Genomic DNA, 230,686 nt, shown 5'->3' with positions numbered 1-230,686 from the left:
CCCCATCTCGATGGCGCGAAGGAAAACGCCTGTGGCTGCGCGGGGTGTTTCACCGCAACGAACACCATGTCCATCCTTGCCGAGGTTTTTGAAAAAGAGGGCGCTCTGGACAAGCTCGAAGCGTTCACCTCGCTCAACGGGCCGCGTTTCTACGGGCTGCCGTTCAACGAGGCGACGATCACCCTGAGAAAGGGCAATCCCGTGCAATACCCCGACAAAATCGACACGGAGAACGGCCCTGTGACCGTTTTCGATCCGCAAATGCCGCTCCACTGGAGCGTCGAGGCCTAAGAGAGACTGCCCATGATCCCTTCTTCCTTCCCCGATGATAGCGAAATCGCCCGCCTCACGGCGCGGATGCTTCTGGAAATCGGCGCGGTGAATTTCCGCCCCGAAGACCCTTACATTCTCGCCTCCGGCCTGCCTTCGCCGACCTATATCGACTGCCGCAAGCTGATTTCCTTCCCGCGGGTGCGCTCGACGCTGATGGATTTCATGGCGGTGCAGATCATGCGCGAAGCCGGTTTCGAAGCCTTTGACAATGTCGCAGGCGGCGAGACGGCGGGCATTCCCTTTGCCGCGATGGTGGCGGAGCGTCTGGGCCTGCCGATGTCCTATGTGCGCAAAAAGCCCAAAGGCTATGGTCGCAACGCCCGGATCGAAGGCGCGATGTCCGAAGGGGATCGGGTGCTTCTGGTCGAGGATCTGACCACAGATGGCGGCTCGAAACTCTCCTTTGTAGATGCGATCCGCGAAACCGGCGCGACCTGCGGCTGGACCGCGGTGATTTTCTACTACGGCATCTTCCCCGAAACGGAAAAGACGCTGGGCGATCACGGGGTGAATCTCATCAGCCTGTGCACATGGTGGGATGTTCTGGCCGAAGCGAAGAAACAGAAAATCTTCAACGAAGAGACACTGGCCGAGGTCGAGCATTTCCTTGGCGCGCCGCGCGCGTGGCAGGAAAAGCACAAGAAATCCTGACCTCGGCAAATTGCGAAAAATTTTTGCGCCGCCCGCTCGGGCGGCGTTTTTCTTTGCAGCAGCGCGGTTTAGCGCGGCCTGTAAACTTATCCACAAAATATACCCTTTGCGAGACCTCGCGCGACTGGTCTAAGACAGTCAAATCCGAGAGCATCACGCGACTCGCGGACAGATAATCAAGGGGCCGGACAGCATGACTGACATTACCGATCTCGAGCGCAATCTCGAAGACCGTCGTGACCAAGAAAGTGCACAGGACACCTCTGGTGCAGACACCGAACGCAATGAGAGCAAGCCTGCGGAGAAAGGCTCTGTCATCTCCTCCTACGCGGGCGCTGTGCCGCATAACATCGAGGCCGAACAGCAGCTTCTGGGCGCCTTGCTGACCAATAACGATGTGTTCGACAAGATCGCCTCCATCATCGCGCCCGAACATTTCTATGATCCGGTCCACAAGGATATTTTCGAGAAAGCCGCCGAGCGCATCTCCAAGAACATGCTGGCCTCGCCCGTAACCTTGAAGGCCTATATGGAAGATCACGAGGGCCTGAGGGAACTGGGGGGGCCGAGCTATCTGGCAAAGCTCGCGGCCTCGGCCATCTCGACCTATGCGGTGCGCGACTATGCCCAGCTGATCTACGACCTCTTCTTGCGGCGCCAGCTTATCGAACTGGGCAACGAGATCGCGGGCTCTGCCGCCTCCGGTTCCGACATCCGCGACCCGAGCGAACAGATCGTCGCCGCAGAGCAACGGCTCTACAACCTTGCCGAACAGGGCAAAGGCGAATCGGGTTTCACCTCTTTCCTCTCCGCCGTGACCAAAGCGGTGCTGAACGCCAACGCCGCCTACGAGCGCGGCGGCGGCATGGCGGGGATCGAGACGAAACTCATTGATCTCGACAAGAAAATGGGTGGCTTGCATCCTTCGGATTTGATCATTCTGGCGGGGCGTCCCTCGATGGGGAAAACCTCGCTGGCGACCAACATCGCCTTCAACATCGCCAAAGCCTACAAAAAGGGCCAACTGCCCGACGGGCGGCAAGGCGCGGTGGAAGGCGGCGTGGTGGGCTTTTATTCTCTGGAGATGAGCGCCGAACAGCTGGCCGCGCGGATTCTCGCGGAAGCCTCGGAGATTTCATCGCACAAGATCCGCCAAGGGGACATGACGGAAGAGGAATTCCGCCGCTTTGTCGATGCCGCCAAGACGCTGGAAAGCTGCCCGCTTTACATTGACGACACACCCTCGATCCCGATTTCGCAACTTGCGGCCCGTGCGCGGCGCTTGCAACGGACCCACGGGCTGGACCTTTTGATCGTCGACTATCTGCAACTGGTCCGCGGCACCTCGCGCACCGAGGGCAACAGGGTGCAGGAGATTGGCGAGATTTCCATGGGTCTCAAAGCCATCGCCAAGGAATTGAATATCCCGGTGATCGCCCTGTCCCAGCTCAGCCGGACGGTGGAAAGCCGCGACGACAAACGGCCGCAGCTATCAGATTTGCGGGAATCCGGTTCTATCGAGCAGGATGCCGACGTGGTGATGTTCGTCTATCGCGGCGAATATTACAAAGAGCGCGAAAAACCCGATGATGACAATCTGGAAGCGATGGAGAAATGGATGGCGGATATGGAACGCCTCCATGCCAAAGCCGAAGTCATCCTCGGCAAACAGCGTCACGGGCCGATCGGCACGATCGAGCTTTCTTTCGAGGCGGAGTTCACCCGTTTCGGGAACCTCGCCCGCGAGCAACAAGGTTATTCGGATTATTAACAGGACACCGTGCCCTGCGCGGATTCGCCTTGCGACTCTGCGTGCTGCGCGTCAATAAACCACTATGGCTACTTCAGTTTTACAAATCGATCTCGGGGCGCTGGCCGACAATTGGCGCGCGCTTGATGCCCTTTCATCTCCGGCTGTGGAAACCGCTGCCGTTGTTAAAGCCAATGCTTACGGGCTCGGGGTCGGCAAAGCCGCCCGCGCGCTGATGAAAGCCGGCGTGAAAAGTTTCTTTGTCGCGACCGCCGAAGAAGGTGTGGTGCTGCGCAACGAAGTGGGGCCGACCCCGTGGATCGGTTTGCTTGGCGGGCATATGGCAGGCGACACCGACATGATCGCGGATATGTCCCTGACGCCAATCCTCAACTCGCTCGATCAGATCACCCGCCATTTCGAGGCCCTTCCGGGTGCCTCTTTCGGCGTGCAGCTTGACACGGGCATGAACCGTCTGGGTCTTGAACCTGCGGAATGGGATGCCGTGCGCGCCTTGGTGCTCAAGGCGAAACCCGATCTCGTCATGAGCCATCTGGCATGTTCCGACGAGCCGGAGCACCCGATGAACGCGCAACAGCTTGCCGCCTTCCGCGAGATGACAGACGGGCTGAAAGTCCGCCGTGCGCTCGCGGCCACGGGGGGGCTTTTGCTGGGGCCGGACTATCACTTCGACATGGTGCGTGCCGGTATCGGCCTTTACGGCGGCCTGCCTTTTGAGGGTGGCAAACCCGTGGTCAAACTCGAATGTCCCGTCATCCAGACGCGCGAGATCCCCGCCGGAGAAACCGTCGGCTATTCGAACAGCTGGACGGCCAAGGTGCCCTCAAGGATCGCGACCGTCTCCGCAGGCTATGCCGACGGGATCACACGGCTGATTTCCAACAAGGCGCTTTTGTTCGACGGATCGGTGCCCTGCCGGCTTGTGGGGCGTGTCTCTATGGACCTGATCACCGTGGACATCACCCATCTGGATCATGTCCCGCAGTCTCTTGATCTGTTGTGCGACTATCAGACGGTGGATGATCTGGCCAAGATCGGCCAGACCATCGGCTATGAAATCCTCACCTCTCTGGGCGCGCGGTATTATCGCCGCTATATCGGATGACTGCGTTTGTGACCCGCCCTCTGGCAGCGCTCGGCGCTGCGGTTCTGGCCGCTTTGGCGACTATGGGGCGGGTGACTCTTTTTGCGCTCACCGCCTTTCGCCATATTGTGACACCTCCGTTTTACGGGCGTGAATTCCTGCACGCGCTCATGACCGTGGGCTACCTGTCCCTGCCGGTTGTCGGGCTGACGGCGGTGTTCACGGGCGGCGCGCTGGCACTGCAGATTTTCGCGGGCGGATCACGGTTTTCCGCAGAACAGGTCGTGCCGCAGATCGTCGCCCTCGGCGTTGTGCGCGAACTTGGTCCTGTGATGGTCGGGCTGATGATCGCGGCGCGGGTGACCTCCTCGATCGCCGCAGAAATCGCCACGATGAAAGTGACCGAACAGATCGACGCGCTCGTGACCCTCTCGACCGATCCGATGAAATATCTCACCGCCCCGCGCGTCTTTGCCGGTCTTGTAACCCTGCCCCTCTTGGTGGCGGTCGGGGATACGATTGGCATTTTTGGCGGCTGGTTCGTCTCCACCCAGTCTCTGGGTTTCAATCCCGCCACCTATCTCAAGAACACCATCGACTTCCTTGAGCCTGCCGATATCATTTCCTCGCTCGTCAAAGGCGCGGCCTTCGGTGTGATTGCCACGCTCATGGGCTGTTATTTCGGCATGCACTCCGGTCGCGGCGCGCAAGGCGTAGGACGGGCGACGAAGTCCTCCGTGGTGGCCGCCGCCGTCCTGATCCTTGCCGCCAACTTCCTCCTGACACAGGCGTTTTTCACCACATGATCTCGCTCAAGAATGTCCATAAAGCCTTTGGCTCCAAAGAGATTTTGCGTGGCGTCGATCTGGATGTCGCCAAGGGCGAAAGCTGTGTCATCATCGGCGGCTCCGGCACCGGAAAATCGGTGATGCTCAAATGTATCCTCGGCCTTATCAAGCCGGATCAAGGCATGATTTCCGTGGCGGGAGAAGACATCACCACCACGGGCGACCGCGATGCCTTTCTCGCGCGCTTCGGGATGCTGTTTCAGGGCGCGGCCCTGTTCGACAGCCTTCCGGTCTGGCAAAACGTCGCCTTCCGCCTGCTGCGCGGCTCGCTCAAACGTCCGAAAGCCGAAGCCCGCGACATCGCCATCGAGAAGCTGCGCCGCGTGGGACTTGGGCCCGATGTGGCTGATCTCTTCCCTGCCGAACTGTCCGGCGGGATGCAGAAACGTGTGGGGCTTGCCCGTGCGATTGCCGCCGATCCGGAGATCATCTTTTTTGACGAACCCACAACCGGTCTCGACCCGATCATGGCGGGCGTCATCAACGAGTTGATCCGCGAGATCGTCGTCGAGATGGGCGCCACCGCGCTCACCATCACCCATGACATGACCTCCGTGCGCGCCATTGCCGACAAGGTGGCCATGCTGCATGGAGGCAAAATCCGCTGGCACGGGCCGGTGTCCGAGATGGACGGGGCGGATGATCCCTATCTGACGCAGTTCATCACAGGCTCCCCCGACGGACCGATTGAAACACTGCGGTGAGGGTGTCATGACCCTGCCGCGTCTTGCCAACCTCTCTCTTCTGCTCCTCTTCCCTCTCGCCTGGATCGCGCCACTGCTCAAAGCGGGCGTGTTACCACTCTTTGCCCTGTCGGAAATCTCGGTCCTGTCCGGCATCGGCGCATTGTGGGAAAAGGACAAGTTTTTAGCCCTTGTCGTGATCTTTTTCGCCATGATTGCACCAATCGGAAAAGTTCTCGCGCTCGAAGGGGTGCTGTCAGGCCGCTTGTCCGCACGGATCAAGCCGTGGCTTTATCACCTCGGGCGGCTGGCTATGGCCGACGTCTTCCTGATCGCCATCTATATCACCGCCGCCAAAGGGATCGGCATTGGCCGGATCGAGATCGGCTGGGGGCTCTATCTTTTCACCTTGTGCGTTCTGCTCAGTCTGGGATTGAGTATTTTTGCCATCAGAAAGCCCAAAGAGAGCTTGCCGCACCCGCCTCCGACAGATTAGAACGAAGCAAGAACAATCGAGAGGCGGCAGGATGGCCAAGGCACAAAAGAATTTCGTGTGCTCCAATTGCGGAGCGGTGACGACCAAATGGTCGGGGCGCTGTGACGGGTGCGGCGAATGGAACACGATTGCCGAAGAAAAGCCGCTCTCAAGCGCCGGTCCGACGAAAAAGACGCTGGGCGGGATGCGCGGCAAGGAAATCCCGCTCTCGAAACTCTCGACCAAGGAAAGCCCGCCGCCGCGCACCTCCTCCGGATTGGGCGAGTTTGATCGGGTGCTGGGCGGTGGTCTGGTGCCTGCCTCGGCCATTCTTGTGGGGGGCGATCCGGGGATCGGGAAATCCACGCTTCTGTTGCAGGCAGCCGCACGGTTCGCAGATGCGGGGCTAAAGGTGATCTATATTTCCGGCGAGGAAGCCAGTGCGCAGGTCCGGATGCGGGCGCAGCGTCTTGGCCTGTCGGAAGCGGCGGTGCAGTTGGGGGCAGAGACCAACCTGCGCGACATTCTGACGACGCTGGAAAAGCAGGAGCCGGATCTTGTGATCATCGACTCGATCCAGACCATGTGGGCGGACAATGTCGAAAGCGCGCCGGGGTCTGTGTCACAGGTGCGTGCGGCGGCGCATGAACTGGTGACATTTGCCAAGACGCGTGGAGTTTCGGTGGTGTTGGTGGGCCATGTGACCAAAGAGGGCCAGCTTGCCGGTCCGCGTGTGGTCGAGCATATGGTGGACACGGTTCTGTATTTCGAAGGTGAACGCGGGCACCAGTTCCGGCTGTTGCGTGCGGTGAAGAACCGCTTTGGCCCTGCTCATGAAATCGGCGTGTTCGAGATGACCGGAGACGGGCTGAGCGAGGTGACCAACCCCTCGGCCCTCTTCCTGTCCGAACGCGACCAGCCCGCACCGGGCTCCGTGGTCTTTGCTGGAATTGAGGGCACGCGGCCCGTTCTGGTGGAGTTTCAGGCCCTCGTCGCCCCCTCGCCGCACGCGCAGGCAAGGCGCACGGTGGTGGGCTGGGACGGATCGCGTCTGGCGATGATCCTTGCGGTTCTGGAAGCGCGCTGCGGGATTCCCTTTGCGGGGCTTGATGTCTATCTCAATGTCGCGGGGGGGATGAAAGTCTCCGAACCCGCGGCCGATCTGGCGGTGGCCGCAGCACTTTTGTCGGCGCGCGAAGATGCGGCCTTGCCAAAAGATTGTGTGGTGTTTGGCGAATTGTCCCTGTCGGGAAGCTTGCGTCCGGTGGGGCAGACCGAAAACCGGCTGAAAGAGGCCAAGAAGCTCGGTTTCTCCTCCGCCATCGCGCCTGCGCAATCGAAAGCGGGTGAGAAAAGCGGCATGGATATGCGGCTGATGAGTGACCTTGTGGGATTTGTCGGCGAGGTCTTCGGGGCCGGATAATGCGTCTCGGAACAGGCCCTGCCCCCTGCAAACAGGGCCGAAAGCCCGCGCAAACACGGGCATAGCGTCCTCACATGCCAGCTTTTTTACCGTCACACACGGGAAAAAGGTTGAACAAAACGGCAAAACTTGGTTCTTCACCGGCGACCCTTCCCGTTCGGGAAGGAGAGTGTGGACAGACGAAGGACTTGCCATGGAAGGCTTTACTATCATCGACGGCATCGTGGCGCTTGTCATCATCGTCTCGGCCATTCTTGCCTATAGCCGGGGCTTCGTGCGCGAAGGCATGGCGATTGCGGGATGGATCGTGGCGGCCGTTCTTGGCTATATGTTTGCGCCCCAAGCCGTGCCTCTGGTCAAGGAAGTGCCTTACCTTGGCGACTATATCGCGGGATCATGCGAATTGTCCGTCATCACCGGTTTCTTTGCGGTCTTCGCACTGGCGCTTATCGTGGTGTCGGTGTTTACGCCGCTGTTTTCCTCGGCCGTGCAACGCTCGGCACTGGGCGGGATTGATCAGGGGCTTGGCTTCCTGTTCGGCGTGGTGCGCGGGATCGTCCTTGTCGCCATTGCTCTGGTCGTTGTGGACCGCATTTCCACAGGAGACCCGATCGAGGTGCTGGAAAACTCCCGCACGGCCAAGGTCTTTGCCCGTTCGCAAGACAAGATTGACGAGAGCCTGCCGGATGATGCCCCCGACTGGATCACGCAACGCTACGAGGCGTTGGTTTCGACCTGCACCGAATAAGCCTGCGACACCAACAGACAAAAGCGGCCTCTGGACTCGGTTCAGGGGCCGTTTTTCATGCCGCCACACAAAAACCGGCCGACGGATCGCCACCTTTCAAAAAAGAAGTGACAAAAGCTATGTGATCCTTTCGTGACAGTCGGGCCGCGAGGGCTTAAAGGAGGTGCAAGACACCCGTGACAGGATTCGGAGCCCGGCTGGATGCGCCTTTCGCCCCAGACCTTTATCGACGACATTGGCGTATTCGGTTACGTCGGCACAGGTGCACCTTCTCAACAGACAATGACCGGGGCCCTGCCCCTAACGCACCTCCTGTTTAATCGACAGGGTGCGCAAGCGACGACGAATTGGAGCTATTGATATGTGCGGGATTTTTGGGATCGCGAGCCGGACTCACGACGTCTTCGCAGAGTTGTATGACGGGCTATTGATGCTCCAGCACCGCGGACAGGATGCGGCGGGCATTGTCACCTATGACGGCGAATTCTTTCGCGAGCGCAAAGGTGCGGGACTGGTGAAAGACGTATTCGGGCCGCAGGACGCCACGACGCTTCTGGGTCGTCTGGGCCTTGGCCACGTCCGCTACCCCACCGCCGGATCGCTGTCGGCGGCCGAAGCCCAGCCGTTTTTCGTCAATGCGCCCTACGGCATTTACCTTGTGCACAATGGCAACATCACCAACACGGCAGAACAGCGTGCCAAGGTGGTCGGCAAATATTCCCGCCACCTGCGCACCAATTCCGATTCCGAGATCCTGCTCAACGTGCTGGCCGACAAGGTCTCCGACGCAATCAAGGTGAACGGCACGGAAGACGCGGTGCGCAACATTCTCGCCGGTGTCAAAATGACTATGGAGCGGGTGCAAGGCGCCTATTCCGTGATCTGCCTGATCGCAGGTGTCGGCCTTCTGGCCTTCCGCGACCCGCATGGCATCCGCCCGCTTTCCGTTGCCAAACGCAGCACGCCGGAGGGGGACGAATATTCCTTTGCCTCCGAAGACGTGGCCTTCGGCATCAACGGCTTCGAGAAAATCCGCGATATGGCCCCGGGCGAGGCGATCCTTGTCGATCTCGACGGCAACATGCACACGCGGCAATGTGTCGAGGGCAAGCTGACGCCCTGTATTTTCGAATATGTCTATCTCGCCCGTCCCGACAGTATGCTGGACGGCATTTCGGTCTACAAAACCCAGCTGCGCATGGGGCAGACGCTGGCCAAACAGATCATGGACAGCGATTTCGAGATCGACGCGATCATCCCCGTGCCCGACAGTGCCCGCCCTGCTGCGCTTGAAGTCGCCAATATCACTGGCATCCGCTACCGTGAGGGGCTGGTCAAAAACCGGTATGTCGGCCGGACCTTTATCATGCCCGGTCAAAGCGAACGCCAGAAATCGGTGCGACGCAAGCTCAATGCCATGTCGCTGGAGATGAAGGGGCGCAATATCCTCTTGATCGACGACAGCATCGTGCGCGGCAACACGATCAAGAAAATCGTGCAGATGTGCCGCGAAGCCGGTGCGAAGAAAGTCTATATCGCCTCGGCCTCCCCGCCTGTGAAATACGCCAATGTCTACGGCATCGACATGCCGACAAAGCGCGAGCTGGTGGCCAACGGACGCACGACGGACGAGATTTGCGAAGAGCTGGGCGCCGATGGTCTGATCTATCAAAAGCTCGACGACCTGATCTGGGCCGCGAAAGAGGGCAATCCGGAGATCGAGAATTTCGACTGCTCCTGTTTCAACGGTGACTATGTGACAGGCGTCACACCGGAATACCTCGCCTCTCTGGAGACCTCAGAACGGGTCAGCGAGAAGATGAAAGACGAGGGCGTCGCCCCGAAAAAGGCGCGCAAAGCCGCTCCTGCGGCGGGCTGACCGTTTGGCCTCGCTGCTTGATCTCGACCCGCGCTGGCGTGCGCTGATGCACCCCGAAGGCCCCTATGGCGGGCTGATCGACATCGGATTCGATCACCCCTCCGACTGGCCGCATGAGCCGCGCGGGGATCAGCCCTTTGTTAAAGCGGGCGACGATCAACTGGCCTCCGAACTCTGCCGTCTAGACGATGCGCGCTATCTCTGTGCCACGCTCGCCCTGCCCGTGCGCGGTGCCGAAGAGGTGCTGATGATCGCGCTCTGGGTCGAGGTGCCGCATCCGGTCTTCTACGCCTATCTCGACCTGCTCAATGGCGGGGCTGTGCCGGAAAGCACGCTTGCGACACTGGCCAATGACCTCTCCCCCGTTGCCGCGCAAGATAGCCCTGTGACACTTGAGTTCGGGGACGGGACGCAACGCCCCCTCGCCACGCTCGACGGTCTGCCCGACCTCTCTCTCGACCAGTTGCTTGATCTTTACGAGGCCAGTGGGACACTCGCGCGCAGCGCACTCAAACCCTCTTGACGCAAGCTCATGCACAGGCCACACCGCGTGTCATGACAGAGAACACCAAAATCGCCCTCATCACCGGAGCCTCGCGCGGCCTTGGATTTTTCCTCGCCGAAGCCCTTGCGCCCGCCTATCACATCGTGGCCGTTGCCAAGACCACCGGCGCGCTTGAAGAGCTGGATGACAGGATTCAAGCCAAGGGCGGTCAGGCCACGCTTGCGCCGATGGATGTGACCAATCCGGACGCGATGGCCCATCTGTGTCGCGGGATTTACGACCGCTGGAGGCATGTTGATCTCTGGGCCCATACAGCCGTCTATGCCCAACTTCTGTCCCCTGCCGATCATATGGACCCGAAGGACTTTGATCGCACGATCCTCACCAATGTGACCGCGACGGGCAAGCTGATCCCCATGATCGCCCCCTTGCTCAACATGGCCCCTGCTCCGGCTGACGTACTGTTCTTTGACGATCCCCACGCCGGAGAGAAATTCTTTGGCGCTTACGGTGCCTCAAAAGCCGCGCAGATCGCTATGGCGAAAAGTTGGCAGGCGGAGACGCAACCGGTCGAAAAGGCCCCGCGTGTTCACATCCTGTCGCCGCGCCCCATGCCCACGGCCACCCGCGCGCGGTTCTTTCCGGGAGAGGACAAATCCACCCTCGCCCATCCGCGCGACGAGGCCCCGCGCCTGTTGAAAGAAGCCGGCATTCTTTGACATCCATCTCACGCGCTGCGGGTTAAAGCGGGGCGAAAAGGTCCACACGGTAGCCGTCAGGATCGACCACGGTCGCATAGCGATGTCCCCAGAACGCATCCCAAGGCCGCGTCGCCACCGTAAACCCCGCCTCCGCAATTTTCGCGGCCAAGGCATCCACCTCTGCCGGTCGGTCACACAGTAACGCAAAGGCCGAGTGATTGGGCGGGCGCGGTCCCTCCCCTGTAAGACGTTCCATCGACTCGGCACTGTCAATCATCAAGCGCGGCTCTCCCGGACCCCGGACCGGTTCGACATGATCCTCGCTCAGAAAGCCGCCCGCAAAGTCGAAACCGAGTATTTCGTAGAACTCTATCGCACGCGCCATATCCGTTGCAGTCACCGCCACGGCATCTAAAACAGGTTTCGGCATGGTTTTTCCTCCTGAATCGCTGTTTTTGCACATTGTTCCAGCACGCGACTTGCCGCGATTCCTAGCCTGCTTTAAGGACTAGGGCAACACAAGAGAAAGTCCCTTTCATGCGCATCCTGATCACCAATGACGACGGCATCAACGCTCCCGGCCTGAAAACACTGGAGGCGATCGCAGCAGAGGTCGCGGGCCCCGATGGCGAGGTCTGGACCGTCGCCCCCGCCTTCGAACAATCCGGCGTAGCCCATTGCATCTCCTATTCGCATCCGACGATGATTACCGAACTCGCCCCCCGCCGCTGGGCGGCCGAAGGCTCACCCGCCGATTGCGTTCTCGCGGGTCTCTACGACATCCTGCCAGAGCGCCCCGATCTGGTGCTCTCCGGCGTCAACCGCGGCAACAACGCCGGCGAGAACGTGATGTATTCGGGCACCATCGGCGGTGCGATGGAAGGCGCCTTGCAAGGCATGAAATCCATTGCCCTGTCGCAATTCCTTGGCCCGCGCAACGCCAAGATCGACGATCCGTTTGAAAGCGCCGCCCATCACGGGGCCGAGGTCGTCCGGCGTCTTCTGGCCAATGCCCCTTGGGGGGAAGGTGAGGATTACGGCCTGTTTTACAATGTGAATTTCCCACCGATCCCCGCCAGCGAGACCAAAGGCCTTACCATCTGCCGCCAAGGGCGTCGCCAGACCTCCGGCTTCGGACTTGAAGGGCAAAACTCGCCCACAGGACGCCGCTTTCTGTGGGTGCGTGGCTCCGAACAATCCGTGGACACAGGTCCCGGCACCGATGTGACCGCCAATCTGGCCGACCATATCTCCATCACACCCATGCGCGCCGATCTGACGGCCCATGACCAACTGGCCGCTCTGGAGCGCACTCTCTGATGGCCATGTCTCCTGAAGCCAAAATGCAATTCCTGTTCACGCTCCGCTCCAAGGGCGTGACGGAGGCGCGCACGCTTCAGGCCATGGAAAAGGTTGACCGTGGCGATTTCGTGAAGGGCATCTTTGCCGAACGCGCCTATGAAGACATGCCGCTGCCCATTGCCTGCGGCCAGACGATTTCCCAGCCCTCTGTGGTCGGGTTGATGACACAGGCACTGAATGTGCAGCCGCGTGACAAGGTGCTCGAAGTCGGTACAGGCTCCGGCTATCAGGCCGCGATCCTGAGCCAGCTTGCCCGCCGCGTCTACACCGTGGACCGCTACCCCCGTCTAGTGCGCGAGGCGCAGACCATATTTGACCGTTCGGGCATCGTGAATATCACCGCCATGTCCACAGACGGCTCCTTTGGCCTGCCCGATCAGGCCCCGTTTGATCGCATCCTTGTGACAGCCGCCGCAGAGGACCCTCCGGGCCCCCTCTTGGCGCAATTGAAAACAGGCGGTATCATGGTCCTGCCGGTCGGTCAGTCCGATGCCGTGCAAAGCCTGATCAAGGTGACGCGACTTGAGCAGGGTTTCGATTACGAAGAACTTCGTGCCGTGCGTTTCGTGCCCCTTGTCGAGGGGATGGGGCAAGAGTGAAAACCGTTCAACGCCTCCACACGAGAGGGGCCAAAGGGGGAAGAAACCCCGCCATTGAGGACAGAGTAAACATGACGATTTTCCCGATGTTTGAAACCCGCCGCGCAGGCCTTGTGATGGCCGGATGCGCCGTTCTGGCGCTAAGCGCCTGTGACAAGCCGATTGATTTCGATCTGCGTGGCATGACCGATGCGTTCTCCACCGCAGATGCGGCGTCTGAGGCTCGCACGATTTCCAAACCGCAGCCGAACGCACAGGGCATCATCTCCTACCCGAACTATCAGGTGGCCATTGCCAGACGCGGCGACACGATTGCCGATGTTGCCAACCGCACGGGGCTATCTGTGACTGAGCTTGCCCGCTACAACGGCATCACCGAAGACGTCACCCTGCGCGAAGGCGAAGTCATCGCCCTGCCGCGCCGTGTCGATGGCTCCTCGGCCTCCACCCGCGCGGGCACGATTGCCTCCGGTGAGCGGATCGACATCACCGCACTGACCGACGAGGCGCTGAGCGATGCCCAAAGCGGACAGACCTCCTCCAGCACTTCGACGACGATGACACAGGCCAAAGCCTCCGACCCGATCGAAGGCATGGAGCCCGTCCGCCACCAGGTGCAACGTGGCGAGACGGCCTATTCCATCGCCCGCAAATACGGCATCTCCGTGCGTGCGCTAGCGGATTGGAACGGGCTGGATTCCAACCTGTCGGTCGAGGAAGGCCGCTATCTCCTGATCCCTGTGAAGGCCTCCGACGTCAGCCCGCTGACAGTGGAAACCGAACCCGGCGAAGGCTCTCCGACGCCGACACCGCCCTCTGCCGCCGAGCCCCTGCCCGATCCGGCCCAAGCGGTGCCAGCGCCCAAAGAAGTCGCTCCCGCCGCCGATCTGGGCGCAACCCAGAGCAGTTCCAGCTCCGAGATGACCAAGCCCGTTTCCGGCGCCATCATCCGCGACTACGACAAGACCAAATCGAAATTCATCCTCTTCGCAGCAAGCTCCGGCACGCCTGTGAAAGCGGCAAAAGACGGCACGGTGAAGCTCATCTCCACCAATGCCGACGGGGTGAAGATCATGGTCGTGGATCACGGTGGCGGTCTGCAAACGGCCTATAGTTTCATTGATGATATCTCGGTGAAAAAGGGCGATAGCGTGAAGCGGGGCCAGACCATTGCAAAGGTCACGGCCAACGAATTCAACGCGCTTCAGTTCATGGTGTTCAAAGGCACCCAGACGGTTGACCCCACACCTTATCTGAACTGATTGAAAAATCGAGTATTTAGACCATCAGAAAGCCCCGGCGCTACAGCGTTCGGGGTTTTCCTTTGCAGGGTTTTCTGATGGCTTAAGTACTCATCCCAACTTGACACCTTTGCGACCGGCCAGATCGGTAAAATACTGCCACGCCACACGCCCTGAACGGGAGCCGCGCGTAGCCTGCCATTCAATCGCCTCGGCTTGAAGCGTCTCGTCGTCAATCTCGACCCCATATTCACGACAATAGCCGCGAATCATCGTCAGATATTCCTCCTGCGAACAGGGATGGAATCCGAGCCAGAGCCCGAAACGGTCCGAGAGGGACACTTTTTCTTCCGTGGCCTCGGACGGGTTGATCGCAGAGCTGCGCTCGTTCTCGATCATGTCGCGCGGCATAAGGTGACGACGGTTCGAGGTGGCGTAGAACAGCACATTGTCAGGGCGTCCCTCGATGCCGCCGTCCAGCACCGCTTTGAGCGATTTGTAATGCTGATCGTCATGGCTAAAGGACAGGTCGTCACAGAACAGCAGGAAACGATGCTCCGAGCCGCGCAAAATGTTCAACAGACGTGCAACGGTGGGCAAATCCTCGCGCTGCATTTCCACGATCTTGAGCGGGAGCCCTTGCGCATTGACGGCGGCGTGCACCGACTTCACCAGAGACGACTTGCCCATCCCGCGTGCGCCCCACAACAGGGCATTGTTCGCCGGAAGGCCGCGCGCGAATTGCAAGGTGTTTTCCAGAAGAGTGTCACGCGACCGGTCCACCCCAACCAGAAGCGACAGATCAATCCGCGCAACGGATTTGACCGGCTGAAGCGCATCCGGCTCCGTCTGCCAGACATAGGCATCTGCCTTGTCGAAATCCGGCGCGTCCATCGGCGCGGGGGCCATCCGTTCGAGGGCCTCCGCGATACGTTTCAATGTCTTATTTGTCATCGTCATCAAATCCGGAATAGAGGTCTTCATCTTCGTCCAGAACACCCGCAGCACGCAGTTCTTCCGTGCGCTTTTTCTCGACATGGGCCACGAGGAAGATCGAAATCTCGTAGAGGCCATACACCACGATGAAGAGGATCAACTGGGTCGTCACATCCGGCGGCGTAACCAGAGCGGCCACGGTCAGGATGCCTACGACCGCATATTTACGCGTGCCCCGAAGCCCCGCAGCCGTGGCGAGTCCTGCCTTCCCCATCAGGGTCAGGAGCACGGGAAGCTGGAAACATATCCCGAAGGCCACGATCATTTTCAGAGTGATATCAAGGCTTTCGTTCACCTTGCCGTTGAAGACAATATCGATCCCCGTGTCCGAGGTTGCCGCCACGACATCGCCGCCATTGGCCACCAATGCGCCGACGAAAGATGGCAGGTCAGCAAAGCCCAGAAAGAAGGTCATCGCCAAAGGCACGACCACATATTGCGCGAATGCCGCACCGGCCAGAAACAAAAGCGGCGAGGCAATCAGGAACGGAAGAAAGGCATTTTTCTCGTTGCGATAGAGCCCCGGCGCCACGAAGCGCCAAAGCTGATAGGCGATGACCGGAAAGGAAATCGCCAGACCACCGACCATAGAAATGCGGATCAGGGTAAAGAAATATTCCTGCGGCGCGGTGTATTGCATCACCGGATTGGGGTTCCCCAGCGCGCGCATGGATTTTTCGATCGGAACCAGCAGGAAATCAAGGATCGGGCTGGCCACGGCAAAACAGATCACCATCCCCACGATAAACGCCAGTGCCGCACGGATGATACGGGTGCGCAATTCGGCCAGATGCTCGATCAGTGGCGCGCTGCTGTCTTCAATATCGCTGTCGCTCATGCCTCATCCCCGGTCTTTTGGGCCGCATCCTCTGTGGACGCAGCCGCCTCCGCCGCTTTGCGCTCCGTGGCTTTTTTCGCTGCCGCCTCGGAGATTTTCTTTGCCGCGTCCGCGCGCTCCGGACTCAGATCGTCTTTCTGGGCCGTGTCCGTCTTGGGCGCAGCCTTGCCATCGGGCGCCTTCATCGGATCCCATTTTTCAAAGGTTTCGGCCGCGTCATTGAGCTTGTCGAGGCCGAATTTCTTCGGATTGGCCGCGCCTTTGAGCGCCTCGGAGGCCTCTTTCATCCCGCTTTCATCCGCAGCCGCCTCCATCGCCCGCGAAAACTCGCGCGCCATGGATTTTGCCCGCGCGGTAAACCGCCCGAGCGTACGAAACATACCGGGCAAATCCTTCGGACCGACGACGATCAACGCCACGATCCCGATGATCAAAAGTTCTGACATGCCGATGTCAAACATCACGCACCGCCTTGTCCAAATACCACATCAACGGGACCTTTCGCCCCGCACACCAAAGAGCGCAACCGCGCAGAACAGGTCTCAGACCTTGTCCTTTTCCTCTTCGGGAGTGACATCTTTGGCCACTTCTGCGGCTTCCTCTTCGATTTCCTTGGTGCCCTCAGACACACCTTTTTTGAACGACGAAATACCTTTGCCGACCTCACCCATGAGGCCGGAAATTTTGCCGCGGCCAAAGAGGACCAGAACCACGACGGCGATGAGCAGAAGACCCGGAAGGCCGATATTGTTGAGCATGTGTCTCTCCATCTTTCGCGGACCGTACCCCGGTCCGTTACAATTCTCGGAGACAAGGATTAGGCCGCCCGTTCGCCAAGGAAAAGCGCAAAAACACGTTTCAGTCCCCATTGCACAACATTGGCGCGGCTGTGGCATGTGGATTTCTTCAACCGACAGGTTTATGTCTGTTGTGACTGATGCCCTCAAGTCAAAGCAATCGAATCAGGAAAAAGTGATGACGGACACTCAAGTAATTGAAACTGTTGGGGTCTCCCAAAAGGCAACACCGTGACAACGCGCGGGCACAAAAGCACAGGTTCACAGCGTAGCGAACGCCTGTTCAGCCTCATCCAGATTATGCGCGACGGCGAGCTCCACACCGCGCGGGAGCTCGCCGCACAGGTCAACGTTTCCGAGCGCACCATCTGGCGCGATATGGCAACCCTCAAAGCCTCTGGCGTCCCTGTCGAAGGCGAGCGCGGCGTCGGCTATACGATCACCGCACCCATCACCCTGCCACCATTGAACCTGACCATGGGCGAGTTGGAAGCTCTACATCTTGCAGTGGCCATTCTGGGCGAAGCCTCCGACCCGGATCTGGCAGACAGCGCGCAAAGCCTCGCCGCCAAAATCGACGCAGTTCTGCCCGAGAACACCGGCCCCGCCGCTGCCGAATGGGGCCATGCGCTCCATCCCTTTGCCTTTGCGGATGTGCAGACCGGCTTCAGACATATTCCTCTTTTGCGTCAGGCGGTGCGGGAAAAGAAAATCCTGCGCATCACCTATGCCGCGCTGTCGGGCGAGACTTCAGGCGAAACCAGTCCCCGCCTCGTACGCCCCCTACAGCTTGAATACTGGGGCCGCGTCTGGACCATGGGCGCGTGGTGCGAAGAGTGCGATGCTTTTCAGACCTTCCGTGTGGACCGGATTGAAAACGTCATTGATACAGGCGCACAGTTCAAGGATGAGCCGGGGAAAACCTTGGAAGACTTCATAGCATTTCAAAACACCTCTCACGTCCCGATATGAGTATTTTTTACCATCAGAAAACCGGATGCGTCCCGACTGCCGGTACATAGCGTAGTGACGTCACCGAAAGGGTTTCAGGCCACACGAGTCGGGACGGCTTTCCGATGGGCGGTCATCGGCGCTCCCGCCTGTACCGCATGACATATGTTAGGATACGAGGTTTAACAAAGCGTAATCATCGGCGCTTTCTGATGGGAAAAATACTCAGACGCGGTCCGAGGCAGAACCGTCTTTGACCGGAAAGACGAAACACCGATCCCGGCGCAGCATCAGCCACATCGGTGTGCCGGGCTTTGGCAAAAAGACCGAAGGCACCGTGGCTTTGAGCACAGAGCCGTCAAATTCCATTTTGAATTCCACAAGGCTCTCGCGCCCCATGAACCGTGCGCGTTGGACAACTGCGCGCGCGGGGGTGCCATCTTGCGGCGTCGGATTGGGGCCGCGCCCGTGCCGGTCGAAATCAATGCGCAGATGCTGCGGACGGATCACGATGTCCACTTCCGCCCCGTCCGGTTGACCGGGACAGAGGAACTTGCCGAACGGGGTGGTCACCGAGAGGTCTTGCACCTTGCCACGTATTACATTGATATCGCTGAAAAATGCAGCGGCTTTCCGGTCGACCGGAGCGTTGTAGATATTATAGGGCGCGCCTTGCTGAACGATCTTACCATCTCGCATCAACGCAATCTCGTCGGCCATGCGCATGGCTTCGTGCGGCTCATGGGTCACCAGAAGCACGGCGGTATTTTCCGACTTCAGCACATCCAGCGTGCTGTCGCGAATATCGTCCTTGAGCCGTTCGTCAAGACCCGAGAATGGCTCGTCCATCAACATGATCGACGGGCGCGGCGCCAAGGCGCGGGCGAGTGCGATCCTCTGTTGTTCGCCGCCGGACAATTCATGGGGAAACTTGTCGACAGCCGACAGAAGTCCGACCTTGTCCAACAGTTCCTCGACACGCGCACGTTTGTCGGATTTGTGACCGTTCAAGCCGAAAGCCACGTTCTCGGCGACGCTCAAATGTGGAAAAAGTGCAAAATCCTGAAACATCATTCCAATGGAACGCTGCTCCGGCGGGACACGGAAAACAGTATCGCAGACCAGCTCCCCGTCGACATAGATCTCGCCCTCGTCCTGCATGTCGACGCCCGCGATGATGCGCAGGGTTGTGGACTTGCCACAACCGGACGGTCCCAGAAGGCAGGTCACCTGCCCCGGCATCACTTTGAGCGAGACGTCCGAGACGACTTCGCGTCCCTGAAAGCGACGGCGGATGTTGCGGATTTCTAGGCGGGGATCGGTCACAGGCGGGGCTTTATCTGATGGAAACTCTCAAGTTGCCTATCAGGCCCGCGCAGCTATCGCAACTCTCGACGGTCTGCGCGGGATGGCTGGACCTGAACACCGCGCCATGCGAGCCGAAGCCGGAGCATGGCGCAGGTCAAATCTTCACATCGTGGTATTCGTCGCGCCACCATCCAGAAGGATGTTCTGCCCGACCATGAAACCCGCAAATTGCGAACACATGAAAGCACAGGTGGCCCCGAATTCCTCAATCGTCCCATAGCGGCCAGCCGGAATAGCGGCGGATTTCTCGGCGCGAACCTCATCGAAGCTTTTGCCAGAGGTCTCTGCCGCAGCACTGTCGAGGGAAACCGTGCGATTTGTCGCGTGAAGCCCGGGCAGAAGGTTGTTCATGACCACACCTTTCGGCGCAACCTGACGCGCAGTACCAGCGACATAGCCGGTCAGTCCGGCGCGGGCGGAATTCGACAGGCCCAGCACAGCGATGGGAGCCTTCACCGAGACAGAGGTGATGTTGACCACCCGCCCCCAGCCGCGCTCCATCATTCCCGGCACCAGCGCCTTGATCAGCGCGATGGGTGTCAGCATATTTGCGTCAAGCGCCTTGATGAAATCCTCGCGTTCCCAGTCTGTCCACTGTCCCGGCGGCGGACCACCTGCGTTGTTCACCAGAATATCCACCTCGCCCGCAGCCTTCAGCAGAGCCGCGCGCCCGTCCTCGGAGGTCACATCAGCGGCGACCGTCTCCACCGAAACCCCGAACTCCTCGCGGATCTTCTGTGCTTCGGCCTCAAGCGCGTCCTTGCCGCGGGCGTTCATCACCAGATCGACACCCGCCTCGGCCAAAGCCCGTGCGCAGCCCAGTCCCAAACCTTTTGACGAGGCACAGACGAGCGCCTTTTTCCCTTTGATCCCCAGATCCATTCAAATCTCCTTTGCAGTCACCAGTGCGTTCCACGCAAACTATGTGCGTTTTGCATTAAATAACACCAGTTCCGCCCAAATCACGCCATTGTTTCGCGGCAGAATAGAAATGTTAAAGATCAAAGCCCTGTGGATCGAGGTTGCGAGGCGTCTCTATGTACAATATTCGCAAGACACGGCATATTCACCGTTAAGATGATCCCACTTGATCCGGCCGCCGCAGCGTACCATTTTCAACAGAGTATCGAGCCTCTCAGGCATCCGGAGCACGTCATGAACAGGAAGGACAGCAGCTTGGTCACGCCACAGCAACCAGAAGGTCAATCCAGCCTACCGGTGCAAAGTCTTGTTGTGTATCGCGGTCAGGATTTGCGGGTGACCAACGGGGTGAACCTTGGCGACGGGCTGTCTTATGCTGCCGAGATGGAACTGGCCGACAATTATCAGCTGCACAAATCCGCCCGTCGTGGCCGGCTGTCAGTGCTGATCGACACCGACTCGCTGAGCGTTGCGGACAACACCGAACTCGGGGGTGCAGGGCACAGGCTGCACCTCGATTGCGTTGCGACATTTATGGCCGGTTCCGGTGTGACCGTCGAGCTTCTGGTGCTTGTGGAAACCGATGAGGACGGGCTGGTGGAAGCCACCTACTTTTTGCCCTTCGCCCCGCTCAAGCCCGATCTCGAATATGCGCTGGTCAAGATCGACAAGGACACCGCGCATACCCGTCTGGCCGATGTGGCCAGTGTCGCCTTCACACGCGGCACACGGATCACCCTGTCCAACGGGATGCAAAAACCGATTGAGGAGCTTTCCGTCGGTGACCGCGTCCTGACCCGCGACCATGGCCCCAAGGAAATTCGCTGGATCGGGGCGCAAACCGTGCGCGCCACCGGTGCCTTTGCTCCGATCGTGATCAAGAAAGGCGCTTTGAACAACGCCAATGATCTGGTCCTCTCGCCGCATCACCGGATTTTCATCTACCAACGCCGCGATGCCGTGCGCGCCGGACGTGCCGAAGTTCTGGTCAAGGCACGACTTTTGGTGAACGGGCAAAATGTCATTCAGACCGAAGGAGGATTCGTGGATTATTTCCAGATCCTCTTCGACAGCCACGAGATCATCTATGCCGAGGGCATCGCCGCCGAGAGCATGTTCGTGGACGGGCGAGTGAAGCCCTTCCTGCCGTCCGACATCCGTGCGCGGCTCTCCCCCGAGCATAGCGCCGATGAGACTCCGCGCGCCTTCGAACTGCGCGACGGGATGCTGGAACCTTCTGTGGCTGCCGATGTGCTGCGCGCCGCGTCGGGAAGCTGAGTATTTCCGGCACAAAGGATACATCCGTCAGGACAGGGCCGCGCCCGAATCGCGGGCCTTTGTGTTTCCTGCATATTCGCCCATTGCCCGCTCCCGCGCCCGCGCGTATATGAACGGCCATGTTGGATCGCTCACATAACGCCCCCGAATTGCCGCCGGAGATTGCCCGTCGCCGGACTTTTGCCATCATCTCGCACCCGGACGCCGGTAAGACGACGTTGACGGAGAAATTCCTGCTGTATGGTGGCGCGATCCAGATGGCCGGTCAGGTGCGCGCCAAGGGCGAGGCGCGGCGCACGCGGTCGGACTTTATGCAGATGGAGAAAGACCGCGGGATTTCCGTGTCGGCCTCGGCCATGTCTTTTGACTTTCACAACTACCGCTTCAATCTGGTGGACACCCCCGGTCACTCGGATTTCTCCGAGGACACCTATCGCACACTCACGGCGGTGGATGCGGCGATCATGGTTATTGATGGCGCAAAAGGTGTGGAAAGCCAGACGCAGAAGCTTTTCGAAGTCTGCCGTATGCGCGACCTGCCGATCCTGACATTTTGTAACAAGATGGACCGCGAGAGCCGCGACACACTTGATATTATTGACGAAATTCAAGAAAATCTTGCCATTGACGTGACGCCTGCCTCTTGGCCCATTGGTGTCGGGCGGGATTTCCTCGGCTGCTATGATGTTTTGAACGACCGCCTCGAATTGATGGATCGCGCCGACCGCAACAAGGTGGCCGAGAGCATCAAGATCGAAGGGCTGGACGATCCGAAACTCGCGGAACATGTGCCGGAACACCTGCTGGAACAGCTCAAGGAAGGGCTGGAAATGGCGCGGGAACTGCTACCGCCGTTTGACCGGCAAGCCTTTCTCGACGGCACGCTGACGCCGATCTGGTTCGGCTCCGCGATCAACTCCTTCGGCGTGCAGGAACTCATGGACGGGATGGCAAAATACGGCCCCGAGCCACAGCCCCAAAAGGCCACCCCCCGCCCGATCAGCCCCGAAGAAAAGAAGGTCATGGGCTATGTGTTCAAGGTGCAGGCCAACATGGACCCGAAACACCGCGACCGTGTGGCCTTTGTGCGTCTGGCCGCCGGACATTTCAAACGCGGGATGAAACTGACCCATGTGCGGTCGAAAAAGCCGATGTCGATTTCGAATCCGGTGCTGTTTCTGGCCTCCGACCGCGAATTGGCAGAAGAGGCATGGGCCGGTGACATCATCGGCATTCCGAACCACGGGCAATTGCGGATCGGGGACACGCTGACCGAAGGTGAGGATATTCGCGTGACCGGTATCCCCTCCTTTGCGCCGGAGCTTTTACAAGGTGTGCGCGCGGGCGATCCGATGAAGGCCAAGCACCTCGAAAAAGCCCTTATGCAATTCGCCGAAGAAGGGGCCGCGAAGGTTTTCAAACCCGCGATTGGCTCCGGCTTTATCGTCGGCGTTGTGGGCGCACTTCAGTTCGAGGTTCTCGCCAGCCGGATCGAGCTGGAATACGGGCTGCCTGTTCGATTTGATGCATCTCAATTCACATCTGCACGCTGGGTGACCGGCCCAAGGTTGGAATTGGACAAGTTTATCAACGCCAACAAACAGCATATTTCCTATGATCATGACGGCGATCCGGTGTTTTTGACCCGTCTGCAATGGGACATTGACCGAATCGAGCGCGATTATCCGGAACTGACGCTCTCCGCGACAAAAGAGATGATGGTGTAACGCCACACATCCTTGCGTGCGACTTTTTGCCGATCTGATAAATGGGGGTTTCCCATATGCTGTCAGGTCGGCTACCGTCCCCGCGGAATGCAACTACCAACAGGTTTTGTCTCATGAGCCCCGTCAGCCGTCTCGCCCTTACCGCTGGACTTTCCGCCACCGCAACGTCCGCCTTTGCGGATGCACCGGGTTGGGACCTTCTGAAAGGGATCACGATTGACGAAGTGGTCACGGAAACCTCCTATGAGGTGAAAAAGGGCTTTCCCGAACGTCTCAAAAACGGTGTTCAGGGCATGGAATTGACGGGCTATGCTGTTCCGCTCACGCCGGGCTCGGAGATTCGCGAGTTGATACTTGTCTCTGATATGGGCCTGTGCCCCTTCTGCGGTGGTGCGGATCACGGCGCCTCGGTTCAGGTCAATCTCGACACACCTCTGGTCGGGCTTGAAGAAGGCGCCCGCGTCACGCTTCGCGGCGATATGATGCCGGTTCATGATCCGGAAACATGGCAAGCCGCCATTCTGGAAAATGCGGTGCTTGTCAGCGGCTGAGCCGCCTTTAGAGCCAAAGATCACGCCTCCCCCTGCCTTTCCTTGACCTTTTGCGCCAACAAGCGTAAAAGACGCGCCAAAGACGTCTCGGCAATATGGCCGGACGGGCCGCGTGGAATTTGCGGCCGTTTTTACAGCCGCACATCGCGAAAGGCACAGTTTGACCAAGTTCTCCGATCTAAATCTCGCTCCCAAAGTTCTCAAAGCCATTGAGGATGCGGGCTACGAAAGCCCGACCCCTATTCAGGCCGGCGCCATCCCGCCCGCTCTTGAAGGCAAAGACGTGCTCGGCATCGCGCAAACGGGGACCGGCAAGACTGCCTCTTTCGTTCTGCCGATGATCACCATGCTGGGCCGGGGCCGCGCACGCGCACGTATGCCGCGCTCTCTGGTGCTCTGCCCGACACGCGAACTCGCCGCGCAGGTTGCCGAGAATTTCGACCAATACACCAAATACATGAAGCTGACCAAAGCGCTGCTCATCGGCGGCGTAAGCTTTAAAGAGCAGGATTCGCTGATCGACAAAGGCGTCGATGTCCTGATCGCGACACCGGGCCGTCTTCTTGACCATTTCGAACGCGGCAAGCTGATCCTCTCTGACGTTAAGGTCATGGTGGTGGACGAAGCCGACCGGATGCTCGACATGGGGTTCATCCCCGATATCGAACGTATTTTCGGCCTCACGCCTTTCACCCGCCAGACCCTATTTTTCTCGGCCACGATGGCACCGGAGATCGAACGGATCACCAACACCTTCCTCTCAGCCCCTGCGCGGATCGAGGTGGCCCGTCAGGCGACATCCGGCGAGAATATCGAACAGCATGTGGTGATGTTCAAAGGCTCCCGCCGCGACCGTGCCGCCAGCGAAAAACGCAAACTTCTGCGCGCTTTGATCGACGCGGAAGGCGAAAAGCTGCAAAACGGAATCATATTCTGCAACCGCAAGACGGATGTGGATATCGTCGCGAAATCCCTCAACAAATACGGCTATCAAGCCTCTCCGATCCACGGTGATCTGGAGCAGAGCCAACGTAACGCCACCCTTGAGAAATTCCGCAATGGCGAGCTTAAAATCCTCGTGGCTTCCGATGTGGCCGCACGCGGGCTGGACGTGCCCTCTGTGACCCATGTATTCAACTTCGACGTGCCCGGCCATGCCGAAGACTATGTGCACCGGATTGGCCGGACAGGTCGCGCAGGCCGCGACGGCAAGGCGATCATGATTTGCGAACCGCGTGACGAAAAGAATTTCGCCGATGTCGAATCGCTCATCGCCAAGGAAATTTCACGGCTTGAAAACCCGCTCGGGACACCGACCGAGGATGCGCCGGAGCAGGAAGAAGTGAAGGCCGAAAAGCCGAAGCGCAGCCGGTCGCGCAAGCGCAAGTCTGACAAGATAGACGAAGTGAATCCCGTCGAGGCCAAGGAAGAGCCGCGTCAGGTCGCCGCCGAGCCGGAGACTCCGAAAGAAGCCGCTCCGGAACGCCAGAGCGCCCCTGCCCCGTCCGAGCCGAAGCCGCGCCGTGGTGGCCGTGGTCGCAGGGAGGATGACAACAAGGTCGTCGGCCTTGGCGATCACCTGCCCTCTTTCATCGCACTGAGTTTTGAGGAGCGTCAGGCGGGCTGATCCCCCTGACGACCCTCTTCCAGACATTGAAAAATCCGCGCCAAAAGCGCGGGTTTTATTTTGAGTATTTTTTGCAGCAAAGGAAACGGGATGGTTGTCTCGAACCTTAGCTAAATAACCAATGCGGGAGAGAGAACCCCTCCCCCACATTGAGTCTAAAATGCATTATTAGTAGTGCTGATCAGCTCGACAGTCGCGAGATGATGATTTGCACTTCCGGTTTCTTGCCGACTTCCTCTTGTGTCGTGCGACGGATGATCCGGCGCATTTCCTCTTCGAGTTTATCGTCATCCCCGAGCGTCTTGGGCTTGGCGCGCATAAGGAACTGATTCACGTCTTCTTCAAGCACCTCGTTCAGAGGTGCGCGCGACAGGCCGGTTTCCGGCAGACCACGCAGCTCGCACCAGCAATCGCCCAAGGGTTCGTCGTCCTCGACGATCACCGTCGCCACCACAAGACCGTTCAGGGCCATGCGAATACGGTCGCGCACGATACCGTCCATCGCGCCAATCTGGATCTTGCCATCAAGATAGGTGCGGCCTGTCTCGACATATTCCACCACGCGCGGCGTTGCTGCGGAGAGGTCCACACCGACACCATTGGGCGCGATGATAGCTGTGAACCCGTTGGATTCGGCCAGTTTCGCATGTTCGCGCAGGTGACGGTGCTCCCCGTGCATGGGCACAACGACTTGCGGCTTTACAATCTCATGCATCATCGCCAGATCGGGGCGATTTGCGTGGCCGGAGACGTGAATATCGTCACGACCGGAGATCGTCTCGACCCCCATCTCCGAGAAAGCGTTCAGGATGCGACCGACAGAGACCTCGTTGCCCGGAATGGTTTTGGAGGAAAAGATCAGCGTATCGCCCTCGGTCATTTTCAGGCCAAGATATTTGCCCCGCGACAGCTGTGCCGTGGCCGCGCGATGTTCGCCTTGCGAGCCTGTCGTCAGAAGCATCAGGTTCTCGCGCGGAATATCACCGGCGTTTTCGGGCGACACGGTTTTCGGGAAATCGGAGATGATCCCCGTCTCGATCGCGGCGGTAATCATGCGGCGCATGGCGCGGCCAAGAAGCACGACCGAACGGCCCGCTTTGGAACCGGCATCTGCCAGCGTTTTGACCCGTGCAATGTTGGAGGCGAAAGTGGTCGCAGCCACCATCCCGTCAAGAGACGCGATGAGATTGCTCAGGGGTTCAATGACATCCGCTTCCGAGCGCCCCGGATTGGGGGAGAAAACATTGGTCGAATCGCAGACCAGAGCTTTCACACCGTCTTTCGCGATATCCTCGAACAAGGCGCGATCAAAGGGTTCGCCCACCACGGGGTTTTCATCTGTCTTGAAGTCGCCGCTATGGATCACACGCCCTGCGGGGCTGTCGATCACAAGTGCCGAGGACTCCGGAATGGAGTGGGAGATCGGAACGAAACCCACCGTGAAGGGGCCGACTTTGATCTGTTCTGGCCATGCGGAGACCGTCTTGATCTGCAATTCGTCATGGCCGTGTTCTTCGAATTTCAAACGCGCCAGATGCGCGGTGAAGGCGCGGGCATAGATCGGAGCCTGAAGGCGCGGCCAGAGATGGCCAACAGCGCCGACATGGTCCTCATGCGCGTGGGTGATAAAGATGCCGTCGATCCGGTCCTTGCGCTCTTCGAGCCAAGCCACATCGGCGAAAATCAGATCGACGCCGGGCGTGCCGTCCATCGAGGGGAAAGTTACGCCCAGATCGACCACGATATAGCGTTCGTTGCCAGCGGGACCGTAGCCGTAAACATAGCAGTTCATGCCGATTTCGCCGGCGCCGCCAAGGGGTAGATAGAGAAGTCTGTCGCTCATAGGGTGCCCTGATCCTTATTATATTGGTGAATGACCACGAGGCCGTGAATGGTCAGGAATTCGTCAAATGCGTCAAAGAGTTTGTGACCCTGATTGAACAAAGGCGCAAGCCCTCCGGTCGCGATCACGCGCATCGGGCGGCCATATTCTTCTTTGATCCGGTTGCAGGTCTCGCGCACAAGACCAGTATAGCCCCAAAACACACCGGATTGCATACAGGCCACTGTATTTGTGCCGATCACCTTCTGCGGCATAGTCACATCCACATGCGGAAGGGCGGCTGCAGCGTGGTGCAGGCTTTCGAGAGAGGTGTTGACCCCGGGAGAGATCACACCGCCCACATAGGCCCCGTCTTCGGCCACCACGTCGAATGTGGTCGCCGTGCCGAAATCCACTACGATGAGATCTCCGCCATAGAGATCGAATGCGCCTGCGGAATTCACCAGACGGTCAGGCCCCACAGTGGTGCCCTCATCGACACGCGCCATATGCGGCAAAAGGCATTCCGGTTTGCCGACCACCAAGGGGCGACAATCGAAATAACGGTTGGCGAGCACGCGCAGGTTGAAGACCACGCGCGGCACGGTCGAGGAGATTACCACCTCGGTGATATCTGCCTCGATCTTCTGGAAATTCATCAGCGTCGACAACCAGACATAATACTGGTCGGCCGTGCGTTGATGCTCCGTCGAGGTGCGCCATGTGGCGATGAAATCCGACCCGTTCCAGATGGAAAAGACGGTGTTGGTATTGCCTGCATCGATACAGAGAAGCATCAGAAATAGACCTCTGCGGCTGGAATGGAGAGTTTGCCTTTCGGCGTCGCAAGAACAAGATTGCCGAAGGCATCCACGGTTTCGAATATGCCGTGATGGGTCTCGCGTATGGTGCGGGCGCGGATTTCTGTGCCTAGACGCGCGGCGCGGGAGAGCCATGCCTCACGGATCGGACCAAAGCCGAAGTTCGTGAACTGCGCTTCCCAATGGGCATAGGCGGGGGCAAGCTGGTCCAGAAATTCCTCCGGCTCGACCAATGCGCCGGTCTCATGGGCCAGCGAGACAGGCGGCAGCGCGCCCTCTTCGACCATAGAGACGGGAGGCGCTTCGGCGAGATTGACGCCGATCCCGATAGACAGATGCGCAGGGCCACGTTCCAGAAGGATGCCCGCGACCTTGCCACCGTTGAGAAGCACATCATTGGGCCACTTGAGCGCGAACGGGTCCGAGCGGCCCGTCACCGCGACGAAAGCATCATAAAGCGCCAACGCGGAGACAAAACTGCGCAGCGCGATGATCTCCGGACGTTCCTGTGGAAACATCAGCAGCGTGGCGGCAAAGTTGCCTTTGGGCATGGTCCATGCCCGACCGCGTCGCCCGTGGCCTGCGGTTTGCACCTGTGCGAGAATCCATTGCGGAAATGCGCAAGAGGCCGCTACGCGTGCGGCCTCCGACATAGTGCTATCCACGGTGGGGAGAACGGTCCGCCCTACCCCCTCGGGCCATATATGGCGACTATCGGGCATATTTATCGGTCACTTGACCAGAGCATCCGCCGCCAAGGCCGCCATGCCCTCAACCCCGAACATGTTGACGATCCCGACCAGCATGATCAGCGCGGACACCGTCAACAAGGCAAAAGCCACCGGACTTGTCACCTTGTCGAGCGGATCGGTCTCTGTGCCGAAATACATGTAATAGACGATGCGCAGGTAGTAGAACGCCCCGATCACGGAGGCGATCACACCGAAGACAGCGAGGTAAACCAGCCCCGCGCCCCAAGCGGCTTGAAGCACAGCCAGTTTTCCGAAGAAGCCGAGCATCGGCGGCACACCTGCGAGCGAGAACATCAGGACCAGAACGGCCAGAGCCTTCGTCGGGGAATTGCGCCAGTAGAGGTTCAGCGAGGCAATGTCGGTGACCGGTTTGCCATCGCGTTCCATAGTCATGATAAAGGCGAATGTGCCGATGTTCATCGTGACATAGATCGCCATGTAGATCAGCGCGGATTGCACGCCTTGCGCATTCCCTGCGGCCAGCCCCATGAGCGCGAAGCCCATGTGGGAGATCGAGGAATAGGCCATGAGGCGTTTGATGTTTTTCTGACCGATACCAGCAATCGCCCCCAAGAACATGGACGCCACAGCGATCACAGCGAGCACCTGTTGCCAGTCGCCGACGATACCGCCGAATGCATCATGCAGCACGCGGGCAAAGAGGCCCATAGCGGCGAGTTTCGGCGCTGTGGCAAAGAACGCGGTCGTGGGCGTGGGCGAGCCTTCATAAACATCCGGCGTCCACATGTGGAACGGCACGGCGGAGACTTTGAACGCCAGCCCTGTCATCACGAAGACGAGGCCGAAGAGCACACCCACCGGCGCGCCATCATGCACAACGGAGATGATACCCGCAAAAGCTGTCGTGCCCGCAAACCCGTAGACCAGCGATGCACCGTAGAGCAGAAGCCCCGAGGACAGGGAGCCCAGCACGAAATATTTGAGTCCCGCTTCGGTGGATTTCACACTGTCGCGGCGGAAGGAGGCAATGACGTAGAGCGCCAGAGACATAAGCTCCAGCCCCATATAAAGCGCCATAAGGTCGCCTGCGGAAACCATAACCATCATGCCGATCGTGGAGAAGAGCACGAGGATTGGATATTCGAACTTGGCAAAGCCGCGCTTCTCAAGGAAGTCGTAGGACATCACGAGCACAGCCGCGCCCGCGAGCAGAACGCCCACCTTGCCGAACCGCGAGAACGCGTCGTCGATGAACATGCCACCAAATGCGGTGTGCGCCCCTTCGCCACCCAACCCGATCATCAAGGCGATGACAACAAACACCGCAGCGGTGACCCATGTGATGAGCCCTGCGAGCTTGTCCTTGCCGGTGTAGACAGCAAACAAGAGCGCCGCCATGCCATAGATGGCGAGGAGAACTTCCGGCAGGACGATGGAAAAGTCAGTAGAGGTCATATCCCCAGTGTCCTTTAATGTGTGGCGACGTCTGCAACCATCGGCAGAGCGGCGTGATAGGTTTCAAGAAGGGTGGAGACCGACGGCCCGATGAGATCAAGCACCAGCGAGGGATAGATCCCCAGCAGAAGCGTCATGGCCACCAGAGGCGCAAAGATCCATTTCTCGCGCGCGGTCATATCCTTGATCGTCTTCAGGCTTTCCTTGATCAGGTCGCCCAGCACAACGCGGCGATAGAGCCAGAGCGCGTAACAGGCCGAGAAGATCACACCCGTAGCAGCCACCAGAGCGATCCATGTGTTGGCCTGGAACATACCGATGATCGTCAGGAATTCGCCGACAAAGCCGGAGGTGCCCGGAAGGCCGATGTTGGCCATGGTGAAGAACATGAAAATCAGCGCGTAAGCCGGCATCTTGTTCACCAGCCCGCCAAACGCCGCAATGTCACGGGTGTGCATCCGGTCGTAGATCACCCCGACGCAGAGGAACAACGCGCCCGCGACAAAACCGTGGGAGATCATCTGAAAGATCGCGCCATCGAGACCTTGCTGGTTCATGGTGAAAATCCCTGCGGTCACATAGCCCATGTGCGCAACAGAGGAATAGGCGATCAGCTTTTTCATATCCTCCTGCACCAGCGCCACGACAGAGGCGTAGACGATGGCGATGACCGACAGCACCATGATGAAATCGGCAAGGTTGGCCGACGCCACAGGGAACATCGGCAGCGAGAAGCGCAAGAAGCCGTAGCCGCCCATCTTCAACAGGATCGAGGCCAGAACCACGGAGCCCGCAGTCGGCGCCTGAACGTGCGCGTCCGGCAACCATGTGTGCACCGGCCACATCGGCATCTTCACCGCGAAAGAGGCGAAGAAAGCGAGGAAGGCCAGCGTCTGGAACCCGCCAACAATGTTGAAGCCCAGCACCTGAATGGTCTCGGAGGAGAACTCATGCGCCATAAGCTGCACAATGTCGGTGGTGCCAGCGTCGATATACATGGCCACCATCGCCACCAGCATCAGCACGGAGCCGAGGAAGGTGTAGAGGAAGAATTTGAACGCGGCATAGATGCGGTTCTGACCGCCCCAGATGCCGATGATCAGGAACATCGGGATCAGCCCCGCTTCAAAGAAGAGGTAGAAGAGCATCAGGTCCAGCGCACAGAAGACGCCGAGCATGAGCGTTTCCAGAAGCAGGAAGGCGATCATGTATTCCTTGACGCGGGTTTTCACATCCCACGCGGACCAGATCACCAGCGGCATCAGCGCCGTGGTGAGCATCACGAACAGGACCGAAATCCCGTCCACGCCCATCTTGTATTTCAGCCCCATGATCCAGTCGGCCTCTTCGACCATCTGGAACCCTGTGTCCTGCGGGTTGAACCCGAAAAGAATGAACAGCGAGACCACAAAGGTGATCACCGTCGCAAACAGCGCGAGGCGTTTTGCATTCAGTTGAGCGACTTCGTCCTCGCCGCGCAGAAACAGCGCGAGCACGAGAGCGGCCACCGTCGGAAGGAAGGTGACGAAGGAAAGCACGTTATCCATTAGTGAGCCCCCCCGCCGATCGACATCCAGGTTACCAAGATCACAATCCCCAGAACCATGCTAAAAGCGTAAGTGAAGATGAAGCCCGACTGCGCACGCCCGGCAAGGCGGGTGAAGAAGGGCACGATACCAAGTGCGATGCCATTGATGGCCCCGTCGATGGTGCCCACGTCACCGCGTTTCCACAGGAAGCGGCCAAGAGCCAACAGGGGACGCACAATGATCGCGTCGTAAATCTCGTCGAAATACCATTTGTTCAGCAGGAACTGGTAGGCGACGGGCTGGCTTTTCGCCAGTTTCGCGGGAGTTTCCGGCTTCCAGATGTAGAACCAGACCGCAATCAGGAAGCCCAGCACCATCGCGATAAAGGGCGAGACTTTCACCCATGTCGGCGCGTGGTGGGCATCGTCGAGAATGGTGTTATCCGAAGCAAGGAAGATCGCACCCTGCGGCGCCATGCCCTCGGCATGTTCGGCACCATGCGTATCCGCCACCACATGCGCGTCATCTGCATGGGCGTCTGTATGCGTGTCTGCGCCACCTTCGACCATCTCCACCTCCGCATGATGCGGCAGGCCAAAGAAATCAGTGAACTTGTCATGATCGCCAAAGAAGCTGTTGTACCAGATCATCCCGCCGAAGATCGCCCCCAGAGACAGGGTGCCAATCGGAATCAGCATCACAAGCGGGCTTTCATGGGCGTGGTCATGCGCATGATGGTCGCCGCGCGGCTTGCCGAAGAAGGTCAGGAAGATGAGGCGCCACGAGTAGAACGAGGTGAACAACGCCGCGATAACCAGCATCCAGAAGGCATAGCCCACACCGGACGCATAGGCGCTCTCGATGATCGCGTCTTTCGACAGGAAGCCCGCAAAGCCGATAGTGGTAAGCGGAATCCCGACACCGGTGATGGCCAGCGTGCCGATGATCATCATCCAGAAGGTGAACGGGATCTTCTTGCGCAGCGCACCGTAGTTGCGCATGTCCTGTTCGTGGTGCATCGCGGTGATCACCGAACCGGCCCCGAGGAACAGCATCGCTTTAAAGAACGCGTGTGTCAGAAGATGGAACATCGCCGGACCATAGGCGCCCACACCTGCGGCCACGAACATGTAGCCAAGCTGCGAACAGGTCGAATAGGCGATCACCCGTTTGATGTCATTCTGCACAAGCCCCACCGTGGCGGCGAAAAACGCCGTGGTGGCCCCGATGTAGACGATGAAGGTCTGCGCCTGCGGTGCATATTCAAAGACCGGCGACATGCGGCAGACGAGGAAGACCCCCGCCGTCACCATGGTCGCGGCGTGGATCAGCGCCGACACGGGCGTCGGGCCTTCCATCGCGTCCGGCAACCATGTGTGCAAAAAGAGCTGCGCCGATTTCCCCATCGCACCGACGAAGAGCAGGAAGGCCAGAAGATTGGCCGCGTTCCATTCCGTCCAGAGGAAGTGCAGCGAGGTATCCGCCAGAAGCGGTCCCGAGGCGAACACATCGTCAAAGCGCACACTGTCCGTCACAAGGAACAGACCCGCCATGCCAAGAATGAACGCGAAGTCGCCCACACGGTTGACGATAAAGGCTTTCATAGATGCCGCACCTGCGGAGGGTTTCTTGAAATAGAACCCGATCAACAGGTAGGAGGCCAGCCCCACGCCTTCCCAGCCGAAGAACATCTGGAGCAGGTTGTCCGATGTCACCAGCATCAGCATGGTGAAGGTGAAGAAAGAGAGATAGGCAAAGAACCGTGCACGGTAGGGCTCGTCATCGCCGAAGTTCTCGTCATGAGCCATGTAGCCCAGCGAGTAGAGATGCACGAGCGCCGACACTGTGTTGACCACGATCAGCATGATCGTCGTCAGCCGGTCGATCCGGATACCCCAATCAACAGAGAGCGACCCGCTTTCGATCCAGCGCAGGACCGTGACATGCTCGGTCGTGCCGTCAAAGGTGAGAAACATAACCCAAGACAGGATCGCGGCGAGGAACAAAAGACTTGTGGTCAGATATTGCGCGCTCTTCTCGCCGATCACGCGCCAGCCAAAGCCGGCGATGAGGGCCCCCACAAGCGGCGCAAAGAGGATGATCGTTTCCATAGCCAGTTACCCTTTCATCACGTTGACGTCTTCGACGTCGATCGTGCCGCGGTTGCGGAAGAAGCTCACGAGAATGGCCAGCCCGATGGCGGCCTCTGCTGCGGCCACGGTGAGCACCAGCATCGTGAAAATCTGTCCCGTCAAATCCCCCATAAAGGAGGAGAAGGCGACAAGGTTGATATTGACCGACAGCAGGATCATCTCGATCGACATCAGGATGATGATGATGTTCTTCCGGTTCAAAAAGAGCCCGAAGATGCCGATGACAAACAGCGCCGCGGCCACTGTCAGGTAATGTTCAAGTCCGACCATGTCGTCCCTCAGTTCTTTCTCTCTCGCCGCCTTGTCGCGGCCTTAGGTAACGGGGCAAACTCTGCGCGCCCCGCTCATTCGTAGGCTTAAAGCCCCGGCTTAAAGCCCCTGCCCCGGTTTCACGTCCTTCATTTCGAAGGAGTCTTCGGGCTTGCGATACATCTGCTGGAGCACGTTCTGGCGTTTGACATCCGAACGGTGGCGCAGCGTCAGGACAATCGCCCCGATCATCGCGACCAGAAGCACCAGCCCCGCCAGTTGGAACAGCATCAGGTAGTCGTCATACATCAACTGCCCCAGAGCCGCAGTGTTATGCACCTCGGCGGCATCCGGCGTGATCGAGCGACGCAGCGCCTCGGCACCCTCGGCAGAACTCCAGTCGCCAAAGGCAAAGCCCATCTGCAACAGCAGAACCACACCGATCAGAAGGCCGAATGGCAAGTATTGCGCCATCCCCGCTTTCAACTCGGCAAAATCCACGTCGAGCATCATGACCACGAAGAGGAACAGAACCATGACAGCCCCGACATAAACAATGACCAGAAGCATCGCGACGAATTCCGCGCCCAGAAGCACGAAAAGCCCCGATGCGGTCAGGAACGTGACGATCAGCCAGAGGACGGAATGCACGGGGTTCCGGGATACGACCGTGAACACCCCGGCCACCAGCATCACGATGGCGAAAAGGTAAAATGCGTAATCTGCGACAGTCATTCACTGCCCTCCTGCGTCTCGGAGAAGACGTCTTGCGCCAGCTCCAGTGCCTTCGACATTGCCGGAACCCCGCCCAGCATTGACATTTGATAGATCACTTCCGCGATCTCTTGTTGTGTGGCCCCCGCCTCCATGGCGTGGCGGACCGTCATTTTGAATGGCGCTGCGGCCTGTGCCCCCAAAACCGTTTGTCCGGCCAGAACAACCAACAACCGCGTTTTCGCGTCCAGCCCGTCCTTGTTGAACGTATTGCCCCAGAACATTTCCATCTGTTCGCGCGACATGGTCGGGAACAACTTGTCGAGAGCCGGCATCTGGAAATTCTCCAGCGCCGGATTTATCGACGCCGCCATTTTCTGGCTCTGCTCGATCATCTCAGCGAAAAGTTTGGTGAAATCGTTCATAAAGGGGTCCAACTCTTAGCGATAAGGCGCATCCAGTTCGAGGTTGCGGGCAATCTCCGCCTCCCAGATCGCACCGTTCTCAAGGAGTTTCTCCTTGTCATAGAACAGTTCTTCACGGGTTTCGGTAGAGAATTCGAAATTCGGGCCTTCGACAATGGCATCCACAGGGCAGGCTTCCTGACAGAAACCGCAGTAGATGCATTTGGTCATGTCGATGTCGTAACGCGTGGTGCGCCGCGATCCATCTTCGCGCGGTTCGGCGTCGATGGTGATGGCCTGCGCAGGGCAGATCGCCTCGCACAGTTTACACGCGATACAACGCTCTTCGCCGTTGGGATAACGGCGCAGCGCATGTTCGCCACGGAACCGCGGGCTGAGCGGGCCTTTTTCATGCGGGTAGTTGATCGTCGCTTTGGGGGCGAAGAAATACCGCAGTCCGATTTTGAAGCCGGCCCAGATGTCCATCATCAGGAAATACTTGGCGGCGCGGGTATAATCGAGAGCCATGGGTTAGCCTCCTACCGTCCAGCGCGCATAGGTTCCCCAGAACGCACCGTATTGAGCAAAAAATGCGACCAGAACGACCCAGCCCAGCGACAGCGGCAGGAAGACTTTCCAGCCAATGCGCATCAACTGGTCGTAGCGGTAACGCGGGACAATGGCTTTCACCATCGAGAAGATAAAGAAGGCGATCAGCATCTTGAGGATCAGCCACAGGATACCGTCGGGCAGGAATTCGACCGGCGAGTTCCAGCCGCCGAAGAACAGGATCGACACGAGGGCACACATCAGCACCACCGCCATCAACTCGCCCATCATGAACAAGAGAAACGGCGTGGAGGAATATTCAACCTGATAGCCTGCGACGAGTTCCGATTCCGCTTCGGGCAAATCGAACGGCGGGCGGTTGGTTTCCGCCAGAGCCGAGACGAAAAACAAGAAGACCATCGGGAAGTGCGGCAGCCAATACCAGCTGAAGATCCCCGCCCCGTCTTGCGCCGCGACGATGTCACCGAAGTTCATCGAACCGGAGGACAGCACCACGCCGATGATGATGAGGCCGATAGAGACCTCGTAGGAAATCATCTGTGCGGCAGAGCGCAGCGAGCCCAGAAACGGATATTTCGAGTTGGACGCCCAGCCCCCCATGATCACCCCGTAGACCTCAAGCGAAGAGACCGCGAAGATGTAGAGGATTGCCACATTGATATCCGCGATCACCCAGCCGTCATTCCACGGGATCACCGCCCAAGCGATGGCCGCCGTGATAAAGGTAATCATCGGCGCGAGGTAGAAGACGAACTTGTCCGCCCCTGCCGGTACGACCACCTCTTTCACGAGGTATTTGATGAAGTCCGCAAAAGACTGCAACAGGCCGAAGACGCCCACGATGTTGGGGCCTTTACGCATCTGGACCGCGGCCCAGATCTTACGGTCGCCATACATCAGGAAGGCGAGCGCCACGAAGAGCGGCACGAGGACCAGCAAGATCTGCCCGAGCGTGAGCAGAAAGATCCCCAAGTTAGTTGTCGTGAAAAATTCGACCATTTTTCAGCCTTTCACACCGTCGGTATTCCGTTATCCCGACAGTTTGCGACGACGACTTCTGCGTCGAGCTTGCGCAAACCTTCGGGAAGCGCTGGCGAGATGGTGTAAACAGCATCCGCGCGCCAAATTCCAGCCTCATGTGCAACATTTGTCCGCACATGTCGCGCAAATCCGAAACCCCGGATCAGCGCATATTGCGCGGCGGCACAATCTGCATAGGCCACCACGTCCTTTTTTGCCTCGTCGCCTTTGGCGGCAACGAAGAAATTCACCAGATCACCGTCCAGAAGACGGGTCTCCACACCGAGATATTCGGTTTGCCCCGCCATACGCCCCACCTCGGCCTCGGGCGCAGCAACAGCACAGCCCGAAAGCTGAACAGCCGCCATAAGCCCAAGCACCGGACCGGCAGGATATGTGGCGCGCCCCGTCATCACTCGGCAGCCACCGGTGTCTCTTTGCGCGCCTTGGCCATAGCGGAGAGTTCCGCCATCAGCACGGAGGAGCGCGCAATCGGGTTTGTCAGATAGAAATCCTTCACCGCGTTGCGGAATGTCGCCTTGCCCAGCGGTTTCTGAGGAAGTGCGACCACCTCGTTCTCCGGCACCGAGTCGATCTGTGCCAGATGCGGCACGTCTTCGATCAGGGCATTGCGCAGTTGCGCCAGCGAGTCGTAAGGCAGCGTTGCGCCCACTTCGCTCGAAAGCGCACGCAGGATCGCCCAGTTCTCTTTCGCCTCACCCGGCGGGAAAGCCGCACGGAGCGCCAGTTGCGGACGCCCTTCGAGATTGACGAACAGGCCGGTTTCTTCGGTATAGGCTGCCCCGGGCAGAACCACATCGGCACGATGTGCGCCCAGATCGCCGTGCGAGCCTTGGTAGATCACGAAAGGACCGTCGGCAATTTCGACCTCGTCCGCGCCGAGGTTGTAGATCACCTCCGCACCACTTGTCGCCGCATCAAGGCCACCTTCGGTCACAGCATTCACATCCATCGCCCCGACACGGCTTGCTGCCGTGTGCAGCACCATGAGTTTGGAGCCGGTCAGATCGCAGAGTTTCTGTGCCGCAGCCAGAACCGCTTCGCCATCGGCCTCGTTGATCGCGCCTGCGCCGACGATGACGATGGAGGGTTGATCAACAACCGCGCCATAGTCCTTGTTCAACAGGCTTTCGAGTGCTGCCCGATCCGTGCCCACATGGGTGTAATCATAGGTCAGATCGACCGCTTCGCCGACCAGCCCGACCTCGGCACCTTTCACCCAGGCCTTGCGAATCCGCGCGTTCAACACCGGCGCTTCGTCGCGCGGGTTGGTGCCGATCATCTGGATGAATTTCGCGTCATCAATATCTTCGATCTTCGCCGTGCCAGCATAAACGCCACGGTTGCCGATGGGCAGTTTCGCACCGTCCACACGACATTCCACATGACCGCCCAGCCCTTCGACGAGACCTTTCAAAGCGTAAACCGCCTCGACCGGGGCCAGATCGCCCACAATGCCCGCGACTTTCTTGCCCTTCATGGCATTGGCTGCGGCGGCGAGGGCTTCGGCCCATGTCGCTTTGGTCAGCTTGCCATTCTTGCGGATATAGGGCGTGTCGATCCGCTGGCGTTTGAGACCGTCCCAGATGAAACGGGTCTTGTCGGAAATCCATTCCTCGTTCACGCCATCATGGTTGCGCGGCAGAATACGCATCACTTCACGGCCCTTGGTGTCCACACGGATGTTGGAGCCAAGCGCATCCATCACGTCGATGGTCTCGGTCTTGGTCAATTCCCAAGGACGTGCGGTGAAAGCATAGGGTTTCGAAGTCAGCGCGCCCACCGGACACAGGTCAATGATGTTGCCCTGAAGGTTGGAGGCCAGCGTTTCGTTCAAATAGCTGGTGATCTCGCTGTCTTCGCCACGGCCCGTCTGGCCCATCTGGGTGATGCCCGCGACCTCGGTCGTGAAGCGCACGCAGCGGGTGCAGGAAATACAGCGGGTCATCGCGGTGCTGACGAGCGGGCCGAGGTTCAGCTCCTCGGTCGCGCGTTTGGGTTCGCGGTAGCGCGAGAAATCCACGCCGTATGCCATCGCCTGATCTTGCAGATCACATTCGCCGCCCTGATCACAGATCGGGCAGTCGAGCGGGTGGTTGATGAGCAGAAACTCCATCACCCCTTCGCGGGCTTTCTTCACCATCGGCGAATTGGTTTTCACCACAGGCGGCGCACCTTCCGGCCCCGGACGCATGTCCTTGACCTGCATCGCGCAGCTTGCCGCAGGTTTCGGCGGACCGCCCACGACCTCGACCAGACACATGCGGCAGTTGCCCGCAATGGACAGCCGTTCGTGATAGCAGAACCGCGGCACTTCGATCCCGGCCTCTTCACAGGCCTGAAGGATCGTCATAGCCGGATCGACTTCGATCTCGGTCCCGTCAATGATGATTTTGCGCTTGTCTGCCATTCTGCATCACCTGTTCTTCATGAGCTTGCCCAGCGGGGTCCGCTTCGCAACCTGCGCTTTGCCGAAGGCGCACATCGCCTCCGTATCCCGTTTTTCAATGCCGTTCGCGGCAAAGAAGCTTTCCGATTTCGCTGCAAGCGTGGCAAGGAATGCCGGATCTTGCAGCGTTTGTATCTCTTCGGCCCCGTAACCTTTGGCAGTGATGGTTTCCATCATCGCCTTGGCCTGTTTGTTCACCCGCGCCGTGCGGGCCGACAAAGAGGGGCAGATCGTCGTCAGTTCCGTTACGATCATATTGTCCACGAGAACGGAGGTGATCTCCGCATCTTCCGTGATGCTTTGCGCCATCACGGGGCTCGCCATCAAGGCCATCAGGCCCGCATATGTCATCTGACGGATCATTTTGTGCTCCTCAGAAAAGACCCGATCACAGAGCCGCGCTTGATTTCCGCCTCGCCAAAGGCACAAAGCCCCTCCGCCGTGGTCGGATCAAATCCGGCCTGACGCACATAGTCCTCGCCCAGTCGACGGATGCGCGCCTCTTCCCTGTCGCTTTCGACATAGGCGCGGATTTCGTCGTCGCTGTAGCCCATCTCCGAAGCCTTGTTCTTGAGGCCCCAGAGGAAGGACAGGCCTTTCAGCTTCTTGACGTCAATCGTCGGACATTCATCCGCCACTTCGACCGCGAGACCGGCCCAAAGCATATTCCGGTCGATCTCCTTGACCTCGCGAAGCGGCGGCAAATCTGCCGCAGCGGCCAGAGCGGATGTGCCGAGGCACAGGCTCAGAAGTGTTGTCTTAACCAGTTTCATTGACAGGTTCCCTTTTGCAAAAAGGTTGCTGTCCCCATGTCGTCTCGTGACCTTCCGTTCATGCGGTCGGTCGTTTTTATCCGTCATGCGACCGGACACAGGCCCGCGCCCCACCAGAGCGCCCGAACGCCCGATGTCCCGCTGCATGTGATATGTGCTGATTACGCTCATCAGCTCACCGGTCCTTGTATCAATGTCGCGCCCAAGGGCGTCATCTGTCTCATCTCGACTTTCGCCGCCGCGCAAAATGCCTTGTCATCTTCGACATAGACCTCATGACGGGCCTCGAAATCGGAGACCGCACGCTCAAGGCGGCTGCGGTTCTCCACAGGGTCAGAAAACGGCAGACGCTCGACTCGCGCGGAGAGGAAGTTATGCACCTGAGAACTGATCTCGATCCGGTCGCAACTGTCCGCAATGTCCTTCGACAAAAGCAGCATCCCCGCCAGATCGTCGGTCTCCATATCCCGAAACGCGGCCCGAGCGACCGTCATACGGTCCTCGGACATGCCACGCATGGCTTCGTTCGCCTGATCCATCTGGCAGGCGGCGAGCAGCGTCATCGGCAATATGGCGGCCATAGGCTTCATCAGGTCTCTTTACTCCGCCGCGAACGCAGCCGTCACGCGGCCGGTTTTCTTGGCTTTGATACGTTCTTCGATGTCATCGCGGAAGTGACGGATCAGACCCTGGATCGGCCATGCCGCCGCATCACCAAGCGCACAGATCGTATGACCTTCGACCTGTTTGGTCACGTCCAGAAGCATGTCGATCTCTTCGATCTCCGCATCCCCCGTCACCAGACGGTCCATCACACGCATCATCCAGCCGGTGCCTTCGCGACATGGCGTGCACTGCCCGCAGCTTTCATGTTTGAAGAAGGAGGCCAGACGCCACACGGCTTTGACCACGTCCACGGAATTGTCCATGACGATCATACAGCCCGTGCCGAAGGAGGATTGGTTCTCCCGCATCCAGTCAAAGTCGAAGATCGCATCTTCGAGCTTTTCTTTCGGCAGCACCGGACAGGAGGCCCCACCCGGAATGATGGCTTTCAGATTGTCCCAGCCACCGCGGATACCGCCACCGTGTTTTTCGATGATCTCGCGCACGGACAGCGACATTTCTTCCTCGAAAACACAGGGCGTATTCACGTGACCGGTAAGCGCCATAAGCTTGGTGCCCGCGTTGTTCGGACGCCCGAAGGAGGCGAACCACTCCGGCCCGCGCCGCAGGATCGTCGCCACAACAGCGATGGATTCCACGTTGTTCACCGTGGTCGGGCAACCATACAGACCTGCGCCCGCCGGAAACGGCGGCTTCATCCGCGGCATGCCCTTTTTGCCTTCAAGGCTTTCCAGCAGCGCCGTTTCCTCGCCACAGATATAGGCCCCTGCCCCGTGGTGCAGATAGACGTCGAAATCATAGCCGGATTTGCAAGCATTGCGCCCGATGAGACCCGCGTCATAGGCCTCGTCAATCGCGGCCTGAAGGGCTTCTCTCTCGCGGATATATTCGCCGCGAATGTAGATATAGGCGGCACAGGCCCCCATAGCGAAACCGGCGATCAGCGCACCTTCGACCAAAGTATGCGGATCGTGACGCATGATTTCGCGGTCTTTACAGGTCGCAGGTTCGGACTCATCGGCGTTGATCACCAGATAGGCCGGACGCCCGTCGGATTCTTTCGGCATGAAGGACCATTTGAGGCCGGTCGGGAACCCCGCCCCGCCACGGCCACGCAGGCCGGAGGCTTTCATCTGGTCAATGATCCAGTCCCGCCCGTTGGCGAGAATACCTGCCGTGCCGTCCCAATGCCCGCGCTTCATGGCGCCCGCAAGGCTACGGTCATTCATACCGTAGAGGTTGGTAAAGATCCGATCCTGATCCTTGAGCATCGCTCTTGTCCCTTCAGTCCTGCTGACGCCCTGCGCGCCAAATCTGATAAATCACCACAAACGCCCACACGAAGGCGGCGAGCGCCGCAAGGTCGAACAGGAACGCGTATCGCGTTGGCAATCCGAGTTGCCCGCCCAACCATTGGACCCCGAGCCAGACCAGCATTGTCACGGCAATAACAATCGCGACCATCCGCGCCTGCCTCGCCACATGCCGGTCCTTATCGGAACCCATGTTCTTTCCCCTCAATACACGTCACCGTCTTTGACGCGTTTCGAGAATTCCGTTTCCCCGCCAGCGGCAAGGATTTTGGCCTGTTCGACCCATTGGATCAGCCGCGCTGTCGAGGCACCTTTGATGGCCTCGCCCAGCATTTCGATATCATCGCCGCCCAAAGCCGCCACCTGCGCATAGGTCGTGATCCCACGCTCATGAAGCTGGACCTCGATCTTCGGCCCGACGCCTTTGATCGCCTTGAGATCATCCGGCGCACCAGCCGCTTTCGGAGCGGAAACCGCCGGAGTTTCTTCCGGTGCAACAGCTTCGTCTGCCACAGCTTCTGTCACGGTGTCTTCTTCTGTCACCGTTTCTTCGACCTCTTCGGTCACAACCGGTTCAGCCGCAACCTCGTCAACGGGTGCCACATCAACAGCCGTATCTTCGACCGGTTCTGCCTCGGGTGCCGCTGCCGCAGCCGCCGAACGCACCTCTTTCGTGTCGGCAGCATGAGGCTCCGGCGCGATCTCGTCAGCGGCAGAAACCGGCTCGTCGCCAATGCCCGTCGTTTCCATAAGCCCCGCAGAACTCACATCCGCTTCCGGTTTGCCAACAACGGCCTCCGTCACATCTTCTTCATACCAGCCGATCCACAAAAGGATTGCGACAAGGCACGCCACCAGAACGCCGACGATAAAAGACGCGCCGGTTGAATAGCCCGCGATCCACATCAGCGCCAGAAAGGCGAGAATTCCGCAAATCGCGGCGATCAATCCGATTTTCGGCATCTTTGCCTTCATAGCTTCCGTCATCTGTTACTCCTAAAATTCCCTGTTGGTCACTCTGGCGGGCCGTTTGTTTTATGGCCTCTAGAGCTTGAGTATCAGTATTTCGCGCGTTTCGAGAATTCTGTCTCGCCACCTTCGGCAAGAATCTTTGCTTGTTCGATCCAGCCATCCCGTTCGATCCGGCCTTTGAACTTCAAGCGGGCATCGACCCAGGCCACTTCTTCCGGCGTCCATTTGGCCACCTGATCGAAATGCCAGAACCCCAGCTCATTGAGCGTCTGTTCCAGTTTCGGCCCGACGCCTTTGAGCATTTTGAGGTCATCCGCCCCCGCCTTGCGCGGCGCTTTCATGGTGCGCGGCTTTTTCTCCGCGACCTCGCCCGCCGCAGGTGCGGCTTTGGAGACCGGTTTGCCCTTCGACTTGGCATCGGCTTCCTGCTTGGTCACGCCAGACTTGGACGCGGGTTTGTTCGCAGCAGGTTTCGGTTCGGCTTTCTTGGCCGCAGCCTGTTGCACTGCGGATTTCGGCGTCGGCGCGGGTTTCGGCGTGTTGCCATGCCCTGCCCCTTTGGAAATCCACGGCGTCAGAAGCGGCACTTCGGTGCCGTCGATCCGCTTGAGCGTATCGCCAATATCGACCGCGCGCTGAACGGAACCGTTATATTGCGCGCCCGTGCCCTTGTGCTCGGCCAGAACAACCGGACCACCTGCGGGTTCGGAAGAATACCGCCCGATCTGCGATCCCGGCACAGGCACATTGCCCGCAGCCATGTCGTCCAGCAATTTGGAGAAGTTCTCGGCGGTCAGGTCTTCGTAGTAGTCCTTGCCGATCTGGGCCATCGGTGCGTTGGCACAGGCGCCCAGACATTCGACCTCTTCCCACGAAAACTTGCCATCCGCAGAAAGCGTATGCGGCGTCGGGGCAATCTTTTCCTTACAGACGGAAATGATGTCGCCGGAGCCGCAGATCATGCAGGTCGTCGTGCCGCAGACCTGAATATGGGCCACGGAGCCGACCGGCTGCAGCTGGAACATAAAGTAGAATGTCGCCACTTCCAGCACGCGGATATAGGGCATGCCGAGCATGTCACCCACATATTCGATCGCCGGTTTGGTGAGCCAGCCCTCCTGCTCCTGCGCCCGCCACAACAGCGGGATCACGGCAGATTGCTGACGCCCTTCGGGATATTTCGCGATTTGCCCTTCGGCCCAGGCGAGGTTCGCCGGAGTAAATTCGAAAGACGCGGGTTGTTCGTGATAAAGACGGCGGAGCATTAGCGGTCGACCTCCCCGAAAACGATGTCCATGGTGGCGATGAGGGCGGAAACGTCGGCCAGTTGGTGACCTTTCGCCATGTGATCCATCGCCTGCAAGTGAAGGTAGCCCGGCGCACGCAGCTTGGCGCGGTAAGGCTTGTTGGTGCCGTCCGAATAGAGATAGACGCCGAACTCGCCCTTGGGCGCTTCGACACAGGCATAAACCTCGCCCTCGGGCAGTTTGAACCCTTCGGTGTAGAGTTTGAAGTGGTGAATGAGGGCCTCCATCGAGGTCTTCATGTCCTTACGCTTCGGCGGTGTCAGCTTGCCACGCGCCAGCACGTCGCCCTGATTTTCCGGTTCGCGCAGCTTGGCGATACATTGCTTGATGATCTTGGTCGCCTCGGCCATCTCCTGCATCCGCACCATGTAGCGGTCATAGCAGTCGCCATTGGTGCCCACCGGAATCTGGAAGTCGAACTCGTCATAGCATTCGTAAGGCTGGCTGCGACGCAAATCCCACGCCATGCCGGAACCGCGCACCATCACGCCGGAGAAGCCCCAGTCGAGCGCTTCCTGTTCCGTGATCACACCGATATCCACGGTCCGCTGTTTGAAAATGCGGTTGTCCGACAGCAGGTAGTGAATGTCGTCGAGCACTTTCGGGAAATGATCGGCCCAGGCCTCAATGTCGTCGATCAAATCCGGCGGCAGGTCCTGATGGACACCGCCGGGGCGGAAATAGGCGGAGTGCAAACGGGCACCACAGGCGCGCTCGTAGAAGATCATGAGCTTTTCGCGCTCTTCAAAGCCCCACAGCGGCGGGGTCAGCGCCCCCACGTCCATCGCGCCGGTGGTGACGTTCAGGAGGTGGTTCAGCACACGGCCAATCTCGGAATAGAGCACACGGATCAAAGAGGCGCGGCGCGGAATTTCAACGCCTGCGAGACGTTCGATGGCCAGACACCATGCATGTTCCTGATTCATCGGCGCCACATAGTCGAGGCGGTCCAGATAAGGCAGGTTTTGCAGGTAGGTGCGGTTCTCCATCAGCTTTTCGGTGCCGCGGTGCAACAGGCCGATATGCGGATCGGCACGTTCCACAATCTCGCCGTCCAGCTCGAGAACCATCCGCAACACACCGTGGGCCGCAGGGTGCTGGGGCCCGAAGTTGATGTTGAAGTTGCGGATCTTCTGTTCCCCGCTGCCCGCATCGTGCGAACCGTCATCATAGGTGTTTTGCCGGATGTCGCCGTCCATCATTCAGATCCTCGCCATATTCGCTTGCCACCCGGCGGGCAGCTTGCCAAAGGTCTTTTCCACATAGGCATATTGCGGGGCCAGAAAGCGCGCCGCCTCATGCCGTTGCTTGTCACTCAGTTCCAGTTTCACGCCCTCATGGGCATGGGGGTCTTTCTCGACGGGTCTCTCCGCGATACCCAAAAACCGGCACAACGTCCCAAGCCCCTCGCCCGTCAGCAAATCTTCGGTGAACCCGACGAGCAGCTTGTCTTCGGGCACCGCCCGTTTCAGTTTCTCAATAATCCCCGCGTAATCTCCACGCGGCGCGATATGTTTTTCCAGATCGCGGTTCACCACACGGTTCATGATCCGCTTGGCCTTCACCGCCACTTCCTCTCCGGGGCGACGCTGGCGCTTGGCCTGCATCCGCACATGGGACCAAAGCCGCTCCACAGGGTCGCGCATCAGGAAAACAAACCGCACGTCAGGGGCCATATGCGCCATGTCGCGCAGCCGGTCCTCCGACAAAAGCCCGTATCCCGGCGTGATGTCGCCTGCGAGTTTCTTGTCCCCGATCCCGTCCAGAAGATAGAACAGATAGTCCGACACCCCGTCTTCGCCCAGTTCCAGAATGCGCACGATCTCGTCGACATCCTTGATCTGGCGTTCAAGATTGGCCACTTTCCACCGGTTTCCGTTCTGGCGCGCCACGTCCTGACGCCGGACCAGATCCGCACGCAGACGTGCGAACACATCGAACTGGAACGCGTAATCCTCGTTCTCCACCGTATCGAAATAGTGGATCTCCTTGACGGAGCGCATGTGGCAATCCGGATGGTCATGCAGATAGCGGTAAAGCGAGCTTGTGCCCGCTTTAGTCGCGCCAACGCAGATCATGATGGCCGGATCGCCGCTCACATCAGGCCCCCTTCTCGTCGCCGGGGAGGATGTATTTCGCCCCTTCCCACGGGGAAAGGTTGTCGAACTGGCGGTATTCCTGCACGAGGCTCACCGGTTCATAGACGACGCGTTTGAGCTCTTCGTCATAACGCACTTCGGTATAGCCGGTGGCCGGAAAATCCTTGCGCAGAGGATGGCCGCGGAAACCGTAATCCGTCAGCAAGCGCCGCAGGTCCGGATGGCCGGAGAAAATGATCCCGAACATGTCGAAGACCTCCCGCTCGAACCAGCCCGCAGAGGGGTGCACGGAGACAATGGACGGGATGGTTTCCTCTTCGCGCAGCGCAGCAACCACGCGGATGCGCTGGTTCTGATACATCGAGAGGAAGTGGTAAACCACGTCGAAACGCTGTTCGCGGCTCGGATGGTCCACAGCGGTGATATCCACCAGCGTGGAGAAATTGCAGGTTCCGTCGGTTTTCAGAAACTCGACAAAATCGGTAATCCCCGCAGATGTCACCCGCAGGGTCAGTTCGCCATAGGCCAGTTCGGAAGAAAGCACATCATTCGGGCGCTTCATCTCGATATGGGCGGCAAGTTCTTGGAGGGCTTCGCTCATCACATCCTCTCCTTAACGGACAATCGTGCCGGTGCGGCGGATTTTACGTTGCAGTTGCAGGATGCCATACATCAGCGCCTCGGCTGTCGGCGGACACCCCGGAACGTAGACATCCACCGGCACAATACGGTCACAGCCGCGCACGACAGAATAGCTGTAGTGATAATAACCGCCGCCGTTGGCGCAGGACCCCATAGAGATCACATAACGCGGCTCCGGCATCTGGTCATAAACCTTGCGCAGAGCGGGGGCCATTTTGTTGGTGAGCGTTCCGGCCACGATCATCAGATCGGACTGGCGCGGGGAAGCCCGCGGCGCGGTCCCGTAGCGTTCGATGTCATAGCGCGGCATGGAGGTGTGCATCATCTCGACAGCGCAACAGGCCAGACCAAAGGTCATCCAGTGCAAAGACCCCGTGCGGGCCCAGTTGATGATGTCCTCGGTGGAGGTGAGCAAAAAGCCCTTATCCTGCAGTTCCTTGTTGAGAACCTGCGTGGAATGCTCCTTGTCCACACCTGCGGTGTTGGCTCCGGTTGTCACGCCCATTCCAGCGCTCCCTTCTTCCATTCATAGCAAAAGCCCACGGTCAGCACGCCGAGGAACACCATCATCGACCAGAACCCCACCACTCCGATATCCTTGAACGCAACGGCCCAAGGGAACAGGAAGGCGATTTCGAGATCGAAAATGATGAACAGGATCGACACGAGGTAGAACCGCACGTCGAACTTCATCCGCGCGTCGTCGAATGCGTTGAACCCGCATTCATAGGCCGACACTTTTTCAGGGTCGGGATTGCGCACGGCGAGGATGAGGGCTGCGAAGATGAACACGAGGCCCAGCGCAATGGCGAGGCCGAGGAAAATGACGATGGGGAGATATTCCCGAAGCAAGTCTTCCACGAGCGGCTCCTTGATGGGCGCGCCTCTTCGCGGGACGGGATGTCAGGCGATCGCAGGCACGCTGCTTTGCTAGCTTGTCGTGGTTTATCCCTCTGCGGCACTGTGGTCAACCAACGCAAAGGTGAGAAAGACCCTTGTTACAAGGGGCTTTAGAAGATTTTTTTCTCCGACCGTCCGGTTTTTCTGTCCGGCACGCCGCAAATCACGTCCTGTTTTGATTCGCGGTCTAATTCTTAGTTTTTTTATCAGAATTAGACCGGATCACAACCACAGACTTGCGGAGGGGCACAAAACAAAGCGGGCCGCCCGAAACGGAACGGCCCGCAACAATGAAGTGCCAAAAGGGACACAGGCCCAATGTTATAAAGCCAAACTCACGCGAGGTGGTGACGCTCGACCTCCGAATGGATGATCCGCGCCAATGTTGCGCAATCCTCAAGGCTGAAGGTCAGCGGCAGGCGTATATCCATGATCGAGCGCAGCACGCGGTCGCTTTCGGGCAGGCTTTGCGGCTCCGCATAGCGCCAGCTTTCATAACGCGAGGTAAAGGCAACCGGTTCAGGCGCCCCAAACCATTTCAACTCCACACCACGTTTCATACAGGCCGCAACCACAGCCTCGATCTTGGCGTCCGGCCATTCCAACAGCAGGAATTGAAAAGAGGAACCGACATAATGCTCTTGTTGGGGCCGTTCGATCAGGGTCAGACCCGCCGTGCCGCGCAGCCCCTCTTCGACCACACGATACCGCGCGTTCCACTTTTCCACCTGACTGTCGAGCGATCGCAACTGCACCCGCAGGATTGCCGCACGCAGATGATCCATCCGCCCCGACACATTGGGCGTGGTGTATTTGATCTTTTCGAACACCTCAGGGGCCGGACCGGCGAGGTGCTTGGGATATAACATGTATGATCCCGACAACATGATGGCCCGCGCGGCGATGTCTTCGTCATCGGTGACGAGAAATCCCCCCTCCCCCGAATTGATATGCTTGTAGGTCTGGGTCGAATAGCAGCCGATCAGCCCGTGCCGCCCTGACGGCACACCTTCCCACGAAGCGCCCATCGTATGGGCACAATCCTCGATCACCGCGACGCCTGCGCCGTTACAGATATACATGAGCGCATCCATATCGACGATATGCCCCCGCATGTGGGAGAGCATCAGAACCTTCGCGCCCGTCTCCGCGATTTTCACCTGTAGGTCATCAAGATCAATCACCAGCCCCTCGGTCACGCCGACGAACACCGGCTTGGCCCCGACAGAGGCAATTGCACCGGGCACAGGCGCAAGCGTAAAGGCATTGGTCAGCACCGGTTCTCCCAGCTGAACCTCCAAGGCGCGCAAAGCACACCCCAAGGCATAGCCCCCCGACGCCACGGCCAGCGCGTATTTCGCCCCCGTGTAGGCGGCAAACTCTTTTTCCAGCAAGGCGACCTCCCCCGCTTCGCCAGCTGCGGTGTTATACCGATGCAACCGGCCGGACCGCATCACCGCAACAGCCGCCTCGATGGCCTCTTCGGGGATGGGCTCCTGCTGGGTGAAATTTCCGGTGAAAACCTCGGCACTCTCGTTCGCGTTCATCCGATCAACTCCTTGGTGATCCGTGACAGGTCATTGTAATGTGACAGCAAGGCCTCCGGCTCCAGCCGCTTCACCCCGTCTCCGTCCGGCCCGAAGGTGACAAGCACACAAGGCACGCCCGCCGCTTTCGCCGTATTGCGATCCGTCTCCGTGTCCCCGACCAGAAAGGACTGTGCTAGAACGCCTCCGGCCTCTTCCACAGCGGCCACATAGGGTTTCGGGTCGGGCTTCGACACGCCCACGGTCTTGGCCCCGATCATGGACCCGAACAGATCACGCACGCCCAGCCGCAACAACAAACGATCCGCCAGATCCTCCGGCTTGTTGGTGCAAATCCCCACGGCATAACCGCTTGTGCGCAGCCCTTCGACCGCCTCCACAGCCCCGTCATACAACCGCGTATGCGTGTCGATCTCCTCGGCATAGGCCTCAAGCAGGATCGGGTATTGCTCCATCACCTCTGCCTCTGTGAAGCCCGGCCTGACCTTCGAGAACCCGAGACCAAGCATCGCCCGCGCCCCGCGAAAGGCCGTATGCGCATCGCCCACAGGATCAAGCACATCGCCATAGCCCAAATTGCGGAAACAACTGTTCGCCGCAGCGATCAAATCCGCCGACGTATCCGCCAGCGTTCCATCAAGGTCGAAAATCACGGTTTTCATCGTATCGGGTCTCCTGCAACATCATCAAAGCGGTATTCTTTGGCAAAGACCCGCGCAAACCTGTAATCAGGCGTCAGAAACTGTGATGCGACTACTCTTGCGGCTTTGCGCATCATGGGTAAAACGGCACAGAGATAAAGAAAAGAGCAGATCGGGACGAAAACCATGGCAACAGCCCTCATTCTTCTGGCCGCAGGACAGGGAACACGGATGAATTCCGACCTGCCGAAGGTTTTACACCCGATCGGCAACGCCCCGATGTTTGCCCATGCGCTGGCATCCGGCGCAGCACTGAACCCCGAGCGCACGGTGCTCATCGTAGGTCATGGTGCAGATCAGGTTGCCGCCGAGGCCGCCAAGATCGACGACAACATCCTTATCGCCCGTCAGAACGAACAACTTGGCACAGCGCATGCGGTGTTACAGGCGAAAGAGGCCCTGTCCGGTTTTGAAGGCGATGCCATCGTGCTATATGGCGACACGCCCTTTATCTCCGAAGCCACGATCCTGCGCATGGTCGAAGCGCGTAAAACAGCGGATGTGGTCGTGCTGGGCTTTGAAGCCGCGGATCCGGCCCGCTACGGACGACTGGTGACGGAGGGCGACACGCTCCGCCGGATCGTCGAATACAAAGACGCTTCCGAGGCGGAGCGTGCCATCACATTTTGCAATTCCGGCCTGATCGCGGCAGAGGCCTCTGTGCTGTTCGATCTGTTGGAACAGGTCGGAAACGACAATGCGGCGGGAGAATATTACCTGCCCGACATCATTGAAATCGCGTGGAAAACCGGACGCACAGCAACGGCGGTGGCCTGTGATGAAGCCGAAACACTCGGCGTCAACACCCGCGCCGAACTGGCCCGCGCCGAAGCGATTTTTCAGGCGTCCAAACGTGCGGAGGCGCTGGAGAACGGCGTGACGCTCATAGCCCCCGACACGGTGTTCTTCTCGCTTGACACCTATATCGGGCGGGACACGGTTGTGGAACCGAATGTCATCTTCGGCCCCGGCGTCACCGTGGAATCCGGCACCCGTATCCGCGCCTTTTCCCATTTCGAGGGCTGTCATGTCTCGATGGGCGCCACCGTCGGCCCCTTTGCCCGACTGCGCCCCGGCGCGGAACTGGCGAACAATGCCCATATCGGCAATTTCGTCGAAGTCAAAAACGCCCAGATCGGCGAAGGCACCAAGGTGAACCATCTCACCTATATTGGCGATGCCGAGATCGGCGACGGCACCAACGTGGGGGCAGGCACGATCACCTGCAATTATGACGGCGTGTTCAAGCATCGCACGACCATCGGGCGAAACGCCTTCATCGGTTCGAACACCATGCTGGTCGCCCCCGTGACAGTGGGCGACGAGGCGATGACCGCCTCCGGTTCCGTCATCACCTCCGACATCGAGGCAGGCGCTCTGGCGATTGCCCGCGCCAAACAGGTGAACAAACCCATGCTCGCCGTGCGGATGTTCGAAAAGTTAAAGTCTTTGAAGGCTAAAAAGCAAAAAGGTCAGTAAAATGTGCGGTATTGTAGGGGTTTTGGGCAATCACGAAGCGGCTCCCATTCTGGTTGAGGCGCTCAAACGGCTGGAATATCGCGGCTATGACAGCGCGGGGATTGCCACGGTGTCCAATGGCAAACTCGACCGCCGTCGCGCCGTTGGCAAGCTGGTGAACCTTTCGGACCTTTTGGTGCATGAGCCGCTCGCGGGAAAGTCCGGCATCGGTCACACCCGCTGGGCCACCCACGGGGCGCCCTCGGTCACCAACGCCCACCCGCACAAGGCCGGTCCGGTCGCCGTGGTGCATAACGGGATCATCGAAAACTTCCGCGAATTGCGCACCGATCTGGCCGCGAAGGGCTACCCTGCGGCGACGGAAACAGACACGGAGACCGTGGCCCTGCTCTGCCAGAGCTACATGGATGCGGGCAAAGCCCCTGTGGACGCGGCGATGGCCACGATTGACGGGCTCGAAGGGGCGTTTGCGCTGTGTTTCCTCTTTGACGGCGAAGACGACCTTATGGTTGCCGCACGCAAGGGCTCGCCTCTGGCCATCGGTCACGGCAAGGGCGAGATGTTCGTGGGTTCCGACGCCATCGCTCTGGCGCAGATGACCGACCAGATCACCTATCTCGACGAGGGCGACCGCGCCATTCTGACCCGTGACGGGGTCGATATTTTCGACGCCTCCGGCGCACAGGTCCAACGCCCCCGCCGCACCATCGCAATGGACGCAGCACGGATCGAGAAGGCCGGTCACAAACACTTCATGGCCAAGGAAATCGCAGAACAACCGACCGTGATCTCCGAAGCGCTGGCCTATTATCTCAACGCAGATGAAACCGGCATCACCCTGCCCGATCCCGGACTTGATTTCTCCGCCTTCGACCGCATCGTGATGGTGGCTTGCGGCACGGCCTATTACGCCTGTTTCACGGCGAAATACTGGTTCGAACAGGTGGCCCGCCTCCCTGTAGAGATCGACGTAGCCTCCGAATTCCGCTACCGCGAACCACCCGTAAGTGCCCGAACTCTCGCGATTTTTGTCAGTCAGTCGGGGGAAACGGCGGACACTTTGGCCGCACTCAGATATATGTCGGGCAAGGCGGACAAGATCGTCTCCGTGGTCAATGTCGCCGAAAGCTCCATCGCACGCGAAAGCGACATTGCGCTGCCCATTCTGGCGGGTGTCGAGGTCGGCGTGGCCTCCACCAAGGCCTTCTCCTGCCAACTCACCGTTCTGGCACTGCTCGCTCTGAAAGCCGCCCACCAGCGCGGAGAAATCGACGGGGATACGCTGTCGAAACGGCTGACGGAACTGCGCAGCCTGCCCGGTCTTCTGACCCGCGCACTGGATCTGGACGAGACGCTGAACATCATTTCCAACACGCTCTCCGAGGCCAAGGACATTCTATTCCTCGGGCGCGGCATGATGTATCCGCTCGCGCTCGAAGGCGCGTTGAAACTTAAGGAAATCAGCTACATACATGCCGAAGGCTATGCATCCGGCGAATTGAAACACGGGCCGATTGCCCTGATCGACAGCCACACACCCGTCATCGTTTTCGCTCCACATGACGCGCTTTTCGACAAGACCGTGTCGAACATGCAAGAGGTCATGGCGCGTGGCGGCAAGGTGCTTCTGGTCTCCGACCGCAAAGGGCTGGAGGTGGCGTCCGAGGGCGTCTGGCAAACGGTGCAAATGCCCGAAGTGCCCGACCTTTTCGCCCCCCTGCTCTACGCCATCCCCGCCCAGCTCATCGCCTATCACACGGCGGTCGCCAAGGGCACGGATGTGGACCAGCCGCGCAATCTGGCGAAATCCGTCACGGTGGAATGAGCGACCGGCGCAGACCCGTTTTGCCCCGCACAGACGGGTCGGCACCGCGTCGGACTTATGTCGGACACCTGTCGGGCACGCCCGCTGTGGCCCAATGGCACGTTGCGCGGCGCGGCACTCTCATCTATCACCGCCTGTAAATGGTCTGCTGCAAAGACCCGGCTGGAAGGAAAGCTGTCCCATGATGTTTGACGACGCGCTCGGAGCGCTCATGACCCACGCCGATACGGCCCGCGCGACCGAATTGGAAAACCGCTTCGGCGCTGGCAGCTATCTCGGCGTGGCCCCGCAGGCGATGGAAGAACTCGCGCGCAGCTGGCGTCAGGAGATCGGTGCACCCGAACGCCTCGCACTGGCGCGTGCGCTTTGGGCCGATGGCCCGTTCGAAGCCCGCATCATGGCGGCGAAACTTCTGACCCAAGCGCGGATCAAGGACGATGCCGAAATCTGGGACCAGATTTGCGCATGGATTTCCGAGGCCGCCAACTGGGCCGAACTGGACGCGCTGGCCGCCGCCGGTGCACGCAGGATCGTCACCGACCTGTCGCGGATGGAGACCGTCCATACGCTTGCCAAATCCGAACGCGTTCTGGACCGCCGCGCCGCCCTCGGCCTTTCGCTACCGCTGGCGAAACTCGCCCACCCGTCCGAGGAGGAAGTCAACGCCATCGACGATGTGCTCTACTGGCTCACCCATGCGCTCGAAGACAGTGACAAGGACGTGTCGCGCATGGCCGATACATGGCTCAAGAGCCTCGGCAAACATGACCGCAAACGCGCCAGCATGGTGCGCCGCGTGGTGCAGTCTCGCGCAAGTGATGCCTGAAAGGCTTGGCGTCACCGCCAAAGCGCCCTAGATTGCCCCGCATGACCTCCGCAACGCCCCGCCTCATCGACCCGTTTGCCCGACCGATCACCTATCTTCGGGTGTCGGTGACGGACCGCTGCGATTTCCGCTGTGTTTATTGCATGGCGGAAAACATGACCTTTCTGCCGAAAAAAGAACTGCTGACCCTCGAAGAGCTGGACCGCATGTGTTCCACCTTCATCGGGCTGGGCGTCGAAAAACTGCGCATCACCGGCGGAGAACCTCTGGTGCGGCGCGGGATCATGACCTTTTTCGACGCCATGTCACGGCATCTGGACAGCGGCGCGTTAAAGGAACTGACCGTCACCACCAACGGCTCGCAACTGTCGCGCTTTGCCAAAGACCTCTATGCGGCGGGCGTGCGTCGGATCAACGTCTCTCTGGACACGTTGGACGCGGCGAAATTCCAGCGGGTGACACGCTGGGGACGGCTTGAGCAGGTTCTCGGCGGGATCGAGGCCGCCCGCAACGCAGGGCTGCGGGTCAAGATCAACACGGTCGCACTCAAGGGCTTTAACGAAGACGAACTCTTCACCCTCACCGACTGGTGCGCCCGCGAGGATATGGACCTGACCTTTATCGAAGTCATGCCGATGGGCGACTTGGGCAACGAGGATCGCGTCGGGCAATACTGGTCGCTCGACGACCTGCGCGCGGATCTCTCCGCGCGGTTCACCCTCACGGACCTGCCAGAAAGCACAGGCGGTCCGGCGCGCTATGTGCGGCTGGAAGAAACCGGACAGAAGATCGGCTTTATCACGCCGCTCACCCATAATTTCTGCGAAAGCTGCAATCGCGTGCGGATGACCTGCACGGGCGAGTTGTTCATGTGTCTGGGACAAGAGGACAACGCCTCGCTCCGCGACATCCTGCGCGCCTCGCCCGACGACGACACCCCGCTGATCCAAGCCATCGAGGCCGCAATCCTGCGCAAGCCCAAAGGCCATGATTTCGACTATTCGCGCCAACGTGCCGACGGTCAGGTCTCCCGCCACATGAGCCACACCGGCGGCTGATCCGCACGTTCCATAGCACCGCAAATGAAAAGCGCCCCCTGTCAAATGGGAGCGCCTTTGGTGTTTCCTTTGTGCCTCAAATACTCAAATCCCGAATAGGCGGGCACAGACCTCCGTCACGCGGCGGTCTATTACGCGGCGGGCAAACGGCTTTCCACCATTTCCGCATACCACGAACAGCCCGCAGGCAGGGCTTCGTCGTTGAACATATATTTCGGGTGGTGCACAGGCGCGCCCGGACCGTTGCCGAGGATGATATAGGCGCCGGGGCGTTCTTCGAGCATATAGGCAAAGTCCTCACCGCCCATCACCAGCGGGTATTCTCCGCAATCGCCCACGACTTTGGTGGCCGCCTCGATCGCATATTCGGTTTCCCGCTCATGGTTCACCATCACCGGATAGCCGAGGTGGTAGTCCACTTCGATCTCCGCGCCGTAAGTTGCACCAACACCGGCACAGATGGCTTCCAACCGCTCGCGAGCCTGTTTGCGCACATCGGCATCCAGCGTGCGCACGGTGCCTTTGAGCAGCACAGTGGCGGGCAGGACGTTATGGGCTTTGGAAGAGCTTTCCACGGTGCAGATGGAGACCACGACCTGTTCGGTCGGATCGACATTGCGCGAGGCGATGGTTTGCAGGGCGATGACCAGATGCGCGGCGGTCACGGTGCTGTCGACGACCTCATGGGGTTTTGCCGCATGGCCGCCCTTGCCGCGCACCACGATCTCGAATTCGTCCGCAGCGGCAAAGAACGGGCCGGGACGGATGGCGAATTTGCCGGTTTCGAGGTTGGGCCAGTTGTGCATGCCGTAGACTTCGTCGATGCCGAACCGGTCCATCAGGCCTTCTTCACACATCACACGCCCGCCACCGCCGCCTTCTTCGGCGGGTTGGAAGATCACCACGGCGGTGCCGTCGAAATTGCGGGTTTCGCAGAGGTATTTCGCAGCGCCCAGAAGCATTGCGGTGTGACCGTCATGGCCGCAGGCATGCATAACGCCCGGATTTTTCGAGGCAAATTCGGCGCCGGTTTCTTCGAGAATCGGCAAGGCATCCATATCGGCACGCAGCCCGATGGTGCGGCCTTTGGTGTCGGTCTTGCCCTTGATCACGCCCACGACGCCGGTTTTCGCCATGCCTTCGACAACCTCGTCACAGCCGAATTCGCGCAGCAGATCCGCGACTTTTTTCGAGGTGCGCGGCAGGTCGAACATCAATTCGGGGTTTTCGTGAATATCGCGTCGCCATGCGGTGATTTCCGGCAATAGCTCGGCAAGGCGGTTCTTAATCGGCATTTTCTTCTCTTTTCATCGTCTGGACAGGTCCGCCAAAGCGGCGGTTAAATAAGCGTTTTTCAAAACGCATCAGCCAAAGCCTTCGATCGGCTCCAGCACGAAATGCCCTTTGGACACTTCGCGGTAAGTGGATTTTGCAGGCACATAGTCTGCGGAGAAAATCGGGGACGGGATCGGTTTGAAGGACAGGTCCGCCCTGATTTTCTTGTTATGCGGGTCGGCGATGGGCACGGCCAGCATAAGCGATTTCGTGTATTCGTGCTGCGGGTTCTCGAACACCGCCTGACGCGGGCCGATCTCGACAATCCGGCCAAGATACATCACCGCCGTGTGATGGCTGACCCGTTCGACCACGGCCATGTCGTGGCTGATAAAGAGCATGGCGATGCCAAGTTCGGCCTGAAGCTCCATCAAGAGGTTCACCACCTGCGCCTGCACACTCACATCAAGGGCGGAAACCGCCTCGTCCGCAATCACCAGCTTCGGATTGATCGAGAGGGCGCGGGCAATGGCGACGCGCTGGCGCTGGCCGCCCGACAGTTCGTGCGGGTAACGTTTCAGAAAGGCGCGCGGCAGCTCGACACGGTCGAACAAAGCCGCGACGCGGTCAGTAACATCGGAGCCATGCGCCAGCCCGTAGTTGCGCAACGGTTCGGCCACCTGATCAATGAGCCGCACCTGCGGGTTGAGCGAGGCAAACGGATCCTGAAAGATCATCTGCATATCCTGACGCAACCGGCGCAAATCGCGCGGGTTCTGGTCCAGAACCTCCTTGCCGTCCAGGCGCACAGAGCCGCTGAGCGGATCGACAAGGCGCAGGATCGAACGCCCGCAGGTCGATTTCCCGCAGCCGCTTTCGCCCACAAGAGACAGCGTCTCCCCCGGCTTGATCGCAAAGGAGACATCTTCGACCGCATGGACATTGGCCACGGTCTTGCGCAGCAAACCGGCCTTCACCGGAAAGCGCGTGACCAGATTGTTCACTTCGAGAACCGGCTTTGTCCCCTCCGGCGCATAGGGCACCGGCGACACGGAGACTTGCGGCACCCCGATCAGACGCATCGGTTCGGGCGCCGGTTTGCCGGTCATCTCGCCCAGCTTCGGCACAGCGGCCAAAAGCGCCTTGGTGTAATCTTCTTTCGGAGAATCAAAGATTTCCGCGACCGTGCCCTCTTCGACCACGTCGCCACGGAACATCACCAAGACTCGATCCGCCATCTGCGCGACCACGGCCATGTCATGGGTGATGAACAGCACCGCCGTGTTGTGTTCGCGTTTCAGCCGGTCGATCAGCGCCAGAATCTCCGCCTGAATCGTCACGTCCAGCGCCGTGGTCGGCTCGTCGCAGATCAGCAACTTCGGCTCGCAGGCCATCGCCATCGCAATCATCACACGCTGGCGCATACCGCCGGACAACTCGTGGGGATACTGGCTCAGACGCCGCTCCGGTTCGGGGATGCGCACGTCTTTCATCAGTTCGAGCGCACGGGCGCGGGCCTGTTCCTTGCTCATACCCTTGTGCAGACGCAGCCCCTCGCAAAGCTGGCGCTCGATGGTGAACACCGGATTGAGCGAGGTCATCGGCTCCTGAAAGATCATGCCGATATCGTCGCCGCGCAACGCCCGCATTTTCTCGGGGTCCATCGCGGTCAGGTCAATGATCTCGTGTTCCTTGCGCAGCTTGATCTCGCCACCGGCAATCTTCCCGCCGCCGAACTCGATCAGGCGCATAATTGCCAGAGAAGACACGGATTTTCCCGAACCCGACTCACCCACGACACAGAGCGTCTCACCCGCGTCGATGGAGAAGGACACATCCTTGACCCCGACCACAAGACCGCCGCGTGTCGGAAACTCGACCCGCAGGTGGGAAACGTCGATCAACGCTCGGTCGTCGGACGTATCGGGAGCCGAATCGGGAGTTTTATCAAGCATGAATCGCCTTTCAGATCAGGTTCCGGATCACCGCGCAAAACACCGTGAATCGCATAAGTGACAAGACCGTCCCGCGAGCCGGACGCACCGCATGAGGACCGATCATGACGCTAAGCCTGCCGCGCGGGGGCTGTCAAATCGGTTTGTCTGAAAAGCGGGCAAACGCTGAACCGGCAGGCAAAGAGAACGTCACGACATGGGTCGAACGCCATTTTTATCAAAGAAACCGACTTGCTTTGCCTAAGTTTTTATCATTCGATAAATTTATGTCACCGAAATCCGGCGAGTCACCTTGCTTTGCGCAAACAGGACCACGCAGGTTTCGACACAGTAACGCCGGTGCGGGGTCACAATAATTTGCGGTTTACGCAATCTCCCGTCACCGGTCCAACAAGGAGAGGTCATTCAATGACGTTTAAAACAGCCCTGATGGGTGCTGTCGCATCGCTCGCGCTGGTTCCTGCCGCTTTCGCCGAGCGCGGTGCGGACGGTCATGTCAATATCATCTATTACCAAGCGCCCTCGACGATGAACCCCTATCTTTCGGGCGGCACCAAGGAGCTTGAGTCTGCCTCATTGGTTCTGGAGCCTCTGGCGCGCTACAACGAAGCGGGCACCATTGTGCCCTATCTGGCCGAGTCTGTGCCGACCGTGGAAAACGGCGGCGTGTCCGAAGATCTGAAAACGATCACATGGAAGCTCAAGGAAGGTCTCAAATGGTCGGACGGCACGCCGCTGACCTCCGAAGACGTGAAATTCACATGGGAATATTGCACCGCTGAAGGCGGCGGCTGTTCCCAGTCCGAAAAATACAATGATGTGGTCGAGGTCGAGACTCCTGACGAGCTGACCGTTGTGGTGCATTTCGGCGTGCCGAAGCCCTTCCCCTATGGTCCTTTCGTCGGCGCTCAGGCTCCCATCGTGCAAAAGGCCCAGTTCGCCGATTGTGTGGGCGAAGCGATGGCGTCCTGCACGGATGAGAACTTCAGCCCGATTGGCACAGGGCCTTTCGTCGTGGACGAGTTCAAAACCAATGACGTGGTCTCGCTCTCCGCGAACCCGCATTATCGTGACCCGAACAAACCGGCCTTTGCGACCGCAACGCTGAAAGGCGGCGGCGATGCGCAATCTGCGGCGCGCTCCGTGCTGGAGACCGGCGAATTTGACTATGCGTGGAACACACAGGTCTCCCCCGACCTGCTCGAAGCCATGCTCGCCAAGGGCAAGGGCCAGCTTGTCAGCGCCTTCGGCACCCTTGTCGAGCGGATCATGGTCAACCTGACCGACCCCGATCCGGCCTTGGGTGATGAACGCGCCACCGCAGCCCATCCGCACCCGATCCTTTCCGATCTGGCCGTGCGCAAGGCGCTGTCTATGGCCATCGACCGTGCGCTTCTGACCGAGATCGGTTATGGCGATGCAGGGCGTCCGACCTGTAACGTGCTGCCCGCACCGGCGATCTACAACTCCACCGCCAATGATGCCTGCCTCACGCAAGACATCGAAGGCGCGAAAGCCGTGCTCGAAGAAGCCGGTTGGGTGGACAGCGACGGCGACGGCATCCGCGAGAAAGACGGCAAGAAACTGTCGCTTCTGTTCCAATCCTCGACCAATGCCATCCGTCAGGATTTTCAGGCGATCATCAAACAGTGGTGGGGCGAGATCGGTGTGGAAACCGAATTGCGCAACATCGACGCCTCCGTGTTCTTTGGCGGGGATGCCGGTTCGCCGGATACCTTCCAGAAGTTCTATGCAGACGTAGAAATGTATGCCAACAACTTCGACGGGACCGATCCGGAAGCCTATATGGCCAACTGGGAATGCAAACAGGCACCGCGTCCCGAAACCCAGTGGCAGGGCAACAACATGCCGCGCTTCTGCTCTGACGAGTATGACGCGCTGGTCGCGGAAATGGCGAAAACCGGTGACATCAACAAACGTGCCGAGCTGGCGAAAGCCATGAACGACATGCTGATGCAGGAATATGTCATCATCCCGCTGGTGGACCGTGGTCGTCTGTCCGCACATTCCAACACGCTGGGCGGTGTGATCCTCAACACCTGGGATTCCGAGCTTTGGAACGCGGCCGACTGGTATCGCATCAAAGAGTGATCTCTCTACGGGCGTCCCGACCCCTCGGGGCGCCCGCTCCCCAATGACAAAAGACCTGAACCAAGGCACCCTTCATGCTCCATTTCACGATCCGCCGTCTGATCCTCTCCGTTCCGACGCTTCTCTTCATTTCATTGGTGATCTTCCTGCTTCTGGATCTGGCTCCGGGCGATCCGATGGCCTCCATCCCGCTGACCGTGCCGCCTGAGGTGAAGGAAAAGATGCGCGAGGCTCTGGGCCTTGGCGAACCCGTCCATATCCGGTTTCTGAACTGGCTCTACCAGTTCTTCATCGTCGAGCCGCAAGTGGCCTTCGACCATATCTTCGGCACCGATTTCTCCGAAGGCAAACAGCGGATCATTTCCTTCCAGTCACGCTCCCCCGTCATGTCCGTCGTGGCCGAACGCATGCCGCAGACGCTGTGGGTTGTGGGCCTGTCCTATGTCTTCGCCACGCTGATCGCCGTGCCCATCGGCATCTTCTCCGCCTATCGCCAGTATAGCTGGTTCGACCAACTGGGCACGTTTATCTCCATGGTCGGGTTTTCCATCCCGACCTTCTTCTCCGGCGTTCTGCTGATCGTGGTGTTCTCCGTCATTCTCGGCTGGTTCCCGTCGATCTATGACACCACACACACCATCACCGATTGGGGATCGTTCTGGTTTCAGGTCAAACAGATGGCCATGCCGGTCTTTGTCCTGACGCTCTACAACGCCGCACAGGTCAGCCGGTTCATGCGCGCCTCGATGCTCGACAATCTCAATCAGGACTATGTGCGCACCGCCCGCGCCAAGGGCCTCTCCGAGCGCGTCGTCGTCCTTGTCCATGTGCTGCGCAACTCCATGATCCCTGTTGTCACCGTGATTGCTCTGGGCGTGCCCAATATCTTCGGCGGCGCGATCATCACCGAACAGGTGTTTCAGGTGAACGGTCTGGGACAGATGTTGATCTCCGCGATCTACGCCTCGGACGCGCCGATGGTGCAGACGCTGACCTTCATCTTTGCCGTGCTCATCGTTCTGTTCAACCTCATCGCGGATATTCTCTACGGTATCCTCGATCCACGCATCCGCTACGATTAAGGGAGGTTGACCATGACCGATACAACAACCGCAGCCGCTATCCCCTCCGAAAAACCCCGCAACCAGTGGTGGGATGTCTGGGACCAGTTCAAAACCCACAAGGGCGCGATGGCCGGACTGGTCTTTTTCGTCTTTATCATTCTGGCGGTCTATCTCGGCCCGCTCCTCTGGACCATCGATCCGACGCACATTGACATCCGCGCGCGCAACACAGGCCCCTCTCTGGCCCACCCGCTCGGCGCAGACCAACTGGGCCGCGACATGCTGGCGCGTATGCTGCAAGGGGGACAGGTCTCGATCTCCGTGGGTCTGACCGCTATGGCGCTCTCACTGGTGCTGGGCACGTTCATCGGCGTGCTCGCAGGCTACTGGAAAGGTCTCGACGGGCTCCTGATGCGCTTCACCGACCTGTTCCTCGCCCTGCCGCTCCTGCCGCTGCTGCTCGTCATCATCATGCTGTTCCGCGACCCGCTGCGTTCCGTCTTCGGGCTGGAAACCGGCATCTTCATCCTGATCGTCTTTGTCATCGGCATCACAAGCTGGATGCAGGCAGCAAGGATCGTGCGCGGCGATGTTCTGGCGCTAAAGGAACGCGAATATGTGCTGGCCGCACGCTCCATCGGCACCTCTTCGGGCAAGATCGTTGTGCGCCATATCCTGCCCAATATCATGTCGCCCATCATGGTCTCGGCCACCTTGGGCATCGCCAATGCGATCATCACCGAAAGCGCGCTGTCCTTCCTCGGCCTCGGCTTTCCGCCGGACTATCCGACATGGGGCCGCCTGCTCTTTGATGCCAAGGATTTCATCCAGCAATATCCCGAACGCGTCATCTGGCCGGGTCTGGCGATCTCGCTCACGGTGCTGGCGGTGAATTACATCGGTGACGGGCTGCGCGATGCGCTCGACCCGCGGATCAGGGGCCGGTAGGGCACAGCCCCAAAACACCAAACGGAAAACACAAAACGCGCCGAGACCTCTGTCCGGCGCGTTTTTTCCTACGTGTTTTGAAAGAATTTTATTCCAGATGCTGCTTTTTGATCCGGCGCAGGCCAAGCCAGACGGCCAGCACAACCAGAGGTGTGAGCATCGACTGGGCCAGACCTTTGGACAGCCCCAAAGGCTCCAGCGCCGGATAGACCAGATAGCCCGCGAGGCTCACCGCATAATAGCTGATCGCCACGACCGAAAGCCCCTCGACCGTCTCTTGCAACCGCAGTTGCAGATCGGCGCGTTTGTCCATGCTTTCCAGCAGTTTCTGGTTCTGGGCCTGACGCCCGACATCGACCTTTGTGCGCAGGAGGTTCGCCGCCCGCGCGGTCCGTTCGGCAAGGCTCTCAAGCTGTGATTTCGCCGCCTGCACCGTGCGCATGGCCGGATCGAATCGCCGCATCATGAACTCGCTGAAAAGCTGGCGCCCCTGAAACCGGCTTTCGCGCAGCACCTCGATCCGCTGGTTGACGATGGCCTCATAGGCCCCCGTCGCGCCAAAGCGGAAATTGGTCCGCGTCACGATGCTCTCAATGCGTGTGGAGAGGCCGAGGATGTCGTCCAGCGTGTCCTCCGTGGACACTTCCGACTTGGTGGTAAGCCGGACCATCAGATCGGAGAGTTCCTTTTCGATATGTGCCAGTTCACCGACCACTTTGCGCGCCTGCACCAGCCCCAGCATCGACATGGCCTTATAGGTCTCGATCTCGCACAGACGTTGCAAAATCCGCCCGATCCGGCGCTGGCCGCAATCCGCATCGGGGAAAATGGCAAATCGCATGTGACCCGCCGCATCGATCCGGAAATCTCCGGCAACCACCATCGCCCCGTCCAGCACACGCGCCACGGCGAGGCTTTCGCGTTCGAACCAGTCGTCCATCAGGGCGGTGATCCGTGCGTCGTCCTCCACCGTCTCGACCCGAATAAGCGCCGAGGTGATCCGCTGTCCCGGTGCCTCTTTCAGCCAGTCTTCGGGAAAGAGTTCAAAGGTGGTGCGGTCAAAGGCATGCTCCGAAAGCCCGTCAGCGAAGATCGTATAGGTCACGAATTCCGTGTGGCTTTCCCACTTGAGACGGTATTTGCCCAAAGCTCCGGTGTAATGCGTGGCCTTTGGGGCCGGATGAGCTGCGCCGAACCGGTCGAGAAGCGCCAGAAGATGCGCCCGATCCAGTTCGCGGTCGCGCCGTGCCGCATCGCCTGCGGCGCGGATGGCCAGATAGGCCGCGCGGGCATTGCTGCCCACTTCGGGAAAGGGGCGGGCATGCAATTCATTGGCCAGCTCGTAGCGGCGCGGGTGGTCAGTCAAAGGGGCCATTGGCGGTCTCGTCTCATGCGTCATAATTCGCCTATAGACCGCCACCCCGCGTCAAAGCAAACAATATTTTCAATGCATATCAGCCACTTAACGGAATGCGACGGTATACAAAGCTCACGCCCCGCCCAATTCCTCGGCCACGACATTCATCCAGTAGGCCACGCCGATAGGGATCAGCTTGTCGTTGAAATCGAATTTCGGCGTGTGGACAAAGACTGCGTCAGGCCCGTCGCCATTGCCGATGGAGACATAGGCACCGGGGATTTTCTCCAGAAAATAGGCGAAGTCCTCGCTGGCACCGATGGCGGGGGCTTTGGTGTCGGCCATTTCTGCGCCCATAGAGGCGGCATGGGCCCTGCCCGTCACGGCGACCTCGTCTGCCGTGTTCACCAGCGGCGGATAGCCCCGCTCATAATCCACATGCGCCTCGACGCCGCCCGCCATAGCGCAGCCCTCAGCCAGACGGGTGATCTCGCGTTGCAATGTGTCGCGCACCTCGGGCCGGTAGCTGCGCGCCGTGCCCGCGACCATGACTTTGGCCGGAATGATATTCGCACTCTCGCGCTCGCCCCCTGCCACATGGCCGATGGAGACCACGGCCCAATCGGTCAGCGCCACATGGCGCGACACCACATTGCCAAGGCTCGCCATGAACTGCCCCGCCGCCACGGTCGGATCGGTTGCTTTCTCCGGCGACGCGCCGTGGCCGCCGGTGCCTTCGAACACGATCTCCCAATCGTCAGAGGCGGAGGTATAGGGGCCGACACGGGTGGTCATCTGTCCCAGCGGGTCCATCGGCCCGTTGTGCACGCCGTAAATCGCATCGGTCGGGAACAGGTCGAACAACCCGTCCTTGATCATCTCATTGGCACCGCCACCGCCCTCTTCGGCGGGTTGGAAGATGAACCGCACCGTGCCCGCGAAATCCGGATCGGCGGAGAGTTTCTCCGCCGCGCCCAAAAGCATGGTCGTGTGCCCGTCATGGCCGCAGGCATGCATCTTGCCCGCCACTTGCGAGGTGTACGCAACGCCCGTGTCCTCGGTGATATGCAGCGCATCCATATCGGCGCGCAGGGCGATGACCTTTTGTCCCGGACGTTTGCCCTTGAGCGTGCCCACAACGCCGGTCTTGCCCAAACCGCGATGCACCTCCATCCCCAACCCTTCGAGAAACTCCGCCACAAGCGCAGAGGTCCGCACCTCTTCAAAAGCGGTTTCGGGATGGGCGTGGATGTCGTGACGGATCGCGATCATTTTCTCCATGAACGCGTGGTCTGCGGTGATCTCTTCGGGGGTGGTGTGCTGCATGGGCGCCTCCTGTTGCCGGAAAGCCTGCCCGATGTTCAATGGATTGAAAAGCCTGCCTTTTGCAAATCGGCTGTGCGCGGGGCAGACGCCCCCCCTGCCCGACAGAGCGCATAAAAACGCCGCGTCGATACAAGATCAACGCGGCGGCTTGTTTCATATCTGGCGACGGCTATCAGTCCGCAGGGCGACCTTCCGGCGGCGGACCGTCAGGACGCGGACCACCACCCGGAGGGCCCTGACGCACAGAGGCGTCACAGCTTGCGTCACCGTCTTCAAGAGCACAGCCATATTGCGCGGTCATACAGGCCAGAATGGCATTCGAGCCTTCGGCCCCTGCATGGTAGTGATAGCCCAGCGCCTCGGTGGCATGGCCGTTACATTCGTCCAGCCCGTCAACCACCTCGCCTTCTGAATTGGCGCGGTTATAGATCAGATAGCCGTCCATCGCGATCCCGATGGATGTGGCATCATCCAGCACCGCATCTTCCGATGCAGCGACCTCTTCAGCCTCTTGTTCATCCATCACAGGCGCTCCCGGAAGGCAGTCCGTCACCGCATGATAGTGGTAGCCGACATGCAGGTTCACATGCCCGCCGCAATCATCCAGAGGGGCAATCGTATGCGCCGCAACAATCGCATCCTGAGGCGCGGAGGCGTCCAGACGCACACCGTTATAGGCCACGCCCGACCCCTGATCGAGACGACCGGCGGCAGAGGCCGCTTGCGGTTCAAGCGGGATCACATAGGTCATGCTGGCCCCGTCATCGAGATATTCCGGCAGGCACTGCACACAGTAGTTCTGATACTCTTCCGCCACATCGGGACGCGCCGCCCCGTCACAGGATTCGAGCGTATCCGTCACGCGAATCTCGCCGGTTTCCGGATTGTAGAGCGCCCATTCGTCATCCCCGAAAAACTCGTCGAGATGTTCCACAAAGCTGCCATCCACATCGAGCAACTCGTTCTCGCCAAACCACTTGCCGCCCTTGCTCGCATCATCCGAGATATTGGTCGGGCACCACGGGCCGGGCGTATAGGCGATGGGTTCCGGCTTGACCGTGATGGAGAAACACCGCGTCTGCGTGCCCTCGGAGAGCGTGCAATCCACGACCTCCGGCCCTGAGACGACAACCGCCTCGGAGAAAAACGCCGCGATCTCTTCGAGGCGTTGCGCTTCGGCTTCGGTGGTGTCGGCGGCGGCAGGCAGGGCCAGCGCCAAGGCGGCCGGCACGGCGATTGCGGCCGAGAAAAAATGAGGAACGGTCCGTCTCATGGGGGTCATAGGGATCATGGGGGATAGTCTCCGGTCGGGGGGCATGATCTGTGCCCAGTTTGCGCGTTACCCGCACAGCTGTTCTTGGTTGAGTAGGTTATACGCAGCGGCGCGCATATTCCGTCACTCCTTTTTGACTTTATATGATTTTTTGTGTCTTGGGCATTTTTCCGCGTCTGCCCCCTTTTCCCGCTCAGCCTCCGTTCATGCCCGAAACGCAAAAAGGGCGACCCACTCGGGCCGCCCCTTCCGCAATCTATCGCGTCAAACTCAGTCGAGTTTCGACAAAAGCGCGTTCATCGAGTCCTTGGCGTCGCCATAGAACATGCGCGTGTTCTCTTTGTAGAACAGCGGGTTTTCGATACCCGAATAACCCGTGCCCTGTCCGCGTTTGCAGACGAAAACCTGTTTCGCTTTCCAGACTTCGAGAACCGGCATACCCGCGATGGGGGAGTTCGGATCTTCCTGTGCGGCGGGGTTCACGATGTCATTGGAGCCGATCACGATGACCACGTCTGTGTCAGGGAAGTCGTCGTTGATCTCGTCCATTTCCATCACGATGTCATAAGGCACCTTGGCCTCGGCCAGCAGCACGTTCATGTGACCGGGCAAACGGCCCGCAACAGGGTGAATGGCGAAACGCACATTCTTGCCCTTGGCACGCAGCTTGTTGGTCAGTTCCGACACGGCGGCCTGCGCCTGCGCCACGGCCATGCCGTAGCCCGGCACGATGATGACACTCTCGGCCTCGTTGAGCGCATTGGCCACGCCATCGGCGTCGATGGCCACCTGTTCGCCCTCGACCTCCATCGCCGGACCGGATGCGCCGCCGAAGCCGCCCAGAATGACCGAGATGAAAGAGCGGTTCATGGCCTTACACATGATGTAGGACAGGATCGCGCCCGAGGAACCGACCAGCGCACCGACCACGATGAGCAGGTCGTTGGAAAGCGAGAAGCCGATCGCGGCAGCCGCCCAGCCCGAGTAGGAGTTGAGCATGGAAACCACGACAGGCATATCCGCGCCGCCGATACCCATGATCAGGTGATAGCCGATGAAGAGCGCGGCCAGTGTCATGATGAACAGCGGGAAGAATGCGCCCGTGCCCATATACCAGAACAGGCAGATCAGCGAGAGTGCAGCCGCACCCGCATTGAGTGCATGACCACCGGGCAGTTTCTTGGCCGTGGAGGAGACTTTGCCCGCCAGTTTACCATAGGCGATCACGGAACCGGTGAAGGTCACCGCCCCGATAAAGATGCCCAGAAACAGTTCGACCTTGAGAATGTTCAACTCGACCGGAGACTTGTGCGCCACGAGTGCGGCGAATGTGCCAAGCTCTTCGCCAGCATGAAGACCGGCCACATGGCCCATAACGAAATGCGCGTTATAGCCCACGAAGACCGCTGCCAGACCGACGAGCGAGTGCATCGCCGCGACCAGTTGCGGCATCTCGGTCATTTCGACCTTGTTGGCGACATACCAGCCGATGGTCCCGCCGCCCGCGATCAGCAGAAGCGACAGGAGCCACAGCCCCGCGCCCGGTCCGATCAGTGTCGCAAAGACCGCAAGGCCCATGCCGACGATGCCATACCACACCGCACGTTTCGCGCTTTCCTGTCCCGACAAACCGCCAAGGGAGAGGATGAAGAGAACAGCCGCGACCACATAGGCCGCCGTCGTAAATCCGAAATCCATTGCCTCTACTCCTTACGATTTCTGGAACATGGCGAGCATACGCCGTGTCACGAGGAAGCCGCCGAAAATGTTGATGCCCGCCATGAAGATCGACATGGAGGCCAGCAGGATCACCAGCCAATTGCCCGATCCGATCTGCAACAGCGCACCCAGAATGATGATCGAGGAGATCGCGTTGGTCACGGCCATGAGCGGTGTGTGCAAGCTGTGCGACACGCCCCAGATCACCTGAAAACCGACGAAGACCGACAGGACAAAAACGATGAAGTGCTGCATGAAGCTGGCAGGGGCCACGAGACCCACGCCCAGAAGCAGCGCCGCACCGATAGCGATCAGCGTCACCTGTTGCTTGGTCTGTGCCTTGAAGGCGGCGACCTCTTCGGCGCGTTTCTCTTCGGGGGTCTTCTCTTTGACCACCTCTTTCGGCTTGGCCGCAATCGCAGCCACTTTCGGCGGCGGCGGCGGGAAGGTGATCTCGCCCTCATAGGCCACGGTCGCACCGCGGATCACGTCATCTTCCATGTCATGCACGATCTGACCGTCCTTGTTCGGGGTCAGGTCAGACATCATGTGGCGGATGTTGGTGGCGTAAAGCGTCGAGGCCTGCGTGGCCATGCGTGACGGGAAATCGGTGTAGCCGATGATGGTCACGCCATTCTCGGTCACGATTTTTTCGTCTTTCACGGTCTGTTTGCAGTTGCCGCCCTTTTCAGCGGCCAGATCGACGATCACCGACCCCGGCTTCATCGCGGCAACCATATCCTCGGTCCACAATTCCGGCGCTTCGCGGTTCGGAATGAGCGCCGTGGTAATCACGATGTCCATTTCGGGAGCCAGCTCACGGAATTTGGCAAGCTGCGCCTCGCGGAACTCGGGGCTGGAGACAGAGGCATAGCCGCCCGTCGCCGCACCGTCCTGTTGCTCTTCCTCGAAATCGAGATAGACGAATTGCGCGCCCATGCTCTCGACCTGCTCGGCCACTTCGGGACGCACGTCGAAGGCATAGGTCACAGCGCCCAGAGAAGTCGAGGTGCCAATCGCGGCAAGACCCGCAACACCCGCACCGACAACCAGAACCTTCGCCGGCGGAACCTTGCCCGCAGCGGTGATCTGACCGGTGAAGAACCGCCCGAAGTTGTTGCCCGCCTCGATCACGGCACGATAGCCCGCGATATTGGCCATGGACGACAGCGCGTCCATCTTCTGCGCCCGCGAAATCCGCGGCACCATTTCCATGGCGATCACATTGGCGCCTCTGGCTTTCGCCGCTTTCATACCGGCTTCGTTGCCCGCCGGATTGAAGAAAGAGATCAGCGTCTGGCCCTTCTTGAGACGTTTCATTTCCGTCGCATTGGGCTGGCGTACCTTGGCGACGATGTCGCAGGCCTTCCAGAGCGCGGCAGGCGTCTTGATGATCTCGACACCGGCCTCTTCGTAATCCTTGTCCGAGAACCCGGCGAGCGCACCCGCTCCGGTCTCGATTGCACATTCATATCCAAGCTTCTGAATCTGCTTGGCGCTTTCAGGCGTCAGCGCGACACGCGCTTCTCCCTCAAAGACTTCCTTAGGAACACCGAATTTCACGTGTTGATCCTCTTTCCCCAGTCCTAGTTCTCTGTTGACCACTTCCCTACCCAATTGCCCCCACTTAGCGCAACATTATTGCGCAAACATGAGCACATATGTGACGGCAGGTCACAGCCAACGCCGCGTTTTTTCTGCCCAGGTTTGAAACTCCTCGTGAAATTTCGTCCTGAGCCAGTTTTCCTCCTCGGCAATAAACCGTCTCCGGATCACCACCATAAAGACAGGAACCAGAGCCACCCCAGCCGGGTTGCCGCAGAGTAAAGAAAAGCCCGCAAGTGTAAAGGCATCACCCAGATAAATAGGGTTGCGTGTGAATTTGTAAACGCCGTTTGTGACAATGGCGGCAGGCACCCGATGCGGGACCAACGTGGTGCGGTGCCGCCACATGGCAAATGCCGCCAACACCATGAGCAAAAGCCCGAACAGGATCAAAAGCCTGCCGGAGAGTCCGACCCATGCGGGCAGGTCCATCTCCAGCCCGAGTCTGGCCGATCCCCAAGCGAGTGCCATGAACGCCAAAAGCCAGACAGGCGGGTAATCAAAATACTTCATACCGCAGACCCTAGCCCCACTCGGCCCGAACCGCTAGGCTTTCCCGATGAAACTGCGCCCTTTGACCCATAAAGATGCCCGCGCCTGTTACGCGCTGTTCCACCGCACCGTCCACGGCGGCACGGGGGCGTTTTATGACGCCGCCCAGCGCGCCGCTTGGGCCCCCGCCCTGCCCCATGCCTCCGATGCAGCACTTGAAACATGGGCGGAGCGGCTGACCGCAGGGTTTTCGGTCTGCGCCACGCGCTGGGGCCGGATCAGGGGGTTTTTCACCATGGGACATGACGGGCATATCGACTTTGCCTATGTCGCCTTGGAAGAGATGGGAAAGGGCACGGCGGGACGGCTCTATGAGGCCTGCGAGGCCGAGGCCCGTCGTCTCGGTCTCAGCCATATGGAGACAGAGGCCAGCCACCTTGCACGCCGGTTCTTCGAGCGGCGCGGCTGGACCGTGGTGGCGCGCCAGACCGTGATCCGCGACTCGGTCGGGATCGAGAATTTCCGTATGGAAAAACACCTGAAACGACCATAACTGCGCTAATTTTAGCCGATACCTTGTTGAAAAACACACCAACGGCTGTGCCAAATCGGCCCGCCAAAACTGCTTTAAATAATTGAAGTTACGCTTATTTCTTTCTCATAAGCATAAGAATATCTCAGGGGTTTACAGCCCTTTAGGGAGAAACGCACTGTTTGCGATCCGTCCGGACGCCTCCATAAGGAAAGAGGAGAAAATCATGGCCTATGCAACAGTAAACCCATTCACCGCAGAAACAGTTGCAACCTTCCCAAATGCCACGGATGAGGAGGTTCGTGCGACGCTTGATACGGCGCAGGCGGCTTTCTTGAAATGGAAGGAGACATCCTTTGCCGAGCGCGCCCGCGTGTTACAGAACGCAGCCGATATTCTGCGCCGCGACAGCGATCGTCTGGCAGAAATCCTAACCCTTGAAATGGGCAAATTGCTGTCCGAGGCGAAGCTTGAAGTCGAGCTTTCGGCGAAAATCTTTGAATATTATGTGCAAAATGCCGAAAAACTTTTGCAGCCTGAAAAACTCCCGGTTCTGGACCCCGACGAAGGCGACAACACACTGGTTTATGAACCTTTGGGCATTCTTTTGGCAATTGAGCCGTGGAACTTCCCTTATTATCAAGTCGCCCGCATCCTTGCGCCGCAACTTTCTGCAGGGAACGTATTGATCCTGAAACACGCCTCCAATGTGCCGCAAAGTGCCGCCGCTTTCCAGAAACTGATGGATGAGGCCGGCCTGATGAAAGGCGCTTTCACCAATCTCTATGCCACCCGCGATCAGATCGAGATGATCATCAACGATCCGCGCGTGCATGGCGTGGCGCTCACCGGGTCCGAGGCCGCTGGCTCCGTTGTGGCCGCGCAGGCCGGGAAAGCGTTGAAAAAATCCACCATGGAGCTGGGCGGGGCGGACGCGTTCGTCGTGCTCGAAGACGCCGATATGGCGAAAACCATCGACTGGGCCGTCATGGGGCGGCATTGGAACGGCGGTCAGGTCTGCGTGTCTTCGAAACGGATGATCGTCGTCGACAAGGTCTATGATCAGTTCATGGAAGGCTACCGCAAAGGCGTGGCAGGCCTTGTCGCGGGCGACCCGATGGACCCGAACACGACGCTTGCGCCATTGTCGTCGCAAAAGGCTGCGGATGACTTGAAAGAACAAATCCGCAAAGCTGTCGCGCACGGTGCAAAAGCCGAAGAGGTCGGAGCCCCGGTGCCCAATCAGGGCGCTTTTGTACAACCGACCATTCTCACAGAAATGGGCGAAGACAACCCCGCACGATACTGGGAATTCTTCGGGCCTGTGTCGATGATCTTCCGCGCCAAAGACGAAGAAGACGCGATCCGCATTGCCAATGACAGCCCCTTCGGGCTTGGCGGATCGGTGTTCACCAAAGACGTCAAACACGGGCTTGAAGTGGCTGCGAAAATCTCCACCGGTATGGTGTTTGTGAACCACCCCACCAAAGTTGAGGCCGACCTGCCCTTCGGCGGCGTACGCCGGTCCGGCTATGGGCGCGAACTTTTGGGGCTTGGCCTCAAAGAGTTCGTGAACCACAAACTCATCGGTGCCGTCGACATCGACGCGCATTTCTAAGCTGTCAGAACAAGAAACAGCAAAGGCGCCCTCTAGGGCGCCTTTTTACGTGTTTCAAAACGCTGGAATATCACGCGACTGCGCTGACTTTGCCCTGCTGGGCCTCCGCAAAAGCGTAGACGGCCTTGCCGAAGGCCTCGAACAGGGGCCGCGACACAGGATCTTCGCCCGCGCGATATTCCGGATGCCATTGCACGGCCAAGGTGAACCCCGGCGCATCTTTCACATAGATCGCTTCCGGCGTGCCGTCGGGCGCGTAGCCTTCGACCACGATCCGCGCGCCTGGTTTTTTGATCCCCTGCCCGTGCAGCGTGTTGGTCATCACTTCGGACGCGCCCAGTAATTTGTGGAACACGCCGCCCTCAGTAAGGCGCACGGGATGGCGCAGGGCGAATTTCTCTTCCAGCGTCCCGTCCGGCGGCATCCGGTGGTTCATCCGCCCCGGCAGGTCACGGATTTCGGGGTAAAGCGTGCCGCCCATCGCGACATTCACCTCCTGAAAACCACGGCAAATGCCAAAGAACGGCTGGCCCTTTTCGACACAGGCCCGAATGAGCGGCAGGGTCACCGCATCGCGGCAGCGGTCAAAGGCCCCGTGCGCCTCGGTTTCCTTTTCGCCATATTCCTCTGGGTGCACATTGGGCCGCCCGCCGGTAAAGAGAAACCCGTCGCAGACTTCCATCAACTCGTCCACGCAGACAAAGTTCGGATGCGCCGGAATCAGAAGCGGCATGCAATTCGAGACCTCGGCCACGGCTTCGGCATTCATGCGCCCACCCGTGTAGGCGGGATAGCTGTCGTTGAGAATGTCGTAATTGCCTATGATACCGACAACCGGTCGTGTCATGGTGTGCCTCTCCTTTTTGCCAAGGATAGCCGCTTTCGCATCAGAGAAAAGGCCAAGCCGCGCGCAATGCCTCTGCATCAGCGCGCGGTGTCATGGCTTAGCTGTGAATTTCTGCGCAATTCGCAGGTGGTGCTTAGTTTCGCGCCTTTAGTTCAAGCCGGCGGGCATGCAAAACCGGTTCGGTATAGCCCGAAGGCTGCACACGGCCCTTGAACACCAGATCGCAGGCGGCCTTGAACGCGATGCCGTCATAGGACGGGGCCATCGGCGTATAGAGCGGATCACCGGCGTTCTGGCGGTCCACCACTTCGGCCATTTTCTTCATGGCTTCCATGACTTGCGCCTCGGTGACAACGCCGTGGTGCAGCCAGTTGGCCAGCCCTTGCGACGAAATACGGCAGGTGGCGCGGTCTTCCATCAGGCCCACATCGTGAATGTCCGGCACTTTGGAACAACCCACCCCCTGATCGATCCAGCGCACGACATAGCCCAGAATCCCCTGGGCATTGTTTTCCACCTCGTCACGGATTTCCGCCTCCGACCAGTTCACGCCCTTGGCGACCGGAATGGTGAGCAAATCTTCAAGCGTGCCGCGCGGCCCGCCCTTGGCAATCGCGTCCTGAACCGCAAAGACATCCACCGTATGATAATGCGTTGCGTGCAATGTTGCCGCCGTGGGGCTGGGCACCCAAGCACAGGTCGCGCCCGCTTTCGGATGGCCGATCTTGGTTTCCAGCATCGCATTCATCAAGTCCGGCATGGCCCACATGCCCTTGCCGATCTGCGCGCGCCCCTTGAGACCACAGGCCAGCCCGATATCGACATTGCGATCCTCATAGGACTTGATCCACGGCTGGTCCTTCATCTCGCCCTTGCGGATCATCGGCCCCGCTTCCATCGAGGTGTGGATTTCGTCGCCGGTGCGGTCAAGGAAACCGGTGTTGATAAAGGCCACACGATGTTTCGCGGCGCGGATGCACTCCTTGAGGTTCACCGAGGTGCGGCGCTCCTCGTCCATGATCCCCAGCTTCACCGTATTCGGCGCAAGGCCCAGAATCTCCTCGACACGGCTGAACATCTCGTCGGCAAAGGCGACCTCCTCCGGCCCGTGCATCTTCGGCTTGACGATATAGACCGACCCTTCGCGGGAATTGCGCGGCCCTGTCGTCTTTTTCAGGTCATGCAGCGCGATCATCACCGTGACCAGCGCATCCATGATCCCCTCGCCGATCTCGCGCCCCTCATCATCAAGCACCGTCGGGTTGGTCATCAAATGCCCGACATTGCGCACCAGCATCATCGCACGGCCCTGAAGCGTGATCTCCGCCCCATCGGCATCGGTGAACACACGGTCGGGATGCAACGCACGGGTAAAAGTCTTGCCCCCCTTGCTGACCTCTTCGGTCAGATCGCCCCGCATCAGCCCCAGCCAGTTGCGATAGGCGCCGACCTTTTCCTCGGCATCCACAGCCGCCACCGAATCCTCGCAATCCATGATCGCGGACACGGCCGCCTCGACCAGAATATCGGAAATTCCCGCCTTGTCCTGCTGACCCACCGGCGTCGAGGGATCAATGACGATGTCGATATAGAGCCCGTTCTTCTGCAACAGGACATGCCCCTCGCTCGACCCTGCAAACTGCGCCGGATCGGCCAGACCGGTCTGCCCCATCGCCCCCTCGACCAAGAGCATCCCGTTCACAACGTCCAGCTTGCTCACATCGGCCCAAGAGCCGCCTGCCAGTGGAGCCACACGGTCCAGATGCGCCTTGGCCCATGCGATCACTCGCCCGCCGCGCTCGGCGTCATAGCCCTTGCCGGAGGGCAGATCGCCCAGCGCATCCGTGCCGTAAAGCGCGTCATACAAAGAGCCCCACCGCGCATTCGCCGCATTGAGCGCATAGCGTGCATTGGTGATCGGCACCACAAGCTGCGGCCCCGGCTTGGTGGCAAATTCCTCGTCCACCTTGGTGGTCTCGATCCGGAAATCGGGGCCTTCGGGCACGAGATAGCCGATCTCTTCAAGAAAGGCCCGATAGGCCGCCGCGTCATGATCCTGTCCCTTGCGCTCAAGATGCCACAGGTCGATTTGGGACTGCAAAGCCTCGCGCTTTTCCAGCAACGCACGGTTCTTCGGCCCGAAATCGCGCACCATCCCCGCAAGCCCGTCCCAGAACGCCGCCGCCGACACACCCGTCCCCGGCAGGGCTTCCGCCTCGATGAAATTGGCAAAAAGCTCAGCCACCTTCAGGCCGGATCGGTCCACGCGCGTCATTTGGGAATCACCTTTCAGAAATGTTTTGGAAACCAAAACGTCCATAATAGAGTTTCCTATCGGAAACAAGTTTTCATCCGTCCCCCGTTGCAGCCCCCGCGCACGAAGCATACCCTCCCCGCCAAAACGAGTCTCATATATATAGAGAGTTTTCCCATGAAAGACGCGGCACCAGAGACCATCTATCTGAAAGATTACACCCCTTTCGGATACCAGATCGAAAGCGTTCACCTCACCTTCCGGCTTCACCCCACCGCCACGCGCGTGATCTCGAAAATCGCCTTTGCGCCCAATCCGGAGGCAACGGACAAACGCTTCTTTCTGCATGGCGAAGAGCTGTCGCTGATCTCCGCCAAGATCAACGGTGAGGCCATCACCCCGCGTCCGGTCGAGGGCGGTCTGGAAGCGGATGTGCCCGAGGGGCCGTTTGTGTGGGAGGCCGAGGTGGAAATCTCGCCGGAAACCAACACCGCGCTTGAGGGGCTCTATATGTCGTCGGGCATGTATTGCACCCAATGCGAGGCCGAAGGCTTCCGCAAGATCACCTATTACCCCGACCGCCCCGATGTCATGGCCACCTTCACCGTGCGCATCGAAGGCGACCAGCCCGTCATGCTCTCCAACGGCAACCCGCTGACCTCCGGCGAGGGCTTTGTCGAATGGCATGACCCGTGGCCGAAACCCTCCTATCTCTTTGCCCTCGTTGCGGGCAATCTGGTCAACCACCCTGACCGCTTCACCACGCAATCGGGCCGCGATGTCGAGTTGAACATCTGGGTCCGTCCCGGCGACGAGGGCAAATGCGCCTTCGGGATGCAGGCGCTCAAAGATGCGATGGCATGGGATGAAAAGACCTACGGGCGCGAATATGACTTGGACATATTCAACATTGTGGCCGTGGATGACTTCAACATGGGCGCGATGGAGAACAAGGGGCTGAACGTCTTCAACTCGTCTTGTGTTCTGGCTTCGAAAGAGACCTCGACAGATGCCAATTTCGAGCGGATCGAAGGCATCATCGCGCATGAGTATTTCCACAACTGGACCGGCAACCGCATCACCTGCCGCGACTGGTTCCAGCTTTGCCTGAAAGAGGGACTGACCGTCTACCGTGATCAGATGTTCTCCGGCGACATGCGCAGCCATGCTGTGAAACGGATTGAAGAAGTTCTGCAACTGCGCGCCCGTCAGTTCCGCGAGGACAACGGTCCGCTCGCCCATCCGGTGCGCCCTGAAAGCTTTGTCGAGATCAACAATTTCTACACCGCCACCGTCTACGAGAAAGGCGCGGAAATCATCGGGATGCTGCGCCGCCTCGTCGGCGATGAGGCCTATCGCAAGGGCTGTGATCTCTACTTCGAGCGCCATGACGGACAGGCCGTCACCATCGAAGACTGGCTCAAGGCGTTCGAGGATGTCACCGGCCGCGATCTTGCACAATTCAAACAATGGTATTCTCAGGCAGGCACACCGCGCCTGAAGATGTCCGAAGCGTGGAACGACGGCACGCTCACCCTGACATTCGCGCAATCGACCCCACCGACGCCCGGCCAGAGCGAAAAGAAACCGCAGGTGATTCCGATTGCCGTGGGGTTGATCGGCCCGAACGGGGACGAGGTCGTGCCGACCACAGTTTTGGAGATGACCGAAGCCGAACAGAGTTTCACCTTTGAAGGGCTGGGCGCGCGTCCTGTGGCCTCTGTGCTGCGCGACTTCTCCGCGCCGGTGATTCTGGAGCGTGAGATGGATGACGACACCCGCGCCTTCCTTCTGGCCCATGACACCGACCCGTTCCAGAAATGGGAGATGGGGCGGATGCTGACCAAGGACATGCTGGTGGCGATGATTACCGCCGATGTCCCCCCCGCCGAAACCGCGCTTGACGCGATCAAGACGGTGCTGACCGACGAGAGCCTTGATCCGGCCTTCCGCGCCTTGGTGTTGGGCCTGCCCTCCGAGGACGATCTGGCCCAGACGATTTTCGACGCCGGCCAGACCCCCGATCCGGCCAAGATCCATGCGGCACGCAAATCCCTGCGCCACGCACTTGCCCTACACGTGTCCGACGTATTGCCGACGCTTGGCCGACAGCTTGAAACGCCGGTTTTCGTGCCTGACGCCGATGGCTCCGGCAAGCGGGCGCTGCGGCACGCCTTGCTGGCGCTGGAGACGCTTCTGGACGACGGGAAAGCCGCCCGTGCGCTCTTTGCCCGCGCCGACAACATGAGCGACCAGAGCGCCAGCCTACAGGCGCTTCTGGCCGCAGGACTCGGTCAGGACGAGATCAAAGCCTTTGAAAAACAATGGAAAAACGACCGCCTTGTGATGGACAAATGGTTCATGATGCAGGTGTCCTTCGCCGCGCCGGACAAGGCCGCAAGCACGGCACTGGCCCTGACGCAGCATCCGGATTTCACCATCAAGAACCCGAATCGCTTCCGCGCGGTCTTCGGCGCGCTGGCCGGCAACCACGCAGGCTTCCACGCGGCGGATGGGAAGGCCTATCAACTTCTGGCCAACTATTTGATTGAGCTTGATAAAATCAACCCGCAGACCACCGCGCGGATGAGCGGCGCTTTCGAGACATGGAAGCGGTATGACGCTGATCGTCAGGGCATGATTCGCAGTGAACTGGAGCGGATTCTGGCCACGCCGGAGCTTTCGCGCGACACAACCGAGATGGTCACACGGATTCTCTCCGCCTGATCCGCTCCAACCGCCGCCCCTGTTTGCGCAAACAGGGGCGGCGTCACAAAAAGTTGAAGAGATTCCGTAACTTGGCAAATGCCGCTATGTAAGAATGTCACATTCAATTTACGAAATCTTATGCCATATTGCAGGTATCGCGCGACGTAACTTTTTTCGTGAACAGACAGGGAAACCCTATCCAATGCGTAAACTTCTCCTCTCCACCGTCATCGCGGCCACCGCCGCCACCACGGCTGCCACTGGCGCTTTTGCCCAATCCGCTTCCGACGTCGCCAAAGCGCGCCGCGCTTTCTACACGCTCGTGAACTTCGAAATGGCCACGCTGGGCGGCATGGCACAGGGCAAGGTCGACTACGACGCAGACCTCGCCAGCCAGTCCGCAGGCGATCTCATGTCGCTGGCCAGCCTGCACACCGCCGACTACTTCGCACCGGGGTCTTCCAACGAAGACATTCCGGGCGAAACTCGTGCAAAATCAGACATTTGGGACGACATGGAAGGTCTGCAAGAAAAAGGCATGGCCTTTTATCAGGCCATCGCAGACCTGAACGAAGTGGCGGGCAACGGTCTTGAGGCGCTGCAACCGGCCATGGGCAAGGTTGGCGGCACCTGCAAAGCCTGCCACGACGACTTCCGCGCCAAAGATTTCTGATCTGAAAGCGAGGCGAACCGATGTCGGAACAGCTTGAGAAAACCTATGTCTGGGATCCGGTTGTGCGGGTTCTGCACTGGACCTTGGTGATCGCGTTTTTCACGGCCTTCGGGCTCGGGAAATTCGGCCCTGATATCATGACCTTGCATTTCTACGCAGGCTATACAGTGGCCGCGATCGTGGTGCTTCGGGTGCTCTGGGGGTTCTTCGGCTTTTACACAGCACGGTTCTCCAATTTCGTCAAAGGTCCGGGCAAGGTGGTCGCCTATGCCCGGACGCTGCCCTCGAAACAGCCGTCGCGGTCTTACGGGCATAACCCTGTGGGCGCGCTGTTTGTTGTGGGGGTGCTGGTCGTTCTGGCGATGCAGGTCGCAAGTGGCCTGTTGTCCGATCCCGAGGATTACGTCAACGTCGGCCCTCTGGCCCAATATGTGTCCAGCGACATTTCCCGCAAGGCGCTGTCGCTCCATGAGCCGCTGTCGTTCTTGTTGCTGGCTATGGTGATCGGCCATATCGCCGCAATCCTTTGGTATAAACGGCGCAAGGGCGAGAACCTTGTGACGCCGATGATCACGGGATATGCGGAACTGCCGCCGGAAAAAGTCCCGCACCACTCATAGGATCAAGGCACCAACAGGTGCCTTTTTCTTTGCCTGCACCCCGCCGTCATAGGGGACCGGGGAGGGTTTCTTCGGACAGAACCACATTGGCCTCGACATTGCCCACACCGGGCAGGGTCATGATCCGGCGTCTCAACACCCGTTCAAAATCCGGCAAATCCTGAGCCACCACCCGCAGGCGGTAGTCGAACAGACCTAGCACATGCTGCACTGTCTGCACCTCGGGAATAGCGCGCACCGCACGTTCGAAATCGTCGAGACTCACCCGCCCTTTGGTTGCCAGCTTGACCCCCAGAAAGACGGTCACGCCAAAGCCCAGAGCCTCAAGGTCAAGATCGACACGTCGCGCGCCGAACACGCCCGCCTCACGCAACCTCTTGATCCGCCGCCATGTCGCGGGCTGGCTCAAACCGAAGGCCCGCCCAAGCGCCCCCGCCGATTGCGTCGCATCCTCGCAAAGTGCGCGGATCAGCTGGCGGTCGATGTCATCAAGGTCAATCATAGCGGCACCGACTGGCTGTCTTTGATCGTCGCCACCTGCATCAGGGCCTCGATATCGGTCATATGCGGCAGGGTCAGGATTTTCTCACGGTAAATCCGCTGATACTCCGGCATATCCCGCGCGATCACCAAAAGCCGCGCATCGACACGGCCCAGAAACGTGCCGATGGAAATCACTTCCGGCACCTCCCGCGCCGCCTGAATGAATTCGTCAAAAGCGCGCGGTTCGGTCTTGTCCAGCGTGATACGCAAGCTGACCTCCACCGCATAGCCCAAGGCCCGCCAGTCCACCTGTTCCCGAATGGCTTTGACAATGCCCGCATCGCGCATCCGCTCCAGACGGCGGGCAAATGTCGCAGGGGTCACACCGGCACGCTCCGCCAGTTCGGAGGCCTGTGCGTCCGGCTCGGCCTGTATCTGGCGCAGGATTCTGCGGTCGGTATCGTCAACTTGCATGATTTTTTACTAAATCCGTCATTTCAAGAATGAATTAATCTCATAAATTGCAATACAGGTCAAATTTTGACGCCACAAACCCTTTTTGATGCGCGATAAAGACCGCAGACACAGCGCCGCGAACACCGGCGCCCTGTGACTGACGAAAGCAAAAAAGGGAGCGCCCATCATGCGCGTTTATTACGATCGCGATTGCGATGTGAACATCATCAAAGACAAAAAAGTCGCCATCCTCGGCTACGGCTCGCAAGGTCACGCCCACGCGCTCAACCTGCGCGACTCCGGTGCGAAAAATCTTGTCGTCGCCCTGCGCGAAGGCTCCCCCTCCGCCAAGAAAGCCGAAGCCGAAGGCCTTCAGGTCATGGGCATTGCAGAAGCCGCCGCATGGTGTGACCTGATCATGTTCACCATGCCCGACGAGCTTCAGGCCGAAACCTACAAGAAATACGTGCACGACAACCTCAAAGAAGGCTCCGCAATTGCCTTTGCCCACGGTTTGAACGTGCATTTCGGCCTCATCGAGCCGAAAGAAGGCGTTGACGTGATCATGATGGCCCCGAAAGGTCCGGGTCACACGGTGCGCGGCGAATACACCAAAGGCGGCGGCGTGCCCTGCCTCGTGGCTGTGGACACCGACGCAACCGGCAAAGCGCTTGAAATCGGCCTGTCCTACTGTTCCGCCATCGGCGGCGGTCGCTCCGGCATCATCGAGACCAGCTTCCGCGAAGAATGTGAAACCGACCTCTTCGGCGAACAGGCTGTGCTCTGCGGTGGCCTCGTCGAGCTGATCCGTTGCGGTTTCGAAACGCTGGTCGAAGCCGGTTACGCGCCGGAAATGGCCTATTTCGAATGCCTGCACGAAGTGAAGCTCATCGTGGATCTGATCTACGAAGGCGGCATTGCGAACATGGATTACTCCATCTCCAACACCGCAGAATACGGCCAATACGTCACCGGCCCGCGCATCCTGCCCTACGAGCAGACCAAGAAAGCGATGAAAGAGGTTCTCTCCGACATCCAGGCGGGTAAATTCGTGCGTGACTTCATGCTCGAAAATCAGGTTGGCCAGCCCTTCCTCAAAGCGTCCCGTCGCGCCAATGACGAACATCTCATCGAGGAAACCGGCAACAAGCTGCGCGGCATGATGCCGTGGATCACCGCCGGTAAAATGGTGGACAAAGAGCGCAACTAAGCGCGTCTTTCAATCTCGGGAAAGGGGGCTTTCGAGCCCCCTTTTTCGTGGCCGGACACCAAGTCGCATCAGGGCGAGGAGCGGCTTTATGTCCCTGTGATTTGCGTGCAAAGCCCTTGCGGGGCTGGGAAAATGCTGCGCTATATGCGGGCAAAGGAGCCTCCCATGACCGATCCGCAGGACGACTACATCCCCGAAGACCTCACCCCCTCCGATATGGACGACATCCGCGCCGAACGCGCCCGCATGTTCACTCTCGGTTTCTGGAAAAGCCTTCTGGCCGGTCATGAGGGCATGGGGGACACGTTCTGGGCGGGGAATTATCTGGCCGCTCTGTTTTTCATTCCGGTCTATGTACTGCTTCTGGCCATTGAGCCGCTCTACGGGCTGTTCCCGTATGTTTTCGCGGCCTTCGGCGTCTACCTGCTGTTCGTGGCCCGTGCGGTTGCCAAGGCCCAGCCCAAAGGCAAGCTGAGAACCGCCTCACGCTGGAAACAGATGTTCTGGAAGATCTTTGGCGTGGCATGGACTCTGATGAACGCGACCATGTGCCTGACCATGTCACCGTTTACCGGCGGGGTATGATCTCCGAATTGCCTTGGCGTGGCCATAATCCTGCACGATTTTCCCCGCAGATGTGAGGGAGAATTCAACCACGGAAGCGCCATGCAGATCAAACCCGCACTCACCGCCCTTCTCCTGACCGCCTCTCCCGCCCTTGCCGACGGGTTTGTGCCGGATTACGCCATGATCCCGCTGGCCTCGCACCATTACGGGGACTGGGGCGAGGACGACGATGACGATTTCAACGAAACCAATCCGGGGCTGCTGCTCACATGGGCCGAACGCGCCTATGATCTGAACTACACCGTCGGGGCCTATCGCGACAGTCAATCCGACACATCGGTGCACCTCTCCGCTGCGAAGATGTGGAAGATCGGCGAGTATGCGCAGGTCGGGATTGTCGGCGCCTACCTCCATTCTTTCGGAGATGGCTACACCGGCGTGGCCCCATCCATTCAGTTGAGCTACAAATATCTCTTCCTCAATGCCGCCACAGGCTATGATGACGGGGTTTACGGCGTGGTCTCAACCGGCTTCATCATTCCGATCGGGCGCTGAAACCTTTCTCCCGCAGATCGTGAAAAAGGCGGCCCCGAAAGCCGCCTTTGCCTGTCTTGTCCAACCACCAGAAGGCGCGACGCCGGATTACTGTGTCGCGGCTTTGACCGCCGCCACAACATCCGCGACAGCCGCATTCAGGATAGCTTCATCGACACTCTCGGCCATCACGCGGATCAAAGGCTCCGTGCCGGATTTGCGGATCAACAACCGCCCGTTGCCCGCCAGCCGCGCCTCCGCATCCGTGATCGCCGCTTTGACATGCGCCGCGTCCAGCGGCTTTTGCCCCGTGCCGTAGCGCACGTTCTGCAAAAGCTGCGGCACAGGCTCAAAAACCTGCGTCAGTTCAGAGGCTTTCCTGCCCGTCTCGACCATCGCCGCGAGGAATTGCAGCCCCGCCAACAGCCCGTCGCCCGTCGTGGCGTAATCGCTCATCACGATATGGCCGGATTGTTCGCCGCCAAGGTTGAAGCCCCCTGCCCGCATCCGCTCCACAACATAGCGGTCCCCCACGGCGGTGCGTTCCAGTGTCAGCCCTTCGGCCTCAAGAAACCGTTCCAGCCCGAGGTTCGACATCACCGTGGCAACCAGCGCCCCGCCTGCGAGCTTGCCCTGATCCGCCCAGGATTTCGCCATCAACCCCATGAGCTGATCCCCGTCGGCAACCTGTCCGCTCTCGTCGAGGATCATCACACGGTCGGCATCACCGTCGAGACAAATGCCCACATCCGCCCCATGCGCGACCACAGCCTCGGCTGCCGTCTGCACATAGGTGGAGCCGCACTGGTCATTGATGTTGTAGCCGTTGGGCGCGGTGCCCACTGGGATCACCTCGGCTCCCAACTCCCACAAGACTTCGGGCGCTGTGCGATAGGCCGCGCCATTGGCGCAGTCGATCACCACTTTCAGCCCCGCAAGCGTCATGCCTCGCGGCAAGGTCGATTTCACCCGCTCGTTATAACGGAAACGCCCGTCGTCAATGCGTTTCGCGCGACCGATGTTCTTGGCCTGCGCAGGCTCGACGCCTTCTTCCATCAAACGCTCGATCTCGCTTTCCGCTTCATCGGAAAGTTTGAACCCGTCAGGGCCGAAGAACTTGATGCCGTTGTCCTCTGCCGGATTGTGCGAGGCAGAGATCATCACCCCCACATCGGCCCGCATTGAGGTCGTCAACATCCCCACAGCGGGCGTCGGCACCGGCCCGAGCAGAAACACGTTCATCCCCGTGGAGGTGAACCCCGCCGTCATTGCGGTTTCAAACATATAGCCCGACAGGCGCGTGTCCTTGCCGATCACCACGCGATGCGCCGAAGACCCGTCACGCCGGAAATAGCGTCCCGCCGCCGCGCCGAGTTTGAGCGCCATCTCTGCGGTCATCGGATGACTGTTGGCGCGTCCGCGCACCCCGTCCGTGCCAAAGAATTTACGTGCCATTATTGCCTCCTGTAACCGCCTGCCAGAGCGCCAGTGCCTGTCGCGTCTCTGCCACATCATGAACGCGGTGAATTTGCACGCCCTGCGCCACGCCCGCAAGCGTCACCGCCATCGAGCCGGGCGCGCGGGCCTGTGCTTCTGCGGCCTTGCCGATCCGTCCGATAAAGCCTTTGCGCGAAGCGCCCAAAAGCACGCCGCAGCCAAGGCTGTGAAACAACGACAGACGGTTGAGCAGCGCGAGGTTATGCGCCTGTGTCTTGCCGAACCCGATCCCCGGATCAACAAGAATATGCCCGCGCGGGATGCCCGCAGATTCCGCCGCCGCGACACGTTCTGCCAGAAAATCGAAGACATCCAGCAGCACATTGTCATACTGCGGGTTCTCCTGCATCACCTCCGGATCGCCCTGCGCATGCATGAGACACACCGGCGCGCCCTGCGTGACCACGACCTGCGCCAGATCGGGGTCATGGGTAAAGGCGTAAACATCATTCACCAGTGACGCGCCGGCCTCCAGAGCCGCTTCGGCCACGGGGGCCTTGCGCGTATCAATCGAGATCGGCACGGCGCTTTCGGCGCGGATGGAGCGGATCACGGGAGCGGTGCGGGCAATCTCGTCTGACACAGGTACATAGTGCGCACCGGGGCGCGTGCTTTCTCCGCCGATGTCGATGATGTCCACCCCATGCGCCAGCATATGCCGCACTTGCTCAAGCGCCGCTTCGGGGCGGGCAAACTTGCCGCCGTCCGAAAAACTGTCCGGCGTGACATTGAGAATGCCCATCAGATTGGGGCGCTGCAAATCCAGCCCCGCCAGAGACGGTCGCGGCGCGGTCAGCCGCTGAAGCACCTGTTCGGGCACCTCTTGCGCGGGAATGATCTCCGGGGACGCATGGCGGCAAAGACGCTCGACATGGGTGAACCAGCACCAGCCCCCCGCCAGCCTGTACGCCCCTGTCGGGCGGGCCGCATCCACCTGCGGGATCGGACGGTAGTAATAAACAGCATCAGTCATCAGAGCAGCGGTCATGAGAGCAGCGTGATCTCCCCGTTCGGGTTGCGAATCTCGGCCCCTTCAATCTCGCAATCCCCAAGGCACAGGATCGCAGCGGCAGACACCTCACGCCCGAGCCAGGCGACCATCTCCGCGATCCCTTCTTTCGGGCCATGCACCGCATCCAGAACCAGCTTCGACGGGGCCCAGACCGAAATCTGTCCCTGTTTCATCGCCCAGTCCAGCTCCGTGCGCGTCGCTCGCACGACACAGCGTGGATCACGTGCGGCAAGGGTCCATGCGTTTTGTTCGATAGCCAGCAGGTCAATCCGCCGTTGCGCGGCCTTATGACCGGCTTTCGGCCAGTCGCCTTCAGGCAGGCCAACGGTCAGGATCGCGGGGCGCGGATCTGCCGCAATAGCATCAATCCACGCGGAAAGATTGGCGCTTTGCAGCGCCTCCGGCGTCAAATGCACGATCAAAGGATGGGGCACGGGGGCCTCCATGACCTCCGCATGACCGGCCTGATCGGCACTGCGCACGATCTCGACCCCCAAGGCACCGGGGCCACGGTCGAGCTTTTCGATCCGCACAAAGACCCGAAAGGCGCGCGGCTCGGCCAGAATGCGCTCGGCAATCCGTTCCGCAAGGGTCTCCAGCAGGTTGAGCCGTTCAGCTGCGAGTTCCGTATGGATGGCCTCGGTCAATCGATCATAAGACAGGATACGATCCACATCATCGTCAATCGGACCGGACACCGGCGTTAATTCGACTACAATGTTGAAAGAAATGCGCTGACGCACGCCGCGTTCGGCCTGAAACGCTCCGATCTCCACCTCGACCACATGGTCCCTGAGAGAAATCCGGTCCAAGGGAGCCGCCCCCGAAGTGGCGGCGGCGCGGGTTTCGGGATGTTCAAATGCCTGTCGGATTTCGGACACAGTGGGCCTCATTCTTGAGATTTGGCCTTTGCTACAGCTTTGCCCGCGCGGGGCCAAGACCAATCTGGCCCTCCGGCACCCCGCCTCGGCAAATGGCAAAACCCCGCCGTTTTCACGACGGGGCCTGAAACAATTCCGTGACTGGCTCTCTGATCAGGCCTGCGGCATCCGGTAGAACAGATGCACACCGATCTGTGCGGTTTTCGCAAAAGCCCGTGCCCAACGCGGGTTCACGGCCCGCGTGTGGTAATGGGTCGCCCCTTGGGTCAGGGTGCGCGGCGCGCCGTCCAGCATCAGCTTGGCGACTTTGGACACCTGATCCCATGCCGCTTGTTCACGCACGACATCGGCGTGACCATCGCAGGTATAGGTAAACTGGCATTGATATTTCTTGCCCGTCCCCTGATGCACCACGCCGCAGACCGTATTCGGAAAGGCGGGCGAGGACACACGGTTGAGGATCACCTCGGCCACGGCAAACTGGCCTTTGACGCTCTCGCCGCGGGCCTCGAAATACAACGCTTCGGACAGGCATTGCCATTGCTCGCCGCCTGAGGCTGCGGGCTGACTGGCCAGAAAGTCTTGCGTATAGGAGATCGTCTGCGCCTTGGATTTCGGCTTGAAGCTCGACAGAAGACGCTCAATCGCATCTGCATCGACGCTCTCAAGTCCGCTGCGCTCCTGCTTTAACAGGGCGTTCAGTTCAAGGCCAAGCACCGGGCTCGGGTCGTTCGAATGGCTCACGGTCACTTCGGCAGACATCTGGGCCGGAAGCGTCGTTACGCCGAGCGTCACTACAAGCGCGAACGCTTTGAGCTTTGCTGGGATCTGCATAGGGTTGCCCCTCCATTGCGTCCCAACAGTCGGGACCTCACGGGTGGAATTCAAAGGCGGGGCATAGGTCATATGCCCTCAAAGGTCCACCCTAGAGGCCGAATAGCTGTTATGCGCTGGTCAAGAGAGAAGCGCAATTCCGCCGGACCACCACAGAAATCAGGCCATCATCCGCCTTTATTTTCAGCGCTTTGTCATATTTTTGTGACTATTTTGCATCTGCAACCACAAGCTGCGCCGCGGCCAGCCTCGCCACAGGCACGCGGAAGGGGGAACAGGACACATAATCGAATCCCGCCTCCCGGCAAAAGGCAATCGATTCGGGGTTGCCGCCATGTTCACCACAAACCGCGACCGTCACATCGGGCCGCGCCAGACGCCCCCGCTCGGCCCCGATTTTCAGCAATTCCCCCACGCCTTCGAAATCGAGCATGTGGAACGGGTCTTCAGGGAACACGCCCTGTTGCACATAGGCGTTCATGAACCGCCCCGCGTCATCGCGTGACAGGCCATAGGCCATCTGGGTCAGGTCATTGGTGCCAAAGGACAGAAAGGCTGCATTCTGGGCAATGTCTCCGGCGCGCAAAGCCGCACGTGGGGTTTCGACCATCACACCGAGACGATAGGTGAACTCCGCCCCATTTTCCGTACGCACAGCGGCAGCCACCCCGTCGATCTGGGTTTTGACCAGCTCCACCTCGCGTTTGGCTGAAACCAGCGGGATCATGATCTCCGGCACCACGGGCGCGCCGTGTTTGTTGGCCTCGATCGTCGCCTCGAAAATCGCACGGGCCTGCATTTCGTAAATCTCCGGGAAAGTAATCCCCAGCCGCACACCGCGCATCCCCAGCATCGGATTGAACTCGGAGAGCCATTCGATCCGGCGCGTCACATCGGAGAGCGGCAGATCGAGCGCCTCGGCCAATTCCTTGGCCCCTTCGCGATCCGAGGGCAGGAATTCATGCAGGGGCGGATCAAACAGCCGGATACAGACCGGCAGCCCTTCCATAATGCGGAACAACTCGATGAAGTCGGACCGCTGCATGGGCAAGAGACGCGCGATGGCCTCGGCGCGGTCTTCGTGGCGGGACGCAAAAATCATCTCCCGCATCACGGTCAAACGGTCGCCCTCAAAGAACATATGCTCCGTGCGACAAAGTCCGATGCCTTCCGCCTTGAAATCGCGGGCCAGCGCGGCGTCCATCGGCGTGTCGGCATTGGCCCGCACACCGATATCGCGGATCGCATCAGCCCATTCCATCAGCTTCAGATACCAGTGGTCTTTCACCGGCGGCAACATATCCACCGCCCCCAAAAGCGCCACACCCGCAGACCCGTCAAGGGTCAGAAGGTCACCTTCCTGAAGCTTTCGACCATCCGCAAGTTCCAGCGTCCGTTCCCGCGAATTGATCCGCATGGAGGCTCCGACCACACAGGGCACCCCCATACCGCGCGCAATCACAGCCGCATGAGAGGTCACACCACCGCGTTCGGTCAGGATGCCGACAGAGGAATGCATCCCGCGAATATCTTCGGGCGTGGTCTCCCGCCGCACTAGGATGCAAGGTTCCCCACGCGACTGATAACTCTGGGCAACGCTGGAATTGAACACGATCCGGCCCACGGCACCGCCCGGAGAGGCCGCAATGCCTTGCGCGATCACGTCACGCTTGGCGCTAGGGTCAACCTGTTGGTGCAGCAATTCGGTCAGGGAGCGCGCAGGCACACGGGTGATCGCCTCTGTGCGCGGGATGATGCCATCCTCGGCCAGTTGCACCGCAATTCTGAGCGCCGCACGCGAACTGCGCGGCACGCGCACAGCATCAAGAATAGAGAGCTTGCCGTTCTCGATGGTAAATTCCACCTGCATCTCTTCGCGCAAGCGGGTCCGGCATTTTTTGGAAATCTCGACCAGTTTCGCGAAAATCTCCGGCTGGGCCTCTTCGAGAGAGGGACCGCGTGTGTCGCGGGTGAGATAGAGCGCGTCCACTTCGCCGCCGCTCACCGCCTCGCGCCCCTGCGACTGGCGCTTGTAACGTCCTTTGATCAAAGGCGCGCCCGTGTCCGAGTCGACAAGCTGGATCACCCCCGCGCCGCTTTCTCCCGGCCCGACGCCCAAGGCCATCGCCTGAACGATCAGCCCCAGCCCCGCATCCGCAGGCGCCCCTTTCGCCTGCCGCAACAGACGCGCCGTTGTGCCCTCCCACGCCCGCGCCATAGAGCGCAGAACTTGGCCGAGTTGCTCGGCGGCATCTTGCGGGAAGGGCTCTCCGGTCTCGTCCTCATGGGCCTCAAGCGCCGACTTGAGCGCCTCGGAGACAGGCGTGGACGTATCAAATTCGAACAATTCTGGATCAAGACGCTCTACATGCACCGCAAAAGATTGCACAAACCTGAGATAGAGCGCATCTGCCGCCTCAGCCCCGTGCGAGGCGGTCAATTCCGCGTGGCGCGCGTCGTTCATGCCGATGTTGAGAATGGCCCCCGGCCCGCCCCAATCCGGATCTTCGGAAGACGGGCGCACGGACAGCAAGGGCGCGTCACCGAACACACGCAAAAGCGCCTGTTTATCGAACCTCTGCCCTTCGGCGAGGTGATGAACTGCATCAAAAGACAGAGCCACAGTTTCCGGCACCGGCAGATCGAGACGGATAAGCCGTTGCAGGCATTTCGCACGCCCGCCATGCGTGTTCACCGCAATGGGAGCCACGCGGCGGATACGGGTGAACCCTAGAATATCGCTTTCTTGCTGCACTGCGGCACCTCCCTGATAGAGGTAAAGCTACGCCCCCGTCCCCTGTGTGCGCAACCGTTATCCGCTATGGCCACACGAATTGACGCATGACCGTTGCCGCCGCGCGTCTCCGAAGAGTGTCAGCTTTCGATATGCGTGAGGTCGGCCACCGACAGACAGATGTCGCGGATACGCCCCAAGAGGTTCAAACGGTTGCGGCGCACCACATCATTGTCGGCATTGACCTGCACCGCCTCGAAAAACGCATCCACTGCAGGACGCATATCGGCCATAGCGGACATGGCGGCGGTGAAGTCTTCCGCCTCCATCGCCGGCTTGATCGCCGCCTCTGCCGTGTCCAGCGCGGCAAAGAGCGCTTTTTCTTCCGCGACTTCGGCAAATTTCAGGTCGGGACCATAGCTGTATTCGACACCATCTTTCTCCTCGGCCTGAGTGAGGATGTTGTTGGCGCGTTTGAAACCTTGGATCAGGTTGGTGCCATCTTCCGTGTCGAGCATCTGTTGCAACGCGCGGGCACGTTTGACCAGAAGCGTGATGTCGTCATTGCCATCCATGACAAGACAGGCGTCAATCACGTCGTGTCGGATGCCCTCGTCGCGCAGGAAGACTTTGAGACGGTCATGGAAGAAGGCCAGCAGGTCTTCGGACGTGTCCGGCACACCGCCCGCAGCGGAGTTCACAGCGGCTTTTTCGTCATCCGAAAGCTTGTCGGAGATCGCATCAAGAGCCGCGCCGAAAACGCCGTGTTCGGCAATCTCGCCAAGGATTTCCTTGAGCGTGTCGATGATACCGTCATTTTCATCGGCAACCGCGATCTGATGCGCCAGAAGCTGCGCATCGACGAAGCGGTCGAGATGCAAGCGGACGTCATTGGTGAGCAGCAGACGGATCACGCCAAGCGCCGCACGACGCAGGGCGAAAGGGTCTTTCGAGCCTGTGGGCTTTTCGTCAATCGCCCAGAAACCGGTGAGCGTGTCCAGCTTGTCGGCCAGAGCAACGGCAACCGTAACCGGCTCGGTCGGCACATCATCCGACGGACCAAGCGGGCTGTAGTGATCGCGGCAGGCATCGGCCACGGCATCGGACAGCCCCGCCGATTTGGCGTAATAGCGACCCATGATACCTTGCAGCTCGGGGAATTCGTAGACCATCTCGGAGCTGAGATCCGCCTTGGCAACAGTCGCGGCCAGCGCCGCCTCCTCTGCATCGGCCCCGACAATGGGGGCAATCTCGCGGGCGAGGCTCGCGATACGGGTGATGCGGGCGGCCTGACTGCCGAGCTTGTTGTGGAAGGTGACATTGGCAAGGGCGGCAGACATGGCCTCCATACCATCGCGTGCCACCGTGCGATTGTCGTTTTCCCAGAAGAATTTCGCATCCGACAGTCGTGCGGCCAGCACCTTCTGGTTCCCCGCCAGAATGGTCGCGCCATTGTCCTTGGTTTCGCGGTTGGCGACGGTGACGAACTTCTCGATCCGGCCCGTGGCAGGGTTGCGCACGGAGAAGAATTTCTGATGCTCTTTCATCGAGGTCTGAAGCACCTCTGGCGGCAGACCGAGAAAGTCCTCTTCAATATCACCCATAAGCACAACCGGCCATTCCACCAGCCCGGCTACTTCGGCCAGAAGCCCCTTGTCCTCGACGACTTCAAGCCCCTGCGCGAAAGCCTGATTGGTAGCGTCATGCCAGATGTGATCGGCGCGTTCCTGCGGGTCGAGCATGACAAAATTCTGTTTGAGCTTTGTCACATAGTCATCAAAGCCCGAAACCGTGAATGTCTTGGGCGCCATAAAGCGGTGCCCGAAGGCAGTGTTGCCGGCCTTGATGCCGTCGATCTCCAGATCAACCACCTCGGCCCCGTCCTCTTTCGAGAGGATGCAGAGGATGGAATGCAGCGGGCGCACCCATTTCAGGCTGCCTGAGCCCCAACGCATGGATTTCGGCCACGGGAAGTTGCGGATTGCATGTTCCAGAACCTCGGCCACGATCTCTGCCGCCGGACGGCCCGGCTTGGTGATCTTGGCGAAATAGACCTGACCCTTTTTCTCGTCGCGGATTTCGAGGTCATCCTTGCTCACCCCTGCCCCGCGCAAGAAGCCTTCGAGTGCTTTTTCCGGCGCACCGACGCGCGGACCTTTGCGTTCTTCCACCGTGGTGGGCGACGCGTCCAGAAGCCCTTCGACCGACAGAGCCAAACGGCGCGGCGTGGCAAATGCCCCTGCGCTAGCATAGGTCAGACCGGCCTCGACCAGACCGTTCGTCACCAGAGATTTCAAATCCTCCGAAGCGCGTTTTTGCATCCGCGCGGGGATTTCTTCGGAGAAAAGCTCGATCAGCAAGTCAGCCATAGGTCAGTTTCCTTCAGGTGCGGGGGGACAGCCCGCGGGGGCGGGATCGCCATCATAGACGGCTTCTCCGCAGCGGTTGATCTGGTTCCAGGCAAAGCCGCGGCCATCGGGGTAGATGGCGACCACACGGTCAATGCCATAGGGGGTGTTTTCTGCGCCCAGAAAGGCGATGGCGCGTCCGGCCTCAAGATCGGCGCCGATGGTTGCCGCGCCGAAACACTTGAACCATTTCTGCGCCACCAAGGGGGCCGCAGCTTCGTAGGGCTGGAAGGTTTCTGTCATCATCGACAGGGACAAAGGCGTGGTGAAACAGGCGCGGAACTTGATGGGAGAGGTCTCCGCATCAATGCCTGTGAAATTTTCCGCAAGGATATCTTCTTGCACGCCTTCAAACGTGGTCACACGGATCGTGGCCGCCGGAGCATCCGTCGGAATCGCGTCATAATAGGCATAGACCTGCGAATAGTAGAGGCCTGCGCCGAAAACGAGTGCGGAGATCACGATACCACCTGCGACCAGTTTGCCGTTCATGCCTCTTCGACCTCGGGCGTCCAGCCGCCCGCCGTGGTCTGGACAAACGCATCGGCACAGGCTTTGGCCAATGTCCGCACACGTCCGATATAGGCCTGACGTTCGGTCACCGAGATCACGCCGCGCGCATCCAGCAGGTTGAAGAGGTGCGAGGCCTTGATACATTGATCATAGGCCGGATGGACCATGATGATGCGCTTGCCGGTTTTCGGGTCTTCGGCAGGTTGCGCCAGAAGTGCGTGACACTCGGCCTCGGCCTCTTCGAAATGCTTCAAAAGCATCTCGGTATTGGCCGCGTCAAAGTTGTGGCGGGAATATTCTTCCTCGGTTTGCTTGAACACATCGCCATAGGACAGCGCGATCGGAGCGTCCGGATCGTTGTAGGGCATGTCCATAACATGATCGATGCCCAGCACATACATGGCCAGACGTTCCAGCCCGTAGGTCAACTCGCCGGAAACGGGTCTGCAATCATGACCACCGACCTGTTGGAAATAGGTGAACTGCGACACTTCCATACCATCGCACCAGACTTCCCAACCAAGGCCCCAAGCGCCCAGGGTCGGGCTTTCCCAGTCGTCCTCGACGAAGCGGATGTCATGCAATTCGGCGTCGATCCCGATGGCCTTCAATGACCCGAGATAGAGATCCTGCAAATCCGGCGGGCTGGGTTTGATAAGCACTTGGTATTGATAGTAGTGCTGCAAGCGATTCGGGTTTTCGCCATAGCGCCCGTCCGTCGGACGGCGCGAGGGCTGCACATAGGCAGCGGCCCAAGGCGTCGAGCCCAGAGAGCGCAGCGTCGTCGCCGGATGGAAGGTCCCTGCCCCCACTTCCATGTCATAGGGCTGGAGCACGGCACAGCCTTTCGCGGCCCAATAGGCCTGAAGCCTCAGGATGATTTCCTGAAAGGAACGCGGTTTGTCTACAGTCTCGGACATGGGAGGTCTTTCGCCAGAGTTTCGTCACCAGAGTTTCAACGCCGGACTTTCGTCGCCGGTTTGAGCGCGTCAAACGCGGCTCTTCAATAGGCAAGCCCGAGGGGGGCGTCAATGTCAGCCATGCATAAGACCCGCCTTCACCGCCGGAATTGCCTGCAAACCGACCGATTTGGATCACACCTCCTTCATTTCTGCACATCTGGACCCGTGTGCATGTTGACCTCGGCCTGAAACCTGCTTTCTTAACGCGCGATGACATAATACCGGACAAGGGCAATAGCCCGTTCGCCAAGAAGTAAGGGTTTTCATGACTAGGTTTTTTGCAGTTGCGCCTCTCGGCGTTGCCGCCTCTCTGTTTCTCACCACGGCGCTTTCCGCTGAACAATGGATTCAGATCGAGGCGCAACCCTCTCTCACACAAGCCACGGAGGCCGCACGCGGCTACGCTGGCGAATTGCCCAATGTCGTGGGGTTCAACCTGCCGGGCCGCTGGCACGCCATCGCGCTTGGCCCCTACGAGACCGAAGCAGAAGCAGAAGCGGCCCGTCGTGCGCTGCGTGCTCAGGGGCGTATTCCCGGTGACAGCTATCTCACCGACGGCTCCGGTTTCCGCGATGCCTTCTGGCCGGTGGGAGTGAATGTCTCGACACTTGCCCCTGTGGAGGCGCCGCAGGCCATAGAGGCCCCCACCGAACAAGTCATTGACGCTGCGATCACTCCGGTCGAGCTTGATGAGACCCCCGCGCAGGCCCGCGCCTCCGAGCGGCAGCTGGACCGTCCGGCACGCGAGGCCTTGCAAAGGGCACTTCATTTTGCCGGCGTCTACAATTCCGGCATCGACGGCGCTTTCGGCCCCGGCACACGCCGCGCCATGTCCGAGTGGCAGGCCATGCAAGGCTATGAGGCCACGGGCGTCCTCACCTCGCGCCAGCGCGCCGAGGTTCTGAAAGCCTACCAGGATGTCATCGACAGCCTTGATCTCACCCCCGTGGTGGACGAGGTGGCCGGTGTCTCGATCACCCTGCCCGCAGGGATGGTGGAATTTGCCGAATACACACCGCCTTTTGCCAAATACACCGCCAAAGACGGGTCCGAAGCACAGGTGCTTTTGATCTCGCAAACCGGCGACGAGGCCACTTTGGGCGGGCTTTACGAAATCATGCAGACGCTTGAGATCGTGCCGATGGACGGTCCGCGTTCGCGCGACAAGAACAGCTTCAGCCTCACCGGCACCAACACCCGCATCACCTCCCACACCGAGGCGCGTCTGGTGAATGGCACGGTCAAAGGCTGGACCCTGATCTGGCCGACGGGTGACGAGAAACGGCATCAAATGGCGCTCGAGGCCATGCAAGCCTCTTTCGCCCCCACCGAAGGCGTCCTGCCCGATGCTTACGGCGACGGTGCCGCGCAGGACATTGATCTCATGGCCGGTCTCGACATCCGCCGCCCCGAAAAAGCCGGCAGCGGCTTTTACGTCGATGACAAGGGCACGGTGCTGACCGACGCTGAACTGGTCGCAAGCTGTGCCAAGATCACGCTGGACGAAACCTATGACGCAACGGTTGCGGCCTCTTCAGATGGCATGGCGCTACTGACCCCGACCGAGCCGCTGGCCCCGCTCGCCGTGGCCCGTTTCGACAGCCACCTGCCGCGCCTTCAATCCGAAGTCTCGGTCTCCGGCTTTGCCTATGAGGGCCGCCTTGGCGCACCGACGCTCAACTACGGGCTGATGGCAGAGCACAAGGGCCTGTCCGGCGAAGAAGACCTGTTGCGCCTCGCCATGACCGCGCTGCCGGGTGAAGCGGGCGGTCCGGTGCTCAACAGCGCCGGCGCCGTAATCGGTATGCTCGCCCCCGGTTCCGCAGTGGTGCCGGAGGGACGCAGCCTGCCCGAAGATGTCGCCTTTGCCTATGACATGGAAAAACTTGCAGGCTTCCTGTCACAAAACGGCGTGGCTATGGCCGCATCTGACGGCAGCATCTCGGAGGCTGATCTGGTCTCCATCGGGCGCGACATGACGGTTCTGGTGAGCTGCTGGAACTGATCTCCGGCTCCATGAGCCAAAGCTTCAAAACCACAAAACCCCGCCTTTCCGGCGGGGTTTTTCTTTGCCTGCGACCTACGACAAGACGCCTTCAACCGCGCCAGAAACGAATGGTAAACAGCGCAAAAACCGACATGACTTCCAGCCGCCCGATCAGCATCGCGATGCACAAAATCCACTTGGCAGGCTCGTTCAACGTCGCGAAATTCCCCGCAGGTCCGATGATATCTCCCAGCCCCGGCCCCACACAGGCCAGTGCTGTGGCCGCGCCGGAAATCGCCGTGATAAAATCCAACCCCGTCGCCGCCAGAAGCACCGCTGTGACGCCAAGTGTGACAATAAAGAACGAAAAGAAGGCCATGACAGAGGACAGCACATCTTCGGTCACAGGGTGGCCTTGATAGCGCGGAGTGAAGACGCCATTGGGGCTGTGAATCTTGCGGATTTGCGCCCGCATCGAGGCCCACAAAAGCTGATAGCGGAAAATCTTGACCGAACAGGCGGTTGACCCCGCGCATCCGCCGATCAACCCGATGAAGAAAAACGCCACCGCAGGGAAGGCCCCCCAAAGCTGGTAATCCACCGAGGCATAGCCTGTGCCGGAAATGATGGAGGTGACATTGAACAGACCTTCGCGAAAGGAATGTTCGAAATGGTCGGCATTGACCACCAGACGGTAGACAGAAAACCCGACCGTCAGGCCAAAAATGATTATCAGATAGGCGTGGATTTGCGTGTCCCGCCAGAAAGGCTTGGCCGTGCCGGCGATGAGCTGCACATAGCGCACGAACGGCAGACTGGCGAGGATCATGAAGAAAGCGGAGACATATTCCGCAGGCCCCTGAAAGGCTCCGAAAGACGCGTCATGGGTGGAGAACCCGCCGGTGGACAGCGTGGTAAGCGCATGGTTGAGCGCATCGAAAATTGTCATGCCCACCAGAAGATAGCCCAGAAAACACAGGACCGTCAGCGCCACATAGATGACCGAAATACGCGCTGCGATCTCCCCCGCGCGAGGCAGGACTTTTCCATCTGTATCAAAGGCTTCCGTGCGAAACACCTGCATCCCGCCCACTTTGAGTTCGGGCAGGAAGACCATGGCGACCACAATGATCCCGACGCCACCGAACCATTGCAACATCGACCGCCAGAGCAGAATGCCTTCGGGCAGCTCATCCAGCCCAGAAAACACGGTCGCGCCCGTGGTGGTGACGCCCGACATGGCTTCGAAAAACGCATCCGTCAGACTGGCCTCGGTCGCGCCGAGGATGAAGGGGATACCGCCAAACAAGGGCAAAATGAGCCAGATCAACGTGGTCAGCAGGAACATCTGCTGGATGGACAACCCCTGTTGCTGGCCGTTCTGGGTCGAGAGCATCAAGGCCACCCCGAAGCCGAAGGTGATCACACCAGAGGTGAAAAACACATCCCAGTCACCAGACCCGAAATACAGGTCGATCATCATGGGGATCACCATCGTCAGCCCCAAAAGGGAGACGAGTGTGCCGATCACATATCCAACAGGTCTCATATCCGTCATGAGGCAAGGCTTGGCCGCGCTTCAAGGCCAAGTCAAGCGCATAACCAAGCATGGCCGGTCCTCGCAGACCGGCCATGTCAGAAATGCTCAGGTTTACAGAAGCACACGCCTGAGTACAGGCACCCGACTGATCACCAGCCAATCCAGAAGCAACACAGTCAGGAGAGTCAGCCCTGCCATCGGGAACGCAAAGCTCAGCAACAGTCCGAGCACCACAGCCCCTTTCCAAAGCGGCATGTTCTTTGGCAGCGGCGGAGGCGCGATCCGGAACGACCCCGAGGGGCGGCGTTTCCACCACATGACCACACCGGACACACACAGGAAGATCACCGAGAGGCAGAAAACCGTATTCAACAAAATAACCCAAAGCCCTGCCGTGCCCATGTGGAGCGCAATGCCCACGGCCATTGCCTTGCCCATCAGAGAATAATCCTCATAGCGGACATCGGCGAGAATTTTTCCCGTGTAGCGGTCCACATGAACGGTGCGATCCGACAAAGGATCAACGCTGTCCGTATTCATACTATCGCGCGAAAAGGTGAAAACTCCCGTCTCGCCCTTGGGCAGGTTCATCTGGTAGCGCGCATCAAACCCGATCACGCGCGCCAGTGCGTCCATCGTGTCGAGGGTCACGGGCGCACCTGCTTTCAACCCGTCTTCACCGAACAAAGACCCCGAAGCGGGCATGAGCGTTTGTTCCAAGGCCCAAGGCACCTCTTTCGGGCCATCATTCATCGAACCGTGGGTTACATCCGACAGAGGCGCGCCCCATTTCTCGGCGGGAAAACTGGACCATGCCTGAACAACCTTCTCCCCCCAGACACCGGCCCACGACAGACCCGAGATGAGGAAGAACAACAGGATCACCGAAATCCATATACCCACAACCGAATGCAGGTTTTTCCACAGCGCCCGTCCGCGTGCCCGTAGATTGGGCAACAAGGCCTCCCGCAAACGCGCCTCGCGTGGCCACCAGAGGTAAAGTCCCGTCACCAACAGGATCACCCCCAAAGAGGCGGCGATCTCGACCATACGGTCGCCCGTGACGCCGATCAAAAGCTCGCCATGGGTATTGTCCATGAGATCGTAAAGGCCGGAACGGCGCGGGAAAGTTTCGAGCACATCTGCCGTGTAGGGATCGACCACAGCCACCATCGCGCCCTCGTCCGTATCAATGCGGAACAATGCGGCCAGATCGTCGGCACGCGGGGCAACATACTGGATAAGGCGGCCATCCGGAAACGCATCCATCGCGGCTTGCGCCTGAACGGAGACAGCAAGCGGTGTCTCTTGCGGAATTACGGCGGTTTTCTCCCCGTCGCGCCCGTCGATATAGGCGATCCACATCATCAGCATACCTGTCACAGCCAGCATGATGAAAAACGGAATGACATACAGTCCGGCATAGAAATGCCAGCGCCACGCGGCGCGGTAGAATTTGGCGGCATGATCCGCCGTGCCCTGGCTCTCTTGCGCAGGGGATTGATCGAGTGCGACCATAGTCTCACATCCTTTCACAACCCGACCGCCGCGTGGGTTTCACGGGCCGGATCGGGCGATAGATTTCTGTAATGGGTTCGGAGAAAGGATCAGACTTGCGGCGGAGCGCGGGGAAAGCTGAGGGTATAGGGCGCGTCACGCCCCGAGACATCCGCAGGTTTCGGATAATCCGCCAGATCATAGAGCGCCAGAACAGGCTCCGCCAAGGCCGCCCCCGCCAGAGCGGGTGTGACGTTACACAGCGGACAGGGTTGCGAGCGGGTTTCCTGATGTTCAACGGGATTGCCGTTGGCATCAAGGGTGATGGTCTGAAGCCCGTCACCGGTACAGATCACGATGGTTCGGGCATTGATCAGGCCAAGCTGCGCCATCAGGGCCGAAGACTTCGGCCCCACGATCCCGAGCATCACGCCCAGAAGCAGGAAAATGCGGATCGAACGGCCCAACATGGCGATCTTGTAGCGGCTTTCACGCATTCGTGAAAGCCTCAAACCTCACCCGTCACAGGCGCATTCAGCCAACGTGAAAGAGGGTCGAAAACAGCTTCGGATCAAGGCTGTGTGCGGCAAAGGTCTCGCCTTCGGTCAGCATGGAAACCGCATCATGGGAATGCAGGCTTTCCTGATGGCTGGCGATAACGCGGAAATCCCCGATGCGTCCGTCGGCTTCCAGCGCCTCGGCAAAGAGCCGCGCGGCGTCTTCGACGAAAATCGGATTGGCCGCGTTGAGTTCTGCAAAGGCCTGCTCGTCCTCGCGCTTGACCATCACCTGTGTCTCGGTCGGAACGGCAGACCGGCACAGGTCAATCAAATCTTCGAACCAAAGCGTGTCCGGCTGGTTCTTCACCTCCACCGAGACCCGCGCCACAGAGCGTTGCGAATGCGGCGTCGCAAGCTGATGCCGCGTGCGCCGCGCATGTTCGGAAAGTTCAAGAGAACAGGGGCATGTGGAGCTATATACATAGTCCAGATGCATGATTTCTGTCATTTTCCCGCCCTGCTCCACAAGCTCCAGAGCGATGTCGTAATATTGATACCCCTCAAGACCCGACCGCAGGGAAGGACGTTTCACCGGAAAAGAAAACCGCATCTGGATGCGCGCATCGAAACTGTCGAGATCGCTTTGATAGTCGCGCAATGCCGCCGCAATCACATCAAAGGAAAAGCTGCGCTCCGCATGTTTGTAAAAGGAGCGCATGATCCGGGACATGTTGATGCCCTTCTTCTCCGCCTCCAAAGACACAGTGCCCGTCACGGAGGTCTCAAGCGTCAGGTCTCCATTGTCGCGGGTCTTGAACCGGATCGGCAGGCGAAAGTTCGAGATGCCGACATGCTGGATTTGCCGCTTGGCACCTTTGATCAGGCTCTCCGGCCCGTTTTGCAGGTCCGGCAAGCTGTCTTTGTAGCCTTCGGACACTTCGAAATCCTCGGGGTAGGCACGGCGCAGTGCCGGATAATTGGCGAAGTCATCCGCCTCCGGCAAGAGCCGCGAGATGGCCGGATCAAGCTCCGCCACCTCCGTCGGCGTGGCCTTTGCCGCCCAATCGCGCAGGGCCTTCAGGGCCGCCTCAGCGGTCGCCCTGTCGTTTTGCTCGCGCTCACTTGTCTGAATATTCATCGGCAAACCCCTTTCGCCTTTCATATAGACGGTTTTCGGCAACAGACCACTGCGCAGGCCATATCCGGCCCGCTCAGACCGCCTCAAGCGCGCCGAGAATGTCCGCGACAATATCCGCGCTGTCCTCAAGTCCCATCGAAAGGCGCACCAAACCATCCGTAAGCCCCAGTTCGGGACGTTTCTCCACGGGCACGTTCTTATGCGTCGTGGTGCACGGGTGGGTCGCGATGGATTTCGCATCGGCGAAATTGTTCGAAAGCGTAAAGACCTCAAGCGCATTGAGGAATTTGAACGCCGCCTCCTTGCCGCCTTTGAGATCAACGGTGATCACCGTGCCCGCCGCCTCGGATTGTGCTTTGGCAAGATCGTATTGCGGGTGCGATTTATAGGTCGGGTAGCGCACGGAATTGAGGGCAGGATGGCCGTCAAGCGCTTCACAGAGCTTCATCGCCGTCTCCGCCTGACGCCGCACACGCAGGTCGAGCGTGTCGAGAGACTTCAACTGAATCCACGCATTGAACGGCGAAATCGCCCCGCCCGTGTGCTTGATATAGGTCTCGACTGGTCCGCGGATCAGCTCCTTGTCCCCTGCGATGATGCCGCCCAGACAACGCCCCTGCCCGTCCACATGTTTGGTGGTCGAATAGATGATCAGATCGGCACCACAGTCTTTTGCATAGGAGAAAATCGGCGTGCACATTGCATTGTCCACCACGACCAGCGCGCCGACCGCATGGGCCAGATCGGACACGGCTTTAAGGTCGATGACTTCAAGCGTCGGATTGGAAATGCTCTCAAGGAACACCGCCTTTGTGTCGGGGCGAAGCGCCGCTTTCCATTCGTCAAGGTTGGTGCCGTCCACCAAAGTTGTCTCGATTCCGAATTTCGGCAGCACTTCGGTGACGATATAAAGGCAGGAGCCGAACAGGGCCTTGGAAGACACAAGGTGATCGCCAGCCTTCAGGACAGACATCAACGCCCCCGCAACAGCCGCCATGCCGGAGGCGGTCGCAAAAGCATCTTCGCAGCCCTCGATCGCAGCCATCCGGTCCTCGAACATGCGCGTGGTCGGGTTGCCATAGCGCGCGTAGATGAATTCATCTTCGCCCTGATTGACAAAACGTGCCTCTGCGGCCTCTGCCGTGTCATAAACAAAGCCCTGCGTCAGGAAGAGCGCTTCGGACACCTCGCCATATTGCGAGCGGCGCACACCGTCATGAATGAGTTTCGTTTGGGTTTTCCAGCTGTCTTTCGCCATCGTCGCAATCCCTTTCGACAAAAAAGCCCCCTCTCGATCAAGAGCGGGGGCACGGCGGGTCTATCCAACCCTGCGTCTCGTCCTGACCTCTTTAGCGGTATCTTTCCTGTGGCCCGCAATCCGGAGAACAAATCACCACATGGCAGGCGGGGTACAAATCCCGCGACACTCTGTCAAGCACATGACAACGAAAGACGCGCACGGAGGCGTTATCAAAGAGTCACTTTTCCGTCGCAGCATCGTGACATTCCCCGCGCAGTCTCGCGTCAGATGATGTCACAGGAAGCGGCACGCCATGCCCCTTTTGAAGATCAATACCGACGGTCCCTTTCTCCACTCCGGAACGCGACAGGCTCTGCGTCAGGCGCTGGCGACCCTGCCCCAAGACGCGCCTGTGATCATCTGCATCCACGGCTACAAGTTTTCGCCCAGAGATCCACAGCACGACCCGCATGCACATATCCTGTCGCTTGATCCGCAAAGCCCCTCCCGCACGGCGCTCAGCTGGCCGCGCGGATTGGGCTTCGGCTCCGGTGATCCGAGCGAGGGACTCTGTATCGCCTTGGGCTGGCAAGCGCGCGGCTCTATCTGGCAGGCCTATCAACAGGCACGCGCCACGGGCGAGGCTCTGGCGCGCCTGATCTGGACATGTGACCGCCCCGTTCACCTCATCGGGCACTCACTGGGCGCACGGGTGATCCTCACCGCCCTGCCCCATTTGCCCGAAGGCATGGTGAGCCGCGCGATTCTTCTGGCGGCGGCCGAGTTCCGCTCCACCGCAGAACATGCACTCGACACGGAAGCGGGCCGCACCGCCGAAGTGCTCAACATCACCTCGCGGGAAAACGATCTCTTCGATCTCCTGCTGGAACTCGCCCTCTCGCCGGATCATGGTCCTTCCCGCCCGCTGGGGGCCGGACTTGGCACCGCGCATCGCGCATGGTGTGACGTGCAGATTGACCATGACGCCACCCGTGCCGTGCTTTTGCGCTGCGGCTATAACATCCCTGCGGCGGACAAAAAGGTCTGCCACTGGTCGCCCTATCTGCGCGAGGGCATGTTCGATTTCTACCGAAGCGCCTTGCGCCATCCCGAGCGTTTGCCCTTGGGCCTTTTGCAAGATCAACTGCCCGCCGCGCCAACACCCCGTTTTTCTCATCTGTTGCCGCGTCCTCCCCGCGTTTCGCCCTTGTCCTTTTCGCGCAAAGCGTCATCTTGAGGGAATCCCCTCCTGGCGATGATTGCACGGACATGAACAGATGATCGACACCCCCATCACGCTCTACTACTGGCCTACCCCGAACGGCTGGAAAATCTCCATCGCGCTCGAAGAGATGGACCTGCCCTATGAAGTCAAACTGGTGAATATCGGAGCGGGGGAGCAGTTCGATCCCGAGTTCCTCAAACTCTCGCCCAACAACCGGATGCCCGCCATCATTGATCCCGAAGGCCCGGGCGGACGGCCAATCTCGATCTTCGAATCCGGTGCGATCCTGCAATATCTCGCGCGCAAGTCCGGCAAGTTTTACGGCGGCGGCGAACGCGATCAGGTGGCGGTCGATCAATGGTTGATGTGGCAGATGGGCGGGCTGGGACCGATGGCCGGACAGGCACATCATTTCCTGAGCTATGCGCCCAATATGGAGCCCTCCGTTGATTTACCCTATGCGAAGGACCGCTACCGGAACGAGGTCGCCCGCCTCTACGGCGTGCTGGACCGTCGTCTGGCACAAGAGGAGTTCGTCGCGGGAGATTTCTATTCTATCGCGGATATGGCGATCTGGCCTTGGGCCTCCCTCTGGGAGAAACAGGAACAGACACTCGACGACAAACCCCATCTCAAACACTGGATCGAGCGCATCGGCACGCGTCCGGCTGTGAAGCGAGGGCGTGCCGTGGCCGCGGAAAAACGTGGCAATATCGCAGGCAACAAAGAGGCGAAAAAGGTGCTGTTTGGCAAAGCCGCTTCTCCGGAGAGACAGGGGTGAGCCTCACCCGTCGGGAAATGGTCTTGGGAGCCAGCGCATTGACGTTCAGCGTCAGCGGCTGCGCCTCCCCCCGTCTCAACCTCCCGCAAGAGGTGCCCGACATCAGCGGCCAGAAACAGGAAAACATTCTGGTCGTGACCAACCGTCAGGTCTCCCCCGATCCGACGCTCGGCTTTGAGGAATTGCGTTCGGACACGCCGTTTTACCGCAACTACCGCATTTCCATCCCGCCGGAGCGCAAGCCGGGGGAATATTCGTTTCCGCGCAAACCGCTTGATGCCGACACCCAGTTCTTCGTCACCGACAGCGAGGCCTTTGACACGGAACAGGCGTTCATAGACCGCGTGAATACCCGTGTCAGCGCCCTGCCCAAGGGCGAGCGCAGCGTGGTGGTCTTTGTCCACGGCTTTAACGTCTCCTACCCCGGCGCCGTGTTTCGCACGGCACAGATCACCACCGACTTCGAGCTGGAACAGCCGATGGTGCTGTTCTCATGGCCCTCTGCCGGTCGCATCTCGCGCTACGCCTATGATCGGGATTCGGTGCTCTACGCGCGCACGGCTTTGGCGAACACGCTGAAACTTCTGGCACGCAGTCAGGCGGAGAACGTCCTTGTGCTGGCGCATTCCATGGGCGGCCTGCTGGCGATGGAAGCCATCAAGCGACTGGCGCTCGAAGGAGATCGCCGGACGCTATCGCGACTTGAAGGGGTCGCCTTGAGCCAGCCTGACATTGACGTGGATCTGTTCCGGCGACAGGTGAGTGATCTTGAGCCTTACAACATAGATCTGGCCGTGTTTGGCTCCCGCCGCGATCAGGCGCTCAAGATTTCCTCTGTGCTCACCGGCGGGCACCCGCGTGTGGGCGCGGCGGAGAATATCGAGGATTTGCGCAAGCTCGGCGTCACGGTCATCGACACCACCGGCGCACCGATGGGCGATCCTCTGGGACATTCTTCGCTGATGCAATCGCCTGCCCTCTTGGCGATGATTGCCTCCGGCACGCTGCTCTCCGAAATCGTCGAGGGCGCCCCCGGTCAGGACATTCTGGTCGAAGGTCTCACACTGACCGGATCTGCGGCTCTGGCCATCGCATATCTGCCCTACACGATCAGCGGGGAGTAACCGCCTTTATTCCGGCGTATCCTCATCAGCCACCTCGGTAGAGTGCCGCGCCATCAACCCGCCTTGCGCCATGAAAAACGCCAGCATCGCAATCGGCAGGCCAAAGGTTTTGAACTTTACCCAAGTGTCGGTCGTCATCGTCCGCCAGATCGCCTCATTGGCGACCGCCAGGCCGAAGAAAAACAGCATCATGCGGAATTCGAGCTTGCGCCAGCCTTCCACGTCCAGGGGCATCACTTCGCCCAGAACCAGCGACAGATAGCTTTTCGAACGCAACAACCCGACGCCAAGAATGCCGCCGAACATGAGGTAGATCATCGTCGGCTTCATCTTGAAGAACCGCTCGTCATTGAGCCAGATCGTCAGACCGCCGAAGACCACCACCAGCACCAGCGTCATGATCTGCATCGCGGACAGCCGTCCGGTCAGCCGCCAAAGCACAAAGGTCGAGGCGGCAAGGATCGGGATGAACAGCGCCGTCATCACGATGAAACCGGAATATTCCGTGCCCGCGATGGTAAAGACATGATCGCGCAGCGCGATATATCCCGCGAAGAACGCGAGGATCGGCCCCATTTCCAGCGCGGTTTTCACCGCAGGTTTGATGTGTTTTTCAGGTGTGTCGCTCATCCGGTCCTCTTTCAGCCGCCCATCTCAACTATGACGGCCCCGGCCGCAATCAAGGCCATGAGGGACAATCTTCTCGGTCCGACCTTTTCGCCCAATACGATCCAGCCGATCAGCGCCGCGAAAACCGTCGAGGTTTCCCGCAGCACCGCCGCCTCGCCCACATTGTCGAGGCGTGTCGCCAGCATGATACAGCCAAAAGAGAAATAGGCCACAATCCCGCCGAAAAAACCTTTGACCGCCAAAGGGCCAAGCGCGGGTTTGTATTCCATATTCCGGTAGCGCAGCAAGGCCACCACAGGCATCACCAGACCGTCGAGGAAAAAGAACCACGCGAGGAATGTGAAGGGATCCGCCGTGGCACGGATGCCGTAAGCATCATAGGTGGTGTAGAGCGCCACGAAAGCGCCGGTCAGAACCGCCAGCATTAGGGCCGGCACCATGGTCTCGCGCCCGACCGTGATGGTGCGCAGGTTATAGACTGCCAGCCCGAAGATGCCGGAGAGCAGCACCATCACGCCCAGCCATTGCACCAAAGAGAAATGCTCGCCGAACACAAAACCCGCGCCAATGACAGCAAACAAGGGCCCGGAACCACGCACCACTGGGTAAACGACCGTATAGGCGCCTTTGGTATAGGTGTAACCCTGCGCGACCTTATAGGCCATGTGGATCACAAACATCCCAAGGAAAATCAGCCACATATGCGGCTCCGGCCACGGCACCACAAAGAGGGCGAACGGGGCCGCGATGATACAGTAGAAGAAATCCATCGCGCCGCGTGACAGCCACGGATCATGTTTGCCCTTTTGCAGGGCACCGAACAAAGCATGCAGAAATGCCGCCATCAGCGCCAGAATAAGCGCCGCGTGATGACCCGTTTCCGTGCCTTCAAGGGAAATAATAAAATCGCTCATGGGCCTGTGCTATCTGTCACCATGCGAAAGGTCCAGAGCGCGAAAGCGCACAGCGTCTGCGCACTTAGCTCATGCCGCGCGCGGATCGGCCCGATTGAACCCCGGCATCTCCGCATAGGGGTTGGGCACCAACATCCCGTCGGTCGCCTCGATGAACGGATAGGCCGGATCAAGATAGCCTGCGGCAATCAACGCCTCTTCGAGCGTGCGGATCACAAAATCCGTGCGGAACTCCGGCAAAATACCCATGCCCCAGATTCGGGCCGGACGGTCTTCGCGTTCGGGGTCGACCACGAGCATCGCCGTGCCCACAAGGCGCTCGCCCTGAACCACGACCATCTCGGCGTAAAGCTCCCGATCCTCCGGCCAATCTTCCGCCGTGTCATCCGGACAGACCGGATGATCGAAAAACAATTCCTGCATGGCTTCGCGGCGCTCCAGAGGATCACCGGCCGAGACCCAGGATTGCGGGCCAATGGCGTGCAGAATTTCGAGCATCAAACCTCCAGACCCGTCAGGGCCGCGGCAAATTCTTCGGGGTCAAAAGGCGCGAGATCGTCAATCTGTTCGCCGACACCAATGGCGTGAATCGGCAGACCGAACTTGTCGGCCAGACTGACCAGAACCCCGCCTTTGGCAGTCCCGTCGAGTTTCGTCATAACAAGGCCGGAGACATCCGCGATATTCCGGAAAATCTCGACCTGCGAAACCGCGTTTTGCCCTGTCGTGGCATCAAGCACAAGCAAAGTGTTGTGCGGGGCGGTCGGGTCTTTCTTGCGGATCACGCGGACAATCTTGGCAAGCTCTTCCATCAGGTCCGCACGGTTTTGCAACCGCCCCGCCGTGTCGATCATCAACAGATCGGCACCGGTTTCCTGTGCCTTGGTCATCGCGTCAAAGGCCAGCGAGGCCGGATCAGAGCCCTCCGGCGCGGTCAGAACCGGCACACCGGCACGCTCGCCCCAGACCTGCAACTGTTCCACGGCAGCCGCACGGAAGGTATCGCCCGCAGCAATCACCACGGATTTCCCTGCTGCTTTGAACTGGCTGGCCAGCTTACCAATGGTGGTCGTCTTGCCGGAGCCGTTGACCCCCACGACCAGCACGACCTGCGGCGTTTTGGTGTAGAGCGGCATAGGCTTGGCGACCGGCTCCATAATGCGCGCCACTTCTTGCGCCATCAGGCGTTTGATCTCTTCGACAGAAAGTTTCTTGCCATAGCGCCCTTCGGCCATGGCCGCTGTGACACGCATGGAGGTCTCCACGCCCATATCGGCGGAGATCAGCAGCTCTTCCAACTGCTCCAGCATATCGTCATCCAGCGCGCGGCGTGTGACGGTTTTGCTTTCCTTGCGTCCCAGAAGCCGTCCCAGAAATCCGGGTTTGACCGTCTCGGCGGGAGCCTCGACCACCTTTTCGACCGGAATCTCGACCGGCGCTTCGGCGGGCATTTCCACGGGGGCTTCTACAGGAGTTTCCAACGGCGCAGGTGTTGACGGCACTTCCTGCGGCACATCTGCGGGCACGGGGTCCGGTTCCGGCGCGGCGGGCTCAGGGGCCGGTGTCGGCTCAGGCTCAGGCATGGGCTCAGGCGTCACCTCAGGTTCCGGCGCTTCGGGCGTCTCTGTGTCGGGTGCTTCTGTTGTGGGCACCACCTCTTCGACCAAGGCCTCCGAGATGCTGCTCTCCTCGCCACCATCCTCGACAATAGCTTCCAAACCCTCGTCGAGCTTCGACGAAGTTTTCATCAGGCGGGATTTCAGTTTCGAAAAAAGCGACATGGGGCCTCCGTTCTCCCGTCACTTAATCGGTCTTGTCTTTTTATGAAAGCCCCCAAACCTCGCCAAAGCGGCCTAAAACCGCGAAAAGGATCGCGCCCTGCCCGAGAATATAAAGCCCCCAAAGCAGATAGCCCGCGCACCGCGCCTGCCATGTATTTCGCCTCATGCGGAACAGTTGCAGCGACAAGATGAGATCGGAGCACAAAAACAGCACCGCGCCGAGACTGGCCAGACGCAGTCCGGCAGGCAGGCTCAACGCCAGCCCCGTCATCACACAGATCAACAGAACATAGCCCCGCACAGGGCCACGAAGCGCCTCCGTATAGGGCGCAAGCCAGACCTCTGTCGACAAAGCCAGAACCGCCAGACTTGCGAGCGCGGGCCAGCTAACGGCCTCGACCGATCCCCAAAAAATAATCGCGTAGCAAAGATGGGCCAAAGCAAAGCTGACAAGCCCCAAGAGAAACGCGTGCTCCGCGCTCCCTGAGCCCTTGCGCGATTGCTCCGTGTCTGATCTCGTGTCTGATCCTGTGCAGGACAATGCGAAATCTCCCAGCGCCGAGAGGATCAATCCCGCGATCAACCACACCGGCCCTTCACCCAAGAGCGCCACACAGGCGAACAGACTTAAAGGCAGGGTCTTGATCCCGCTGCGCCACATAGACGGCGCGGAAGCTGTCAGCGGCAGGTAAGCCAAAGCCGACAGCCCCGCCAGTGTTAGCAAAACCAGTTCCAACATCATCCCCTCCGCTTTTGTCGCAGGTTTTGCTTTTGCATGGTCCCGCAGTGCAACCTATAGTCAGCATAGTTTCCAAGGGACGTCTATGGCGCAGCACATGACAAGAAAAACCACTCACATCATTCGCTTTTTCGCCGTCAGCACCTTGATGCCTGTGGCCCTTCTGGCCTTGGGCGCGCTATTCGGCGGGGTTTGGGCCGTGGCGGGGTTTCTGTATATGACCGCATTGGCCTATTCACTGGATCAACTTGTGGCGCTGGCCTGTGATCCGGAAAACCCCGAAGCCGAATTTCCTGACGCGAACGCCCTTTCCACCGTTCTGGCGCTTGCGCATTTTGCGCTTTTGCCGCTGGCGGTTTGGGCGCTCTCGAATGGTCAGCTGGAGTTTTGGGAACGATTGTTCGTGTTTCTCGGCATGGGGCTGTTCTTTGGACAGGTCTCCAATTCCAACGCTCACGAACTGGTCCACCGCTCCGACCGGACTCTGCGCCGCCTCGGCACATGGGTCTATATCACGCTGCTGTTCGGCCACCACGCCACCGCCCATGTGCGGGTGCATCACCGCTATGCCGCCTCGCCGCAAGACCCCAACTCCGCCCCGGCAGGCATGAGCTATTACCGCTTCTTGCCGCGCGCATGGATCGGTTCGTTCAAAGCCGGTCTGAGAGAAGAAAATGCCATGCGTGCACGGGCCAAATCGACAGACCTGCATCCCTATGCGCTCTATATCGGCGGTGCACTTGCCTGTGTGTTCCTCGCGTTTATCATCGGCGGCTTCCTCGGCGTTTTCAAATATATACTTCTCGCGGGCTATGCCTCCGCCCAGCTCATGTTATCGGATTATGTCCAGCATTACGGGCTACGCCGCCGCGAAGTTGCGCCCGGCAAATATGAACCTGTCGGCCCTGCGCATAGCTGGAACAGCCCGCAATGGTTCACCTCGCTCCTGATGCTCAACGCGCCACGGCACTCTGATCACCACGCGCACCCGATGAAACCCTATCCCGCGCTGGAACTCACTGAAGACATGCCACAATTGCCGCGTTCGCTTCCGGCTATGGCAACGCTGGCCCTCATTCCGCCCCTGTGGCGCAAGGTCATGGACCCGCGCGTTGCGAGGCTTATCGGGACAGCAGAGCAGGCTGAAGGCGAGAGGCTTTAACCACCTGTTAAGAATGTGAGTGGAGCGACTCGGCGGCTTGTGACATGGTTACCGCATGATGAAGACATATCTGTTTCCCCTCGCCTGTGCCCTGTTCGGCGCCACCGCTGCGATGGCCGATCCGCTGGACGGCACGGAAATTCGCACCTTTTCCTCCGCCACTCTGCCGACCAGCCAAGGCCCGCTGACAGGCGCGGAGTTTGATGCCTATGCCACAGGCAAGACCCTGACCTATGCAGAAAGCGGAGAGCCCTACGGGGCGGAGGAATATCTGCCCGGAAAGCGCGTGCGTTGGGCCTTTGACAAGGACACATGCAAGGAAGGCATCTGGTACGAGCAGGGCCAGAACATCTGTTTCATCTACGAGGACGGCATGGACCCGCAATGCTGGCAATTCTTCGTGGAGCGCGACAAGCTCAAAGCCGTGTTCCAAGGGGACAGCGGGCTGGAGCTTTACGAGGCCTGGGCGTCTGACGGGCCGTTGTCCTGCATGGGACCGCAAGTCGGGGTGTGACGGAACCATCACGCGCTCCGATCGATCAGTTTCCGCGCCGGTTCAGCACATCGCCACGCATGAACGAGGACAGGCTCGAATGTGAACATGCATTAAGGTTGACCCGATTAAGGTTAACGCATGAAGGCGCTATATCGCTTTGACACACAAAGACGACCTGTCACGCAAAGGCGTCCCCGCGTCAGAACAGGCTCCCCTGCTCCGGTCCCGTCTTGGCCCGCGGCTTTGCGGCTTTCGCAGGTTTGGTGGCAACACCGCCGCCGATCTGCACACGCCCGTCGGCAAACTGCACCTCATGCATCCGCGCCGCGTCCTTGGTCGAGGTCACAACCCCGCCCTCGGCATCGCGCACCACCGCATAGCCGCGTTTGAGCGTCTCCTCATAGGACAGCGCCGACAGCATTCCAGCACGCTGATTCAGCGCCGCGCGCCAGCGTTGGGTCTGCCCCAGAGCCGCACGGGCGAAACGGTCCGAAAGCTGCGTCAGGTCGCGTCGGGCCTGCGTCGTATTGCGCGAAACCGTCAGCGGGGAAAGGCGCTGCGCCAACCTGTCAAAATCGCGCCGGTGCTGCGTCGTGCCGCGCGACAGGGCCGGAGCAAGCCGCATCGACAAGGCCGACAGGCGCTCCCCATGCCCCTGCATCCGCCCTTGCAACAGCGATGGCCGCAGGATTGTCGCCGCCTCCGACAGTTTCAGCCGCCGGTTGCGCACCCCGTTGACCAGCGCCTGCGTCAAACGCAAATCAATCTGATCCACGCGCTGACGCGGCCCGTCGAGCAACCGCTCTTTCGGCGGCAGGGCGCGGCTCAGATCGTTGAGACGCTGGCGACGATAATCCACGCCGCCCGTCAGCGCCCGCTCCATCCGTGCACGCAATTCCTGAATGGTCACCCAGAGTTCCCGCCGCACCGGCACGGCCAGTTCTGCCGCCGCAGTCGGTGTCGGCGCGCGTTTATCCGAGGCAAAGTCAATCAGCGTCGTGTCGGTTTCATGACCCACGGCAGAGATCAGGGGAATCGCGGACTCGGCTGCGGCACGCACCACGATCTCCTCGTTGAACCCCCACAGATCTTCGACCGAGCCACCACCACGCGCCACAATAATCAGATCAGGCCGCGGGATGGCACCGCCTTCGGGCAAGGCGTTAAAACCACGAATACCATTGGCCACTTCCGCCGCGCTTTTCTGACCTTGCACAGCGACAGGCCAGATCAGAACATGGCGGGGGAAACGGTCACTCAACCGGTGCAGGATATCGCGGATCACCGCCCCTGAAGGCGATGTCACCACGCCGATCACCTCCGGCAACCACGGCAGCGGCTTTTTGCGCGCGGCATCAAACAGCCCCTCGGCCGCCAGCGCCTTTTTGCGCTTCTCCAGCATCGCCATAAGCGCGCCGGCACCCGCCGGTTCCACATTGTCGACAATAATCTGGTATCGCGAGCCGCCGGGAAATGTCGTCATCCGCCCGGTGGCGATGACTTCCATACCCTCTTCGGGCTGTACCTCCATCCGCGCAACCTGCCCTTTCCAGCTCACCGCGTTGATCACCGCTTTTTCGTCTTTCAGATCAAAATAGAGATGGCCGGAACGTGGCCGCGACACACGGCCCACCTCGGCGCGCACCCGCACATACCCGAATTCGCCCTCGATCAGCTTCTTCACCGCTCCCGAAAGTTCGGAAACGGAGAATTCCGGGGCGTTGGATGTGGCTTTAGGGCCTTCATCTTCGAAAAGGTCGGACATCTTATGCCTCCCAAGGCGGCTCGTGCTTGTGTCAAACTCGGACTGACCTTAGAACGCGCGCAAGCAAAGGTGAAGCGGAGAGGCGCGATGAACATTCTGATCTTGGGCAGCGGCGGACGTGAACATGCTCTGGCATGGGCGGTGATGCAGAACCCGAAATGCGACAAACTGATCGTCGCGCCGGGCAATGCGGGGATCGCAAAGATCGCTGAATGCGCGTCCTTCGACATCAATGACGGGGCAACCGTGGTGTCTTTCGTCGAGCAAAACGCGATTGATTTCGTCATCATCGGCCCCGAAGCCCCCCTCGCCGCAGGTGTGGCCGACGATCTGCGCGCATCGGGCATTCTGACGTTTGGCCCGTCGAAAGCGGCGGCCCAGCTTGAAGCGTCAAAAGGCTTCACCAAGGAAATCTGCGATGCGTCAGGCGCGCCGACCGCAGCCTATGCCCGCTTTGACGATGCCGAAAAGGCCAAGGCCTACATCCGCAAGCAAGGTGCGCCGATTGTGGTCAAAGCCGACGGGTTGGCCGCTGGCAAAGGCGTGATCGTGGCGATGGACGAACAGGCCGCGCTTGATGCCATTGACGACATGTTCGGCGGAGCCTTTGGCGGCGCTGGCGCGGAAGTGGTGATCGAAGAATTCATGGACGGCGAAGAGGCCTCTTGGTTCATCCTGTGCGATGGCGAAAACGTCCTGCCCGTGGGGACCGCACAGGACCACAAACGCGTAGGCGATGGCGACACAGGCCCGAACACCGGCGGCATGGGCGCCTATTCCCCCGCCCCTGTGATGACCGATGCCGTGATTGCCAAAGCCATGGACGAGATCATCAAACCGACCGTGGCGGAAATGGCCAAGCGCGGGATGCCCTACCAAGGGGTGCTCTACGCGGGTTTCATGATCAAGGACGGCCAGCCGCGCCTTGTGGAATACAACTGCCGCTTTGGCGATCCGGAATGTCAGGTGCTGATGATACGTCTGGGGGCGCAGGCGCTCGACCTGATGCTGGCAACCGCCAACGGCACGCTGGATCAGGCCAAGGTGAATTGGGCCGACGATCACGCGATGACTGTGGTCATGGCGGCAAACGGCTATCCCGGTGCCTATGAAAAAGGCTCGGCGATCAAAGGGCTCGACGCGCTTCCCGAGGACAGCATGAACATGGTGTTCCACGCGGGCACTTCCGAAAAAGACGGGCAGATCATCGCCACCGGCGGGCGGGTTCTCAATGTCACGGCACGAGGCGACAGCCTTCAAGACGCCCGGGATCGCGCCTATGCAATGATCGAGCGGATTGACTGGCCCGAAGGCTTCAACCGCTCCGACATCGGCTGGCGTGCCCTGAAATAAATTCGGGGCAGTTAAGCCGTTGTTAACCTTACCGATGGCATAACCATCGGGCGAAAGGCACCCATGGCTCGAATGGCCAGAGAGGCGGCCCAACGGGTCGCGCTTTGTGGGCAAAAGCCCAAAGCAGTCAGGAAACGACTGTCGCAACAGACCGAGAGGCCCACTCGAACGGTCGGGATTGCGGTCATAAAGACAAGGTAGATTGGCTATGAACTGGCCAATCTACTTCGCCCCTTCCCATTTGCCCCTCCCGACAATGAACACCGGAAAAGGCTTTCTGATGGCAAAAATACTCACATCAGCCCCGCTCCGCATTCAGCGGCTCACTTGTCAAATGCACACCCTGCCGGCAGGCCAAGCTTTGCAAAAATCTTGGCCGCAGGACACCAGCCGGAGAAGGCCGACTGAAGCAGGTTTGCTCCGATAAACACGGTGAACCAGACGAACATCGGGTGGACGAACTGGGTCAGCAACACGCTGACGATGATCATGACGCCGGCAAAGGCGAAAACAGCGCGATCAATGGACATGGGGTTTCTCCGTAATGAATTGATTTATGACATATTTAGCATTTCACCCCATTAAATTCAATATATTGAATGTATGTTTTGCGCATCGCGCCTATGACCGCACCCGAAATGTTCCCTGCGCTGTCGCGATCAATTCGCCGGTCTCATCCGTCAGGTGCCCGTCTGTAAAAAACGTCTTGGCGCCGCCCCCGATACGTTGTCCCACTGCGATAAGGCGTGAGCCCTTCGGACGGGACAGATAACTGATATTCAAAGACAGGGTCAGCGTCATACGGCGCTGGTCGGGGTCTCCTGTATAGGCGCCAGCGTAGCCCATTGCCGTATCGAGCATGGTCGCATAAATCCCGCCGTGAGGTATCTCCGAACGGTTCAGATGAAACGGCGCAACGGTCGCCTCGAACCGCGCAACGTCATGATCCCATCCGGTCATTTCAATACCCAGATGCGCCAGCGCCGCCGATGGCCCCTCCAACAGCGAAGTCTTCATATATCAATCTCCTCAATCAACGCGGGCCCTGCGGCCCGATTGGAATTTACCGCCTTGCCCACCCGATGAAAACGTAACGTCTCGTCCGATGCGGGCAGCATCAAACGCGCGGCGCCATGACCTTCTTCGCCAAGCCACTTGGCCCAATCGCCCACTTGCAAAATCACGGGGATCCGATGGTGAATCTCCGCCATACGCCCCGTGGCCTCGGTAGTGACAATGGCACAGGACGCGCGGCGCACGCCGTCTTGCTCCCAATCCTGCCAGATGCCGGCAAAGACCATCGGCCCCTCGCCTGCGGGCTGGATATACCACGGCAGCTTCTCACCCCCGTCCGGACGATGCCATTCGAAGAACCCGTCTGCGGGAATGAGACAGCGACGCCTGCGGCAGGCCTCCCGAAAGGCGAGCTTCTCCGCAATCGTCTCGGCGCGGGCATTGATCAGCAAAGGCCCGTCACCGGCTGACTTATACCAATGCGGCACAAAACCCCAACGCATCGGCACAAGGCGGCGTTGGTCGTTTTCATGATAGATGACATGGATTTGCGTGCTCGGACAGATGTTGAAATTGGGGTTTGGCGGCAAATTATTGGCGGGCACCGCCTCAAACAGGCGCGCCATGGCATCATCGGGCAGGGAAAGGGCGAAACGTCCACACATGCCGCCAGTTTAATGGATCAGACAGCGGGGGCCAGCGTAGATCGTGCGGAGGCGTTTTGACCTGATGAGTATTTGCGCCATCAGAAAGCCGGAGGTACTGGGAAAACACGCCCGACCGTCGCGCGGCTCACCGATGCGCTTTGCGGGCCAGTTCGATCTTGGCATCCATCATCGACATGTCTTTCATGATCTCGGTACGTCGTGTCCGGTCGGCAGTGTCGCGCAATTCCTCGCGCAATTTTGCCAGTTCCCGCGACAGCGTTACGAATTCCGGCACGCCACCGCTTTCCTTGACCAGCCGGTTGAGCAGCGCGTTGTCCGGATCATCTTCTTTGGGCAAAGGCTTGCCTGCCCCTGACAGGTTCTCAAAAGCACCGTCGCGCTCGGCCTCGGCAATCTTCTGGTTGATCAAATCAATCAGCGGATGATCCATATTTTATCCTTTCGCACGTGCAGCCTTGAACCGTGCAAGGCTCTCTTCCGGCCAGACCTCTTTGGGACGATAAAACCCTTCAAACACCTGCGCGCCTTCGGACAATACCACCCAAGGCAGTTTAGTTGAGGTGAAGATATGCACATCCGGCACAATCTCCGCACGTTCTTCCAGAGTGCCACAGCGGAGAAAAGCAATCGCCTCTCCCGATCCCGCATAATGCGACCAAAGCGCCACTTTGCAAGACGGGCAGCGCAGCACGGACTGGCCGTGGCCGGAGTTGGAGGGGGTCTCCACACGCTCCGGTGTGCCCTTGGTCAGTTTCACAGCCTCGCGCTCAATATAGGCGTTCAAGGCGAAGGCCGAGCCGGTTTCTCGTTGGCACCATGTGCAATGGCAACAATGCACAATCATTGGCACTGCCGTCACCTCGAACTCCACTTCCCCGCAGGTGCAACGTCCATGCATCGTAATCCTCCCGTGCCATCAAAGAAAAAGCCCCCGCATGATCGCGAGGGCTTTGCCGTTTGTCTATACCGTCAGGCGTATTTCAGCGCCGAGGCAAACAGATTTATTTCACTGTTTTATTTCACAGTGATGCGACCGTCCGTGTAAGGTTCGTAAGGCGCATGTTCCATCATGTATTCCGCCGTGACATCGGCCAGATCCGGTCCGAAGTCATAGACGTTTTCGGCATCAAGAAACATCTTGTAGCCGTCGCCGCCATTGCGGACGTAGTTGTTGGACACGACACCATAGGTCTTTTCGAGATCAATCGGCGCATCGCCAACCATCACGTCGGAAATGCGGGACCCGACTTCGGCCGAGGGATCCACGGTGTAGCTCATGCCTGCAACCTGAGCGAAACGCCCTGCGCCCTCTTCCATTTGCGACGCGCCGTTTTCAAGCGCCTCGACGATGGTCGCACCGGACACAAAGAAGGTCGAGAGCGTGTTCTGGAAGGGCAGCACGGTCAGCACATCGCCCATGGTCACCTGACCACCAGGGATAGACGCACGCACACCGCCGCCGTTCTGGATCGCGATTTCGATGCCCTGATCCTTCACACGGTCCAGCATGGCATCCGCAATCAGATTGCCCATCGGACATTCCACCGAGCGGCAGGTCTCGCGCGACCCGTCGATGTCGGCGGAGGCTTCCGCCACAACCTTGGCTTTCAGCTCTGCGATCGGGCCGGCGAGTTCGGCCACACGCGCTTTGATCTCTGCGTCTTCGGGCACAGAGGCATCGAGAAGAATCGTGTCGCCGGTCGCAGAGGTCACATTGCCGTCGTCGTCAAAGGTCAGGACCAGATGACCGACATATTTGGAATAGGCATAGGCCTGCACCACAGGCACGTCCCCGACCATTGTCGGATAGGCGTAATCAGCCTCTTCGGTGTTGGAGAACAGCGTGTGGGAGTGACCACCGACCACCGCATCAAGACCGGAGACTTTCTCGGCAATTTCGAGGTCTTTGGTCACGCCAACGTGGTTGAGCGCGATGATCTTGGTCACGCCTTCCTCGGTCAAAGTGTCCACATCCTGCTGAAGGTTTTCGATCTCATCGGAGAAGATTACCGCAGCAGAGGGGCTGGCAGTTTCGACTGTATCAGTCGCCAGTGCAGAGACGATGCCGATTTTCTCGCCACCCACTTCGAGTACGAGGTGATCGTTGAGCTTGCCGGCAAGCAGATTGGACTGCGACACATCAAGGTTGCCCGAGATGACGGGGAACTCCGCGCCATCAAGCAGTTTCAACAAGCCTTCGTCGCCATCGTCGAACTCGTGGTTACCGACAGCCATCGCGTCGAAACCGATCTTGTTCATCATCTCGATTTCCACGTCACCCTTGTAGGTCGTGTACATCAAGGAGCCCTGATACTCGTCACCCGCATCCAGAACGATGAAATTTTCACCGGCGAGCTCTTCGCGCAGCTGGTTGATCATGGTCGCCACACGGGCCACACCACCAAAACACTCACCCGCCTCGTTATCTTCGGCAGAACATGTGTTGTCGTATTTCGTGATCGGCTCGATTCGGCTGTGCAAATCATTGATATGAATGACGTGCAGCGTGTAATCGGCATGTGCCGCACCGGCCATAAGCGCCAGAAATGCGGTGGAAGAGAGAACTGTTCTGAGCATATCTTGCCCCCTGTTAATCTTGATAAATTCCAGCCTGACCAAAGTTGATCAAAGAGTCAAAGCCTACGCGACATTTCATTTACATTCGCCATGTGACGAATGTGTAGCGCCTCAATCGCAGGCAACACCTGTCATGATACGCGAGAATGGACACAGAGTCTCATTGACCACGCGCGCGCGCACTGGCATCTGGAACCTATGCTGATTTACAAAATTTTCCGCGCCCCCGAATGGGCGGCCATGCAAACAGCCGGAGAGACCCGAGGTGCGCCTGTGGATCTCGCCGATGGCTATATCCATTTCTCCACCGCCGCACAGGTCAGGGACACCGCCGCCAAGTGGTTCGCGGATGAAGACAACCTGTATCTTCTGGCGCTGGAAAGCGACACGCTTGCCCCCCATCTCAAATGGGAACCTGCACGCGGCGGCTCTTTGTTTCCGCATCTCTATCGCGCTTTGAGCATGGCGGACATTCTCTGGGCCAAACCCCTGCCCCTTGGCCCAGACGGCCACATCTTTCCCGACCTTTCCTGAGGAGCCGCACATGTCCCTTTTTGAACAGTTCGGCATGATGGTCCTGCGCAGCTTTGATCCGGAGAAATCCCACAAGCTGTCGATTGCCGCCCTGCGTGCGGGACTGGCCCCGCTGCCCGGTCTTGTCACCTCGGCACGCCTGAAAACCACTTTTGCGGGGATGGAATTGCCGAATCCCGTGGGGCTGGCCGCGGGCTATGACAAAAACGCCGAAGCCATTCCGCAACTGTCGCGCGCGGGGTTCGGCTTTCTCGAACTGGGGGCCGCCACGCCGCGTCCGCAGCCCGGCAACCCGAAACCGCGCCTGTTTCGCCTCACCGAAGATCAGGCCGTGATCAACCGGTTCGGCTTTAACAACGACGGGATGGAGGTCATCGCCAACCGGCTGGCGCGCTGCCGCCATTCGAACCGCAAGGTGGAGATTCCGGTCGGCCTCAACCTAGGCGCCAACAAAGACAGCGAAGATCGCGCCGCCGACTTTGCCAAAGTGCTGGCCCATTGCGGCAATTTCATTGATTTCGCGACGGTCAACGTCTCCAGCCCCAACACGGAAAAGCTCCGCGACCTGCAAGGCCCCGAAGCCCTCGAAGCTCTGCTTGCCGGTGTTCTGGACGCGCGTAAGGGGCTGAAAAAGGCTGTGCCGGTTCTCCTGAAAATCGCACCGGATCTGGACACCACGGAACTCTCGGAGATTGCCGAAGTGGCCCGTAAATCCGGCATCGACGGGGTGATCGCGACCAACACCACCCTGTCGCGAGATGGTTTGAAATCTGCAGAAAAATCAGAGGCTGGCGGTCTTTCGGGCCGTCCTTTGTTTGAAAAGTCCACGCGCGTGCTGGCCATCCTGTCGCGCGAACTGGGCGAGGACGTGCCCTTGATCGGCGTTGGCGGCATTGCCTCGCCGTTGGACGCCTACACGAAAATCCGCGCCGGCGCATCGCTCGTGCAACTCTATTCCGCGATGGTCTATCAGGGACTTTCCCTTGCTCCGCGCATTGCCCGCGGTCTGGACGACCTGTTGGCGAAAGACGGGTTCGAGACAGTCACCGAAGCCGTAGGAACCCTACGCGGCGACTGGCTTTGAACCGCATCTCTTGCGTATCAAACCTTTGGGACACCGCGTGAAAAGACGCGAACAGCGGCGGGGTCATCCCGCCGCGTCACGTTCCAGACCCGGATATTTCCACATCAAGGTTACGCCGCGCGCGATGTAGCTGATAATCAATGCGGCCCAGAGCCCGTGATTGCCCCAGAGCGGGATCAAAAGCGTCACGGCCACCAGATAGACCACAAGGGACAGCACCATCATATTGCGCATGTCGCGGGTGCGCGTCGCTCCGATAAAAACACCGTCGAGCATCCATGCCGCGAGCCCCAACAGCGGGGCGGCGACCATCCACGGCAGGAACCGCCGCGCTTCAGTGCGCACATCCGGAGCGGTGGTCATGGCATCAATGATCGCGCCGCCAAAGACCGCGAATCCCAACGCCAGCATGCCCGACACGATCAGCCCCCAAAAGGATGCAAGCATCGCACCACGGCGCAGCGACGTCCGGGACCCCGCCCCCATTGCAAGCCCCACGATAGCCTCGGCGGCAAAGGCAAACCCGTCGAGCGCATAGGCGGTGATCTCGATGAACTGCATCAGGATCTGGTTCGAGGCCAGCGTCAAATCGCCAAAACCAGCCCCGAAAAAGGTAAAGCTCACCATGATCGCCAGAAGCAGAACCGAACGGATCAGGATGTCCGTGTTGACCTTGAGCATATGAAGCAGACGGGCCGCATCAAACACTTGCACCCAGTCGCGCCAGAGCGGCGTATTGAACGCGTCGCGACAGAGCCACAGCCCGAAACTCGCCCCCGTCACTTCGGCCAGAACCGTCGCAATCGCGACACCTTCAACGCCCCAGCCAAGCCCGAGCACGAACCAGAAGTCCAAAAGGATGTTCAACCCGTTCATCCAGAGTTGCAGCAACAAAACCGCCTTGGTCCGCTCTTGAGCAATGAGCCAGCCGGTCAGGCCAAAGAGCGCGATGTTGAACGGCGCGGACCAGATGCGGATACCGATATAGCTGCGGGCAAGGCTTTCAACCTCGGGCGAAGCCGGCGAGACCTGAAACGCCGCCCACAGGACCGGAATTTGAAACAGGATTAACAGCCCACCGCCCAACACCCCGATCATCAGCGCGCGGGTCAAAAGCGCGGCCACCTCTCCCGCATTGCCTGCGCCACGCGCCTGAGAAACGAGCCCCGTGGTGCCCATCCGCAAAAAGCCGAAAACCCAGTAGAGCGAGGCCAGTATGACTGCACCGATCCCGACGGCTCCGATGGGCGCGGCTTCTCCCAACTGTCCGACAACCCCGGTATCAACCGCCCCCAGAATGGGAACAGTGGCATTGGACAAAACAATCGGCACCGCAATCTTAAGAACCCGTCGATGGGTCAGCGCGATCTGTTCAGCCATCTGTGACGGGTCTTTCCGGCATCAGGAAATGTCCGATGGCCTGCACGGTCGGACGGACACGGTTGTCCTGCCACGCTTCGACCTGCACAGAGGCATAGCGACGTCCAGCGCGGGTAATCTCGGCGCGGGCATAGGCGTCCCGTGGCAGGCCGGAGCGCAGATAGTCCACGGTCAGATCAATGGTTTTCGGAAATGCCGGCAGCACATCAACCGTGTTTCCGGCCTCGATCTTCGGCCAGACCATTGACCAGCTCAGAGAGATCAGCGCCGTGACTTCCAGAAAGGCGGCCAATGCCCCGCCATGCAGCGCAGGCAGCGAAGGATTGCCGATCAGGTCGGGGCGGTAGGGCATCAGCGCGGTCAGCTCGTCGCCGCGCCGTTCAAACTGAAACCCCATAAACGCCACATAAGGCACACGCGCCACCAAAGCGGCCAACGCTGCATCGCGGCGTTCCTTGACCACCTGAACGGGTTCGGGCTTGGGTCTGCTCATGATTTGCCCCTTTCCACAGTAAAGGCTCCGGTCGCAGCCGCCACGGGCACATCGGAGGTTCCGTCTGTCGCAGAGACCCGCACAAATGCAACGGACCGCGTCATATGGTAACAAATCGCATGGGCTGTGACCGTCGCTCCGGGTTTGGCCGCACGCATGTAATCAATCCGGAGATCCAGCGTGGCCGTGGCAAGGCCCGCTTCGGGATGGCTCATCACCGCCGCCCCCGCGCAGGTATCCATCAGCGCCGACACGGCACCGCCATGAATGACGCCGGTCTCCGGATCACCGATCAGCTTTTCCGCATAGGGCATGAGAATCTCCGCCTCGCCCTCTCCGATAGAGCTCAGAGACATGCCGAGCGCATTACAATGTGGCAGGCCTTCGATAAACTGTCTGGCGATTTTCGTGCGATCCGCTTGCATAAATCGGGCTTTCCTGTCTGGCGTCTCGGGCGCCTTGCATTAAGGCTCTGATATAATGTGACTTGGCACCGATCCTGCAAGGGAAAATTATGCACGAGGGGGCAGACAGAAGCGGCGATGACGCCACGAAATGCCGCGCAACAGCAACGATGCCCGCGACGCAACATCACCTTGAACCCCGCTTGCAGCCGTGGCTATGGTCATGGGGAAGAACGGATTTAGGTTGCGAAACTGAACCGAGCGGTTTAGATGCGACGTGAGGGAGGGAGAAACCATGTCAGACCAGCGTCTCACGTTCAAAGAAATGTGTTCGGAGTTCGATGTGACTCCACGCACCCTGCGGTATTACGAATATATCGAACTTCTGGCCCCCGAGAAGGAAGGCCGGTCCCGCTTTTACACGCCCCGCGAAGTGGCACGGATGAAGCTTATCCTGCGCGGACGTAAATACGGGTTTTCTCTGGAAGAAATCCGCCAGTGGCTTTTGATCTACGAGAAAGAAGGCACGGCGGCTCAATCGCAAGCCTTTCTCGAACTGGCAGACCGTCAACTCACGGCTCTCGAAGAACAGAAGCGCGAGTTGGAACAGGCGATTGCGGAACTCAAGGAGTTGCGCGCGGAGACGGCCAAGAACGTCAAATCCTGAACGACGCAGGTTTGCGACGTTACGTTCCTCGGGCCGGATACCCGACAACAAAGTCAATTTGCGACTCAGATATCCGCGAAATTCACCCCTACAAATGCGCATTTTTCCACAACTGCCAAAGCGATTTGAACGCAATAAACAACAGAAATAAATGCAATTTTAGAGATTTCTGCCAAACCGTTTGCAAAGCCCTCTGCCGCAGAATAATTTAAACCCCGTCCAGAAGGCCCCAAGCGGCACAAACGCCATAGCGAAGTGACGCCACGTTTCGATTAAAGAGGCCTCCCAGATGAGATTAGAGTGGGGCGAAGGCAAAGCTTCGCGCCGCAAAAAGGGGCATCACTTCTGGGCAACCGGATTACCCCAAGCGACGAGACCGGAGCACGCCGACGTGACGAAAGAGGTTATGACAATCCGCGAGATGTGTGATGCGTTCAATGTAACGCCCCGCACATTGCGCTTTTACGAAGCCAAGGAACTGCTGTTCCCGATCCGCGAGGGTCAGAAGCGGCTGTTCACCAAACGGGACAGGGCACGTTTGATCCTGATCCTGCGCGGCAAGAAATTTGGCTTCTCTCTGGAAGAGATCCGGCAGTTACTGAATCTCTACTCGGAGGAAGACGGCGGAGAGGCACAGATGCGCAACACGTTGAAAGCGTATCATGTGAAGCTCGCGGAGATGGAGGCGCAAAAACAGGCGCTGACAGAGCTCATGACCGAACTGGAGGATGAAATCGGATTTGTCGAAAGGCGAATCGAGGGATTGAAACGCGACGGGTGACGAAAGGTCTCCCCGCGCGCTGAACGAAAGGGAGACACGCCATGCCGAGCTACACCGCTCCGACGAAAGACATTCAATATGTGCTGCACGAGGTGCTGAACATTTCCGGCTCCGACATTCCGGGATATTCGGACCTTGAGCCGGAATTTACCGAAGCCATTCTCGAGGCTGCCGGACAACTGGCCTCTGATGTGATTGCACCACTGAACACCATTGGCGATCAGGAGGGCTGCACATTTGAAAACGGCGTCATCACCACGCCGACCGGCTTCAAAGAAGCATTCGAGCAAGTGAAAGAAGGCGGCTGGCCGGGGCTTGATCTGCCCGAAGAATATGGCGGTCAGGGTCTCCCCTATCTGATGAGCACCGCCGTGGGCGAGCTGTTCTCAGCCGCCAACCAGGCCTTCACCATGTATCAGGGTCTCACCCACGGGGCCGCCTCGGCGATCCTTGTGCATGGCACCGAAGAGCAAAAAGCCACCTATCTGCCGAAAATGACCTCCTGCGAATGGACCGGCACAATGAACCTGACGGAACCGCATTGCGGCACCGATCTGGGCCTCATGCGCACCAAGGCAGAGCCGCAAGACGACGGATCATACAAGATCACGGGGCAGAAGATCTTCATTTCTGCCGGTGACCATGACATGTCCGAAAACGTGATCCATCTGGTTCTGGCGAAAATCCCCGGCGGGCCGGAAGGCATCAAAGGCGTCTCGCTTTTCATTGTGCCGAAATTCAATGTGAACGCAGACGGCAGCGTCGGGTCCAGCAATGGCGTCTCGGTCGGCTCCATCGAAGAGAAAATGGGCATCCACGGCAACTCCACTTGTGTGATGAACTATGACGAAGCCAACGGATACCTCTTGGGCGAGATGCACAAAGGTATGCGTGCCATGTTCACCATGATGAACGAGGCCCGTCTGGGCGTTGGCATGCAAGGGCTAGCACAGGCCGAAGCCGCCTATCAGAACGCCGTGATCTATGCGAAAGACCGTCTGCAAGGGCGCGCGGTGACCGGACCGGCCAACCCCGACGGGCCTGCCGATCCGTTGATCGTGCATCCGGACATCCGCCGCACCCTCATGGACCAGAAGAGCTTTATCGAAGGCGCGCGTGCCTTCATGCTCTGGGGCGCCAACCTGATCGATCAGGCGCACCGCTCCGGCGACAAGGAAGCCGACGGCCTGATCTCCCTGATGACTCCGGTCCTCAAGGGCTTCCTCACCGACAAGGGCTACGAGGCCACGGTCAACGCGCAACAGGTTTACGGCGGCCACGGTTATATCGAAGAATGGGGCATGTCCCAGTTCACCCGTGATGCACGGATCGCCATGATCTACGAAGGCGCGAACGGCGTGCAGGCGCTGGACCTTGTAGGCCGCAAACTGGCGCTGGATGGCGGCAAATACGTCATGGCCTTTTTCGATATGGTCAAAGGTTTCTGCAAAGAAAACAGCAACGACGAAATGGCAGACTTCGTGGACCCGCTCAAAACGGCCTCGAAAGACCTCCAGAGCGCGGGCATGTTCTTTATGCAAAACGGCATGAAAAACCCGAACGCGGCGCTGGCCGGATCCTATGACTTCATGCATCTGTTCGGCTATGTCTGCCTTGGCCTGATGTGGGCGCGGATGGCGAAAGTGTCGCTGGCCGCACTGGAGAACGGCATGGATGATCCCGAGTTCCACCAGAACAAGCTCACCACCGCGCGGTATTACATGGCCCGCCAGCTGCCGATGACCGGCACGCTTTTGAAACGCATCGAATCCGGTGCCGATCCGGTGATGACTTTGCCCGCCGAGGCGTTCTAAGTTAGACCCGACCCGAGACATGAGGCCCCTGCCCTTGGCGGGGGCCTTTTTTATGCGCCCATGCGGCAAAATGACGGAGCGTAACCATGCCCAAACGGTTCAGAATGACGCGGCGTTTTCCTGTTTCCATGACGGAAGACGGGTATCGTCGACTTAGAAGTTTCGCGAGGGAGGCGGGCTTGGACGAGGGAGAGGCGCTGTCTTTCCTGTTCGAGAATTTCAACTCCGTCACGGACGAAGAAAAACTGACGCACCGTTTGCGGTTGTTCAATTCGGAGCTGGCACAGCGAAAACGCTAAGCCGGACACGGGACAAACAGGCAGCGGTTCAAACTGTCTCACTTGACGCTTTCACAGGTGGGACACAGTTAGCACTATGGACGGGCCCGAAGCGGGTCTTGAGGAGGATTGAATGACTGAAGCCTATATTTATGACGCCGTGCGCAGTCCGCGCGGCAAAGGGCGCAAGGACGGGAGCCTGCATGAGGTAACCTCGGCCGCGCTGTCTGCGAAAATTCTGAACGCGGTCAAAGAGCGCAACGGCCTTGACGGTCATGCGGTCGAAGACGTGATCTGGGGCAATGTCACACAGGTGGGCGAACAGGGCGGTTGTCTTGCACGGACCGCCGTTCTGGCCTCCGACCTTGACGAGTCGATCCCCGGCCTCGCCATCAACCGCTTTTGCGCATCCGGCATGGAAGCCGTGAACATTGCCGCCAACCAGATCAAAGGTGGCGCGGGCATGGGATATATTGCCGGTGGCGTCGAAATGATGGGCCGCGTGCCGATGGGCTCTGACGGGGCGGCGATTGCCGTGGACCCGAGTCTGGCCATGAAAACCTATTTCGTGCCGCAGGGCATTTCCGCGGACATCATCGCCACCCAATACGGGTTCACCCGCGAAGAAGCCGATGCGCTGGCCGTCCGGTCGCAAAACCGCGCCGAAGCCGCGTGGAAGGACAACCGCTTTGCCAAATCTATCGTGCCGATCACGGATCAGAACGGTCTGACCATTCTGGACCGCGACGAATACATGCGTCCGGGCACCACGGTTGAAGCCCTCGGCAATCTCAAGGCGTCGTTCAAGGATATGGGCGAGAGCATGCCGGGCTTCGACAAGGTTGCGTTGATGAAATATCCGCATCTTGAGAAAATCAACCACATCCACCACGCTGGCAACTCCTCCGGCATCGTGGACGGGGCAGCGGCTGTGCTAATCGGCAACAAGGAATTCGGGGAGAAATGGGGCCTCAAGCCCCGCGCCCGTATTCGCGCCACCGCGAAAATCGGCACCGACCCGACGATCATGCTCACCGGTCCGGTTCCGGTCACGCAGAAAATCCTCGCCGACAACGGCATGACCATCAACGACATCGACCTGTTCGAAGTGAACGAAGCCTTCGCCGCAGTAGTCATGCGCTTCATGCAGGCCTTTGACGTGGACGAGAGCAAAGTAAACGTCAACGGCGGGGCCATCGCAATGGGCCACCCGCTGGGCGCGACGGGGGCGATGATCATCGGGACAGTGCTTGACGAGCTGGAGCGCACCGGCAAAGGCGTGGGTCTTGCCACGCTGTGCATCGCATCCGGCATGGGTGCCGCCACCATCATCGAACGCGTGTAAGGGAGACGAGAACCATGACCGATTTTCACTATTCCGTAGACGCCGATGGCGTGGCAACGATCACCTGGGATCTTCCGAACAAAAGCATGAACGTGCTGTCGATGGAGGGGATCAAGGAATTTGACGCCTGTATCGACAAGGCACTTGGCGACGACGCTGTCAAAGGCATCATTGTCACCTCTGGCAAGGACACATTTGCCGGCGGGATGGACCTCAACATCATCGCACGGATGAAAGAAGAAGCCGGAGACGAGCCTGCCAAGGGGTTGTTTGAAGGGCTTATGTCCATGCATGCGATCCTGCGCAAACTCGAACGCGCAGGCATGGACCCGAAAACCAACAAAGGCGGCAAACCTGTGGCCTGCGCTATGCCGGGCACGGGGCTTGGCATCGGGCTTGAAATCCCGCTGGCCTGTCACCGCATCTTTGTGGCCGACAATCCCAAGGCCAAGATCGGTCTGCCCGAAATCAAGGTCGGCATCTTCCCCGGCATGGGCGGCACCACCCGCGTCTCGCGTCTGTTGGGCGCTATGGCGGCGGCACCGATCCTGCTTGAAGGCAAGCTGATGGATCCGAAAAAGGCCAAATCTTCGGGGATCGTCCACGAAGTTGTGGAGCCTTCCGAGCTTCTGGCCAAGGCCAAAGACTGGGTTTTGAACGCCAAGGATGCGGATATTGTCAAACCGTGGGACGCGAAGGGTTGGAAAATGCCCGGCGGCGCGCCCTATCATCCGGCGGGTTTCATGACTTTTGTCGGCGCCTCCGCCATGGTCCACGGCAACACCCAAGGCGTCTATCCGGCGGCCAAGGCCCTGTTGTCTGCGGTCTATGAAGGCGCGATGGTGCCCTTTGATACGGCGATCAAGATTGAGGCGCGCTGGTTCACAAATGTGCTGATGAACCCGTCCTCCTCCAACATGATCCGTTCTCTGTTCATCAACAAGGAAGCCTTGGAAAAAGGCGCGAACCGTCCTGACGTTGATGACCAGACGGTCAAGAAAGTCGGCGTTCTCGGCGCGGGCATGATGGGCGCGGGCATTGCCTATGTCTCTGCCAATGCAGGCATTGAAGTCGTGCTGATCGACCAGAAACAGGAGGCGGCGGACAAGGGGAAATCCTATTCCGAGACCATCCTCGACAAAGGCATCTCCCGCAAAAAGGTGACGCCGGAGAAGAAAGAAGAGGTCTTGGGCCGTATCCTTGCGACCACCGATCTCGACGCGCTCAAGGGCTGTGACCTCATCATTGAGGCTGTCTTTGAGGACATAGGCGTGAAGGCGGAGATGACCAAAAAGGTCGAAGCCATCGTGGACGAGAACTGCATCTTTGCATCCAACACCTCGACCCTGCCGATCTCGGAGCTGGCCAAAGCTTCCGTGCGACCCGATCAGTTCATCGGCATCCACTTCTTTAGTCCGGTGGACAAGATGCTTCTGGTCGAGATCATCAAAGGCAAGCAAACCGGTGATGTCGCCGTGGCCAAGGCGCTCGACTATGTGCGCCAGATCCGCAAAACCCCGATCGTCGTCAATGACGCGCGGTTCTTCTACGCCAACCGCTGCATCATCCCCTACATCAACGAAGGGGTGCGCATGGCCGCCGAAGGCGTTGACCTGCCGCTCATCGAGAATGCCGCGAAACTTCTGGGCTTCCCGCTCGGGCCGCTTCAGCTGATCGACGAGACCTCCATTGATCTCGGCGTGAAAATCGCCAAGGCAACCAAAGCTGCTATGGGCGACGACTATCCCGACGAGGCTGTGGACGAGGTGGTTTTCTGGATGTTCGATCAAGGGCGTCTGGGTAAAAAAGCGGGCGCCGGTTTCTACGACTACGACGAGAAGGGCAAACGCGGGCTTCTTTGGAAGGGCTTCACCGATGAATTCCCTGCCGCCGACGCCCAGCCCGATCTCGACGAAGTGCAGCATCGTTTGATGATGGCACAGGTTCTGGAAGCCGTGCGTGCGCTTGAGGATGGCGTGTTGACCGACATCCGCGAAGGTGACGTGGGGGCGATCCTCGGCTGGGGCTTTGCGCCTTGGTCGGGCGGCCCGTTTGCATGGCTCGACATCATCGGTGCGGCGAAAGCTGTGGAGATTTGCGACAATCTCACCGCCACCCACGGGCCGCGCTTCAAGACACCGGACCTGCTGCGAGATCTGGCAAAGAGTGGCGAGACCTTCTACGGACGTTTCGGCACGGGCAAGGACAGCAAGGCCGCCTGACCCACGCCACCAGAACGACGATCAAGCCCTCCCACTCGGGAGGGCTTTTTCATGCGTTTTGAGGGGGGTCGATGACATCCAGACGCCCCACCAAACATGAAAAGACCCGCGCACTCCCCATGCGCGGGCCCCTCCCGGCCTCATCCCGAAAGCCTGAAAGTATATTAGATGACAGCGGACTCCGTTTGCGATGGCATGACCGGCGCAGGCATTGTCACACCACCATCTGCGCCCTGCTGGGCCAACGCAGCCACAAACATGCGCGACAGGGTCAGCGGCAACGCCTCATAACGTGGTGCAGCACAGGCGTCAGACGCGCCTCCCTTGGCAGGACAATAAAACAACGCGCCGATATTGCCGAACACAACCTGCTCCGTATCGAAATGCAGGGTTACGACCTCGACAGGAATATCGGCACAAAGACGATCAATCCCCTTGTAGCCCTCAAGCGCCCGCGCTGGGATCAGGGTGAAAGGATCTCCAAATGTCGCCTCGCTGGAATCGCTCTCCATCATCACCGGTTGATCCGGCAGCAAAATAAGCCCCGTGCGGTTCCCCAAAGCCCCCTCCGGCACATCAAGCGGCCAGAATTCTTCAGGCGTCAAATGCGGCTCTTGATATGTCCACCGCCGAGACACCTTGCGCACAGTTTGCAAGCCGTCATCAAAAGTCAGAACCTTGTCTCCGGCCTCCAATGCCTCCACATCGCGCCAACCAATTTCGGTCGCAACCTTTGTGCCTGCAATAAGGCCGGAGGTGAGCACCCTATGGCCGTCAGAGAGCGCCCCGTCCCAAGCGCCCGAGCGCTCATTGGCGTCACAGGCCGGCTCTTTGCGAAACATATCGCGTAACTTAATCATCGCAGCATTCCTATTCTGATAGGCACAAATTCGGAGAGCAGTCCGAGGTCTTCGTTCAATACAAATAATAAGAAGGTAAAAGATGGGTTTACAATTCGACGCGATTGGGTCTCAAATAAGGCACTGGCCGCAAATGATGACAAATCGTTGAAATTTGACCCGATTGTCCACACCAAAGGGACAAAGCCCCTCTTCCAGAGACTTCGAACCGCCGTTTCTGCGCCTTCCACGCTCTAAACTACACCTGAAATCAGCCACTCAGGCCCTGATTCGCCCTATACGCTTCCCCTGCGCAGTCGAATCACGCGAAACGATAGCCAAACCGCGCGATGTCCTCTGCCGCGCTTCGAGCCACCAACTCCGCATCAGCATCAGAGTAATAGCCGCGAAAATCACGCGCCCGCCGCGATGCATTGAGTGGTGCAATCGGTGACAGGTTGAACCCCAGATGCTCCCAAAGCGGCGCGAGGTCTTCGTCCAGAGCTTCAAGACGCACATATAGGTCTGCGCGCTCCACGCCTGCACCATCCCGCATATAGGCACTGGACGGCATCGACAGGCTTTTCACCGTCTGTGGATTATTCAGAAAGGCCGAGAAGTCCGAAGCTTTGGCCAAATGAACTGCAGGATGATCAAAGCTCTGTTCTCTGAGCCAATGGTAATAGGACACAAACCGGTCCCAAGGGTTGCGCACCAAGGTGAAGATGAAATGATCCGCGAAGGCCTCCCGCGCCACCAGCCCTTCAATGTCACACAGGCGCGCATGTTTCCACAACCGCCCCGCCGCCGTGAGCTTTTTGACCCGCGCGCGCCGCCGGATCGCTTTAGGCGTGTCACCAATAAGAATGTCATCCGCCATCGCACGGGATTCCAGCGCCTGCGTCAGCGCAGTGCCCCCCGTTTTAGGGATATGAACAAAGATATAGCGGCGTCCGGACGAGATGATCATGAAGAAATCGTAAAGCCTTTTGTCTTCTCTTCCCAGAGCGATTGTCGTGCGGCACGTTCCACGATAGATTGCCCCGAACAACAAAGAAAAGAGCAGGCTGCGCATGATCGCGCTCACGGAATTCGAACGGCTCGAAGCCACCGGTCTCTGGCTTCCCGAAGGGGAAAGCCAGCGTCGTTCCGTGATCATCTCTCTGGGCGAGGCCACACTGACGATCAGCGAATCCCGCACGGACGGGCGCGCGCTGACGCATTGGTCCCTGCCCGCCATTGAACGCATCACCGACGAAGGGGAAATCCCCGCCCGCTACCGCCCCGCCTCCGACAGCAGCGAGGAGCTGGAGATCGACGACACGTTGATGATTGACGCCATCACCCGCATCCGGCGCGCCATTGACCGCGCCCGCCCACATCCCGGACGGTTGCGCGGACTGATTTTCGGGTTGGGCGCAGCGGCCGTGTTGGCACTGGGTGTATTCTGGCTCCCCGGTGCGCTGATCCGGCAAGCCGTCTCCATCGTCCCCCCCGCCACACGCGCCGAAATCGGACAGGAGCTTCTGGACCGGATCAAACGGCTGTCGGGTGCCCCCTGTGACACGGTGCATGGCGCACGGGCGCTGAACAAATTGAAGGCCCACCTCATCCCTGGGAGTGACGGACAGATCGTTGTCCTCACCAGCGGCGTGGCGGTGTCCCAACATCTCCCCGGCCAAATCATCCTCTTGAATCGCGCTGTGGTGGAAGATTACGAAGATCCCGATGTGGCCGCAGGCTATGTACTCGCAGAGCTTGTGCGGGCACAGGAGCAAGACCCGCTTGAACGGTTGTTGCGGGAGGCGGGGCTGACCAGTTCGATCCGGCTTTTGACCACAGGCCACATCCCGCCCGAAATGCTTGACGCCCATGCCGAGAGCCTTTTGACAATGGTGCAGCCCCCTGTTCCCGAGGCCCCTCTCATCGCCGCCTTTGCCAAGGCACAGGTCCATAGCGCCCCCTACGCCTATGCACGCGACATCACCGGCGCATCGGTCCTGCCGCTGATCGAGGCAGACGGAGTGCAGATCGAGACCACCCGCCCCGTTCTGTCAGATGGAGATTGGGTCGCGCTTCAGGGCGTGTGTGGCGGATAAGACCGGCCCCCATAAACAAGAATACCCCCGCCGTATGCGGGGGTTTCTTTTTTATTGGTCTGCCTCGTTAACTCAACGCTATTTGCGTGCGAATGCGTCCCCGTAGCCTGCACCTTTGACAGCAGACAAAGCGGACAGCGTTTGCTCGGGCCGGGCAAATGGACCGGCCAGAACAATCTTCAAAGGTTTCCCGCCACGGTGCAGAATTTGCGACGAAACGGGATACCCCATAGCCGAGAGCCGCGAAATCGAGCGCTCGGCATTTTCAGGCACGCCAAAGGTGCCCACCTGAACATAGCGCAAAGCCTGCGCCGTTTGTGTTGGCGCAGAAGGACTCTGCACCGATTGAGGCCGCACTTGACCCGCAAGCGGCGTGCGCAGCGGTGCCTCGGATTTGGTCGAAATCTGGACAGGGTTCGCATCATGAGCCGCATACGCCGTCACGGTGGTGCGCGACTTGACTGAGGTGCCGAACAGCCATTCCCAGAACGTCCGTTTGCGCGGCGCGTAGATGCCGTAAGCGGGCGTGGTCTCGGTCCAGACCTGCGCCATCTGGAGATCGCCGTGCGCACTCACAGGGCCACGATACGGGTTGAGCCGTCCGTCATCCCATGCGCGGCTGTATCCCTCAGGCAAACCGATCCCCACCGGACGCGGCAATGCGGTGGTATCCATGCCCGCCGCCCGTGCGACAGCCACCTGATGCGTGCTCCGGCTGGACAAGCGTCCCTGCGCCTGACGTTTCACATATTCGGACGGATGCACCGCCTGCGGTCCACACCGCACAGCATAGCGCCCGTTCGTGTTCATATATTGCATAGCATTGCCCGAAAGCCCTGCGCATTGCGCCATGGCATCTGCTTGTGTGACCGAAGCCACCCGCACCGTTTCCGGCATCGCAACTGCCGGCATAGCTTCCGGTGCTGGCATAGGGGCGGCGCGTTTGACCGGAACCCGCACGAGTGTCGGCTCTGTTGTGGTCATGCGCCCGCCATCAGCGGTCCGCACGGTCACACCCGCAGGCAGACGTTTCAGGATATATTCCACCGTCTCTGTCGCACAGCGCAACTGGCCATCGGAGACCGAGGCCACACAGCCCTGCTCCCCAACGGTTTTCCCAGCAAGCTGCTCCAAAGGTGGCAAATCCGGCTGTTTCGGCGTGAGCGCGGGTTTGGACGCCACAGATGTCGGCGCAGGTTTCGATACGGCCTCAACCGAAGGCGTCACAGCCGCACCCTGAACCGTGGATCTTTTCTGCGCAGCGGGTGTCGCAACAGGCTTTGTCGCCTCTGCAACGGTCGTGGCCTGAGCCGGAGCGCTCGGCTTCGGATCAGGGATCACCGGCAGGGCATCGTCGATATTGGCGAATGTCGGTTTGAAACCGCAAAGCACCTTGCGATCCCGCGTCACCCGCGGCACCCACTGCACAGCAGCATCTGTGCCCGTGCGCACGAAGACACAGCCGCGGCTGTCAACATATTGCGTCCCGTTAAAGGACACCGGCGGAAATTCCGCCGGATGATCTGCATTATAAAGCGTGCGCGCCGCTGCATCGGACAAGCCGACAGTAGACACGCCCAATGTCGCTATTACGGCTGCGACGGAAATCGTTTTCAAACCCTGCATTATGTGGCCCCACACAAGATGTAGTGTTCAGCCTATCGCAGAACTGATTCGCTGTTAAGAGGCAAATCGCTTATTTTGTGCCAAACATGCGATCCCCCGCATCCCCGAGGCCCGGAATGATGTAGCCTTGCGCATTCAGACTCTCATCGACGGATGCGGTGACGATCGGAACATCCGGATGCGCCTCCTTCATGCGCTTGATCCCTTCGGGCGCGGCCAGCAGGCAAAGAAAGCGAATGTTGGTCGCTCCAGCCTCTTTCAGCTTGTCGATGGCCGCAACCGAGGAATTGCCCGTGGCCAGCATCGGGTCAACTGCGATCACAAGGCGATCTCCAAGGTCTTCGGGCACTTTGAAATAATATTCCACCGGCTGAAGCGTTTCCTCGTCGCGATACAACCCGACAAACCCCACACGCGCCGAAGGCACCAGTTCGAGAATGCCGTCCAGAAACCCGTTGCCCGCACGTAGAATGGAGATCAGCGCCATTTTCTTCCCGTCCAGCGTCGGGGCCTGCATGGTTTGCATCGGGGTTTCGATGGTCTTTTCGGTCATATCCAGTTCGCGCGTGACCTCATAGGCCAGAAGCAGAGAGATTTCGCGTAGCAACTGACGGAATCCTGCGGTCGAGGTCTCTTTGTCGCGCATGATCGTCAGCTTGTGTTGAACAAGCGGGTGGGTCACAACGGTCAGGTGGTCAAGCATCAGGTGTCTCCAGTTTCTTTGCGACCGCCTCGCGCGTCGCGTTATCGCAAAATGCCGCGTCCAGCGCGGTTGTGTTCAATGCCACAAAATCCGCATCTTCCCAACCAAAAGTCTCGGCAAGATTGTCGAATTCAGAGCGCATGGTGGAATGGAAGAAAGGCGGGTCGTCTGTGGACACGGTGACTTTCACACCGCGTTCGCGCAGCTTGGCAATCGGATGGTCCGACCACTTGGCATAGACGCCCAGCGCCACGTTGGAGCCGGGGCAGACCTCCAGAACAACACCGGCCTCGGCAAGTTCGTCGATCAGCCCAAGGTCTTCGATAGCACGCACGCCGTGACCGATGCGCTCGACTTTCAGGTCACGAATGGCGTCGCGCACACTCTCCGGCCCGCCCCATTCGCCCGCATGCGTGGTGAGCTGAAGCCCCGCCTCGCGTGCCATATCGAACGCATATTTGAAATCGCCCTGTTTCCCCATAGCCTCGTCGCCGCCCATGCCGAACCCCGTGACAAAATCGCCCACGGTTTCTTGCGCACATTGGGCGGTTTTCTTCGCCTGATCCGGCCCGAAATGGCGCACACAGGTCGGGATCGCACGCATCACGATACCGGCCTCGCACTCCATCTCGTCGGCGGCCTGCTTGATCGCGGCGAGGTAATCCGCCCACGCTGCCACATCACCGCCACCACAGAAATCGGGGGCAAGAAAGCTCTCGGTATAGACCACATTGGAGGCCACGCTTTCTTCGAGAACCGCGCGGGTCAGGCGATAGTAATCCTGCGGCGTCTTCAGAACCGAGGTCGCCGCCTCATAGACCCTCAGGAAATCCCAGAAGTCCTTATACTTATATGCCCCCCTCTCGTCGAAAATGCCCGAAAGATCGGCTTTTTTCTCGGCCGCCAAGCCGCGAATGAACGCAGGCGGCGCGGCCCCCTCAAGATGCATGTGCAACTCGATTTTGGGCAGGTCAGTAATACTCACAGAAAACTCCTTCCCGGACCTTCGGCTTCAATTCCCAGATGGTCGGCCAGAGACGCCGCCACATCGGAAAACGCCACAGGACCGATCGCTTTGAGACCAAGACCATAGCCCAGAACAGGCACCTGCTCGCGGGTATGGTCTGTGCCGGTCCATGTCGGATCATTGCCATGGTCGGCGGCGAAAATCAGCAGATCACCCTCCCGTGCCCGCTCGAACAGGCGCGGCATCTGGGCATCGAACCATTCAAGATGACGGGCATATCCGGAGACATCGCGGCGGTGACCATAGAGGCTATCGAACTCGACGAAATTGGCAAAGGTGAAAGACCCGTCCGGCGCTTCCTCCATCACATCGCACAGATGATCGAAAAGCACCCTGTCCGTGCCCTTGCGCACCTCATCCAAGCCCTGCATGGAGAAAATATCGCCGATCTTGCCCACCGCATAGGTCGCACGTCTTGCCGCTTTCGCCCAGTCGCAGATCGTCGGGCTTGGCGGCGCAATCGCATAGTCATGACGGTTGCCCGTGCGTGTGAACCCCTCCTCCGGCGACCCGACGAAAGGCCGCGCGATCACACGACCGATTTTCATCGCGTGCAATGTGGGCGCGAGGTCTGCGCAAAGCTTCAGCAACCGCTCCAACCCGAAATGCTCTTCATGCGCGGCGATCTGGAACACGCTGTCCGCAGAGGTATAGCAAATCGGCCAGCCGGTCTCGATATGCTGTGCCCCGAACGTCTTGATGACCTCCGTGCCGGAAGCATGACAATTCGCCAAGGTGCCCCCTGCCCCGCACAATGCTGCGGTCTGTTCCATCAAGTCCTGCGGGAAAGCTGGGTGTTCATCGGGGAAATAATGCCAGTCCCACGGCACAGGCACACCAGCCAGTTCCCAATGCCCTGACGGCGTATCCTTGCCGCGTGAAATCTCGGCGGCGACCCCGTAGAGTCCTTCCGGCATGGCTTCCAGCCCTGGCGCCGGATCTGAGGTCGCATGCGCCATCGCCGCCCCCAGCCCCAGCGCATCCAGATTGGGCAAATGCAAAGGACCGCTGCGCCCGTCTTCGGCGCGACCTTCGGCACAGGCCTGCGCAATATGGGCAATCGTGTTGGCCCCCGTGTCAGGGCGGTCCCCGTTGAAAAACCTGTCCGCGTCCGGCGCACCGCCAAGTCCCACGGAATCCATCACAATCAAAAATGCCCTGCTCATACCGTTACCTTTTCGTAAATCAATGGCGGCTCGTCGGGGGCGGTCTCGTCCAACCGGATTGCCGCACGGATTGCGGCCTCGGCCTGATCGGCATCCTCCGCAGTTTTGGCGTGAATGGTTGCCACCAGACTGTCCGCATCGAGATATTCCCCGATCATACAGCAATTGGAAAGCCCGACAGCCGGATCGATCTTTTCACCGCCTTTCAGACGCCCGCCTCCCAAATGCACCACTGCCATACCAAGCGCATGGCCGTCCATACCGCAGACATAGCCCGACTGCCCCGCCATCACGTCGCGCACCACAGGGGCAGAGGGCAAACGATCCCGCCAGTGATCGACGAAATCTGCTGGCCCGCCCAACTCGGAAATCATCTGGCCAAAGCGTTCCGCCGCCGAACCATCCGTCAATGTGTCACGCACCGCCCATGTGGCGCGCTCCACATCCTCGGCCAGCCCCGCCAGCACCAGAAGTTCGCCACCCAAAGCGCAGGTCACATCGCAGAGGATATTGTCCACCTCCCCCGTGGTCAGCGCCTCCATCACCGCCATGATCTCAAGCGCATTGCCCAAAGACGGGCACAGGGGCTGGTTCATATCGGTGATAAGGGCCGAGGTCTTGCAGCCCGCCCCGTTTGCCGTGGTCACAAGCGATTGCGCCAAAGCGCGCGCATCCTCCACCGTGGTCATGAACGCACCGGAGCCGCATTTGACATCCAGCACCAGCGCCTCAAGCCCCGCCGCCAGTTTCTTCGACAGGATCGAGGCTGTAATGAGATCAATACTCTCGACCGTGCCCGTGACATCGCGGATCGCATAGAGCCGCTTGTCCGCAGGCGCGATAGAGCCGGAGGCCGAGACGATTGCACAACCGACGCGCTCGACAATCTCGCGGAACCGCGCGTCACTGACTTCGGTTTTCAGCCCCGGAATGGATTCCAGCTTGTCCAGCGTCCCGCCTGTGTGGCCAAGCCCGCGCCCCGAAACCATCGGCACACAAGCCCCCATCGCCGCCAGCGCAGGCGCCAGCAGTAGCGACACGCAATCGCCAACGCCGCCGGTGGAGTGTTTGTCGATGGCGGGCGCAGGCAAATCCCAGCGCATGACATCGCCACTGTCGCGCATCGCCAAGGTCAACGCCACACGGTCCGGGTCCGACATGCCGTTAAAAAGCGCCGCCATCGCGAAGGCTCCGGCCTGTGCATCGGTCACCGCTCCGGAGGCCAACCCTTGCGCAAAGGCGTTCAGCTCCGCCGACTCAAGCGGGCGCTTGTCCCGCAGTTTTTCGATGATCTGGCGCGCGTCCATGCTCAGTCCATATGATCAGTTGTGAAAGCACCGGGCAGAAGTTCCCCCACGGTCATGGTCAGCACCTTGCCCGTGCGCGACATCATCGACACTTTGACATCCGCCTCCGCAAATTCGCGGATTTTCTGGCGGCACCCTCCACAGGGCGGCACAGGCTCGTCACTGTCTCCGATCACAGCCACCTCGGCAATCTTGGTCTCCCCGCCCAAAACCATCGCCGCGATGGCCCCCGCTTCGGCACAGGTGCCCTCGGGATAGGCGGCATTCTCGACATTCACCCCCGTATACACGGCCCCCGACGTCGTGCGGATCGCAGCACCGACACGAAATTTCGAATAGGGCGCATAGGCCTGCGGCTGCGCCTTGGCGGCTTCATCCAGAAGAGACATGATCACCTCGTTTTTGACGGTTTGGTCAAGATTGCGTCGGGCGTTCTCCGGATGCAAGCACGATGCGCCCCTCACAAAGACAATCGCCGCGCAAAACAGCATTTCGTCAAATCACAGGCAAAGATTTGCCCGAATATCATCTTTCTGTGTTGTTTTGCCTCTATTGCCCTCTTGCGTCAGCCCCCTCGGGAAGCGTAGAGCCTTTGGCAAACCGGAGCGTGACGTGGGGTCTTCAATTTAGTTCAACACTAAACTACCCTACCGGACCTCGCCCGACGACCGCAACAGACAGGATAGAGCCCAATGCCGACGGAAAGCCGTACCACCAACCTGAAGCAGGCCGCACTCGATTACCACGAGTTCCCGAAACCCGGAAAACTGGAAATCCGCGCCACGAAACCCATGGCCAACGGCCGCGACCTTGCGCGCGCGTATAGCCCCGGCGTTGCAGAGGCCTGCCTTGAAATCCAGAAGGACCCAGCCACAGCGACCCGCTTCACTTCGCGGGGCAATCTTGTTGCGGTTGTGACCAACGGCACGGCGGTTCTGGGGCTGGGCAACATCGGTGCTGCGGCGTCCAAACCGGTGATGGAGGGCAAAGCGGTGCTCTTCAAGAAATTCGCCAATATCGACTGTTTCGACATTGAAGTGAATGAAAGCGATCCGGAAAAACTGGCCGAGATCGTCTGTGCGCTTGAGCCGACCTTCGGTGCGATCAACCTTGAGGACATCAAGGCGCCGGATTGTTTTATCGTTGAACAACTCTGTCGTGAAAAGATGAACATTCCGGTGTTCCACGACGACCAGCACGGCACTGCCATCGTCGTCGGGGCGGCTGCCACGAACGCACTGCGGGTCTGCGGCAAGAAGTTCGAAGACATCAAAGTCGTCTCGACAGGCGGCGGCGCGGCGGGGATTGCCTGCCTCAACATGCTTTTGAAACTGGGCCTGAAGCGCGAAAACGTCTGGCTCTGCGACATCGCCGGTCTCGTCTATGAGGGCCGCGAAGAAGAAATGACGCCGCAAAAGGCGGCTTTCGCGCAGAAAAGCGACCTGCGCACGCTTGATGATGTGATCGAAGGGGCAGATATGTTCCTTGGCCTCTCCGGTCCGGGGGTACTCAAGCCCGAAATGATCAAGAAGATGACCAAGCAGCCGATCATCTTCGCGCTGGCCAACCCGACGCCGGAGATCATGCCGGACGAGGTGAAAAAAGTGGCCCCCGATGCGATCATCGCCACGGGCCGCTCGGATTACCCGAACCAGGTCAACAACGTGCTCTGCTTCCCCTTCATCTTCCGCGGTGCGCTGGATGTGGGCGCGACCGAGATCAACGACGCGATGCAGCTTGGCTGTATCGAAGGGATTGCGGAACTGGCCCGCGCCACCACCAGCGCCGAGGCTGCGGCGGCCTATCAGGACGAGCGGCTGGACTTCGGCCCGAACTACCTGATCCCGAAACCCTTTGATCCACGTCTCATGGGCGTCGTCGCCTCCGCCGTTGCGAAAGCCGCGATGGAAAGCGGGGTGGCAACCAAGCCTGTGCCGGATATGAAAGCCTATAAAGAGGCGCTCGACGGTTCGGTGTTCAAATCCGCCCTGATCATGCGTCCGGTTTTTGCCGCCGCCAGCCATGCCGAACGCCGCATCGCCTTTTCCGAGGGCGAAGACGAGCGCGTGCTGCGGGCGGCTCAGGGCATGATCGAGGAAACAACGGACAAGCCGATCCTGATCGGTCGCCCCGAGGTGATCGCCATGCGGGCCGAACGTGCGGGCGTGAAAATCCGCCCCGGCATTGATTTCGAAGTGGTGAATCCGGAAAGCGACAGCCGCTACAAACAATATTGGCAGGCCTATTACGAGTTGATGGCACGCAAGGGCGTTACGCCGGATCTCGCCAAGGCGATCCTGCGCACCAACACCACGGCCATTGGCGCCATCATGGTGCAACAGGATCACGCCGACAGCATGATCTGCGGCACCTTCGGGCAATACCTGTGGCACCTGAACTATGTGACGCAAATTCTGGGCACCAAGGAACGTCAACCGGTGGGCGCGCTCTCCTTGATGATTCAGGAAGACGGCCCCCTGTTCATCGCAGATACCCATGTGCATACGGAGCCGACACCCGCCCAGATCGCGGAAACCGTCATCGCCACAGCGCGCCATGTGCGCCGTTTCGGGATCGAACCGAATATCGCCCTATGCTCGCATTCGGAATTCGGAAACCTCAACTGCATGACCGGACGGAATATGCGCGAGGCTCTGGAAATCCTCGATTCCGAGCCGCGCGACTTTGCCTATGAAGGCGAAATGCATATCGACAGCGCCCTGACCCCCGATCTGCGCCAGCGCAACTTCCCGCATTCGCGTCTGGAAGGTCCGGCCAATGCGCTTGTCTTTGCGATTGCCGATGCCTCTTCCGGTGTGCGGAATATTCTCAAGACCAAAGGTGGCGGTCTGGAAGTCGGGCCGATCCTGATGGGCATGGCGAACAAGGCGCATATCGTCACGCCGTCGATCACGTCGCGCGGGCTCCTGAACATGTCCGCTATCGCGGGCACGCCCGTAGCGCATTACGGCTGACACTTCTCCGCGAGGGCGTCTCCAAGCCCCTCACGGCGATCACCAAAACCTCAAACGCCTCTGCAAGATTTGCAGGGGCGTTTTTGTTTGCAACATCCATGATAATTTCGAGAGTTTGCAAACTACATTTCTTGAGTTGTTTGCGAATTTTATATAAACATTTCCCCCGCGCTCTGGTAACAAGATTGCCGGAGCGGGCCATTTTAGCATCGGGCCCACGTGACTGGCCCTAGTGACATTCCACAGTGGCATAGCTGCCTTGCAGAGAATCACTACCGCCGCCGGCCACGCCATATGAGCGAGGAGGACACTGAGAGTGGCATACAAAGACATTTATGAGGCTTGGAAATCGGACCCGGAGAAATTCTGGATGGAGGCTGCAGAGGAGGTTCATTGGTATAAGAAACCTTCCAAAGCCCTGTTTGATGACAATGCTCCGATCTACGAATGGTTCTCGGACGGGTTGACCAACACCTGCTACAACGCAGTGGACCGTCACGTTGAGGCCGGTCGTGGCGATGAACTGGCGATCATGCATGAAAGCCCGATCACCCATTCGACCAAAGGCATCACCTATAAGGATTTGCAAACCCGCGTGGCCACGCTGGCCGGCGCTCTCCAGATGCGCGGCGTCGGCAAAGGGGACCGTGTCATCATTTACATGCCGATGATCCCCGAAGCCCTCGAAGCCATGTTGGCCTGTGCCCGCATCGGGGCCGTGCACTCCGTGGTCTTCGGCGGCTTTGCGGCCCATGAGTTGGCTGTCCGGATTGACGACTGCACCCCCAAAGCGATCATCGCCGCCTCCTGCGGGTTGGAGCCGAACCGCGTGGTGCATTACAAGCCGCTGCTGGACGAAGCCATCGAAGAGGCGGAACACAAGCCCGATTTCTGCGTAATTTTCCAGCGCGAGCAAGAGGTTGCCAAACTCACCGAAGGGCGCGACTTCAACTGGCACGGGTTCCAGTATGGCGTGAAGCCGGTGGACTGTGTGCCGGTGGAGGGCAACCACCCCGCCTATATTCTCTACACCTCCGGCACGACCGGTGCGCCGAAAGGCGTTGTGCGCTCCACGGGTGGTCATCTGGTGGCGCTCAACTGGACGATGAAGAACATCTACAACATCGAGGCGGGCGACACATTCTGGGCCGCGTCGGATGTGGGTTGGGTCGTCGGACACAGCTACATTTGCTACGCACCGCTCATCAAAGGGGCGCAAACCATTGTGTTTGAAGGCAAACCCATCGGCACCCCGCATCCGGGCGTGTTCTGGCGGATCATCCAGAACCACCGCGTCAAATCCTTCTTCACAGCCCCCACGGCGCTGCGTGCGATCAAACGCGAGGACCCGAACGGCGACTGGATCAAACGCTACAAGCTGCACGAGCTTCAGGCGATTTTCCTCGCAGGCGAACGCGCCGACCCCGACACGATCAAATGGACGCAGGAGAAATTCGGCGTGCCGGTGATCGACCACTGGTGGCAGACGGAAACCGGCTGGGCCATTGCCGCAAACCCGTTCGGGATTGAGGAACTTCCCGTCAAGATCGGTTCGCCCTCTGTGGCAATGCCGGGCTATGACATCGACATTCTCGACGAGGCGGGCCATCCGGTCGAACCGGGCGAGCTGGGCTCCATCGCGATCAAACTGCCGCTGCCTCCGGGCACGCTGCAAACCCTTTGGAAGGCCGAGGATCGCTACAAGAAGAGCTACCTGACCACCTTCCCCGGCTACTATGAAACCGGCGATGCGGGGATCAAGGACGAAGACGGCTATCTCTACATCATGGCGCGCACCGATGATGTGATCAACGTGGCCGGTCACCGCCTGTCCACCGGCGCGATGGAGGAGGTTCTCTCCAACCACCCCGACGTGGCCGAATGTGCCGTGATCGGCGTCAGCGACGAGTTGAAAGGCCAGATGCCGCTCGGCTTCCTGTGCCTGAATGCAGGGTGCAGCAAGGATCCCGCGACCATCGTCAAAGAGGTCGTGCGCGATGTGCGCAACGAGATCGGACCGGTTGCAGCCTTCAAACTGGCCTGCGTCGTGGACCGCCTACCCAAGACCCGTTCGGGCAAGGTGCTGCGCGGAACGATGGTGAAAATCGCCGATGGTCAACCGTTCAAAATGCCCGCGACCATTGATGATCCGGCCATTCTGGACGAGATCAGAACCGCGCTTCAGGAGCTTGGCTACGCGAAAGAATAAATTTTAAGCAAAAAATATCTGTTCTCCGGCGCAAGGTTAGTTAATGTTTCAATAGCTATCCCGCCGGGGAACCGCCAACACGCGGCCTTTGACCGCTATTATTTGCGCCCGTGCGAGAAGGAAACATTTTACGCGTTGAGCGCCATTTCGGGCGCAAGGGGATATTTTGAAACATCGTGATGGACAGCGCCAAACGCTTCAGGTGGAAGATGCGGGCCGCGTTTCTCTGTTATCCCATGACATACGCGCGACCTATGCCGAGTTGCAAAGCGCGCTCAGAACCCTCGCACAATCCCCTGACAGCGCTGCGGATTTGCAAGGCGAGCTTTCCCGCCTCGCCCATACCAGCGCCCATCTCGGACGTCTTCTCGAAGAAGTCTCCGAATCGCTCTTTCCCAATTATCAACACCGGCATCTGCCCAGCATCACCAGCGCACCGCGCCAGATCGTGATCGGAATAGTCGCGCGTTGGCAGCGAATCACCGCCAAACTCGGTATGGAACTCACCCTGACCGGCACAGAGCAACTGCCGGAAGTTGCCGATCTCGATATGCTCGCGCTGGAACAGGTGCTGTCCAATCTTGTGTCCAACGCGCTGCATCACGCAGGCTCCGGACCGATTTCCATCGAGATTTCCCGCTCGGGACAAGGTCCGCAGGCGGAGCTTCTGTTTTACGTCCGCGACTCCGGTTCCGGCTATCCCCCCATTGTGCTGAACAGACCACACACCGACCCCACGCCGGTTGGCGCGGGCGAGCCCGGATCGGGGTTTGGTCTGCATGTGGCCTTCGATGCCACGCGCCGCCTCAATGGCAGGTTGACCCTGCGCAATCCGCCCGAGGGTGGCGCGGAGGCCTGTCTCGCCCTGCCCTTCCCGACAGTGGAACAGACAGGTTTCGACGCGCAACAGCATAACAGCCAACTGCCGGTAGGTCTCACTGCACTTCTTGTCGAAGACAGTCCGGCCCTGCGCATGGCGTTCCGTCATGATCTTGAAGCACTAGGACTAAAGGTGACCGAGGCCCATGATGGTGTTGATGCGCTTGAACGCCTGATGTCTGCACAACCACAGTTCGATCTGGTCTTCCTCGACATCGAGCTGCCCCTGCTCTCCGGCGTTCAGGTTCTGTCCAAACTGCGTGCGCAAGGCCGCGAGTTCCCCCCGACCATCGCCATCACCTCACATGTGTTCCAATCCAACCGGCAGTCCATCCTGTCCTATGGGGCCAAGGCCATTCTCAGCAAACCTGTCAATGCGCAACGCGATATTCTCGACGCCATTGCCATCGCCCTAGGCATTGCACAACCATCGCAACCCCAGTCCGTCGCCGCGCAAGAGGATGCAGCAACCCCTCACCCTGCAAACGCATTGGAACGGTCCCTGCACAAGCTGATCGGGCATTTGCCGCCCTCCAAGGGAAAGATGATCCTCGCGCAGCTTTCCGAAGATCTTGATCATTTTCTGGATGCAGCCACGTCTGCCACCAAAACCGCCCCGCCTCTTGAGCGCCACGCCATCCTTGCGCGGACCACACATTCTCTTTCCTCGCTATTTGCCACGGCTTACATGAAAGAGGCGCAGCATCTCTCCCGCGTTCTTTCGGAACAATCGCAGCACATGACACAGTCGGAAATCATTGAAACGCTGAAACAACTGCGGCAATATACCTCGGATATTCAAGCGACAATTCATTCCATCCTGTCATCCTAAAGGACGCAAATGTCCCCGCCGCCGATCCTCATCGTTGACGATGTCACGACCCACCTGACCATCTTCTCGGCCACACTGGAAGCCGAGGGACATGACGTCATCACCGCTCGAAGCTGCCAAGAGGCTTTGGAACTGGCGCAGCGCCATACACCGGACATTGCGTTGGTTGACCTGATGTTGCCCGACGGGGATGGTGTGGCCCTGATCGCCAAACTGATGTCATGCGTCCCGACGCTCAAACCCATCGCGGTGACCGCTTTTGCCTCCGTGGATCGCGCGGTGAGTGCCATGCGCAATGGGGCGGTCGATTTTCTCGTCAAACCGCTTGCCCCCGACCAACTGGTCTCGGTGGTCAACAACGCGCTGGCCGGTCGAAGCATCGGACAATTGTCAGAGGAATCGATAGCACGCAGCAGTGGAATCGCGGGAGAGGCCGGTTCCTCGCAACCGATGAAGGAGGTGTGCGAGACCATTCGGGCGGTCGCGGGATCTGCGGCGCCTGTGTTCATCACCGGAGAAAGCGGCACAGGCAAGGTCACCGCCGCCGCCACCCTTCACGCGCAATCGGGCATCCTGACGGGGCAGTTCGTGAAAATCGATTGCTCCACCACCGACCCCGAGCGGATCGAGGCGGAGCTTCTGGGCCATGCGGCGACGGCGGACCATGCCGAGAAAACCGGTGCTGTGGAACGTGCCAAGGATGGCACGCTTTTGCTGGATGAAGTCTGCGCGCTGTCCCCGATCATGCAGGCCCGCCTGCTCAACATATTGCAATCCGGTCGCGTCACCCCGCTCGGTGGCGGTGCGCCCTATCTCATGTCCTGTCGCTTTGTCTGCACCTCGACCCCCGATCCGGCTGCCGAAGTGGCCGCAGGGCGGTTCCGCGCCGATTTGTTCTACCGCCTGAATGTGGTACCGGTTCACCTGCCGCCGCTGCGCGAACGTGGCACGGATGCGATCGAGATCGCGGAAACGGAGCTGGACCGCCTCTGTGCGCAAGAGGGACGCCCTTTCCGCACGCTATCCAATGGCGTCAAATCGGTATTCCTTGAGCACACATGGCCGGGGAATATCCGCGAGTTGATAAACGTGATCTGGAATGCCGCCCTTCTCAATGACGGGCCGGTGATCGAGATTTCCGACCTGCCGCCTTATTTGCGCGGCATCCGTCCCAGCCCCGATGGGCAGACCGGTCTAAACAACCCTCGCTTCCCCGGACGCACGGACCCGTTCGAGGGGCGCACCCTCGCACAGATCGAGCAACAGGCCATAGAGGCAGCGATACAGGCGGCAAACGGGTCTGTCCCTGCCGCTGCGCGGGCGTTGGATGTTTCGCCTTCGACGCTCTACCGAAAACTGGAAAACTGGGGCAAACCCGTGCGCGGCGCACGCAAAGGCTGATCGTCACACGAACTGTTCGCGCAGCAACCGCTCTTCCAGCCCGTGCCCCGGATCGAAGAGGATACGGTGCTTCACCTTGGGTTCGGAGGCGATTTCGACCCAAAGCACATTGCCAGCATGGCGGCTGTCGGCATCGGCCATGACCGGACGTTTTTCCGGCTCCAGCACATCAAAGCGCACCTTCGCGGTGCTGGGCAACAAGGCCCCGCGCCACCGCCGTGGCCTAAACGCCGCCATAGCCGTGAGCGCCAGCACGTCAGAGCCAATCGGCAGGATCGGGCCGCGCGCGGAATAATTATAGGCCGTGGACCCCGCCGGCGTGGAGACCAGAACCCCGTCGCACACCAATTCGTCCATACGGGTTCTGCCATCAATAGAGACGCGCAGCTTGGCAGCCTGCGGCCCAGCGCGCAGTAAGGAGACCTCGTTGATCGCAAGCGCCTTGCGGATTTCACCCCCTTCGCACTCGGCTCTCATGGAGAGCGGGTTGATCACCTCTTCCTCGGCGGCGCGCAGACGCTCGATCAGATCATCCTCGCGGAACTCGTTCATTAGAAACCCGATGGTGCCGCAATTCATGCCATAGACGGGCGTGTCGAGATGCATCGTGCCGTGCAAGGTCTGCAACATGAACCCGTCGCCGCCAAGCGCCACGATCACCTCGGCATCTTCCATCGGCACAGCTTTGTAGCGGGCCGTCAGCCGTTCATAGGCCCGTTGCGCAATCTGGGCCTCACTGGCGGCAAAGGCGATCTTGACCATCTGGGGCCCTCTTTGAACTCTGTCTCTGCGATCCTCAGTAACAAAGCCGCACAGGAATTTCACCCGAAAACCTGCACAGCCCTGCGCATACCCTTTTGCTCTTTCGAACCGGCCCGCCTTCACGGCATTTTGCCCCGAAGACGCTCCAAAGGAGGCGGATCGGAAACATACGTATTCCATCCGCACGCACTCGCTACAAGATTCATGATCATTATGTTCGCGCAAAGGGTTTTCCAAATGTCACATTATGGCTAATACAGCCGCGACACTCCCACGCTGCCAAGGAGCAAAGCATGACGGCCAATGTCCGCGATTCCGGTTTCTTCACCGAGGCACTCGCCTCCCGCGACCCAGATCTGTTCGACAGCATCACGAAAGAGCTTGGCCGTCAGCGCCATGAAATCGAGTTGATCGCTTCCGAAAACATCGTTTCCGCTGCCGTAATGGAAGCGCAAGGGTCCGTTCTGACCAACAAATACGCCGAAGGCTATCCGGGCCGCCGCTACTATGGCGGCTGCGAGTTTGTCGACATCACCGAGAACCTCGCCCGTGATCGCGCCAAAGAGCTTTTCGATTGCAAATATGTCAACGTGCAGCCGAACTCCGGCTCTCAGGCGAACCAAGGTGTGTTCAACGCACTTCTCAAGCCGGGTGACACCATTCTGGGGATGAACCTTGCCTCCGGCGGTCACCTGACCCACGGTGCGTCAGTCAACCAGTCCGGCAAATGGTTCAACGCCGTGCAATACGGTGTGCGTCAGCAAGACCAGCGCCTTGACTACGATCAGGTCCGCGAACTGGCTCTGGAGCACAAGCCCAAGCTGATCGTCGCCGGTGGTTCCGCCATCCCGCGCCAAATCGATTTTGCGAAATTCCGCGAGATTGCCGACGAGGTCGGGGCTCTCCTGATGGTCGACATGGCCCACTTCGCCGGTCTCGTGGCAGGTGGCGAGCACCCCTCGCCCTTCCCCTATGCCGATGTGGCCACCACCACCACGCACAAGACCCTTCGCGGTCCGCGTGGCGGCATGATCCTCACCAACGATGTGGAGATCGCCAAGAAAGTAAACTCCGCCATCTTCCCCGGCATTCAGGGCGGCCCTTTGATGCATGTCATCGCCGCAAAGGCCGTGGCCTTCGGTGAGGCACTGCGCCCCGAATTCAAGACCTACGCCAAACAGGTCATCGCGAATGCGCAGGCCCTCTCGGACCAGTTGATGAAAGGTGGCCTCGACATCGTCACCGGCGGCACCGATACGCATGTGCTGCTCGTCGATCTGCGCCCCAAAGGTGTGAAAGGCAACGCGACGGAGAAAGCTCTGGAACGCGCCCATATCACCTGCAACAAGAACGGCATCCCCTTTGACCCCGAGCCGCCGATGGTCACCTCCGGCGTGCGTCTCGGTACCCCTGCGGGCACCACACGCGGCTTTGGCGAGGCTGAATTCCGCCAGATTGCGGACTGGATTGTCGAAGTAGTCGATGGTCTCGCCCAGAACGGCGAAGAGGGCAACGCAGAGGTCGAGGCCAAGGTAAAAGCCGAAGTCGAAGCCCTGTGCGAGAAATTCCCGCTCTATCCGAACTTGTAAGTTTCGCACACAGACGACAGAGTTGAGGGGCCTTCGGGCCCCTTTTCTATAGCAAACACGTCAGCGACGGCTTTCAGGAGTTTCCCGCCCTATGGCACAGCCCACCTCTCTTGAACGCCGCCTTGGTGACTGGCTCCGCGCCCGCCTGCCGCACGGGGTCACGGAACTGGTCATGTTCACGGTCAAAATGGGCTGGGCCTCGCTTTTCGGCGGGCTGCTCCTGATCGCCATGCTCGTCACCCACAGCCTCTGGCAGGCGGACTGGCCCATCGCCCGCTATGACGCGCTTTTGCTCTACGCCCTGGCGCTACAACTGCTGTTTCTGTTCTTCCGCCTTGAGACCCTCTCGGAAGCCAAGGTGATCCTGTTGTTCCACCTCACAGGCACCATTATGGAGATTTTCAAACTGCATATGGGAAGCTGGGATTACCCCGGTGCAGGGCTGATCAAAATCGGCGGTGTGCCTCTGTTTTCCGGCTTCATGTATGCCTCCGTCGGCAGTTTCATGGCCCGCGCCATTCGCCTGTTTGACATGCGTTTTGCGCCCTACCCGCCCTATTGGGCCAGCCTGTTGTTTGCAGGCGCGATTTACATGAATTTTTTCACCCACCACTTCGGGCCGGACATCCGCATCGGACTTTTTGCCGCCTCGCTGATCCTCTACGCCCGCACCCGTGTCTGGTATCGTATCGGTCAATGGCACTGGATGCCCATGCCCGTGGCGGGCGTGCTTTCCGCCTTTTTCCTCTGGATCGCGGAAAACATCGGGACGGCGACGAAAATCTGGCTCTACAACGGCCAGATGGCGGGCGACATGGTCGGATTTTCAAAGATGGGGTCGTGGTATCTCTTGCTTTATGTGAGCTTTGTCACCGTCACACTAGTGCAACGCGATGCACTGGACCCGCAGCAGTTTACACCAGACCACGCCAGACCATAACCGCAAGAACCAGCCCGATGGTCACGAAAACCACAAAGGCCAGCACCGCCACAAGGTCGAGAAACCGGTTCTTGCGGCGGGTTTTCACATCCTGACGCTCAAGGAAATAGGTCAGCTCCTTGAACGCTTTGTCGACCTTCTTGTGCGCCACCTGCTGCGCCAGTTTCGGATGTGCTTCCAAGGCCATAGCCTCGACAATCACTGCCGCCTGCTTGCGCGCCCAGCGCGGGAGGCGGCGGCCTGCGTGTTTGACCTTGGCCTCGAACCCCTCCCCCGCACGCACACCAAGACGCTCCCGCATCAGCGTGGCAAGGTTTTCGGCTCTATGGGTCACGGAATGGTCCATACGGTCTTTTAGAACGCGATCCGAAAAGTGGGAACCGGTTTCTGGATAAATAACATAACCCGCAAAAAACGGGTTTGCTGCGCTGCGCCAAGGCGCTATCTCTCGGATATGTTGCACACGGAATTCCACGGTCACCCGACCGACGCCTCACCCCTCCTGATCGTCCACGGCCTGTTCGGCTCTGCCCGGAACTGGGGCGTGATCTCGAAACGTCTGTCCGATACGCGACTTGTGGCCGCCGTGGACCAGCGTAACCACGGGGACAGTCCGCGTTTTCCGACCCAGAGCTATGAGGATATGGCCGCCGATCTGGCCGAGGTTCTGGAGCCTCTGGTGGCCGAGCATGGCCCCTGTCACGTCATGGGGCACTCTATGGGCGGCAAGGCGGTGATGGTGCTCGCACTCACGCGGCCCGAACTGATCAAGTCCTTGATTGTTGCGGATATTTCGCCCGTCGCTTACAGCCACGACAACACGCCGCTCATTGAGGCCATGCGCAAAATCGACCTTGAAAAAGTGGAGCGGCGCTCGGATGCGGACCGGCAACTGGCGCGGGATGTTCTGGATGCGGGCGTGCGGGCATTTTTGCTGCAAAGCCTTGTTGTCAAAGAGAAACGCTGGCTTTTGAACCTTGATGTTCTGGAGGCGGAAATGCCGAAGATCGTCGGTTTCCCTGACGTGTCCGGCACGTTTGAAGGGCCGACATTTTTCCTGTCTGGCGGCGAAAGCACCTATGTCGAGCGCGACCACCGCGCACGCTCCAAAGCCCTGTTCCCGAACGCAAAATTCGCCTCCATCCCCGGCACGGGCCATTGGCTCCACGCCGAAAAGCCCCGCGAATTCGAGGCGGCCATGCGCACATGGATGGACTCTGTGGACGCGAAAACCTGACCACACACACGACCCCTTCGGGCCATTCCATCCGCCCACGGCTCCGTCCAAAAGCCGCTCACAGAGATACCCCCGCTCCGCTTTGATCGGGGCAAAATCAGGTGTCGGCAAACCGTCGGATACCTGTCGGACTTGTGTCGGGCAGATTCCCTGACGCATCTGACGCCGCATCCGGCCTGACGCAGCGGTTCCGCGCCGCCCCTCCACGAAAACAAACGGGCCGCGAAAACAAACGGGAACCAACTGCGCCCGTCCCGCGTTTCCTTCCCAACTGCATATCAAGGAGACTGACATGAAACGTGTGATGATTATGGGACTGACCCTTCTGGCGCTGGCTGCTTGCGAGACCATCGACGGGGCCGGACAAGACCTCTCGACCGCCGGTGACGCGCTGTCGCAGGAAAGCCGTGAGGTGCAAAGCGATATGTGAGCCGCCTCCCTCCCACGGCTCTCTGCGCGCCGGTGGATTGTCCTCGATCTTCCTCCCCTCAGGATCAGGACGCCCACCGGCGCTTTTTATACCGCCTTTTCAAACCGCATATTCTTCCGCACGCACGTCCCCACGCAACACCACACGCCCACGCGACGCCCGCACGGGCCATACATCCGAAAACCTGAGCGCTCTTGCTCAGAGCCCGACAAAACCCGCACAGGCACAAAGCTTGCACCGCCGGAAACGGGCGGCAAAAAGAGGGTATGACACAAAGCCCCTCCCTTGATCGCCCGCTGTTGGGCATGGTCATGATGATGACCTATTGCGCCATTGCGCCCATCATTGATGTTTTTGCCAAACTCGCCGCCGAAGAGCATGCGGTTGGCCAGATCACCGCTGCGCGGTTTCTGGTGCAAGGGGCGATTCTTCTGCCCGTGGCGCTGGGGATGCGCCTCACTCTGGTGCGCAGCCGACGCGACGCGGGGCTGATCTTTCTGCGCGGCCTGTTCACACTGGCCGCCACCTTCACCTTTGTCTGGGCGGTCTCCATCATGCCCTTGGCCAATGCTCTGGCGATCACCTTTGTCGAACCTTTCATCATCCTGCTGCTCGGCTGGGCGCTGTTCGGTGAAGAGGTCGGCCCGCGCCGCATCCTTGCCTCGCTTGTGGGATTTCTCGGCGTGCTGATTGTGGTGCGCCCCGGCCTTCTGGCCTTTGGCACAGCCGCACTCCTGCCGCTGGCCTCAGGGTTCTTTTTCGCCTGCTACATGCTCGTGACCCGCGCCTTGCGCAGCTATCATCCCGTTGCCCTGCAAAGCTCCACTGCCATCGCCACGCTGGTGGTCGCGCTGCCGCTGTTGATGATCTTCGACGGCTCCGGCGGGATGTTCGACCCCAGCCTGCCGCAGGGCAAATACTGGATCTGGCTTCTGGGCGTCGGCGTGGCCGCCACCGTGTCACATCAGGGTCTGACGCTGGCGCTCAACATGGCACCTTCGGCCACCATCGCGCCGCTGGCCTATCTGGAACTGGCCTTCTCCACCCTTGCGGGACTGCTGATCTTTCACGACTTCCCCTCGCCTATCGTCTGGCTCGGCATTGCGGTGATCGTGGCAGCGGGGCTTTACCTGATCCACCGCGAGCGGATCAACCACCAGAAACCGAATGTGCCGGGCGACCCGACAGCCTCCTAACGGCGTGAACAGACCGTGCGGAGGCGTAGCCCCTCAGGCGGTCAGGCCCAGACCGGCGCGGCGATGAGACGGGACACCAGATCGGCGTCACAGGCCGCGCGCGGCAGGATCACCATCATCCCCGGCTGGTCGAATTGCAAATGCACCGAAGGGCCGACCGCTTCGTTGGATGTCCCGATCCGCCCGTCGGGGGCAAAAGGCAGCCCGTCGATAGGCCAGCGCAGCCCGTCAGAGCGCCCCTGCACCGCCGCCATCGGAAACAGCGAGACACGTTGACCGACCGTGGTCGGCAGGGTCAGCTCCGGCGGGGCCATGAAGGACACATCTTCCGCCCCGAGGATCACACAGCGCCGGTAGGCAAAGCGGGTGAGCGTTGCGTAGACCGCCAGTTCGTGATCAATCCGCGCGCCCGTGAATCCCACGCCGAAAATCATCGGGGCGTCGATACGGGTCAGACATTTCTCGAAATCCGTGCTGTCCTGTTCGGGCACATGGCAGAGACGGTCTGCGGGAATACGCGCGCGGTGGGCCTCCGTCAGGCTGTCGAAGTCGCCGATCACGCGCTCCGGCATGATTCCCATCTCCAGCGCCTGACCCGCCGCGCCATCGGCCGCCACGAGGCAAGGTGCCTTTTTCATCGTTTCCTGCAACAATGAGGGGCACACCGTCCCGCCACCCAGCAAAGTGACGTTTTTCCGTGTAATAATAACGGGTTCAATGGAATTCATAAGAAAGTGTTACCCTCTTTGCCACATTTTGGACAGGAAATGATCACGACGATTTCCTTGTTCTGTTCCTATTTGAGAACCAATTCGTGGTAAACAGAAAGCCGCTGAGCAAGTCAGAAAGCGAGTTTAGGCATGGTAAACGACAGTAAGATTCTGACCGTATCATATGGGACCTTCTCCTGTACGTTGGAGGGATTCGACGATCCTTTCTCCACGATGCGGTCAATCGCGGAATATTTCCGCGATCTCGCGGCGGATGACCGCTATTTCGGAGCCGAACCCCCGACTCCGGATCCACAGATGCTCCATTCGATCGCGGAAAAGGAAATCCAGCGGCGGGTCGAAGCCCGTGTTCAGGACAATGGTCTTGTCTTGCGCCAGATGGGTGAGACACAGGACGCGCCTGTTTCCGAGCCTGTCGCAGAGCCCGCACCGGTGATGACACCTGCGGCCAAGGCGCCCGAAGCGGCCCCTACCCCGACGGCCCCCGCCCCGCAAGCGCAACAGCCCGCCGCGAAAGCGGAAGAGGCGCGCCCTGCCCCTGCGACAGATGATGTGAAAGCGGCCCAAGCTCAGCCAGCCACCCGCGCCGCCGCTTCTGTCACTGCCGCCGCAGCGGGCAGCACCATCGCAGACAAGCTCGAACGCATCCGCGCCGCCGTTGCCCAGCGCAACCAGACGGATTTCTCCGAAGATCAGAACGTCGCGATGAGCTTCAAAGAGTCCCCCGCGCAGGTCGAGGCCGAAGACACGTTTGACGATGTGAGCTTTGACGAGGCCGATGTGGAGGACGAGGCGCTGACGGCCCAGCCGAAAGACGCCCCCCGCGCCTTCGAGGCCGAGGTTGTCGAGCCGGTGGCTGAAACGGTTGTTGAGCCGGTCGCGAAAGAGATTGCGGAACCGGTTGCCAAAGCCGAAGCCGAAGCCGAAGAAATTTCCAGCACGGCTGCTCCGTTTCAAGAGGCTGCGGCGATTATTTCCGAAATGAATGCGGAAATCGCCAATGAAAACAGCCAGGTCGAGGTTGCTGACACTGTCGAAGAAGAGGTTGCCGAAGAGATCGTCGAGGAAGCTTCCGAGGACGATGCAAAACTCGACAACATCCTGTCCTCGCTGACCGCGGAAGACGAAGAAGTCGAAGACACCGCCGCCGAGCCGCATGAAATGGACCCGAATCTGGCCGCCGACATCGCGGAGTCTGCCGCGGCGGTAGAGGACGACATTGAGGACGAAACGGCTGATCTGGCCGACGATCCGCTCAGCCGCGTGCGGGCGCGTATGGAAGACATGCCGCAGGCCGAAGAGGTTAAAGAGATCGTTGCAGAGGCTGAGGTCATCGAAGCAGAGGTGCTTGACGCCGACGAAGCTGAAGACGACGACATCACTTCCACCCTGCGCCGTGAACTCGGGGCGTCTTCGCTCGACGAAGAAGCCGAAGAAGACTTGATGCGCGAACTCGCAGAGGTTGCCGCCATCGCAGCCGAACCGGAAACTGCGGAAGAAGACGCGCTGGACGATGACGCGCCGGAAGTCCTCTTTATGGAAACCGACGAGAGCGATGACAGCGAGTATGACGATGATGCGGACAATGTGTTCGACACCTCTGACGCCTCTGTATCGCGCCTTCTGGACGAGACGGATCGCGAAATGGCGAAGGGCGAAAACACCCGCCGCCGCAATGCGATCGAACATCTGAAAGCCGCCGTGGGCGCCATCCGTGCTGAGAAATCCGGCGCGAAGGACGCCACCGACGAAGACGATGCGCAAGAGTATAAAGAAGACCTCGCCCGTGTTGTCCGTCCGACCCGTCCCGAAGGCGGTCACAAGACCCGCCGCAAACTGCCGCCGCTGATGCTTGTGTCCGAACAACGGATCGACCCGCCGGCGGACCTGCCTAGCGGCGCAGACATCACACCGGTGCGCCCGCGCCGCGTGTCGCGTGCCGCTCTGGCCGTTCAGGAAGCCGAGAACTTCGACGAAGCGGATGCGATCGCCGAAGTGGCTCCCGAAAAAGGCACGACCTTTACGGAATTTGCCGAAACGCTCGGGGCCGAAAGCCTGCCCGAACTGCTCGAAGCCGCCACGGCGTTCTCCAACTTTGTGCAGGGCCGCGAAACCGTGACCCGTCCGCAGATCATGCATCTGGCACAAGAGGCCATGCCGGAAGACATGCCGGTCGAGGAACGCCTGCGCTCTTTCGGCCAGCTTCTACGCCAAGGCAAGATCCGCAAACTGAGCCGTGGCAGATTCGCCGTGGCCGAAAGCACACGGTTCAAACTGCGCTAACGTCGCTCACAAGACAAAAAAGAGGCCGCCCGTTGAGGCGGCCTTTTTTGTATTCTGATTATAAATCCACGACTTAGCGCGTATCGTCCCGATCTTGCGGTTCGTCGGGGTTGGCCTGGCCAATCCCTTTGAACACCGCCTTGAGCGGGAAGGCCCAGAGCACGCCAAGCCCGACATAGATCAGAAGCTCGACCCAGATCGTCGGGCGCTCGATCTGGTTCACCAGTGTCACGGCCAGCACGATATAGGCGGGCAACCCCAACACGAGAATCAGAAGCGACAGACGACGCCGGTTTTTGTAGCTCAGGGCCATGCGATCAATCCGCGAAAGGATCGGTTACAAGGATCGTGTCCTCGCGTTCGGGGCTTGTAGAGAGCAAGGCCACCGGACATTCGATCAGTTCTTCGACGCGGCGGACGTATTTCACCGCATTGGCCGGAAGGTCGTTCCAGCTGCGCGCGCCTTCGGTCGACTCGGACCAGCCCGGCATTTCCTCATAGATCGGAGTGCAACGCGCCTGTTCGTCGGCGGCGGTCGGCAGATAGTCGAGCTTTTTGCCGTCCAGTTCGTAGCCGACACAGATTTTCAGCGTCTCGAACCCGTCCAGCACGTCGAGCTTGGTGAACGAGATGCCCGTCACGCCGGAGGTGGCGCAGGTCTGGCGCACAAGGGCGGCATCGAACCAACCACAGCGGCGCTGACGCCCTGTCACCGTGCCGAACTCATGGCCGCGCTCGCCAAGACGTTGACCGTCGGCGTCCTGCAATTCGGTCGGGAACGGCCCTTCGCCCACGCGGGTGGTGTAGGCTTTCACAATGCCGAGGACGTAATCAATCGCGCCCGGTCCCATGCCAACGCCTGTCGCGGCCTGACCGGCGATCACGTTCGACGAGGTCACAAAGGGATAGGTGCCGAAATCAATGTCGAGCAGCGCGCCTTGCGCCCCTTCGAACAGGATGCGTTTTCCGGCTTTGCGTTTCTCTTTGAGAACCTTCCAGACCGGCGCCGCATAGGGCAGGATTTCCTTGGCGATCTCTTTGAGATCATTGATCAGACGCTCGCGGTCCACCGGCGCGATGCCGAGGCCCCGACGCAGCGGGTCGTGGTGCTGAAGCGCACGGTCCACGCGGGCGATGAGTGTTTCTTCGTCGGCCAGATCAGCCACGCGCACAGAACGGCGGCCCACTTTGTCTTCATAGGCCGGTCCGATCCCGCGACCGGTGGTGCCGATCTTGGTGCCTTTGCTGGCGGCTTCTTCACGGGCGCGATCAAGCTCGCCGTGAATCGGCAGGATCAGCGGCGTGTTTTCGGCGACCATCAGGGTCTCCGGCGTGATCTCGACGCCCTGCTCGCGGATTTTGGCGATCTCTTTGACCAGATGCCACGGATCGAGCACGACCCCGTTGCCGATCACCGACAGCTTGCCGCCGCGCACCACGCCCGAGGGCAATGCGTTCAGCTTGTATACTTTTCCATCAATGACGAGCGTGTGGCCCGCGTTGTGTCCGCCCTGAAAGCGCGCAATCACATCTGCGCGCTCGGAGAGCCAGTCCACGATCTTGCCTTTTCCCTCGTCACCCCATTGGGCGCCGACAACGACGACGTTAGCCATAGTGAGTCCTTATGAACGGATGAAACCCGTCGCTGTATAGCGGCCCCGACAGGGTGATGAAACCCTTATCTGGGACGCCCCGCCCCGCGTGGATTTCGCCACCAATCGCACGGAACCCGACAGAAGGGACCAGATCGGGGTTGCGTGATGCCCATAGACCACTTAAGTAGCCCCATCGAACGACCCCTAAAGGCCTGATCCATGGAAAATGTCATTCTCGTTGTCCACCTGATCCTCGCGCTCTGCCTCATTGGCATCGTGTTGCTCCAGCGTTCCGAAGGTGGCGGCCTTGGTATGGGCGGTGGCGGCGACGTCATGACCGGCCGTGCGGCTGCGACCGCATTGGGCAAGATGACATGGATTTTCGCCATCGGCTTTATCGCCACGTCCATCACCCTGACGGTTCTGGCCCGCAAGGAAGCGGCATCGAGCTCCGTGATGGATGGTGTTGCGGTTGAAGAGGTTCTGCCGGCCGACGAGGGAAGCCCTGCACTGCCGTCGGGCTCCGATCTTTTGCCACCGAGCACGACCGACGCACCTGTCGCTCCGCCGCGCGCCGACTGATCTAAGCATCAGATTTAACAAGACCTTGAGGGTTGAGGGGAAAATCCCCTCAACATGTTGCGGTTTGGTTGCACGGGATGGCCGAATCTGTTACTTCTTAAATCCCGTGAACCACGTTGTTTTGAGCAGGGGTCAGCCGGTCGACGAGATCGGGCAAATGGCCATTGGAACAACGTAAAAACAAGAATTCGGACTATCACGGGAGCATCTCCAGCCCATGGCACGCTACGTTTTCATCACCGGCGGTGTGGTTTCTTCTCTTGGCAAAGGCCTCGCCTCTGCCGCGTTGGGCGCATTGTTGCAGGCCCGCGGCTATTCGGTCCGCCTGCGCAAGCTCGATCCTTACCTGAACGTCGACCCCGGCACGATGAGTCCGTTCGAGCATGGTGAGGTGTTTGTCACCGACGATGGCGCGGAAACCGACCTCGATCTCGGGCATTACGAACGCTTCACCGGCGTTTCGGCGCGTGCGACAGATTCGATTTCCTCGGGCCGCGTCTACACCAATGTGCTGGAGAAAGAGCGCCGCGGCGACTATCTGGGCAAAACGATTCAGGTGATCCCGCATGTCACCAACGAGATCAAGGACTTCCTCGCCGTGGGCGATGACGAGGTTGATTTCATGCTCTGCGAGATCGGCGGCACGGTGGGCGACATCGAAGGTCTGCCCTTCTTCGAGGCCATCCGCCAGTTCGCACAGGACCGCCCGCGCGGCCAGTGTATCTTCATGCACCTGACACTGCTGCCCTATATTGCCGCGTCCGGCGAGTTGAAGACCAAGCCGACCCAACACTCCGTGAAAGAACTGCGCACCATCGGGTTGCAGCCGAACGTGCTGGTCTGCCGCTCCGAGCATCCGATTCCGGAGAAGGAACGCGAGAAGATCGCGCTGTTCTGTAACGTCCGCAAAGAGGATGTGATCGCCGCGCCCGATCTGAAATCCATCTACGAGGCCCCGCTGGCCTATCACCGCGAAGGGCTGGATCAGGCCGTGCTCGACGCGTTCAGCATCGCACCCGCGCCCAAGCCCGACCTGTCCACATGGCATGACGTAGCCGACCGGATTTTCAATCCCGAAGGCGAGGTCAAAGTCGCCATCGTCGGCAAATATGTCCAGCTTGAGGACGCCTATAAATCCATTGCAGAGGCGCTCACCCACGGCGGCATGGCCAACCGTGTGAAGGTCAAGGTCGACTGGGTGGATGCGGAAACCTTCGAACACGAAGATCCCGCCCCCTATCTCGAAGGTTATGACGCCATTCTGGTCCCCGGCGGCTTTGGCGAACGCGGCACAGAGGGCAAGATCAAAGCGGCGCAATTCGCCCGTGAACGCAAGGTGCCCTATCTGGGTATCTGCCTCGGCATGCAGATGGCCGTGATCGAAGCGGCACGCAATCTGGCGGGGATCGAGGCCGCAGGTTCCGAAGAATTCGACCACGAAGCGGGCAAGAAACGGTTCGAGCCGGTGGTTTACCACCTCAAGGAATGGGTGCAGGGCAATCACACCGTGCGCCGCAAATCCGACGACGACAAGGGCGGCACCATGCGTCTTGGTGCCTATACGGCGACGCTCAAAGAGGGCTCCAAAGTGGCGGAGATCTATGGCTCGACCAAGATCGAGGAACGCCACCGTCACCGCTACGAGGTGGACACGAAATATCGTGAGAAGCTCGAAGAATGCGGGCTGATCTTCTCCGGCATGTCGCCGGACGGACGCCTGCCGGAGATCGTCGAGGCCAAGGATCACCCGTGGTATATCGGGGTGCAATATCACCCCGAGCTGAAGTCGAAACCCTTCGCTCCGGCCCCGCTCTTCCGCGATTTCATCCGCGCGGCAAAAGAAAACTCGCGGCTGGTGTAAGTGCCTGTCGCAACGGTTTGAAAGGCGCTCTTCGGAGCGCCTTTTTTTATGATCCGATTTACAGCCCGAACTATGCCCCGATCTATGGCCTGACTTTCGGCCTATAACCTTGCGACAAGCTTGCGTGTTTGCGAGGCGCTTTAGTGCAGGCTCAAGATCACTTCGATGTCGCGCAGGGAAAGACGCTGCATCAAATGCCGCTCTTCGCCGTTGAGGGATTTGCCCGCTTCGATCTGGTCCTTGAGCAAGACCGCAATTTCAGGCGTGGATTTGTAATAGAATTCCGGTTTCGCCTCGCTCAACTCTTTCACGAGACGGGTGAGAATCTTTTTCTGTTTCTCGGAATCAAGCTCGTTTTTCTTATCCTGAAGCATGGCGTAAACCTTTCGCGTTCATTTCGCGTTCATTGTGAGTCGCACAGTGTGAATCGAAGAGCGACTCTTGAGCTTTGACTCTAGGGCTTTGCGGTTTCAATACAAACGCGCGCCGGAGGATGCGGCACGCTGCCTCATGTGCGCACGGAAAAACTGGCCAGCGCCTGCGCCAGATCAACGCCCTGCTCGCCCGACCCCATAAGCCCCTCATAGGTGCCTCTCTGGTCCTCGGCAGAGCGGTGTTGATTGACCTTCCACTTGCCTTCCAGCCGCTCGGCGGCAAACCGCAGCCCGATGATGCCCCGTTTCAGCGCAGCGATATAGGGCACGGGCGCATCGGCCACGGACCACGGCTCGGCCCGTCCGGCCTCGTGGCGATGGGTCAGCGCGTTGAGATGCCCGCCAAGTTCGGCCGCCCCGTCAAACGTCTCGAAAGCCCCGTGCGCATGGACCACGATATAGGACCATGTCGGCACAACTTTGCCGTGCTCCTGTTTGGACGGATAGAAAGACGGCGAGACATAGGCTTGCGGCCCCTGAAAGATCAGGACAGAGCGCGCACCGGCCAGTTTCCAATGTGCATTGGCGCGGGCCATGTGGGTCTCGATCACCGTCTGTCCCGCCTCCTCGCGCAGTACAACGGGAAGGTGGCTGATCTCGATTCCCTCGGCATGAGGCGTCACAAGAGCGGCAAAACCGATCTCGGCCATCGCATGGCGCAGGGTTTCGGGGTCGTCGATGGCGGATTGGTTCGGTCTATACATGGCGTCCTGCTTTGCTGGTGCCCGTGTCACAGATGTCATAGGCCTATGCGTGTCAGGCCTAACATGCCGCCCGCGCCGTCGCACTTGTTTTCGCGGCCTTTTTGCGACCTGCCCTTCGCGGCCCGTGCCCGCATTCAGACGCATGGCACAGCGGGCGCCGATCCGCTGCCCGTGAATGCGGCATCCTTGGTTATTTGGTCGCACAAAGGGCTGCATTCCTTTTCCATCAAGAAACCGTCATGTATGCATGGTTAAAGCATTTCAAAATAGAACAATGGCCACTTGGACCACATCTACCGTTTGCGCGGTCGATCCGGCCACATACGCAAAGAGAAAGGACGGAGCAGATCATGAGCTTTGATAAAGACGCCCAGGACTGGCTGGAAGCGGAACTCGCAGACACGCTGGACGAGGAGTGGGAAATCGAGCTTGAGGACTCCATTCTGTCGCGGGAAATCAAGAAGATTTACATGAAAGAGCATCCCGATATTCTCGACCGCTCTGTGTATTTCCGCGAATTGTTGCGCCTTCAGGCAGAGTTGATCAAGCTGCACGACTGGGTCGAGCAGACGGGTCAGAAGATCGTTGTGCTGTTCGAAGGCCGCGATTCTGCGGGTAAGGGCGGCGTCATCAAGCGGATCACCCAGCGTCTCAACCCGCGTGTTGTGCGTGTGGTCGCGCTGCCTGCGCCTTCGGATCGTGAAAAGAGCCAGTGGTATTTCCAACGCTATGTGCCGCACCTGCCAGCGGCGGGGGAAATGGTGCTGTTCGATCGCTCGTGGTATAACCGTTCCGGCGTCGAGCGCGTCATGGGCTTTGCCGACGAAGATCAGGTCGAACAGTTCTTTCAGGACGTTCCCGAATTTGAACGCATGTTGGTGCGTTCCGGCATCAAGGTGGTGAAATACTGGTTCTCGATCACCGACGAGGAACAGCAGATGCGATTCCTCATGCGGATCCACGACCCGATGAAACAGTGGAAACTGTCGCCGATGGACCTGCAATCGCGCATCCGTTGGGAGGATTACACCAAGGCCAAGGAGGACACGTTCTTCCGCACCAATATCCCCGAAGCGCCGTGGTATATCGTTGAGGGCAATGACAAGAAACGTGCGCGTCTGAACTGCATCGACCACCTTCTGTCGCTCTTCGATTACGAGGAAATCCCGCATGAAGAGGTGCAACTGCCCGAGCGCGTCTACAACAAGGACTACGAGCGTGCGGTGTTGCCGCCTGAGCTTTATGTGCCGAAGAAATACTGATCCGGCCTGAGGCTTTGATCCAGACCATGACGCCCGCAGAGAGTTTGCGGGCGTTTTCTTTTGGCGGGCATCATGCGCGATCCGCCACGCGGGAACGTGAACAGCGCGTCTGATGCAGGCCCCTTTCCCTGCGCCCCGCCCTGCCCTATATGGCATCTATGTTTGGTGATTTTCTCAAAACCCTGCTGCAACCGGCGCCCGCGCCCCTGCAAGACACAGACGCCCGCCGCGCGATGGCCGCGCTTTTGGTGCGGGTGGCGCGCTCTGACGGGCATTATGCCCCCGAAGAGGCCGAGCGCATCGAAAAACTGCTGCGGCAGCGTTATGGGCTGGGGCCGTTCGAGGCCGCGAGTTTGCGCGCCGAAGCCGAGCAGCTCGAATCCGAAGCCCCCGACACCGTGCGCTTCACCCGTGCGCTCAAGGAGGCCGTGCCCTATGAAGAGCGCATCCATGTGATCGAAGGGCTCTGGTCCGTGGTTCTGGCCGACGGGGTGCGCGATCAGGACGAGGATGCGCTGTTGCGGCTGGTGGCCAATCTGCTGGGCGTGAAGGATCAGGACAGTGCGCTGGCACGCCAACGGGTCGAGGCCGGTCACTGATCTCCCGCGCATCGAGAATCGCCGCTTTCCGTGACCGGTAGCACCCGTTTCGCCCCTGTCTGCACCGAAAACCACAGGCGCGGAGCGCCCAAGCCCTGAGCGATACGGGGCGGTTTGATCAAAAAAATGGCGATACGCTGGGGCAATCTGCTGATGATTGTTGCATCTGCCAAAGCTTTAGCCCTAATTCTTGGCGATGCTGACCAAAGATTCAAATTCCGCAACACCCGTCATCGAGATTCGTGATCTGCACAAATCCTACGGTGATCTCGAAGTGCTCAAAGGCGTGTCCATGATCGCACCCCGCGGCCATGTCACCTCGCTCATCGGGTCTTCGGGCTCCGGCAAATCCACGCTTTTGCGCTGTGCCAACCTGTTGGAAGACAGCCAGCAAGGCGAAATCATCTTTAATGGCGAACCGATTTTGTGGAAGGGCGCAGGGCTTGACCGGCGTCCGGCGGACCGCAAACAGGTGACACGCATCCGCACCAACCTCTCTATGGTGTTCCAGCAGTTCAACCTCTGGGCCCATATGACCATCCTGCAAAATGTCATGGAAGCGCCGGTCACGGTCATGGGCCGCGACAAGGCAGAGGTCGAGGAAAAGGCACGGATGTATCTCGACAAGGTGGGCATCGGCGACAAATGCGATGTCTATCCGGCGCAGATGTCCGGTGGCCAGCAACAACGCGCCGCGATTGCCCGTGCACTATGCATGGAGCCGCAGGCGCTTTTGTTCGACGAGCCGACATCGGCGCTTGATCCCGAACTTGAACAAGAGGTCATCAAGGTCATCAAGGCGCTCGCCGAAGAAGGCCGCACCATGATTATCGTGACCCATGACATGCGCATGGCGGCGGATATTTCCGACCATGTCGTGTTCCTTCACAAAGGGCTGATCGAAGAAGAGGGCCACCCGTCCGATCTCTTCGGCAATCCCAAATCCGAACGGCTCAAACAGTTCCTCAGCGCGACTGTTCCGGCCTAAACAAAAGCGCTATCAACGGGAGACTTCACATGAAAAAACTGATCCTTTCCGCGGCCGCCCTTGCCCTTATGGCAGGTGCCGCTTCCGCCGAAACCGTCCGTCTGGGCACCGAGGGCGCCTACCCTCCGTATAACTACATCGACGACAACGGCGAAGTGGCCGGTTTCGAACGTGTTCTGGGGGACGAGCTTTGCGCCCGCGCCGAGCTTGAGTGCGAATGGGTAACCAACGACTGGGATTCGATCATCCCGAACCTGCTCTCCGGCAACTACGATGCCATCATCGCCGGCATGTCCATCACAGAAGAGCGCATGGAAAAGATCGACTTTTCCCAAAACTACACACCGCCCTCCTACTCCGCCTATGCGGCTCTGAGCGAAGATGCGGACCTCGAAGGCGGCGTGATCGCGGCGCAGGCCTCCACCATCCAGTCGCAGCACATTGTCGACAGCGGCGCGACCCTGCTTGAATACCCGTCCTTCGAAGACAGCCTTGCCGCGATGGTCTCCGGCGAAGCCGACGCTGTTTTTGCCGACAAAGACACGCTTGTGCCGGTCGTTGACGAAGGCTCTGCCATGTGGGTCGGCGAAGACATCGCGCTTTCCGTCGGCATCGGCATGGGGTTCCGCAAATCCGACCCCGAGCTGCGCGCCAAGTTTGATGCCGCCATCGCGTCCATGAAAGAAGACGGCACGCTCAACGAAATGATCCTCGAATATCTGGGCGAAGACAGCCCCGTCTTCGAATAATCATTTCCCGAGTTTCAAACACAGACGGGGCGTTCACGCGCCCCGTCCTTTGACCAAGCCCCCTGCGAACAGGTGTCCCATCTTTTCCTATTGCGCTGATCCCGACACGCTGGACCGCCTTGCGTGGTTGAGTTGTTATATGACAACCGGAAAGCACATGGCTTTCTACACCTCCTTCGGGACGGTGTTGTTGCTTTTGGCAATCACGGCCCCTCTGGCTCTGGGCTTCGGCTTTATGGCCGCAAGCGGGTCGCGCGCGCATTTCACGCCGGTCAGATGGCTCGCCAATATCTATATGGCCGTGGTGCGCGGCGTGCCCGACATCGCGTTTTTCCTCTTCTTCGTGATCGCACTCGATCAGGGCATCGAATGGATGCGTCATCAGGCGCTTTGTCCCGACTGGGATCAACCGATCCGTCAGGGCAATGATTTCATCGTCTGTCAGGCCGCCAAGATGCCGCAGAACTCCGCCCCCGAAATGTATCACCAGATTTACGGCTTTGCGCTGGCGGTGCTGACCTTTGCCATCGTCTTTGGCGCATTTGCAGGCAATGTTCTGGCCGGTGCGTTCAAGGCGGTGCCCTACGGGCAGATCGAAACCGCAGAAGCCTATGGCATGACCAAGCGTCAGGCGTTTTGGCGGATCATGGTCCCGCAGATGTGGACCTATGCCCTGCCGGGTCTGTCGAACCTCTGGATGGTGCTGATCAAGGCCACCCCGCTATTGTTCCTGCTCGGCGTCGAGGATGTGGTCTATTGGGCACGCGAACTGGGCGGGACCAAGACCGCACGGTTCACCGACTATCCGCATGGCGACTGGCGGATGTATTACTTCTTCGCTCTGCTCGTCTTTTATCTGTTGTTCACGAAAGTCTCCGAAATCGTGCTGACCCGCATCAACCGCAAACTGTCACACGGTCAGGCCACCGCCGCAGGTGAAGCCATGCGCAAAGCGGAGGCCACATCATGAGCTGTGCCGAGACCATCTCGACCTATGCCCTGCGCTCGCTGGGCATCGGGGAGCGCCTGTTGCCGCGCTCCGACATTACCCTGTGCGAACAGTTCACCCTGATCGGCTCGGGGATGTTGTGGAACATCTATTTCGGGCTGCTCGCCATTGTTCTGGGCTTTTTCACGGCGCAGGCCATCGCGCTGGCCAAGGCCTCAAACACCAAGGCCATGCGCAAATCGGCCGAGTGGTTCATCTTTATCTTCCGTGGCTCGCCGCTCTTCATCCAGTTTTTCTTCGGCTATTTCGTCTTTCTCTCCATCAAGCAATCCGTTCCGGCATTCGGCGACCTGACCGACGCATGGCTTGGGGCCGCGATTGTCCTGTGGCTCAACACCACCGCCTATTCCGCCGAAATTTTCTACGGTGCGCTCATGGCCGTGCCCAAGGGCGACACGGAAGCCGCCGATGCCTACGGGTTTTCCGGCTGGCCACGGTTTCGCCGGATCGTCTGGCCGACGATGCTCCGGCTCGCATGGCCGGCCTATACGAACGAGGCGATCTTTATCTTTCACTCCACAACGCTGGTGTTCGTCTCCGGCTTTCCCGCGATCCAGCAAAAGGGGGACGCGCTTTATTACGCCTCCTATTTTGCCGACAAGACGTTTAACCCTTTCATTCCCTACCCGATCCTTGCAGGCTATTTCGTGTTGGTGACGCTTTGCATCATCACCGTCTTTGGTCTGATCGGCAGACGGCTCAACCGTCACCTGCCGGTGGCACGGGACGAACGACCGAAATTTATGGCTCAAATATTCAGATAGTGTGCAAAAATGATCTCCCCCCATGGTTGGCTGGCCCAGAACCCTCACATCAAAACCATCCGCGTTGCGGCAACTGATTTGAACGGGCAAGCGCGAGGCAAGAGAATGTCCGCGCGATATGCCGACAAGGTGGAGACCGAAGGCACCCGCTTTCCGCTTTCCGTGCTGAACCTCGACATCTGGGGCGAGGACATCGAAGACAGCCCGCTGGTTTTCGAGAGCGGCGATCAGGACGGGGTGCTTTTGCCGACCGAGCGGGGCTTTGTGCCGATGCCGTGGCTGGAGAGCGCCACCGCGCTCTTGCCGATGTGGATGTTCAAGGAAGACGGCCAGCCCTTTGACGGCGACCCGCGTCAGGCTCTGGCCCGTGTGCTGGAGCGCTACAAGGCCAGGGGGCTGACCCCCGTGGTGGCCACCGAGTTGGAATTCTACCTGATCGACGACAGCTCGCGCCAGTTGCGCGTGCCGCGCTCGCCACGGTCGGGCAAGCGGCGTCCGGGGGCGGAGACGCTTGCCCTGCGTGCGCTCGATGCCTTCGACCTGTTCTTCACCGATCTCTATGACGCCTGCGAGGCGATGGACATTCCCGCAGACACCGCGATTTCCGAGGCAGGACTAGGCCAGTTCGAGATCAATCTGGTCTATTCCCCCGACGCCCTGAAAGCCGCCGATGATGCGTGGCTGTTCAAACTTCTGGTCAAGGGGCTGGCCCGCAAACACGGGTTTGCCGCCTCCTTCATGGCGAAACCCTATGACGAATATGCGGGCAACGGGATGCACACGCATTTCTCGATGCTCGACGAGACGGGCGAGAATATCTTTGATGATGGCTCCACCGCAGGCACCGATATGATGCGCCACGCGATTGCGGGCTGTCTTGCCGCGATACCGGATTCGACGATCCTTTTTGCCCCGCACGGCAATTCCTATGACCGGCTGGTGCCCGGCTCGCATGCGCCGACGCGGATTTGCTGGGGCTATGACAACCGCACCGCCGCCGTGCGTGTGCCCGGCGGATCGCACAAGGCGCGCCGGATCGAGCATCGGGTCTCCGGCGGGGATGTGAACCCGCATCTGATGATCGCGGCCATTCTCGGCGCAGCGCTCATCGGCATGGAAGACAAGATGAAAGCCCCGCCGCCCATCACCGGCAACGCCTATGCGCAGACCCTGCCGGAAATGCCGGGCGACTGGGGCACCGCGATTGACACATTCGCCGCCTCGCCGCTGATGAAACGGATCTTCCCCGAAGAGCTTGTGCGCAACCTGACACTGACCAAACGTCAGGAGCTTCGCGATTGGACGGAACTCAGCCCCGAAGAGCAGGTCGAGCTGTATCTGGACACGGTTTGAGCCTGTCCGCATATTTTTGATCAAATTTCATCGCGCACCCCTGTTCCCCTCTTGTCGGGATCAGGGCGAGCCGCTACCGTCATATCAGTCCAATCAACTGGTGACTCATGAAACTCGGCATTCTGCAATGCGGACACGCGCCTGACCCCGTCGCGCAAATTCACGGGGACTTTCCACTGATGTTCAAACGGCTCTTTGACCGTCCCGATTTCTCTTATGAATATTGGGATGTGGAGCATATGGATTTCCCCAAAGGGCCGGAAGACGCCGATGCGTGGCTTCTGACCGGTTCGAAACACGGGGCCTATGAGGATCATCCTTTTATCAAACCGCTCGAAGAGCTGATCCGCGACATCCATGCCTCAGGCCGCCGGATGCTGGGCATCTGTTTCGGCCATCAGATCATTGCCAAGGCGCTTGGCGGCACGGTGGAGAAATACAAAGGCGGCTGGGCGCTCGGGCGGCAGAGCTATGACATTGCGCCCTTGGGCAAGATCCATCTCAACGCATGGCATCAGGATCAGGTGACACAGCGCCCCGAAGGTGCCGAAGTGCTGGGCGGCAACGATTTTTGCGAAAACGCCGCGCTGGTTTACGATGACAGCATCCTGACCATCCAACCCCATCCGGAACTGCGCCCGAAGATCATCTCCGCCTATCTCGACGCGCGCGCAGATGATCCGACCTACCCTGCCGAGCTTCTGGCACAGGCCCGCGCGGAGAATGACAAGCCGACGGATGACCGACGCTTTGCCGACCTGATGGCGGCATTTCTTGAACACGGGCGGGAGGCCCTGACGTAATGGACTTTCTCGACCATCTGCCCGAAGCCGCGCTGGACTATCTTGAAGGGCGCAAGCTCGACGAGGTGGAATGTATCGTCGCCGATCTCTCCGGCATCGCCCGTGGCAAGGCCATGCCCGCCGCGAAATTCGCCAAACAGAAACATTTCTACCTGCCCAATTCGATCTTTCTACAAACCATCAACGGCGATTGGGTCGAAGATGCGGAAGCGCCCTTCACCGAACCCGATATGGTTCTGGTGCCGGACTATTCCACCGCCACCGCAGCACCGTGGACCGGCGACTGGACCTTGCAAGTCATCCACGATGTGCTGGACCAGCAAGGCGAAATGGTCCCCACCGCCCCGCGCAACGTGCTCAAACGTGTGGTCAATCTCTACCGCGCCCAAGGCTGGGAACCGATTGTCGCCCCCGAGATGGAATTCTTTCTCGTGGCGCGCAACGTGGATCCGAACCAGCCGGTCGTGCCCCCCATCGGACGCTCGGGCCGCCGCGCAGCGCAGCGTCAGGCCTATTCCATGTCGGCGGTGGACGAATACGGACCGATCATTGACGACATTTACGACTTCGCAGAGGCGCAAGGTCTTGAGATCGACGGCATCCTGCAAGAAGGCGGGGCCGGTCAGATCGAGATGAACCTGCGCCACGGCGATCCGGTAAAACTGGCCGATGAAATGTTCTATTTCAAACGCCTCATCCGCGAGGCCGCCCTGCGGCACGACTGCTTTGCGACCTTCATGGCCAAGCCCATTCAGGACGAGCCGGGATCGGCCATGCACATTCACCACTCTGTCGTGGACATCAACACGGGCGAGAACATCTTTTCCAACCCCGATGGTTCGGAAACAGAAGCGTTTTTGCACTTCATCGCGGGGCTGCAAAACCATCTCGCCTCCACCATCGCCATTCACGCCCCCTATGTGAACAGCTACCGCCGCTATGTCCGCGACTTTGCCGCGCCCATCAACCTCGAATGGGGCCGCGACAACCGCACCACGGGGCTGCGCGTGCCGATCTCCGGACCGGAAGCGCGCCGGATCGAGAACCGCCTGCCGGGGATGGATGTGAACCCCTACCTGTCGATTGCCGCCTCTCTGGCCTGTGGCTATCTCGGTCTTATGGAGCGCCGCGAGCCACGGGACGAATATGTAGGCGATGCCTATGCCTCCGCCGATGGCATCCCCGAAACCCTGTCCCGCGCACTGGACCTACTGGAGAACGCCACCCAGATGCAGGAGGTGTTGGGGCCGGACTTCGTGCGGGTCTATCTTCAGGTCAAACGCGCCGAGAATGACGCCTATCTTCAGGTCATCAGCCCGTGGGAACGCGAGCACCTCTTGCTCAACGTCTGAACGCGCAAAACGAAACACACAGGTTTCACAAGGGGGGCTCCGGCTCCCCTTTTTCTGTCGTTTTTCTGTCTCTCCCGCATATGAAGGTTTTGCGAAAACCCGCCGGTCCTCCGGCCGGACACTGGCATTTTGACAGCCCATCACTTACAGTATTTATGAAAGAAGAATTTCGAAAAGGTAAAACTATGAGTCTCGGGCCCAATGTTTATGATGCAGAACCGATCCCCGAAGAAGCGCGCGACATCGTCGAGCAGCTTCTGAAATCCGGCGACCTGTTCCGCTACACCGCGCCGAAAGACGCGCCTGTGACCCTGCTCGAACAGGAATTTGCCGAGATGCTGGGCGCGAAATATGCGCTGGCTGTGGCCTCCTGCTCTGCCGCGCTGTTCCTCTCGCTCAAGGCGCTCGGTCTGCCCCGCGATGCGCGCGTGCTGATCCCCGCCTTCACCTTCGCCGCCGTGCCCTCCGCCATCGTCCATGCCGATTGCAAACCGGTGCTGGTGGAATGTGGCGACAACTACCGGATTGATCTTGACGACTTCCGTGCCAAGATCGAAGAGGCCGACGCGGTGATGATTTCGCACATGCGGGGCCACACCTCCGACATGGATGCGATCAAAGCCGCCTGTGATGCCAAGGGCATCCCGCTGATCGAGGACGCCGCACATTCGCTGGGCACGGTCTGGGACGGGCAGAACATCGGCACCATCGGCAGGATCGGGTGTTTTTCCTTCCAGTCCTACAAGCTGCTCAACGCGGGCGAAGGTGGCATCATGATCACCGACGACCCCGAAATCATGGCCCGCGCCGTCATCATGTCCGGCGCCTATGAGCACAACTGGGGCAAGCATAACCCGCAACGCGACAACGCGCTGGCCGAGGCCTTTGGCAAGTGGCAGAACCAGCTCCCGCTCTACAACACGCGGCTGTCGAACATGTCCGCCACGCTGGTCCGTCCGCAACTCAAGGAAGTGCCCCGCCGTGTGGCCGATGGTCGGCGCAACCACGACTACACCGCCGCACGTCTGGAAAGCTCGCCGCATCTGACTGTGCCCGCCAAGCTGGAAAAAGAAGTCCGCGCGCCCGACAGTCTGCAATTCAACCTTGTGGATTTCAGCCGTGAGGAAGCCATTGCCTTTCAGGCCGCCGCCAAAACGCGCGGGGTCTCGGTGCAGGTCTTCGGCCTCTCGACCGACAATGCGCGGGCCTTCTGGAACTGGCAATTCTTGGGCGATCTGCCGGAGCTTCCGAAAACCCGCGAAATGCTGTCCAAAGCCTGCGACACACGTCTGCCGGCGCGGCTGACCGAGGCGGATTGCGACTTCATCGCCGATGCGCTCATCGCTGCAGCCGCCGAGGCCAAAGCCTCCAAACTCGCTGCCGAGTAATCCGGCACACAAAAACACAGAACGCCTCCCCTCAGCGGGAGGCGTTTTGCGTCCTGTTACACAAAATCTGCGGGAGATGTGTGATTACAAAAGCTTGAGATAGCCGCCGAGCCACGGATAGGTCGCCACCAGAGGATCAACCACCTGATCCTGTAACAACGGTCCCAAGTGACCGGCCAGCTCGCTTGCCATTTCCGACATGCCATCGCGCCGCACGGTCAGGGAAATCTTGCGGGACAACGGCGCAATCGGCAGGGGAATGGCCTCGATATCAGCCGCGTAACGTCCGGCGTTGAGCACCCCCAGAGACGACAGGATGGTCCAGCCTGTGCCACCGGCCACCATCGCCTGAATGGCACGGTAACTATCAAGCTCGAACCGGTGGGTCAGCGTCACGCCCTCGGAAATCAAATGCTCCGCCAAGGTGCGCCCCATCGCGTGACGGCGCGTGTATTGGATGAGCGGCAAGCGTTTCGGCGCATCCCTCTGCCCTTTCGGCACCACGGCGACAAAGGGATCCTGAAGCAACGGATGATGATCGCACCACTCGGCCCCCTCGCTCAATTCCGCCGCCACGATCACATCAAGCGCGCGGTTCTCCAACTGGTCCACCAGCCGGTGCGAGGGGCCGGTCTCCAGCTCGAACCGCGTCTCGGTCAGACGGTCCGCCATCTGCGTGATCAGAAGCGGCGTCACAGAGGCCTCGAAATCCTCCACCATGCCAAGTCGCAACTGGCCAAGATGGCTGAGATCGAGCCCCGCAATCTCCGAACGCGCCCGCGCCGCCTCCAGCAGAATGCTTTGCGCCCGCCTGCGCAACACCCGTCCCGCCGGTGTCAGGCTCATCGGACGTTCGCGCCGGTTGATCAATTCCGTGCCCAGCGCGGTCTCCAGATTCGAGATTTGTTGTGACACAGCCGACGGTGACGCGCCCAGTCGTTTGGCGGCGGCGGACACAGAACCGTCCTCTGCAACCGCAAGAAACACTTCGACACCCCAAAGGGTCAACCGCCCGACCTTGTCACTCATCAATGATCCCCTGTTTCCTTTGCTGCTATAAATACTCGAAAGAGCGTCGGGAAAAAGAAAACTCCGGCCTTTGCGGACCGGAGTTCTGTCACACCGTCATGCTGCACCGCCTATTGCAGTTTTGACAGTTTGTCCTGAAGCTCGGCAAGCTGCTTTTTGATCTCCCCCAGATCCTCTTTGCTGTCCTGCGGCGCAGGCGTTGTCGTGGGCCAGTTTTGCCCGATGCCGCCGGTCATCGCCTTGAGAAAGGCTTCCTGCTGGGCCTGCAAGGCTTCGAATCCCGGAATTTGCGTGCCGAGGTTCTGCATCATCTGTTCCTGACCCTGACGCAGCATTTCAAAGCTTTGCGCCAGAAACTGCGGCACGACGGATTGAATGTCGGTCGTGTAGCTGCGCACCAGATCGGTCAGCACCTCAAGCGGCAATACGCTTTCGCCGCGGCTTTCATGTTCGGCGATGATCTGCAAAAGATACTGCCGCGTGAGATCGTCGCCGGATTTCAAATCGACGATCTGCACATCGCGCCCTACACGGATAAATCCCGCAATGTCTTCCAGCGTCACATAATCGGAGGTCTCCGTATTATAGAGACGGCGAGAGGCATAACGCTTGATCAGCAAAGGACCGGTTTTATCTATGTTTTTTTTATCGGTGGCCATAATATTGGGCTCCCCTCCCTTTATTGGCGATGCAGCAAGCCTAAGCGAGCAATATTGCAAAAGCAAAAGAAATTCCGCCTGCGCGCGCTTTGCATTCTGTCGGCAAGACCCTACCCCGCCAACAAAAAACGGACCCTCAAAGAGGGCCCGTTTCGCGATCCACGTTTCCTGGGAGGAGAAAAACGCGGTGGGAGGTCTGTTTACTTCGCCGGTGTCTTTTTCGCGACTTTGGTCATTTCATCCGTCGCTTTTTTCGCAGCGGCGGTCATGTCCTCGCCCATGTCCTTGCCAGCGGCCAGCATCAGTTCGACGGTTTCCATCTGAACTTTCTTGGCGACCTCGGCAAAAGCGGCCATGTTTTCGGCGGCCAGCTCGGCTTGGGCAGAGGCGAAATCGGTGATCGCCTTGGTGTAATCTGTCGGCTCTTCTTTCACGGCGGTGATGTCGGAGACTTTGGTCAGGGTTTCTTTGGTCCATTTCGAGGAAATCTCGGTGGATTTCTCGGCGGCTTCGATGGCCACTTTAGACATTTTCTCGGCAAGTGCGGCTTGCGTTTTAAAGCTTTCCTGCATTGCAGACATATCGAGCGGGAAAGAACCCATCATGTCTTTCATCATCTTGGTGAAATCATCGGTCTTGGCCATGTCACATATCCTTCTGGCTTTGAGGTGCGAAAGCGGCCCGTTCCGGGTTCTCGCTGGCATCACGCGCTTTGGCAGGATTGCCGTTTCCGCGTTTGCACAATTAATATGCACGCTGCACCGCAGAAATTCAAGACTTTTGTGCCGCAGTGCAGCAATTTCTAAGGAAGTCTCGGAATATCAGAGCGTTGCCTCCGCCTTCACATAGTTGCCCGGTGCCGGTCCGAGGATGTCCACGCCCGAATCACCGGGAACCCGCGCCGGTATCTTTTTGCCGGAACGCGCACGCAGCCATTTTTCCCAACGCGGCCACCATGAGCCCTCATGGAAATCCGCCCCTTCCCGCCAGTCCTCGGGCGACAGTGTCAGGTCCGGGTTGGTGTAATGGCCGTATTTCTTTTTCGAAGGCGGGTTCACAATGCCCGCGATATGGCCGGACTCGGAGAGGACGAAGGTTTTGTTCTTCGACCCCATCTGGCGCACACCGTTGTAAGAGCTGTCCCACGCGGCGATGTGATCGGTCTCGCACCCGATGGCAAAGAGCGGCACATCGACCTCGGACAAATGCGCTTTCGTGCCGCACACCGGAAAGCCCGTGGTCGCCAGTTCGTCCCGCTGACACAAGCCCCGCAGGTATTGCACCGCCATCTTGCCCGGAAGATCCGTGGCATCGCCGTTCCAATAGAGCAGATCAAAGGCGGGCGGCGCCTCTCCCATCATATAGGAGCGGATCGCGGGTCTGTAGATCAGGTCATTGGCGCGCAGGTAGGAAAAGGTGCGGTTCATATAGAGGGATTTCATCATCCCTGTGCGCTTGGCCTCCTCTTCGATCCCGTCAACGAAGTCGTCGTCCAGAAAGACGCCCACTTCCCCCTGATCGGAGAAATCCGTCAGCGTGGTAAAGAAGGTCGCGGATTTAACCGACTTGTCCTTGCGCTGTTTCATCAGGGACAGGGTGATCGCCAGTGTCGTCCCCGCGATACAATAGCCGATGACATTGATCTTCGGCTCGGAGGTGATCTGCTTCACCTGTTCAATGGCGGTCAGGAAGCCCTCTTCAACATACTCGTCCATACCGACATCGGCATAGCCTTCGTTCGGGTTCACCCAAGAGACGACGAACACGGTATAACCCTGTTCCACGATCCATTTGATGAGAGAGTTCTGTTCCCGCAGATCGAGAATGTAGAATTTGTTGATCCACGGCGGAAAGATCAAAAGCGGGGTCTTGTGCACCTCGTCGGTCAGGGGGGCATACTGGATCAGTTCGAACATCCGGTTGCGAAACACCACGGACCCTTTCGACGTGCCAAGGTTCTCCCCCACCTCGAAGGCTTCTTTGTCCGCCAGATTGACGATCATTTCGCCGTGGTGGTCCTCAAGATCGCGCACGAGGTTCTCCAGCCCTTTCACAAGGCTCTCCCCGTCCGTTTCCACAGCCTGTTGCAAGGCGTCGGGATTGGTGGCGAGGAAATTCGTGGGCGACATCATGTCAATGATCTGGCGGGTGAAGTAGTCGATCCGCTTGCGCTCACGCTCGTCCAGCCCTTCCATATCCGACACGGCGGTCTCGATTGCCTCGGCGTTCAGCAGATATTGCTGTTTGAGAAAGTTGAAATAGGGGTTGGTTTCCCAAAGCGGATTCTGGAAGCGGCGATCCTTTGGCGTCTCGTCGGGCGGCGGGGTCAGGTCGCCGTGGCTGAGCCGGTGCTGCGCCTCGACATAGTGTTTGAGCGTCTTGCCCCAATGGCTCACCTGATGCTCGATCACGCGGGCCGGATTGTTCATCATCTCGGCCATATAGGCGCTGGCGGCTTTGAGAAAGAGCTCCTGACTGGGGCCCTGCAAGGCGGGTGGAACCGGCTTTTTTTCTGCAAGTGCAGCCACCAGACGGGCAGAAAGCTCTTCGATTTTGACAATATTCTCCTGCAGCTTTTCCAAATCCTGCTGCTTTTCCTGCGCCTTAACCTCTCCGTCCCGTGCCATTGCAACACCTCCCGACATTTTGCACTTGCAGCATCGCTAAGTGCTGTAAGACTATGTTAAACACGATAGCGATAGACTTGGCCTGTGGGAAGTCGATTACAACCGAGACGCGATCAAACACTCCCCACATGGCTGCAGCGTTCTGGAGGAACCTATGCGTTTCATGGCAACCTATGATCTGATGGACACGGTCCGCAACACGAACCAATGGCTTGGGGCAACGGCGCAGGCGCTTGGCTCCTATCCCGCGGTCGCCATGGTCCCCAATCCCGCCTTCCAATGGCTCGCCGCGTGGGGCGAGGTCACGGAGCGGGCGTTTTCGCGTATGGTCACCAAACCCGACTGGGGCATCGGCTCTGTCGTTGGTGAAGACGGGCGCGATCATCTGGTCGATGTTGACATCGAACTGGCCAAGCCCTTTGGCGATCTCATCCACTTCAATGTGCAAGGGCGCAAGGAAATGCCGCGCAAGGTGCTTTTGGTCGCGCCTATGTCCGGCCACTACGCGACGCTTCTGCGCTCGACCGTTGTCTCACTGCTGCCCGATTGCGAACTCTATGTCACCGACTGGCACAATGCGCGCGATATTCCGGTCTCCGAAGGGAAATTCGACGTGGAGGATTACACCCTCTACCTCGTCGATTTCATGAAGCACCTCGGCCCGAACACCCATGTGATTGCCGTCTGCCAACCCGCCCCTCTGGCGCTGGCCGCCACCGCCTATCTCGCCGAAGACGACCCACAGGCGCAGCCCCGCTCCCTCACGCTGATCGGCGGGCCGATCGACCCCGACGCGACCCCTACAGAGGTCACGGACTTCGGCAATCGCGTCACGATGGGCCAGCTTGAACATTCCATGATCCAGCGTGTCGGCTTCAAATACAAAGGCGTGGGCCGCAAGGTCTATCCGGGGCTTTTGCAACTGTCTTCTTTCATCGCGATGAATGTCGACAACCACACCAAAGCCTTCACCGACCAGATTTCCCGCGTGGCCAAGGGCGAAGCCTCGGACCACGACAAACACAACAAATTCTATGACGAATATCTCGCCGTGATGGATATGACTGCCGAGTTCTACCTCTCGACCGTCGAACGGATTTTCAAAGGGCTGGAAATTGCCCAGAACAAATTCACCGTCGCCGGAAAACAGGTCGATATCGGCAAGATCACCGATGTGGCGGTCAAAACGGTCGAAGGCGAGAATGACGACATTTCCGCCCCCGGCCAATGTGTCGCGGCCCTTGATCTCTGCACGGGCCTGCCCGACAGCCTGAAAGCCTCGCACCTTGAGCCCGGCGCCGGTCACTATGGCATCTTTGCGGGCAAAAGCTGGCGCAACAACATCCGGCCTCTGGTGCTTGATTTCATCGACGCCAACTCCGGACCGCGTGTTGTGGCGGGCAAGGATACGCAGGCGAAAGCGGGCTAAAAGGCCATACGGCGGCGCCAGACATTCTGTCGTTTGGCGCGGCTGTGAACGGTTGTCTTTGAGTATTTCCGGCAGCAAAGGAGACGCGCGCCCGTTTCAGTGCGCTCCGGTGCTGGCACGCTGCGGATCGCTTTAACGCAGAACGAAGGGAGCTTCGGCTTCCAACCATGTTTTGAGCGCACGCGAAACCGTGGTCGGCGCTTCCAGCATAGGCAGGTGTCCGGCCTTTTCGATCAGAACCAGATCCGCACGCGGCATGAGCTGTGCGATAAATTCCTGACGCCGTGGCGGGCAGATCGTATCCGCCATGCCGCCAATGACCAGCGCCGGAATACGCGCACGGCGCAGCACGTTTTGATGGTCCGGACGGCGTTGCAGGATGCGTGACTGGTTGAGGTAGATCTCAAGCCCCGCCTCCATCGCCATATCGAGCCAATGATCCCGAATGGCATTGCGGTAAGGCCCTTCGCACAGGGCGGTGGAGGGCAATTCCTCCAGTAGAACCTCGCCATAGCGGCCTGTTTTGGCCTTGATCAGGCGCGGCTCCCGCGCGGCAGCAGCATTGGGCGGCTCGGCCTGTGCCGATGCCGAGAGCAGCGCGATACGCGTCACCCGTCCCGGTGCGCGACGCAGGATTTCGGTGGCGACAGACGCGCCGAGGTCATGGCCAGCCACGGCGAATTTCGGCGGGGCAACCGCCAGAACCGCATCGGCCATTTCCGTCAGGCTTTCCCCGATCAAAGGGGCCACCATCACCGCATGGCTGCGGCTGAGGTCGCTGATCTGGTCGGCAAAGACCCGACCGTCTGCGAGAAATCCGGGGAGCAGAACAAGGCTCTCAGTCATAGATCATCCTACAGCCTTTCGCGACAGACTTGCCAGCCAAGTCGATGGTGAAAGGTCTTCTACATCAATACATGCACGCCGCGTGTCCCTGTTCACATGGGGCGCGGCGCGGATCAGGTCAAGCGGGGCGCCATTCACTTCCGCGCCAGAATTTCGAAGATTGCGGCTTCGATGGTTTTCAGGCATTCTACGGTCGAGAAGGAATGGTCCGCCCCCTTGACCAGCGTCAGGCGAATGTCCTCGCCCTGCGCGTGATCGAACAACCGGAGCGCGGTCTCGACAGAGACAGAGGCATCCACCGTGCCTTGCAGGAACCGCACCGGAAACGGCAGCGACAGCGGGCTGCGCAGAACCAGATGGTCGCGCCCGTCCTCGATGAGCCGCCGCGTGATCGGATAGGGTTCGTCATAACCTGAAGGCACATGAACAACACCCTCTTCCACCAATGCCTTGCGCTGAGCCGCATCGAACCCCGCCCAGAAACCGTCCTCGGTGAAATCCGGCGCGGCGGCGATGGTCACGAGACCGGCCACACGCGCGGGGATGCGTTTGCACATCAACAGTGAAATCCAGCCGCCCATAGACGAACCGACCAAGACTTGCGGGCCTTCGGTCAGGGTCTCGATTACCGCCTGCGCGTCTTCGGCCCAATCCCCGATGCAGCCATCGACAAAAGCGCCCGAGCTGACACCGTGGCCGGAGTAATCGAACCGCAGGAAAGGCCGCCCCTGAGCCGCCGCCCATTGTTCGAGCGCCACGGCCTTGGTCCCTGCCATGTCCGACATGAACCCGCCCAGAAACACAATCCCCGTGCCCTCGCCCTCAAGGCGGTTATAGGCAATGCGGCGTCCGGATGTGGTGTCGAGATAGTCGGTCATGTCAGGCTCCTCTTTTCCAAAGAGCTATCCTTCATACGCAAAGTTTGCAATTCCCGTGGGTGCAAATGCGGTTTCACATTGACTTCACCTGTCTGCGGACGCAAATAAGGCGCACACATATATACCCGCAACCGGGCGTTCCGTGGGCGCCAAACCGACGAGGAGAGCCTTATCATGGCACCGATTTCTCTCACATTTCCCGATGGCAATTCGCGCGAGTTTGACGCTGGCGTAACCCCTGCCGATGTGGCCGCAAGCATCTCGAACAGCCTTGCAAAGAAAGCGATCTCCGCGTCCGTCAACGGTCAGCACTGGGACCTCCAGTGGCCGATCAATGAGGACGCAAGCATCGCGATTAACACAATGAAGGACGACGAACCCGCGCTGGAACTGATCCGGCACGATCTCGCGCATATCATGGCGCGCGCGGTTCAGGAGCTTTGGCCCGATGTCAAAGTGACCATCGGTCCGGTGCGTGACAATGGCTGGTTCTATGACTTCGACCGCGAAGAGCCGTTCACGCCCGAAGATCTGGGCCAGATCGAAGCGAAGATGAAAGACATCATCAACGCCCGCGAGCCGGTGAAAACCGAAATCTGGGGCCGTGACGAGGCAATCGAATATTACAAGGCCCGCAACGAGCCGTTCAAGATCGAGCTGGTCAACCGCATTCCCGAGGGCGAGGACCTGCGCATGTACTGGCACGGCGACTGGCAGGATCTTTGCCGCGGGCCGCACCTCCAGCACACGGGACAGGTTCCGGCGGATGCCTTCAAACTGACCCATGTGGCCGGTGCCTACTGGCTGGGTGACAGCTCGCGCCCGATGCTGCAACGCATTTACGGCGTGGCCTTCAAGAACCGCAAGGATCTGAAGGCGTGGGAAATGATGATGGAAGAGGCTGCCAAGCGCGACCATCGCAAGCTGGGCCGCGAGATGGACCTGTTCCACATGCAGGAAGAAGCTCCGGGGCAGATTTTCTGGCATCCGAACGGCTGGAAAATCTACACCACCTTGCAAGATTACATGCGCCGCCAGCAGGAACGCGACGGCTATGTCGAGGTGAACACGCCGCAAGTCGTGAACCGCAAGCTCTGGGAAGCCTCCGGTCACTGGGACAACTATCAGGAAAACATGTTCATCGTCGAAGTGGACGAGGAACATGCGCGCGAAAAGACGATCAACGCGCTCAAACCGATGAACTGCCCCTGTCACGTTCAGGTCTTCAATCAGGGTCTCAAATCCTACCGCGATTTGCCGCTGCGTATGGCGGAATTCGGGTCGTGCAACCGCTATGAGCCTTCGGGTGCGCTGCACGGGATCATGCGGGTGCGTGGTTTCACCCAAGATGACGCACATATTTTCTGTGAAGAAAAAGACATCGAGGCCGAGACCAAGAAATTCATCGAATTTCTGGCGGGCATCTATGCCGATCTGGGCTTTGACAAATGGGAGATCAAGCTCTCCACCCGTCCGGAAAAACGGATCGGCACCGAGGAAAGCTGGGATCACGCCGAGGAATCTCTGGGCAACGCCTGTAAGGCCGCCGGATATGACTACGAAATTCAGGAGGGCGAAGGTGCGTTCTACGGCCCGAAACTCGAATTCGTGCTGACCGACGCCATCGGGCGCGACTGGCAATGCGGCACCTTGCAGGTGGACCCGAACCTGCCGGAGCGTCTTGATGCTTCCTATATCGGGCAGGACGGGGCGAAACACCGCCCGATCATGCTACACCGCGCTGTGCTTGGCTCTTTCGAGCGGTTTATCGGCATCCTGATCGAGAACTCGGCAGGGCATCTGCCCTTCTGGCTTGCGCCACGCCAAGTGGTTGTCACCACGATCATCTCGGAGGCCGACGACTACGCACAAGAGGTCGTCGCAACGCTCAAAGCCGCCGGTGTGCGCGCCGAGGCCGATATTCGCAACGAGAAGATCAACTACAAGGTGCGCGAGCACAGCCTTGGCAAAGTGCCGGTCATTCTCGCCGTGGGCGCCCGCGAGGTCGAGGAAAAGACCGTCTCCGTGCGTCGTCTGGGCCAGAAACAGACCGCCGTCATGGCGCTGGACGAGATCGTTGCCGAACTGTCGAAAGAGGCAACCCCGCCCGATCTCGCCTAATCCGACGGAAAGCCCGACTTCGGTCAAACAATTTGCCGCGCGTTCCCTCGGGAGCGCGCGGTTCTTTTTGCCCTCTCCCGCACAGATGTCAGAATGATCAACGTCGGTCCTGAGACGCCTGCCGATTGCAGATAACCTGCGACATCAACGCGCGGCACCGTGTTTCCCGACAATCTGTGGCAGAGATTTTCCGCGAAATGTTTTATATGAATCGGGATCAGGGGGACGAAAATGAGCAGCCAACTCAACAATCCGGACCACAAGACGCAGGAGGAGAGCACAGGTCCAGCCCCGTCCGAGACCGGTGAGGGCATCTCCAACACCCGCATCGCGGCGTTGATTGCCGGCCCAGTGTCGGCCGCGGTGCTTTTGCTTCTACCCGCACCGGAGACCATGACGCCGGAGGCATGGAGGCTCATCGCGGTGACGCTCTGGATGGTGATCTGGTGGCTGATGGAGGCCATGCCCCTTCCGGTCACCGCGCTCCTGCCCATCGTGCTTTTCCCCGCGCTTGGCATCCAGCCCGCCAACGAGGTCAGCCACCATTACGGTAACCATCTGATCTTTCTGTTCCTCGGCGGGTTCATTCTGGCCGCAGGGATGCAGACATGGGGGCTTCATCGCCGGATCGCACTGGCCATCGTGGCCGCAATCGGATCAAGCCCGAGCCGCATCATCATGGGGTTCATGCTCGCCACCGCCTTTTTGTCGATGTGGATTTCCAACACCGCCACCGCCGTCATGATGTTCGCGGTGGGCACGTCGATCATTGATTTCATCGACGAGCGCGTGCCGGACAAAGAACAGGTGGAGCATTTCGGCATCGGCCTGATGCTGTCCATCGCTTATTCCGCCTCCATCGGCGGTGTAGGCACCCTGATCGGCACGCCGCCCAACGCTCTGTTGGCCAGTCTCCTGTCGGAAAACTACAATATCACGATCGACTTTTTCACATGGATGCTGATCGGCATTCCCGTGGTCATCGTCATGTTGCCGCCCGCCTATCTGCTTTTGACGCGGGTCTTTTTCCCCGTGCAAAATCTTGAACTTGCTTCTGTGCGCCGCGTGATTGCCGAAGAGCGCGCGTTACACGGGCCAATGAAAACGCCGGAGCGTCGGGTGGCGGTTATTTTCGCGCTGGCGGCCTTTCTCTGGATCACGCGGAGCTTTCTGGGCCTGCCGATCAACGATTCCGGCGTCGCCATTCTCGCGGCGATTGCGCTTTTCGCCCTGCCGTCCGAGCGTGGAGGCCCGCCGCTGCTCGACTGGTCCGCATCGCGCAACCTGCCGTGGGGTGTGCTGCTGCTGTTCGGCGGCGGGCTGGCGATTGCTGGCGGGTTTGAAGCCAGCGGGCTGGCCCAGTGGATCGGGGAACAGGTCGGACGCGCAGAGGATGTGCCGCTGTGGGTGCTGATCCTGATTGTTGCCGTTGCGATCAAATTCCTGACCGAAGTCACATCCAACACCGCCTCGACCGCGACTTTCCTGCCTGTGCTCGGGGCGGTCGCGCTCGGTCTGGATATCAGCGTGCTCTGGCTGACCGTGCCGGTGGCCTTGGGCGCGTCTATGGCTTTCATGATGCCCGCCGCCACGCCGCCGAACTCGATCATCTTCTCCTACGAAAAGCTGACCCTGAAACATATGGTCAAGGCAGGACTGGCGCTGAACATCATCAGCACGCTTGTGGTCTTCCTCGCCAGCCTGCTTCTCGTGCCGCTGGTTTTTGAAATATAACGGTCAAAACCGGCGATTTATGACCCATGCCATGCCCTGTGGTCATGTCGGAGTTGCTTGAAACTGAAATAATTCGGGAAAACCGGACATATATAAACCATGCGCACCTCGCCTGTTGCACTGCGGCACACGCGCTTCCGGTTTTTTCGTGAAGATTGTTTCACTGGGCCACAACGCAATAGAGCGCTGGAATCATGCGACAATCGCCCTGCACCAAGCCAGCTTCGCGAGAGCCACAGTGCCGCTGCCTGAAACGCATTCCGACACAACTCACGAAAGCGTTTGTTTCAGCGCCTGACACACGCGTCAGCTGACGCGGCCGTGAGTGGCCTGTGACCCTCCTACTCTGTCAATCTGTCCTCACCGCCACTTACGGCGGATTTGACACAACCGGGAGACACAACCCAATGAGCACTCAATCCAAAACCCTCGCCCTTCTCGGCGCCATGACCGCCGCCCTCTCCGTCGCAGGCGCTGCCTCCGCCGCCGATCAGGAAAAATGCTTCGGCGTTTCCATGGCTGGTGAAAACGGCTGTGCGGCAGGTCCGGGCACAACCTGTGCAGGCACCTCCAAAGTCGATTACCAAGGCAACGCATGGACCCTCGTCCCTGCTGGCACTTGCGCAGAGATCGAACTTCCGGCCATGGAAGATGGCTCCGCCCGCATGGGCTCGCTCGAAGCGCTGGATCGCGACCTTCCGATGGACATGTAATCCCTCCCCGATCCGGCGCAACGGACCCGCGCCGGATCACCTTTTCCCCAAACAGCCCCCCACGCCGAGACCTCAAGGAGAACCAGATGTTGGACCAGACGAAACACCTGCCGGCCGGTGTCGGTGTCGGATATAAATCCAAGCACTTTTCGAACATTTTAAAGGAGGACCACCCTGTAGAATGGCTCGAAATCCATGCGGAAAACTACATGGGTGCCGGTGGCCGCCCTCTGGCGCAACTGCGGACGCTCTCAGATCGGTTTCCGATCTCCGTGCACGGGGTCGGCCTGTCTATCGGTGGCGAAGGGCGACTGGATGCGGAGCACCTTGCCCGTCTCAAGCACCTGACCGATGCGCTGGACCCCGCCTCCTTCTCCGAACATCTCGCCTGGTCCACCCATGACGCGGGCTATTTCAACGATCTGTTGCCCCTGCCCTATACCGAAGACACCCTCACCCGCGTCTGCGACCATATCGACGAGGTGCAGACCGCACTCGGGCGTCAGATGTTGTTGGAGAACCCCTCCTCCTATCTGGCCTTCGCGGAAAGCACGATGGGCGAGGTCGCGTTTCTGCGGCAGGTGGTCCAACGCACGGGCTGCGGGCTTTTGCTGGACGTAAACAATGTGTTTGTCTCCGCCAACAACCTGCGCCTTGATCCGCAAGACTATATCGACAGCTTTCCCCATGAGGCGGTCGGAGAGCTCCATCTCGGCGGGCATGACGAGGACCATGACGAAGACGGCGCGCCGCTGTTGATCGACAGCCACGGGCGCGAGGTCGCCGATCCGGTCTGGCACCTCTACACCTACACGCTGGCCACAGGCGGTCCGAAACCGACGTTGATCGAATGGGACACCGATGTGCCGGAATGGGACATCCTCGCCGCCGAAGCCGGTCGCGCGGCCCTGCGTCTGGAACAGGTTCTGGCATGAGAGAGCAAGAGTTTCTCCGCGCAGCACTCACCCCCGACGCGCCCGTGCCCGCAGGGCTTGTGACCCCCACGGGCCAACCGGCAGAGCGTCGGTTCAACGTCTATCGCAACAACATCGTCGTGAGCCTGAAAGACGCCCTCAGCACGGCTTTTCCGGCGATACACACGCTGGTCGGAGATGCCTTTTTCGCTGCCATGGCGGGCGAATACATTCGTGCACATCCGCCGAAATCTCCGATCCTGCCGCTTTATGGCGCCGATTTTCCGCAGTTTATCGCGCGTTTTGAACCCGCCGGAAGCCTGCCTTATCTCGCAGACGTAGCGCATCTCGAAATGAGCTTGCGCAACAGCTACCATGCCGCAGATTCGCGCCCAGTGCCCCCTGCGGAACTGTCCGACCCTTTGCTGTTCACCCGAAAAGTCGTGCTCGCGCCGACGGTGTTCTGGCTTGCAAGCCGCTATCCCGTCACGCAACTGCACCGCTTTGCCTTGGGCGGCGAGAAACCTTCAGGCAGGGCCGAAGATGTCCTGATCACACGGCCCGAGTTCGACCCGATCGCCACGGCCTTCCCCACCGGCACCATCGCTGTTCTTGAATCGCTGCGTGACGGCATCGCCTTGGGTGAAGCGGCAGAGCTGGCACCGAATACGCTTGATCTGACCAAATTTCTCGGCACGCTTCTATCCGGCGGCGCCATCATCGACATTCAAGAGGTGTGACATGCTCCCTCATCCCCTGACCGCCCGCCTCCATCGCGCCACCACGCAGATCAACGCTGGGGCTGTGCTGACGCTACCGCTTCTGGCACGCCTGACCTTCGCCGCCGTGCTCCTGCGCTATTTCTGGGCCTCTGCGCTCACCAAGCTAGAAGGCCCGTTCACCCTCTCGTTCAATGCCTATGCCCAGATTTTTCCGCGCAAGATGGAAGCTGCGGGCTATGACATTTCCGGTTTCGGGGCCTTTGAATGGCTCACCATCATGGCCGGAACCTATGCCGAATTCCTGCTGCCCGCATTGATCGTTCTGGGGCTCGCCACTCGATTGGCCGCGCTCGGCATGATCGGGTTTATCATTGTGCAAAGCCTCACCGATGTGATCGGCCACGGGCTTGGCGCGGAAACGGTCGGCGCATTGTTCGACCGGCATTCCGACGCGCTGATCCTTGACCAACGCGCCTTTTGGATGCTGGGATTACTCACCCTCGCGGGGCTTGGTGGCGGGGTTTTCTCCCTCGACCGGCTGATCTCGAAACGGTATCAGCCCAACACAGCGGTCTGAACATCCTTGCCCCAACCGAGATAGAGCGTGCCATCCTTCTCGATCACCGGACGCTTCATCAGCGTCGGGTGGTCGGTCAAAAGATCAAGCGGGTCACGACCACGCTCCGCCTCGGACAGTCCGCGCCATGTGGTCGAGCGTGTGTTCACAAGTGCGTCCCCGAAGTTCTGATAGAATCGCTCAAGTTGCTCTCTTGAAAGCGGGTTGGCCCGAATGTCATGCAGATCGACCGCCAGCGATTTCGCCGCTTTGCGGCATGTGTCACAGGTTTTGATCCCGTAAATAACCGTCATTTTGCCCTCCTTGCAGGCATTTAAGTGGCGCATTCGGTGGCATTTTGCCCATTTTTCGCGCCCAGCCCCACCTGTTACGATTTTGTCGCTTGCCTTTATACAGATGTGTTGCACACTCGAAAGCGTGACTGCTGACTTTCGAACGACCGCTCCTTCCTTACGGGGCAGCAGGAAGACTTGGAAGACCTGGCTGCACCGGCCCGTCGCACGTTGCGGCGGATGAAACTAAAGGAGAGACGGGATATGCCCACCGGCACCGTAAAATGGTTCAACACCACCAAAGGCTACGGCTTTATTGCACCTGATGACGGCGGCAAGGATGTGTTCGTGCACATTTCCGCTGTCGAGCGCGCTGGTATGACCGGCCTCGCGGATGACATGAAGATCGGCTACGAGCTTCGTGAAGGCCGTGACGGACGCGCATCCGCATCCGATCTTGTGGCGCTTTAAGCCATTTACATCTTGAAAGTCGGCGGTTCCGGGCGCAAGTTCGGGGCCGTTTTCTATATGGAGGCCCTATGCCCACGATCCTGACTTTCGGCGACAGCAACACCCACGGCACGCAGCCCATGCTTTCCCGCCCTTCCGACCTGCCGCGTTTCGAACGGCGCTGGCCTGTGGTTATGGGCGAGGCTCTGGGCTGGGATGTGATCGAAGAGGGCTTGCCGGGGCGCACATTTGCCTCGCCTGATCCGGAGATGGGGCCGCATATGGACGGGCGGATCGGGCTTTTCATCGCGCTCGAAAGTCACGGGCCGATTGATGCCCTGACGATCATGCTCGGGACCAATGACCTCAAGGCCCATTTCGAGGCCGCGCCGGAGGAGATTGCACAGGCCTGCGCCTTCCATCTTGACGTTGCGCTCTCCGAAGAGATGCAGATACGCCACGGCGGCTTTGAGCCCTTCCTCATCCTGCCGCCCCGCCCCTACGCGACGGGCTGTCTGGCGGAGTTCTACGCGGGTGCAGAGGACAAGGCCCAAGCCACGCTGGACGCCATGCGCGCCGAGGCAGAGGCCCGCGATGTGGCTGTGTTCGATGCCAATACGGTGATTTCCGTTTCCGATGTGGATGGCGTGCATTTTAGCGAAGAGGTCCACGACACATTGGGCAAGGCGGTTGCAGATTTCATCCGCTCCGAGATTGTCGAGGACTAAAGCGTTTTTCGGTTAATCTGAATCAGATTGAGCGAAAAGCGTGTCCACACTGCATTGATGTTGCTGCGCTTCTCAAAAATTGAGTATCTCAAGGTTTTTGAGAAACGCTTTAACCCCGCAAGTGCCACATCAGACCGCAGCAAAAAGCCCCGCGCAGGCGGGGCTTTCCTATCTGTGACAAGACCTGAATGACTCAGGCAACAAGTCTTAACTGCCGGACATGGAAATCGTCTCGGGCTGATAACTCGGGGATTTCGGGCTGGTCGTGTTCACCGCCGCCACCGGCGCCGCATAGCTGCGCCGCACCACGGGGGCATCGACATAACCCGTCGCATCCGGCACGCCGCAGGAGATCATGCCATCGTAGCGGACCGGCTGTGTGCCGGCAGGGCAGAAATTCTCGACCTGCCCTTCATATGCGTAAAGTTTGACCGACGGATCGTAGGGCTGGGTCTCTGCCGCCAGAGCCGGACCCGCGCCCAACGTGACAGCCAGAACGGCAATTGCTGTTTTCATCATCACTCAAACTCCCGACAAAGCTCTGTTAACAGAAGATTACATCACGCGAGGGACGCGGGCAAGAATTGGGTGATGACCCACAAAGAATGTTCCCGCAAAGGAAACAATCAGTCCAAAATTGCCAAATTGACAATCAACGCACCCATTCCACGACCTCGCAACGCGGAGCCTCCGTGCGCAGCACCATGCGCGAAACCTCCCGCCACTCTGCCGGATCAAACGCAGGGAACCATGTGTCGGCGCCTTCGACCTCTGTGTCCACCTCGGTGATCACCAGACGGTCCGCCAGAGGCAGCATGGCCTTGTATATGCCAAAGCCCCCCATACCGTAGAGCCGCGCGCGCCCTTCCGAACGGGCAAAAGCGATAGCGTCCTCGACCGTCGCAAAGACATGCTCGTGATCTACCCCCTTGCTGGATACCACGATATTCAGACGGTTTTTCAGCGGCTTGAACGGCAGGCTTTCCCAAGTGTTGCGCCCCATGATAACGGCACCACCCATCGTCTCGCGCATGAAGAATTTCAAATCCTCCGGCGCGTCCCACGGGATCGTATTGTCTTTGCCAATGGCCCCGTTGCGGTCACGGGCGGCGATGAGCGTAATCATGAGACCTCCTTATACGGCAACCGGCGCTTTGATTGCAGGATCAGGGTCGTAATCCACGATCTCGATATCGTCGAAGGTGAAGTCGAACAAAGACTTCACATCCGGATTGAGCCGCAGCTTCGGCAGGGCCTTGGGCGTGCGCGACAATTGCAACGCCACCTGATCCATATGGTTGGAATAGATATGCGCATCCCCGATGGAATGGACGAAATCCCCCGGCTCGTAGCCTGTGACTTGCGCCAGCATTTGCAACAACAGCGCGTAAGACGCGATGTTGAAGGGCACGCCGAGGAACATATCGGCAGAGCGTTGATAGAGCTGGAGGTGCAACTTGCCGCCAAGGATTTTCACCTGCCACAGCGTGTGACAGGGCGGCAGCGCCATATTGTCCACCTCCGCAGGATTCCATGCAGACACGATCAGGCGGCGGGAATCGGGGGAGGTCTTGATCGCATGGAGCAGGTTTTCGATCTGGTCGATCGGGCCGCGCTCATGCCCCGGCCATTTGCGCCATTGCGCCCCGTAGACCGGCCCGAGATCGCCGTTCTCATCCGCCCACTCGTCCCAAATCGAGACGCCGTTCTCTTTCAGATAGCGGATATTGGTGTCACCGGACAGGAACCACAAAAGCTCATGAATGATGGAGCGCAGGTGCAGTTTCTTCGTCGTCACCAGCGGGAACCCGTCCGCCAGAGGATAGCGCGCTTGTAGCCCGAAATAGGAACGCGTGCCTGTGCCGGTGCGGTCAGTGGTGTCGACCCCGTGAGCGAGAATGGTTTTAAGCTGATCGTGGTATTGCTGCACGGGACATCCCCCAAGATGCTGTAGCCTTAAAGAATCCATTCATACATCGGTGAATCCAGCCACACAAACGCAAAGGGGGTTCGCCAAGCCGGAAGCTGGAAAAAATAGAATTCCGCGCAAGACGCGCTAATGTTGCCGCAAACACCTACAGGAGGAAGCGACATGCGCTATCTGCACACGATGGTTCGGGTCAAGGATCTGGAAAAATCCATGGCATTCTATGAACTGCTCGGTCTCAAGGAAATCAAACGTCACGACAGCGAAGCCGGACGGTTTTCCCTGATTTTCATGGCGCCCGAAGGCCAGCCGGAATGTCCGGTGGAACTCACTTATAATTGGGACGGGGACGAGGGATTGCCTTCGGACAGTCGCCATTTCGGCCATCTGGCCTATGAGGTGGAGGACATTTATGCGCTTTGTCAAAAGCTGATGGACGCAGGCGTGGTGATCAACCGCCCGCCACGTGACGGGCATATGGCCTTTGTGCGCTCGCCCGACAATATCTCGATCGAGCTTTTGCAAAAAGGCGACAGCCTGCCGCCGCAAGAGCCTTGGGCCTCTATGGAAAACACCGGCCATTGGTGAGGCCGCTTGCGGGCATCCAGTCGTATACCTACGAACCCAAAACAAAAAGCGTCGCCCACTGGGCGGCGTTTTTACGGCGTCCTCCTGAATGAGGCACACGCAACACTGCGGCCCAGATATGATCAGTAAATATAACGAATCTGGTCCGCCCAATACCGTTCGACCCGCCGCAAGGCGGTGTTGATATCCTCGATCCCTTCCGAGGAAATCACCCCTTTGTTCTGCAACCCGTCCGCGTGGCGCGAAAACAGGTCGGCCACGGTCTTGCGCACATGGTTGCCCTTTTCCGTGAGCTTGACCCGCACGGACCGGCGGTCAATTTCGCAGCGCTGATGGTGCATATAGCCCATATCCACGAGTTTTTTGAGATTATAGGAGACGTTCGAGCCCTGATAATAGCCGCGCGACTTCAATTCCCCCGCAGTCACCTCGTTCTCGCCGACATTGAACAGCAAAAGCGCCTGAACCGCGTTGATTTCCAGAATGCCGACCCGCTCGAACTCGTCTTTGATCACATCAAGAAGCAGACGATGCAGCCGTTCAACAAGGGACAATGCCTCAAGATATTGAGACATAAAGGGGCTATCCGTCGGTTTTACGAATGTTGAATGCATACTCATCTGTCACTCCGCCAATGGCCAGTTGGAGGACAGATTGACCGATATTTCCCAAAATTCGGTTAAACAGCGCGGAATTTTGCAATCAACAGATCACAACACCTCCGCGCAGAGCATCCGGCACAAACGCGGGCGCAGGTTTAGCCCTTCACGCCCCAAGACGCCTGATCGGCATCGGCAATGAGTTTTTCCAGCATCGGCTTGATCGCCTCGGGCACGGGTTTGAGCCCCGTCGCATAGGACAGCAAATCCTGATCATGCTCGTCCATGAGCATCTCGAACTCATCAAGCTCGGCCTCATTCATCGACGCCAGGTGCGCGTCGGCATAGCCCCCGATCAAAAGGTCCATCTCCTTGATCCCGCGACGCCATGCGCGGATTTTCAGACGCTTGCGGCGGATTTCGATGGTCTCTGACATGTGGCACTCCCTCGTGATCGCGTGCTTTTTGCACCCAACACCGGTTTATCGCAAGGGCGGTCTTGGCGCGGGGCCGTTTTTGACGCTATCACTACGGCGAACATAATCAAAACGGACGCCCTCCCATGTCTTTCCTGTCAGAAACGCTCTCCCGTGTGAAACCGTCTCCCACCATCGCCGTGACCAACAAGGCTCGCGAGTTGAAAGCCACGGGCAAGGATGTGATCGGTCTGGGCGCAGGCGAGCCGGATTTCGACACGCCGGAGAACATCAAGGCCGCAGGGATTCGCGCCATTGAAGAAGGCAAGACGAAATACACCGCAGTCGATGGCATCCCCGAATTGAAAGAAGCGATCTGCGCCAAGTTCAAACGCGACAACGGGCTGGACTACACCCCCGCGCAGGTCTCTGTCTCCGGCGGCGGCAAACAGGTGCTCTACAACGCGCTGGTGGCCACGCTCAATCCGGGCGACGAGGTCATCATCCCCGCGCCCTACTGGGTGTCCTACCCCGATATGGTCCTGCTCGGCGGCGGCACGCCCGTCGCGATCGAAGGCAAGCTGGAGAACAGCTTCAAAATCACCGCAGAGCAGCTTGACGCCGCCATCACGCCGAAGACCAAATGGTTCATCTTCAACTCGCCCTCCAACCCGACGGGCGCGGGATATTCTTGGGACGAGTTGAAGGCGCTCACCGATGTTCTGATGCAACACCCGCATGTATGGGTAATGTCGGATGATATGTATGAGCATCTGGCCTTTGACGGGTTCCGGTTCTGCACCCCTGCCGAAGTCGAACCGGGGCTTTATGATCGCACCCTGACCGTGAACGGCGTCTCGAAAGCCTATGCGATGACCGGCTGGCGGATCGGCTATGCGGCGGGTCCGGTCGAGTTGATCGCAGCCATGCGCAAGGTGCAGTCGCAATCGACCTCCAACCCCTGTTCGATTTCGCAATATGCCGCCGTCGAAGCGCTCAGCGGGCCGCAAGAGTTCATTGCCGAGAACAACAAGGCATTCCTGCGTCGCCGGAACATGGTGGTGGAGATGCTTAACGCCGCCGAAGGCATCACCTGCCCCACGCCGGAAGGCGCGTTCTACGTCTATCCGGACATCTCCGGCTGTCTCGGCAAGACCTCCGCAGGCGGGGCCAAAATTGCAACGGACGAGGATTTCGCCACCGCCCTGCTCGAAGAAACCGGCGTCGCCGTGGTCTTTGGCGCAGCCTTCGGCCTGTCCCCGAACTTCCGTGTGTCTTATGCGACTTCGGACGAGGCTCTCAAAGAGGCCTGCACCCGTATCCAAACCTTCTGCGCAGGGCTGAAATGAGCGTCAATCTTCCCGAATATTATTTCCGTGTGCGCGAGAACGGGGCCTTTGTGTTCCGCGTGGACACGGAGAACCGCCAGCGTCGGATCGAGATGGACCAGATCGCTGTGGTCAACATCAAGAACGGCGAGGTCAAACCCCATGGCGGGCGTGATCTGACGCCCGAAGACATGAAGGTGATCGAAGAGTGGATGGCGGAGCGCGTGGCTGTTCTGGCCCAGCGCGACATTGACGACATCCACCGCGCCGTGGACTACCTGAACCTGACCGCCCATTGGGCACAGACGCGGGCCACGGATGAACAGCTGGACAGTGTCACCGATGCGCTCTTGCTGGCCATGCATGATCTGCGCACGGTTCTGGTGCGGAAAAAAGCCGACCGGATTTTGAAGAAAGGCTGACCCCTTAACGCGAAATCCGCGACTTTTGCGCCCAGAACCTGTAGCTCATGGTCAACCATGCCATAGACAATCCGACGAGGAAGCCCATCCAGACCCCCGGCGCGCCCCAGTCAAAGACGAAGCCGAAGATATACCCCGCAGGCATCCCCAGCACCCAATAGCTGAGCGCGGCGAGCCACATCGGCACGGCTGTGTCATGCAGACCTCTGAGCAAAGACAAGGCCACGACCTGCCCGCCGTCAGAGAACTGCATCCCCGCCGCGAACAGGATCAACACGCCGCCAATCGCAAGCACCTCGTCGCGGGCCGGCTCGTCCGGAGCGATGAACAGCCCGATCAGAAAATCCGGCGCCAGAAGGAAGATCGCCGAGGCCAGCGCCGCCATACAAAGCGAGAGCACCACCACCACCAGCGCGCCTTTGCGCAAGTCCGCCTCGTCTCCGCGCCCTAACGCATTGCCGACGCGAATCGTGCCCGCCTGTGACAGGCCGATCTGGGTCATGAAGGCGATGGCGGTCAGTTGGAGCACGATGCCATGGGCGGCCAGTGTCTCCGTGCCGATCCAGCCCATCATGATTGCGGCGGCATTGAACAGGCCGACTTCGGACAGGGACGTGATGCCAATAGGCACACCCATGCGGAATACGGTGGCAAACATCGCCCAGTCAGGTTTGAACGGATTGCGGAACAGATCGTTTTCCGGCGTGGACTTGGCCGCATAGATCACCAGCGCCACAAGCATCGCGCTGCTCACGATCAGCGAGGCAATCGCGGAGCCCAAAACCCCCAATTCCGGCGCGCCGAAATTGCCGAAGATGAAGATGTAATTCAGCCCCGAATTCAGGATCACCGCGCCGATCACCACGAACAGAACCACACGCGTGCGTTCCAGTGCGGAAAAATAGCTGCGGAACACCGCGACAATCAGGGCAGGCACCATCTCGAACCCCGCCACGGCCAGATAGGGGCGGGCTTGGGCGGCGATATGGGGTTCCTGCCCCAACAACACGAGAATATCGTCGGAGAACCCGAAGATCGGATAGATCGCGACTGCGGCCAGCACAGACAGCCAGATCGCCATCCGCGTGGCGCGGCGCACCGTGGTCGTATCCCCCTGCCCTGCGGCTGTGGCCACCAGAGGCACCACGGCAAAGGCAAAGCCGGCCAGCAGAATAAACAGGATAAACCAGAAGCCGGAGGCCAGCACCAAAGCGGCCAGTTCATCCAGCCCGTACCAGCCCATCATGACCACATCGGTCATGTGAACCGCGAATTGCGCAATCTGACTGCCCGCCAAGGGAAGCCCCAAGGCGAGAGTCTTTTTCGCGTGCTCGAAATATGTGCGTTCCATCGTCATGAGTCGGCCTATAGGCGGGTTTTATTGAACCGCCTAGTCAAAAATCGCGCACAGGGGCATCAGTTTTGGTGCAGCAGCGTCCCGACAGGGATGACGGAGCTATTTGCGACGCGCCGAACGCAAGAGACTGGTGTCATAACCGTTCCAGTCCAGAATGCCTTCGACCGCCTGTTTCCGGTCCGGCGGCAGGGTCAAATCGCGTGACAGCACATGGGCCTGACCTGAGGGATAGCCGATCACCGCCGTGTGGTATTCGGCATCAACCCAAAGCACCCAGAACTCCCCGCCTTTGAACGCGTAGCGCCCCGGCCCGACCTTGCGCGCAAGTCCGCGTGTCGGCTCACCATCGGCACAAGGCCCTTCGGTGACCATCAAATCACCGGATTTTTGCGCTGTAAATGTCACCGCCCCGATGACGCAGCTTTTGCCCTCCGGCACGAAGGCCGCCACCTCATACCAGCGGCCGGAAAAGGCGACCGGATCAAGTGCAGCGATAGAGGACATGGACACTTCGGGATCGCGGGGGCCGGTTGCCTGTGGCGTAGACATACAGCCTGACAGGGCCGCGACAGAGACCAGTGCAATGAAGACCTGTCTCGCAACACCGGTGCCACCGATACGCGGACTGCCTTTCACAACCAGCTTGTGTCCCGCATCCGTTGCGAAAGTTTTCAATCCACGCACAAGCTCACCTTCCGCCCTTCGGCGTCCAAAACATCGTTACACCCGAAGAGCGGCATGACCGGCGTGCAGCTCTGTGACCGCGCCAGACACATGCCGGTTGAGCAGTCGCTGGACGTGGAGCACCGCTTGCCCGCGTCCTTTGGCGTCTCGAAACAGGTCATGATACCGCCAAGCCCCCCCGTCTTGAACGTCCCGCCGCGCGCTTCGCAGGCGGCTTTCTGGGTCTCCGACGCATGAGGGTCAAACCCCGCCAGCCCGTAGCCGGCGGAGGTCTCCTGTTCTTCCCCCTGACAGGCCGCGAGGCTGACACAGGCCAGCACACTCAACAGAAACCGACGCATTCCCAACCCTGTCCTCACCTTACCCGTCCTCAATATGGCATCGGGTGGAGTTTGTGCAGTTTTTCGATTTCTTTCAACAGGTCTTCCGACAGGGTCACGTCGCGCGCGTCGAGAGATTTCTCAAGCTGCTCTACAGATGTCGCGCCGATGATCGGCATGGTGTCGAAAGGCCGTGTGAGCGTCCATGCCACCGCCATCGTTGTCGGGTCCAGCCCGTGTTTCTTGGCCAGCGCCACATAAGCCCGCTCTGCCGGCCATGTGCGTTCGGCCACGCGCCCGCCCAGATTGCCGTTGATATCCATTCGCGAGCCTTTGGGCACCACCGTGCCGCCCTTGTATTTGCCGGACAGAATACCCGCCGCCAGAGGCGAATAGGCCAGAAGCGTGATATCTTCATGCACCGCCAGTTCCGCGAGATCGGTGTCATACATGCGGAACATCAGCGAGTATTCGTTCTGGATCGACTGCATCCGCGGCGCGTTCATCTCTTCGGCCAGACGCAGCCATTGCGCCATGCCCCATGTGCTTTCGTTGGAGGTGCCGAATTCGCGCACCTTGCCCTTTTTCTGAAGCGTCCCCATGACTTCGAGCACGCTGCGCATATTGTCTTCGATCTCGGCTTTGGAGGGCTGTGTCGACGGATCGAATTTCCAGTTCTGGCGGAAGGCATAAGAGCCACGGTTGGGCCAGTGGAACTGGTAGAGATCAATGTAATCCGTCTGAAGCCGCTTGAGACTCGCGTCCAGCCGCGCTTCGAGATTGGAGGCGAGAATCCCCTCTTCGTTGATATTGCCGACGCCTGCGATCTTGCTGGCGATCACCCAATCCTCACGCCCGCCACGCGCGGCGAAATACTGGCCGATTATTTCTTCGGTATCGCCCGCCGTCTCCTTGCGCACGGGGTTCACCGGATACATCTCGGCGGTATCGATGAAATTGATCCCCACCTCTTTTGCGCGGTCGATCTGCGCATGGCCCTCAGCCTCTGTATTTTGCGTGCCCCATGTCATGGACCCCAAGCAAATCTCGGAAACCAAAAGATCGCTACGGCCGATTTTGCGCATTTTCATAGATGTTACGTCCTTCGTCATCTTGATGTTTGCGCACACATTAGCGCCGCGCTGCCGCAGGGCAAGCCGATGCACCCCCGCACAGGGCCGAAAAAGCCGCAGCGGTTCGTTCCTGCAAAGCAATGGTGCAAAATTACGCCTCGCAAAAGTGCATCCAAGGTTTAAATGAGCAGATGAGGATGCAAGGGAGACTTTCCCGTGCCTCCTTCTCCCTGTTGGACTTGGCGCGCATTCCCTCGGTTTGCGCGCCTTTTTTTGTCGAAAGCCGCTGGGCTCTGGCTCTTTGCGTCCAAGCGCGATAGGAAAGCCCACAAGACATATGTAACGGACCGGACGACCCACATGGCACGCACGCTCATCACCTCCGCCCTGCCCTATATCAACGGCATCAAGCACCTCGGCAATCTTGTCGGCTCACAGCTCCCTGCCGATCTCTACGCTCGCTACCGCAGGGCCCGTGGCGACGAGGTTCTGTTCCTCTGCGCCACCGACGAACACGGCACCCCCGCAGAGATCGCCGCCCAGAAAGCCGGCAAGCCGGTCGCCGAATATTGCGCCGAACTGCACGATATTCAGGCCGAGATCGCCGCAGGGTTCCGCCTGTCCTTTGACCACTTCGGACGCTCGTCCAGTGCTCAGAACCACAAGCTGACACAGCATCTTGCCACGCGCCTCTATGAGGCGGGGCTGATCGAGCTTGTGGAAGAAACCCAGATCTACTCCGAGACCGACGGGCGCTTCCTGCCGGACCGCTATATCGAAGGCACATGTCCGAACTGCGGTTATGAAAGCGCGCGGGGCGACCAGTGCGACAACTGCACGAAACAGCTCGACCCGACCGACCTCATCAACCCGCATTCGACCATCTCGGGCGCAACGGACCTTGAGGAAAGGGTTACGAAACATCTTTACCTTAAACAGTCGCAGATGCGTGATGCCCTGAACGACTGGATTGACAACAAGGCCGACTGGCCCGTGCTTACCACCTCGATCGCCAAGAAATGGCTGAACGATGGCGACGGGTTGCAGGACCGCGGCATCACCCGTGATCTGAACTGGGGTGTGCCCGTGCAATTCGACGGCGCACCGTGGTCGGGGATGGACGGAAAGGTCTTTTACGTCTGGTTCGACGCCCCCATCGAATACCTCGCATGCGGGGCAGAATGGGCGGCGAAACAAGGGCTTGAGGACGGGGCTTGGGAACGGTGGTGGCGCACGGACAAAGGTGCCGAGGATGTGCGCTATGTGCAATTCATGGGCAAGGACAACGTCCCGTTCCACACCCTGTCCTTCCCTGTCACCATGCTCGGGTCCAACGAGCCGTGGAAGATGGTCGACTACATCAAATCCTTCAACTACCTGAACTATGACGGAGGGCAGTTCTCCACCTCGCGCGGGCGTGGTGTGTTCATGGATCAGGCGCTTTCGATCCTGCCAGCGGACTACTGGCGCTGGTGGCTTCTCTCCCATGCACCGGAAAGCTCCGACAGCGAATTCACATGGGAAAACTTCCAGCAGTCGGTGAACAAGGATCTCGCGGATGTGCTCGGAAATTTCGTTTCCCGCATCACCAAATTCTGCCGGTCCAAATTCTCCGAAGCCGTGCCCGAAGGCGGCGCATATGGCGAGCAGGAGCAGGCGCTGATTGCCGATCTGACCGAAAAGGTCAAAGAATATCAAAGCCATATGGACGCTATCGAAGTGCGCAAAGGGGCCAATGCGCTCCGTGCGATCTGGGTGGCGGGCAACGAATACCTGCAATCGGCGGCCCCTTGGTCCACCTTCAAGGAAGACCCCGAAAAAGCCGCCGCGCAAGTGCGTCTGGGCCTCAACCTCATCGGGCTTTACGCCCGTCTCGCCGCCCCGTTCATCCCCGACACAGCAGGCAAGCTGCAGACCGCTCTGGCGCTGCCCGATCTCGACTGGCCGGAAGATGTGGCGGCGACGCTTGATGTGCTCAAACCGGGTCATACGTTTACGGTGCCGGACAACCTGTTCGCCAAAATCGCCGATGAACAACGCGAGGAATGGCAGGAAAAATTCGCCGGCAAACGCGACTAGACCCCGCCCGACACCGCAACGCGAAATGTTCGAAAAATGCAAAAAGCCCTCCAGACGGAGGGCTTTTTTGTGGTCGGCAAACCATCGGACTTCTGTCGGACATGCGTCGGACCTTTTTCGGGCCTGAGCCAAACACGGCCTACAGTCGGCTATGCATCCCGATTAGCTCCACCTGACTGTTCACCTGCATCTTCTCGAAAATCTGCTTGAGCCTCTGGCGCACGGTGGAGGCTTTGACGCTGAGCAATTCCGCGATCATGTTGGGCGTCTTGCCCGCGACCAGAAGCTCGACCGTTGTGATCTCCGCCGCAGACAGCCCATAGGTCTCGCGCAGACAGCTTTGCTTGAGCGCGGTGGTGTCGCTACATTCGGTGCGGATCGCGCAGACTTTGAAATGCATGAAGAAGTGCCGCAAATTCGGCGGGATCTGGATGATCAACACGCTGCTGCTCTTGTCGGCGATATTGAACTGATAGGCGCGGCTCATCGACAGGTCGGGATCACTGGAACACAGCTCCCTAATCTCGGCACCAAGCGGCGCGCTCATCTCATCGGGGATCACATCCCCCAACCGCGCGCGGGTCTGGATCTTGCCGCTGCTGTTGATGCTGAAACATTCCTTGCCATCGACATCGAGCACAAAGACCTCGGACTCCGTGCCTTTGAAAAACTGCGCAAAGGCGGCGATGTGTTTGTGGGCGGTTTCGTCGGCCTGCGCCGTGGCCTTGGCAAACATCGCCTGAATACGTTCGATCCTGGCCACATCATCGGCGCTGATCGGCGGGTGGTCATTGTCGAAATGCACCGTCATCGCCCAATAGCCGTTGGGCGTCAGAATACGGATGGAGAAATGCACCCCGAAATTCAACGGATAGAGATAGTCGCGATAGATCGGGATCATGTCCCGCTCCGCACGGTCCGCAAACACGTCCTGATCACAGGCATAGCCGCGCTCCATCATCAGCCCCAGCACCGCCTCGCGCGGATCGTTGCGCACCCAGCCCTCACCGATGTAGCTGGGCAAGGCCTCTTTCATCTCCTTGGTGCCCGCCATCCATGTGCCGCGAAAAAACGGGTCCGTAGCGGGAATGAGCGCCCCTGTGCCTCCCAGAATGTCCACAACGATTTTGAGCGCTGCGTCCCAATATTGGGCGTCTTCGGTTGCGCGATGCAACGTGTCTTCAAGCTCTTGGAAAAGGGTGTTCAAAGTCGGTCCTTATCGTCGTGACGCCCCGAACAGGGCAGCGAAGCCGCAGAAAGAAAAGGGAGATTGCCAGCGGCCCGCCTGTCACCCCCTCAAAACGGGAGGCCCGAGGAAAGGACAACGCGTCTTTGGATCAACTCTAAGGCGGTCTTGGACCATTTGGAAAATTTTTCTCGCCAATTTGGCCGACAACTCCCGTTTGGTAGTTCGCTTCGGTTTTTTTGCAACATACCCAAGTCTTACCCCCGCGCGCGGGGGTGTCCGTTTTTTAACGATAGGAACCCCCATGGCCCGACGTTTTGCGACTGCCTCCTTGCGCTATATTTTGATGACACTGGTGTTGGGCGGCGGTGTGCCCACAATGGCGGAGGCGCAGAACCTGATCGTCAATGGAGACTTCGAGTCTCCTGTCGTGCCGAATTACGGGGACAATCTTCTGGTTTTGCCTGCGCCGTGGCTTGCCTCACACGACATGAATGGCACCATGCCCGCGTCGTTGGTACGGGTTGACGGTCCGAACGGAGCCACAAGCACGGCTGCGCCCAATTTGTATGGTGGCGACGCGCTGATCCAAGCCCTGCCGCAAACGGATGCTTCCAACACCCCCGAAGGACAATATATGCGGTGGTTCGGCACCCCGCAATTTGGTCAGTCGATACATATGGAGCAAGACGGCTGCATCAAATTCGGTGCAGAGTTTGCTACTGCAAATGCCCAGCTAGTTCCTTCGTTAAGTCTGCTACCAATGGTTCAGATGATGATCCAAGAGTTTACGCCGAGCGATTTGGAAGCGTCGCAGTCCACCATACCGAACAATTCGAACGCCTACGGTCCCGCACTCAACTGGGCACAAAATTGGATAGCAACCGACGGCAGATGGCACGCACAAGCCATTTGGATGACGGTTGAGGCAAACAAAACCTATTTATTCAGCGCCATATCCCAGCATGGCGTTGCAATGGATAACATGTCTGCCGAATTTGTGCCTGAGGAGCAATGTGCTGCAGGCTGGACGCCGCCAATTCCCACATTGGAGGCCAGCGATATTTCCCTCACCAAATCCTGCACGCCAGCCTCCTCCTCCGAACATAACGGGCAGGTCGGTCAGGTGTGGGAATGTTCCGTGGATGTCACCGTGCCGAGCGCGCCTTTTGCGGGCAGTTTGAGCGTCACGGACCTCTACACCCCGATTTCGACCACCGCGAGCGAAGTGGTCTCCGCCACATCCTCTTCGGGTGGTTTCGACTGCACGGCGGGTGCGACCTGCATCATCGACGGGGCGGATTTCGATGCGAGCGGCACCGATACGCTCGACTTTGCCATCTTTGTCACCAGCACCGAATTGCAGGACAGCTACCCGATGCAGAACTGCGTCGAGGGCAGCTATGACGACGGGACGGGCGTGGTCAGCCCCATTGCGGGCAACTGTGTGGATGCGCAATGGATTCCGCGCAGCTCTATCGACAAGAGCTGCGACCCTCTTGAGGCGGACGCATCGGGGTCGATGACAATGAACTGTCAGATCGAGGTGACGGGCACGGACCTTGCGACGGGGAGTTATATTTTCGCCGCTGATATGTTCGGCGCCTTGCCGCCCATGACCACGACGATTGCGGGCACGATGATGAATGTCACCTCGACCGAGCCGTGGTCTTGTGTGGATCAGAACATCAACAACCCCGGATCGACGGGTCTGTGTGAACTCACCGCCGCCGATATGCTGGCCGCAGGTGGCGCGTCGACCCTCAACGTCAGCTTCGATTTCAGCGCAAGCGAGTCAGAGGGTCAGGTGGTCAACTGTCCCATGACCGACATTCTGCCCGCCTCCTTTATCGGTGCCGCTGGCCAGCGGAGTGCCGCGCCCGATGTGGATGCGCCGCAAGCCGATACGATTGCAGGCCTGCCCGACAACTGCGTGGTTCTGGATCTTCCCGTGTCACCCGAACCGCCCGAATTTGCCTTGAAAAAAGCCTGTCGTCTGGGCGGGGTGCAGGATGGGAACGCCTTTTATGCCTGCACGATCTACATCAGCCAGACCAGCGGCGCGCCGATCACCGGTCCGCTGACCTTTGACGAGCTGTTCTCGACCACATCGGGCAGTCCCGCGACGCAATATATGCTGAACATGCAAGGCACCCCCGCCATGCCGAACGGATGGGATTGCCAGCAGCCGCCCTACACCAATGGCGCAAGCTGCACGATTGCCGCCGCCGATTTCAACACCAACCCGAGCCACCGGATTGATGCCTATCTGTCGATCCCGATTTCGGAATTTGGCGACGAGAGCTTCGAGAACTGCGCACAGGTGCGGATCGGGGATCAGGTCGTCGGCGCAGCGGACTGTGTCGAGGTAGAGCAGCCGCCCGTCGAAACCGTCTTTGATGTCACAAAACAGTGCAAAGAGGCAGGCCCGCGACAGACATTCGGTTCCTCGGTCTGGTTCCAGCCCTATCAATGCACCCTCACGGTCGCGACCAACGCGCCTTTCACGGGGCCGCTGTGGCTTTCGGAAGCTCTGTCCTTCGGGCAGAACTCCGGTGCGGGTTCGATCCTCAACATCACCTCCGCCGATCCGTGGATCTGTTCCACCCCGCCCTATGCGCCCGCGGGCCAAGGCACGACACCGGAGTGCAGCATCGACGGCGCACAATTCCCCGCCTCGGGCCATTCGACCCTGACCGTTGATCTGATGATGAACGGCGCGATGGATCTGTTCGGCGCGGAGAACTGCGTCTCGATCGGTCTGGGCAAAGAGGTCGGAGAAGGCGAACCGCTGGCCAGCGATTGTTTCGAGATCGCCCCGCCGCCTGCGCCCGAGCCAAGCCTCGACATCACCAAGACCTGCGACCCCGCCGTGTTGGGCAGTGATGGCATCTGGACGGCGGAATGTGAGATCAACGTCCATTTCGAAAATTTCGACACGACGACCAACCGTCAATTCTACATTTACGACGAATTGGGCGGAAATGGTCCGCAGACGCCGCTGACCTCGCTGATGCCTTTCAATGCAATGGGCGCAGGCGGCTGGGGGCCATCAACCGGCACACCCGCAGGGTTCAACAACGCCACCGGAATGCTTCTGAACTATCTGCAAGCCGATGGCAGCGCCACGATCACACAGCCTTACACCGCAACCTTCTCCGGTCCTGCGGGGCAGTTGATCAACGGTGGGCCGATCACGAACTGCGCTTGGGTCACGATCCCGACGCTCTCCATGCGTGCGCCTGAGGGGCCGGTCGGGGATGAAAAGGTCTGCACACCGATCACCTTCCCCATAAGTGCGGTGGGCAATACCGGTGTGATCCTTGATCCCGCTGTGCCCGACACGCCCGAACCGGATACCCCCGTTGGCCCCGTCATCGCGACAGGTAGCGTTGGATCGACACGACCCATCATCGACATTGTGCGTCCCGAGACACCGACGCCGGTGCCCGATGTGCCGCGTCCGATATTGACCGTGGGAAAGGAACAAACCGGAAGCTGTGATCCCGACCGCATCAGCCAGACCTATGACTGTGGCTTCCGCCTGCGTGTCACCAATACGGGCGACGGGGCCTATCTCGGGCCGCTGGTGCTGACCGATACGAGCGGCGCACCGGGGATGGTGGCGGCGCAGGTGGTGTCGGGCAATGGCTGGACCTGTGGTGCGGTGGTGAACGCGGCGATGTCGTGTTCCAATCCCGCGCTCAACCTTGCACCTGGAGCATCAACCTATATCGACCTGCGCATGACGGTCAGCGCCCTGCGCAAAGGTGGCACGTTCCAGAACTGTGCGGCAGTCGGGGTTCCGGCCAACCGCACGGAACGCGTGGCCCTGATCCAGAAACTCATGAATGATCGCGGCCTCAACGCGGGGCCTGTTGATGGCAAACCGGGGCAAAAGACCTACACCGCCCTGTCCAAACTGCGCAGCGATCTTGGCCTGCCGGACAGCCGCGAGTTTGACGATGCGCTATTCGAGGCGCTCGGCTTGCCCCTGCAAGACAAGGGCGCGAGCTCTTGCGTCACGGCCACGCTGCCCGCAATGCCCGCGCCGCCCCTGCGCTGCGATGCGGTGAGCACGGTGAAACAGGGCGAAACCTGTGCCTGTCGCTATGACAACATGTTCGCCAGCAGCAACACCTCCTGCCAATGCGTCAAAGGGTTTGAACTGGTGAGTGGCAAGGGCTGCGTCGAGGTCATCGCCGACACACCTGCGCCAGCACCAACCCCTGCGCCCACGCCCGCGCTGCAATGTGACCTGCGCTCGACCTATGAACGCGGTGATATCTGCGCCTGTATCGATCATGAAAACGCCAAAAACATCTCGGCCACGCAATGCGGTTGCACCAATGGCCTGCCGATGATCAACGGCAAATGCCTTCCGATTGCGATCAAGCCTTCAACCCCCGTTGACGACGTTGATGGCACTGAGACATGCAAAATCAAACTCAACGGAATTTGCATTAAATAACAAAGTGTTGGCCCTGTGTTATTGGATAGCACGGGGTCGATATCGCTTATCTCTCACGGGTTTGTCATCAGTGAGTGGCCGCATTTGAGGCGCTTCAATTCAACTTTATGAAAGATAAAATCATGACTCCGAATTTTCGCAAGATCGCACTGACTGGCACCATCGCATTTGGTACGCTCGTCGGTGCAATGTCCCCTGCATTTTCCATGTCGGTGAGTGAGTATTACGCGTTTGTCAAAGACTGTCATGGCAAGGGTGGTAAAACGGGCGTTCATTCGGATGGCTCGTTGGGGTGTCACATCGGGATGGCCCCTGTCGAGATTGACGGCTTCAAAGAGGCGCTGGTCCCCTCGAAAGAGCAGATTTCCAAACTCTCGATCGAAAAACTCCCCACAAAGATGCGCGCTGAAACTCAGGGGGAGCAGGTTTTGAAATCCGACGTGACCTCGCGCGGCAGACTGGCCAATGATTGGGCGGTTAGCGAAATCAAATGATTGGGCGGTTAGCGAATGAACCGCTCCTCAAGGCGCAGGCGGTCCCTTTGACCTCCGCGCCCCCCTTTCTACTCTCCAAATTCGAAAGATGAATTCATGACTTCAAGACGCAGATTTTTACTCGGCGCAGCCGCCATCGGAACGAGCATGATGGCGGGGCTTTCTCCCGCGCTGGCCATTGGCGGCAATGATCCGATTCCGGGCGTCGATATTATCATCAAGAAAAATCCCGGCAGTAAGCCGATCAATCCGTATTCCCTCACGGGCAGCGAGATCAAAATGCTCAACGGCCTCAAGGGCGCGGATCGTCCGGCCTTTGTTTTGAAAACCGTCGCCAAACACATCGGTGAGGATGGAGAGTTCGTGGCCTCCGGCATGAAGGCGTTGAGCGATATCTGGTGTGGACCGTGCAAGATGGTCAACGACATCTCGGTGAAATTCCCCGTTGGTGAAGCCACCTACATGCTGGACCTGCACATTCACGGAAAAGGTTCCGCACCGTCCAAATCACTTTCCGACGCTATGAAGCGCGATTGATACTCGACCGGCTTTTGACCACCTCAATATATCCAACAAGGACAACACTATGACCCTTTTTACGACAAAGAACCTTCTCGCCGCAGCCACGCTTGGCCTCATCCTGCCGCTGTCCGCACAGGCACGCCCCTATGACGTGTGCTATGCCGACACAGGCGATGCGATTGGGTGCTGGCTTTCTGAAAAACTCGGCGGGGATTACATCCACTTCGGCGATCCCGATACGCCAGAAGAAGATTTTGAGGTGCAAACCCTCAGAGCGGAAGGTTACATGAAACTCGACCCGATCAAAGGCGAGGTGATCGAGAAACGCGCCGCAACGATGAAACTCGGCGAGGGCGCAGCACAGCCAAATGCAGCACGCGCCAAGACCGTCAAACATGTTCAGGTTTGCAAAACCGGCGAGATCATCGAGATGATCAAAGAGAAAGTCCCTGCCGAGAAGATCGCGGCAAGCTGCTACAAATAACATGACAGGGTGCGGCCCGCCGCTCAGAGCGGGTCGCCCTTTTTCTTTTCAATTCGAGGTTTTCCGCATGTCCCGTCCCTTTCCCGCTGCGCATATGTCGCTTCTCGCCCTTGGTCTGACCGTCTCCGCCTTGGGGGCCTCGGCCGAGATGATGGAGGTCGTCGGCATTGCGGATGGCGACACATTGAACGTCCGCCAAGGCCCGAACGCCGCCAGCGCCGATATTGGCGATCTGGAGGAGCATACGATGGTCGAGGTGCTCGGTCGGAACTTTGCGCAGACATGGGCGCAGATCCAGTATGGCGATCAGTTGGGCTGGGTCTCGACGGCCTATCTCGCCTCCTCCGCACCGCCCCCTGCGGTGATTGGTGCCAATGTTGTCACCGGTATTGCCGCAGACGATCCCGACGGCGGGCTGGTGGTGCGCGGTGGTGCTGGCACGGACTTTGCCGCCATCGGCACGCTGCGCAACGAAACCGTGGTGCATGTCATCCAGATGGCCGAGGGCGGGACATGGGCGATGATCGGTTTCGGCGGCAATGTGGGTTGGGTCAGCACGGCCTATCTGACGGCGGCCAATACCCTACCCGCGCCGACCGGCGGCGTTGATCCGCATACGGCCCCCGATGGCGGCCCCCTGCCTGCGGTGTTTACCGTGACGGGCGTGGCAGCGAACGACAAGCTCTGGGTCCGCGATGCGCCAAGCGCGACTGGCGCTCGGCTCGGCGGGCTCACCCCCAATTCGGTGGTCAGCCTCAACGCACGGGCATCCGAAGACTGGGGACAGATCACGCTCAACGGCCAGATCGGTTACGTTCACATGAGCTACCTCACCCGCGCTGCCGAGAGCGGTGGCACCACGACAGTGAACGGATTCCCCTTGGGGCTGACCTGTCGCGGGACGGAGCCGTTCTGGACCCTGACCGTCGCTCAGGACCGCACGGTGGAATATACCTCGCTTATTAACGGCGCGGACCCGATCACCTCGCTGACGCAAACGACACCCGCCATAGGTGGCGGCTATCCCTACACCTTCGGCGCACAGCGCTATTCCGGCACGCTTGATCAGACGGCCTGTTCGGATGGCATGTCCGACATCAGCTATTCCATGTCACTGATCCTGACCCGCGCCTTGAACGGCGGCGGATCGGAAACGCTCTACGGGTGCTGTAATGTAGAATAGAACGGTCTTGGACATGGCGGCGGCTTGCGAAAGACAGATACAGGGGGTCGGGGCCGCAGAACGGATTCTGCGCACCAAGCACCGGAAAGATTCGGCAAATGTTGCCTCTTGCACAACATGCTTCAGGAAAATGCGGCCTCCGCCTCTTCCATAGCCTCAAGAGTGACTTGCGCGGCACGCTTCCAGGTAAACTCCTGCGCCCGTTTCTGGCCGGCATGTATCAGTGCGTCTCTCTTGGACGGGTTTGCCACAAGAGCCGCCCTACTGAAATGTCTCTGGCCCCGAGGAATAAAATTTACCCCCCTACCGCTCGCTACCCTCTTGGCCAATTCCCTACAGAATCGTATAAATACTGTATGCGAAAGAAAAGCCGCCCCAATATGGAGCGGCCCAACTATCGCAACTAGCCGATTGCAGCGGCAAAGTGCAATGTACACACCTAATTTATACGGGATTTGCTACGCCGCTGCAATCAAAACTGGAACCGTTTTGACGGAGCTGGAAATGAGCGATTTTCGGAACTTGATCCACACGGTATCTGATCTCATTAGTGGGATCTTCTATCTTGTACTTTTGATCGACCGACTAAAGTAATGACGAAGTTGGGGCCGGAGGAATTCGGCCCCCTACTTCAAACAGATCAAATAGTTTCGACTTCAATATCGCAAAGATACCCACCGCTGTCGCTCACATGCGCTACACGAATGATCAGCCATTCTCTATCAACCCCCTGACAAAACCCCGCCAGGACAAGCCGTGTCCTTGCTATAAAATATTGTCGGTGGAAGCGCAAAAAAATGGCTAAGGGACCAGCGTCAAGTTCGGAACATTTCAGAAATTTCAGGAACCACGAAAGCGCGATCATGTTCACTGGTACCCGCGGCCGGACTCGAACCGGCACGACCTGTTACGGCCTAAGGATTTTAAGTCATTTGTGTTTTGCTCAAAATCAACGGCTTACGATTTTTTAGTCCCATGAACATAACAAAAACAAAGGGTGACTATGGGACCAGAACACCCGAAACATCTTCGCGGACCCTTCCTGGCAATCAAGAGACGCAGAATGCACGCAGTGACAGAAATCCCATGCAATGAAATTCCCAGACATGAGGCCCAGTACCTTTCACACTTGCGAACGATAGAAACCAGATAAAAGGTAATCCCCTCAAAAAATACGCTGCGAATTCAAGTGAAAGAATTTATATCTATAAAGCCTCCCAACAAAATCACTTTTTGAGAAGGTCGTTCAAAGCACCACGAGCGAATGCGTAGTTAGATTCTGCTGCCGTGAACAAATTCGAGATCAATGACATATCAGGTGACGATGCGATTTTTGAGCACTCATTCTCCTGCCCAGTCGCAATATTTTCGAATATACTTAAATCAAATCCACCATTCCAAACCCATTCGTCCTCGTCAAAGTAATATTTGGTGCGGGTCGCTGATACGACAAAGGATTTATCATTAAGATCGGCTTTGAAGGATCTGTCCACCTCAGTCCACGCATCGCCCTTGAAAAGGTCCGTTGGGGACCACGAAATTTTCTGAAGGGAGGTAAGTTTTAGAAGTTTCGAAATCGCAGCTCGCCATTGTTCTGAGGAATAACTCATATCCTCGCGTCCTCTTCTTTCTGGTAGGTTTCGATTTCATCAGCTAATTCACTCAAACTACTTACCAACGCCCAAAAGTCATCATCTTGGTTGACCGAGGTGCTAGGAGTCATTTTAGTGCTTAACTCGTCCATATTTATCTTTACTTTCTTATACTTAGACTCAACCGATTTGGATATCAATTGAAGGTTCTTTATTTGCACCCTTTTAACGGAGCGCAGTACGACGCCAACTTCTGGAACAACTTGACTAGCTCTCAGATCACTCATGGAGCTTTCGGCATGATCCACCAGACGTTTGGTTATTCCCAGAATTTTATTATGAATATCGGGCAATCTACTTTTGGCAAAGTACTTATTGGAAATCTGCGAAACGCCTAAAGCAGCATAGAATGAGAAAACCACCCCGACATACCCCGCAATACCACCAAATATCGACCACGCCATAGACGCATCAAACGGATTGGTCCCGATTAAATAGGAAGAGTCTACAAGGTATACTATTATAATTAAAACAATCGGCAAGATAACTGCCCAGGAGATAAATTTGAACATTTTGACCATATCGGCATCCAAGGATAAGCTAAGATAATCTCCATACATTAGATGTCTGAAATGTGGTTTGTCAAAACTTACACAATTGAAAAATCATACTCTTATTCTGGCAAACACGTGAAATACTTTTGAGCTTTCAGCTGGAGAGCAAGCTAAGCCATACAAGCGCAGACCATCCCTCACTATGACGTCAAACGTTCCTTCAAACAGTTCGCGGAATTAAGTGGTGAGCCTGCCGTGCCCTTCAACGAATCTATGGACATGGAACAACAATCGTACAACTTATTGAGACCAGTTTGGGAGCAAATCCTTGGAAAACCGCGCAACTACTGCGATGAAGGGGGCACAAGAAAGCAGCGGCTCATACGGCATACTCAGGGGGTGCTTGGATATGGAAACCGATGCGGCAAGCGCGCCCCCGCCTTTTTGATTATTTAGTAATAAGATGAAAATATTATACACGATACTTACCGCCGTGCTGGGTTTAGCCCTGAACACCCCAGCCCACTCTGATTTTATTGACACACAATGGTCAGTCGGCGGGTTCACTGAGGAGGCGTGATTTATCAATCAGCAAAGCGTCATAGGCCAATCCCAGATCTTCAATCGCGGTTTCGCGGAAGGATCGCATCCAATCACCGAGAAGGCAGTGCCTCTGAGGTGTTTCCAATCACAACGTGCAAGGTCAGCACGAAGTGTCACAGTCCTTTTCCTAGCGGTGCGATTTAGATGACCTGACGCTTACGAGACAAAGAAGAACGTATCGAAATCGCCGCCATAATTCATGCCCCCTGTTCGACATCGAACTCCGCAATCAGGAAATCGACCGTTGCCTCATCGCGCAGCTTGCAAACGATGTTCTGGTTCGCAAACGCGCCTTTGAAACGCTTGGCGTGGCTGGGGTCTACGGTCTTGCGCCATTCGACACCCACCACGTGCTCAGCCTCTTCTGGGGCGGCGCCGGGCCGCTTCATCCGTGGCTCTATCAGCGGCTGATCAAACAGCGGGCCATCCGGGGTCATAAACTCGGCGGCTGGCACAACCTCGCTCGTCACCACGCCATAGCCGATATACCCGTTTCCCTTGTCATAGACGAAGACCTCATCGCCCACGCTGAGTTGTTGCAAGCGTTTGGAGTAGAACTCTCCGCCACCGGCAGAGATGAAACCATAGCGCTTCATGTCCTCCCACGAGCGATGCTCGCCCAGCCCTGCGTTCACGAAATAGTAGCCTGACCACGGGGCGCGGACCTTGCGTTCTGACCGTTCTTCCACCTCGTCTTGATCGAGCAGGAAATCAGTCGTTAGCCATTCGCGGCCATCGGCCTCGAACACGTTGAAGAACGCGGTGTTGATCGCCAGCCCATGCTCTTCCGACAAATATTCAACGATACGGCGCGACGCGGCATCCAACTCGCTTGCGACAATCAGCATGGAATGCGTCGCGTTCAACCGCTCGGGGATGCCCTGGTCGAAACGCTCCCGAAAAGCAGTCACAAGTCGCTCGCCCAGATACTTCTCGGCTCGCTCGTAGACCTCCGGCGTAGTCAAGGTCCGCACCCATGACGCGTAGTCGAGCACTTGGGCTACAACCTCGCGCGGGGTGCGGTCTTTCTTCAACTCGATGATGATCAAACCGCCCGTGGCGTCCATTGCCAGAAGGTCGATGAATTTGCCGTGGTCTGTGGGTACCTGTCTCCCGATGACCATCGCGTCGAGGCCCAAAAGGCTTGGGTCGGACTCCACCCAGTCTTCGATCAGCTTTTCGTTGCTGAGTGCCCGTCGGACCGCAGGGCGTAGCTTTCCGTCTGATATGGCGTAGAGCGAAGTCATGCGGCTTCATCCTCCTCGTCTGGCGGGTATTGCTCCGCAAGCGCAGCGTGCAGCGCTTCGATCTGATCAAAACATGGCTGCTCGGTCAACTCAGTGATGTCGTAGTCTCTGCAAAAAGCCAAATCACTTGCTGACATGTAGAGCTGCTTCACGAGGACTTCGGCAATCTGCTCGCCCACATCGACGTACTCGCGTTCTTCGCCATTTTGAGAGGCGATAAGGAAGTCGCGGTAGCCTTCTTTGATGATCTCTTCACTGTGGCGCTGGATTTCGGCCACGGTCCGCAGGACATCCCTCACCTTCCGTTCAAACTCGCTTTCCGAGTTGAAGAAAATGTTGCCATTGGCGTGGGCCGTATTGTTCCGCTCGCCCACCAGCTTGGCATAGGTCCCGATCTTGCCGTTGTCGCATTGGATTAGCTTGAGGAAGCGGAGCACTGTGCTTTCATTCACCACACTAAAAACAAACGGCGATGTTGCTGCCATCAGGTCCTTTTCCATGTTTTTGTTAAATCCGACCATCGCGGTTTCAAACTGCACCGGACGGATCAGCTTGATCTGCCAGATGTTGAAATAGACAAAGCTCATCACAAGCATGTGGTAGGCGAGAAAGGCAAACTGGTACTTGTCATGTTCGACATTGGTTTCGAACGCCTCCCAGAGAAAACGGACATAGTCGCGTTCCTTGGCGGTGTCATAGGAAACCGGCAGGTAATCGTGGATCGTTTCCGCCCCTTCGATCATGCCCCTGCCCCCTCGTCCGCCTTGGCCTCTCCCCAGACACGGGCGATGGCGGCGTCGATCTTCTTTTCGAAGCGGGTGATCAGGTCACGGTTGCCATCAATGATTTTTCTCTCTGATCGAATGTCAGCTACCAGTTGGCTTTGGATGTCGATGGGCGGCAAAGGAATCTTGATTGTTTTTATCCTAGCCAATGCAAGTTTCGGCACACCGACAGCATGGGTCAGCGTTTTTATCTGTTCTTGTGCTTCGTCCGTCGACAAGGCCGTTGCTAAGTATTCATTTGAAACCACTGAGGCATCAAGAACGATCTTGGCAGCGTTTTCAGTCAGGTTTGCCCCATCCAACTCACTGGGAATGCAGCCGGTCAAACCGATGGTTCCTGCGATTGAGATATAGACGTCCTTCGACGAAATCACATAGCGGGAAATCTGTTCGTAAATTTCATTGGAGATGTATTTTAGATCATCAGTTCGTACAGATTGGTCCGCGAAATCAGACACTCGTATGTAAGGGTGGTTAGTGACCCCTTCTGCATACGCTTCGCCCTTAGGTAACCTCTTGCCGCCTTTGACCTCGCCAACCTCACCAACGTCTACGATGGGCCACTCAGGATCAATCGGGATGTGGGGGCGGTAGTTGTCGACGACGGCGCGGGCACCGTCGATGACGCGCTGATAGCTCTCGATCTCGGCCACAATCTCCCGCTGCACCTCAAGCGGTGGCAGGGGGATTTCCCAGTTCTTAAAGAACCCAGAATGAAAGCTTTGTACGGTAACACCGGGCTTGATGCCCTTCGCCAGTATTTCTTGGCTGCGTCCTTTAAGGTTCCAATAGAGGAAGCTCGACAAGAGCCGATCCTCGTTGGCAGTCAGGGCTACCAAGTCTTGGTTAAACGCAACTTCGCGCCCAGCAATCGCAACGGGGAAGGAGTGCTTCAAAATCCCCGACCGCACCACGCAGAGGATAGTGCCCGGCGGAACTAAGGATGTCGCGCTATTACTTACGGCCTCGGCAGAAATGTGATCCGCTGTATCAGTGATCACGTCTGCTTTCATGTCCTTTGGGGACACCCACGGAATGTCACCTTGCCAATAGCTTTCATTGGCTTTCGAAGGGGTGCCCCCGCTCATCCGAGTTGAGATTTCACCGAGTGGAACCATTGGCCAAGCACGCTGAACAACGACCTTTTCTTGATAGCGCTCGGCGCTCAGGTTGAACTCACCGTCTTCGGCGACCTTCTTGCGTTCAACAGCATTCCCAAGAACGCTCTCCAACTCCTCGCCAGCGCCGCCCCGCGCGGCTTGCATCCAAGCGGTCAGCTCTGTCTTCACCTTGGGAAGCTGTGATCCCTTCTGTGCCTTGCGCTGTGCGCCAAGCTGAAAGCCATCATTTTCGATTTTGAAGAAGGCAACGTGCTGGCTCGCCTTTGCCACTGAGCGGTCAAGTATCAAGATCGAGGTCTTCACGCCCGAATAGGGGTTGAACACCCCCGCAGGCAACGAAATCACGGCGGCGAGATGGTTTTTCACCAACATCTTGCGCAGGGCCACATAGGCGCTCTGGCTTTGAAAAATGATCCCCTCGGGCACGACAATCGCAGCGCGGCCATTCGGGGTCAGATGCTCGGCGATATAATCGACAAACAGCACTTCGCTGCGCTTGGACTGCACCTGAAACTTGGTGTGCGGTTTGATCCCTCCTTTCGGCGACATGAAGGGCGGGTTGGCAAGGATTACATCCGCCATTTCCGTCCATTTGTCCTCAGACGTGAGCGTGTCGTACTCCTCAACCTTCGGATCGGCAAAACCGTGCAGATATAGGTTCACAAGGCTCAGCCGCACCATGTCGGGCGAGATGTCATAGCCCTTGATGTTTTGAGCAAGGCGCTGCCGGTCTTCTTGGCTCAGCAGATCGCCTTTGAACCGTTTGGGGTTCTCAATGGCCTGCTCGGCGGCATCGCCCGCGTTCTCGACCCCGTTGCTGTTTGCAACATCAGAAGAGTTCATTTTCAGGATGTGCTTGTAGGCCGAAATCAGGAAGCCCGCCGTGCCGCAAGCAGGATCCATGATGACCTCGTTCTTCTGCGGGTCGATGATCTCGACCATGAAGTCTATGATATGGCGCGGGGTGCGGAATTGGCCTGCATCGCCCTGACTGCCAAGGACGGATAACAGGTATTCGAAGGCATCGCCCAGACGCTCGCTGTGGTCATAGGTGAAGCTGTTGATCTCGCGCAGGAAGGAGCGGAGTGTTTCAGGATCACGGTAAGGCAGATAAGCGTTGCGGAAGATTTGACGGAAGAGTGCGGGCAGGCCGTCATTCTCAACCATCTTGGTCAGCGCTTCAGAATAGGTGTTGAGCATGTCCTGCCCGGTGACGCCCTGGGCGACCAGCTTGGACCAGCGGTATTTCTCATACTCGCCGGTGAAAAAGGTGGGCTTGCCGCCCATCTCCTCAGCCTCAAGGTCCATGTCATCCATGAACTTGTAGATCAGCGCGACAGTGATTTGTTCGACTTGGCTTTTCGGGTCCGGCACCTTGCCCACAAGGATGTCGCGGCAGGTATCAATTCTTCTTTTTGTTTCGGTGTCGAGCATTGGGGGCTTTCGTCACATGAAAGGGTTCAGGGACACGTAGTCCTTGATGTATTCGGGAATGCGTTTGCGCCACTCTGGAGGAACCTCCTTGAGGTCGCGCGTGGTGAATGTGGGATTTACATTGAGGTCCGCAAACTGGCCAGCGTCGATCTTGGCGCGGACGTGGGCGTCGCGGATGTATGCTTCGAAGAAATAGCGCATTTCGCGAATGCGGTCGCCTTCTTCGGGCTTTTGGTCGGTCAGGAACTTCTGGAACTCGTCCTCGATCAGCTCGGACTTGCTCTTGAACTTGGGAATGAAGCCGAACGCCTTTTCAATCAACTCACGCACTGAGATGCGTCTATCAACGCCTGCGGCGCGGCGCAGTTTTTCAAGGTTAAAGTACTCGCTTGGCTTATCGAAGATTTCTTCAATCACGTGGCGGGTGGCGGCCTCCCAATTCTGCGCCTCGACCAGTTGGGAAAGTGTATCGTCGCCTCGCGCGTGCTCTTCGAACTTGCGGAACAACTCGCGGTCAATCCGCATCCCTTCGGTACCGATCTGCGTTTCGACCTGTGATACGACATCATCAGGATCGAAGTGCTCATAGGTGCCGATCCCACCGTGCGTGGTGCCACCTTCGCCACCTGCTCCGCCGGTAGATAACGGCATTGAGGGTGTGGGAGGGAGCGTCAACTCCTCGTCGTATTTGAACTTCTCCTCGAAGTACTCGCAATTAGCAAAGAAGTCGAAAAGCCTAAAAGTGTCTTTCGCGACATCGCCCAGCGCAGCTTTCTTGGCCGGATCAAACATTTCTTCAAGGAAGTTGTGCTTGCGCGTCCCGCGCCCTTTGATTTGAACGAAGTCAGAGGGCGAAAACACAGGCCGCATCAAAGCGAGGTTCAATAAATCAGGACAATCGTACCCCGTGGTCATCATGCCGACGGTAACGCAAACGCGAGCCTTGGAGGTGCGATAGTTCTCCAAGAAATCACTATGCCCGCCAAGGTTGTTGTTCGCGAAATTCACGGTCATACGTTGAGCATCTGCAACGTGACTCGTGACCTGCATCGCGAAATCAGAGTTGTATCGCCCCGGCCAAAGCTGATCGGCCATATCATTTAGTACCTGGGTGATTTTTGCCGCATGGTTCTGGCTTACCGCAAAGGCAATAGTCTTGCCGAACTCACCCGAGATCGGGTCGCGCAGCCCATGCTCCAACAACGTCTTGCAGAAAGCTAGGTTGGTTGCTTCTGCGAAAAACTTCTTCTCGAAGTCCCTGCCCGCAAACACTTCCTTGGCTTCGTTCCCCTCTTCATCAACCGCCTCAACTACGAAACCTTCATCGGAGAGAAGCTGGGTCGTCACGCCCGTGCGCGCATCAACAACGTATGGATTGATCAGGAATCCGTCTCGCACCCCATCAATGAGCGAATAGCGATAGGTTGGGTCGCCCGATGCACAACCGAACGTCCGATATGTGTCGAGCATCATGCGCCGTTCGGTTTCGCGAGGATCGCGCTTTGCACCGTCTTTCTTGCTGCCTTTCAGGTAGTCACGCGGGGTAGCGGTCAAACCCAGCTTATAACCGATAAAATACTCAAAGACGGCTCGCGCATTGCCTCCGATTGAACGGTGAGCTTCGTCCGAAATCACGAGATCAAAATCGGTGGGGGCGAAATGACGGCGGAATTTATCATTGAACAATAGCGACTGCACGGTCGTGACAACGATATCCGCCTTTCGCCAGTCGTCTTTCTGTTCCTTATAGATCACGGATGTGAAATCGTTTTTCAGATAGCCCTTAAAGGCTTTATCGGCCTGCACTTCTAATTCAAGGCGGTCGACTAGAAACAAAACTCGCTTGGCATTTCTGGTTTTAAGAAACAGCTTAATCAGGGCGGCAGAAGTTAAGGTCTTACCTGTCCCTGTAGCCATTTCGAAAAGAAACCGGGTCGCGCCGTTCTTTGCGGCCTCCTGCACGCTACGCACAGCATCAAGCTGATACTTCCGCAAGAACCGCAACTTGTTCTTCTCAATGAAGCTAGCCCGTTCTGCGTCTACACGCCAAGCCGCTTCTTGAACGTAGCCGGGCATCTGCGTGAGGGCAATGTAGTCCTCTTCAACGTGTTCGCCGGCCAATCGCTCGGCATCAGGTTCGAATTTATAGTGATTCCCGACCTCATCTGGCGCGGGGAACGTGGAAATCACTATCGGATTTCCTTGCCTCAAATCCCACAGGTAGTGAATGTTTCCGTTGCTAAGGATGACAAATCGGGCATTTTGTGATCGCGCATAACGCCGAGCTTGCTCTTTGCCTACAAGCGGGTTCTTGTCTTCAGATTTTGCCTCCAAGACAACGAGAGGTTTGCCATCTCCGTCCAACAATAGGAAATCGACAAAGCCATTGGAGGTCTTTTCTAAGTCCTTTCCAAGCTCATCCAGTGCGCTCTGCGTGATCTGTACGTTTGGCTCCAAAACAACATTAGCTGGCCCGTTTTTATCGTCGAAAAACCGCCACCCTGCATGCTCTAGGAGCCGGTTGATCTTAATTCTGGCAGTCGCTTCCTTGCTTGCCACCCTACGAAACCTTTCGAAATGAGTTTCTGGCCCATATTTATCTAAAATTAGCCTAAATAGGGAATAATTAAATTCTTATAAAGACTTAAGATTCACAATTGATCTTCTTCGCGTTCGCGCAGAAATGCAGAGGTACGGGAGAAAGCTTCTAATTCCCACAGATCATTTTGAGCACTCTTCGTTTCACCACTACGTGTCCGTGCCGCAAATTATCAGCACGCTGACTACGCTCTCCGCAGCGAAATCTCTTCGACCATCTGAATCCCCTCTGCTTCGACAACAAATTCGCCGCGACACCTACCCTAGTGCACCCTACCCTTAAGGGTCAATATCTCAAGCAAACCGTCAATCCAGCTTGAGCAAAATTGCTGCGCAATTTAGCCCCTATCCATTAAATCCCCACCTTTCGAAGTAGCAATTTCGCGCTCCGCGCTGACGCGTCACGACGAGTCTCCTTCCTTTCCTTTCCTTTCCTTTCCTTTCCCTTCCCTGTCTGCATGCATATGCATGCACGTGCGCGCACATGCATTTACATTAACTCACTTAGTATTTTGATTTTTAATGAAAAATATGAATATTGGAGATTTTTTCATTCAACGCACATGCCTGCATACGCATGCACGTGCATGCGCGTGAATCCATGCTTGAGTTACGGCAAAATTGCACATTCATCTGTGCAAAAATGTGCAATCCAAACACCCCCTTCTAACCGCATACCAGCTAAAAATCTATGACCGCCGCCAACAACACGCCAAACACTCTATTGGCGTTGCTTCTTTTAAATTTGAATCATCAAAGCTCTTGGCCGCACTCTATTCTGAGCGACACATAATATTACCGAAAGCCTACGCTTATATTTCTCTGCAGATGCAGGTCCGGCCTCAAACGCTATGCGCCCAAAAAACGACAATTTCATTGTGATGAATGCGTAACTCTATACGATTGAGACTGATGCAGCCGAAAATCGAGAAGTTAGTGATATGAAACCTCCAAAGCCTCGCATCACAAAGCCACGCTTATGCTGGAAATGGAAAGGCAGATTATGGGAACCGTATCATCGCATCACATGGACAGACGCGGGAAAGGTCAAACAGAAAACGGTTCGGTTGGACTGGCAGGGCAACGCGCAGGAACTAGACAGACTTTACTGGGAGTGCGAGACCGGCAGACATAAACGGCAGCAAAAGCCTTCAAAATACACTTGGGGCGCGCTCATTGATGCATGGCGGTCTGACCCGCGCGTTCAGTCCAAGCTCTCTGACGGGACCAAATCGTTTTACCGTCTCCCTATGGACCACATAAACGAGAAGAACGGCGGGAAGGATGTTCGCGTGACGACGCGCGCCGCGATCCGCGCGGCACATGACAGCATGGCGGACAAACCGCGTCAGGCCGACAAGCACATCCAGACAATCCGCATGCTCTGGAACTACGCCAAGAACAAGCTCGACTGGACTTTGGGCGACAACCCCGCCGCCAACATAGACCTGTTCGGCAAGCAAAAAGAATTTGAGCCGTGGCCGGCATGGATGATTGAGAAGCTGGACAGCGCGCCGGATCGTGTGCGCGTGGCCGCTGAACTCATTCTCGGCACTGGCCAACGCCCCAGCGCGGCAATCATGATGACATGGAGCCAGTTTAACGGCGAATGGATGGACGTGACCGACGAGAAGGGCGACGAGACATACACTGTCTATTGCCCCAAGCCACTGCGCGACTTCCTCGCGGGCGTCCGCAAAGAGGGGCGGTTTGTCCTCGCCAAGAATCTAACCGAGCAAGTGACGTATAACGGGGTCGCGTCGGCCTTCCAGAAATGGCGCAAGACACTTGGGCCGGAAGCGAAGAAATACACCCTGCACGGCTTGCGGAAACTCGCCATCGTGAGGCTCGCAGAAGCCGGTTGCACGGACGCGCAAATTCAGGCGGTGACGAACCAGAGCGCGGAAATGGTGGCCTATTACCGGAAGCGCGCCAGCCGCAAAATCCTGTCCGAAGAGGCGCACAAAAAGTGAAACCGTTTACTTCCTGCAGCAGCGCAATACCCTTTCTACTATTCTTCATCTACAAGGTCGGGACAAAATGATTAATTTGACAGCCTGTCAGTATTTTCTAGAGGTTGTACGATTGGGATCAATTCGCCTGGCCGCTGACCGTCTACACGTATCCCCATCAGCGATCAGTCGTCAGTTAGTAAAATTGGAGCGGGAACTTGACGGCCAACTGATTGAACGACACGCGAATGGGGTGAAACTGACAGAGGCTGGTGAAGCGGCTGCTAAGCACTTCGCAGATATCTTCGACCAAATCAATCTGGTCAAAGGTGAAATCTCAAGCTTGCAAGAGTTAAAAACAGGGCGCATTTCTATCGCAACAGTGGAAGGCATTTCCGACCCATTTCTCTCGGAGCAAATTGGCGCATTTCGAAAAAGGTTTCCTGCTGTGGAGTTCCAAGTTCGTATCTGTGGCAGAGAAAGAGTTTTAGAAGCTTTAGAGCAACGCCTATGTCAAATTGGCTTTGTTTACGATCACTTCTCACACCCTGCCATAGAGATGGCTGGGCAATGGAGACAGCCTTTACTGGCCCTTGCCCCTCCGTCTCACCCTCTAGCAAGCTTCCCCAAACTAGAATTGATTGATCTAGTTGATGTCGACTGTGTTCTTCCTGACGACAGCTTCGGGATTCATCATTTGGTAAAACGAACATTTCAAAAAATAGGCGCCGAGCCGAAGCCAATCATTGTCGCCAATCAACTGCACTTTTTAATACGTCACGCGATACGCCATAATGCGATCGTATATGCGCCGCTACAAGCCGCAATACCCGAAGTTGAGGCTGGCGAACTAACTCCACTCAACCTCCATTGCCCTGAATTCGAGCACCGATCTATCTATGCAATTGCACGAAGAGATCAAATCCCGCCACCGGCCTGCAGAGCATTCACCGCATCATTGGTGCCCAATTTTCCAAAATATGAAAAACAGGACACCACCATGTTGCAAAGTTTGAGAATGAATCAAACGTAAAGTTCAATAGTAATATCCGCCTCAACCGGCGCATTCAAACCCAGCTCATGCTGCGTCAGCGCGGCCCTAGCGTGCTTGCCGTTCTCGTCGCCCCAAAGAGCAACAAACAGATCCGATGCACCGTTGAGTACCAAGTGAGGCTCCGTAAACCCTGGCGCACAAGATACATAACCAATCATTTTGACAATGCGCTTCACGCGATCGAGGTCGCCCAAAACTGCCTTCATCATCGCAAGGTGATTAATTGCCATGAGTCTAGCCGACGCATATCCCTCTTCGATACTCAGATCTGAACCAACTTTGCCGACATAGGGCAATACATCGTTGTCATTTTCATCCGGCTTCGTGCCCAATGTACCCGAAGTGTAGAGCATATTGCCTACGACGACACCGGGTAGATAGTTACCAATGGGCTTGGGGCGACGGGGCAAAACAATCCCCATTTCATTCAATCTTGCTTCAACCTGATGAGCCATGTTGATTCCTTCTTCTATGCTACAGCGGTTGATTGCAAATTAGGCATTATTGACCTCCATGGGAGTGCCAAAGAGTCACGGGAGCGTTGTCAAAAGAGCAACGCCCCTGTCTGCGCGACATTTTTAGGCTATATTTTTTCTATATTTTTCAAATAATTAAAAAATATGCCAAAATTTTCCGCATATCAGAGCCGCAAAAAAGCACAAACATATCTATAGCGCGAAGGACTAATCTCCATATGGTCAATACGAATTTGACCTCACCAGGAGCTTAGATGTGCACGCACAAGAAGTCACAAAATCATCACTGGCCAGCATTGCCCAAGGCTTGCGTACAGGAGAAATCCGATCTGCTGACATCTTAGGTCACTCGATTGCGTGCCATGCAAAAAGCGAGTCTCGGCTTGGCGCCTACAGAACATGGTGCGGAGATCGTGCGCAAAGACAAGCGATCGCGATCGATCAATTGATCGCAACGAATATTGACCTCGGCCCGCTCATGGGCATTCCGGTCTCCGTTAAAGATCTTTATGGCGTTCCTGGCTTACCCACCTTCGCAGGTACAGACGCGGAACTTTCGTCGGATTGGGAACAAGCGGGACCCCTGATCAACGCCCTACAATCACAACTGGGAGTAGTCGTCGGGAAAACCCATACTGTTGAATTTGCGTTTGGAGGATTAGGGACCAATCCGCATTCAGGCACTCCAGTTAACCCGTGGTCCCAAATAGATGCCCCCCGTGCTCCTGGTGGTTCTAGTGCCGGTGCAGGTGTTTCTCTTGCACAAGGCACAGCACTGCTCGCCCTTGGCACAGACACTGCTGGTTCAGTCCGCATACCTGCCGCGTATACAGGACAATGTGCACTAAAAATAACACATGGGCGCTGGCCTCTCGACGGTATAGTCCCTCTTTCTCCATCGCTCGACACTCCTGGCCTATTGGCACGCAGCATAGCCGACTTAGCTTTTGCTTTCGCCTCGCTTGATCCTCACGCCAAAGCCATCACAACCGCATGTGACTTGAGTACTCTGCGTATCGGCATCATCGAGAACACCGTTTGGGAAGATATAGAACCGTCGATTGACGACAACACCCGAAAGGCTCTGATCTCCATAGAAAAGGCAGGTTCAAAGCTACACCCCGTCACACTTCCCTGCACTGAGAATGTGCTCGAGATTTTTCGTGCAGGAGGCCTCGCCGCACCAGAATTGCGCGCCTTCATGGACAGCAATTTCCCCGAACGTATTGCACGGCTTGACCCCACAGTCATGGCTCGCGTCCAAGCTGCCGATGGCATTACTGCGGCGGACTACCTACAGCGTGCAGCCAATCTGAAACACTTCGGCCAACTCGCTTCCGTTGCATTCAATGAAGTAGATGTACTGGTATCGCCAACCATTCCAATCACTGCGCCATTACTAAGTGATCTCTCCAATCCTGACACTTATCGCCGCGCCAATATGCTTGCGCTCCGCAACACGGCGCTAGTTAATCTCTTTGGCTGGTGTGCTGTAACCTTGCCCACAGGACTTGATTCAGAAGGCATTCCCACCGGCTTGCAGCTAATTGCGCCCCCAATGCAAGAAGAGCGGCTACTCGCCGTAGCGCAGTCTTTCGAACGAACGATTGGCACAAGCTTAGAAGCTTTAGGCCCAGCGCCACTCTCTTAACCTCACCACCACAAAACAAACCAACAAGGAGACAACATGAATATCTTTAGCAAAGCAATCGTCCTGGCCGTGGGCACAGTTATCGGCAGCATGGCTCATGCAGCAGACTACACATTTACGTTCGCTCACGTTCTAACAGAAGATACACCCAATGCACGTGCTGCAGTCGTGTTTAAAGAAGAAGTAGAGAAAAACTCTGACGGCCGGATTGAAATCAACATTCGCCCAGCAGCCCAGCTCGGCGGCGACGTTGAGATCATCGAACAAACACAAATGGGTCTCGTCCACATCGCAATTCCTCCCACCGGCAACCTCGCCAACTTCAACGAGCAGATGTACCTCTTTGATTTGCCATTCCTCCTCAAAGATGACGCCGCAATGAAGCGCGTTCTAGACGGCGAAGTCGGTCAGGAGCTGCTCGGCACACTGGAAGCGAACAATCTCCACGGCATCGCAATGTGGGGCGCAGGCTTCCGCCATATGACAAACAACATCCGTCCGATCAATGGCCCTGCTGATCTTGAAGGCATCAAGATGCGCACCTTGCAGGCACCAACGATTTTGGCGACATATCGTGCCTACGGCGCAAACCCAACCGCCATGGCGTATGTTGAGGTGTATAACGGCCTGCAGCAGGGCGTTATTGAAGGCCAAGAAAACCCACTAGCCAATATTGCGTCGATGAAATTCTACGAAGTGCAGAAATACATGACGCTGACCAATCATGCTTACCACACCTATGCGGCAATCATGAACAAACAAGCTTGGGAAAGCCTTCCGGAAGATCTTCAGGCCGTGGTTCAGGACGCTATGATTGTGGGCCGTGATGCCGCACGCGCCTTCACCGAAGAGGACGAAAGCAAAATCCTCGCCAATATTGAAGGTCAAATTGAAATTCAGGAGCTATCTCCTGAAGGTCGTGCTGCATTCGTTGAAGCATCGAAGCCTATTTACGATGACTTCCGCGAAAAAGTAACGCCTGCCCTCATGGACAAGGCAATTGCACTCGCGAACGGCGAATAAAATGAAACGAGGGTTGTGGACATGATCACTTGGTTAAATCGAGTTGTAGACCTGATCGAGAACACTTTGGTAACGGGATTGATTCTGACCGCGACCCTCGTCGCCATTGCACAGGTCATCGCGCGCTACGTTTTCAACAATTCCATATATTGGTCGGAGGAAATCATTCTCTATGCATTCATCACGATGAGCTTCCTCACAATGGGTATGGGCGTTCGCTATGCCTCCCATATCAGTGTTGAAGCAGTATATGCTTTTGTGCCTGTGCGCGCGGTCCGACCGCTTCAGATCGGGGCGACCTGCCTCGGTTTGATTTTCGCAGCCGTCTTGGTTTGGTACGGGGCGAAACTTGTAATAAACACCTCGCGTATGGGCCAGCTTTCTCCGGCCCTACGCATCCCAGTTGGCTATATCTACGCAGTCATTCCGGTTTCCGGAGCCTTTATGGCATTGCGGTACCTCTTGGTTTTACAAGAACTCATTCGCGGGCGAACCTACACACCGCCTCATGTTGATATCAAAACAAGTTAAGGACCCAAAATGGTTGGCGCACTTATTCCTGTCTTCTTCGGCCTTCTCATTTTTGGCCTCCCAATCTTCGCCGCACTTGCCCTATCTGTGGCCGCTGCTTTTTACTTTTGGGGCGGATTAGACCCTGTTCTTGTGCCGATGCGCATGTTTTCGGGCATGAACAACTTTTCGCTAATGTCGATTCCGTTCTTCATTCTTGCGGCGGAATTGATGCGAATTGGCGGTCTGTCCGACCGACTGATCAATCTTGCACGCGCGCTTGTGGGCTGGCTGCCTGGAGGGTTAGCTGCCGCAACTGTCGTGGCCTGCCTGATGTTCGGATCCATCTCCGGCTCAAGCCCTGCCACTGTGATCGCCATCGGCTCTATTCTATTTCCAGCTATGGTAAAGGCGGGATATGATAAGTACTTTTCGATTGGCCTTATCACGACAGCTGGCACCCTTGGTCCGATCGTTCCTCCTTCTATCGCTCTTATCATCTACGGTTCTGTGACAGGCACCTCTGTAGGCAAACTCTTTGCAGCAGGGCTTTTACCCGCCCTTCTCATTGGTGGCATCTTGATCGCCTATGCGAGTTGGTATTCTTCTCGCAAGGGCTATCCACGAGATGCGATACCAACAATTTCAAGCATCATCGCTGCTTTCAAACAAGCCGCTTGGGGTCTTGGCCTACCTGTCATTCTATTAGGTGGGATATATTCCGGCATTTTCACTCCAACGGAGTCTGCCGCAGCCGCATGCCTTTATGGCTGGCTTGTAGGCGCGGTCATCTATCGCAGCATTTCACCTCGTGAAACACTGATCGTTCTGCGCAATGCAGGATTGATTTCTGGGCCTCTTCTGCTGATTACCGCCGGCGCATCTGCTTTTTCCTGGCTGCTCGCAAGCTCAGGCACCCCAGCACAATTAGCGGGCTTTGTACTAAACGGCACAGATAGCCCTATACTCATCACCGCCCTATTCAACCTTCTATTGCTTGTTGCAGGCTGCTTTCTTGATAGCGCTTCAGCTATTATCATTCTTGGCCCACTCATGATGCCTATCGCAGAACAAATCGGCGTGGATCCAGTACACTTTGGCATAATAATGCTGGTCAACCTATCTATTGGCATGCTGACGCCACCTGTTGGCCTCAACCTCTTTGTGGCAATGGGGGTGGCTAATATGAAGTTAGGGGAAGTCTTCCGCGCCACCCTGCCAACTATTGTACTGATGATAATAGCCCTGCTGATCCTAACATATGTACCTGTATTCAGTATGCTGCTCCCCAATATGATTTTTTAATCCAAGGGACAAACAAATGACTGGAAAAAATATCTTTGAGGAATCATCCCTTCGGTTCCTCAAAGGCCCCAAGTTCGTTTTGATGACTTCATTCATCGAACCCTAACGAAAGCACACGTTAGAGTTCATGATCTCTGCTAGACATCAAGCTCTCTACGAGAAATTCGACGGTTGAACGTGACCGGCAGGAAAGGCGACGAGACATACACCGTCTATTGCCCCAAACCGTTGCGCGACTTCCTCGCGAGCGTCCGCAAACAGGAGCGGTTTGTCCTCGCCAAGAAACTGACCGAACCAGTGACTTATGAGGAGATCACGCCGCCCTTCCAGAAATGGCCCAAGACACTTGGGCCGAAAACGAAGAAATACGCCCTGCACAGACGCGCAAATTCAGGCGGTGACGAACAAGAGCGCGGAAATGGTGGCCTATTACCGAAAGCGCGCTAGCCACAAAATCCTGTCCGAAGAGGCGCACAAAAAGTGAACCCATTTTCCGACTGTGTGACCAGACTGTGTGACCAAGCGATAAAATGGCTTCTGACACCAAGCCAACCAACCATGAAAACATTCATCAACTCTTTGAAATCACTGGTACCCGCGGCCGGACTCGAACCGGCACGGCCTGTTACGGCCTAAGGATTTTAAGTCCTCTGTGTCTACCATTCCACCACGCGGGCACGCGGTGCGCAGACAATAGCCATCAAAGTGGCGGTGTAAAGTCGAGTTTGACTTGACCTTGTCTAAATGCCCGCCACATTGGGCGCATGTTTCCGATACGCGACCATAATCCCTCCCGCCGACCTGCCTTGGTCACCTATGTGCTGATCGCGCTCAACATCGCGGTCTTTATGGCCATGCTGCCCAGCTATGGCGATGACCGCGCGCTTTTGCAGATTTATTCCGACTATGCGCTGCTGCCCGCGCGCATCAGCTATGGCGAGGGGTATTACACGTTTTTCACTTCCATGTTCATGCATGGCGGGCTGTTGCATATCGCGGGGAACATGCTGTTTCTCTGGATTTTCGGGGACAATCTCGAAGACGAGATGGGGCATCTGCGCTATCTCGGGTTCTATCTTTTCTGCGGTCTGGCCGCCGGATTCGCACAGTATATCGCCGCGCCCTTCTCGCAGATTCCCATGGTCGGGGCCTCCGGTGCGATTGCGGGGGTGATGGGCGGCTATCTGTTGCTCTTTCCCAAGGCACGCGTGGACGTGCTTTTCATTTTCATCATCTTTTTCAAAGTCTTCCCGATGCCCGCATGGATCATGCTGGGGGTCTGGTTCGGCTTGCAGCTTTTCGCGGAAATGGGATCTGCGGCAGATGCGGGCGGGGTGGCCCATCTGGCGCATATCGGCGGGTTTATCGCCGGTGTGATCGCGGCCTATCCGGTGTGGAAGAAACTGGGTGGCACGGCCTATTGGGCGCGCACCCACGGCCATCCGACCCACGCGCAGGCCCAATACCGCTTTGCCCGAAGCTCTGTTCCGGTGGTGCGCAGACGCCGCCGCTAAGGGGGGGGCGTTACAAGGCCTTGGTCATGGCGCAATCAGAGAACAAGCCATAAAAAATGCCCGCCGCATCAGCGACAGGCATCTTTATTCATATCGCTCCATCGCCTCACTTGGGCATTGCGCCAGCGCCACCTCATAGGGCGGGATCAGCGCCTCAAGCGGCGCGGATGACAGATGCGAAACGGTCGAACAGGGCTTCGTTGCCACAGATCACTTCGCCGCTTTCCACAGGATTGTCCTCGGGGTTCAGCCCTTGGACCAGCCCACCGGCCTCTTTCACCAGAAGCACACCGGCCGCCATGTCCCAAGAGTTGAGGCGGCGTTCCCAGAACCCGTCGTAGCGGCCCGTGGCCACATAGGCGAGATCAAGCGATGCCGCGCCCCAGCGACGCACACCGGCGGTGGCGGGCAAAAGCCGCGCCAGATCGCGTAGGGTGTCGGGCAGATCGCCGCGACCGCCAAAGGGCAGACCCGTGGCAAAAATGCCTTCGATCATCTTGGTGCGGCCCGAAACACGGATACGCATGTCATTCATCCACGCGCCTGCGCCCTTCTCGGCCCAGAACAATTCGCCCTTGGCCGGATCAAAGACTACGGCGGAGACGATTTCGTTGCGATGTTCCAGCGCGATGGACACCGCCCAATGCGGCAGACCGTGCAGGAAGTTGGTGGTGCCATCCAGCGGATCGACGATCCAGCGGCGCGTCGGATCCTTGCCCTCGACGGGTTTGCTTTCCTCGCCAACCCAGCCGTAGTTGGGGCGCGCCTCCATCAGAGCCTCGCGGATGATCTCTTCGGCGCGGATGTCGGCTTTGGAGACAAAGTCCCCTGCGCCTTTCGTCGACACCTGAAGGTTCTCGACCTCGCGGAAGTCTTTCACCAGCGAGCGGCCTGCGGCGCGCGCGGCTTTGATCATGACGTTAAGATTGGCACTGCCTTGCATGGGAGGCTCCGGGGCGTAAAATGTGTAAGATGTTCAGACCGCGCGTATACGCCGACAAGCCCGTCCTGCCAAGGGTGCGCGGCAAGAAAACCTCCCTGCCCCGCATTTTCCGCCTGTCTCTCAGCCGCGCTGGAGCTTTACCGCCTCGGATTTCGCGATCTTCAGCACATGCGTCATGTAGGGTTTGTCGAGATCGGCGTCCCGCACGGCGGCATACATGGTCCGCGTGACGCCTTTCGCGGTCAGCGGGCGCACGGCGTAATCCGGCAGGTTGCGGATGTCGCGCATCACCCAGTCGGGCAGAACCGCCACCCCGCGACCGGCGGCCACGAGCATCAGGATCACATCCGTCAGTTCGACCTTGCGTTGTTGCGCGGGCTCGATCCCTGCGGGGATCAGGAGGTCTTTGAACACATCCAGCCGCGTGCGTTCCATCGGATAGGTGATCAGGGTCTGGTCCCGAAAATCCTCCGCCTCGACATAGGCCTTTTGCGTCAGCGGGGATTTGGAGGACATGGCGCACATGGGCGCGTAGTTGAACAGCGGCACAAAGGTGACGCCGTTGATCTTGTCGGGGTCAGACGAGATCACGAAATCCACCTCCTCGCGTTCGAGCGCCGGAAGCGCACCAAAGGCCAGACGCTGGCGAATGTCGATATCCACATCGGGCCATGCTTCGCGGAACTGGTGCAGCACCGGAAAGAGCCAGTCGAAACAGGCGTGACATTCCATGGCGATATGCAGCCGCCCCGATGTCCCCGCCTCGATGCCGCGAAACTCGTCTTCGAGCGTCTCGACCTTGGGCAGGACATCTTCGGCCAACGCCAGAAGCCGCATCCCTGCGGGCGAGAGTTTCAGCGGTTTCGAGCGGCGCACGAAAAGCTCCACCCCCGCTTGCGCCTCAAGCCCTTTGACCTGATGGCTGAGTGCGGATTGGGTGATGTTGAGACGGTCGGCGGCGCGGGCCAGCCCGCCCTCTTCATAGATGGCCTTGATCGTGCGCAAATGGCGGAATTCGAGATGCATAGTGAATGGCTCTCATGTTTATCTTGAGAATTATGAATTTGTCTCACATGCCAAGCCGTGACACAAGACCGCTCCAGACAGTGAGGACGACACCATGACCAAAGCGCCCAATATCTCTTTCGAATTCTTCCCGCCGAAGAATATCGCAGCCTGTTTCAGCCTGTTCGAGACGGTTCAGGCGCTTCAGGACATGCAGCCGGGGTTTGTCTCCGTCACCTATGGCGCGGGCGGCACCACGCGGGAGCTGACCCATGACGCGGTGGCCTTGCTGACGCGCAAATATGGCTGGAACGTCGCGGCACACCTGACCTGCGTGAATGCGACGAAAGAAGAAACACTTGCTATTGCAAACAGTTACAAAGAAGTCGGTGTGAACGAAATCGTCGCGCTACGGGGGGACCCGCCCAAGGACGCGGGCAAGTTCACCCCCGCAGAAGGCGGGTTTGCCAATTCCGTCGAACTGATCGCGGCGCTCAAAGAGACCGGTGATTTCAAAATCCGCGTTGGCGCCTATCCCGACCCGCATCCCGATGCAGAGGACGAGACCTCCGACATCACATGGCTGAAACAGAAATTCGAGGCGGGCGCTGATTCTGCCATCACGCAGTTTTTCTTCGAGCCGGAAAATTTCTTCCGCTTCCGTGACCGCTGCGCACGCGCCGGTATCAAGGGCGAGATCATCCCCGGCATCCTGCCGATCACAAGCTGGAAAGGCATCCAGCGATTCGCCTCGGCCTGTGGCACGCCGATCCCGATCAGCTATGAAGCGGCCTTTGAGCATTCCCAAGACCACCACAAGCTCTCGGTCGATCTGTGCACCAAACTGTGCGAGAAACTGATCAAGGAAGGGGTCGAAAACCTGCATTTCTACACGCTGAACCGCCCGACCCTGACCCGTGCGGTCTGTGCCAATCTCGGCGTGGCCTAAGCTTTCAACGCGGGGTGCAGGACCTCTGACGGGTCCCGCCCGACCACGCGCCGCTCGCGCAGCCAGAAGAACTTGCCCCAGCCGCGATTGAGCCCGATGGACGGGCCGTGCGGATCGGCAAGATAGCGCATCCGCCAGCCCTTCGGCAGGTCCAGCCCCGCCTGCTCTGCCTTGTCGAGCATCCAGACCAGCGCAGCGTTGGACAGGCGGCGCTCGGGATTGTAGCCCGACAACTGCCCGCCCACATCGCCATGCGTGCCCGGAAACCACATCTGTTGCAGCACCTGATCCGGCGCGTCGGGGTTGGTTTCGAACATGACAGGCGCATAGGCGCGGCGGCGTTCGTGATAGGCGAGTGCGTGGTAGACGTGTTTTATGCAAGGCGCAGGGCGCAACGTGTGGAATTCGTGAAATACCGAAGAATAGCGCCAGAGCAGCGGCATATGCAGCCCGACCGCCGCCACCGTATCCCAAACGCCCAGAAACTCGATGGCCACCTTGTCATGACAATGGGCCTTGGAAAACGCCTGCGCGGCGGTGCTGTGCGGGGCCATCTGGTAATGACGAAAGGCCACGCGGGTGTTGCGCTCGGTGGCAGCCTCAGGGCGCAACAGACCGATCATATCGATCAGCCCCGACAGAGAGCGCACCGCATAGGCGCCACGCGAATAGCCGAAAAGAAAAATCCTGTCGCCCGCACGATAGCGCGAGGCCAGCGCCCCGTAGACGCGCTGGATCTGTTGGTTGATGCCGCGCCCCTCGATCACATCCATCGTATCGCGCCAGTTGGCCCACTGGATACCGGCCTCGTAGCGCACCAGCATATTGGCCCCTTGCGCGCGTTCAGAACAGAGCTTGTAGGTCAGCCCCGTATTGGTCTCGAACCCCGACTGCAAAGAGGACAGCGTCCCGTCCATCAGGATCACATGGGTGAGCGGCCCCCGCGAATGATGCCCGCCGGAGGTCCGCACCCGCTTGCGGAATTTGAACAGCGGGCCAAGGCGGCTGAAGAATGACGTTTTCTGATCCATTCCACAGATTTAGCACAGAAAATCGCAAAATCCCCTCCCCGATTGCGCGAGGAGGGGCAACGCATAAGGAACGACTCTCAGGCGTGTCTCGGATGTGCCGCCTCAGAGGTGGCGATGCACGGTTTCCACGGTGATCTGGCCGAAGCCGTTGAACTGGGTCGCGGTGGCCAGAGAATAGGCACCGAGACCGTAGAAGATCACATGATCTTCCTCTTCCATCGTCTCCGGAAAGGCCAGATCGGAGGGCAGTTTGTCGACACTATCACAGGTCGGGCCGAAGACCGTGCGCGAGACCGTCGGGCCTTCGCGTTTGATCCCTTCGGGGCCGAACACAGCGATGCGGTCGATCACACCGACGAGGTGCAATTCGGACAAGCCGCCATAGATGCCATCGTTGAGGAACACATGGGCGTCGTCGCGGATCGCCTTGACGCGGGTGACGAGCGAATAGCTTTCTGCCACAAGGCCGCGCCCCGGCTCGCAGACCAGCGCGGGCATGTCATCGCCAAAGGCCTCCCGGGCCACACGCCCGATCAGATCGAAGGTGGTTTCAAGCTGCGGCATTTCCTCGTTCAGACGGTGCGACGGGAAGCCGCCGCCCACATTCAGCCGTGCGATTTTGACATCGGCCTTGCGGGCGATTCCGGCGGCTGCACGGATGTATTTGTCCCACGCATGGGGATCGGTGCATTGCGTGCCCGGATGGAAGGTCAGCGATGGCGTGAAACCAAGCTGTGCGGCAAGCGTCAAAAGCTCGGCGGCCAGTTCCTCCGTCGCGCCGAATTTGGCCCCGAAATTATAGGCGGCCCCTTCGACGGGCAGTTTGAAGCGCACGGAAATCTCCACCCCGTCCGCGGGCACCAGTTCGCCCAGTTTCACAAGCTCGGAATGGCTGTCCACGGAATAGGATTTCACACCCGTTTTCACGGCATGGAGAATCTCGGTGCGCGACCGCACGGGGTTGTTGTAATGCATGGCCGCTCCGGGCGCGATGCGGGCGATGGTGTCCATCTCGACGGGCGAGGCAACATCAAAGCCTTTGACGCCTGCCGCCACGAGATTGGCCAGCACGCCTTCGTCCGGATTCGACTTGACCGCATAGGTCACAAGCCCCGGAAACCCTTTGATAAACCGGCGCGCAGTGGATTGCAGCGTCGAGGGAGAGAAGAACAGCACGGGATGCTCGGGAGCATGTGTGCGCAGATAGTCGCTGGGCGTTGCCCAGATGGTTTTAGAGAGCCCCATTGGTGTCGTCCTTTACCAACAGAGCGCAGCCACATCTTGCCCGGGAGAAGTCCGGTTGGGATTGCGCTTACGCGGTTAATCCGAACCAGGCCAGGTGCAGGTCATCCCGTCTTTTCGGGTGCGTTGACCGCCCTTTGATCCTGAAAATCAATAGCCGCTATATGCGTGTTGATTTTGCCGTTAAAAAGGGTAAAGTCGTGCATTATGCCGGTCATTTTAACGAAATAATCGGTTAAATTGACACATGGCTTTTCGTGCGCCCTGACGTGGCCCGCCGCGAGGGGGCGCAGAGGACAATGTCGGGCGCAACGGCGAAGGCTACGGCAAGAGTCACGGAGCGGATTATGGACGATCTCGACCACAAGATTCTGATGGCGCTGGCCGCTGATTCCTCGACCTCCGTGTCGCGGCTTGCGCGTCGGTTCAAAGTGGCGCGCTCCACCGTGCAGGCGCGGTTGGAAAAGATGGAGACCAACGGCACTATCGCGGGCTATACGATCAAGCTGGGCGATGTGGCGCTGGCCCGCCGGATCAAGGCAACCGTCTTGATACAGGTGGAGCCGCGCACATCGGCCTCTGTGGTGAGCAAGCTCAAAGCGATTCACGAGGTGGAAATGGTCGCCACCGCAACGGGGCGTG

General features: G+C 58.8%; 218 protein-coding genes, 1 tRNA gene and 1 riboswitch (2 of these 220 only partly in view). Of the genes, 101 read left to right on the top strand and 118 right to left on the bottom strand.

Annotated elements, in window-relative coordinates; translation table 11 throughout:
• From pyrC to KO492_RS06450, 12 genes are all read left to right on the top strand, one after another.
• On the top strand, positions 1-291 hold the final stretch of the coding sequence (pyrC, locus tag KO492_RS06505) for a dihydroorotase (protein ID WP_216044201.1). The gene continues 750 nt to the left of window position 1, outside the view; the window shows 291 of its 1,041 coding nt (coding positions 751-1,041); its start codon lies beyond the left edge, outside the window; the stop codon is at positions 289-291.
• Between the two features lie 12 nt (positions 292-303).
• Complete coding sequence (locus KO492_RS06500) at positions 304-984, top strand: orotate phosphoribosyltransferase (RefSeq protein WP_066603624.1); 681 nt, start codon at positions 304-306, stop codon at positions 982-984.
• Positions 985-1,177: 193 nt separating this feature from the next.
• Positions 1,178-2,755, top strand: coding sequence for a replicative DNA helicase (locus KO492_RS06495; protein WP_252735322.1), 1,578 nt, complete (start codon positions 1,178-1,180; stop codon positions 2,753-2,755).
• Positions 2,756-2,819: 64 nt separating this feature from the next.
• Positions 2,820-3,860, top strand: a complete 1,041-nt coding sequence (alr, locus tag KO492_RS06490; RefSeq protein ID WP_216044200.1) for an alanine racemase — start codon at positions 2,820-2,822, stop codon at positions 3,858-3,860.
• A 62-nt stretch (positions 3,861-3,922) separates the two neighbouring features.
• Positions 3,923-4,645, top strand: a complete 723-nt coding sequence (locus KO492_RS06485) for an MlaE family ABC transporter permease (protein WP_416351239.1) — start codon at positions 3,923-3,925, stop codon at positions 4,643-4,645.
• Positions 4,642-5,391: an ABC transporter ATP-binding protein gene (locus KO492_RS06480; RefSeq protein ID WP_066603615.1), complete on the top strand. Its 750-nt coding sequence runs from the start codon at positions 4,642-4,644 to the stop codon at positions 5,389-5,391. The genes KO492_RS06485 and KO492_RS06480 overlap by 4 nt, the downstream gene beginning before the upstream one ends.
• 7 nt (positions 5,392-5,398) lie before the next feature.
• Complete coding sequence (locus tag KO492_RS06475; protein WP_216044198.1) at positions 5,399-5,866, top strand: paraquat-inducible protein A; 468 nt, start codon at positions 5,399-5,401, stop codon at positions 5,864-5,866.
• Between the two features lie 31 nt (positions 5,867-5,897).
• Complete coding sequence (gene radA / locus KO492_RS06470) at positions 5,898-7,268, top strand: DNA repair protein RadA (protein ID WP_216044197.1); 1,371 nt, start codon at positions 5,898-5,900, stop codon at positions 7,266-7,268.
• Between the two features lie 193 nt (positions 7,269-7,461).
• A complete protein-coding gene (locus KO492_RS06465) occupies positions 7,462-8,016 on the top strand; it encodes a CvpA family protein (protein WP_216044196.1) in 555 nt (184 codons plus the stop codon).
• Between the two features lie 361 nt (positions 8,017-8,377).
• Positions 8,378-9,895, top strand: coding sequence for an amidophosphoribosyltransferase (gene purF / locus KO492_RS06460; protein WP_216044195.1), 1,518 nt, complete (start codon positions 8,378-8,380; stop codon positions 9,893-9,895).
• A 4-nt stretch (positions 9,896-9,899) separates the two neighbouring features.
• Positions 9,900-10,418, top strand: coding sequence for a DUF2199 domain-containing protein (locus KO492_RS06455; protein WP_216044194.1), 519 nt, complete (start codon positions 9,900-9,902; stop codon positions 10,416-10,418).
• Between the two features lie 32 nt (positions 10,419-10,450).
• Positions 10,451-11,119, top strand: coding sequence for an SDR family NAD(P)-dependent oxidoreductase (locus KO492_RS06450; protein ID WP_216044193.1), 669 nt, complete (start codon positions 10,451-10,453; stop codon positions 11,117-11,119).
• Between the two features lie 22 nt (positions 11,120-11,141).
• Here the strand turns inward: KO492_RS06450 and KO492_RS06445 are convergent, their stop codons facing one another.
• On the bottom strand, positions 11,142-11,531 hold the full coding sequence (locus tag KO492_RS06445) for a VOC family protein (RefSeq protein WP_252735320.1): 390 nt from the start codon (positions 11,529-11,531) through the stop codon (positions 11,142-11,144).
• 107 nt (positions 11,532-11,638) lie between these two features.
• On the opposite strand from KO492_RS06445, the gene surE reads away from it, so the two are divergent.
• The 3 genes from surE to KO492_RS06430 all read left to right on the top strand — a co-directional run bounded on the left by surE (position 11,639) and on the right by KO492_RS06430 (position 14,324).
• Positions 11,639-12,421: a 5'/3'-nucleotidase SurE gene (gene surE, locus KO492_RS06440; RefSeq protein ID WP_216044191.1), complete on the top strand. Its 783-nt coding sequence runs from the start codon at positions 11,639-11,641 to the stop codon at positions 12,419-12,421.
• Entirely contained in the window at positions 12,421-13,062 is a 642-nt protein-coding gene (locus tag KO492_RS06435) for a protein-L-isoaspartate(D-aspartate) O-methyltransferase (RefSeq protein ID WP_216044190.1), read from the top strand. Before surE ends, KO492_RS06435 begins: the two co-directional genes overlap by 1 nt.
• 71 nt (positions 13,063-13,133) lie before the next feature.
• The gene (locus KO492_RS06430; protein WP_252735318.1) at positions 13,134-14,324 is read left to right on the top strand and encodes a LysM peptidoglycan-binding domain-containing protein; all 1,191 of its coding nucleotides are present in this window, start codon (positions 13,134-13,136) and stop codon (positions 14,322-14,324) included.
• A 90-nt stretch (positions 14,325-14,414) separates the two neighbouring features.
• Here KO492_RS06430 and KO492_RS06425 read toward each other — a convergent pair whose 3' ends face one another.
• The 4 genes from KO492_RS06425 to KO492_RS06410 form a co-directional block, all read right to left on the bottom strand.
• A complete protein-coding gene (locus KO492_RS06425; RefSeq protein WP_216044189.1) occupies positions 14,415-15,257 on the bottom strand; it encodes an ATP-binding protein in 843 nt (280 codons plus the stop codon).
• Positions 15,247-16,137 carry a twin-arginine translocase subunit TatC gene (tatC, locus tag KO492_RS06420; RefSeq protein WP_216044188.1) on the bottom strand — a complete coding sequence of 297 codons (891 nt, stop codon included), beginning with the start codon at positions 16,135-16,137 and terminating at the stop codon, positions 15,247-15,249. The genes KO492_RS06425 and tatC overlap by 11 nt, the downstream gene beginning before the upstream one ends.
• Positions 16,134-16,598, bottom strand: coding sequence for a Sec-independent protein translocase protein TatB (gene tatB, locus KO492_RS06415; protein ID WP_216044187.1), 465 nt, complete (start codon positions 16,596-16,598; stop codon positions 16,134-16,136). The genes tatC and tatB overlap by 4 nt, the downstream gene beginning before the upstream one ends.
• An 81-nt stretch (positions 16,599-16,679) precedes the next feature.
• Entirely contained in the window at positions 16,680-16,895 is a 216-nt protein-coding gene (locus tag KO492_RS06410; protein ID WP_216044186.1) for a twin-arginine translocase TatA/TatE family subunit, read from the bottom strand.
• Positions 16,896-17,165: 270 nt separating this feature from the next.
• Between KO492_RS06410 and KO492_RS06405 the strand changes: the two genes are divergently transcribed.
• Entirely contained in the window at positions 17,166-17,906 is a 741-nt protein-coding gene (locus tag KO492_RS06405) for a helix-turn-helix transcriptional regulator (RefSeq protein WP_303578279.1), read from the top strand.
• Positions 17,907-18,110: 204 nt separating this feature from the next.
• Here KO492_RS06405 and KO492_RS06400 read toward each other — a convergent pair whose 3' ends face one another.
• Together KO492_RS06400 and KO492_RS06395 are read right to left on the bottom strand one after the other, a co-directional pair.
• Positions 18,111-19,211: an ABC transporter ATP-binding protein gene (locus KO492_RS06400; RefSeq protein WP_216044185.1), complete on the bottom strand. Its 1,101-nt coding sequence runs from the start codon at positions 19,209-19,211 to the stop codon at positions 18,111-18,113.
• Positions 19,212-19,355: 144 nt separating this feature from the next.
• Positions 19,356-20,135 (bottom strand): SDR family oxidoreductase, encoded by a 780-nt coding sequence (locus tag KO492_RS06395; protein WP_216044184.1) that lies wholly within the window; start codon positions 20,133-20,135, stop codon positions 19,356-19,358.
• A gap of 273 nt (positions 20,136-20,408) precedes the next feature.
• Here KO492_RS06395 and KO492_RS06390 point away from each other — a divergent pair, with 273 nt between their 5' ends.
• From KO492_RS06390 to KO492_RS06375, 4 genes are all read left to right on the top strand, one after another.
• The gene (locus KO492_RS06390) at positions 20,409-21,452 is read left to right on the top strand and encodes a Hint domain-containing protein (RefSeq protein WP_216044183.1); all 1,044 of its coding nucleotides are present in this window, start codon (positions 20,409-20,411) and stop codon (positions 21,450-21,452) included.
• A gap of 119 nt (positions 21,453-21,571) precedes the next feature.
• On the top strand, positions 21,572-23,179 hold the full coding sequence (locus KO492_RS06385) for a peptide chain release factor 3 (RefSeq protein WP_066603560.1): 1,608 nt from the start codon (positions 21,572-21,574) through the stop codon (positions 23,177-23,179).
• Positions 23,180-23,292: 113 nt separating this feature from the next.
• Positions 23,293-23,730: a hypothetical protein gene (locus KO492_RS06380; RefSeq protein WP_216044182.1), complete on the top strand. Its 438-nt coding sequence runs from the start codon at positions 23,293-23,295 to the stop codon at positions 23,728-23,730.
• Positions 23,731-23,890: 160 nt separating this feature from the next.
• A complete protein-coding gene (locus tag KO492_RS06375; RefSeq protein WP_216044181.1) occupies positions 23,891-25,357 on the top strand; it encodes a DEAD/DEAH box helicase in 1,467 nt (488 codons plus the stop codon).
• Between the two features lie 181 nt (positions 25,358-25,538).
• On the opposite strand, the gene KO492_RS06370 is transcribed toward KO492_RS06375, so the two are convergent.
• The 27 genes from KO492_RS06370 to KO492_RS06240 form a co-directional block, all read right to left on the bottom strand.
• Positions 25,539-27,200 (bottom strand): ribonuclease J, encoded by a 1,662-nt coding sequence (locus KO492_RS06370; RefSeq protein WP_216044180.1) that lies wholly within the window; start codon positions 27,198-27,200, stop codon positions 25,539-25,541.
• Positions 27,197-27,976 carry a type III pantothenate kinase gene (locus KO492_RS06365; RefSeq protein WP_216044179.1) on the bottom strand — a complete coding sequence of 260 codons (780 nt, stop codon included), beginning with the start codon at positions 27,974-27,976 and terminating at the stop codon, positions 27,197-27,199. The genes KO492_RS06370 and KO492_RS06365 overlap by 4 nt, the downstream gene beginning before the upstream one ends.
• Entirely contained in the window at positions 27,976-28,722 is a 747-nt protein-coding gene (locus KO492_RS06360; protein WP_216044178.1) for a biotin--[acetyl-CoA-carboxylase] ligase, read from the bottom strand. Before KO492_RS06360 ends, KO492_RS06365 begins: the two co-directional genes overlap by 1 nt.
• A 9-nt stretch (positions 28,723-28,731) precedes the next feature.
• Positions 28,732-30,168 (bottom strand): NADH-quinone oxidoreductase subunit NuoN, encoded by a 1,437-nt coding sequence (gene nuoN, locus KO492_RS06355; RefSeq protein ID WP_066603547.1) that lies wholly within the window; start codon positions 30,166-30,168, stop codon positions 28,732-28,734.
• 14 nt (positions 30,169-30,182) lie between these two features.
• Entirely contained in the window at positions 30,183-31,715 is a 1,533-nt protein-coding gene (locus KO492_RS06350; protein ID WP_216044177.1) for an NADH-quinone oxidoreductase subunit M, read from the bottom strand.
• Positions 31,715-33,808, bottom strand: coding sequence for an NADH-quinone oxidoreductase subunit L (nuoL, locus tag KO492_RS06345; protein WP_216044176.1), 2,094 nt, complete (start codon positions 33,806-33,808; stop codon positions 31,715-31,717). Before nuoL ends, KO492_RS06350 begins: the two co-directional genes overlap by 1 nt.
• A gap of 6 nt (positions 33,809-33,814) precedes the next feature.
• Positions 33,815-34,120 carry an NADH-quinone oxidoreductase subunit NuoK gene (nuoK, locus tag KO492_RS06340; RefSeq protein ID WP_066603543.1) on the bottom strand — a complete coding sequence of 102 codons (306 nt, stop codon included), beginning with the start codon at positions 34,118-34,120 and terminating at the stop codon, positions 33,815-33,817.
• A gap of 99 nt (positions 34,121-34,219) precedes the next feature.
• Positions 34,220-34,834 (bottom strand): NADH-quinone oxidoreductase subunit J, encoded by a 615-nt coding sequence (locus KO492_RS06335; RefSeq protein WP_066603540.1) that lies wholly within the window; start codon positions 34,832-34,834, stop codon positions 34,220-34,222.
• The gene (locus KO492_RS06330) at positions 34,831-35,238 is read right to left on the bottom strand and encodes a carboxymuconolactone decarboxylase family protein (protein WP_216044175.1); all 408 of its coding nucleotides are present in this window, start codon (positions 35,236-35,238) and stop codon (positions 34,831-34,833) included. Before KO492_RS06330 ends, KO492_RS06335 begins: the two co-directional genes overlap by 4 nt.
• A 15-nt stretch (positions 35,239-35,253) precedes the next feature.
• On the bottom strand, positions 35,254-35,745 hold the full coding sequence (gene nuoI / locus KO492_RS06325) for an NADH-quinone oxidoreductase subunit NuoI (RefSeq protein ID WP_216044174.1): 492 nt from the start codon (positions 35,743-35,745) through the stop codon (positions 35,254-35,256).
• A 3-nt stretch (positions 35,746-35,748) separates the two neighbouring features.
• Positions 35,749-36,786: an NADH-quinone oxidoreductase subunit NuoH gene (nuoH, locus tag KO492_RS06320; protein WP_066603534.1), complete on the bottom strand. Its 1,038-nt coding sequence runs from the start codon at positions 36,784-36,786 to the stop codon at positions 35,749-35,751.
• An 11-nt stretch (positions 36,787-36,797) separates the two neighbouring features.
• On the bottom strand, positions 36,798-37,220 hold the full coding sequence (locus tag KO492_RS06315) for a hypothetical protein (protein ID WP_216044341.1): 423 nt from the start codon (positions 37,218-37,220) through the stop codon (positions 36,798-36,800).
• Positions 37,220-39,238 carry an NADH-quinone oxidoreductase subunit NuoG gene (gene nuoG, locus KO492_RS06310; protein WP_216044173.1) on the bottom strand — a complete coding sequence of 673 codons (2,019 nt, stop codon included), beginning with the start codon at positions 39,236-39,238 and terminating at the stop codon, positions 37,220-37,222. The genes KO492_RS06315 and nuoG overlap by 1 nt, the downstream gene beginning before the upstream one ends.
• 6 nt (positions 39,239-39,244) lie before the next feature.
• Positions 39,245-39,640, bottom strand: a complete 396-nt coding sequence (locus KO492_RS06305; RefSeq protein ID WP_216044172.1) for a DUF5333 domain-containing protein — start codon at positions 39,638-39,640, stop codon at positions 39,245-39,247.
• The gene (locus KO492_RS06300) at positions 39,637-40,050 is read right to left on the bottom strand and encodes a DUF5333 domain-containing protein (protein ID WP_216044171.1); all 414 of its coding nucleotides are present in this window, start codon (positions 40,048-40,050) and stop codon (positions 39,637-39,639) included. Before KO492_RS06300 ends, KO492_RS06305 begins: the two co-directional genes overlap by 4 nt.
• Positions 40,051-40,220: 170 nt before the next feature.
• Entirely contained in the window at positions 40,221-40,640 is a 420-nt protein-coding gene (locus KO492_RS06295) for a hypothetical protein (protein ID WP_216044170.1), read from the bottom strand.
• A gap of 9 nt (positions 40,641-40,649) precedes the next feature.
• Positions 40,650-41,948, bottom strand: a complete 1,299-nt coding sequence (gene nuoF / locus KO492_RS06290; protein WP_216044169.1) for an NADH-quinone oxidoreductase subunit NuoF — start codon at positions 41,946-41,948, stop codon at positions 40,650-40,652.
• A gap of 13 nt (positions 41,949-41,961) precedes the next feature.
• On the bottom strand, positions 41,962-42,183 hold the full coding sequence (locus tag KO492_RS06285) for a DUF5337 domain-containing protein (RefSeq protein WP_216044168.1): 222 nt from the start codon (positions 42,181-42,183) through the stop codon (positions 41,962-41,964).
• An 11-nt stretch (positions 42,184-42,194) separates the two neighbouring features.
• On the bottom strand, positions 42,195-42,977 hold the full coding sequence (locus KO492_RS06280; protein ID WP_216044167.1) for a helix-hairpin-helix domain-containing protein: 783 nt from the start codon (positions 42,975-42,977) through the stop codon (positions 42,195-42,197).
• Between the two features lie 71 nt (positions 42,978-43,048).
• Positions 43,049-44,227 (bottom strand): NADH-quinone oxidoreductase subunit E, encoded by a 1,179-nt coding sequence (locus tag KO492_RS06275; RefSeq protein WP_216044166.1) that lies wholly within the window; start codon positions 44,225-44,227, stop codon positions 43,049-43,051.
• Entirely contained in the window at positions 44,227-45,471 is a 1,245-nt protein-coding gene (locus KO492_RS06270) for an NADH-quinone oxidoreductase subunit D (protein ID WP_216044165.1), read from the bottom strand. The genes KO492_RS06275 and KO492_RS06270 overlap by 1 nt, the downstream gene beginning before the upstream one ends.
• On the bottom strand, positions 45,472-46,368 hold the full coding sequence (locus KO492_RS06265) for a sulfotransferase (RefSeq protein WP_216044164.1): 897 nt from the start codon (positions 46,366-46,368) through the stop codon (positions 45,472-45,474).
• Between the two features lies 1 nt (position 46,369).
• A complete protein-coding gene (locus tag KO492_RS06260) occupies positions 46,370-46,969 on the bottom strand; it encodes an NADH-quinone oxidoreductase subunit C (protein ID WP_216044163.1) in 600 nt (199 codons plus the stop codon).
• A gap of 12 nt (positions 46,970-46,981) precedes the next feature.
• Positions 46,982-47,515, bottom strand: coding sequence for a NuoB/complex I 20 kDa subunit family protein (locus KO492_RS06255; protein ID WP_216044162.1), 534 nt, complete (start codon positions 47,513-47,515; stop codon positions 46,982-46,984).
• Positions 47,506-47,871, bottom strand: coding sequence for an NADH-quinone oxidoreductase subunit A (locus tag KO492_RS06250; RefSeq protein WP_216044161.1), 366 nt, complete (start codon positions 47,869-47,871; stop codon positions 47,506-47,508). The genes KO492_RS06255 and KO492_RS06250 overlap by 10 nt, the downstream gene beginning before the upstream one ends.
• A gap of 374 nt (positions 47,872-48,245) precedes the next feature.
• On the bottom strand, positions 48,246-49,457 hold the full coding sequence (locus KO492_RS06245) for a DegT/DnrJ/EryC1/StrS family aminotransferase (RefSeq protein ID WP_216044160.1): 1,212 nt from the start codon (positions 49,455-49,457) through the stop codon (positions 48,246-48,248).
• Positions 49,454-50,119: an HAD-IA family hydrolase gene (locus KO492_RS06240; RefSeq protein ID WP_216044159.1), complete on the bottom strand. Its 666-nt coding sequence runs from the start codon at positions 50,117-50,119 to the stop codon at positions 49,454-49,456. The genes KO492_RS06245 and KO492_RS06240 overlap by 4 nt, the downstream gene beginning before the upstream one ends.
• A 165-nt stretch (positions 50,120-50,284) precedes the next feature.
• Here KO492_RS06240 and glmU point away from each other — a divergent pair, with 165 nt between their 5' ends.
• The 4 genes from glmU (at position 50,285) to moaA (ending at position 55,346) form a co-directional block, all read left to right on the top strand.
• Entirely contained in the window at positions 50,285-51,637 is a 1,353-nt protein-coding gene (gene glmU / locus KO492_RS06235; RefSeq protein WP_216044158.1) for a bifunctional UDP-N-acetylglucosamine diphosphorylase/glucosamine-1-phosphate N-acetyltransferase GlmU, read from the top strand.
• Between the two features lies 1 nt (position 51,638).
• A complete protein-coding gene (glmS, locus tag KO492_RS06230; protein ID WP_216044157.1) occupies positions 51,639-53,462 on the top strand; it encodes a glutamine--fructose-6-phosphate transaminase (isomerizing) in 1,824 nt (607 codons plus the stop codon).
• Positions 53,463-53,643: 181 nt separating this feature from the next.
• The gene (locus KO492_RS06225; protein ID WP_216044156.1) at positions 53,644-54,288 is read left to right on the top strand and encodes a DNA alkylation repair protein; all 645 of its coding nucleotides are present in this window, start codon (positions 53,644-53,646) and stop codon (positions 54,286-54,288) included.
• Between the two features lie 41 nt (positions 54,289-54,329).
• Positions 54,330-55,346 (top strand): GTP 3',8-cyclase MoaA, encoded by a 1,017-nt coding sequence (gene moaA / locus KO492_RS06220; RefSeq protein ID WP_216044155.1) that lies wholly within the window; start codon positions 54,330-54,332, stop codon positions 55,344-55,346.
• A 131-nt stretch (positions 55,347-55,477) separates the two neighbouring features.
• Here moaA and KO492_RS06215 read toward each other — a convergent pair whose 3' ends face one another.
• Both KO492_RS06215 and KO492_RS06210 read right to left on the bottom strand, forming a co-directional pair.
• The gene (locus KO492_RS06215) at positions 55,478-56,641 is read right to left on the bottom strand and encodes a M20 aminoacylase family protein (protein WP_216044154.1); all 1,164 of its coding nucleotides are present in this window, start codon (positions 56,639-56,641) and stop codon (positions 55,478-55,480) included.
• A gap of 69 nt (positions 56,642-56,710) precedes the next feature.
• Positions 56,711-58,576, bottom strand: a complete 1,866-nt coding sequence (locus KO492_RS06210; protein WP_216044153.1) for an ABC transporter ATP-binding protein — start codon at positions 58,574-58,576, stop codon at positions 56,711-56,713.
• Positions 58,577-58,984: 408 nt separating this feature from the next.
• On the opposite strand from KO492_RS06210, the gene KO492_RS06205 reads away from it, so the two are divergent.
• The 3 genes from KO492_RS06205 (at position 58,985) to KO492_RS06195 (ending at position 62,700) form a co-directional block, all read left to right on the top strand.
• Positions 58,985-60,688: a peptide ABC transporter substrate-binding protein gene (locus KO492_RS06205; RefSeq protein ID WP_216044152.1), complete on the top strand. Its 1,704-nt coding sequence runs from the start codon at positions 58,985-58,987 to the stop codon at positions 60,686-60,688.
• A gap of 74 nt (positions 60,689-60,762) precedes the next feature.
• The gene (locus tag KO492_RS06200) at positions 60,763-61,770 is read left to right on the top strand and encodes an ABC transporter permease (protein WP_216044151.1); all 1,008 of its coding nucleotides are present in this window, start codon (positions 60,763-60,765) and stop codon (positions 61,768-61,770) included.
• A 12-nt stretch (positions 61,771-61,782) separates the two neighbouring features.
• The gene (locus KO492_RS06195; RefSeq protein WP_066603446.1) at positions 61,783-62,700 is read left to right on the top strand and encodes an ABC transporter permease; all 918 of its coding nucleotides are present in this window, start codon (positions 61,783-61,785) and stop codon (positions 62,698-62,700) included.
• Positions 62,701-62,788: 88 nt separating this feature from the next.
• On the opposite strand, the gene KO492_RS06190 is transcribed toward KO492_RS06195, so the two are convergent.
• The 6 genes from KO492_RS06190 to KO492_RS06165 form a co-directional block, all read right to left on the bottom strand.
• Positions 62,789-64,075 (bottom strand): DUF3422 family protein, encoded by a 1,287-nt coding sequence (locus tag KO492_RS06190; protein WP_216044150.1) that lies wholly within the window; start codon positions 64,073-64,075, stop codon positions 62,789-62,791.
• Between the two features lie 114 nt (positions 64,076-64,189).
• Positions 64,190-65,383: an amidohydrolase gene (locus KO492_RS06185; RefSeq protein WP_216044149.1), complete on the bottom strand. Its 1,194-nt coding sequence runs from the start codon at positions 65,381-65,383 to the stop codon at positions 64,190-64,192.
• Between the two features lie 172 nt (positions 65,384-65,555).
• Positions 65,556-66,656, bottom strand: coding sequence for a YHYH protein (locus KO492_RS06180; protein WP_216044148.1), 1,101 nt, complete (start codon positions 66,654-66,656; stop codon positions 65,556-65,558).
• A 270-nt stretch (positions 66,657-66,926) separates the two neighbouring features.
• The gene (locus KO492_RS06175) at positions 66,927-68,354 is read right to left on the bottom strand and encodes an NAD(P)(+) transhydrogenase (Re/Si-specific) subunit beta (RefSeq protein ID WP_216044147.1); all 1,428 of its coding nucleotides are present in this window, start codon (positions 68,352-68,354) and stop codon (positions 66,927-66,929) included.
• Positions 68,355-68,366: 12 nt separating this feature from the next.
• Positions 68,367-69,938 (bottom strand): Re/Si-specific NAD(P)(+) transhydrogenase subunit alpha, encoded by a 1,572-nt coding sequence (locus tag KO492_RS06170; protein ID WP_216044146.1) that lies wholly within the window; start codon positions 69,936-69,938, stop codon positions 68,367-68,369.
• Between the two features lie 111 nt (positions 69,939-70,049).
• On the bottom strand, positions 70,050-70,493 hold the full coding sequence (locus KO492_RS06165; RefSeq protein ID WP_216044145.1) for a methyltransferase family protein: 444 nt from the start codon (positions 70,491-70,493) through the stop codon (positions 70,050-70,052).
• Positions 70,494-70,539: 46 nt separating this feature from the next.
• Here KO492_RS06165 and KO492_RS06160 point away from each other — a divergent pair, with 46 nt between their 5' ends.
• Complete coding sequence (locus KO492_RS06160; protein ID WP_216044144.1) at positions 70,540-71,025, top strand: GNAT family N-acetyltransferase; 486 nt, start codon at positions 70,540-70,542, stop codon at positions 71,023-71,025.
• Positions 71,026-71,230: 205 nt separating this feature from the next.
• On the top strand, positions 71,231-72,622 hold the full coding sequence (locus KO492_RS06155) for an NAD-dependent succinate-semialdehyde dehydrogenase (protein ID WP_216044143.1): 1,392 nt from the start codon (positions 71,231-71,233) through the stop codon (positions 72,620-72,622).
• 70 nt (positions 72,623-72,692) lie between these two features.
• Here the strand turns inward: KO492_RS06155 and KO492_RS06150 are convergent, their stop codons facing one another.
• The gene (locus KO492_RS06150; protein ID WP_216044142.1) at positions 72,693-73,469 is read right to left on the bottom strand and encodes a gamma-glutamyl-gamma-aminobutyrate hydrolase family protein; all 777 of its coding nucleotides are present in this window, start codon (positions 73,467-73,469) and stop codon (positions 72,693-72,695) included.
• Positions 73,470-73,602: 133 nt separating this feature from the next.
• Positions 73,603-75,744: a malate synthase G gene (locus KO492_RS06145; RefSeq protein WP_216044141.1), complete on the bottom strand. Its 2,142-nt coding sequence runs from the start codon at positions 75,742-75,744 to the stop codon at positions 73,603-73,605.
• A 156-nt stretch (positions 75,745-75,900) separates the two neighbouring features.
• Between KO492_RS06145 and pepN the strand changes: the two genes are divergently transcribed.
• From pepN to KO492_RS06130, 3 genes are all read left to right on the top strand, one after another.
• Positions 75,901-78,450 carry an aminopeptidase N gene (pepN, locus tag KO492_RS06140; RefSeq protein WP_216044140.1) on the top strand — a complete coding sequence of 850 codons (2,550 nt, stop codon included), beginning with the start codon at positions 75,901-75,903 and terminating at the stop codon, positions 78,448-78,450.
• Positions 78,451-78,634: 184 nt separating this feature from the next.
• Positions 78,635-79,105: a c-type cytochrome gene (locus KO492_RS06135; protein WP_216044139.1), complete on the top strand. Its 471-nt coding sequence runs from the start codon at positions 78,635-78,637 to the stop codon at positions 79,103-79,105.
• A gap of 20 nt (positions 79,106-79,125) precedes the next feature.
• Complete coding sequence (locus tag KO492_RS06130) at positions 79,126-79,725, top strand: cytochrome b/b6 domain-containing protein (RefSeq protein ID WP_216044138.1); 600 nt, start codon at positions 79,126-79,128, stop codon at positions 79,723-79,725.
• Positions 79,726-79,771: 46 nt separating this feature from the next.
• Here the strand turns inward: KO492_RS06130 and KO492_RS06125 are convergent, their stop codons facing one another.
• Together KO492_RS06125 and KO492_RS06120 are read right to left on the bottom strand one after the other, a co-directional pair.
• Positions 79,772-80,227, bottom strand: coding sequence for an Lrp/AsnC family transcriptional regulator (locus KO492_RS06125; RefSeq protein WP_066603408.1), 456 nt, complete (start codon positions 80,225-80,227; stop codon positions 79,772-79,774).
• Positions 80,224-80,682: an Lrp/AsnC family transcriptional regulator gene (locus tag KO492_RS06120; RefSeq protein ID WP_066603406.1), complete on the bottom strand. Its 459-nt coding sequence runs from the start codon at positions 80,680-80,682 to the stop codon at positions 80,224-80,226. The genes KO492_RS06125 and KO492_RS06120 overlap by 4 nt, the downstream gene beginning before the upstream one ends.
• 169 nt (positions 80,683-80,851) lie before the next feature.
• On the opposite strand from KO492_RS06120, the gene ilvC reads away from it, so the two are divergent.
• The 3 genes from ilvC to KO492_RS06105 all read left to right on the top strand — a co-directional run bounded on the left by ilvC (position 80,852) and on the right by KO492_RS06105 (position 82,996).
• Positions 80,852-81,874, top strand: a complete 1,023-nt coding sequence (ilvC, locus tag KO492_RS06115; protein ID WP_216044137.1) for a ketol-acid reductoisomerase — start codon at positions 80,852-80,854, stop codon at positions 81,872-81,874.
• Between the two features lie 165 nt (positions 81,875-82,039).
• Positions 82,040-82,459 (top strand): hypothetical protein, encoded by a 420-nt coding sequence (locus tag KO492_RS06110; RefSeq protein WP_216044136.1) that lies wholly within the window; start codon positions 82,040-82,042, stop codon positions 82,457-82,459.
• A gap of 81 nt (positions 82,460-82,540) precedes the next feature.
• The gene (locus KO492_RS06105; RefSeq protein WP_216044135.1) at positions 82,541-82,996 is read left to right on the top strand and encodes a hypothetical protein; all 456 of its coding nucleotides are present in this window, start codon (positions 82,541-82,543) and stop codon (positions 82,994-82,996) included.
• 87 nt (positions 82,997-83,083) lie between these two features.
• On the opposite strand, the gene glmM is transcribed toward KO492_RS06105, so the two are convergent.
• From glmM to KO492_RS06065, 8 genes are all read right to left on the bottom strand, one after another.
• A complete protein-coding gene (glmM, locus tag KO492_RS06100; RefSeq protein WP_216044134.1) occupies positions 83,084-84,430 on the bottom strand; it encodes a phosphoglucosamine mutase in 1,347 nt (448 codons plus the stop codon).
• Positions 84,420-85,445: a dihydropteroate synthase gene (folP, locus tag KO492_RS06095; protein WP_216044133.1), complete on the bottom strand. Its 1,026-nt coding sequence runs from the start codon at positions 85,443-85,445 to the stop codon at positions 84,420-84,422. The genes glmM and folP overlap by 11 nt, the downstream gene beginning before the upstream one ends.
• An 11-nt stretch (positions 85,446-85,456) precedes the next feature.
• Positions 85,457-86,377, bottom strand: coding sequence for a dihydroneopterin aldolase (locus KO492_RS06090; protein WP_216044132.1), 921 nt, complete (start codon positions 86,375-86,377; stop codon positions 85,457-85,459).
• A gap of 141 nt (positions 86,378-86,518) precedes the next feature.
• Positions 86,519-87,199: a cell wall hydrolase gene (locus tag KO492_RS06085; RefSeq protein WP_216044131.1), complete on the bottom strand. Its 681-nt coding sequence runs from the start codon at positions 87,197-87,199 to the stop codon at positions 86,519-86,521.
• Positions 87,200-87,407: 208 nt separating this feature from the next.
• On the bottom strand, positions 87,408-89,954 hold the full coding sequence (locus tag KO492_RS06080; RefSeq protein ID WP_216044130.1) for a putative PEP-binding protein: 2,547 nt from the start codon (positions 89,952-89,954) through the stop codon (positions 87,408-87,410).
• A gap of 119 nt (positions 89,955-90,073) precedes the next feature.
• On the bottom strand, positions 90,074-92,302 hold the full coding sequence (gene glyS / locus KO492_RS06075) for a glycine--tRNA ligase subunit beta (RefSeq protein ID WP_216044129.1): 2,229 nt from the start codon (positions 92,300-92,302) through the stop codon (positions 90,074-90,076).
• Positions 92,303-92,305: 3 nt separating this feature from the next.
• Positions 92,306-92,833 carry a DUF6446 family protein gene (locus KO492_RS06070; protein ID WP_216044128.1) on the bottom strand — a complete coding sequence of 176 codons (528 nt, stop codon included), beginning with the start codon at positions 92,831-92,833 and terminating at the stop codon, positions 92,306-92,308.
• On the bottom strand, positions 92,830-93,774 hold the full coding sequence (locus KO492_RS06065; RefSeq protein WP_216044127.1) for a glycine--tRNA ligase subunit alpha: 945 nt from the start codon (positions 93,772-93,774) through the stop codon (positions 92,830-92,832). Before KO492_RS06065 ends, KO492_RS06070 begins: the two co-directional genes overlap by 4 nt.
• A 307-nt stretch (positions 93,775-94,081) precedes the next feature.
• Here KO492_RS06065 and KO492_RS06060 point away from each other — a divergent pair, with 307 nt between their 5' ends.
• Entirely contained in the window at positions 94,082-95,821 is a 1,740-nt protein-coding gene (locus tag KO492_RS06060) for a serine protease (protein ID WP_216044126.1), read from the top strand.
• 91 nt (positions 95,822-95,912) lie between these two features.
• On the opposite strand, the gene KO492_RS06055 is transcribed toward KO492_RS06060, so the two are convergent.
• The 5 genes from KO492_RS06055 to metZ all read right to left on the bottom strand — a co-directional run bounded on the left by KO492_RS06055 (position 95,913) and on the right by metZ (position 101,736).
• Positions 95,913-97,361, bottom strand: coding sequence for a TrkH family potassium uptake protein (locus KO492_RS06055; protein WP_216044125.1), 1,449 nt, complete (start codon positions 97,359-97,361; stop codon positions 95,913-95,915).
• Positions 97,362-97,454: 93 nt separating this feature from the next.
• Positions 97,455-98,861, bottom strand: a complete 1,407-nt coding sequence (locus KO492_RS06050) for a PepSY-associated TM helix domain-containing protein (RefSeq protein WP_216044124.1) — start codon at positions 98,859-98,861, stop codon at positions 97,455-97,457.
• 89 nt (positions 98,862-98,950) lie between these two features.
• Positions 98,951-99,337 (bottom strand): DUF2946 family protein, encoded by a 387-nt coding sequence (locus KO492_RS06045; protein ID WP_216044123.1) that lies wholly within the window; start codon positions 99,335-99,337, stop codon positions 98,951-98,953.
• 37 nt (positions 99,338-99,374) lie between these two features.
• On the bottom strand, positions 99,375-100,478 hold the full coding sequence (gene folE2 / locus KO492_RS06040; RefSeq protein WP_216044122.1) for a GTP cyclohydrolase FolE2: 1,104 nt from the start codon (positions 100,476-100,478) through the stop codon (positions 99,375-99,377).
• Between the two features lie 73 nt (positions 100,479-100,551).
• On the bottom strand, positions 100,552-101,736 hold the full coding sequence (gene metZ / locus KO492_RS06035; protein WP_216044121.1) for an O-succinylhomoserine sulfhydrylase: 1,185 nt from the start codon (positions 101,734-101,736) through the stop codon (positions 100,552-100,554).
• A 70-nt stretch (positions 101,737-101,806) separates the two neighbouring features.
• Positions 101,807-101,885: riboswitch (SAM riboswitch) on the bottom strand.
• A 146-nt stretch (positions 101,886-102,031) separates the two neighbouring features.
• Here metZ and KO492_RS06030 point away from each other — a divergent pair.
• Genes KO492_RS06030 through KO492_RS06020 form a run of 3 tightly spaced genes read left to right on the top strand, consistent with a single transcriptional unit; the run spans position 102,032 to position 104,848 of the window.
• Complete coding sequence (locus tag KO492_RS06030; RefSeq protein WP_216044120.1) at positions 102,032-102,955, top strand: DUF726 domain-containing protein; 924 nt, start codon at positions 102,032-102,034, stop codon at positions 102,953-102,955.
• Positions 102,956-102,995: 40 nt separating this feature from the next.
• Positions 102,996-103,724 (top strand): glutathione S-transferase N-terminal domain-containing protein, encoded by a 729-nt coding sequence (locus tag KO492_RS06025; RefSeq protein WP_216044119.1) that lies wholly within the window; start codon positions 102,996-102,998, stop codon positions 103,722-103,724.
• Entirely contained in the window at positions 103,721-104,848 is a 1,128-nt protein-coding gene (locus KO492_RS06020) for an alpha/beta hydrolase (protein ID WP_216044118.1), read from the top strand. Before KO492_RS06025 ends, KO492_RS06020 begins: the two co-directional genes overlap by 4 nt.
• Positions 104,849-104,854: 6 nt before the next feature.
• Here KO492_RS06020 and KO492_RS06015 read toward each other — a convergent pair whose 3' ends face one another.
• The 5 genes from KO492_RS06015 to KO492_RS05995 form a co-directional block, all read right to left on the bottom strand.
• Positions 104,855-105,478 carry an inner membrane-spanning protein YciB gene (locus KO492_RS06015; RefSeq protein ID WP_216044117.1) on the bottom strand — a complete coding sequence of 208 codons (624 nt, stop codon included), beginning with the start codon at positions 105,476-105,478 and terminating at the stop codon, positions 104,855-104,857.
• Positions 105,479-105,489: 11 nt separating this feature from the next.
• Entirely contained in the window at positions 105,490-106,392 is a 903-nt protein-coding gene (locus tag KO492_RS06010; RefSeq protein WP_216044116.1) for a DMT family transporter, read from the bottom strand.
• Between the two features lie 69 nt (positions 106,393-106,461).
• Positions 106,462-106,890: a hypothetical protein gene (locus tag KO492_RS06005; protein WP_216044115.1), complete on the bottom strand. Its 429-nt coding sequence runs from the start codon at positions 106,888-106,890 to the stop codon at positions 106,462-106,464.
• The gene (gene ftsY, locus KO492_RS06000; protein WP_216044114.1) at positions 106,890-108,173 is read right to left on the bottom strand and encodes a signal recognition particle-docking protein FtsY; all 1,284 of its coding nucleotides are present in this window, start codon (positions 108,171-108,173) and stop codon (positions 106,890-106,892) included. The genes KO492_RS06005 and ftsY overlap by 1 nt, the downstream gene beginning before the upstream one ends.
• Before the next feature lie 40 nt (positions 108,174-108,213).
• Complete coding sequence (locus tag KO492_RS05995; RefSeq protein ID WP_216044113.1) at positions 108,214-108,915, bottom strand: lysoplasmalogenase; 702 nt, start codon at positions 108,913-108,915, stop codon at positions 108,214-108,216.
• A 94-nt stretch (positions 108,916-109,009) separates the two neighbouring features.
• Between KO492_RS05995 and KO492_RS05990 the strand changes: the two genes are divergently transcribed.
• Complete coding sequence (locus KO492_RS05990; protein WP_252735315.1) at positions 109,010-110,074, top strand: alkane 1-monooxygenase; 1,065 nt, start codon at positions 109,010-109,012, stop codon at positions 110,072-110,074.
• Positions 110,075-110,129: 55 nt separating this feature from the next.
• The gene (locus KO492_RS05985) at positions 110,130-110,588 is read left to right on the top strand and encodes a hypothetical protein (RefSeq protein WP_252735313.1); all 459 of its coding nucleotides are present in this window, start codon (positions 110,130-110,132) and stop codon (positions 110,586-110,588) included.
• Between the two features lie 181 nt (positions 110,589-110,769).
• Here the strand turns inward: KO492_RS05985 and xseA are convergent, their stop codons facing one another.
• Positions 110,770-112,335, bottom strand: a complete 1,566-nt coding sequence (xseA, locus tag KO492_RS05980) for an exodeoxyribonuclease VII large subunit (protein ID WP_216044111.1) — start codon at positions 112,333-112,335, stop codon at positions 110,770-110,772.
• 87 nt (positions 112,336-112,422) lie between these two features.
• On the opposite strand from xseA, the gene purD reads away from it, so the two are divergent.
• Entirely contained in the window at positions 112,423-113,688 is a 1,266-nt protein-coding gene (purD, locus tag KO492_RS05975; RefSeq protein WP_216044110.1) for a phosphoribosylamine--glycine ligase, read from the top strand.
• A 323-nt stretch (positions 113,689-114,011) separates the two neighbouring features.
• Here the strand turns inward: purD and KO492_RS05970 are convergent, their stop codons facing one another.
• The 6 genes from KO492_RS05970 to KO492_RS05945 form a co-directional block, all read right to left on the bottom strand.
• On the bottom strand, positions 114,012-114,218 hold the full coding sequence (locus KO492_RS05970; protein WP_216044109.1) for a YgaP family membrane protein: 207 nt from the start codon (positions 114,216-114,218) through the stop codon (positions 114,012-114,014).
• Positions 114,219-114,309: 91 nt separating this feature from the next.
• Entirely contained in the window at positions 114,310-114,705 is a 396-nt protein-coding gene (locus KO492_RS05965; protein WP_216044108.1) for a PaaI family thioesterase, read from the bottom strand.
• Positions 114,702-115,367 carry an SOS response-associated peptidase gene (locus KO492_RS05960; protein ID WP_216044107.1) on the bottom strand — a complete coding sequence of 222 codons (666 nt, stop codon included), beginning with the start codon at positions 115,365-115,367 and terminating at the stop codon, positions 114,702-114,704. The genes KO492_RS05965 and KO492_RS05960 overlap by 4 nt, the downstream gene beginning before the upstream one ends.
• 127 nt (positions 115,368-115,494) lie before the next feature.
• A complete protein-coding gene (locus KO492_RS05955) occupies positions 115,495-115,800 on the bottom strand; it encodes a DUF1992 domain-containing protein (protein WP_216044106.1) in 306 nt (101 codons plus the stop codon).
• Between the two features lie 3 nt (positions 115,801-115,803).
• The gene (locus KO492_RS05950) at positions 115,804-116,268 is read right to left on the bottom strand and encodes a GFA family protein (RefSeq protein WP_216044105.1); all 465 of its coding nucleotides are present in this window, start codon (positions 116,266-116,268) and stop codon (positions 115,804-115,806) included.
• 116 nt (positions 116,269-116,384) lie between these two features.
• On the bottom strand, positions 116,385-117,947 hold the full coding sequence (locus tag KO492_RS05945) for a bifunctional metallophosphatase/5'-nucleotidase (protein ID WP_216044104.1): 1,563 nt from the start codon (positions 117,945-117,947) through the stop codon (positions 116,385-116,387).
• Positions 117,948-118,145: 198 nt separating this feature from the next.
• Between KO492_RS05945 and KO492_RS05940 the strand changes: the two genes are divergently transcribed.
• A complete protein-coding gene (locus KO492_RS05940; protein ID WP_216044103.1) occupies positions 118,146-118,481 on the top strand; it encodes a DUF952 domain-containing protein in 336 nt (111 codons plus the stop codon).
• Between the two features lie 10 nt (positions 118,482-118,491).
• Positions 118,492-119,565: a quinone-dependent dihydroorotate dehydrogenase gene (locus KO492_RS05935; protein WP_216044102.1), complete on the top strand. Its 1,074-nt coding sequence runs from the start codon at positions 118,492-118,494 to the stop codon at positions 119,563-119,565.
• A 63-nt stretch (positions 119,566-119,628) separates the two neighbouring features.
• Here the strand turns inward: KO492_RS05935 and KO492_RS05930 are convergent, their stop codons facing one another.
• The 3 genes from KO492_RS05930 to KO492_RS05920 are packed head-to-tail and all read right to left on the bottom strand — an operon-like array spanning position 119,629 to position 121,863.
• Complete coding sequence (locus tag KO492_RS05930) at positions 119,629-120,945, bottom strand: MATE family efflux transporter (protein WP_216044101.1); 1,317 nt, start codon at positions 120,943-120,945, stop codon at positions 119,629-119,631.
• The gene (locus KO492_RS05925) at positions 120,938-121,438 is read right to left on the bottom strand and encodes a PaaI family thioesterase (RefSeq protein WP_216044100.1); all 501 of its coding nucleotides are present in this window, start codon (positions 121,436-121,438) and stop codon (positions 120,938-120,940) included. Before KO492_RS05925 ends, KO492_RS05930 begins: the two co-directional genes overlap by 8 nt.
• Complete coding sequence (locus KO492_RS05920; RefSeq protein ID WP_066603290.1) at positions 121,435-121,863, bottom strand: PaaI family thioesterase; 429 nt, start codon at positions 121,861-121,863, stop codon at positions 121,435-121,437. Before KO492_RS05920 ends, KO492_RS05925 begins: the two co-directional genes overlap by 4 nt.
• 274 nt (positions 121,864-122,137) lie before the next feature.
• Here KO492_RS05920 and KO492_RS05915 point away from each other — a divergent pair, with 274 nt between their 5' ends.
• From KO492_RS05915 to KO492_RS05890, 6 genes are all read left to right on the top strand, one after another.
• Positions 122,138-122,509 (top strand): MerR family transcriptional regulator, encoded by a 372-nt coding sequence (locus KO492_RS05915; protein ID WP_066603288.1) that lies wholly within the window; start codon positions 122,138-122,140, stop codon positions 122,507-122,509.
• 391 nt (positions 122,510-122,900) lie between these two features.
• Positions 122,901-123,290, top strand: coding sequence for a MerR family transcriptional regulator (locus KO492_RS05910; protein ID WP_066603284.1), 390 nt, complete (start codon positions 122,901-122,903; stop codon positions 123,288-123,290).
• 41 nt (positions 123,291-123,331) lie between these two features.
• The gene (locus KO492_RS05905) at positions 123,332-125,104 is read left to right on the top strand and encodes an acyl-CoA dehydrogenase C-terminal domain-containing protein (protein ID WP_216044099.1); all 1,773 of its coding nucleotides are present in this window, start codon (positions 123,332-123,334) and stop codon (positions 125,102-125,104) included.
• A gap of 86 nt (positions 125,105-125,190) precedes the next feature.
• Entirely contained in the window at positions 125,191-125,403 is a 213-nt protein-coding gene (locus tag KO492_RS05900; RefSeq protein ID WP_066603279.1) for a hypothetical protein, read from the top strand.
• A gap of 112 nt (positions 125,404-125,515) precedes the next feature.
• Complete coding sequence (locus tag KO492_RS05895; protein ID WP_216044098.1) at positions 125,516-126,727, top strand: acetyl-CoA C-acetyltransferase; 1,212 nt, start codon at positions 125,516-125,518, stop codon at positions 126,725-126,727.
• 14 nt (positions 126,728-126,741) lie between these two features.
• Positions 126,742-128,949 carry a 3-hydroxyacyl-CoA dehydrogenase NAD-binding domain-containing protein gene (locus KO492_RS05890; protein WP_216044097.1) on the top strand — a complete coding sequence of 736 codons (2,208 nt, stop codon included), beginning with the start codon at positions 126,742-126,744 and terminating at the stop codon, positions 128,947-128,949.
• Between the two features lie 164 nt (positions 128,950-129,113).
• Here the strand turns inward: KO492_RS05890 and KO492_RS05885 are convergent, their stop codons facing one another.
• Positions 129,114-129,809, bottom strand: a complete 696-nt coding sequence (locus KO492_RS05885; protein ID WP_216044096.1) for a Hint domain-containing protein — start codon at positions 129,807-129,809, stop codon at positions 129,114-129,116.
• Between the two features lie 301 nt (positions 129,810-130,110).
• Positions 130,111-130,758, bottom strand: a complete 648-nt coding sequence (locus KO492_RS05880; protein WP_216044095.1) for a sulfotransferase family 2 domain-containing protein — start codon at positions 130,756-130,758, stop codon at positions 130,111-130,113.
• Between the two features lie 103 nt (positions 130,759-130,861).
• Between KO492_RS05880 and KO492_RS05875 the strand changes: the two genes are divergently transcribed.
• On the top strand, positions 130,862-131,887 hold the full coding sequence (locus KO492_RS05875) for a hypothetical protein (protein ID WP_216044094.1): 1,026 nt from the start codon (positions 130,862-130,864) through the stop codon (positions 131,885-131,887).
• 78 nt (positions 131,888-131,965) lie between these two features.
• Here KO492_RS05875 and KO492_RS05870 read toward each other — a convergent pair whose 3' ends face one another.
• The 6 genes from KO492_RS05870 to KO492_RS05845 all read right to left on the bottom strand — a co-directional run bounded on the left by KO492_RS05870 (position 131,966) and on the right by KO492_RS05845 (position 138,207).
• The gene (locus tag KO492_RS05870) at positions 131,966-133,513 is read right to left on the bottom strand and encodes an SPOR domain-containing protein (RefSeq protein WP_216044093.1); all 1,548 of its coding nucleotides are present in this window, start codon (positions 133,511-133,513) and stop codon (positions 131,966-131,968) included.
• Between the two features lie 70 nt (positions 133,514-133,583).
• A complete protein-coding gene (upp, locus tag KO492_RS05865; protein WP_066603265.1) occupies positions 133,584-134,216 on the bottom strand; it encodes a uracil phosphoribosyltransferase in 633 nt (210 codons plus the stop codon).
• Entirely contained in the window at positions 134,209-135,201 is a 993-nt protein-coding gene (locus tag KO492_RS05860; RefSeq protein WP_216044092.1) for an adenosine deaminase, read from the bottom strand. The genes upp and KO492_RS05860 overlap by 8 nt, the downstream gene beginning before the upstream one ends.
• Positions 135,198-136,409 carry a phosphopentomutase gene (locus KO492_RS05855; protein ID WP_216044091.1) on the bottom strand — a complete coding sequence of 404 codons (1,212 nt, stop codon included), beginning with the start codon at positions 136,407-136,409 and terminating at the stop codon, positions 135,198-135,200. Before KO492_RS05855 ends, KO492_RS05860 begins: the two co-directional genes overlap by 4 nt.
• Positions 136,406-137,716 (bottom strand): thymidine phosphorylase, encoded by a 1,311-nt coding sequence (locus KO492_RS05850; RefSeq protein WP_216044090.1) that lies wholly within the window; start codon positions 137,714-137,716, stop codon positions 136,406-136,408. Before KO492_RS05850 ends, KO492_RS05855 begins: the two co-directional genes overlap by 4 nt.
• Before the next feature lie 2 nt (positions 137,717-137,718).
• The gene (locus KO492_RS05845; protein WP_216044089.1) at positions 137,719-138,207 is read right to left on the bottom strand and encodes a cytidine deaminase; all 489 of its coding nucleotides are present in this window, start codon (positions 138,205-138,207) and stop codon (positions 137,719-137,721) included.
• Between the two features lie 201 nt (positions 138,208-138,408).
• Here KO492_RS05845 and KO492_RS05840 point away from each other — a divergent pair, with 201 nt between their 5' ends.
• From KO492_RS05840 to KO492_RS05825, 4 genes are all read left to right on the top strand, one after another.
• Complete coding sequence (locus tag KO492_RS05840) at positions 138,409-140,691, top strand: NADP-dependent malic enzyme (RefSeq protein WP_216044088.1); 2,283 nt, start codon at positions 138,409-138,411, stop codon at positions 140,689-140,691.
• 316 nt (positions 140,692-141,007) lie between these two features.
• Positions 141,008-142,900: a propionyl-CoA synthetase gene (locus KO492_RS05835; protein ID WP_216044087.1), complete on the top strand. Its 1,893-nt coding sequence runs from the start codon at positions 141,008-141,010 to the stop codon at positions 142,898-142,900.
• Between the two features lie 166 nt (positions 142,901-143,066).
• On the top strand, positions 143,067-144,611 hold the full coding sequence (locus KO492_RS05830) for a response regulator (protein ID WP_216044086.1): 1,545 nt from the start codon (positions 143,067-143,069) through the stop codon (positions 144,609-144,611).
• A gap of 9 nt (positions 144,612-144,620) precedes the next feature.
• Positions 144,621-146,012, top strand: a complete 1,392-nt coding sequence (locus KO492_RS05825; RefSeq protein WP_216044085.1) for a sigma-54-dependent transcriptional regulator — start codon at positions 144,621-144,623, stop codon at positions 146,010-146,012.
• 3 nt (positions 146,013-146,015) lie between these two features.
• Here KO492_RS05825 and KO492_RS05820 read toward each other — a convergent pair whose 3' ends face one another.
• Positions 146,016-146,774 (bottom strand): NAD kinase, encoded by a 759-nt coding sequence (locus KO492_RS05820; protein WP_216044084.1) that lies wholly within the window; start codon positions 146,772-146,774, stop codon positions 146,016-146,018.
• Positions 146,775-147,067: 293 nt separating this feature from the next.
• On the opposite strand from KO492_RS05820, the gene glyA reads away from it, so the two are divergent.
• Positions 147,068-148,363 carry a serine hydroxymethyltransferase gene (gene glyA, locus KO492_RS05815; RefSeq protein ID WP_216044083.1) on the top strand — a complete coding sequence of 432 codons (1,296 nt, stop codon included), beginning with the start codon at positions 147,068-147,070 and terminating at the stop codon, positions 148,361-148,363.
• A gap of 91 nt (positions 148,364-148,454) precedes the next feature.
• Positions 148,455-149,303 carry a DUF817 domain-containing protein gene (locus KO492_RS05810; RefSeq protein WP_216044082.1) on the top strand — a complete coding sequence of 283 codons (849 nt, stop codon included), beginning with the start codon at positions 148,455-148,457 and terminating at the stop codon, positions 149,301-149,303.
• Here KO492_RS05810 and KO492_RS05805 read toward each other — a convergent pair.
• Positions 149,278-149,637 carry a hypothetical protein gene (locus KO492_RS05805; RefSeq protein WP_216044081.1) on the bottom strand — a complete coding sequence of 120 codons (360 nt, stop codon included), beginning with the start codon at positions 149,635-149,637 and terminating at the stop codon, positions 149,278-149,280. The two genes, KO492_RS05810 and KO492_RS05805, sit on opposite strands and share 26 nt — an antisense overlap.
• A gap of 120 nt (positions 149,638-149,757) precedes the next feature.
• Between KO492_RS05805 and KO492_RS05800 the strand changes: the two genes are divergently transcribed.
• From KO492_RS05800 to KO492_RS05790, 3 genes are all read left to right on the top strand, one after another.
• Positions 149,758-150,540 (top strand): alpha/beta fold hydrolase, encoded by a 783-nt coding sequence (locus KO492_RS05800; protein WP_216044080.1) that lies wholly within the window; start codon positions 149,758-149,760, stop codon positions 150,538-150,540.
• A 292-nt stretch (positions 150,541-150,832) separates the two neighbouring features.
• On the top strand, positions 150,833-150,970 hold the full coding sequence (locus KO492_RS05795; RefSeq protein WP_216044079.1) for an entericidin A/B family lipoprotein: 138 nt from the start codon (positions 150,833-150,835) through the stop codon (positions 150,968-150,970).
• 266 nt (positions 150,971-151,236) lie between these two features.
• Positions 151,237-152,166, top strand: coding sequence for a DMT family transporter (locus KO492_RS05790; RefSeq protein ID WP_216044078.1), 930 nt, complete (start codon positions 151,237-151,239; stop codon positions 152,164-152,166).
• A gap of 41 nt (positions 152,167-152,207) precedes the next feature.
• On the opposite strand, the gene KO492_RS05785 is transcribed toward KO492_RS05790, so the two are convergent.
• Entirely contained in the window at positions 152,208-152,894 is a 687-nt protein-coding gene (locus KO492_RS05785) for a thiamine diphosphokinase (protein ID WP_216044077.1), read from the bottom strand.
• A gap of 132 nt (positions 152,895-153,026) precedes the next feature.
• Between KO492_RS05785 and KO492_RS05780 the strand changes: the two genes are divergently transcribed.
• The gene (locus KO492_RS05780) at positions 153,027-155,180 is read left to right on the top strand and encodes a hypothetical protein (protein ID WP_216044076.1); all 2,154 of its coding nucleotides are present in this window, start codon (positions 153,027-153,029) and stop codon (positions 155,178-155,180) included.
• Between the two features lie 73 nt (positions 155,181-155,253).
• Here KO492_RS05780 and KO492_RS05775 read toward each other — a convergent pair whose 3' ends face one another.
• Entirely contained in the window at positions 155,254-155,493 is a 240-nt protein-coding gene (locus KO492_RS05775; protein WP_216044075.1) for a DUF2842 domain-containing protein, read from the bottom strand.
• 4 nt (positions 155,494-155,497) lie between these two features.
• On the bottom strand, positions 155,498-156,793 hold the full coding sequence (locus KO492_RS05770; RefSeq protein WP_216044074.1) for an adenylosuccinate synthase: 1,296 nt from the start codon (positions 156,791-156,793) through the stop codon (positions 155,498-155,500).
• A gap of 201 nt (positions 156,794-156,994) precedes the next feature.
• Between KO492_RS05770 and secG the strand changes: the two genes are divergently transcribed.
• Positions 156,995-157,357 (top strand): preprotein translocase subunit SecG, encoded by a 363-nt coding sequence (gene secG / locus KO492_RS05765; protein ID WP_066603192.1) that lies wholly within the window; start codon positions 156,995-156,997, stop codon positions 157,355-157,357.
• 217 nt (positions 157,358-157,574) lie between these two features.
• Complete coding sequence (locus KO492_RS05760; protein ID WP_216044073.1) at positions 157,575-159,218, top strand: CTP synthase; 1,644 nt, start codon at positions 157,575-157,577, stop codon at positions 159,216-159,218.
• 140 nt (positions 159,219-159,358) lie between these two features.
• Here KO492_RS05760 and KO492_RS05755 read toward each other — a convergent pair whose 3' ends face one another.
• Positions 159,359-159,592 carry a hypothetical protein gene (locus KO492_RS05755; RefSeq protein WP_216044072.1) on the bottom strand — a complete coding sequence of 78 codons (234 nt, stop codon included), beginning with the start codon at positions 159,590-159,592 and terminating at the stop codon, positions 159,359-159,361.
• 134 nt (positions 159,593-159,726) lie between these two features.
• Entirely contained in the window at positions 159,727-160,356 is a 630-nt protein-coding gene (locus tag KO492_RS05750; RefSeq protein ID WP_216044071.1) for an FMN-binding negative transcriptional regulator, read from the bottom strand.
• 350 nt (positions 160,357-160,706) lie between these two features.
• Between KO492_RS05750 and ppk2 the strand changes: the two genes are divergently transcribed.
• The 10 genes from ppk2 to KO492_RS05700 all read left to right on the top strand — a co-directional run bounded on the left by ppk2 (position 160,707) and on the right by KO492_RS05700 (position 170,623).
• Complete coding sequence (gene ppk2 / locus KO492_RS05745) at positions 160,707-161,618, top strand: polyphosphate kinase 2 (RefSeq protein WP_216044070.1); 912 nt, start codon at positions 160,707-160,709, stop codon at positions 161,616-161,618.
• Positions 161,619-161,776: 158 nt separating this feature from the next.
• Complete coding sequence (locus tag KO492_RS05740) at positions 161,777-162,217, top strand: TerB family tellurite resistance protein (RefSeq protein WP_216044069.1); 441 nt, start codon at positions 161,777-161,779, stop codon at positions 162,215-162,217.
• 196 nt (positions 162,218-162,413) lie between these two features.
• Positions 162,414-163,205: an ABC transporter ATP-binding protein gene (locus KO492_RS05735; RefSeq protein WP_066603181.1), complete on the top strand. Its 792-nt coding sequence runs from the start codon at positions 162,414-162,416 to the stop codon at positions 163,203-163,205.
• 29 nt (positions 163,206-163,234) lie between these two features.
• A complete protein-coding gene (locus tag KO492_RS05730; protein ID WP_216044068.1) occupies positions 163,235-163,954 on the top strand; it encodes a transporter substrate-binding domain-containing protein in 720 nt (239 codons plus the stop codon).
• 79 nt (positions 163,955-164,033) lie between these two features.
• A complete protein-coding gene (locus tag KO492_RS05725; protein ID WP_216044339.1) occupies positions 164,034-164,924 on the top strand; it encodes an ABC transporter permease in 891 nt (296 codons plus the stop codon).
• On the top strand, positions 164,921-165,727 hold the full coding sequence (locus tag KO492_RS05720) for an ABC transporter permease (RefSeq protein WP_216044067.1): 807 nt from the start codon (positions 164,921-164,923) through the stop codon (positions 165,725-165,727). The genes KO492_RS05725 and KO492_RS05720 overlap by 4 nt, the downstream gene beginning before the upstream one ends.
• A 9-nt stretch (positions 165,728-165,736) precedes the next feature.
• Positions 165,737-167,080, top strand: coding sequence for a glutamine synthetase family protein (locus KO492_RS05715; RefSeq protein WP_216044066.1), 1,344 nt, complete (start codon positions 165,737-165,739; stop codon positions 167,078-167,080).
• A gap of 107 nt (positions 167,081-167,187) precedes the next feature.
• Positions 167,188-167,883, top strand: a complete 696-nt coding sequence (locus KO492_RS05710; protein ID WP_216044065.1) for a type 1 glutamine amidotransferase — start codon at positions 167,188-167,190, stop codon at positions 167,881-167,883.
• Positions 167,883-169,235: a glutamine synthetase family protein gene (locus KO492_RS05705; protein ID WP_216044064.1), complete on the top strand. Its 1,353-nt coding sequence runs from the start codon at positions 167,883-167,885 to the stop codon at positions 169,233-169,235. Before KO492_RS05710 ends, KO492_RS05705 begins: the two co-directional genes overlap by 1 nt.
• 185 nt (positions 169,236-169,420) lie before the next feature.
• Positions 169,421-170,623, top strand: a complete 1,203-nt coding sequence (locus tag KO492_RS05700) for a DegT/DnrJ/EryC1/StrS family aminotransferase (RefSeq protein ID WP_216044063.1) — start codon at positions 169,421-169,423, stop codon at positions 170,621-170,623.
• A gap of 84 nt (positions 170,624-170,707) precedes the next feature.
• On the opposite strand, the gene KO492_RS05695 is transcribed toward KO492_RS05700, so the two are convergent.
• The 4 genes from KO492_RS05695 to KO492_RS05680 all read right to left on the bottom strand — a co-directional run bounded on the left by KO492_RS05695 (position 170,708) and on the right by KO492_RS05680 (position 174,938).
• Positions 170,708-171,652, bottom strand: coding sequence for a LysR family transcriptional regulator (locus tag KO492_RS05695; RefSeq protein WP_216044062.1), 945 nt, complete (start codon positions 171,650-171,652; stop codon positions 170,708-170,710).
• Positions 171,653-171,762: 110 nt separating this feature from the next.
• Positions 171,763-172,311, bottom strand: coding sequence for a polyhydroxyalkanoate synthesis repressor PhaR (phaR, locus tag KO492_RS05690; protein ID WP_216044061.1), 549 nt, complete (start codon positions 172,309-172,311; stop codon positions 171,763-171,765).
• Positions 172,312-172,511: 200 nt separating this feature from the next.
• Positions 172,512-172,955 (bottom strand): phasin family protein, encoded by a 444-nt coding sequence (locus KO492_RS05685; protein WP_216044060.1) that lies wholly within the window; start codon positions 172,953-172,955, stop codon positions 172,512-172,514.
• 177 nt (positions 172,956-173,132) lie between these two features.
• On the bottom strand, positions 173,133-174,938 hold the full coding sequence (locus tag KO492_RS05680) for a PHA/PHB synthase family protein (protein WP_216044059.1): 1,806 nt from the start codon (positions 174,936-174,938) through the stop codon (positions 173,133-173,135).
• A gap of 154 nt (positions 174,939-175,092) precedes the next feature.
• Between KO492_RS05680 and phaZ the strand changes: the two genes are divergently transcribed.
• Complete coding sequence (gene phaZ, locus KO492_RS05675) at positions 175,093-176,367, top strand: polyhydroxyalkanoate depolymerase (protein WP_216044058.1); 1,275 nt, start codon at positions 175,093-175,095, stop codon at positions 176,365-176,367.
• A 132-nt stretch (positions 176,368-176,499) separates the two neighbouring features.
• Here the strand turns inward: phaZ and KO492_RS05670 are convergent, their stop codons facing one another.
• Positions 176,500-177,213 (bottom strand): alpha/beta fold hydrolase, encoded by a 714-nt coding sequence (locus KO492_RS05670; RefSeq protein WP_216044057.1) that lies wholly within the window; start codon positions 177,211-177,213, stop codon positions 176,500-176,502.
• A 134-nt stretch (positions 177,214-177,347) separates the two neighbouring features.
• Positions 177,348-178,091, bottom strand: coding sequence for an alpha/beta hydrolase (locus KO492_RS05665; protein ID WP_216044056.1), 744 nt, complete (start codon positions 178,089-178,091; stop codon positions 177,348-177,350).
• 174 nt (positions 178,092-178,265) lie between these two features.
• Here KO492_RS05665 and thrS point away from each other — a divergent pair, with 174 nt between their 5' ends.
• The 6 genes from thrS (at position 178,266) to KO492_RS05635 (ending at position 184,872) form a co-directional block, all read left to right on the top strand.
• Entirely contained in the window at positions 178,266-180,212 is a 1,947-nt protein-coding gene (gene thrS / locus KO492_RS05660) for a threonine--tRNA ligase (protein ID WP_216044055.1), read from the top strand.
• Positions 180,213-180,443: 231 nt separating this feature from the next.
• Positions 180,444-181,946: an SLC13 family permease gene (locus KO492_RS05655; RefSeq protein WP_216044054.1), complete on the top strand. Its 1,503-nt coding sequence runs from the start codon at positions 180,444-180,446 to the stop codon at positions 181,944-181,946.
• A gap of 407 nt (positions 181,947-182,353) precedes the next feature.
• Positions 182,354-182,659, top strand: coding sequence for a BufA1 family periplasmic bufferin-type metallophore (locus tag KO492_RS05650; protein ID WP_216044053.1), 306 nt, complete (start codon positions 182,354-182,356; stop codon positions 182,657-182,659).
• Positions 182,660-182,745: 86 nt separating this feature from the next.
• Positions 182,746-183,594, top strand: a complete 849-nt coding sequence (gene bufB, locus KO492_RS05645) for an MNIO family bufferin maturase (RefSeq protein WP_216044052.1) — start codon at positions 182,746-182,748, stop codon at positions 183,592-183,594.
• A complete protein-coding gene (locus tag KO492_RS05640) occupies positions 183,591-184,313 on the top strand; it encodes an HvfC/BufC N-terminal domain-containing protein (RefSeq protein ID WP_216044051.1) in 723 nt (240 codons plus the stop codon). Before bufB ends, KO492_RS05640 begins: the two co-directional genes overlap by 4 nt.
• 1 nt (position 184,314) lies before the next feature.
• Entirely contained in the window at positions 184,315-184,872 is a 558-nt protein-coding gene (locus tag KO492_RS05635) for a DoxX family protein (protein WP_216044050.1), read from the top strand.
• Here the strand turns inward: KO492_RS05635 and KO492_RS05630 are convergent.
• On the bottom strand, positions 184,851-185,165 hold the full coding sequence (locus KO492_RS05630; RefSeq protein WP_252735305.1) for an arsenate reductase family protein: 315 nt from the start codon (positions 185,163-185,165) through the stop codon (positions 184,851-184,853). The genes KO492_RS05635 and KO492_RS05630 overlap by 22 nt on opposite strands.
• 243 nt (positions 185,166-185,408) lie before the next feature.
• Between KO492_RS05630 and KO492_RS05625 the strand changes: the two genes are divergently transcribed.
• Positions 185,409-185,615 (top strand): cold-shock protein, encoded by a 207-nt coding sequence (locus KO492_RS05625; RefSeq protein ID WP_066603117.1) that lies wholly within the window; start codon positions 185,409-185,411, stop codon positions 185,613-185,615.
• A 68-nt stretch (positions 185,616-185,683) separates the two neighbouring features.
• The gene (locus tag KO492_RS05620; protein ID WP_216044048.1) at positions 185,684-186,322 is read left to right on the top strand and encodes a GDSL-type esterase/lipase family protein; all 639 of its coding nucleotides are present in this window, start codon (positions 185,684-185,686) and stop codon (positions 186,320-186,322) included.
• A 207-nt stretch (positions 186,323-186,529) separates the two neighbouring features.
• Here the strand turns inward: KO492_RS05620 and KO492_RS05615 are convergent, their stop codons facing one another.
• From KO492_RS05615 to KO492_RS05605, 3 genes are all read right to left on the bottom strand, one after another.
• Entirely contained in the window at positions 186,530-186,841 is a 312-nt protein-coding gene (locus tag KO492_RS05615) for a hypothetical protein (RefSeq protein WP_216044047.1), read from the bottom strand.
• Positions 186,842-186,974: 133 nt separating this feature from the next.
• A complete protein-coding gene (locus tag KO492_RS05610; RefSeq protein ID WP_216044046.1) occupies positions 186,975-187,448 on the bottom strand; it encodes a dihydrofolate reductase in 474 nt (157 codons plus the stop codon).
• A gap of 9 nt (positions 187,449-187,457) precedes the next feature.
• Positions 187,458-188,252, bottom strand: a complete 795-nt coding sequence (locus KO492_RS05605; RefSeq protein WP_303578296.1) for a thymidylate synthase — start codon at positions 188,250-188,252, stop codon at positions 187,458-187,460.
• Between the two features lie 162 nt (positions 188,253-188,414).
• On the opposite strand from KO492_RS05605, the gene KO492_RS05600 reads away from it, so the two are divergent.
• Positions 188,415-188,837 carry a VOC family protein gene (locus KO492_RS05600; RefSeq protein WP_216044044.1) on the top strand — a complete coding sequence of 141 codons (423 nt, stop codon included), beginning with the start codon at positions 188,415-188,417 and terminating at the stop codon, positions 188,835-188,837.
• A 122-nt stretch (positions 188,838-188,959) separates the two neighbouring features.
• Here the strand turns inward: KO492_RS05600 and KO492_RS05595 are convergent, their stop codons facing one another.
• The gene (locus KO492_RS05595; RefSeq protein ID WP_066603101.1) at positions 188,960-189,457 is read right to left on the bottom strand and encodes a MarR family winged helix-turn-helix transcriptional regulator; all 498 of its coding nucleotides are present in this window, start codon (positions 189,455-189,457) and stop codon (positions 188,960-188,962) included.
• A 137-nt stretch (positions 189,458-189,594) separates the two neighbouring features.
• On the bottom strand, positions 189,595-189,873 hold the full coding sequence (locus tag KO492_RS05590; protein WP_216044043.1) for a succinate dehydrogenase assembly factor 2: 279 nt from the start codon (positions 189,871-189,873) through the stop codon (positions 189,595-189,597).
• Between the two features lie 125 nt (positions 189,874-189,998).
• Between KO492_RS05590 and KO492_RS05585 the strand changes: the two genes are divergently transcribed.
• A complete protein-coding gene (locus KO492_RS05585) occupies positions 189,999-191,201 on the top strand; it encodes a pyridoxal phosphate-dependent aminotransferase (RefSeq protein WP_216044042.1) in 1,203 nt (400 codons plus the stop codon).
• Positions 191,198-191,602, top strand: a complete 405-nt coding sequence (locus KO492_RS05580) for a hypothetical protein (RefSeq protein WP_216044041.1) — start codon at positions 191,198-191,200, stop codon at positions 191,600-191,602. The genes KO492_RS05585 and KO492_RS05580 overlap by 4 nt, the downstream gene beginning before the upstream one ends.
• A gap of 4 nt (positions 191,603-191,606) precedes the next feature.
• Here the strand turns inward: KO492_RS05580 and KO492_RS05575 are convergent, their stop codons facing one another.
• The 4 genes from KO492_RS05575 to KO492_RS05560 form a co-directional block, all read right to left on the bottom strand.
• Complete coding sequence (locus KO492_RS05575) at positions 191,607-192,959, bottom strand: MATE family efflux transporter (RefSeq protein WP_216044040.1); 1,353 nt, start codon at positions 192,957-192,959, stop codon at positions 191,607-191,609.
• A 99-nt stretch (positions 192,960-193,058) separates the two neighbouring features.
• The gene (locus tag KO492_RS05570) at positions 193,059-193,643 is read right to left on the bottom strand and encodes a lipocalin family protein (RefSeq protein ID WP_216044039.1); all 585 of its coding nucleotides are present in this window, start codon (positions 193,641-193,643) and stop codon (positions 193,059-193,061) included.
• Complete coding sequence (locus KO492_RS05565) at positions 193,631-193,984, bottom strand: hypothetical protein (protein ID WP_216044038.1); 354 nt, start codon at positions 193,982-193,984, stop codon at positions 193,631-193,633. The genes KO492_RS05570 and KO492_RS05565 overlap by 13 nt, the downstream gene beginning before the upstream one ends.
• Before the next feature lie 29 nt (positions 193,985-194,013).
• A complete protein-coding gene (locus KO492_RS05560) occupies positions 194,014-195,054 on the bottom strand; it encodes an aldo/keto reductase (RefSeq protein ID WP_216044037.1) in 1,041 nt (346 codons plus the stop codon).
• Between the two features lie 342 nt (positions 195,055-195,396).
• Here KO492_RS05560 and metG point away from each other — a divergent pair, with 342 nt between their 5' ends.
• A complete protein-coding gene (metG, locus tag KO492_RS05555; RefSeq protein ID WP_216044036.1) occupies positions 195,397-197,115 on the top strand; it encodes a methionine--tRNA ligase in 1,719 nt (572 codons plus the stop codon).
• 139 nt (positions 197,116-197,254) lie between these two features.
• Here the strand turns inward: metG and KO492_RS05550 are convergent, their stop codons facing one another.
• On the bottom strand, positions 197,255-198,322 hold the full coding sequence (locus KO492_RS05550; RefSeq protein ID WP_216044035.1) for a helix-turn-helix transcriptional regulator: 1,068 nt from the start codon (positions 198,320-198,322) through the stop codon (positions 197,255-197,257).
• Positions 198,323-198,605: 283 nt separating this feature from the next.
• Here KO492_RS05550 and KO492_RS05545 point away from each other — a divergent pair, with 283 nt between their 5' ends.
• From KO492_RS05545 to KO492_RS05525, 5 genes are all read left to right on the top strand, one after another.
• Positions 198,606-202,772 carry a peptidoglycan-binding domain-containing protein gene (locus tag KO492_RS05545; protein ID WP_216044034.1) on the top strand — a complete coding sequence of 1,389 codons (4,167 nt, stop codon included), beginning with the start codon at positions 198,606-198,608 and terminating at the stop codon, positions 202,770-202,772.
• 122 nt (positions 202,773-202,894) lie between these two features.
• Complete coding sequence (locus KO492_RS05540; RefSeq protein WP_216044033.1) at positions 202,895-203,266, top strand: hypothetical protein; 372 nt, start codon at positions 202,895-202,897, stop codon at positions 203,264-203,266.
• 96 nt (positions 203,267-203,362) lie between these two features.
• A complete protein-coding gene (locus tag KO492_RS05535) occupies positions 203,363-203,803 on the top strand; it encodes a hypothetical protein (RefSeq protein ID WP_216044032.1) in 441 nt (146 codons plus the stop codon).
• A gap of 49 nt (positions 203,804-203,852) precedes the next feature.
• Complete coding sequence (locus KO492_RS05530) at positions 203,853-204,272, top strand: hypothetical protein (protein ID WP_216044031.1); 420 nt, start codon at positions 203,853-203,855, stop codon at positions 204,270-204,272.
• A 67-nt stretch (positions 204,273-204,339) separates the two neighbouring features.
• Complete coding sequence (locus tag KO492_RS05525; protein WP_216044030.1) at positions 204,340-205,455, top strand: SH3 domain-containing protein; 1,116 nt, start codon at positions 204,340-204,342, stop codon at positions 205,453-205,455.
• A gap of 1,226 nt (positions 205,456-206,681) precedes the next feature.
• Here the strand turns inward: KO492_RS05525 and KO492_RS05520 are convergent.
• From KO492_RS05520 to KO492_RS05495, 6 genes are all read right to left on the bottom strand, one after another.
• Positions 206,682-207,065 (bottom strand): hypothetical protein, encoded by a 384-nt coding sequence (locus tag KO492_RS05520; protein ID WP_216044029.1) that lies wholly within the window; start codon positions 207,063-207,065, stop codon positions 206,682-206,684.
• Complete coding sequence (locus KO492_RS05515; RefSeq protein WP_216044028.1) at positions 207,062-207,628, bottom strand: hypothetical protein; 567 nt, start codon at positions 207,626-207,628, stop codon at positions 207,062-207,064. Before KO492_RS05515 ends, KO492_RS05520 begins: the two co-directional genes overlap by 4 nt.
• Before the next feature lie 773 nt (positions 207,629-208,401).
• On the bottom strand, positions 208,402-209,451 hold the full coding sequence (locus KO492_RS05510) for a nuclease (protein WP_216044027.1): 1,050 nt from the start codon (positions 209,449-209,451) through the stop codon (positions 208,402-208,404).
• Positions 209,448-210,194 carry a hypothetical protein gene (locus KO492_RS05505; protein WP_216044026.1) on the bottom strand — a complete coding sequence of 249 codons (747 nt, stop codon included), beginning with the start codon at positions 210,192-210,194 and terminating at the stop codon, positions 209,448-209,450. Before KO492_RS05505 ends, KO492_RS05510 begins: the two co-directional genes overlap by 4 nt.
• Positions 210,191-212,791 (bottom strand): N-6 DNA methylase, encoded by a 2,601-nt coding sequence (locus tag KO492_RS05500; RefSeq protein ID WP_216044025.1) that lies wholly within the window; start codon positions 212,789-212,791, stop codon positions 210,191-210,193. Before KO492_RS05500 ends, KO492_RS05505 begins: the two co-directional genes overlap by 4 nt.
• A gap of 12 nt (positions 212,792-212,803) precedes the next feature.
• The gene (locus KO492_RS05495) at positions 212,804-215,350 is read right to left on the bottom strand and encodes a DEAD/DEAH box helicase family protein (RefSeq protein ID WP_216044024.1); all 2,547 of its coding nucleotides are present in this window, start codon (positions 215,348-215,350) and stop codon (positions 212,804-212,806) included.
• Between the two features lie 1,331 nt (positions 215,351-216,681).
• Here KO492_RS05495 and KO492_RS05490 point away from each other — a divergent pair.
• Positions 216,682-217,362 carry a tyrosine-type recombinase/integrase gene (locus KO492_RS05490; RefSeq protein WP_216044023.1) on the top strand — a complete coding sequence of 227 codons (681 nt, stop codon included), beginning with the start codon at positions 216,682-216,684 and terminating at the stop codon, positions 217,360-217,362.
• A 67-nt stretch (positions 217,363-217,429) separates the two neighbouring features.
• The gene (locus tag KO492_RS05485; protein WP_216044022.1) at positions 217,430-218,374 is read left to right on the top strand and encodes a LysR family transcriptional regulator; all 945 of its coding nucleotides are present in this window, start codon (positions 217,430-217,432) and stop codon (positions 218,372-218,374) included.
• Here KO492_RS05485 and KO492_RS05480 read toward each other — a convergent pair.
• Positions 218,365-218,850, bottom strand: coding sequence for a RidA family protein (locus KO492_RS05480; protein ID WP_216044021.1), 486 nt, complete (start codon positions 218,848-218,850; stop codon positions 218,365-218,367). The two genes, KO492_RS05485 and KO492_RS05480, sit on opposite strands and share 10 nt — an antisense overlap.
• A 277-nt stretch (positions 218,851-219,127) precedes the next feature.
• Here KO492_RS05480 and KO492_RS05475 point away from each other — a divergent pair, with 277 nt between their 5' ends.
• From KO492_RS05475 to KO492_RS05455, 5 genes are all read left to right on the top strand, one after another.
• On the top strand, positions 219,128-220,522 hold the full coding sequence (locus tag KO492_RS05475; RefSeq protein ID WP_216044020.1) for an amidase: 1,395 nt from the start codon (positions 219,128-219,130) through the stop codon (positions 220,520-220,522).
• Between the two features lie 36 nt (positions 220,523-220,558).
• Complete coding sequence (locus KO492_RS05470) at positions 220,559-221,545, top strand: TRAP transporter substrate-binding protein (RefSeq protein ID WP_216044019.1); 987 nt, start codon at positions 220,559-220,561, stop codon at positions 221,543-221,545.
• 21 nt (positions 221,546-221,566) lie between these two features.
• Positions 221,567-222,076 carry a TRAP transporter small permease gene (locus KO492_RS05465; RefSeq protein WP_216044018.1) on the top strand — a complete coding sequence of 170 codons (510 nt, stop codon included), beginning with the start codon at positions 221,567-221,569 and terminating at the stop codon, positions 222,074-222,076.
• 9 nt (positions 222,077-222,085) lie between these two features.
• Positions 222,086-223,360, top strand: a complete 1,275-nt coding sequence (locus KO492_RS05460; protein ID WP_216044017.1) for a TRAP transporter large permease — start codon at positions 222,086-222,088, stop codon at positions 223,358-223,360.
• 177 nt (positions 223,361-223,537) lie between these two features.
• Positions 223,538-223,807 (top strand): hypothetical protein, encoded by a 270-nt coding sequence (locus tag KO492_RS05455; RefSeq protein ID WP_216044016.1) that lies wholly within the window; start codon positions 223,538-223,540, stop codon positions 223,805-223,807.
• Between the two features lie 142 nt (positions 223,808-223,949).
• On the opposite strand, the gene KO492_RS05450 is transcribed toward KO492_RS05455, so the two are convergent.
• Positions 223,950-224,037 (bottom strand) — tRNA-Leu (locus KO492_RS05450).
• An 87-nt stretch (positions 224,038-224,124) separates the two neighbouring features.
• On the opposite strand from KO492_RS05450, the gene KO492_RS05445 reads away from it, so the two are divergent.
• Positions 224,125-224,874 (top strand): rhomboid family intramembrane serine protease, encoded by a 750-nt coding sequence (locus tag KO492_RS05445; protein ID WP_216044015.1) that lies wholly within the window; start codon positions 224,125-224,127, stop codon positions 224,872-224,874.
• Positions 224,875-225,028: 154 nt separating this feature from the next.
• Here KO492_RS05445 and KO492_RS05440 read toward each other — a convergent pair whose 3' ends face one another.
• Positions 225,029-225,817, bottom strand: coding sequence for an inositol monophosphatase family protein (locus KO492_RS05440; RefSeq protein WP_216044014.1), 789 nt, complete (start codon positions 225,815-225,817; stop codon positions 225,029-225,031).
• 120 nt (positions 225,818-225,937) lie between these two features.
• Positions 225,938-226,843, bottom strand: coding sequence for a LysR family transcriptional regulator (locus tag KO492_RS05435; protein WP_216044013.1), 906 nt, complete (start codon positions 226,841-226,843; stop codon positions 225,938-225,940).
• 94 nt (positions 226,844-226,937) lie between these two features.
• Here KO492_RS05435 and metF point away from each other — a divergent pair, with 94 nt between their 5' ends.
• Positions 226,938-227,771, top strand: coding sequence for a methylenetetrahydrofolate reductase [NAD(P)H] (gene metF / locus KO492_RS05430; RefSeq protein WP_216044012.1), 834 nt, complete (start codon positions 226,938-226,940; stop codon positions 227,769-227,771).
• Here metF and KO492_RS05425 read toward each other — a convergent pair.
• Positions 227,768-228,802, bottom strand: coding sequence for a DUF2235 domain-containing protein (locus KO492_RS05425; protein WP_216044011.1), 1,035 nt, complete (start codon positions 228,800-228,802; stop codon positions 227,768-227,770). The two genes, metF and KO492_RS05425, sit on opposite strands and share 4 nt — an antisense overlap.
• 102 nt (positions 228,803-228,904) lie before the next feature.
• The gene (locus KO492_RS05420) at positions 228,905-230,047 is read right to left on the bottom strand and encodes a type III PLP-dependent enzyme (RefSeq protein WP_216044010.1); all 1,143 of its coding nucleotides are present in this window, start codon (positions 230,045-230,047) and stop codon (positions 228,905-228,907) included.
• Between the two features lie 344 nt (positions 230,048-230,391).
• Between KO492_RS05420 and KO492_RS05415 the strand changes: the two genes are divergently transcribed.
• A protein-coding gene (locus KO492_RS05415; protein WP_216044009.1) for an Lrp/AsnC family transcriptional regulator crosses the window boundary here: on the top strand, positions 230,392-230,686 show its 5' portion. Its footprint extends 137 nt past the window's final position; only the first 295 of its 432 coding nucleotides appear in the window; its start codon is at positions 230,392-230,394; the stop codon falls past the right edge of the window.

Origin of the sequence: Celeribacter halophilus (genome assembly GCF_018860305.1) — a bacterium.
Taxonomy (GTDB): Bacteria; Pseudomonadota; Alphaproteobacteria; order Rhodobacterales; family Rhodobacteraceae; genus Celeribacter; species Celeribacter halophilus_A.
The sequence above is the reverse complement of the archived record's forward strand: the minus strand, read 5'-3'. Positions and strand labels throughout refer to the sequence as shown.

Excerpts from the sequence above, each read along its gene's own strand:
- KO492_RS06500 (WP_066603624.1), top strand. The coding sequence starts at position 304 with ATGATCCCTTCTTCCTTCCCCGATGATAGCGAAATCGCCCGCCTCACG.
- KO492_RS06495 (WP_252735322.1), top strand. The coding sequence starts at position 1,178 with ATGACTGACATTACCGATCTCGAGCGCAATCTCGAAGACCGTCGTGAC.
- alr (WP_216044200.1), top strand. The coding sequence starts at position 2,820 with ATGGCTACTTCAGTTTTACAAATCGATCTCGGGGCGCTGGCCGACAAT.
- KO492_RS06485 (WP_416351239.1), top strand. The coding sequence starts at position 3,923 with ATGGGGCGGGTGACTCTTTTTGCGCTCACCGCCTTTCGCCATATTGTG.
- KO492_RS06480 (WP_066603615.1), top strand. The coding sequence starts at position 4,642 with ATGATCTCGCTCAAGAATGTCCATAAAGCCTTTGGCTCCAAAGAGATT.
- KO492_RS06475 (WP_216044198.1), top strand. The coding sequence starts at position 5,399 with ATGACCCTGCCGCGTCTTGCCAACCTCTCTCTTCTGCTCCTCTTCCCT.
- radA (WP_216044197.1), top strand. The coding sequence starts at position 5,898 with ATGGCCAAGGCACAAAAGAATTTCGTGTGCTCCAATTGCGGAGCGGTG.
- KO492_RS06465 (WP_216044196.1), top strand. The coding sequence starts at position 7,462 with ATGGAAGGCTTTACTATCATCGACGGCATCGTGGCGCTTGTCATCATC.
- purF (WP_216044195.1), top strand. The coding sequence starts at position 8,378 with ATGTGCGGGATTTTTGGGATCGCGAGCCGGACTCACGACGTCTTCGCA.
- KO492_RS06450 (WP_216044193.1), top strand. The coding sequence starts at position 10,451 with ATGACAGAGAACACCAAAATCGCCCTCATCACCGGAGCCTCGCGCGGC.
- KO492_RS06445 (WP_252735320.1), bottom strand. The coding sequence starts at position 11,531 with ATGCCGAAACCTGTTTTAGATGCCGTGGCGGTGACTGCAACGGATATG.
- surE (WP_216044191.1), top strand. The coding sequence starts at position 11,639 with ATGCGCATCCTGATCACCAATGACGACGGCATCAACGCTCCCGGCCTG.
- KO492_RS06435 (WP_216044190.1), top strand. The coding sequence starts at position 12,421 with ATGGCCATGTCTCCTGAAGCCAAAATGCAATTCCTGTTCACGCTCCGC.
- KO492_RS06430 (WP_252735318.1), top strand. The coding sequence starts at position 13,134 with ATGACGATTTTCCCGATGTTTGAAACCCGCCGCGCAGGCCTTGTGATG.
- KO492_RS06425 (WP_216044189.1), bottom strand. The coding sequence starts at position 15,257 with ATGACAAATAAGACATTGAAACGTATCGCGGAGGCCCTCGAACGGATG.
- tatC (WP_216044188.1), bottom strand. The coding sequence starts at position 16,137 with ATGAGCGACAGCGATATTGAAGACAGCAGCGCGCCACTGATCGAGCAT.
- tatB (WP_216044187.1), bottom strand. The coding sequence starts at position 16,598 with ATGTTTGACATCGGCATGTCAGAACTTTTGATCATCGGGATCGTGGCG.
- KO492_RS06410 (WP_216044186.1), bottom strand. The coding sequence starts at position 16,895 with ATGCTCAACAATATCGGCCTTCCGGGTCTTCTGCTCATCGCCGTCGTG.
- KO492_RS06395 (WP_216044184.1), bottom strand. The coding sequence starts at position 20,135 with ATGGATCTGGGGATCAAAGGGAAAAAGGCGCTCGTCTGTGCCTCGTCA.
- KO492_RS06390 (WP_216044183.1), top strand. The coding sequence starts at position 20,409 with ATGAACAGGAAGGACAGCAGCTTGGTCACGCCACAGCAACCAGAAGGT.
- KO492_RS06385 (WP_066603560.1), top strand. The coding sequence starts at position 21,572 with ATGTTGGATCGCTCACATAACGCCCCCGAATTGCCGCCGGAGATTGCC.
- KO492_RS06380 (WP_216044182.1), top strand. The coding sequence starts at position 23,293 with ATGAGCCCCGTCAGCCGTCTCGCCCTTACCGCTGGACTTTCCGCCACC.
- KO492_RS06370 (WP_216044180.1), bottom strand. The coding sequence starts at position 27,200 with ATGAGCGACAGACTTCTCTATCTACCCCTTGGCGGCGCCGGCGAAATC.
- KO492_RS06365 (WP_216044179.1), bottom strand. The coding sequence starts at position 27,976 with ATGCTTCTCTGTATCGATGCAGGCAATACCAACACCGTCTTTTCCATC.
- KO492_RS06360 (WP_216044178.1), bottom strand. The coding sequence starts at position 28,722 with ATGCCCGATAGTCGCCATATATGGCCCGAGGGGGTAGGGCGGACCGTT.
- nuoN (WP_066603547.1), bottom strand. The coding sequence starts at position 30,168 with ATGACCTCTACTGACTTTTCCATCGTCCTGCCGGAAGTTCTCCTCGCC.
- KO492_RS06350 (WP_216044177.1), bottom strand. The coding sequence starts at position 31,715 with ATGGATAACGTGCTTTCCTTCGTCACCTTCCTTCCGACGGTGGCCGCT.
- nuoL (WP_216044176.1), bottom strand. The coding sequence starts at position 33,808 with ATGGAAACGATCATCCTCTTTGCGCCGCTTGTGGGGGCCCTCATCGCC.
- nuoK (WP_066603543.1), bottom strand. The coding sequence starts at position 34,120 with ATGGTCGGACTTGAACATTACCTGACAGTGGCCGCGGCGCTGTTTGTC.
- KO492_RS06335 (WP_066603540.1), bottom strand. The coding sequence starts at position 34,834 with ATGACTGTCGCAGATTACGCATTTTACCTTTTCGCCATCGTGATGCTG.
- KO492_RS06330 (WP_216044175.1), bottom strand. The coding sequence starts at position 35,238 with ATGAACGATTTCACCAAACTTTTCGCTGAGATGATCGAGCAGAGCCAG.
- nuoI (WP_216044174.1), bottom strand. The coding sequence starts at position 35,745 with ATGGCTCTCGATTATACCCGCGCCGCCAAGTATTTCCTGATGATGGAC.
- nuoH (WP_066603534.1), bottom strand. The coding sequence starts at position 36,786 with ATGGTCGAATTTTTCACGACAACTAACTTGGGGATCTTTCTGCTCACG.
- KO492_RS06315 (WP_216044341.1), bottom strand. The coding sequence starts at position 37,220 with ATGACGGGGCGCGCCACATATCCTGCCGGTCCGGTGCTTGGGCTTATG.
- nuoG (WP_216044173.1), bottom strand. The coding sequence starts at position 39,238 with ATGGCAGACAAGCGCAAAATCATCATTGACGGGACCGAGATCGAAGTC.
- KO492_RS06305 (WP_216044172.1), bottom strand. The coding sequence starts at position 39,640 with ATGATCCGTCAGATGACATATGCGGGCCTGATGGCCTTGATGGCGAGC.
- KO492_RS06300 (WP_216044171.1), bottom strand. The coding sequence starts at position 40,050 with ATGAAACTGGTTAAGACAACACTTCTGAGCCTGTGCCTCGGCACATCC.
- KO492_RS06295 (WP_216044170.1), bottom strand. The coding sequence starts at position 40,640 with ATGAAGCCTATGGCCGCCATATTGCCGATGACGCTGCTCGCCGCCTGC.
- nuoF (WP_216044169.1), bottom strand. The coding sequence starts at position 41,948 with ATGCTCAAGGATCAGGATCGGATCTTTACCAACCTCTACGGTATGAAT.
- KO492_RS06285 (WP_216044168.1), bottom strand. The coding sequence starts at position 42,183 with ATGGGTTCCGATAAGGACCGGCATGTGGCGAGGCAGGCGCGGATGGTC.
- KO492_RS06280 (WP_216044167.1), bottom strand. The coding sequence starts at position 42,977 with ATGACGGAAGCTATGAAGGCAAAGATGCCGAAAATCGGATTGATCGCC.
- KO492_RS06275 (WP_216044166.1), bottom strand. The coding sequence starts at position 44,227 with ATGCTCCGCCGTCTTTATCACGAACAACCCGCGTCTTTCGAATTTACT.
- KO492_RS06270 (WP_216044165.1), bottom strand. The coding sequence starts at position 45,471 with ATGATGGACGGCGACATCCGGCAAAACACCTATGATGACGGTTCGCAC.
- KO492_RS06260 (WP_216044163.1), bottom strand. The coding sequence starts at position 46,969 with ATGAGCGAAGCCCTCCAAGAACTTGCCGCCCATATCGAGATGAAGCGC.
- KO492_RS06255 (WP_216044162.1), bottom strand. The coding sequence starts at position 47,515 with ATGGGCGTGACAACCGGAGCCAACACCGCAGGTGTGGACAAGGAGCAT.
- KO492_RS06245 (WP_216044160.1), bottom strand. The coding sequence starts at position 49,457 with ATGAACGCGAACGAGAGTGCCGAGGTTTTCACCGGAAATTTCACCCAG.
- KO492_RS06240 (WP_216044159.1), bottom strand. The coding sequence starts at position 50,119 with ATGAAAACCGTGATTTTCGACCTTGATGGAACGCTGGCGGATACGTCG.
- glmU (WP_216044158.1), top strand. The coding sequence starts at position 50,285 with ATGGCAACAGCCCTCATTCTTCTGGCCGCAGGACAGGGAACACGGATG.
- glmS (WP_216044157.1), top strand. The coding sequence starts at position 51,639 with ATGTGCGGTATTGTAGGGGTTTTGGGCAATCACGAAGCGGCTCCCATT.
- KO492_RS06225 (WP_216044156.1), top strand. The coding sequence starts at position 53,644 with ATGATGTTTGACGACGCGCTCGGAGCGCTCATGACCCACGCCGATACG.
- moaA (WP_216044155.1), top strand. The coding sequence starts at position 54,330 with ATGACCTCCGCAACGCCCCGCCTCATCGACCCGTTTGCCCGACCGATC.
- KO492_RS06215 (WP_216044154.1), bottom strand. The coding sequence starts at position 56,641 with ATGCCGATTAAGAACCGCCTTGCCGAGCTATTGCCGGAAATCACCGCA.
- KO492_RS06210 (WP_216044153.1), bottom strand. The coding sequence starts at position 58,576 with ATGCTTGATAAAACTCCCGATTCGGCTCCCGATACGTCCGACGACCGA.
- KO492_RS06205 (WP_216044152.1), top strand. The coding sequence starts at position 58,985 with ATGACGTTTAAAACAGCCCTGATGGGTGCTGTCGCATCGCTCGCGCTG.
- KO492_RS06200 (WP_216044151.1), top strand. The coding sequence starts at position 60,763 with ATGCTCCATTTCACGATCCGCCGTCTGATCCTCTCCGTTCCGACGCTT.
- KO492_RS06195 (WP_066603446.1), top strand. The coding sequence starts at position 61,783 with ATGACCGATACAACAACCGCAGCCGCTATCCCCTCCGAAAAACCCCGC.
- KO492_RS06190 (WP_216044150.1), bottom strand. The coding sequence starts at position 64,075 with ATGGCCCCTTTGACTGACCACCCGCGCCGCTACGAGCTGGCCAATGAA.
- KO492_RS06185 (WP_216044149.1), bottom strand. The coding sequence starts at position 65,383 with ATGCAGCACACCACCCCCGAAGAGATCACCGCAGACCACGCGTTCATG.
- KO492_RS06180 (WP_216044148.1), bottom strand. The coding sequence starts at position 66,656 with ATGAGACGGACCGTTCCTCATTTTTTCTCGGCCGCAATCGCCGTGCCG.
- KO492_RS06175 (WP_216044147.1), bottom strand. The coding sequence starts at position 68,354 with ATGGATTTCGGATTTACGACGGCGGCCTATGTGGTCGCGGCTGTTCTC.
- KO492_RS06165 (WP_216044145.1), bottom strand. The coding sequence starts at position 70,493 with ATGAAGTATTTTGATTACCCGCCTGTCTGGCTTTTGGCGTTCATGGCA.
- KO492_RS06160 (WP_216044144.1), top strand. The coding sequence starts at position 70,540 with ATGAAACTGCGCCCTTTGACCCATAAAGATGCCCGCGCCTGTTACGCG.
- KO492_RS06155 (WP_216044143.1), top strand. The coding sequence starts at position 71,231 with ATGGCCTATGCAACAGTAAACCCATTCACCGCAGAAACAGTTGCAACC.
- KO492_RS06150 (WP_216044142.1), bottom strand. The coding sequence starts at position 73,469 with ATGACACGACCGGTTGTCGGTATCATAGGCAATTACGACATTCTCAAC.
- KO492_RS06145 (WP_216044141.1), bottom strand. The coding sequence starts at position 75,744 with ATGACGCGCGTGGACCGATCCGGCCTGAAGGTGGCTGAGCTTTTTGCC.
- pepN (WP_216044140.1), top strand. The coding sequence starts at position 75,901 with ATGAAAGACGCGGCACCAGAGACCATCTATCTGAAAGATTACACCCCT.
- KO492_RS06135 (WP_216044139.1), top strand. The coding sequence starts at position 78,635 with ATGCGTAAACTTCTCCTCTCCACCGTCATCGCGGCCACCGCCGCCACC.
- KO492_RS06130 (WP_216044138.1), top strand. The coding sequence starts at position 79,126 with ATGTCGGAACAGCTTGAGAAAACCTATGTCTGGGATCCGGTTGTGCGG.
- KO492_RS06125 (WP_066603408.1), bottom strand. The coding sequence starts at position 80,227 with ATGATTGACCTTGATGACATCGACCGCCAGCTGATCCGCGCACTTTGC.
- KO492_RS06120 (WP_066603406.1), bottom strand. The coding sequence starts at position 80,682 with ATGCAAGTTGACGATACCGACCGCAGAATCCTGCGCCAGATACAGGCC.
- ilvC (WP_216044137.1), top strand. The coding sequence starts at position 80,852 with ATGCGCGTTTATTACGATCGCGATTGCGATGTGAACATCATCAAAGAC.
- KO492_RS06110 (WP_216044136.1), top strand. The coding sequence starts at position 82,040 with ATGACCGATCCGCAGGACGACTACATCCCCGAAGACCTCACCCCCTCC.
- KO492_RS06105 (WP_216044135.1), top strand. The coding sequence starts at position 82,541 with ATGCAGATCAAACCCGCACTCACCGCCCTTCTCCTGACCGCCTCTCCC.
- glmM (WP_216044134.1), bottom strand. The coding sequence starts at position 84,430 with ATGGCACGTAAATTCTTTGGCACGGACGGGGTGCGCGGACGCGCCAAC.
- folP (WP_216044133.1), bottom strand. The coding sequence starts at position 85,445 with ATGACTGATGCTGTTTATTACTACCGTCCGATCCCGCAGGTGGATGCG.
- KO492_RS06090 (WP_216044132.1), bottom strand. The coding sequence starts at position 86,377 with ATGAGGCCCACTGTGTCCGAAATCCGACAGGCATTTGAACATCCCGAA.
- KO492_RS06085 (WP_216044131.1), bottom strand. The coding sequence starts at position 87,199 with ATGCAGATCCCAGCAAAGCTCAAAGCGTTCGCGCTTGTAGTGACGCTC.
- glyS (WP_216044129.1), bottom strand. The coding sequence starts at position 92,302 with ATGGCTGACTTGCTGATCGAGCTTTTCTCCGAAGAAATCCCCGCGCGG.
- KO492_RS06070 (WP_216044128.1), bottom strand. The coding sequence starts at position 92,833 with ATGAACGGCAAACTGGTCGCAGGTGGTATCGTGATCTCCGCACTCGTT.
- KO492_RS06065 (WP_216044127.1), bottom strand. The coding sequence starts at position 93,774 with ATGTCCGAGACTGTAGACAAACCGCGTTCCTTTCAGGAAATCATCCTG.
- KO492_RS06060 (WP_216044126.1), top strand. The coding sequence starts at position 94,082 with ATGACTAGGTTTTTTGCAGTTGCGCCTCTCGGCGTTGCCGCCTCTCTG.
- KO492_RS06055 (WP_216044125.1), bottom strand. The coding sequence starts at position 97,361 with ATGACGGATATGAGACCTGTTGGATATGTGATCGGCACACTCGTCTCC.
- KO492_RS06050 (WP_216044124.1), bottom strand. The coding sequence starts at position 98,861 with ATGGTCGCACTCGATCAATCCCCTGCGCAAGAGAGCCAGGGCACGGCG.
- KO492_RS06045 (WP_216044123.1), bottom strand. The coding sequence starts at position 99,337 with ATGCGTGAAAGCCGCTACAAGATCGCCATGTTGGGCCGTTCGATCCGC.
- folE2 (WP_216044122.1), bottom strand. The coding sequence starts at position 100,478 with ATGAATATTCAGACAAGTGAGCGCGAGCAAAACGACAGGGCGACCGCT.
- metZ (WP_216044121.1), bottom strand. The coding sequence starts at position 101,736 with ATGGCGAAAGACAGCTGGAAAACCCAAACGAAACTCATTCATGACGGT.
- KO492_RS06030 (WP_216044120.1), top strand. The coding sequence starts at position 102,032 with ATGCCCCTTTTGAAGATCAATACCGACGGTCCCTTTCTCCACTCCGGA.
- KO492_RS06025 (WP_216044119.1), top strand. The coding sequence starts at position 102,996 with ATGATCGACACCCCCATCACGCTCTACTACTGGCCTACCCCGAACGGC.
- KO492_RS06015 (WP_216044117.1), bottom strand. The coding sequence starts at position 105,478 with ATGAGCGACACACCTGAAAAACACATCAAACCTGCGGTGAAAACCGCG.
- KO492_RS06010 (WP_216044116.1), bottom strand. The coding sequence starts at position 106,392 with ATGAGCGATTTTATTATTTCCCTTGAAGGCACGGAAACGGGTCATCAC.
- KO492_RS06005 (WP_216044115.1), bottom strand. The coding sequence starts at position 106,890 with ATGCTCGAAATTCTGCACGCCATTGGCCCGCAATCCTGGGTCTCGGCC.
- ftsY (WP_216044114.1), bottom strand. The coding sequence starts at position 108,173 with ATGTCGCTTTTTTCGAAACTGAAATCCCGCCTGATGAAAACTTCGTCG.
- KO492_RS05995 (WP_216044113.1), bottom strand. The coding sequence starts at position 108,915 with ATGATGTTGGAACTGGTTTTGCTAACACTGGCGGGGCTGTCGGCTTTG.
- KO492_RS05990 (WP_252735315.1), top strand. The coding sequence starts at position 109,010 with ATGACAAGAAAAACCACTCACATCATTCGCTTTTTCGCCGTCAGCACC.
- KO492_RS05985 (WP_252735313.1), top strand. The coding sequence starts at position 110,130 with ATGATGAAGACATATCTGTTTCCCCTCGCCTGTGCCCTGTTCGGCGCC.
- xseA (WP_216044111.1), bottom strand. The coding sequence starts at position 112,335 with ATGTCCGACCTTTTCGAAGATGAAGGCCCTAAAGCCACATCCAACGCC.
- purD (WP_216044110.1), top strand. The coding sequence starts at position 112,423 with ATGAACATTCTGATCTTGGGCAGCGGCGGACGTGAACATGCTCTGGCA.
- KO492_RS05970 (WP_216044109.1), bottom strand. The coding sequence starts at position 114,218 with ATGTCCATTGATCGCGCTGTTTTCGCCTTTGCCGGCGTCATGATCATC.
- KO492_RS05965 (WP_216044108.1), bottom strand. The coding sequence starts at position 114,705 with ATGAAGACTTCGCTGTTGGAGGGGCCATCGGCGGCGCTGGCGCATCTG.
- KO492_RS05960 (WP_216044107.1), bottom strand. The coding sequence starts at position 115,367 with ATGTGTGGACGTTTCGCCCTTTCCCTGCCCGATGATGCCATGGCGCGC.
- KO492_RS05955 (WP_216044106.1), bottom strand. The coding sequence starts at position 115,800 with ATGGATCATCCGCTGATTGATTTGATCAACCAGAAGATTGCCGAGGCC.
- KO492_RS05950 (WP_216044105.1), bottom strand. The coding sequence starts at position 116,268 with ATGCATGGACGTTGCACCTGCGGGGAAGTGGAGTTCGAGGTGACGGCA.
- KO492_RS05945 (WP_216044104.1), bottom strand. The coding sequence starts at position 117,947 with ATGCTCAGAACAGTTCTCTCTTCCACCGCATTTCTGGCGCTTATGGCC.
- KO492_RS05940 (WP_216044103.1), top strand. The coding sequence starts at position 118,146 with ATGCTGATTTACAAAATTTTCCGCGCCCCCGAATGGGCGGCCATGCAA.
- KO492_RS05935 (WP_216044102.1), top strand. The coding sequence starts at position 118,492 with ATGTCCCTTTTTGAACAGTTCGGCATGATGGTCCTGCGCAGCTTTGAT.
- KO492_RS05930 (WP_216044101.1), bottom strand. The coding sequence starts at position 120,945 with ATGGCTGAACAGATCGCGCTGACCCATCGACGGGTTCTTAAGATTGCG.
- KO492_RS05925 (WP_216044100.1), bottom strand. The coding sequence starts at position 121,438 with ATGAGCAGACCCAAGCCCGAACCCGTTCAGGTGGTCAAGGAACGCCGC.
- KO492_RS05920 (WP_066603290.1), bottom strand. The coding sequence starts at position 121,863 with ATGCAAGCGGATCGCACGAAAATCGCCAGACAGTTTATCGAAGGCCTG.
- KO492_RS05915 (WP_066603288.1), top strand. The coding sequence starts at position 122,138 with ATGTCAGACCAGCGTCTCACGTTCAAAGAAATGTGTTCGGAGTTCGAT.
- KO492_RS05905 (WP_216044099.1), top strand. The coding sequence starts at position 123,332 with ATGCCGAGCTACACCGCTCCGACGAAAGACATTCAATATGTGCTGCAC.
- KO492_RS05900 (WP_066603279.1), top strand. The coding sequence starts at position 125,191 with ATGCCCAAACGGTTCAGAATGACGCGGCGTTTTCCTGTTTCCATGACG.
- KO492_RS05895 (WP_216044098.1), top strand. The coding sequence starts at position 125,516 with ATGACTGAAGCCTATATTTATGACGCCGTGCGCAGTCCGCGCGGCAAA.
- KO492_RS05890 (WP_216044097.1), top strand. The coding sequence starts at position 126,742 with ATGACCGATTTTCACTATTCCGTAGACGCCGATGGCGTGGCAACGATC.
- KO492_RS05885 (WP_216044096.1), bottom strand. The coding sequence starts at position 129,809 with ATGATTAAGTTACGCGATATGTTTCGCAAAGAGCCGGCCTGTGACGCC.
- KO492_RS05880 (WP_216044095.1), bottom strand. The coding sequence starts at position 130,758 with ATGATCATCTCGTCCGGACGCCGCTATATCTTTGTTCATATCCCTAAA.
- KO492_RS05875 (WP_216044094.1), top strand. The coding sequence starts at position 130,862 with ATGATCGCGCTCACGGAATTCGAACGGCTCGAAGCCACCGGTCTCTGG.
- KO492_RS05870 (WP_216044093.1), bottom strand. The coding sequence starts at position 133,513 with ATGCAGGGTTTGAAAACGATTTCCGTCGCAGCCGTAATAGCGACATTG.
- upp (WP_066603265.1), bottom strand. The coding sequence starts at position 134,216 with ATGCTTGACCACCTGACCGTTGTGACCCACCCGCTTGTTCAACACAAG.
- KO492_RS05855 (WP_216044091.1), bottom strand. The coding sequence starts at position 136,409 with ATGAGCAGGGCATTTTTGATTGTGATGGATTCCGTGGGACTTGGCGGT.
- KO492_RS05850 (WP_216044090.1), bottom strand. The coding sequence starts at position 137,716 with ATGGACGCGCGCCAGATCATCGAAAAACTGCGGGACAAGCGCCCGCTT.
- KO492_RS05845 (WP_216044089.1), bottom strand. The coding sequence starts at position 138,207 with ATGCTGTTTTGCGCGGCGATTGTCTTTGTGAGGGGCGCATCGTGCTTG.
- KO492_RS05840 (WP_216044088.1), top strand. The coding sequence starts at position 138,409 with ATGCCGACGGAAAGCCGTACCACCAACCTGAAGCAGGCCGCACTCGAT.
- KO492_RS05825 (WP_216044085.1), top strand. The coding sequence starts at position 144,621 with ATGTCCCCGCCGCCGATCCTCATCGTTGACGATGTCACGACCCACCTG.
- KO492_RS05820 (WP_216044084.1), bottom strand. The coding sequence starts at position 146,774 with ATGGTCAAGATCGCCTTTGCCGCCAGTGAGGCCCAGATTGCGCAACGG.
- glyA (WP_216044083.1), top strand. The coding sequence starts at position 147,068 with ATGACGGCCAATGTCCGCGATTCCGGTTTCTTCACCGAGGCACTCGCC.
- KO492_RS05810 (WP_216044082.1), top strand. The coding sequence starts at position 148,455 with ATGGCACAGCCCACCTCTCTTGAACGCCGCCTTGGTGACTGGCTCCGC.
- KO492_RS05800 (WP_216044080.1), top strand. The coding sequence starts at position 149,758 with ATGTTGCACACGGAATTCCACGGTCACCCGACCGACGCCTCACCCCTC.
- KO492_RS05795 (WP_216044079.1), top strand. The coding sequence starts at position 150,833 with ATGAAACGTGTGATGATTATGGGACTGACCCTTCTGGCGCTGGCTGCT.
- KO492_RS05790 (WP_216044078.1), top strand. The coding sequence starts at position 151,237 with ATGACACAAAGCCCCTCCCTTGATCGCCCGCTGTTGGGCATGGTCATG.
- KO492_RS05785 (WP_216044077.1), bottom strand. The coding sequence starts at position 152,894 with ATGAATTCCATTGAACCCGTTATTATTACACGGAAAAACGTCACTTTG.
- KO492_RS05780 (WP_216044076.1), top strand. The coding sequence starts at position 153,027 with ATGGTAAACGACAGTAAGATTCTGACCGTATCATATGGGACCTTCTCC.
- KO492_RS05775 (WP_216044075.1), bottom strand. The coding sequence starts at position 155,493 with ATGGCCCTGAGCTACAAAAACCGGCGTCGTCTGTCGCTTCTGATTCTC.
- KO492_RS05770 (WP_216044074.1), bottom strand. The coding sequence starts at position 156,793 with ATGGCTAACGTCGTCGTTGTCGGCGCCCAATGGGGTGACGAGGGAAAA.
- secG (WP_066603192.1), top strand. The coding sequence starts at position 156,995 with ATGGAAAATGTCATTCTCGTTGTCCACCTGATCCTCGCGCTCTGCCTC.
- KO492_RS05760 (WP_216044073.1), top strand. The coding sequence starts at position 157,575 with ATGGCACGCTACGTTTTCATCACCGGCGGTGTGGTTTCTTCTCTTGGC.
- KO492_RS05755 (WP_216044072.1), bottom strand. The coding sequence starts at position 159,592 with ATGCTTCAGGATAAGAAAAACGAGCTTGATTCCGAGAAACAGAAAAAG.
- KO492_RS05750 (WP_216044071.1), bottom strand. The coding sequence starts at position 160,356 with ATGTATAGACCGAACCAATCCGCCATCGACGACCCCGAAACCCTGCGC.
- ppk2 (WP_216044070.1), top strand. The coding sequence starts at position 160,707 with ATGAGCTTTGATAAAGACGCCCAGGACTGGCTGGAAGCGGAACTCGCA.
- KO492_RS05740 (WP_216044069.1), top strand. The coding sequence starts at position 161,777 with ATGTTTGGTGATTTTCTCAAAACCCTGCTGCAACCGGCGCCCGCGCCC.
- KO492_RS05735 (WP_066603181.1), top strand. The coding sequence starts at position 162,414 with ATGCTGACCAAAGATTCAAATTCCGCAACACCCGTCATCGAGATTCGT.
- KO492_RS05730 (WP_216044068.1), top strand. The coding sequence starts at position 163,235 with ATGAAAAAACTGATCCTTTCCGCGGCCGCCCTTGCCCTTATGGCAGGT.
- KO492_RS05720 (WP_216044067.1), top strand. The coding sequence starts at position 164,921 with ATGAGCTGTGCCGAGACCATCTCGACCTATGCCCTGCGCTCGCTGGGC.
- KO492_RS05715 (WP_216044066.1), top strand. The coding sequence starts at position 165,737 with ATGATCTCCCCCCATGGTTGGCTGGCCCAGAACCCTCACATCAAAACC.
- KO492_RS05710 (WP_216044065.1), top strand. The coding sequence starts at position 167,188 with ATGAAACTCGGCATTCTGCAATGCGGACACGCGCCTGACCCCGTCGCG.
- KO492_RS05705 (WP_216044064.1), top strand. The coding sequence starts at position 167,883 with ATGGACTTTCTCGACCATCTGCCCGAAGCCGCGCTGGACTATCTTGAA.
- KO492_RS05700 (WP_216044063.1), top strand. The coding sequence starts at position 169,421 with ATGAGTCTCGGGCCCAATGTTTATGATGCAGAACCGATCCCCGAAGAA.
- KO492_RS05695 (WP_216044062.1), bottom strand. The coding sequence starts at position 171,652 with ATGAGTGACAAGGTCGGGCGGTTGACCCTTTGGGGTGTCGAAGTGTTT.
- phaR (WP_216044061.1), bottom strand. The coding sequence starts at position 172,311 with ATGGCCACCGATAAAAAAAACATAGATAAAACCGGTCCTTTGCTGATC.
- KO492_RS05685 (WP_216044060.1), bottom strand. The coding sequence starts at position 172,955 with ATGGCCAAGACCGATGATTTCACCAAGATGATGAAAGACATGATGGGT.
- KO492_RS05680 (WP_216044059.1), bottom strand. The coding sequence starts at position 174,938 with ATGGCACGGGACGGAGAGGTTAAGGCGCAGGAAAAGCAGCAGGATTTG.
- phaZ (WP_216044058.1), top strand. The coding sequence starts at position 175,093 with ATGCGTTTCATGGCAACCTATGATCTGATGGACACGGTCCGCAACACG.
- KO492_RS05670 (WP_216044057.1), bottom strand. The coding sequence starts at position 177,213 with ATGACTGAGAGCCTTGTTCTGCTCCCCGGATTTCTCGCAGACGGTCGG.
- KO492_RS05665 (WP_216044056.1), bottom strand. The coding sequence starts at position 178,091 with ATGACCGACTATCTCGACACCACATCCGGACGCCGCATTGCCTATAAC.
- thrS (WP_216044055.1), top strand. The coding sequence starts at position 178,266 with ATGGCACCGATTTCTCTCACATTTCCCGATGGCAATTCGCGCGAGTTT.
- KO492_RS05655 (WP_216044054.1), top strand. The coding sequence starts at position 180,444 with ATGAGCAGCCAACTCAACAATCCGGACCACAAGACGCAGGAGGAGAGC.
- KO492_RS05650 (WP_216044053.1), top strand. The coding sequence starts at position 182,354 with ATGAGCACTCAATCCAAAACCCTCGCCCTTCTCGGCGCCATGACCGCC.
- bufB (WP_216044052.1), top strand. The coding sequence starts at position 182,746 with ATGTTGGACCAGACGAAACACCTGCCGGCCGGTGTCGGTGTCGGATAT.
- KO492_RS05640 (WP_216044051.1), top strand. The coding sequence starts at position 183,591 with ATGAGAGAGCAAGAGTTTCTCCGCGCAGCACTCACCCCCGACGCGCCC.
- KO492_RS05635 (WP_216044050.1), top strand. The coding sequence starts at position 184,315 with ATGCTCCCTCATCCCCTGACCGCCCGCCTCCATCGCGCCACCACGCAG.
- KO492_RS05630 (WP_252735305.1), bottom strand. The coding sequence starts at position 185,165 with ATGACGGTTATTTACGGGATCAAAACCTGTGACACATGCCGCAAAGCG.
- KO492_RS05625 (WP_066603117.1), top strand. The coding sequence starts at position 185,409 with ATGCCCACCGGCACCGTAAAATGGTTCAACACCACCAAAGGCTACGGC.
- KO492_RS05620 (WP_216044048.1), top strand. The coding sequence starts at position 185,684 with ATGCCCACGATCCTGACTTTCGGCGACAGCAACACCCACGGCACGCAG.
- KO492_RS05615 (WP_216044047.1), bottom strand. The coding sequence starts at position 186,841 with ATGATGAAAACAGCAATTGCCGTTCTGGCTGTCACGTTGGGCGCGGGT.
- KO492_RS05610 (WP_216044046.1), bottom strand. The coding sequence starts at position 187,448 with ATGATTACGCTCATCGCCGCCCGTGACCGCAACGGGGCCATTGGCAAA.
- KO492_RS05600 (WP_216044044.1), top strand. The coding sequence starts at position 188,415 with ATGCGCTATCTGCACACGATGGTTCGGGTCAAGGATCTGGAAAAATCC.
- KO492_RS05595 (WP_066603101.1), bottom strand. The coding sequence starts at position 189,457 with ATGAGTATGCATTCAACATTCGTAAAACCGACGGATAGCCCCTTTATG.
- KO492_RS05590 (WP_216044043.1), bottom strand. The coding sequence starts at position 189,873 with ATGTCAGAGACCATCGAAATCCGCCGCAAGCGTCTGAAAATCCGCGCA.
- KO492_RS05585 (WP_216044042.1), top strand. The coding sequence starts at position 189,999 with ATGTCTTTCCTGTCAGAAACGCTCTCCCGTGTGAAACCGTCTCCCACC.
- KO492_RS05580 (WP_216044041.1), top strand. The coding sequence starts at position 191,198 with ATGAGCGTCAATCTTCCCGAATATTATTTCCGTGTGCGCGAGAACGGG.
- KO492_RS05575 (WP_216044040.1), bottom strand. The coding sequence starts at position 192,959 with ATGACGATGGAACGCACATATTTCGAGCACGCGAAAAAGACTCTCGCC.
- KO492_RS05565 (WP_216044038.1), bottom strand. The coding sequence starts at position 193,984 with ATGCGTCGGTTTCTGTTGAGTGTGCTGGCCTGTGTCAGCCTCGCGGCC.
- KO492_RS05560 (WP_216044037.1), bottom strand. The coding sequence starts at position 195,054 with ATGAAAATGCGCAAAATCGGCCGTAGCGATCTTTTGGTTTCCGAGATT.
- metG (WP_216044036.1), top strand. The coding sequence starts at position 195,397 with ATGGCACGCACGCTCATCACCTCCGCCCTGCCCTATATCAACGGCATC.
- KO492_RS05545 (WP_216044034.1), top strand. The coding sequence starts at position 198,606 with ATGGCCCGACGTTTTGCGACTGCCTCCTTGCGCTATATTTTGATGACA.
- KO492_RS05540 (WP_216044033.1), top strand. The coding sequence starts at position 202,895 with ATGACTCCGAATTTTCGCAAGATCGCACTGACTGGCACCATCGCATTT.
- KO492_RS05535 (WP_216044032.1), top strand. The coding sequence starts at position 203,363 with ATGACTTCAAGACGCAGATTTTTACTCGGCGCAGCCGCCATCGGAACG.
- KO492_RS05530 (WP_216044031.1), top strand. The coding sequence starts at position 203,853 with ATGACCCTTTTTACGACAAAGAACCTTCTCGCCGCAGCCACGCTTGGC.
- KO492_RS05525 (WP_216044030.1), top strand. The coding sequence starts at position 204,340 with ATGTCCCGTCCCTTTCCCGCTGCGCATATGTCGCTTCTCGCCCTTGGT.
- KO492_RS05520 (WP_216044029.1), bottom strand. The coding sequence starts at position 207,065 with ATGAGTTATTCCTCAGAACAATGGCGAGCTGCGATTTCGAAACTTCTA.
- KO492_RS05515 (WP_216044028.1), bottom strand. The coding sequence starts at position 207,628 with ATGGTCAAAATGTTCAAATTTATCTCCTGGGCAGTTATCTTGCCGATT.
- KO492_RS05510 (WP_216044027.1), bottom strand. The coding sequence starts at position 209,451 with ATGACTTCGCTCTACGCCATATCAGACGGAAAGCTACGCCCTGCGGTC.
- KO492_RS05505 (WP_216044026.1), bottom strand. The coding sequence starts at position 210,194 with ATGATCGAAGGGGCGGAAACGATCCACGATTACCTGCCGGTTTCCTAT.
- KO492_RS05500 (WP_216044025.1), bottom strand. The coding sequence starts at position 212,791 with ATGCTCGACACCGAAACAAAAAGAAGAATTGATACCTGCCGCGACATC.
- KO492_RS05485 (WP_216044022.1), top strand. The coding sequence starts at position 217,430 with ATGATTAATTTGACAGCCTGTCAGTATTTTCTAGAGGTTGTACGATTG.
- KO492_RS05480 (WP_216044021.1), bottom strand. The coding sequence starts at position 218,850 with ATGGCTCATCAGGTTGAAGCAAGATTGAATGAAATGGGGATTGTTTTG.
- KO492_RS05470 (WP_216044019.1), top strand. The coding sequence starts at position 220,559 with ATGAATATCTTTAGCAAAGCAATCGTCCTGGCCGTGGGCACAGTTATC.
- KO492_RS05465 (WP_216044018.1), top strand. The coding sequence starts at position 221,567 with ATGATCACTTGGTTAAATCGAGTTGTAGACCTGATCGAGAACACTTTG.
- KO492_RS05460 (WP_216044017.1), top strand. The coding sequence starts at position 222,086 with ATGGTTGGCGCACTTATTCCTGTCTTCTTCGGCCTTCTCATTTTTGGC.
- KO492_RS05445 (WP_216044015.1), top strand. The coding sequence starts at position 224,125 with ATGTTTCCGATACGCGACCATAATCCCTCCCGCCGACCTGCCTTGGTC.
- KO492_RS05440 (WP_216044014.1), bottom strand. The coding sequence starts at position 225,817 with ATGCAAGGCAGTGCCAATCTTAACGTCATGATCAAAGCCGCGCGCGCC.
- KO492_RS05435 (WP_216044013.1), bottom strand. The coding sequence starts at position 226,843 with ATGCATCTCGAATTCCGCCATTTGCGCACGATCAAGGCCATCTATGAA.
- metF (WP_216044012.1), top strand. The coding sequence starts at position 226,938 with ATGACCAAAGCGCCCAATATCTCTTTCGAATTCTTCCCGCCGAAGAAT.
- KO492_RS05425 (WP_216044011.1), bottom strand. The coding sequence starts at position 228,802 with ATGGATCAGAAAACGTCATTCTTCAGCCGCCTTGGCCCGCTGTTCAAA.
- KO492_RS05420 (WP_216044010.1), bottom strand. The coding sequence starts at position 230,047 with ATGGGGCTCTCTAAAACCATCTGGGCAACGCCCAGCGACTATCTGCGC.